Raw genomic sequence first — 223,791 nt, forward strand, 5'->3', positions numbered from 1 at the left:
CATGCCCCACCGCTGAGATCAGCGGGATGTCCGAGGCTGCAACGGCGCGCGCGACGTTTTCTTCGTTAAAGCCCCAGAGATCTTCGATCGAGCCACCGCCACGGGCCACGATGATCAGATCGGGGCGCGGCAATGCGCCGCCCGGTGTCAGCTGATTGAACCCTTCGATGGCACGGGTAACCTCGGGGGCGGAGTTGGCGCCTTGCACGGCAACCGGCCAGATCAGAACCTTGCGCGGAAACCTGTCACGCAGGCGGTGCAGAATATCGCGGATCACAGCCCCCGAAGGCGAGGTCACAACGCCGATGATCTGTGGCAGGTAAGGCAGCGGTTTTTTGCGTTCCGGCGCAAACAGACCCTCAGATTCGAGCTGTTTCTTGCGTTTCTCCAGCAAAGCCATCAGCGCGCCTTGCCCGGCAACCGCGACCTCATCGACATTCATGTTGTATTTGGATTGTGCGCCAAAAGCGGTCAGCCGGCCGGTGACGACGACCTCCAACCCTTCTTCTGGAACCACCGAGAGGCCTGCGATCTGACCCTTCCAGGTGGTGCAGGCCAGCACGTTCCGGTCATCTTTCACGTCATAATACAGATGCCCGGACCGGGCTTTGAACACACGGCCGACCTCTCCTCGGACGCGGATTCGGCCAAAGGAGCCTTCGAGCGTTTTCTTCACCTCGCCCGAAATCTCGGAAACCGTATATTCAGGGGTATTTTGACCCGGAAGCGGGTCATCAAGCAGGTCGGACATTTCAGCGCCTTGTGTCATATGCCCGCGCAGCTTAGAACGCCGCGCAGGCAAGGCCAAGCAGATCGGAGCGCACTCATGAACATCCTTATCCTCGGCAGCGGCGGACGCGAACACAGCCTGGCCTGGGCGGTGATGCAAAACCCCAAATGTGACCGGCTGATTGTGGCACCGGGCAATGCTGGGATTGCTCAGATCGCCGATTGCGCGGCGCTGGATATCGAAAACGGTGGCGCTGTGGTCAGCTTTGCCGAAGAAAACGCGATTGATTTTGTCATCGTCGGCCCCGAGGCCCCTTTGGCCGCAGGTGTGGCGGATCGCCTGCGCGAGGCAGGCGTGCTGGTCTTTGGCCCGTCCGCTGCGGCGGCGCGGCTGGAGGCGTCCAAGAGTTTCACCAAAGAGATCTGCGATGCCTCGGGCGCGCCCACGGCAGGCTATGCGCGATTTACCGAGGCAGAACCGGCCAAGTCTTACATTCGCGAACAGGGCGCACCGATTGTGGTCAAGGCCGATGGTTTGGCTGCAGGCAAGGGCGTGATAGTGGCGATGGACGAACAGACGGCGCTGGACGCCATCGACGACATGTTCGGCGGGGCCTTTGGCGGGGCCGGCGCCGAGGTTGTGATCGAGGAGTTCATGGAGGGCGAAGAAGCCTCGCTTTTCGTGTTGTGTGACGGCGAAGATATCCTCTCTATCGGCACGGCGCAGGACCACAAGCGGGTCGGCGAGGGCGATACCGGGCTTAATACCGGCGGCATGGGCGCATACTCGCCCGCACCGGTTCTGAGCGCCGAGATCGAGGCGAAAGCGATGGAGCAGATCGTGCGCCCCACCATCGCCGAGATGAAGCGGCGCGGGACGTCGTTTCAGGGCGTTCTGTATGCCGGGCTGATGATCAAGGACGGCCAACCCCGGTTGGTCGAATACAACGTGCGTTTTGGTGACCCTGAATGTCAGGTGTTGATGATGCGGCTGGGCGCGCAGGCAATGGACTTGATGCATGCAGCGGCTGAGGGACGTCTGCGTGAGACACGGGTGAACTGGGCCGACGATCATGCAATGACGGTGGTGATGGCCGCCAATGGGTATCCGGGGTCCTACGAAAAAGGCACGGTGATCCGGGGGCTTGATGCACTGCCCGAAGACAGCAGCAACATGGTGTTTCATGCCGGAACCAAAGCGGCAGACGGTCAGGTGCTGGCCTCTGGCGGGCGCGTGCTGAACGTGACTGCGCGGGGGGATACGCTGCAGGCGGCGCGGGATCGGGCTTATGCCATGGTCGATTGTGTCGATTGGCCAGACGGGTTTTTCCGCCGTGACATCGGATGGCGCGCGCTTTGATCTGAGCGTTGGCAAAGGACAGGGGGCTTTGCCCCTGCTGCCCGCCTATATCAGCTTCAGCACTTGAGTGCTGATGACAGCGCGTTGCGGTCGGTCAACGGGCCAAGGTCGCGGGTCTGCCAGTCCTGATCGTAAGACACGCTGATAATCCGGGACCAATCCGCACTGGCGAGGATCAACTCGGGACGGGACCCGCAGGTGCGCATGCCACCGCTGATAAAATCCTCTCCGATCTTGTGATTGGTCAGGTCGCGCAGGCTGGCGATTTCCGAGAGCTGCCCGTCTTTGAAACGCCAGATGCGCAGGGTTTTGGCCAGATGCGGGCGGTCGACATAAGCGATTTCGACATGACCGTCGCCATCCAGATCGGCAGCACCCGCAGGGGCAAGCCAGCGATTGCGCGTGCCAATATGCGGGGTGGCTGCGATCTTTTTGCCGCGGGCGTCGTAGATCGCAAGCTGGGCGCCTTCGGTCACGCTGGTTTCGACGACGATAACCTCGTTCGTGCCATCAAGGTCGACGTCAACAAGGCGGGGTTCGATGTCTTCGAAGACACGATCAGGCGTCAGGCGAACGATCTGTGTCGAAGAGGTTTCCCCAATCATCATCTCCAATCCACCGTATTCGATGTCATCACCCAGAACGGCATGTGCGTAGCGGTCGGTTGGATCGGTGTATCTGGCGGATGCGACTGTTTCCGCAGCGGCGGCAACGTTTGCCCCCGCCAACCAAGTCCACAACGCCAGAGACGCGCCGCGTGCGCAACATGGCCTGAGGCGGACGGGCAAGCGCGGCGCTTTGTGCAGCATCAGATCTGCTTTTCCGGCATCTGAACGATCAGGCCGTCCAACGCGTCGGTGACCTTGATCTGGCAGGTCAGGCGCGAGCGGGCCGGGTCGGGTTCAAAAGCAAAGTCCAGCATGTCCTCTTCCATGTCGTCTTTGCCGGGGATTTTCTCGACCCAGTCGGGATGAACATAAACATGGCAGGTCGAGCAGGCGCAGGCGCCGCCGCAATCGGCTTCGATGCCGGGAATATTGTTGTCACGGGCCCCTTCCATGACCGTCAGTCCGTTGGCGACCTCGACAGTGTGTTCGGTACCGCCGTGCTCGACATAGGTGATCTTTGCCATTACGTGCGTCTTCCTTCTGCGATTTTCGAATTCTTCCTTAGTCAACGGAGTTAGGTCTTTCCAGTGGCAATTGCGACTCAGAATGCCGCGACTGATCATTCGTCGCGTTTTTTATCTCATGGCTTGCGTTCGTGCTCGTCCTATTCGACCTGCTCACGATCCGGATCGATACGGTGCTGTCGTGGTCTAAGACTTTCTTGGTAAAACAGCACTTTCCTCTGTCGGTCTTTACGTGCCCGGCGTCTGGTGCATAGAAGGTCGTGCAGGAACCACCGCGAAACGTGGGTAGGTGAAAGGGATATTGCATGGGCGAAGGCAGCTTTGGATTACTATATGCGTTGATCATTTTTGCCCCCTACATCGTGTTGGGCGTGTTTTGCCTAATCGGGTTGGTTCTTTTGTTTCGGCCTGCACGCGGGGCGCGGATCGTCGGAGGCGGTATGCTTGTCATTGCTGCCCTGGGCGTCTTTGGAATTCCTGTGTTGAACAGCCTTCAGCAGGACAGGGCGACGAACAGATTCCTTGCGGATGCGATTCTGCCAGAGGTGATCAAGATGCAGAACGCGCGCGTTCTGTTAATCGGCTCGCAATCCCCGGACTGCGCGTTGCTATGTGCTGCGATGATTGAGGGTGGATATGCGTCTGAGATATTCGAAGGGTATGTCGGGCAGGGGCCTGCTGAGGAGATATACCGTCCGGGGCCGTTCGATCTGACCAGCCTGAATGGATATGTTCAGGATGCAAACGGCCGACCTTTGGTCTCTAGGCAGGTCGCAGATGACATTGAATTCATTTTGTTCAATGAAACGCACTGGCTGGCATATCACGATGAGCAATCTTTCCTACAGTTCCCTGAGCAAGCCTATAGCGGTGTTTTTCTGTTCCGTGTGACGGACGCGCGCGCCTTTGACATATCGCGGGCAGAACTTGTTCTGCGCATCTATCAGTCGGAGCAGATGCCGAACCGGTTCCTTTGGTTTTCTGAAACGAGCAATGATCGTTCCTTGCCGAGCAACGCAAAAATCGCAGAGGTATTTATCGAAGCCCTGTCCAAGGGGGCCGAGTTAGAGGCTGCCCGCCGGTGACGCCACAATCGCTTGGTTTCGGGCGAAAGACGCAAGCCAACGGGTCAATTACGTCTGAACAGAACATCCTGAGATCGCTTGTCCCGGTGGTCGCCGCGCAGGTCTGCGTGCAGCGCCCGTCCGGCCTGTACGCCGGGGCGGGCGCTGACGGTTTCCAGCCAACGGGTGAAGTGGGGCTTGTCTTCCAGAACCTGTTGTTGTCCTTCCCACAGGCTTGCCCAACCCCAGATCGACATATCGGCGATAGAGTAGAAATCTCCGGCGACATATTCATGTTCGGCTAGGCGTTTATCCAACACGCCATAGAGGCGCGCGACCTCGGCCCGATAGCGGTCTTTGGCGTAAGGCAGGTCTTGTGGCGGGTCCAATTGTGGGGCGTATTTCAGAAAGTGATGCGCCTGGCCGGCCATGGGGCCGACGCCGCCCATCTGCCACATCAACCATTCCTCGACCGAAATGCGATCCCGTTCGGTCCTACCGTAGAACCGTCCCGTCTTCCGGGCCAGATACATCAGGATCGCGCCGCTTTCGAACACCGAAATGGGTGTGCTATCCGGGCCATCGTGGTCGACGATGGCTGGCATCCGGTTGTTTGGAGCGATCTTCAGGAAGTCAGGGTTGAACTGATCGCCCTCGCCGATATTGATCAGATGGGTGGTGTAAGGCAGCCCCATCTCTTCCAGGGCGATGGAGGCCTTCCAACCGTTTGGCGTGGGCCAGAAATACAGATCGATCATGAACGCTCCTCAGGTTGAAGAGATCATGATGCTTTCTGAGTAAACGGCAAGAGTTGCCTTGACTGAGGTAATGCAAAAAGCCGTGACCAGCGACGTTGTGTCTGTCCGGGCAGCCCCCGGCGTAAACGATCGAGGTTCAGGCCATGAGGGTCACGCAACAGCGCGTTATAAACGCGCAGCGCGCCGGGGCGGATGTAGCTGGACCAGTGGCAGACCCGACGCTGCGGTGCGCCGATCGGAGAGATCAGCTCCGATAGATGGCCCAGCGTGGCGGCGCAGTCTATCTGCATGGTCACTGCATTCGGTGCCTCAAGGCCACAGCCAATGCTGCGGTCGCCTGGCTCTTGGGGTTGGATCAGTCTTTCGAACAGGAAATCATACAGATCGTTTTCCCGGCTGGTGACATTGATGAATTCGGCCTGACGGCCCGTCTGAGTGTTCAGGGCCGCAAGCGCACGTGTCCGATAGGTTGCACCGGTCATGGATATGATTCGATTCAACGCACCGGGTTGGACATTGTGCAGGGCTTCAAGCGCCAGCTCGATACCCATGGAATGTCCGATGAAATGGATCGGACGGTCACGGAACATGTGCCGTAGGTCCGAGATGATCTGCGCAAGAACTCGCCCGGCTGCAACTGCATTGCGGTGGGCCGTCCAGATCGGTCCGCGCGCGTCCCAGCCAAAGGCGATGGCCAGCCCTTCGTCTTCGAACCCCGCACCGAACCCAAGCTGTTGTGGCCAGCTGGGACTGTACCATTGCATCGTTCGAGGAGTGAGCGACAAAATATGTTGATGAGGGCAGGCGTTCAGGTCGTTGGGGCGATACTTGTAGCCATGCGTCATGATGATGATCGGCCCCTGTGTGCTGCGCACCTCGTCCAGCGCTGCGCTGACAGGACGGCAGCTGCCATGCAGCAATGCCTGATTGTCTATGGCGTTGATCCTGATTATTGGCATTGGCTCTGCCTCATACAAGATGTTGTGGCCTTGCTCTCCCATAACGCTATGACGCCAAGATGAATGGAAGATTACAGAACCGTGACTATGCATTAGCTCGGGGTTGACGCAGTGATAGCCGGGGCGTATTGGCAACGTCAGAAACACGTGGCGATTTGTTACCGGATTGCGGGCCACGCTAAACAACACCGCTAAAAGGTCAGGATGAAAGACCCCTTTCGCTTGGCCGCGTCTGGGGTTTTTTGTTTGCCTGCGCGAAGGGCAGAAAGGACAGTTATGAGCGAGAGCTGGAACAAACGCACGCAAGCCGTTCACGGTGGCATCCGCCGCAGCCAGTATAACGAAGTCAGCGAAGCGATTTTCCTGACGCAGGGCTTTGTTTACGACAATGCCGAACAGGCCGAGGCCCGGTTTATCGAGACCGGCCCGGATGAGTTCATCTATGCCCGTTATGGCAACCCGACTGTGTCCATGTTCGAACAGCGCATCGCCGCGCTGGAAGGGGCAGAGGACGCGTTTGCCACCGCGTCGGGCATGGCGGCGGTCAATGGGGCGCTAACCTCGATCCTGAAGGCCGGAGATCATGTTGTGTCGGCCAAGGCGCTGTTTGGCTCGTGCCTCTATATTCTGGAAAACATCCTGACCCGGTATGGCGTCGAAGTGACCTTTGTCGATGGGACCGATCTGGAGCAGTGGAAGGCCGCGCTGCGCCCAGATACCAAGGCGGTGTTTTTCGAATCTATGTCCAACCCGACACTGGAAGTGATTGATATCGAATCGGTTTCCAAACTTGCACATGCGGTTGGCGCGGTGGTTGTTGTCGACAATGTGTTTTCGACACCGGTCTTTTCGCGGGCTATTGAGCAGGGGGCGGATGTCGTTGTCTACTCGGCCACCAAACATATCGATGGGCAGGGCCGCGCGCTGGGCGGTGTGATCCTTGGCACCAAGGAATTTATTCGCGGAACGGTCGAACCGTATCTAAAACATACCGGCGGCGCACTGAGCCCGTTCAATGCTTGGATCATGCTCAAGGGGCTTGAGACCATGGCCCTGCGGGTGAACGCGCAGGCCGAAACTGCGCAGAAGATTGCAGAGGCGCTGGAAGGGCACTCTGCCCTGGAACGCACGCTGTATCCGGGCCTGAAAACCCACGCGCAGAATGCGCTGGTGCAGGATCAGCTGGGTGGCAAGGGCGGAACCGTTCTGTCACTGGACATCAAGGGCGGCAAGGCGGCGGCCTTTGCGTTCCTGAATGCGATGACCATCCCGGTGATCTCTAACAATCTGGGGGATGCCAAATCGATTGCCACGCATCCCGCCACAACGACTCACCAGCGTCTGAGTGATGAACAGAAGGATGAGCTGGGTATCACCCCCGGCCTGATCCGCCTGTCCATCGGTCTTGAGGATGCAGACGATCTGTTGGCCGACATCCGGCAGGCGCTGGCTGCATCGCAGAGCTGATCAAACGCACACCGTGGCCCATGGCTGCGGTGTGCTGCCGGACCCTGCCTGAGATTGGGCGGTTTTGCCGCCGCGTCGCATTCTGAGTGCCCTGGGGCGCATTCGGTTGGAAAGTCGCGGTTTTATACAACTATTATTCATCCAGCCTACTAATCCGTGCGTATCGGGCTAGACTGGAAAAAGAACAGCAGTCGTATATATTCCGGCGACCAATCGAGGAACCGCAGCTTATGAATATTCATCCGCGCGATATCGACGAGACACCTGATCACGATGAGGCAGCCGCAGCACTTAAGGTGCTGCGGAAATGGGCGCTAAGCGCCTCGACGGCTGAAATCAATCAGCTGGACCCTGCGGTATCTCGGCTGCTGCCAGAACCTGCGCTTGGGAATTATCCGTCCATGTCTCGGGAATATCCCGAGGATTTCAAAGTCTCCGAGGCCTATAAAGCCTCGCTGCCTGACCTGCAAAATGGCCCTTCCAGCCTGATCCGGGGGGCTAAGCAGCAGATCCAGCATGTTGGCATTTCGAACTTTCGCTTGCCCATTCGGTTCCACCGCAAGGATGGCGCGGACCTGACGCTGGAAACCTCGGTCACCGGGACGGTCAGCCTTGAGGCTGAGAAGAAGGGCATCAACATGTCCCGGATCATGCGCTCGTTCTACAAGCACGCTGAGCGCACCTTTAGCTTTGAGGTGATGGAAGCGGCGCTGAACGACTATATGGCTGATCTGGAGAGCTTTGATGCGCGCATCCAGATGCGGTTTTCTTTCCCGGATATGGTCAGCAGCCTGCGGTCCGGATTGCAGGGGTATCAGTATTACGACATCGCGCTGGAGCTGGTCGAACAGAATGGCGTGCGTCAAAAGATCATCCATCTGGACTATGTCTATTCGTCGACATGTCCCTGTTCGCTTGAGCTCAGCGAACACGCGCGGGCGACGCGCGGACAATTGGCGACACCACATTCGCAACGCTCGGTCGCGCGGATTTCGGTCGAGGTGGATTGCGATGCGGATTGCCTGTGGTTCGAAGACCTGATCGCGCTGTGCCGTCGTGCGGTTCCGACAGAAACGCAAGTCATGGTCAAGCGCGAGGACGAGCAGGCCTTTGCCGAACTGAACGCCGCCAATCCGATCTTTGTCGAAGATGCGGCGCGTTTGTTCTGCGCCGAGTTACTGGCCGATCATCATGTACGCGACTTTCGCGTGATCGCCAGCCATCAGGAGAGCCTGCACAGCCATGACGCGGTTTCGATCCTGACCGAAGGGCCGACATTTGAGGCGGCAAGCCTAGATACGCGCTTGTTTTCTACGCTTTTTCACGTCGGATGAGCTTTTGGGCTGAATAAAAGGTCAGAACCAGTGCCTTTTCGCCGCAGTGCAGCAATTGTTGCTGCACTTGCGTCTATTCTTGGTCTATGGTGTCTCGGAATGCAGCTCTGGCAGCGCATCTCGTCGTGCTTGCCACCCCGAAAGGACGCCGAGCCGTGCAACGCCTTGGACTGCAAGACCTGACCAGCCGCCCGAGCAATCGGAGCGGGCAGGGTCCCTCTCTCTCAAATCGCTGGCTGCATTGCATCTACAGGAGATCGACGTAATGACCCCTATTCCCAATCCGTTCGAGCTGCAGGCTGCCGCGTTTCGCGTTGCAGGCTATACGGTGGCCAATCAGCTGAAGATCATGCAGATCATGGCGCGCTCGGCGATGGAACTGCCGATGGTTCCGTTCAATACACTGCAAGGTGCCGCGCCTGTCGCCGCACCAGAGCCGAAACCCGCCGCGGCCAAACCTGCAGCCAAGAAGGCGGCATCGGCCCCAAAACGTGCCAAACCGGCAAGGACAGCGGCCAAGCCGGCGAAACCGGTCGCAGCGCCCAAGCCGCGCGCGCAGGTTAAACCGGCGACGGCTGCGCAGAAAGCGCCCGCCAAAGCGGCGCCTGTGGCAACGAAAGTCGCCGAAACGCCGCAAAAACCGGTTGCGGCCAAACCTGCTGCAACTACGGCGAAACAGGCGGCGCCCAAATCTGCCCCGAAGCCGAAGGCAGCTGCCAAACCCGCACCGGTTGCCAAGCCAAAACCAGCCGCGGCTGAGCCCAAGCCCGCAGCGGCCGCGAAGCCCAAGCCGACGCCGCGGACACGCAAAGCTACAACGCCCAAAACAACGCCGCCTGCCAAACCGGTCGCCGCAGCGGCACCTGCGCCCGAGTTCAAAACGGTTGCCCGTCGGACCCGCGCGCCGTCCGAGCCGCCGGTGATGCCTGCCTCGAATGCAAAAAGCGAAGAGTAATTGCGGATCATCGGCTTGACATGATTGGAATGGCGGGCCAACGCTGCCCGTCATGATGGATCTTCGCCCGGTCGGATATGTGATTGGCCTGCTGGTCGCCATTCTTGGGGCGACCATGTTGCTGCCTATGTTTGCAGACTGGCTGGAAGGCCGGGGTGAGTGGCATGTCTTTTTCGAAAGCGCAGTGATCACCCTGCTGACGGGCACCGTTCTGGCGATGAGCTGTGCCAACGGTGTGGGAGAGGGGCTGACGATCCGCCAGACCTTTCTGCTGACCTCGGGCGTCTGGGTGGCGCTGCCGATTTTCGGGGCCATCCCCTTTATCTTTGGCGAGACCGAGTTGCGGTTTGTCGATGCTTACTTCGAGGCGATGTCGGGCCTGACCACAACCGGCTCGACCGTGATTTCAGCGCTGGATGACCTGCCCCAGGGCCTGCTGTTGTGGCGCGGTATCCTGCAATGGCTGGGCGGAATCGGCATCATTGTGGTCGCCATGGTGTTCTTGCCTGAACTGCGCGTTGGCGGGATGCAGATTTTCCGCTCGGAAGGGTTTGAAACCATGGGCAAAATCCTGCCTCGCGCGCAAGAGATCGCAGGGCAGATTTCCATGATCTACGTGGTTCTGACCTTTGTCTGCGTGCTGGTCTATGCCGGTCTGGGTATGAGTTTTTTTGACGCGCTGGTGCATGCGTTCACCACAATTTCGACGGGCGGGTTCTCGAACTATGACGCGTCATTCGGCACGTTTTCCGGCCCGGCGGAATATGCTGCGTCGGTCTTCATGATCCTCGCGGCACTGCCTTTTGTGCGGTATGTGCAGTTTGCCAATGGCAACACCAGTTCCCTTTGGCAAGACAGCCAGATCCGCGCGTTTCTGGCGACTATTCTGGTTCTGGTGGTGATCATGTCGGTGTTTCTGACCTCGGTCTTTCCGCATCATCTGGAACAGGCATTTCGGGAATCGCTGTTCAACATCACCTCGATCATTTCGGGCACCGGATATGCCAGCGTTGATTATATGGGATGGGGCAGCTTTCCGATCATGATCTTCTTTTTGATCGGGCTGATTGGGGGCTGCGCGGGCTCGACCGCGTGTTCGATCAAGATCTTCCGCTATCAACTGCTGTTTGCCTCAATCAAAACCCAGATCAGTCGCATCCGTTCACCCCATGGGGTGTTCATGCCGCGATATGACGGCCGCGCGATTAGCAGCGATGTTCTGACCTCGGTCATGAGCTTTTTCATGTTTTTCGTACTGTCGATGGGGGTCTTGTCCTGGGCGCTGGCGCTAACCGGGCTGGACTTCATCACCTCGGTTTCGGGCGCCGCAACGGCGTTGGCGAATGTAGGGCCGGGGCTGGGGGACCAGATCGGGCCCGCAGGCAATTTTGCCGGGCTTAACGACACCGCCAAATGGCTGTTGACCATCGGAATGCTGGTCGGGCGGCTTGAGCTTCTGGCCGTCTATGCGATCTTCACCGTTCAATTCTGGAGAGGCTGATGAAAAGACCCCTCGGTGCGCAGATTTCACACATGCTGAAGGATCGCGGTGTAGATGTGATCTTTGGCATTCCTGGCGTGCATAATCAGGAAATGTATCGCGGTATCGAAGAAGCTGGGATCACCCATGTTCTGGCGCGGCACGAACAAGGGGCCGGGTTCATGGCCGACGGTTATGCGCGGGCCACCGGCAAGCCGGGCGTGGCATATGTGATTACCGGACCGGGGCTGTGCAACGTCATGACACCGATGGGGCAAGCCTATTCGGATTCGGTGCCGATGCTGGTTTTGTCCTCTTGTCTGGACGAGACGCAGGGGTATCGCGGGCAATTGCACCAGATGAAAGATCAGCGCGCTGCGGCTGAGACGGTGGCGGATTGGTCCTGTCAGGCGAATGACGCGCAGGCGGCCTATGGCCTGATCGAGCGCGCCTTTGAAGAGTTCGAACTGTCGCGCCCGCGCCCCAAGCACATTCAGGTGCCGATTGCACAACTTGAGGCGATGGCCGATCCGGCCCCTTTTCCGAACCAGCCCGCATTGCCCACAAAGGCTGCGCCGCCTGACATTGCTCCGGTGATGTCCCTGCTGAATATCGCGCGCAGGCCGCTTTTCATTCTGGGGGGCGGGTGCCGCTCGAACCTATGGCGGCAAATCCTGAACCAGCTGGGGGCGGCCTGTTTTACTACCTTTGCGGGCCGGGGTATGGCAGGCACGGGCTATGCGCTGGATTTTGGCGCGATGCTGTCGCGGCCCGGCAGCGCTGATGTGATCGCCTCGGCCGATCTGGTGGTGGCCGTTGGGGCCGAGCTGGGCGAAGTTGACCTATGGCGCCGCCATCTGGGTCACAGCGCCCATCTGGTGCGCGTCGATCGGGACCCCGAGGTGCTGTCAGACCACCACCGCTCGGCGGTCAAGTTGCAGATGGATGGTGAGAGCTTTGCCCATGCCCTGTGGGCTGCGACCGAAACGGCCAAACCCGCGACGGGCTGGACCGCCGAAGAGGTCGCCGGCGCCCGCGCCCGCTGGCGATCCGAGGTGGATGCGGTGCGCCCCGGCGTGCTGCCAGTGGTGGACGCGCTGAAACAGGCGATGCCCGCAGATACGATGATCTATTCTGATATGACCCAGTTCGCCTATGTGGCGAAAGAAGTTTGGGACATGGCCTTTCCCTATCACTGGCATCACCCGACCGGCTTTGGCACGCTGGGCTATGCGCTGCCTGCGGGCATCGGCGGGGCCATGGCACGCCGTGGCAAACCCACGGCGGTGATCGCCGGAGATTACGGGTTTCAGTACACCCTGCAGGAACTGGGTGCTGCGGTCGAGCTGGGCTTGCCACTGCCCATTATCCTTTGGGACAACGGCAAGCTGAAAGAGATTGAGGACAGTATGGTGCATAGCCAGATCGCGCCAAATGCGGTTGTGGCGCGCAATCCCGATTTCTGCCGCCTGGCCGACGCCTTTGGCGCGCGCGCATCCGATCCGAACAGTCTGGATGAGATGCAGGCCGCCGTGCGGAGCGCATTTGACGCGCCGGTGCCGACATTGATCCGGGTCACGCCCGACATCATCTGAACGCAAAGCGGCGCATGTCCCAGCGCTGCCGCTTGTTTTCAATCGGTTGTTTTTAATCCCAGCAATGGACCAGCACGGTCATCCCAAGGGCGCGGCGGTTCAGCTCATTAGGTGAGATTTGCGCCGTCACCTGTCCCGATTGGCCGGAAACGCCCGCTTTGGTCAGGATGTCGCTCAGACGCGCGACCCCGGCGGCCAGGCTGACCGAGTCGGGCAGGGTGCGCCCTTCGGATTTCGTCGGCAGCAGCATGCCAACGACATTGCCGCTGTTGTCAAAAACCGGACCACCGGCATCGCCGGGCTGCGCGTTCAGCGACAGGCGCTTCACGCCATCCTCGCCGTTCAACCCGCGCACATCGGCAACCTGACCGTAGGTCAGCGTTGGGGCGCCAAGCGCGCCTTCGTAGGAAAAGCCGGACACAGCGACCTCGGACTGAATGCGGGGGGTATCCGCGCTGAATTCAGCGACGCTCATCGGGGCCAGATCCTGATTGGGGCGCAGGACCGAGATACCCAGATCGGTATCGGTCCAGGCAACCTGCACCTCCTGATCGCCGTCCAGCGTGATGCGGGTGCAGCTGTCTGCGGCCTCTGAGACTGTAAGGACCGTGCCGCTTGCATCCGCAAAAAAGCCCGAGCGCGACAGGCGCGGTTTGCGGATTTGCAGGCCCGAGACCAGATCGATGCGCTGCTCGGCATCCGCCCCGGCGCCCGCATCCAGAACCGATCCGGTTGTCGAAAAGCTGGATTTGACGGCCGCCAGCACACGCGCGCGGCGAGCGTCGTCGCCTTCGGGCCAGACCAGAGTAAAGCCCTTGATCTGACCGTCTTTCAGCGCGGCCTCGGTATAAGACACGATGCCATTGCCGCGCCCTTCCAGCGTGAACCTGTCGCCTTTCAGGGAACGCGGGCCGTCGAGGGGCACGATCTCGAGCGATTGCATCACTTCATACAGCGCGCGCAGGGTGGCTTTGTCGCCTTCCTGACTGATCAGCAGGGCCTGTGCCTGCGGAACCTCTGTGCCCGTGAAATGGGCAAAAGGCGCCTCATAGCGATCAAAGGCGACGGCAGCCAGCGGCAGGTCCAGTTCGATCCCGGCCTGGGCGTCGGTGTAGCGTTCCATACCGGCGCTGATCAGCGGCGCGTTATAGTCATCCATCAACGCCCGGCGTTGCAGCGTGGTTAGAACGCCGGTGTCGTCGTATCCGTTGAACCGCTGCCATTCGCCCATCGACCGGCGGGTTCCCTGACCAAAGGCGCCGTCAATGGTCGAGTTATAGAACCCTGCCGCCTGCAATGCGGTCTGCAGGTCTTTGCGTTCCTGCGCGGTCAGCAGACGTTCACCTTGCAGAGCTTGCGCGCGAGTTTCGTCAGACGCTTGCGGTGTGGGCTCGGCGCGCGGTGCGTCGGGCTGGGCCTCGGGTTGCACCGGGGCTGTCACGGTTGCGCTATCCACACCGCTGACGCCAATGGGCCAGAACTGCTGTCGCAGAGAGTTCGAAAAGGCGATGAAGCTGTCACCGGGGATTTGCCCTTCGGCGCGGTAAACGCGTAAGACCTGTTCAGCATCCTCGCGCAGATAGGGGCCGATGACGATGGCGTACCAGCCGCTGCTCAGGCGGAAGCCGCTGACATCGGGCAGGGTGTTGGAATAGGCCTGCGCGCGCTCTTGTGCCTCGCGCAGCGAAGGCTGTGCCTCGACCTGAACCCAGACGCCCGCGTCCTGTTGCGCGAATACGGCACGCATGCCGAAGAAGAAAAGAAATAGAAATGCCGTAAATACGCGTGTCATTGTCTGCCCGTGTTTCGCAGTGTTTTTGCTGTGGCGCAGAGTACCCGAATTCGCCCGCTGAACACCATGGTCGGAATACGGGGAATTTCTGGTGTGGCCCTGCAGCGACAGCCGGGCAGCATTGGCCCGTTGACGGCCACTGGCCCCTTGCATAGGAAGGGCAAAACCGACCGGAACCGGGCGCAAGTGGCGTCCAGAGGGAATGTCATGACCGAACAGTCCAGCGCACCACGTTCATTTCAGGAAATTATCCTGCGGCTCCAGACCTATTGGGCCTCAAAAGGCTGCGCAATCCTGCAGCCTTATGACATGGAAGTGGGGGCTGGCACGTTCCACCCGGCCACAACCCTGCGCGCGCTTGGCTCGAACGCTTGGGCTGCGGCCTATGTGCAGCCGTCGCGCCGCCCCACCGATGGGCGCTATGGTGAGAATCCGAACCGGTTGCAGCACTATTATCAGTACCAGGTGCTGATCAAACCCAGCCCGCCCGATCTGCAGGAGCTGTATCTGGGCAGCCTTGAGGCCATCGGGATCGACATGGCGCTGCACGACATCCGCTTTGTCGAGGATGACTGGGAAAGCCCCACTCTGGGCGCCTGGGGTCTGGGCTGGGAGGTCTGGTGCGACGGGATGGAAGTCAGCCAGTTCACCTATTTCCAGCAGGTGGGCGGTCATGACTGTTCGCCGGTTTCAGGCGAGTTGACCTATGGTCTGGAGCGTCTGGCCATGTATGTGCTGGGCATCGACCATGTGATGGACATGCCGTTCAACGATCCGCAGTCGCCCAGCCCGCTGACCTATGGCGACATCTTTAAGCAGACCGAAGAAGAATATGCCCGCTGGAACTTTGACGTGGCCAATACCGAAGTGTTGTTGCGTCATTTCGAAGAGGCCGAGGCCGAATGCGCCGCCATTCTGGCGCAGGAACATGACGACCCAAAAACCGGTAAGCGCATTATCATGGCGCATCCGGCTTATGACCAGTGCATCAAGGCGTCGCATATCTTCAACCTGCTGGACGCGCGGGGCGTGATCTCGGTGACCGAACGTCAGGCCTATATCGGCCGTGTCCGGGCGCTGGCCAAGCAATGCGCGGATGCGTTTGTGCTGACCGAGGCCGCCGGGCACGCGGCCTGATGATCCCGTTAGGCCAGACCTGGCAGCAAAGCCTTCAGGCCGTCGGCGATCATGCTAATTGCGATGGCCGAAAGGATCATGCCCATGAAACGGCTCATGATCACGCGTGCATTGTCCGACAGTTTCTTGGCCAGCCAGGCGGCGTTCCAGAAGGTAATAAGCAAAAGAGCCACAACAGCCAAGAAGACACCTGCGTAAACAATGGCTTCGATTGGTTTTTTAATGTGATGGGCATAGAGGATGAGCGTCGTAATCGTGCCCGGACCCACCAAGATCGGGAAAGCCAGCGGATAAAAGGCCACCGTCTCGGGCGCGGGGTAAGATTGCTTTTCCCCGTCGGTTCCGTGATGCGAGCTGCTCTCATTCCCGTTCAGCATGTTGAGGCCGATCATCAGTACAACCAGCCCACCGGCCACGCGCAGGTGATCGACGCTAATGCCGAACAGCCCCAACGCCTGACTGCCGACCGAGGCAAAGGCGCCACCGAGGATCAGGCAATAGATCGCAGTTTTCACCGCCACTTTCCGCTGATCGGCGGGCGACAGGCTTTGCGTGACACTGAGAAACACGGGCAGGTTGGTGATCGGGTTCATGATCGCAAACAGCGCGCCGAAAAATCCGACGGCAAGGGTCGTTTCCATATCGGCCACCTCGTTTCTGCCTGTATCTGGCCCGAACCTGTCCTATTTTACAAGAACTTGAAAGAGGCGGCATGAGCAGGAGTTCTCAGTTATGACCGGAAAGCTGCTGGCAATCCTTCTTCTCGTCTGCGCTGCTGCTGCTGGCATCGGCATGTATTACCTGCAGGTTTATGGGTTCTACTATGATGTTGAACCTCAACCCGGTGAGGATGTCGCGTTAATGTCTGAAGGCGGGCAGGGTGTGACGCCGATTGCGTATCGCGAGTTTCGGGCGATTGACGCTGATAGTTCTCCGATCCGGTATCGTGCCTGTTTTGAGACGGACCTGACGCCTGATCAACTGGCGGCCTCTTTTGTGCCGGTCGATGACCCGGAACCGCTAACCGCGCCGCGATGGTTTGACTGTTATGACGCGGTGGCACTGGCCGATGATCTGAAATCGGGCCGGGCGCGTGCGTTTATGGGGACCAAGAACATCCATTACGGCGTTGATCGGATTGTTGCCGTCACCGAAGATGGCCGGGGATATGTCTGGCACGCGCTGAACAATTGCGGCGAAAAGGCCTATGACGGCACGGTTGTTGGCGAGGAATGTCCGCCCAGACCGCAGAACTGAGAGGATGAGATGGGATACACGCTTGAGATCCCAGACTTTCTGACCGCCACGCTGGGCTTTGCCGTCTATCTGTTGGGCGCGCGGATCAATGCCGGTGTTCCCATCCTGCGCAGCTTTAACATACCCGAGCCCGTGACCGGAGGCCTCCTGGCCTCGCTGGTTGTGCTATTGCTGTATCTGGCGCTCGACATAGAGTTGTCGTTCGAGCTGAATACCCGCGATTTTCTGTTGGTTCTGTTCTTTGCCGGGATTGGTCTGAACGCGCGGCTGTCCGATTTGATTGCGGGCGGTAAGCCACTGTTGATCCTTCTGATTCTGACGCTCGTTACGATTGTGTTCCAGAACGTCATCGGGGCCGCCGGGGCAGCGATCTTTGGCTATCCGGCACAATCCGGCGTTCTGTTCGGCTCTGCTGCACTGATCGGGGGGCATGGCACTGCTATTGCGTGGGCCCCGGATGTGGCCGAGGCCACCGGACTGGACGGCGCGACCGAGCTGGGCGTGGCTGTCGCGACGCTGGGCCTTGTTCTGGCGGCGCTGGTAGGGGGGCCGATTGGCCGTCTGCTGATCGAAGGGCGCAAGCTGTCCCCGGATCGACCCGAAGAGGAACATACCGTTGGCCTGCCGGATGACACGGATCAGCCCGATGATATCAGCCACCTGACCATCATGCGGGTGCTGCTGTATCTGAACCTTGCGATTATTACCGGATACGCCTTGGGCGAAGTCATCACCGCCGCCGGGTTAAAGCTGCCGCTGTTTGTGCCTTGTCTGATCATGGGGATCGTGATCGCGAATCTCAGGGCGGTTCTGCGCCCCTCGGCCCCGCCGGTGTCGCGTACGCCATCGCTGGCGCTGATCTCGGAATTTGCGCTGGGCGCGTTTCTGGCCATGTCGCTGATGAGCCTGCAGCTCTGGACTATTGCGCAGCTGGGCATGGCGATTGCGGTGATCATGGCGGCGCAGACGCTGTTTGCGGTGGCCTTTGTGATCTGGGTTCTGTTCCCGCTGATGGCGGGCAACTACCGCGCCGCCGTGCTGTCCGCCGGGTTTGGGGGCTTTGCTTTGGGCGCAACCCCCACCGCAATTGCGAATATGACGGCTGTGACCAAGAGATATGGCCCGTCGCCTATTGCCTTTATCGTGCTCCCCCTTGTATCCGCATTCTTTGTGGATATTGCCAATGCCATCGTCATTCAGACGATTGTAAATTTCTAAGGACTGAAAATGCCCGACCTGCTGATCGAACTGTTTTCCGAGGAAATCCCCGCGCGGATGCAAGCCCGTGCCGGTGAGGATCTGAAAAAGCGGATCACCGATGGTTTGGTCGAGGCGGGCCTGACCTATGCGGGTGCTGCGGCGCTGACGACGCCCCGCCGTCTGACGCTGGCGATTGAGGGGCTGCTGGCCGAAAGCCCGACCATCCGCGAAGAACGCAAAGGCCCCAAGGTCGGCGCGCCGGACAAAGCCATCGAAGGGTTCCTACGCGGTGCGGGCCTGACCCGCAATCAGTTAGAGGAACGTGAGACACCCAAGGGCGCGGTCTATTTCGCCACCATCGAGAAAGCCGGGCGCCCGGCGGCCGAGATTGTGGCCGAAGTGCTTGAGGCGACGATCCGTAACTTCCCCTGGCCGAAATCCATGCGCTGGGGCAGCGGGTCGATGCGCTGGGTTCGGCCACTGCACTCGATCCTGTGCATCCTGAGCGATGAAAGCGGCGTACAGGTTGTGCCGATGGAGATCGAAGGGATCAAGACCGATGACACAACCGAAGGTCATCGGTTCATGGCACCGGGTCGGTTCTCGGTCAGCTCATTCGAGGATTATGCCGCCAAGCTGAAACGCGCTTTTGTGGTGCTGTCGCCTGCAGAACGGGCCGAGCATATCTGGAACGACGCCCAGAACATGGCCTTTGCCGCTGGTCTCGAGGTGGTCGACGACAAGGGCCTGCTGGCCGAGGTTGCCGGGCTGGTGGAATGGCCGGTGGTCCTGATGGGCAAGATCGATGACGAATTCCTCGACCTGCCACCAGAGGTGCTGCAGACCTCGATGAAAGAGCATCAGAAGTTCTTTTCCGTGAAGAACCCCAAGACCGGTCGGATCGAGCGGTTTATCACCGTGGCCAACCGCGAAACCGCCGACAACGGCGCGACCATTCTGGCGGGGAACCAGAAGGTGCTGTCGGCGCGTCTGGCCGATGCGAAATTCTTCTGGGAGAACGATCTGCGCGTTGCCAAATCGGACATCGCCCAATGGACCCGCGCGCTGGAGAATGTGACCTTCCACAATAAGCTTGGCACACAGGCTGAACGGATCGACCGCATCGCGGCGCTGGCCCGCGAACTGGCCCCGGTTGTTGGAGCGGATGCGGAACAGGCCGAAAGAGCCGCGCGTCTGGCCAAGGCCGATTTGAGTTCTGAGATGGTCTATGAATTCCCGGAATTGCAGGGGCTTATGGGGCGGTATTACATCGAAGCGGCGGGCGAAGATGCCGCCGTGGCTGCTGTGGCGCAGAATCATTACTCGCCGTTGGGGCCGTCAGATGACGTGCCGACCGCGCCTTTGTCGGTGACCGTGGCACTGGCGGATAAGCTGGACACGCTGACTGGGTTCTGGGCGATTGATGAGAAGCCCACCGGATCGAAAGACCCGTTTGCTCTGCGCAGAGCGGCGTTGGGGGTTATCCGGTTGCTTTTGGAGAACGAACTGCAGATTTCGATACTTGATACGGCAACACTAGGAATTCTCAGCAACGACACTGGAGTATCGAAAGCCCGTGCGGACGAACTAAACAAATTAGCCGAAGAATACCGAGAAAAGTCCGGCGATGGGACATTCCAGACCTATCCTGCGACAATTACACTTGGTGTGATGGTCGCAGGAAGAGAGGTAGACTCACGCACGATTGATCTCCTCTCCTTCTTCCACGACCGCCTCAAAGTCTTCCTTCGCGATGAGGGCATCCGCCACGACGTGATCGACGCCTGTATCGCGATGGACGGCAATGACGACCTCAACCTGCTGGTCAAACGTGCTCGTGCGCTGAACGCGGTGATTGCGACCGAGGATGGAGAGAACCTCGTGCAGGGGTTCAAGCGCGCCAATAACATCCTGTCTCAGGCGGAAGAGAAAGATGGGGTGGAATACTCCTACGGTGCGGATGTGAAGTTTGCCGAGACGGACAGCGAAAAGGCTCTGTTTGCAGCCTTGGACGCGGCTGAGGCCCAGATTGATCCGGCGCTCAAGGCCGAGGATTTCCCGGCGGCGATGTCGGCCATGGCGGGCTTGCGCGGGCCGGTGGATGCGTTCTTTGAAGATGTGCAGGTCAATACTGACAATGATATCCTGCGCCGCAACCGTCTGAACCTGCTGAGCCAGATCCGTCAGGTCTGCTCTAGTGTCGCGGATTTGACGCTGATCGAAGGGTAAAGCCTTGGGCGCGCGTGTTAGCGCGCCCATAACGCCCTTGCGCGAAAGACAAACGCGCTTATGCTGCGGTGAAACCAAAAGGTGCTGCAGTGCAGAATAATCCACATACCACCCTGATTACCCCGGATGCGCCGGTGGCTGCGAACACGCATGGCGGGCGGGCGAAGTGCCTGCAGCGTCTGGTTCGGCTGGAATTGCCAGTGCCGCGGACCGTGGCGCTGTCCTTTGAGGCGGTGCTGCGGCTGGCTGAAGGGGATGTGCCGGATATCGGTGCGGTGCTGGAACAGTTCGATGCAACTGCGCTGCTCTGCGTCCGGCCCAGTTCGGAAGACCCGGATTGGGGCGGCCCCGGTGCGGTGCTGAACATCGGCATGAACGATGCGCGGTACGTGGACCTGTCAGACACAATGGGGGCCGAGGCGGCGGCGGCGCTGTATCTGCGCTTTGTCCAGAGCTATGCGATCCATGTCGCGCGGCTGGATGCAGATGTCTTTGATGACATCGACGCCGATGGTCGCGAGGGTTTGCGTCTGTCGCTGAAGGCGTATGAGGATGAAACCGACGAGGCCTTTCCGCAGGATCGCGGCGAGCAACTGATCGGTGTGTTGCGGTCGATGGCGCGGGCATGGGATGGCACGTCGGCCCGGTTGCTGCGCCAGGCCAAGGGCGCGCCTGCCGATGCGGGGCTGGGGTTGGTCATACAAGAGATGATTCCGGGTGTCGGGCAGGGCGAGTGCGGCTCGGGCGTTTTGCAACTGGTTGATCCGACCACCGGGATGCCGCAGATCACCGGTCGCTATCTGAGCCAGAGCCAGGGGCGGGATGCACTGGGCGAAGGGGTTGCCGCGCTCTATCTGGAAAAGGACCCGCGCGGACGCTCGCTGGAGGAGGTCGCGCCCGAAGCGTTTGCGGACCTCAAGCAGCATGCCGCTCTGATGCGGGTCAAGCTGCGCGAAGAGATGCAGGTCGAGTTTGTGATCGAGAACGGGCATGTCCACATTCTGGACGGCGTCCGGGTGCAGCGCAGTGCCCGTGCAGCCATGCGGATTGCCGTGCATCTGGCTGAGGACGGGATCATTCCGCCGCAAGAGGCGGTGATGCGTATCGATCCCCATTCGCTGAACGAACTGCTGCACCGGCAGGTGCATCCCGAGGCTCGGCGCGATGTGCTGACCACTGGGATCGCCGCTAGTCCCGGTGCCGCGACGGGCCGTATCGTCTTTACCTCAGCCGAGGCACAAGCCAGTGCCTCGCGCGGGGAGCCGTGTATTCTGGTGCGTCGTGAGACCTCGCCCGAAGATGTACGCGGGATGCATGCGGCAGTGGCGGTTCTGACCGAAAAGGGTGGCATGACCAGCCACGCGGCGGTGATCGGGCGCGGTTTGGGGCTGCCTTGCATCGTTGGTGCGTCGGACTTGCGGTTCCAGTCCAAGAAAAAGCTGCTGAGCACGCGGGACGGCCGGGTGTTCAAAACCGGCGACGTCCTGACAATCGACGGCAGTTCGGGGCAGGTTCTGGCGGGCGAGCCGGCCATGCTGGAAGCCGCCCTGGACGACTGTTTCCAGACCCTGATGAGCTGGGCGGATGCCGAGCGTGATATCGCCATTCGCGCCAACGCGGACACGCCCGCCGACGCGCAGACCGCCCGAAATTTTCAGGCTGAAGGCATCGGGTTGTGTCGGACCGAGCATATGTTCTTTGATCCGGGCCGCCTGATCGTGATGCGCGAGATGATTTTTGCACAAACCCCCTCTGGTCGTGCGGCGGTGCTGGAGCGATTGCTGCCCATGCAGCGCGAAGATTTTGTGCAGCTGTTCCGTATCATGGAGGGGCAGCCGGTCTGCATTCGTCTGTTCGACCCTCCGCTGCATGAGTTCCTGCCTACAACGCGCCTTGGACAACGCGAACTGGCCGAGGCGCTGGACCTGCCGGTTTCAGATGTTGAACGGCGGGTGGCCGCAATGACGGAATATAACCCGATGCTGGGTCTGCGGGGCGTCCGCCTTGGGGTGACCGTGCCCGAGATTTACGACATGCAAGCGCGCGCGATCTTTGAGGCGACGCTGGAGGCGCGGCAGAACGGCGCCCTCGTCGTACCCGAGGTGATGATTCCGCTGGTGTCTGCCAATCGCGAGGTCGAGCTGGTCAAATCGCGCATCGACTCTGTGGCTACTGCGGTTGCCGCAGAAAAAGGCCAGGAATTCGAATATCGTCTGGGGGTTATGGTCGAAACACCGCGCGCATGTCTGCGAGCCGAAGAGATTTCGCCGCATACCTCGTTCCTGAGTTTCGGGACCAACGACCTGACCCAGATGACCTATGGCTTGTCCCGCGACGATGCGGGTCGGTTCATGTCAGCCTATGTCCAGCAGGGCGTCTTTACCGAAGATCCATTCCATGTGCTTGACCCTGACGGTGTGGGCGAGTTGCTGAAGCTGGGGGCAGAGCGCGGCCGGGCCGCGCAGCCTGACGTGACCCTGTCGGTCTGCGGTGAACATGGCGGAAACCCCGAATCAATCGCGATTTGCCGCGATCTAGGGTTCGACTATGTGTCCTGCTCGCCCTTCCGGGTACCCGTCGCTCGGCTGGCTGCCGCTCAACTGGCAATTTCGTCCAAACTTGGGGGTTGACACGCACAATCCGCCCAAGGATTAGTGGGTTTGGGATGGACCTGTGGCCAAATTTAATTGGTCTCGCGGGCGGATTTCCTCTTGCTTTTTTTTGAGAACTGGACGTCTGCCCTGAACTGGGGTAGTAGCCTCGTCGCGCCCGCCGGGGGAGGGTATGGCGCATATTGTGCCTGTGCGAGGTTATCTGATGCTACGTTACATACTGGCTGTTGCCATGTCGGCAGCAGCTATGCTGCCGAGTGTTTCCTTCGCCGAGAGGGAAGCAACAAATACTGCTAAACGTGAACTGGTTGCTCGGGGTGAGCTGCCGGTCCAAAGCTTCCGCGACTATCTGAAGCTTTTCAAGCCGCGGAAGGTGCAGGAGCCTATTGAGGTTTCATATTCGAAGACGTGGCTGGATCAACAGCCAAAAGCGACCGGAGATGAGCATTGGCAATGTCTTGCCGAGGCGTTGTATTTCGAGGCGCGCGGTGAAAGTGTGCGTGGGCAGTTCGCCGTTGCCGAGGTGATCCTGAACCGTGTCAAAAGCGGTCGTTTTCCGGACTCGCTGTGTGGTGTGATCCGCCAGGGGACTGGTCGGAAATACCAGTGCCAGTTTACCTATACCTGCGACGGGCAGAAAGAGGTGATCCACGAGAAGAAGGCGTATGAGCGGGTTGCCAAGGTTGCGCGGGCTGCCATCGATGGCGTCAGCGTACCTTTGACCGAAGGCGCCACCCATTATCATACCAAAGCGGTTCGCCCTTCCTGGGCACGGGTCTACAAGGAAACCGCGCGGATTGGTGTGCATATCTTCTATCGGCACAACTATCAGACGGCGAGCAACTGATTGCCAGGCGGGGTCTCGCAATGCGAGACGCCGCATTCAACGGCTGGATTGGCGTTTGTTTGGATGCTATAGGCGCGCGGCACCGTATACTTTGGGCCAACTTGCCCACTGAGCCGAAAAGGCCCGTCCTATGAGTTCTGAAGTTCGCCTTGCCTTTGCGCATCCGTCTGAACGGTCCGAAGCCACTGCGCCGCGCGGCCCGCTGGATCGCATCTCGCTGCGCGACCATATTGTCGAGGTCGAGATCGGGGCCTTCCAGGCCGAGCGGGGCACGACTCAGCGCATCTGTTTCAACGTTGTCGTTGAGGTCCGTCCTCTGACTGACCCCATAGACGACGATGTGGATCGTATCCTGTCCTATGATCGTGTGACCGAGGCGATTGCCTTTGAACTGGCGGCTGAGCGTTTGAATCTGCTTGAGACGCTGGCGGATCGGATTGCTGAACGTATTCTGCTTGAGCCTCAGGCTGTAAGAGCTTTTGTTCGCATTGAAAAATTGGATCGCGGCCCCGGCGCACTAGGGGTTGAGATTGTACGCGGCAGGGATGGAGTGCATCACGAAGTGGTCGAGGAAGAGCGCCCGCATCCGCGTCTGGTGTTCCTGTCGAATGACGCGATTGCTTCGGATAATCTGACCGGCTGGATCGATCAGCTTGAGAATCGGCAGCGCCCGTTGATCCTGTGCGTTGGTGCCGCGGATCTGCAGGTCTCGCAGACGGGACATGCGATGACACAGCGTCGGATCGACCTGCTGGCGATTGAACAGAACGCATGGGTGCTGGCGGCACGCGATCATCGCTGCGTCGTTGTCTCGACGCGGACCGAGCTGGATTGGGCGATGAAGAACGGTCAGATCTGCGTCTGGGCTCCGTCCAAGATCGTGCTGGATGCGGTGGACGGACCCTCTGCTGCTCCGTCTGACGCAGTGGCGCTGGCGGCATGGTTTGCGGCCACATTTGAGGCTAGCGAAATGCTGGTGATCGGTGGCGACTTGCCCGAGGCTCCCAAAACCCCGCTGCGGGCGGTTTCGGTCGAGCAAAAGCAGCTGTGAGTGTCTATTTCCGCCCGTTGGTGCAGCATGGCCCGGCCCGGCCGCAAAACGCCGTCGCGCTTGCGGGGCAAGCGCTGTGGTTCACCCAAGCTGAAAAGCTGACCCGCTCGGGCGGGTCCGAGGTTGTCGAGCTGTCCGAGATTCCACCGCATATGTTGGATCGGCTCACTCGGGCGCGCGCACCGATTGTCGGGTTGGACATGGGGTGTCCACAGATCATGGGCATCCTCAACGCAACGCCTGACAGTTTCTCGGACGGTGGGTTGCACAATTCGGTGGCGACAGCGCGTGCGGCGGCGGCCGAGATGGTTGCGCATGGGGCCACTATCCTCGATATCGGCGGTGAATCGACGCGTCCCGGCGCGGCTTTTGTGCCCGTTGATGAGGAAATCGAACGGACCCGCCCGCTGATCGCGGCCATTCGTGAGGACACCGATGCGCTGATCTCGATCGATACGCGCAAGGCGGCCGTGGCCCGGGCCGCGTGGGAGGCGGGGGCTGGCCTGATCAATGATGTGTCAGGCTTTACCTTTGACGCCGATCTTGCCCCTTACTGTGCAGGGATCAAAGCGCCCGTCTGCGTGATGCATATGCAGGGCGATCCCGCCACCATGCAGGACGATCCGCAATATGAGAACGTGTTGCTGGATGTGTATGATTTTCTTGAGGCGCAGATCACGCATCTGGAACAGCTAGGCCTGAGCCGTGATCTGATCGTTATCGATCCGGGCATCGGGTTCGGCAAAACTGAGGCGCATAACCTGACGCTGCTGCGCAATCTCAGCCTGTTCCACGGGTTGGGCTGCCCGATCTTGCTGGGCGTGTCGCGCAAGGGCTTTATTGGCTCGATCGGCAGAGAGCCGCGCAAAGATGCGCGCGCGCCGGGATCAATTGCTGTTGCTTTGGCCGGATTGTCGCAAGGTGTGCAAATCATCCGGGTGCATGACGTGGCCGAGACGTCTCAGGCCTTGCGTCTGTGGGCTGTCGTCCGGTAATCCGGTCGCAGGTACCAAATTTTGTGGAGTAACGCGTATGCGCAAGCTGTTCGGAACCGACGGGGTGCGGGGGACCGCCAATACTTATCCGATGACGGCGGAAATGGCATTGCGCATCGGGGCGGCGGTTGGGCGGTATTTCCGTCGCGATGCAACGGGCGTCCACCGGGTGGTGATCGGCAAGGATACGCGCCTGTCAGGGTATATGCTGGAAAACGCGCTGACCGCGGGGCTGACATCCACGGGGATGAACGTGCTGTTGCTGGGGCCGGTGCCAACGCCTGCTGTTGGTCTGATGACACGCTCCATGCGCGCTGATCTGGGCGTCATGATCTCGGCCAGCCATAACCCTGCGGTGGACAACGGTATCAAATTTTTCGGGCCGGATGGCTTCAAGCTGTCCGATCAGGCCGAGCTTGAGATCGAAAAACTGATCGAGGAAGGGGTCAAGCCCGCGCAGGCGCAGAACATTGGCCGCGCGCGGCGGGTTGACGATGCCCGGTTCCGCTATGGCGAGCGAGTGAAGTCCTCTCTGCCGCGGGATTTGCGGCTGGATGGGCTGAAGGTGGTGATCGATTGCGCCAACGGTGCCGCGCACCGGACCGCGCCCGAGGTTTTGTGGGAGCTTGGTGCAGAGGTTATCCCGATCGGAACCGCGCCTAATGGTAAAAACATCAACCTTGGCTGCGGATCGACCCAGCCCCGGATCGCTGCGGAAACCGTTGTCACGCATGGCGCGCATGTGGGCATCTGTCTGGATGGCGATGCCGACCGCGTTGTGATTGTGGACGAGACCGGGCAGGTCGCCGACGGGGATCAGCTCATGGCGCTGCTGGCATCGGCCTGGGCAAACGAGGGAACCCTGAAGGGCGGTGCGCTGGTTGCCACGGTGATGTCAAACCTCGGGTTGGAGCGTCACCTTGGCGGTCTTGGGTTGCGTCTGGAGCGCACAGCCGTCGGCGATCGCTACGTGGTTGAACGAATGCGCGAAGGCGGGTTCAATCTGGGGGGCGAGCAATCCGGTCACATCGTGATGTCGGATTTTGCCACGACGGGTGACGGGCTGATGGCCGGCCTGCATTTCCTGGCCGAGATGGTGCATTCCGGGCGCAAAGCGTCCGAGCTGTCGCGCCAGTTCGAAACCGTACCGCAGTTGCTCAAGAACGTGCGCTATGGCGACGGTCAAACGCCGCTTGAGGTTGCTAGCGTCAAGGCCGCCATTGCAGATGCCGAGCAGCGGCTGAATGGACAGGGGCGATTGTTGATCCGGAAATCGGGAACCGAGCCACTGATCCGGGTCATGGCCGAGTGTGAGGATGATGCGTTGTTGACGCAGGTTGTCGACGGTATCGTGGCCGAGGTCGAGGCCGCCGCAGGCTAGCGGCTCGTCAGCATCTTTCGAAGGCTGAACCACTGACTGATGGCCAGGCCGGTGAGGATCAGCGCCAGGGCGATGTAGAACCGCAAGGGCAGCGCCTCGGATAGAATCCAGGCACCAAACACCATGGACCAGACCGGAACCTGATAGTTCACCAGTGTCAGAAAGACCGATCCCGCGCTGCGGATGATAGATATGCGCAGAAGCGTGGCAAAAGCTGTGGGGACCAGTCCCAGAATAACGATGGCGATTCCGGGACGGTTACCTTCCCATCCGGGGATACCATCAGTGATCAGCATGATCGGCAGCAAGATCACGGCGCCCACTATCAGCGTCAGCGCAGACAGAACAACCGGATCAATTGGCGGGCAGCGGCGGGTGAAAATCGAGGACACAGCATAGCACAAAGCAGCTCCGATACAGGCCAACTGTGCCAGTGGCACGGCACCATTCCCGATCTGCGCCAGCCCCGGACCGATCAACACCAACGCGCCCGAAAAGCCAAGGCATACGCCGAATACTCTGCGCGCGTTCATAGGCTCGTCCGAGAAGAAGTGAGCCAGCGGCAAAACCATCAGTGGCACCGCAGCCATGGACAGGCCCGCAAAGGCCGAGGGCACATATTGCTGTCCCCAGCTGAGCAGGACAAAGGGCAGGGCAGTCGACAGAATGCCGATGATGACAATCGCGCCCCACAGGCTTGGGCTAAAGTCGGGAAGCTTGCGGCGTGTCACCGCCATCAGCAACAGCAGGGTGACCGCGCCCAGCGTGGTACGCGCTGCCGCCACGGTGACCGGCCCATACCCTTCCAGCGCGATGGCAACCACCATGAATGTTGCGCCCCAGATGAGGCCAAGACCGGTAACGCCGCTCCAGTCACGGGAGTTGGGTTGCTGAACCATAGGGTCCTCTAAACTGCGGGTCTTCTATTGTCACGGGGTGATAAGGTAATGTCTGGTAAAGTCATTTGACTTCATATGATTGCCGCTCTTGATTCAAGTGACGTGCGGGTATGAAAAAGGGCGGCCACAAGGGCCGCCCGATCGCTGATTGCTCAGACTTAGTTCTTTTCCTGATCGACCAGCTTGCCAGCCGAAATCCAAGGCATCATGTCGCGCAGTTTCTTGCCGACAACTTCGATCTGGTGCTCGTCATTCAGGCGGCGTGTGCCTTTAAAGAAGGGCTGACCAACGGCGTTTTCCTGCATGAAGTCACGCACGAATTTACCGGTCTGGATGTCGCGCAGAACGCCTTTCATCGCAGCTTTGGTTTCGTCATACGGCAGAACGCGCGGGCCCGATACATACTCGCCATATTCGGCGGTGTTCGAGATCGAGTAGTTCATGTTGGCGATGCCGCCTTCATAGATCAGGTCTACGATCAGCTTGGTTTCGTGCAGGCACTCGAAATAGGCCATCTCGGGCGCGTAACCGGCTTCGACCAGCGTTTCAAAGCCCATACGGATCAGTTCAACGATACCGCCGCACAGAACGGCCTGTTCGCCGAACAGGTCGGTTTCGCATTCCTCGCGGAAGTTGGTCTCGATGATGCCCGAGCGGCCGCCACCGATGGCCGAGCAGTAGGACAGGCCGATTTCCAGCGCTTTGCCGGTGGCGTCGTTGTTGACGGCAACCAGGCAGGGCACGCCGCCGCCTTTGACATATTCGCCGCGTACGGTGTGGCCGGGGCCTTTGGGGGCCATCATAATGACGTCGACGCCTTCTTTGGGCTCGATCAGGCCAAAGTGAACGTTCAGGCCGTGGGCGAACGCAATCGCTGCGCCGGGCTTGATGTTGTCGTGGACGTATTTCTTGTAGGTCTCGGCCTGCAGTTCGTCGGGCATGGTGAACATGATGACGTCACACCAAGCTGCGGCTTCGGCGATGCCCATAACCTGCAGACCTTCAGCTTCGGCTTTCTTGGCCGAGGCCGAGCCTTCGCGCAGGGCGACAACGAGGTTCTTGGCACCCGAGTCGCGCAGGTTCAGTGCGTGCGCATGGCCTTGCGAACCATAGCCCAGAATGGCCACTTTTTTGTCTTTGATCAGGTTGATGTCGCAATCGCGATCGTAATAGACGCGCATGTCGCCGGTCCTTTCTGTTTCGATTGCGGAGGTTTTATCCGGCTCTTTGCGTATTGGCGAGTGCTGCGTTGTCGGGTATTGAGGTCTAGGACGAATTATAATTCGCGAAAATTGAGAAAGATGTAAAAATCATGCTCGATGATGTCGACAGACGTATTCTGCGCCATTTTCAGGCTGATCCCAGCCTGTCAGCGGCCGAACTGGCCGAGCGATGCCAGATCAGTGCGGGCATGTGCTGGCGCCGGATTGAAAAGATGCAGGCCGCCGGGATCATCGAGGGGCAGGAGGCCGTGATTGACTGGGCCGCGCTGGGCTATGCGGTTGAGGTCTCGCTGCGGGTGACGCTGGACAAGACCCAGCCGCGCGCGTTTGACGAGTTTACCGCTGCGGCCCGTGAGGTGGCCGAGGTGATCGAGATTCAGACCTTTCTGGGCCGCGTCGACGTGCGCCTTTCGGTTCTGGCGCGGGACATGCCGCACTATCAGCAGGTCTATCGGGATCGCATTCTGACCCTTCCGCATATCGCCGATATCGAGGCGCTGATGCATATCGCGCGGGTCAAACGGGATGAGGTGCTGCCGGTATGATTGAACTGGATGAGGTCGACCGCAAAATTCTGCGGGCGTTGGTGCAGGACGCGACGCAAAGTGCGGGCGCGCTGGGGCGCAAACTGGGCTTGTCACAACCCGCCACCTGGCGGCGCATGCGCCGTCTGCAGGACAGCGGTGCGATCAAAGGTCGCCGGTTGCGCCTGAATGCCGAAGCGCTGGGCTTCGGTGTCACGGTTTTTCTGGGGGTAAAGCTGGCCCGAAAAGGGCAGGTCAGCCTTGAGGATTTTGAACGCGTTGTCAGCGCCATTCCCGAAGTGCAGACGGTCGAGCACGTACTTGGCCTCTATGACTATCGCCTGCGCGTGGTTGCGCGTGATCTGTCCGATTTCGAGCGCGTGCTGCGCCGACGCATCATGACCCTGCCAGGGGCCGGCGATGTTGAGGCAAACGTGCTGCTCAGCGAAGAACGCCTGCCCGGACCGATTGGTTAGCGGGATCAGTATTTGGTGCGAACACAATACCCCGGATGATGCGTCAGGCGTGCAAAAGCCATCGGCTGACCGTTCTTCCATGTCGTCCGCTCAAGCTGAATCATCGCGGCACCGGCGGTGGTGCCCATGAATTCAGCCAGGCGTCCATCAGCCGAGACCGCGCTGAAGGCCAGCTCTGCATCGGTGAAGGGTTCGGTATTCAAAAGCCATTCATGCGGGCTGGTTTCGCTGAGATCGGCATGCTCGATCTCGGGAACCGCCTCGATATTGATCCAGCGCTCTTCAAGCTGAAAGGGGCGATTGTCTGCATAATGCATGCAGATCACATGCAGCACACGTGCCTGAGGTGAAACGCTGAGCTGCGAGCTGAGCCATCCGGGGCATTCGGACACGTTCCGTTCGACCAGCGCATAGCGATAGTCCGCATTCTGACTCTCGACGGCATGGCGGGCGAGCGATATTTCCAGTTTGGCGTGTTTGCTCGGGGATTTTCGGACGCGGGTTCCGCTTTTGCGTTTGCGCTCGACAAATCCTTGTTCGGCCAACTCCCGGAGCGCGCGATTAACGGTTGCACGGGCGCAATTGAATTCTTCGGCCAACTGCGTCTCGGTTGGCAGCAGCGACCCTTGCGGCCAAACCCGGGTCTCGATCCGTCGTGTCACTTCGTCACGAACAACCTGAAAACTGATCCGTTTTTGCGAAGTCACAAGCGCGCACGTCCTTTTCTTGTTCAAGATGTGCGTATCTGTTCAGAATCGCGTCATAGTGTAAAGGGACGGTGACACTAATTGGCGTCATTTCTTCTTTCTTGCGATTTGGATTGGTAGCAGGATCGTCAATCCTTGCACGGTTTCCGTCAAGTCAACCTTTCTGGACGCATTGATGCTTTACCTGCGCGATTTGAGTGGTCAGAAACTACCCAAACCATAGGAAAGGATGCAGCATGCCCGCACTTTTGAGTAACATCGACCCGAATGGTCTTGAGGAGTTTTCGGTCGTTTTTACTGATCGCTCGCTCAATCACATGTCGGCCTCGTTCCAACAGGTGATGCGCGATACTTCTTCGATGCTGCGCGAGGTTTACAACGCCGAAGGTGTTGCCGTGATTCCCGGCGGCGGTACATATGGCATGGAGGCCGTAGCCCGTCAGTTCGCACGCGGTGCAAATGTGTTGGTTGTTCGCAACGGTTGGTTCTCTTACCGCTGGAGCCAGATTTTCGAAGCCGGGTCGCTGGCCGCATCAACCACGGTTTTGACTGCGCGCGAAACCGGCAATGCCAGCCCTTCACCATTTGCTCCAGCCCCGATCGAAGAGGTTGTTGCGGCCATTCGCGAGCAGCGCCCTGACATCGTATTTGCACCGCATGTCGAAACGTCGGCCGGTGTGATCCTGCCGGATGATTATGTGACTGCAATGGCCGCCGCTGCTCATGAGGTTGGCGCGATGATGGTTCTGGACTGCATCGCGTCGGGCTGCGTTTGGGTCGACATGAAAGCGACCGGGGTCGACGTGCTGATCTCGGCTCCGCAAAAAGGCTGGAGCGCATCGCCCTGTGCCGGTTTGGTCATGTTATCCGAACGGGCCGAGGCGCGTCTGGCCGAGACGAACTCGGACAGTTTTGCCATCGACCTGAAAAAGTGGCGTCAGATCATGCAGGCCTATGAAAATGGCGGTCATGCCTATCACGCGACGATGCCGACCGATGCACTGCGGGCGTTCCGTGACACTATGGTCGAAACCCGCGAATACGGGTTCGAAAAACTGCGCGAGGCCCAGTGGGCGCTTGGTAATGGCGTACGCGCAATGCTCAAGGACAAAGGAATCGTGTCGGTCGCAGCCGAAGGCTTTGGCGCGCCGGGTGTCGTGGTCAGCTATACTGCGGACCCAGAGATTCAGAACGGTAAGAAATTTGCCGCGTTGGGTATGCAGATCGCCGCAGGGGTTCCGCTGCAATGTGACGAGCCCGCGGGGTTCAGCACCTTCCGTCTGGGGCTGTTCGGGCTCGATAAGCTTTATGACGTGGACGGCACAATTGCCCGGCTGAAGCGGGTGTTGGACCAGGTTCTGTAAGCTGACTTGGGCCTCAGCGGACGCCGAGGCCCATTTGCATCAGTGTCTTGCGTACCGGTGCCAGCGAATAGAGGGCGTTCAGCCCCATGGCGCGCGCGTCCCGCAAGACGCGCGTTTCCATCATCGAGGCACGGTTCAAAAGGTCGATACCCTTGACGCGCAGTTCAATCTCGGTGTGGCGCGCTTTGTGATAACTATCGAGCATTTGGGCATCCCCCAAAGCATCCGGGCGCGCCTGGGCCAGATCCAGCAGGCTACGTAAATCACCCAGCGACATGTTCAGACCCTGTGCCCCAATCGGCGGCACCACATGTGCCGCTTCGGCCATCAGCGCAATACGTTCGCCCGATAGCCGTTCGGCAGACTGGCTGATGATCGGCCAGATGGTGCGGCGCGAGGCCAGCTTGAGCGGCCCGAACAATCCGCAGGACCGTTCAGTCATCGCGGTCTCAAAAACGTCAGGGTCCAGGTTCAGCAATTCGACGGCGCGTGGGCCGCGCTCCATCCAGACGATGGCGGATGACGGCTGCCCGTTCCAGTCGGGCAGGGGCACCAGTGTGAAGGGACCGCCAGAGCGATGAACCTCGGTCGAGACATTCTCATGCGCGATGGGATGTGTCACCGCAAAGGCCAGCGCCTTTTGGCCATAGCGCGTAGTGTGAACGTGGATCCCGGCGGCCTCGCGCATGGGCGAGTTGCGCCCGTCGGCAGCGATGACCAGCTTGCACTGGATGCGGCTGCCGTCACTCAGGCCGACGCGGGTCTCGGCTGTGCGGGTGAACAGGCTGGTTGTACCCGTGCCCGGTCTGAAATCGACATTGGGCAGTTCGGCTAGCCGGGCCACCATCTCGCGCCGCAGCAGCCAGTTGGGCAGGTTCCAGCCAAAGGGCTGATCGGAAATGTCGGCGGCGTTGAAATCGCGCACCACGCGCGGCTCCGGTACGTCTCCGCCTGCATCAACGATGCGCATGATCTGCAAGGGCGCGGCATGGGCGGCCAGTCTGCCCCACAATCCGCATTGCTCCAGCAGCCCTTGTGCGGGCTGCAGAAAGGCCGTGGTGCGCAGATCCGAACCATCGACGTCGCGTTCGGTGACCGGAGGTGTTGGGTCGACGCAGATCACGTCAAAGCCGGCGGCACCAAATGCGGCAGCGGCGGTAAGCCCTGCGATTCCACCGCCTGAAATCAGGATGTCACAGCTGTCGGTCATGGCGTAAGTCTCCGTTCTACACAGACCTTAGTGCTGTTGCTGGGCAGAGGCCAAGTGACATCCTGTCTCGTGGTTCTTAGCCGCGCGTGATCAGCAAAAGGATCAGGAACATCACCGGCACCATGGCCACCGCTGGCAGGTAGAGCCCAGGCAGGCCGAACACCAGAGCCGAACAGCCCCACATGCTGACGAACGCGGCCAGTGTGTACCACAGGTCTTCAGGTTCGCCGTCCGCCACGTCTCGGGCCATCCAGCCAAAGACAGGGATCGCATAAAGAAAGCGCTGCCAAAGCGGCAGGCGTTGAGGCATCTCAAGCGCGCTCATTGGGAGTCTCCGTTCTGTTCGTCGCACTGGCGCATATAGGGCCCGTAACTGACCTGCGGAATGAGCAGATCGTCGCAGCCGGTCGGGTCAGACCAGACGCGCCAGGAACCGGGTCAGATCGTCGGTATGATGATGAATGTGATCGGCCTGATGCGGGTCCGGTGCGACGTGAACGGTGCGCATGCCCATGGCATGCGGAGCGGTCAGATTCCGGGGGTCATCTTCGAACATGGCCGCCTTGTCAGCCTGAATTCCGTCTTGCGCGAAAATCGCCTCGAACGCGGCGCGTTCGGGCTTGGGGCGATAGCCCGCATGCTCGACCCCGTAGATCGCGTCGAACAGCCCCGACAATCCGCGCGCGGCCAGCACACGTTCGGCATAGGGCGCGCTGCCGTTGGTATAGACGATGCGGCGACCGGGCAGGGCGCGAATATACGCGGCAAGGTCCGTATCCTGTGTCATATGGCTCATGTCGACCTGATGGACGGCATGCAGATAAGGATCGGGGTCGATGTCATGCTCGGCCATAAGGCCCGCCAGTGTTGTGCCGTATTGCTGCCAATACTGGGCGCGCAGGCGGTCGGCCTCGGGCCGGTCTACGCCGATGGCCTGGACGACATAATCGGTCATCAGCACTTCGATCTGATCGAACAGCTGCATCTGCGGCGGATACAGCGTGTTGTCCAGATCGAACACCCATTGGGTGACATGCGCAAAAGAAGGTTTAACCATGGCTGCGGTGTACGGGGTGAACGTGCGCAATTCAATGGCGCACTTGATTGCTGCCCCATCCGGCGGATAGACAGGTTCGAACGAGGAGAACCAGACCAGATGAACCAGCCGCGACAATCTCAGACCGATGCGTACAGCCTGATCCTTGAGGCCATTGATGTTGGCGTCTACAAACCGGGCGATCGTCTTGTGGAAAGCGAGTTGGCCGAACGGTTTGGTGTATCGCGCACGCCGATTCGCGAGGCTTTGCAACGACTTGAGACGCAATCGCTGCTGGAACGGGACGGTCGGTCGCTGATCGTGGCCTCTCTGGATCACAACCAGATGGCTGAGCTGTATGTTGTCCGGCGCGAGCTTGAGGGGCTGGCCGCGCGCCTTGCCGCCCGGCACGCAACGCCGGAAGAGATAAAGGTTCTGCAAGAGATGGTTGCGGCCGATGATGCGTTGGTGGATGACCCTGCGGCCTTGTCACGGGCTAATCGGCGGTTCCACGAGCAGATTCATCTTGCCTCGCACAACCGCTATCTCGTGCAGCAGCTCAACCTTGTGCATCGGACCATGGCGCTGATGGCGACCACATCGCTGGCGGTGCAGGGGCGCGGAGAGATTGCGCAAAGCGAGCACAAAGGCATCGTTGAGGCGATTGTCGCGCGGGACGAAGACGCGGCCGAACGGGCGCTGAAGGAACATATCTCGATCGCGTTCATGACGCGGCTGAAACAGGATGCCGTCCGGCGGGAAAAATAGCGCAGCTACGCCTCTTCGGCGGCTTGGCCGTGCTGTGTTTTGTCCCAGAAGAAGGGGTTCACAATCAGTTCCCAGAGAGCCTTGTAAGCCGCGACAACGCCCAGCGGATAATACAGGATCATGGCGGGCACCCAGGGTATCAGATAGCGCCTGCCGCCGGCGTTTGCCCCCAGCGCACCGACAATAAAGTTCGCGCTCTCGGCGGCCAGAAAGAGATACATGCAGAAAACCAGCGTCTCTTGTGAAACGACGCCGTGAAAGGGTTGCGGTAGCCCGAGGGATGTCAGCCAGAAGGCCCACAGTACCGGTGCAAGAAGGAATTGCCCGATCGTGCCAAGGAAAAAGGCCTGGACACTGAGAAACTTTATCATGCCCAGATCTGCGAGAAACCTCAGCGGTGCCCGCATGTGAACCAGATAGGTGACCATAAAGCCCTTCAGCCAGCGCGAACGCTGTTTGATCCATGGCCAGGCGCGGAAATTGGCCTCTTCATAGGTTGCTGTGCTGACGATCTCGGTCCGGTATCCGGCACGGCAGAGGCGGACACCCAGATCGGCGTCTTCGGTGACATTGTGAGCGTCCCAGCCGCCAAGCTCGACAAGCTTGTCGCGGCGGAAAAAGAATGTGGTTCCGCCCAGAGGCACGACCAGACCCAAGCGGGCAATGCCCGGCAGGATGACCCGGAACCAACCGCTGTATTCGATGGTAAAGCAACGGGACCGCCAATTTGTGCGGGGATTGTAGTAGTCCAGCGCGCCCTGCAGACAGACCACATCCTCGGCGGCCTGCTCAAAGTGGCGAACCACAGTTTCGATCTGATCAGGTTGCGGTGCGTCTTCGGCATCCCAGACGCCAATGATGCTGCCCCGGCAGAAATCCAGTGCATAATTCATCGCGCGGGGCTTTGTTGTCAGCTTGCCAAGCTCCGGCACCTCGATGACGCGGATCCAATCGGGCAGGTCGACATCTGTTAGCGCCTGGCGTGTGATGTCGTCGCGTTCCTCAAGCACCAGAATCACATCCAGAAGCGCCTTGGGGTAGGTCAGACGCTGAAGCCGTGCGATCAGCACATCGGCGATTTCCCGTTCTTTGTAGAGCGGGACCATGATCGACACATTGGGCAGCTTCGTGCGGGCTGCATCAGATGTCTGAGGCGGGGCCCTGCGCGGGGCCAGAAATGCGCCGAGACCGCATAACCTGAGCATCATGAACAGAGCCAGAGTGGATATCGCGGCCCAAAACAGGGCGCTCAGCCCAAGGGATGGCAGTGCCGCAAATATCACAAGCGTGATCAGCAACAGCGCTGCAGGTCCCATGCGTGCCCGGGCGGTCCAGTTCCGGCAGCTCTGCAGCGGATCCACCCGCGCCTCAGCGGTCTGCGCGAGGGAGGCCGAAAAGACATGCGCGATGGTGTCGTGAATCTGCTCGGCGGCGGCCAGCACCGGAACAACGGTATATCTGCGGTCCCGCAGGTGTTCGGCGATGCCGGCGAACCGATCCGGGCGCGCGGTCGCCACCAGCAGTATCGGCCCCATCTGCATCCACGGTATCATGTTATGCGCCAGCCAGAAATCGACTGGTTTGATCGCGCACAAGTCATGGGATGGAGGGCTGTTCTTAAGATCAGCGATTTGCAGACCGCTTTGATCGGCCAGTGCCTGCAAGAGAGCGGGCCGCCCGATCCAACCCTCACCCAGCAGAATTTCACCCAGCGGGGCATCCTGGGTCGCCTGCAGAGTAAGCGCCTGTTCAAGCTGTGCGTGCGTGATGACGCCGCGGCTGAGCAACCAATGCCCCAGCGGCCTGTGCGGCGGCGCATCAGGAACCGGCGTCAGAGGGGCTAGTCCTTGAAGATTCAGCTCAACCATTTACGCACCCTGCCGCCGGAAACGGAAACAGGGTTGCTGAAATACGGTTAATTTGAGGTTAATGCGCCTCTATGTGTGCGCACAGGCTGCGTTAAGCCTGTGCTTTCCGCTCAGCCATTGCTGTTGCGAAGCGTTCGAACAGATAGAAGCTGTCTTGCGGGCCGGGCGATGCCTCGGGGTGGTATTGCACCGAATAGACGGGCCGGTCCGACATGCGAATGCCGCAGTTCGAGCCGTCAAACAGCGACCGGTGGGTTTCCACGACACCTTCGGGCAGCGAGTCCGCGTCGACCGCAAAGCCATGGTTCATCGAGGTAATCTCGACTTTGCCGGTGTCCAGATCCTTGACGGGGTGGTTTGCGCCGTGGTGTCCGTGGTTCATCTTGACCGTTTGTCCGCCCAGTGCCAGCGCCAGCATCTGGTGACCCAGACAAATGCCGAAAACGGGCAGATCGGTTGTGTCCAGAATTTCACGGATCATCGGGACTGCATATTCGCCCGTTGCCGCCGGATCGCCGGGGCCGTTGGACAGAAACACGCCATCGGGTTCATGGGCCATGACCTCAGCCGCGGTTGCGGAGGCAGGCAGTACGGTGACGTCACATCCGCTCGAGGCCAGACAGCGCAGGATGTTGCGCTTGGCCCCGTAATCCAGCGCAACCACCTTGTGGGTAGGCGCCTCTTGCCGCGTATAGCCGTCCGGCCATGCCCAACGCATTTCGTCCCAGCGATAGCTCTGCGCGCAGGTCACATCCTTGGCGAGGTCCATGCCTTCGAGACCCGCAAAACCGCGGGCAGCAGCGACCAGAGCCTCGATGTCGAAATTCCCCTCGGGATCATGGGCAAGCGCCACGTGCGGCGCGCCCTGCTGGCGGATCGCGCGAGTCAGGCGGCGGGTATCGACGCCGCCGATCGCAATGCGACCGCGCCGCGCCAGCCAGCCTTTCAATTCCTCTGCCGACCTCCAGTTCGAGGGCTCAGTCGGGTCCCATTTGACCACCATCCCGGCTGCCACCGGATCCGCTGTTTCGTCGTCTTCCGGGTTCACTCCAACATTACCGATATGCGGAAAGGTGAAGGTCACGATCTGTCCGGCATATGAGGGATCTGTCATGATCTCCTGATAACCGGTCATGGCAGTGTTAAAGCATAGCTCGGCAACCGTTTGGCCAACAGCGCCGAAGCCGATGCCATAAAACAGGGTTCCGTCGGCCAGTGCCAGACATGCGGTGGGCTTGGACGTGGCGGTGTGGGCCATGGCGCGACTCTCCTGCTGGGTAAATCGGCGTATTCCTAAGGGGGATAGGTCACCGGGTCAAGTCTGATCAATTTTTGGGCTATTGTTGTTTTTCAATATGTTAGCTGTGTTCGCCTGCTGTTGTGTCGCGCTTTTTGTTTGGATATGGTCGGGGTTCCTTTGCCATGGGGATGGACAAACCATATGGATATGCGATCACGGGTAAACACTGCCCTGAAGCAAGCAATGAAAAACAAAGAGGCCGAGCGTCTATCGACCTTGCGGCTGATCAACGCCGCGATCAAAGACCGCGATATCGCGACTCGGGCGCCGGGAAACGAAGAGGCCAACGGCTGCGGAGACGCCGATGTCCTTGAGATTCTTGGAAAAATGACCAAACAGCGCAAGGAAAGCGCGCGCGCTTATGAAGAAGGTGGGCGTCTTGATTTGGCCGAGCGTGAACTGCGCGAGGTTGAGGTGATTGAGGAGTTTCTGCCCAAGCAGCTGGATGATGACGAGGTCACGCAGGCCATTCAGACGGCCATCACCTCGACCGGTGCCGGTTCGATCCGCGATATGGGCAAGGTCATGGGAGAGCTCAAGACCCGCTACACCGGTCGCATGGATTTCGGCAAGGTCGGGCCGATGGTCAAAGATCACCTCTGCGCGGCATCTAACGGGGGCTGATCATTCTGGCGCGCGCAGTTTGCGCGTCAGATCCTCAAACAGCGCGATGCGCTCCTCTTCGGATAAAAAAGCGCCAATCTCGACCTGACGGCCATCGCCGCTCAGGGTTATGTAGTTTGGGACAGGCCCGCCGCGCGCGTGCATTTCAGGGCGGGCCCAGTAGCGGTTGCAGTTCCACTCTTTTTGTCCTGTGCGCGGGCTATGATGCACCAGCCGCGCCTGCGTGCCGGTCAGCGTCAGAACCTCGGAGACGCGGCGCGCGCGGTAATTCATCTCAAACGCCAGCCAGAGCCCCAGAACGGTCAGCAGCAGGAACGGCAGCAACCCCCACAGCAGCGCTGATCCCAGAACCGCCATCAACGGAATAAGGCCAAACAGAAACACAGAGAGCACAACACCCATTGCGCCGCGCGGGGGCAATGAGTTGTGCGGCCAGAGGTGAAGCTCTTGCTCGGAATCGGAGGTGTTTTTCCACTGGTAAGGCATGGCTGAGAGATAACCTGATATATGGATATATGTCCAAGTCGATAGTCTAGACAACATGGCCGACGCGGGACCATGAAAACGCATCGTCCAGCCGGTCATCGCCCCAGAAAACTTCGCCGCGCACCACAAAGCTGGGAGCACCGAATACGCCCAGTTTCGCGGCCATTTCGGTTTCTGCCACCAGCGCGTTCTGTGTCTCGGGGCTGCTGGCCTGGGCCAGGACTGGGCGAGGGTCCTGCTGACATCGAAACAAAGCCTCGGACAGCGCATTGTCGCTGCCGGCCTCGACCCCTTCTTCGAACCAGATGCGATACACCGCCTGAGTGAAGTCCTTGCCCCAGCCTTCCTGCATGCCCAGCAGCGCGACTTGATTGGCTAGTTGCAGGTCAGAGATCGGGTAGGGCGCAGGCAGATTCGCGTGAATGTGATACTTGGCCGCCCGGCGTTCGATATCCCGCCACATATATGCGGATTTTGTTGGTTTCCCTGCAAAGGGCACATTCTGCTGATCCGCCATAATCGTCCGTACATTGAACGGTCGCCAGCGGACCGTTGCATCATGCTCGCGACACCAGTCATCCAGCCTCATAACGGTCAGAAAACTGTAGGTGCTGCCTATGGAATACCAAAAGTCTATCTCGGGCATCAGAACGCTCCGCTTTCGGGGGTCGTCACACAGGATACCTCAAAACGAAGATTTTTTCGATCCTTCCGTTGCTCTTATGGGCAGAGGCAAGTTGTGAGCGGGCGGTCAGAACAGCGCCTTGTCGATCGGCTGAGCGGGGCTTGGCGCTGTGCCGCAGGCAGTCATTTGACGCAGGTCGATCTCGATACTGCGGCAGATGGCCGAGATCGGAACGTCGGTCACATCGCCCTCGAACGGATCCTCCATCGAGGCGCTGACGCGTTCGGTGACAAAGAATATCCAGCAGACCAGAGCACCTACGGGCGCGAAGGTGAGCCAGTCATACAGGATCAGTTCCAGCAAGGGCGCGCCGGTTCCGGTCGTCACTGACCGCTCATCATTGAAGGCCAGCGGCAGCATGAAAATGAAGATCCAGCTGAAGATGCGGCCGACCTCGGCAACCTGTCTGGGGAAGGGTGTGTTCTTGAGGCGCTCGCTTTTGCCCTGTGCGTCAGTCAATCGGGACAGTCGCTGCATCAGGGCGACATGCCAATACGGGTCAATCTTGTGGGCCTGCGCCAATGCGGACAGTTTTTCGCCCTGCAGGAATATCAGATAGGCGGCTTTGTTGGCTTTGCCTTCCAGCAAGGGCAGGTCGCTGTCCAGCTGTGTGTCACGCCAGCATTCCGGTTTCTGGTGCAGCTCAACGCGGTCTGAGACGGGTTTGTGGCCAAACATCCAGGGCCTGCGGGTGCGGCTGGTCATCGCCGGTTGGCGCAACTGATAGGTCAGCATGTTGAGCCATGCGATGTGCCGCTCGATCAGTTCCTGTCGGGTGGCGCTGTCAATCGGGGTGCCATCGGTCTGCACGAGGTTGCAGACCACGTTTCCCCAATCACGACTGCTGTTGACGATATCGCCCCAGATGGCGCGGGCCTCGGACCAGCGCCCGAAGGCCGAGGTGTTCTTGAAGCCCAGAAAGAATGCGACAGCGAGGCCCAGCATCGTGACCGGTGGGCTGGGGTTCGAAATCAGCTCGATCGGCGTCAGTTCATCAGCCAGAACGACCAGAAATGTCCATGACAGAACGATGCAAATGAACCCAAAGGAGCCCTTGGCCATTTGCTGAATTTTGATGCCGTCATGAAGGATCATGGAGAGTTGTCTTTCTGCTCAAAATTGCCTGCGGCTGTAAAACTATCGGTCGACGAATTGATTGCGGATAATAAGAGGTCGAGGATTGAAATAAAGTCAGGATAGACTCCGAATACAAAAAAGCCCCGCATGATGCGGGGCTTTCCTGTTTGGGTTGATCTGGGTTTAGTGCGCGTGGCCCTTGTCCCAGTCTTCCTGCTTAGGCAGCTGCTCGAACGTGTGTTCAGGCGGCGGCGAGGGCAGGGTCCATTCCAGTGTATCGGCATATTCGTTCCAGTAGTTGTTCTGAGTGATACGCGCGCCACGCAGCAGGGCGTAGATCACGATGCCAAAGAACAGCAGGAACGAGGTGAAGCTGACGAATGCACCAATCGACGACACAAAGTTCCACTGAGCGAAAGCTTCAGGATAGTCGATATAGCGGCGTGGCATGCCCTGACGGCCCAGGAAGTGCTGCGGGAAGAAGGTCAGGTTAGCGCCGATGAAGAACAGCCAGAAGTGAACCTTGCCCCAGAACTCGGAGTACTGACGACCGGTCATTTTACCGAAGTAGAAATAGACACCGGCAAAGATCGCAAAGACGGCACCCAAGCTCATCACATAGTGGAAGTGTGCCACCACGTAGTAGGTATCATGATAGGCACGGTCCACGCCCGCCTGCGACAGAACCACACCGGTCACGCCACCAACGGTGAACAGGAACAGGAAGCCGAAGGCGAACAACATAGGGGTTTTGAACTCGATGGAGCCACCCCACATGGTCGCGATCCACGAGAAGACTTTAACGCCTGTTGGAACCGCAATGACCATCGTGGCTAGCATGAAGTAAGCCTGCTGACGCAGTGACATGCCAACGGTGTACATGTGGTGCGCCCAGACGACAAAGCCCAGAACGCCAATTGCGATGATCGCCCAGACCATCGGCAGGTAACCGAAGATCGGCTTGCGCGCGAAAGTGGCGATCACGTGGCTGATGATGCCAAAACCGGGCAGGATCACGATGTATACTTCCGGGTGGCCGAAGAACCACAGGATGTGCTGATACAGGATCGGGTCACCGCCACCAGCCGGGTCGAAGAAGGTGAAACCAAAGTTGCGGTCCATCAGCAGCATGGTGATCGCGCCGGCCAGAACTGGCAGGGACAACAGAATCAGCCACGAAGTGACGAAGATCGACCAGCTGAACAGCGGCACCTTGAACAGGGTCATGCCCGGGGCACGCATATTCAGGAAGGTGGTGATCATGTTGATCGCGCCGAGAATCGAGGAGGCGCCCGATACGTGTACGGCGAAGATCGCAAGGTCCATGGACATGCCGCCCTCGGTCGTCGACAGCGGCGGGTAGAGAACCCAGCCCACGCCCGAGCCGAGCTGGTCATTGCCACCCGGGCTCAGCAGCGAGGCCACACCCAGCGAGGTACCGGCGACATACAGCCAGAAGGACAGGTTGTTCATCCGCGGGAACGCCATATCCGGCGCGCCGATCTGCAACGGCATGAAATAGTTGCCAAATCCTCCGAACAGAGCCGGAATGACCACGAAGAACATCATCAGAACACCGTGATAGGTGATCATCACGTTCCACAGGTGCCCATTCGGGGTACACGGATCGGCCATGAAGCCTTCGAGGCACATATACTGAACACCGGGGTGCATCAGCTCGAGCCGCATGTAGACGGTCATCAACACCGAGATCAGACCGGCGAGTGCCGAGAAGATCAGGTACAGAATCCCGATATCCTTGTGGTTGGTCGACATGAACCAGCGGGTAAAGAACCCGCGCTGGTCTTCATGATCGTGACCATGAATGGCTGCGTCTGCCATTAGGTGCCTCCTGTTGCAATTCTACCGCGCAGTTGGACCTCTCCAACGCGCGGGATTCCTGCTGGTTTTAGAATGCGAGGGGGCGACCTTCAATGGTCGAGTTTGATCTGGATCAAGATAAATAGCCGCACCCTCTTGAACCGGGGTGTTCAAATCCGGTGCCCGCAACGCGTGTTGAAGGGGTGTCGAGGGTCGTTATCAGTTCGCCTTAGCATGGTCGTCCCGCTGCGCCCGCTTCACAGAATCCCGGCATTGGGGGCGGTTCCGAGCCGTGCACCAGACATTAGGGCTGGCCTGAAATCTGAATCCAGGAGGTAAATCAGTTGACCATGATTGCTTGACCTTCGCCCGTTGGGCCGCAAGAACATGTGCAGCGGCAGCACGGAGGGCGAGACATGAGTTACGATCCTGAAAACATCTTTGCAAAGATACTGCGGGGCGAAATCCCCTCGACACGGGTTTACGAGGATGATGAGACACTGGCCTTTATGGATATCATGCCGCGCTCAGATGGGCATCTGCTGGTCATCCCAAAAACGCCATGCCGAAATATGCTGGACGCTTCGCCCGAACAGCTTTCGGCCGTCATGAAGACGGTTCAGCTGCTGTCACGCGCGGTGGTGAAGGCGTTTGAGGCAGATGGCGTTACCGTTCAGCAATTCAACGAAGCCGCCGGAGGGCAGGAGGTCTTTCACCTGCATTTTCACATCCTGCCGCGCTACGAAGGAGTTTCGATGCGCCCGCCCGGAAACATGGGCGATTTTGATGTAATCGCTGGCCAGGCGGAAAAGATCAAAGCGGCTCTGACCTGACTTGTGGTCTGGATCGCGGTGATTGACGTGGTTGCCGATCTGATCACCATTGCTCCAGCTGATCCGCCAGAATGAAATTGCCGTCCCGATTTGAGGTCGGAACGGCAGAATTTCCACCAAACATTTTTATCGGATTTCGCAGGCTACGCCCGAGATCACCAATAGTAAGACACCACTCACTTTTGAACGGTCATCATATAATAGGCTGAAAGGCGCGCGCTGTGGTGATCGCATGCGATTTTGGCCGAATTAACCTTAAATCATGCAGAATCCCGGCGTTTTTGCGAAACAGAGCTGAGCTGGGCGCCGGATTGTCGTTGCCCTAGCGTCACCTACCCGAAACGCGTCTCAGGGGCGTGAGCGCGAGGCAGGTGCGGGTTAACAGGATGTCGGCCAAGCAAAACGCTGGGCTGAGCGCCTCCCTTTTCGCGCTCGTCAAAAAATGTCGACCGGTCGGTCTGATCGGATGAGCTGTGCGCTCGTTTAATGCACGCATCGCTGGACCAAGAGAACCTCGACAAGAAACACAACCGTCAATACTGGCGTCGAACCCTATAAGTATCTGTATTTTTTAACGGGACTTCACGTCAAAAAGTGAAATGGTGCGGTCGAGAAGACTCGAACTTCCACGGGTGTTACCCCACAGCGACCTCAACGCTGCGCGTCTACCAATTCCGCCACGACCGCACTGTCTGTGACTTGGTAGAGCGGCGTATAGACGGTGAAGCGTGGGATGTGAAGAGGCAAAAACACGCCCATTTGAATTCTCGGGCGCGCTGAATATCTGTAACGTCTACAGGCTGGCAGCCACACCCGCTTCAGGAGCTTCAGATGACATCCTCAGACTCACGCACCGTCGTGCAAATTGATATTGTTTCGGACATTGTGTGTCCGTGGTGCATAGTAGGATTTCGCCAGTTGGATCAGGCCCTTGATCAGCAGCATCTTCGGGCGCGCATTCGGTGGCATCCCTTCGAGCTGAACCCCGCAATGGGCGCCGAAGGTCAGAATCTGCGAGAGCATATTATGGCGAAATACGGCTCGACCGCCGAGCAAAGCCAACAGGTGCGCGATCGGTTGAGTGCGCTTGGGGCTGAGTTGGGATTTGTATTCAACTTCGATGAAGACAGCCGCATCGTAAATACGTTTTCAGCTCATCAGCTATTGGATTGGGCCGAGGGGCAGGGCGACCAGCACAAGTTGAAACTGGCGCTGTTTGAAGCTTATTTCACCGATCAGAGAGATATCTCGGACTCCGATGTCCTGCTTGATGTCGTCGGGGCGGTGGGGTTGGATGCACACGCCGCGCAGGTTGCGCTGTCGTCGGGGGCTCATGTGGGCCCTGTTCGGGAAAAACAGCGGTTCTGGACAAGCCGCGGGATATCGGGTGTTCCGTCGATGGTCTTTGGTGGCAAATACTTGCTAACAGGCGCGCAGGGTGCAGAAACCTATGCGCAAGTGCTGCAGCGTTGCGTAGCTGAGGCCGCGTGACCACTTTCACCAGCCCTGCAAGCGCAGTATGAGGCTTCCATGGAATGGAAAATCTCTGACGAATTGGTCGACTATGAAGCGGCCGTCGCCTTTATGGAGGAGCGCGCGCGCGCGATCTCGGCCGGAGAGGCGGATGAATGCATCTGGTTGCTGGAACATCCGCCGCTTTATACAGCGGGTACTTCGGCGCGATCCGAGGATCTGACCGATCCCGACCGTTTTCCGGTCTACAAAAGCAAACGGGGCGGTGAATATACCTATCATGGCCCAGGGCAGCGTGTGGTGTATGTCATGCTGGATGTTGGAAAGCGCGGCCAGGATATCAGACTGTTTGTTAAGCAGCTTGAGACCTGGGTGATCTCTGCCCTTGCGGAATTCAACGTGACCGGTGAGATTCGCGAGGGGCGCGTGGGCGTTTGGGTGCAGAGAAACGACAAACCGCCCACCATCACAGGACAACCGGCTGAGGATAAGATCGCGGCCATCGGCATCCGGCTGCGCAAGTGGGTCAGTTTTCACGGCATATCGATCAATGTGGAACCCGATCTTGAACATTTCTCAGGGATCGTGCCCTGCGGCATTCGCGAACACGGGGTCACGTCGCTGGTCGATCTGGGGCTGCCGGTGACGATGGCTGATCTGGATGTTGCGCTAAAAAAGACATTTGTGCAGGCGTTTGAGGCCGCAAGCGCTTAGGTTCCTGCCAGAGCGGCACCGCGCAGACGGTTGCCGCGTGTGCTAGCAGAGCGAATGACGCCGGACCAGCAGATTTCTGACACGGATCGAAGGGGCGAGGCTTTCTTTTGCGGAATGTCGTTTTGTGTTCCTGTCGCCATTGGTCTTCTGCGTCAATCGATTCCGGGCTGCGATCTGGCGGCGGAGGAGTTGGGGCGGGGCGGTTACGTCGCTCGGAGTGGCTATTGGTTGGCTCATTCCTATGCGCTCTCGATCATTGTAACCTGTTTAAGGCATTAGGTATTTCCTTGTTGGGAACGTGCCCTTTAACCGCTTTCGGCGCCCCGGTTTGCTCCAGCAGGGCGCGCATTGACGATCCCAGGCGTTCAAAGCCAACAGAGCGGCGACAAGCGGGTGAAGGGCCAGCGCTAGCGCGCCCATCTCAGGGTTTGCCGGACCGGGAGTTTTCCGGCCAAACACATGCGTTTTGGAAGCCTTCGATAAAATATCTTGCAACCGGTTGCAAAAAAGAACATGCTGCCATCCAATCGAGACGCGAGGACCTTCTATGCTCCAGATCGGATTGCTTGGCGCTGGCCGGATCGGCAAAGTTCATGCAAGCGCAATTTCAGCCCATCCCCAGACGCGGCTGAGTGCGGTGTCTGACGCGTTCGCCGACAGCGCGGAAGCCCTGGCAAGCCAGTATCAGGCTGACGCGCGGGGGTCGGAAGAGATTATCAACGACCCCTCAATCGATGCAGTTCTGATCGCAACGCCGACGGATACGCATTCTGACCTGATCGAGGCGGCGACCGCAGCCGGAAAGGCTGTGTTGTGCGAAAAGCCGGTCGATCTCGACCTCAAGCGCGCGATGGCCTGTCAGGAGGCTGCATCCCGCACAGGCATGCCGGTCATGGTTGGATTTAACCGCCGGTTTGACCCTAACTTTGCGGCGCTCAAAGCGGCGGCGGATGCGGGTGAGATCGGCGCGCGCGAAATGCTCTCGATCACCTCATTCGATCCTGCGCCGCCGCCAATCAGCTATGTAGAAGTTTCCGGCGGGCTGTTTCGGGACATGACCATTCACGATTTTGACATGGCCAATTTCGTCATGGGCACATTGCCGGAAACCATTGCTGCAGTCGGAACCTCGTTGGTCGATCCAGCCATCGCGGAGGCAGGGGACGTTGACACGGCCATTATCACAATGACTTACGCGGACGGGCAGCTGGCAGTGATCCGCAATTCGCGCCGCGCGGCCTATGGCTATGATCAGCGCATCGAGTTGCTGGGGTCCAAGGGGATGCTGCAGGCCGAAAATGTGCTTGAAAACACCGTCGTGAAATCGGCTTCGGACGGTGTCATCAGTGCCAAACCGACCTACTTCTTTCTGGAACGCTACATGGCGGCCTTCCGGGCAGAATGGGCGGCATTTGTTGATGTGTTGACCTCTCAGGCGGCATTGCCGGTGACCCTTTCAGACGGAGTAGCCGCGCTTGCAATGGCGGAGGCGGCAACACGTTCGGCACGTACAGGTGAAGCTGTCGCGCTCGCTGAAATTTTGAAACCGGTTGCAAAATGACGCGATATACGGAAACTGAGTTTGTCCCGACTTTGCGGGGCGGCAGATTCGGCAGAGCCGAAAGACGAGGGGTCCAACCCGCATCAGAAAGCGAACTGAACAACTGAACTAATGGGAGGAATGAAGATGAAAATGCTGATCAAAGGCGCTCTGATGGCCAGTGCGGTTGCTCTGGCCGGTGCCACGGGGGCCGCAGCGGAAGGTGAGAAATACATTCTTGTCAGCCACGCGCCCGACAGTGACAGTTGGTGGAACACGATCAAAAACGGTATCGCGCTTGCGGGCGATCAGATGGGCGTTGAGGTTGAATACCGCAATCCGCCGACCGGCGACATTGCTGATATGGCCCGGATCATCGATCAGGCGGCAGCATCCGGCCCCGACGGTATCATTACGACGCTGGCGGACTATGACGTGCTACAGGGCCCGATCTCAGCGGCGGTCGATTCCGGTATTGATGTCATCATCATGAACACCGGTACACCGGATCAGGCGCGCGAGATTGGTGCGCTGATGTATGTCGGTCAGCCGGAATACGATGCGGGCCTAGCGGCTGGTATCCGTGCCAAAGGCGACGGTGTTACCCAATTCCTGTGCGTGAATCACGCGATTCAGCAGCCCACCGTGGCCGAGCGCTGCCGTGGCTTTGCCGATGGTCTGGGCGTGGAACTGGGCGACGCGATGCTTGATAGCGGCACAGACCCGGCTGAAATCAAGAACAAGGTTCTGGCCTATCTGTCTGCCAACCCTGAAACCGATGGTATCCTGACATTGGGTCCGGTCTCGGCTGATCCGACCGTTGCCGCGCTGAAAGAAAACGGCATGGCCGGTGATATCTATTTCGGCACCTTCGATCTGGGTGAAGAAATCGTCAAAGGCATCAAGGATGGCACCATTCAGTGGGGCATCGACCAACAGCCCTTCCTGCAGGCCTATCTGCCGGTTGTGATCCTGACGAACTACCATCGCTATGGTGTGCTGCCGGGCAACAACATCAACTCGGGCCCCGGTTTCGTAACCGCAGACGCCCTTGAAAAAGTCGAGGAACACGCGGGCGAATTCCGCTGATCCATCTGGGATGGCGCGCGCCGCTGCGCGCCATCCTCTTTTCCCGCTGCACTATTCAGATCGTGGAGACACCTCATGTCCACCACCCAAGTTGCTGACGAACGCGTCAAGGAAATGTCGGCGCTGCGCCGCTGGCTGATCCGCCCTGAGCTGGGTGGGATCGTTGGCACCGTCGCCGTCTTTACCTTTTTCCTGCTGTTCGCTGCCGACTCTGGCATGTTTAATGCGCAGGGCGTTATGAACTGGGGAACGGTTTCGGCCCAGTTTGTGATTATCGCCGTTGGCGCCTGCCTGCTGATGATTGCGGGCGAGTTTGACCTGTCCGTTGGATCGATGATCGGTTTCGCCGGAATGATGATTGCCATCTTTCTGGTGATCCTGGGCTGGCCGGCCTGGGTCTCGATCATTGTGACCTTCATCCTGTGCATGCTGATCGGTGCCTTTAACGGCTGGATTGTGATCCGCACAGGGCTGCCCAGCTTTATCGTGACGCTTGCGGCACTGTTTGTGCTTCGGGGCTTTACCATCTATCTGCCGCAAACGTTTGAAAACAAAACGATCATTGGTGGCATTCGCGATGCCTCCGAAGGCGACTGGCTGGCCCCGATCTTTGGTGGCAAGATTCTGCAAGGGGTCTTTGTCTGGCTGGGGGATAACGGCATCATCGCGACGTTTGAACGTGGCACGCGCGAAGGGCAACCCGTCGTTGACGGCATTCCCATGCTGATCGTCTGGGCCATCGTACTTATTATTTTTGGTCATATTCTGCTGACCAAGACCAAGTTTGGAAACTGGATTTTTGCGGCGGGCGGCGATGCCGAAGCCGCGCGGAATTCGGGTGTGCCAGTGAACAAGGTCAAGGTTCTGATGTTCATGTTCACGGCCTTCTGCGCCACGGTCTTTGCCACCTGTCAGGTGATGGAGTTTGGATCGGCAGGCGCGGACCGTGGATTGCTGAAAGAGTTTGAGGCCATCATCGCGGTGGTCATCGGTGGCGCTTTGTTGACCGGTGGTTACGGCTCGGTTCTGGGTGCAGCACTTGGGGCGTTGATCTTTGGTGTGGTTCAGCAGGGGCTGTTCTTTGCCGGGGTCGAAAGCTCTCTGTTCCGGGTGTTTCTGGGTGTGATCCTGCTGGGTGCGGTGATCCTGAACACCTATATTCGTCGTATCATCACAGGAGAACGCTGAGATGACCGAAGATACCAAATTCCATCACGGCGACGCGCAGGAAAAAGAACCGACTATCCGGATGGTCGACATCCAGAAACACTTTGGTTCGGTGATCGCGCTGGCGGGGGTCAGCTTTGATCTCAAGCCCGGTGAATGCCACTGCCTGTTGGGGGACAACGGTGCGGGGAAATCGACCTTCATCAAAACGATGTCCGGGGTGCATAAACCCACAGCAGGTGAGATTTTCTTTGAAAACAAACCGATGCATTTCGAAGACCCACGCGATGCGATTGCCGCCGGGATCGCGACGGTTCACCAGCATCTGGCAATGATCCCGCTGATGAGCGTCAGCCGAAATTTCTTTATGGGCAACGAGCCGACACGCAAAGTGGCCGGGATCAACTTCTTCGACAAAAAGCTTGCTGATGAAGTGACCATGGAAGAGATGCGCAAGATGGGTATCAACCTGCGTGGCCCCGATCAGGCCGTGGGCACCTTGTCCGGGGGTGAGCGTCAGACGGTCGCCATCGCCCGCGCGGTGCATTTTGGGGCCAAGATACTGATCCTAGACGAGCCGACCTCGGCCCTTGGGGTGCGCCAGACGTCAAACGTGCTGGCCACGATTGACAAGGTGCGCAGTCAAGGTGTGGGTGTGGTTTTCATCAGCCACAATGTACGCCATGCGCTGGCGGTTGGAGATCGTTTCACGGTGTTGAACCGGGGCCAGACGCTGGGAACCGCAAAACGCGGAGAGATTACGCCAGAAGAGCTGCAAGACCTGATGGCCGGTGGTCAGGAACTGGCCGAGCTTGAAGGATCGCTGGGCGGTACCGTCTGAAGCGGGCCGCAGCGTTCAAATCGTTTGACTATGGCCCTGCGGGGCAACCTGAAATCTTCGGAAATGTGAAAACCAACGGATCGCCCGGACTGGCGTCCTGTTGAAAGGGATCATGATGAGCAAGACAATCCGACTGACAGCAGCGCAGGCTTTAGTGCGCTATCTTGGGGCGCAGATGAACGAGGGCGGAGAGCCGTTTGTCGCGGGCGTCTGGGCCATTTTCGGTCATGGCAACGTGGCCGGTATGGGCGAGGCGCTGCACGCCGTCAAAGACAGCCTGCCAACCTATCGCGGTCATAACGAGCAGACCATGGCGCATTCGGCTATTGCCTATGCCAAGCAGATGGGGCGCAGGCGCGCGATGGCCGTGACGTCTTCGATCGGGCCGGGGGCCACGAATATGGTCACGGCTGCGGCGCTGGCACATGTGAACCGGCTGCCGGTGCTGATCATTCCTGGCGATGTGTTTGCGACACGGGGGCCGGATCCGGTGTTGCAGCAGATTGAAAACTTTGGCGATGGCACCGTCAGCGCCAATGACTGCTTCCGCCCGGTGAGCCGGTATTATGACCGGATCAGCCGCCCCGAACATCTGCTGACCGCACTGCCGCGCGCATTCCGCATAATGACCGACCCGGCAGATTGTGGTCCGGTGACGCTGGCTTTTTGTCAGGATGTTCAGGCCGAAGCCTATGACTATCCTGAGAGTTTCTTTGAGCCCCGCGTCTGGTTCCAGCGCCGTATCCGCCCGGATGAGGGAGAGCTGGCGCGCGCTGCAGCTGCGCTGAAATCGGCGAAACGGCCCGTTATCATTGCAGGGGGCGGGGTGCATTACTCCGATGCCACCGCAACGCTACAAAGCTTTGCTGAGACGCACAACATCCCCCTCTGTGAGACACAGGCGGGCAAATCGGCGCTGGCCTGGGATCATCCGCTGAACCTCGGGCCCGTTGGCGTGACGGGGGGTGAGCCTGCAAATGCAACCTGCGGTGAGGCGGATGTGGTTCTGGCCGTTGGCACACGGCTGCAGGATTTCACAACGGGGTCGTGGGGGCTGTTCTCTAACCCGAACCGCGAGATCATTTGCCTGAACACTGCGGCCTATGATGCTGAAAAACATGGCGCAACACCGCTTCAGGCCGATGCCCGGGTCGGGCTGGATGAATTGGGCGCCGCACTGAGCGGATATCAGGCGGACCCTGTTTCGACGACGCTCAAATCCGAATGGTTCGACAAGGTGGATGCCCTGACCGATGCACCCAAGGACGGCAACGCTCTGCCGACCGATATGCAGGTGGTTGGGGCCGTGCAGCGCGCGGCCCATGACGATACCGTTGTGATGTGCGCAGCCGGAACCATGCCCGGGGAGTTGCACAAGCTGTGGAAGGCGCCGCGTCCCGGTGCCTATCACATGGAATATGGCTTTAGCTGCATGGGGTATGAGATCGCTGGTGCAATGGGCATCAAGATGGCGCAGCCCGAGCGTGACGTGATCTGCTTTACCGGCGACGGCACCTATATGATGGCGAACTCGGAAATGGCCTCGGCCGCCATGATGGGCATCACCTTCACGGTTGTGATCACCGATAATCGCGGCTTTGGCTGCATCAACCGGCTGCAAATGGGCACTGGCGGGGCCGAGTTTAACAACCTGCTGGATCATGCGGCACATGAAACGCCCTCGGCTATCGATTTCGCGGCACATGCAGCCTCGATGGGCGCGACCAGCGTCAAGGTCAGCTCAATTGCCGAGCTTGAAGAGGCGCTAGCGAAGCGCAGTGATATTAAAGGCCCCTATGTGGTGGTGATCGACACAGACCCATACCCTTCAACCGAATATGGCGGCACTTGGTGGGAGGTTGCAGTCCCCGAGGTCAGCATCCGCCCCGAAGTGAATAAAAAACGCGCGGCCTATGAAGTTGCCATCAAGGAAAGAAACACGAAATGAGCGTGAAAATCGGCATCTCTCCGATCGCATGGCAAAACGATGATCTGCCCGATCTGACGGCGGCCTACACGATGGAACAAGCGCTGCAAGAGGCGCGTGAGATCGGCTATACCGGCGTAGAGCGCGGCCAGCGTATGCCTAGCGATACCGAGGGACTGCGTGCTTATCTGGATGGGAACGACATTGCGCTGTGCGGCGGGTGGTGTTCGGGGGCATCGCTGCTGAACGACTTTGCGACCGAGCGTGAGGCCGTGCGCGAACAGGTCGAGCAGTTCGTGGCGCTGAACAGCCCCTGCATCGTTTATGCGGAATGCTCAAACACCATCCAGACGCAAGCGGGAACGCCGGTCAACAACCGCCCGAAACTGTCCAGGGACGAGGTGAGAAGTTACGCTGCCAAGATCACCGAACTGGCCAAATGGATGGCAGATCAGGGCATGCCAATGGCCTATCACCATCACATGGGTACGATCATCGAAAGCGAAGATGATGTGAACTGGCTGATGGAAGGTTCGGGCCCCGAGGTGAACCTGTGTTTTGATACCGGACACCTGCTGTTTGGCGGAGGCGATGTCTTGGCGACGCTGAACCGCTGGGGGGATCGCGTCCAGCATGTCCATTTCAAAGATATCCGCCCACATGTGGTTCAGCAGACCCGAGAGAAAGATGGCAGCTTTCTGGATGCGGTCATTGGTGGTGCCTTCACGGTGCCCAGCGACGGCTGCATCGATTTTCAGGCCGTCGCCAATGCGCTCAAGGCGATGGAGTACGACGGATGGATCGTGGTCGAGGCCGAGCAGGACCCGGCCAAGGCACCGCCCTTTGAGTATTCCAAGAAAGGCTATGACCACATTGTTGAGGTCTGCGCTGCAGCCGGGCTGGAGATCACGGCCTAGCAAACCGCTCAGCAGGAGGTGAAGGATGTCTGATCTGCTCAGGAAACCTGTTGGAACGCGGGGCAAGGTGCATGACATTTCGCCTGACGATGCCGGGTGGGGCTATGTCGGTTTTGGCCTCTACCACCTGCGTGCGGGCGAACGGGCTGCTGAGGCGACCGGTGACCGAGAGGTCATCCTGGTGATGGTCGAGGGCAAGGCCCAGATCACCGGGGCCGGGCAGGATTGGGGCATTCTGGGCGACCGCATGAACGTGTTTGAAAAGACCCCGCCGCATTGCCTCTATCTGCCGAACGGTACCGATTGGCAGGCCGTTGCCCAGACGGATTGCGTGCTGGCCGTCTGCTCGGCCCCCGGCAACGGGGGCCACGCGGCGCGGCGGATCGGGCCCGAGGGCATCACCCTGACCGAACGCGGCAAGGGTGCAAACACGCGCTATATCAACAACATAGCGATGGAAGCTGAGGACTACGCCGACAGCCTGCTGGTCACCGAGGTTTTCACCCCCGATGGTCATTGGTCCTCGTACCCCAGCCATCGTCATGACGAGGATGACTACCCCCGCATCACCTATCTGGAGGAAACCTACTACCACCGATTGAACCCGGCGAATGGATTTGGCATTCAGCGTGTCTATACGGATGATGGGCAGCTGGATGAGACGATGGCCATTGCAGATGGCGATGTTGTCCTTGTCCCGCGCGGTCATCATCCCTGCGGCGCGCCTTATGGGTTCGAGATGTATTACCTGAACGTCATGGCTGGACCACTGCGGAAATGGCGTTTCGTGGCGGCCCCAGAGGTCGAGTGGATTATGGAGCGGGATAAGTGAAGAGCTTTTTTGCAAACTACCCCAGCCTGAACGGCGCAACCGTTTTTGTCACAGGCGGCGCGGCTGGCATCGGCGCCGAGACCGTGCGGGCCTTTGTCCAGCAGGGGGCCAGAGTGGGCTTTGTGGATCTTAATCAGGACGCGGGTGAGGCTTTACTGCGGGAGCTTGGCGAAGGGCATGCGTTTGCTCATTGCGATCTGCGGGACATCGATGCGTTGCGCGCCGCCCTTAATCAACTGACCGGTGAGCTGGGAAATGCGCAGGTACTGGTCAATAATGCCGCTCATGATGACCGGCACGACTGGCGCGAGGTTACGCCGGAATATTGGGATGAAAGGATGGCGACCAATATCCGTCATATGTTTTTCGCCATCCAGTCGGTGGCGCCCGGTATGATCGAGAACCAAGGCGGCTCGATCATCAACATCGGCTCGAACTCCTGGTGGGAGGCGGGCGCAGGTTTTCCGGCCTATGCCACCGCAAAATCAGCGGTGCATGGGCTGACCCGAACCATGGCGCGTGAGCTGGGTGATCACCGCATCCGGGTCAACACTGTAGTACCGGGATGGATCATGACCGAACGCCAGAAAGAGCTGTGGGTCACGCCTGAGGCACTTGCCAAACAGGTCGACCGCCAATGCCTGCCGGATCCGGTCGAACCGGTCTATGTGGCCCGGATGGTGCTGTTTCTGGCCTCGGGCGATTCCGCCATGTGCAGTGCTGGGAATTTCATGGTCGAAGGTGGGTCAATCTAGGACTTCGCGGCGTTCATCGCTCTTGCGATGCGCCAACAGAGGTTTGAGTATTGGTCTCAGCAGCCAGAGAAGGGTTTGACCGATCAGAGTAAAAACAGGCCTCGACTTTCGGAGCATGGACCGAGCAAAAGGCGTCTGCTTCTTTTTCCTGTTCGGCCACTTGGCCACCTTCACTGTGTCCCAGAACGTGATGCCCAACCTCGTGATAGAAGGTGACTTCATCCTGAAGGGTTTCCCACCATCTGCGGATGCCCCTGACGTGTTCAGAGCGCTGGGTCAGTATGATGCCCGAGAAAAACAGATTATACTTGCCCAAGTAATGTAAATCGGAGCCGCGGACGATCACATCTATTCGGGTTACATTGTCCAGTGACAGCCCTTTGGTTCTACTCCATCGCTTCAGGTTCTGAACACTCCTGTCTGGGTCAGCAACTTCATCAGCAATAAAAACCGGGATGCCCTCGGCAATATAAGCCGCTGGCCTGTCCGCAAGACGTTTGGCTAACAGGTCGAGAGTTCTGCGGTGAACCGGATGCAGTTTTTCTTTTTTGAAGCCTGATGATCTCTTGTTGGAACGCTTCTTTGTTCAGTTCACTCAGCAGCGCAAGCAGGATGCCAAAATACTTGGGCAAAGGTCCGGGTGGATTGTCTTGCCATGCAGAGGAGGCGAGTTTCCCCTCAACGGCTGGAACAGAAGTTTCGCTGTTTTGTGAAAGCGCTCGCCATGCGTCTCGCACGGTCTCAACATGATTCGTCGAAATGCCGCGTAGCAAATGCTCCACATTCTGTTCGGCATTTTTATTCATAGTATTAGGGTAGCGCTGGAATGTGTAAAAAGTTTGGAGATACCTTTTTGTTTCAAAGGGCTAAGACAAGCTGTTTCAACCGATTTGCGGTGGCGCGCCAAAGGCTCGGATCACAGCGCGTGCTGCAGCCTCGACCGGGTCATGTGTCTCTTTTAGGATCGTCACGCGGTCGAACCGGTCTGGGTCGCTGTTCACGGCGGTGCGCAGCGCGTTACCGAATGACATGCGCAGCTCGGTTCCGATGTTGAACTTGCAGATTGAGGTCTCACGCGCCAAACGCGTGCGCTGTTCCACCGGCACGCCGGACCCGCCATGGATCACCAGCGGCACATCGGTCACCGCATCGATCTGCCGAATGCGATCTTCGTCCAGACCGCCTTCTTTCTTTTGTTGCAGATGGACGTTCCCGACCGAGACTGCCATCGCATCCACACCGCTTTCCCTTGCAAATTGCGCTGCCTCATCTGGGTCGGTGCCGCTCGAGCCTTCTCCGCCGGAATAGCCGACAAAGCCGATCTCACCCTCGCAGGAAATTCCCGCCGCACGGGCCATTTCGGCAATCGCGGCAGTTTCGTCGATATTCTGCTGCAAGGGTTTGCGCGATCCATCGAACATCAGCGATGTGAACCCGCTGTCGAGCGCGATTTTACACTCCTCAAACGTATAGCCATGATCCAGATGCGCCACGACGGGCACCGATGCGTTTTCGGCCAGATGCCGAAACATCATGCCCAGAACGGGCAGGGGCGTGTGTTCCCGGCAGCTTGGGCCCGCTTGCAGAATGACGGGTGCGTTTTCCGCCTCGGCTGCGGCCACATAAGCGCGCATGTCTTCCCAGCCCAATGTCACCAGACCAGCCACGGCATAGCCCTGCTGATAAGCGGGTCGCAAAACGTCGGAGAGTGTAGCTAGGGTCATTTGAACTTGGCGATCATGTCTTTGATGCCTGGAATAGTCTCGATCTGATAGGCATGGGTTGGCTGAAAATACTGCACCAGCGAACGCTGGCTCAGACCGCCCAGAATGGTGAAGTAGTACATCTCATACCCCGGCAGAACGCAGCACGGGTGATAGCCTTTGTCGATGCAGACGGTCGACCCATCGACGATATGATACGCGTCGCCCGGTTCGTTGTCCTCGCGCTGCAGCATCTGCAGACCGGAGCCCCAATTGGGTTTGAACCGGAAATTATAGGTCTCATCATGGCGCGATTCATCGGGCAGACGGTTGGTGTCGTGCTTATGGCTGGGGAAGCCGGACCAGCCGCCCTGACCAACGGTGAACAACTCACTCACCAGCAGCCTGCCGACTTTATCATGCTGCTTCTGGCCAAGGATGTGCTTGATTTTGCGATGGGTTTTGGTGTCGTCGCTGCCGTATTGAACCAGATCGTGTTCGCGCACATCAAACGGATCCAGCACCTTGTCATATTTCGCGCCTGCGATGAAAACCTCGGCGTCATCAGACACGCATACCATCTGCGCCTTGGCACCGACAGGAACATAGACCCCCTCGGGCTCGCCATCCCAGACGTCTTCGCCCCGACTGCCCAGTTTGGGAAACTGTACCCCCTCAACGTCAACGTCGACGCTGCCGGTCGCGGGCGCGATGCAGGTCTCGTAGCCCGGAACCTGATACTCGAATGCCTCGCCTTTTTTCAGTTTGACGATGTTGAAATAATTCAGCGGCACTGTCGGGTCGTCGCTATCAACGATGGGTTTGTTCTGATTGTCAAAAGGCGCGATATGCATGGTTTACTCCTGTGGGGCCGATGTCGGACCCGGATGGGATGCAAGAAAGGCATCCAGTTCTGATGTGATGGGCATGGCCGGCGCGCAACCGGGTTGTGATACAACGATCGAAGCACAGGCGGAGCCGCGCATAACCGCATCTTTAAGCGAATGCCCCGCAGCGATCGAGGCCAGAAGCCCCGCCATGAAACTGTCGCCCGCGCCATTGGGTTTGACGGCAGTGACCGGGTAGATGCCGGTTTTGATTTCCTGACCATCTGCCAGCGTGATAGCGCCCTTTTCGCCCTGCTTGTAGATGACGATCCGGCCCGGTTTCTCAGATAGCTCTTTGGCTTTGTCGAACCCTTTTTCGATGCCGCCAGCCATAAATCCGAACTCTTCATCATTTCCGACAATCAGATCGCTGGCCTCACCCGCGCGTGACAGAACATCCGCTGCGACCTCGGCCGAGGGCCAGCTGTAGGGGCGATAGTCGATGTCAAAAATGATCGGCAGGCCCGCCTGCCGCGCGTTTTCAAAGGCGCGGAACGTGGCGCTGCGCGAAGGTTCGGCGGCAAATACGGTGCCTGCTGAGATGACAGCCGAAAACCGGCTGTAATCGACGCGGTCCATATCCTCTTCGGTGACCTGAAAATCAGCGGCGCCGTTGCGATAAATCACGTTCTGGAAGTCATCCATCGTGCTTTCATAGACCGCCAGTGACATCCGGTATTCCCCGCCGATCACCTTGATGAATGAGGTGTCGACGCCATAGTGATGCAGCCGGTTCAGGCAAAAGCGGCCAACCGCGTCGTCCGAGACTGAGGTGATCAGCGATGCCTGACCACCCAGCTTGACCAGACCCGCGCAGATATTGGCCGACGATCCGCCAAGATCGGAACGGAAGCTTTCGGCGTGTTCGCATTTCACGCCAACGGGGTCGGCGAACATATCCATGCCCGCGCGTCCGAAAACGGCAAACCGATTTCCTTTGATACCGTCTATCAGCGCGCTCAACTCGGTTCCTCCGGTAAATTGAGGTCTGCAAAGTCGGTTGGACCTTGCGTTAAATCGATTCACACGATACTGATTTTGCAACCGGTTGCAAATAATATGTTCGGAGCCGTTGCAAATGTCTGAAATCGGAATTGGAATCGTCGGTGGCGGCTATATGGGCAAAGCTCATTCGGTCGCGATGTCCGCAGTGGGCGCTGTCTTTAACACGGCCCTCAGGCCCCGCCTTGAAATGATATGCGCGTCAAGCCCTGAAAGCGCCGAGCGGTATCGCGCGGCCTATGGTTTCAGACGCGCGACTGCGGATTGGCGAGAGTTGGTGAACGACCCGGCCATCGCAGCCATCGTCATTGCCTCACCGCAGGAAACCCACCGCCAGATCGCCGAGGCGGCCTTTGCGCTGGGCAAGCCCGTGTTCTGCGAAAAACCCTTAGGCGCATCGCTGGAGGATAGCCTCGCCATGGTTGCTGCTGCTGAGGCGGCGGGTGCGGTCAATATGGTTGGTTTCAACTATATCCGTACGCCAGCAAGCCAATATGCGCGCCAATTGATTGCCGGTGGTGAAATCGGCGATGTGACTTGGTTCCGCGGCGAGCATACTGAGGACTTTTATGCCGATCCTGACGCCCCGGCCACGTGGCGGACAAGCGGTATGGCGAATGGCACGATAGGCGATCTTGCTCCGCATATGGTCAACGGCGCAATGGCGTTGATCGGACCAATCGCGCGGGTCATGGCAGATGTCGAAACCGTGCATCGCACCCGGCCCGGCGGCGAGGTGACAAATGATGATCATGCGCAGATGATGTGCAGGTTTGAGAGCGGCGTGATGGGCAATCTCTATTTCAGCCGCGTCGCGACAGGGCGCAAAATGGGCTATGCCTATGAAATATCCGGCACCAAAGGGGCCATTCGGTTCGATCAGGAGGATCAGAATGCCCTCTGGCTCTACCGCCGCGAAGGGCCCGAAGCTGAACGCGGTTTTACCAAAATCCTGACCGGCCCGGCGCATCCTGACTACGAACCCTTCTGCCTGGGGCCGGGGCATGGCACGGGCTATCAGGATCAGATTATCATCGAAGCCAAGGATTTCCTGCAGGCGATCTATACGGGTGAAGCCATCTGGCCAACATTTCGCGATGGGCACGAGGTTAATCGCGTGTTGGCGGCGGCGCTTGCCTCGTCCGAGCAACAGCAATGGCAAGAGATCAGCGATTTCTGATCACAAAATCAAACGATTACTGAAGAAAGACAAGAACCATGGCAAAGCTGAAATGGGGCATGATTGGTGGCGGAGAGGGCAGTCAGATTGGCCCTGCACACCGGTTGGGGGCATTGGCCGACGGCATGTTCGAACTTGCTGCAGGTGCGCTGGATCATCGCCCGGAGGTTGGCAAGGAGTACGCTCAAAGACTGGGCGTAGCTGCGGATCGCGCCTATGGCGACTGGCAGGAGATGTTGGCCGGAGAACGCGACCGTGCGGATCGGGTTGATCTGGTCACGATTGCGACGCCGAATTCTACGCATTTCGAGATTGCCAAGGCGTTTCTTGAGGCCGGGTTCAACGTGCTGTGTGAAAAACCGATGACCATGAATGTCGAAGAGGGCGAAGAGATTGTGCGCGTCGCGAAGGCGTCGGGCAAGATCTGCGCGGTGAACTATTGCTATTCGGCCTATCCGATGGTGCGTCAGGCACGGGCCATGGTGCGCGCCGGGGAAATTGGCAAGGTGCGGCTGGTTGTGACCAATTTCAGCCATGGGCATCACGGTGATGCAACGGATGCTGACAACCCGCGGGTGCGCTGGCGCTATGACCCGGCGATGGCGGGGGTATCGGGGCAGTTCGCCGATTGCGGCATTCACGCCCTGCATATGGCCAGTTTTATCTGCGACGATGAGGTCGAGAAGCTGTCCGCCGATCTGGCCTCGACAATTGCCAGCCGCGAATTGGAAGATGACGCGATGGTCAATTTCCGGCTTGAGGGTGGTACCGTTGGGCGGCTCTGGACATCGTCGGTTGCGATCGGGCGGCAGCACGGGTTTGACATTCAGGTTTTCGGAGAGACCGGCGGCCTGCGCTGGGCGTCTGAACAGCCGAACCAATTGATCTACACCCCTGTTGGCGGGCGCACACAGATCATCGAAAAGGGTGAGGGCGGTCTGCACGAAGATGCACAACGGCTGTCACGTGTTGCCATTGCGCATCCCGAGGGGTTTCCCTTGGCGGTTGCCAACATCTATTGCGATCTGGCCGATGCGATCCGGGGCGAGACGCGCGATGGGTTGCCCAACGCATCGGATGGCGTACGCTCAATCGCGGCAGTTCATGCGGCTGTCGCGTCGGGGCGCGAAGACGGTGCGTGGAAAGACGCGCGGCCGCCGATGTTTCGCTGACTAAAGGCGGGGCCGCAGCGTGTCCCGCTCGATCACTCGGCATGGAAAAATGCGGGCCTCGGGATAGCGCTGAGGCTCTTTCAGCATTTCCTCGATCAGATCCACTGACGATGTGATGATCTGCTTGATCGGCTGGTGAATCGTCGTCAGTTGAACGCTCTCCCAGCGGGACATTTCCATGTCGTTCAGGCCTATGATCCCGATATCCCGACCGGGTTTCAGTCCGTGGTCCGCAAGCGCCGACAACGCCCCAACCGAGAGGATGTCATCACCGCAGAAATACGCCTCTTGCGGGGTGCCTTTCAGCAGCCGCAGCATTTCGGCACGACCCGCTTCGAATGAATAAGCGGCGGCAAAACTGTGGCTCACCTCGATATCAGGATGGTTCTTCAGCTCATCGCTGAACCCGCGATGCCGGTCTCGTGACGAAGTCGCGTCTTTTGGCCCCCCGAGATAACCGACGCGCGTATATCCCCGCGCCAGCAGTTCGCGTGCGGCCATGCGCCCGCATTCCGTGTTGTCGATCCCGACGACATGGACCTCGGGTGAGGTTGCCGACCTGCCGAACGTATGCACAACCGGGACACCCGCATCATGAAACGCCTTTGCAAAGCTGGGCGGCAGGGTGGATGAGGCAACAATGGCCGCGTCGACCGAGTATTGCCGCAGCATCCTGACCGAGTTTGCAGGTTCCGTTTCATCCGTCAGGTTGACGATAAGTGGGCGCAGGCCCCGCTCCTGCAAGGCGCGTGTGAACTGGTCAAACACCTCAAGGAAGATCGGGTTGTGAAAGTTGTTGGAAATCAACCCTATCAGCTTGGTCCGCCCGGTCGTAAGAGACGATGCCAGCGCATTGGGGCTATAACCCAGCTGTTTGGCGGCTTTTTCGACCTTGTTGCGTGTTTTGGCCGAAACCGACGCGCCTTCGGTAAAGGTTCTGGACACGGCCGAACGCGAGACGCCGGCGAGGGCCGCGACTTCTTTCAGGGTGACGCTCACGGCAGGGGACCTTTGACAGGGCGGGCGGGACTGTTTCTTGCGGTATTCATCATGCAACAACTTCGCATTTCGCGCAAAAAGTTGCAATCGGTTGCAAGTGTGGGTGCAATCGGGATCGCTCCGGGTTTTGCGCGGGGTCTGGTGCGCCCCGTCTACTAACCGGGTTGCAGGCGGCATATTGCAGGAAGTGGCCCCTTCTTTTTATCCGCAATCTGTGCCACACAGCCTGTTGTTCGACGCTCAAGGTATTGGCCCCGTAGCGTTGCTTCGGTTGCGATCACCGCCATAGGACAGGCCGGGATCTAGGAGGGCAAAGATAGGCAAAGTGAAGATGACGATCATCACGGAAAACGACATAAAATCAGCAGCATACGCGGCAGCCCGCCTTTCAGTTGCGCCGATGATGGACTGGACGGATCGCCATTGTCGTTATCTGCACCGGCTGCTCAGCGCGAAGGCGCTGCTGTATACGGAAATGGTGACCGCCCCCGCGCTGGTGCGCGGCGGGGCGATGCATTTACTAGACTACAGCCCCGAGGAACATCCCGTCGCGTTGCAGCTTGGCGGCTCTGATCCGCAGGAGCTGGCGCAGGCGGCGCGGCTGGGGGCGGATGCCGGATATAATGAGATCAACCTGAACTGTGGATGCCCGTCGGATCGGGTGCAATCGGGCACGTTTGGGGCGGTGCTGATGAAAGACCCGGTGCGGGTGGCCGAATGCGTGGATGCGATGCGCAGCGCCGTGGATGTTGAGGTGACCGTCAAATGCCGTATCGGTGTGGATGACCAGGATCCCGGGCAGGTTCTGCCCGCGTTTCTGGATCACATGCGCGCCGCTGGCTGCACGCGGATCACAATTCACGCACGCAAGGCATGGCTGCAGGGGCTAAGCCCAAAAGAGAACCGGGATATCCCACCGCTGGATTATGAGTTGGTGCATCGGATGAAGGCCGCGTTCCCTGACCTCCATCTGTCCATCAACGGCGGCATCAAATCGCTTGCACAAGCGGCAGAGCATCTGGATGCCGGGCTTGACGGTGTCATGATCGGACGCGCGGCCTATCATCAGCCTGCGGACGTTTTGGCAGGGGCCGATCCGCTGATCTTTCGAACCGGCCAGACCAGCGATCCGGTCGCGGTTGTGCGGCAGATGGTGCCCTATATCGACCGGCATCTTGTCAACGGCGGGCGTTTGCACCAGATCACGCGGCATATGTTGGGCATGTTTGCCGGGCGGCCCGGTGCGCGGGCCTGGCGCAGAATGCTGTCCGAGGGGGCTGTACGGGATCACGCTGGTCCCGAGCTGCTGTTGCAGGCACTGGACTGCGTCACCGCGCAGATGCAGGTGGAGCGCGCGGTTTGATAAGGCCCAAGGCCGGTTAAGGGGGGAGTATGACCGAGTTGATGTTGCTGGCCCAGATGTTAGGCCTTTTGCTTGCCATCGGGGCGCTGGCCGGGGTTCTGGCCGGGTTGCTGGGTGTCGGCGGCGGGATTGTATTGGTACCGGCCTTTTTCTATGCGTTTCAGACGCTGGGCTATGGCGGCCCGCAATTGATGCAGATGTGCATCGCGACGTCTCTGGCGACCATCATCGTGACATCGGTCAGGTCGGTTCTCAGCCACAACAAAAAAGGTGCGGTGGACTGGGATATTCTGCGCGGCTGGGGGCCAGGGATCATTGTCGGGGCCGTGCTTGGGGTCTTGGTCGCCTCTGCCCTGCAGACCGAGGTGTTGCAGGCCCTTTTTGGCATTCTGGGAATTGTGATCGGCGTATATATGGGCTTTGGCCGGGCCGAGTGGCGGTTGGGCGATGCGATGCCCAAGGGGCTGCGCCGGGCTGCTCTATCCCCTTCGGTTGGGTTTCTTTCCGTATTGATGGGCATTGGGGGCGGCAGTTTTGGCGTACCGTTGATGAGCCTTTACAACACGCCCATTCACCGTGCCGTGGCAACGGCCGCCGGGTTTGGCGTCATCATCGCGGTTCCGTCGGTGCTTGGGTTTCTGTTTCTCGACATTGCAGCGGATCATCGGCCTCCGTTTACCATCGGGGCCGTTAATATCATCGCCTTTGGTATTGTCATTGCGATGACGATGATCACTGCCCCGTGGGGCGTCAAACTGGCCCATGCGATGGACCCCAAGCCCCTCAAACGGGTCTTTGCGGTGTTCCTGACGCTTGTGGCGTTGAACATGCTCAGAAGGGCTTTGGGGTGGTGAAACAATTTTGGGACAAAGGCTGGATCAGGTTTCCCTTTGACCCGGTGTTGGAGGATTGGGTCGTGCATGCGCTGCCGGTTGCACAGGCGTCTGTGACAGACCCAGCCCATGCCGACTGGCATGATTGCGACGGCACCTGGTTCATCGGAGTAGACGCTCTGGACAACGATCCGCAGGGCAGGGTGGCCGGTTCAGAGGCTCTGGCAGGGCAGGCGATCGACTTTATCTCGGCACATCTTGGCCTGCATGCGTTGCACAAAGGGCAGGTTTCGGTGATCTATCCGGGCTATCCACAGCCAAGGCGTGGTGAGAGCGAGGCAGGCGCCCGCTATCGCGCCAAACGGGATGCCGCCCATGTGGACGGGCTGCGCCCAAGCGGGGTCGACCGGCGCCGGCATGTGGACGAGCCCCATGCCTGGATACTGGGCATTCCCCTGAATGATGCCAGCGCTGATGCCGCGCCCATGGTACTGTGGGAGGGGAGCCAGAAGATCATGCAGGCGGCGTTTCGGGCCGCATTTGCCGATGCGCCGGCGGACGCGCTTGGCCTGATTGATGTGACCGATATCTATCAGGCCGCGCGACGCGAGGTGTTTGAGACCTGCCCGCGCATCGAACTGCCCGCGGGTCCGGGGGAATCCTATCTGTTGCATCGTCATTGCCTGCACGGTGTTGCGCCGTGGGGCGAAAATGCGGTTGCGGGGTCTGACGGGCGGATGATCGTCTATTTCCGACCCGAATGTCCGGGCGGTGTAGCCGAATGGAGCGAATCCCCGTAACCTCCTGCCATTCTTAGGCTTTGGAGGTTTTATTAATGATTACCGTTCACACAAATTCCGACGGTGCGCTGATCGAAGTCGAACTGTCTGGCGAAGTGACCAGCGCCGATTACGCCGCCACTCTGGTCCCCGCGATCGAGGCCGCTTTGGCCGAACATGACACTGTGCGGTTGCTGGCGATCATGTCACCCGAATTCAAAGGCTATGATCTGGGCGCAGCCTGGTCAGATACCAAGCTGGGGCTCAGCCACTGGCGCGGCTTTGACCGGATCGGCGTCGTTGCTGATCAGGGTTGGGTGCAGACCAGCATTCGTCTGGCCGCGCCGATCCTGCCCTGTCCGGTTCAGGTGTTCGAGATGACCGAGCTGGAAACCGCGCGCCGGTGGATTCGTGAATCCCTGGGGGCCATTCATGTTGTCGATCTAGGTGGTCCCTGCATTCAGGTTGGCATGATGGGCAAAGTCGAGCCCGAGGCTTACAGCACGGCAGAGCTCGATCTGGATACGCTGCTGCGCGACCGCAAAGGGTTTCGTCTGTTGATTGATCTGCGCGAGTTCGATGGATGGCAAGGACTGACCGCAATGGCGGCCCATTTCCGTCTGGCGCGCGGGCATATCGGTCTGCTCGACCGGGCTGCGATCGTTGGCGACAAAACCTGGCAGCATATGGCGCAACGTGTTGCCAGCCATGTGTTGGGCACGCGAACGCAGTATTTTCCGTCAGATGAATTTGAGAACGCCAAAACTTGGCTGGCCGCTGGGTAAGCTCCTGATGCTCTGAGGTTGCAGAGCATCTTATCTGTTTGATGTTAGGTCAAAACACGCCAAGTCGGGGTTTGGTGTGCAGGGCAGTTTGGACTGATCTTTTCTTTTGCGGCTTGCAGGTTTGACAGTCGCGCGGAACAAACCTGTATTGTAGTTTTTACGCAATAGATGACGCAAGGATGCATGTTTTCCCCCTGAAACCATATTCTCTTATTTGTATCTGAGGTTTACGTAGGGGCAGCCTGTCGTGCTCGAGGGGGTTACCCTTCGGTCGTCAAGGTTCGGGCAGGGTCCGATACCTATGTAAGGTTGTCAGTTATAGGAAACTTCGGATGCGGTTTGTAACCTATTTTATACGGATGATCACATTCAGGCGTTCAGACGACGCTTCAACACCTGATCGCTTGAAGAAACCGCTGCGCGAGCAAGATAGAACCGTAACAAACCGGTCTGAGATTGCTACTATCCTACAGGCAGAGTTGAGCGCGCAGCGTAAGTCCGAAGAAGACAAATAAGCGCTTTGGACTATGGGGCACTGACCATGGTCGCGCAGACGATTATCAGATCAAGTTTGATTGAGCCGTGCCGCACGACCGCCGCGCCGTTTGGCCAGCTGTGGTTTGCGGTTGGGTAGGTCTTGCATGATTTCGGCGCGTTGGCTGCTGTCCATCTTCGACCATCGCGTGATCTCATCAATGGTGCGATAGCAGCCGGTACAGATGCGCTCGGTCGGATGCACGACGCAAATCTGGACGCACGGGCTTTCGACCTCGTTCCGTTTCCAAACCATGTTTGTCATCAGCACATTCCGATCCGTTATAGAAAGCGCAGCCGATCCAGCGCCCCTTGCAAGATATAACCAGCAGCGACGTGATCAATAACCTGTCCGCGACGTTTTCGTGTCGTATCCGCCTCAAGCAGTGCCTTTTCTGCCGCAACCGTGCTGAGTCGTTCGTCCCAGAACCCGATCGGCAGCTGCGTCAGGCGCGACAGGTTACGGGCAAAGGCGCGCGTTGATTGACAGCGGGGGCCTTCGGATCCGTCCATGTTCTTGGGCAGACCCAGCAATATGCCCCCGATTTCCCGGTCTGCGACAATCTCCAGAAGGCGGGCAGAGTCCAAGGTGAATTTCTTCCGTCTCACTGTCTCGAGCGGGCTCGCAACGCTGCGCATCCGGTCCGATACAGCAACGCCAATGGTTTTTTCGCCAAGGTCCAGCCCCATCAGGGCGGTGGTGGGGGACAGCTCTGCTGCAAAGTCTTCGAAGGCGTCATGGATCATTGCGACAGCCCGGCCTGCTGCGCGGCGGCAGCGATGATCTGCAGCGCATCCTCGTTGTCGGCAAATACGCCAACGGCTTCGTCCCGGATGCCTCTGGCGCGATCCGTTTCGCCCATCACGCCAAGTGCCGCGATCAGGCGCGCCCAATCCTCGACCGGGCCGCCTTCGGTCGACAGCCGATCCGACAGTTGGTTCACCATGCCGCGGATCATCTCCTGCCGTTCTTCCGGTGTCAGCTCTGCCGCGGCGTCCATATCTGCCTGACTGGGGCCAGCGAGTGCGCTGGCTGCAGGCGGGTTGAAGACACCGGCCCGAAAGGCCAAATCATCCAGCTGCGCCCGGATCGCTTCGGCCCAAGGGGCACCCGTCGGTGCTGCCTGCAGGGTTTCGACCCATATGCGATACGCAACATCCGGACGTCCGGTCTGGGCCAACATCTGCCCGTAATAATACCGCGCCGGTCCAAGGTCGGGATTGCGGTCCAGTGCCTGTTGCAGCGCGCCCTCCGCCTCGGGCGAGACATAGCCGCCGGTGGCAAGGATCATCATTTCCGCCAGACTGGAATAAGCCTCTGCAGGAGCGTCATTTCCCGACAACTCGATCACGCGTTTCTGTGCGCCATAACCCGCTTTGAAATTCCCGGCATTGGTTTCGTGCTGGGCCAGTAAGATATGCCCTTGCAGATCGTCTGGCCGTGCAGCGACCGTATCCCGCAGCTGTTGGAGCAGCGTGGCATAGTTTTCATCCAGCGCAGGGGGCTGGACAGGCTCGACCTGCTGCTCGGCCTCGGCCTGGCTCAGCCGGTTTTCGCGCAAGTCCTGCGCCATCTCAAATCGCGCCGACAGGGGCATATCTGGATAACCGGCCGCGCCGATGCGCTGATACAGATAGATCGTGCCACCAATCAGAACGGCGGCGACCGTCAGAATGGCCCCCACCGACAGGGCGCGGCTTGGTCCGCCATCTGCGTTTCGCTGCTGCATTTGGGCATCAGCGGCCAGAATGCGGCGCGAGATTTCGGTGCGAACGCGCTCGGCATCGGCTTTGGCAATAACACCGCGGGCCAGATCGCGGTCCACGCCCGCCAGCTGTTCGCGATAGACGCGCAGGTCGTAGGTGCCCGCCGGTTCGCCGTTTCGACGCCCCCGGAGCATCGTGTAACCCAGTAACGCTGCAATCAGCAACGCGGTCAGAATCGTCAGGACCGTAAATGGCATGGTGCCTCCGCAATCATTGGCTCTGACTTAGACCTGCGCGCGCGGCAAAAAAAGGGACAAATGGCCGCGAATGGTGTGCATGTCGCAATAGTGCGATATTGCGGCGTTGTATGGCAGCGCTATTGTATCGCTACACGGCATATCTGCGCCAACCACCGAAGACCGGACGGATTCGCATATGAGACATTATTCAGCCTTTGCTGTGGCCAGAGAGGCGCTGCGCTATCACATGGGGTGGGAGCGCGCGTGGCGGTCGCCTGAACCCAAGAAACGCTATGATGTCATCATCGTAGGCGCGGGCGGTCACGGTCTGGCCACGGCGTATTATCTGGGCAAGAACTATGGCATCCAGAATGTGGCGGTGATTGAAAAAGGCTGGCTGGGTGGTGGCAATACCGGTCGCAACACCACCATCATCCGTTCGAACTATCTGCAGGATGCGTCAGCGGCGATCTATGAGAAAGCGCGCAGCCTGTATGAGGATCTGAGCCAGGAGCTGAACTATAACATCATGTTCAGCCCGCGCGGCGTGATGATGCTTGCCCAGACCCAGCACGAGATTCGCGGATATCAGCGCACGGCCCATGCCAATGCACTGCAGGGGGTGCAGACCGAATGGATTAGCCCCGAACGCGTGAAAGAGCTGGTGCCGATTATCAATATCGACGGTCCCCGCTATCCGGTTCTGGGCGCCCTGTGGCAAGCCCGCGGCGGAACCGCCCGCCACGACGCCGTGGCCTGGGGCTATGCGCGGGCCTGTTCCAACATGGGCATGGACATTATCCAGCAATGTGAAGTGACCGGCGTCCGGCAGGACAACGGCCGCGTCGTCGGGATCGACACGACCAAAGGCCCAATCGACTGCGACAAGCTTGGGATCGTGGTGGCTGGTCACTCGGGGCAGTTGGCCGAGATGGCGGGCTTCCGTCTGCCGGTCGAGGCGCTGGCCCTGCAGGCGCTGGTGTCCGAGCCCATCAAACCTTGCATGGATGTGGTCGTGATGGCCAACACGGTGCATGGCTATATGTCTCAGTCCGACAAGGGTGAGATGGTGATTGGCGGTGGCACGGACGGATTTAACAACTTTACCCAACGCGGTTCATTCCATCATATCGAAGAAACGGTCCGCGCCCTGGTCGAGACCTTCCCGATGATCTCGCGCCTCAAGATGCTGCGTCAATGGGGTGGGATTGTTGACATGACCGGCGACCGCTCACCCATCCTGTCAAAAACACCGCTGGGCAATTGCTTTATCAATTGCGGTTGGGGAACCGGCGGTTTCAAGGCCATTCCGGGGTCTGGCTGGGGCATGGCGCAGCTGATGGCCACGGGGCATTCTCCGCTGACCGAAGCCTTCAACCTTGATCGTTTCAAAGAGGGCCGCTTTATTGATGAAAGCGTCGCCGCCGGGGTGGCACACTGATGTCAGTCCTCGAAACCCGCTTCGTGGGCGCTGCCCGAGCACTTGCTTGCGGTGGAGCCCGGCTTAATCGCCTTTTTCTCTTCGGATCGAAAGATGGAGAGGGCGATCAGCCCAAAGACGACAAGCGTACCCACAACAGTCAAAACAATGGTCAAAATATCCATGCGTACAATCTGGGCGTGTGGTCGAAAGATTTCAAGCGAGGAGTAGCCTCATGCTGATCCTGACATGCCCATATTGTGGCGTCGATGCCGAAGAAACCGAACTGGCCGCTGGCGGCGAGGCGCATCTGAAACGCTTTGGTCCGGGGTCATCGGATGAAGAATTCCACGACTATCTGTTTATGCGTGAAAACCCTAAAGGCGTTCATTTCGAACGCTGGCGTCATGCCAATGGCTGCGGCAAGTGGTTTCACGCTGCACGCTGCACGCAGACGCTCGAGGTGTTCGGAACATATGCGGCGCAGGTCACCGAGCCTCCGCAAGACATCAAGGGCGCAATCACCGCCAGGCGTCCCGGCTGGACCTGGAGAGAGTTTGAATGATCCGCGCCGCCATCTATAATTCCGATTGCAAAAGGTTCGCACGATGAGCACCCGTCTTGCAAAACAGGGCCGGCTGATTGACCGGTCGAAACAGGTCACCTTTACCTTCAATGGCACAGCGATGCAGGGCTATGATGGTGACACGCTCGCCTCGGCCCTGTTGGCCAATGACCAGATGATGGTGGGCCGGTCGTTCAAGTATCACCGCCCGCGCGGCGTCGTCGCCAGCGGCGCAGAAGAGCCGAACGCACTGGTTGGACTTGGGCAGGGCAGCCGGTTCGAACCGAACCAACGCGCGACCACCACCGAGCTGTTCAATGGCCTGACCGCTATGTCTCAGAACCACTGGCCAAGCCTCGAATACGATATCGGTGCCGTGAACACGGCGTTTGCGCGTTTTCTGCCAGCCGGGTTCTACTACAAGACCTTCATTCATCCGAAACCGTTCTGGAAACACGTCTACGAGCCGTTCATCCGCCAATCGGCCGGTCTGGGCAAAGCGCCGGACGCAGAGGCGCGCGATGCGGATACCTATGAACATTTCTATTTCTTTGTGGATGTTCTGGTGATCGGAGGCGGTGTTGCAGGTCTGCAGGCTGCCAAAGCTGCGGCGCAATCGGGCGCTAAGGTTATGCTCATGGAGCAGACCGCCCATTGGGGTGGGCGTGCTCCGGTAGACGGTGGTACAGTCAACGATGAGCCTGTGGATAAGTTCGTGGAACAATTGATTTCCGAGCTTGAAACAATGGACAACGTAACCCTGCGCACACGCTGCATGGGGGCGGGCGTCTATGACCACGGCTATGTGCTGGGCTACGAGCGTCTGACCGACCATAAGCCGGGCATTCAGGGACCGCGCCATCGCCTATGGCGTATCCGCGCCAAACAGGTCGTGACCGCCACGGGCGCGATCGAGCGTCCGCTGTCCTTTGCGGGCAATGATGTACCGGGTGTCATGCTGGCCTCGGCGATGCGCGACTATGTCGTGAACTGGGGCGTGACACCGGGCGAACGCGTGGTTATCGCGACCAACAACGACGACGCGTACCGCACCGCGATCCTTCTGAAACAGGCTGGTGTCGATGTGCAGCGCGTGGTCGATGCGCGCGCGGCCGCAGGGCCTCTGGCCGAAGAAGCGCGCCAGCTGGGCATCCGCGTTGATCTGGGCAAGGCTATTGCCAAGGTCAAGGGGGGCAAGCGGGTCAAAAAGATCGAGCTGTGCAATCAGGACGGCATCGGCGGTGCCCGCGACGAGATTGAGGCCGATGCCGTCGCCATGTCGGGCGGCTGGTCACCGGTTGTGCATTTGTGGTCGCATTGCGGAGGCAAACTGATCTGGGACGACGCGCATGCGCATTTCAGCCCCGACCCCAAGCGCCCGCCCCTGGGCGCGGATGGGGCGGGTTTTGTGCTGGCCGCCGGCGCTTCGAACGGACCGCTGGCGCTGGATGAGGTGCTGGTCGATGCGCATGCCGCTGGCAAGGCCGCAGCCAAAGCCTCGGGGTTCAAACCAAAGAACACCCGCGCGCCCAAGGGTGAGGTTTCCGAAGAAGTTCCGATGCAGGCTGTCTGGCTGATGCCCGCCAATGCCGATGTTGAGCTGCGCATGAAATCATGGCTGGATTTCCAGAACGACGTCAAAGTGTCAGATGTTCAGCTGGCCGCGCGTGAAGGTTATGAAAGCGTTGAGCATACCAAGCGTTACACCACGTTGGGCATGGCAACAGATCAGGGGAAATTAAGCAACATCAATGGATTGGCGATCCTTGCTGATGCTTTGGACTCCGAGATTCCGAAGGTTGGTACAACCACGTTCCGCCCACCTTATACTCCAATTTCCATGGGCGCGATCGGTGGCGAGGCGCGCGGTGAGGTGTTCCAGCCGATCCGCCAAACGCCGATGCATAACTGGCACGACAAAAACGGTGCCGATTGGGAGCCGGTCGGTCATTGGCGTCGAACCTACGCTTATGTGCGCCCCGGTGAATCCGTTCATGATGCGGTCAATCGTGAGGTAAAGAACACCCGCGAAAACCTTGGCCTTCTGGATGCTTCGACGCTGGGCAAACTGATCGTCAAGGGGCCTGATGCGGGCAAGTTTCTGGACATGATGTACACCAACATGATGTCCACGCTGAAGGTCGGCAAATGCCGTTATGGCCTGATGTGTTCGGAAAATGGGTTCCTGATCGACGACGGCGTCGTCGCCCGCATCGATGAGGATACATGGCTGTGCCACACAACCACCGGCGGAGCCGAGCGCATTCATGGCCACATGGAAGAATGGCTGCAGACCGAATGGTGGGACTGGAAGGTCTACGTCGCAAACGTGACCGAGCAATACGCTCAGGTTGCGGTGGTCGGCCCCAATGCCCGTAAGGTGCTGGAGAAGCTGGGCGGTATGGATGTCTCGAAAGAGGCACTGCCTTTCATGGAATGGCGGGACGGCAAGCTTGGCGCGTTCGACTGCCGTGCCTACCGCATCTCGTTCTCGGGGGAGCTGTCCTATGAGATCGCGGTCCCTGCATCGCAGGGGCAGGCGTTCTGGGATGCCCTGATGGCGGCGGGCAAAGATTTCGGCGTGATGCCATACGGCACCGAATGCCTGCACATTCTGCGGGCTGAGAAGGGCTTTATCATGATCGGGGATGAGACCGACGGAACGGTCATTCCGCAGGATCTGGGGCTGCACTGGGCCCTGTCGAAAAAGAAAGAGGACTATCTGGGAAAACGCGCTCATGAACGCAGCCATATGGCTGACCCCGAGCGCTGGAAACTGGTGGGTCTTGAGACTGTGGATGGTTCCGTCATCCCAGACGGTGCCTATGCTGTGGGTGAGGGCGTGAACGCCAACGGTCAGCGCAACGTCATCGGGCGCGTCACCTCGACCTATTACTCGGCCAATCTGGGCAAGGGCATCGCCATGGGGCTGATCAAGCATGGTCCCGACCGGATGGGCGAGATTGTCGAACTCCCGGGCACGGATGACAAAACCTATAAGGCCAAGATCGTGGACCCGGTCTTCTACGACAAAGACGGGGAGAAACAGAATGTCTGAGCCGATCAGCGCATTGAACCATATCAGCTACGACGGGATTGCCAGGGTCGAAGAATGCGGCCTGCAAGGCATGATCACCCTGCGCGGTGATCTGTCCGACAAGGTGCTGGCGAGGGCTGTCAAAGACGCAACCGGACAGAAAGTCCCCGGTCAGCGTCAGGCGCTGGTTAGCGGAGATACCGGCGTGTGCTGGATGTCGCCGGACGAGTTGCTGGTACTGGTGCCCTATGCCGAGGTCGAGGCTAAGTTGGCGGCCATGACCAACGCGCTGAGCGGAGTGCATGCGTTGGCGGTCAACGTATCAGATGCCCGGGCAGTGTTCCGCATTTCAGGCGCGATTGCGCGCGAGGTGTTGGGAAAGCTGGCGCCGGTCGATCTGTCGCCAGAGGTGTTCCAGCCCGCAGAAATCCGCCGCTCACGTCTGGCGCAGGTGGCTGGTGCGTTCTGGATGGATGACGCAGAAACCTTCCGGGTTGTCTGTTTCCGGTCGGCAGCGGACTATGTTTTCAAGCTGCTCAAAATGGCCGCACAGCCGGGGAGCCGAATAGGTATATACTAATTTCGATTCTCACTAACGAATTGAAATGTTGCAATTTTACATCTCCAAAGTTGCTATTTAGTCTTGATGCGGCACCTCATTGAGTGATACGCCCTGAGGTATAATTTGAGGCGGTCAGCTATCGCTAAAGGCATTGCTGTCCTAATGCCCGTGTGTATAGGGCCTAGTGCAGAAGGCTGACCAAATCGCCTGGAGCAACCAGTTTCCTATGGGCTGTTGACCAGCCCGGTTTATGACTTTTTGAGTGAGCGCGCAGCTGTCAAAAAAATATGAAGTATAGTATTCCAGTTTGGCTGATTGCCCTTTACCCGCTTAGTCTTCCGGTGATCGCTCAAACATACAGCGAGACGTTCGAATGCAGTTTCTCGGACGGCGTGACCAACCGTCCAACGCCAACTCGGATGCTTTTTTCCATCGATGAAAACGAGCAGTGGGCTCTATTGCACGACGTTGAAATCCCGGGCATCGAAACCACCAAACGAGCAGCGTCGATAACAAGAAATACGTTCCGCGTCCTGTCAATTTCGTGGCTTGGAGACGCCTATACTTTTCCAGAAACGGGTAGGAGCACGAGGCCAGGTGATACCCGCAAAAAGATTCTTGATCTACGGCGCCAAGAATTTTCTGTCTTTTTGGATCGCACAACCATGACAGCGGTCACGCGCACGAACTCAACCGGCCATGCTGCGCTGGATGGGAATGCGAAGGGGCGTTGTGCGCCTATAAGTCCGCCTCAAAAATAAAGGGTGCAAATATGAGAAAAAAGTGGGTTGCGTTGGTCTTGGGTCTTCTGCTTGCTCCGGTTGCAGCTGGCGCCGATACTTATTCTGAGAGCTTTGAATGCACGTTTGGAAAGGGTCTGGTGAACAAGCCTACTCCAAGCCGGATAGTGTTCTCAGTGGATCAATTTGGCCGATCAGTACGATTGCACGAAATAGAAATTCCGGAAATTGATACCAACAAAGGTACGGGGCGAGTCAAAAGCGACACTCCACGACGACTGTCGATCGCATGGGTCGGAAACAACTACGTTTTTTCCGAATCTGGTCGAAGCTATGCATCCAATGAATCGCGTATCGATGCGCTAGATCTGCATGACCAGGAGTTCTCCGTCTTTTTGGACAGAAAAACGATGAAGGCGATCGCGAGGTCCACCTCGCTCAGCGCCTATCTGCCTCGAGACGGGTTTGCCAAAGGGCGTTGCACGGAAATTGCGGCGCCGAAGAACTAAGTTCGGAGTAACTATCTATGAAAAAAACGGTCACAGCGCTGTTGATGATGTTCACTGGTACAGCCGCGCAGTCGGAAATCCTGACCTATGATTGCGACTTGCATAATCTCGAAGAGGGGTGGATTTCCGAAAAGGTGATCCTCAGCGTAGATGCAGAAAACAAACGTGCCAGGGCTTATGATTTCTATATTCATAACCTGGAAGAACGCCCCAAAGACGTGTCATTCAAAACAACACGTAAGGGCGAATACAGAATGACGTGGAAGATGAAAATTCCGATGAGTCAGGGCGGAACCGCCTATGTAAGCTACACGGCCACACTGAACCCTCAAACAAAGAAGCTGAATCTTTTGGCAAGATTTCCGCAGGTGAATGCGACCAACCGACCCAGAGGATCAGGGCCCTGCACTGTGTCGCGGGGGGACTCGTTGTTCGGATCGTGACGATGCGAATGCAAGAGGCTGAGAATTAAAGACAAATGAGATGCCCCGGCCTGGCCGGGGCATTCGTTTAAGAAGCGATCTGGCAGGTGCCGACACCATAGGGTTTGTTTAGAAAATTCCCTGTGAGGAACGCCATCCGAACCGTGACTGAACCATCGGACGCTTTCAGATTCGCCTGATAGCGCACGCGAACGTTGCCGCCCGCCGACATAGTTGCGTCAACGTTCCAGACCATTCGGTACCCCTTTGCGCCCCGGTTTTTAAACTTGGCTTGTTCCCAATCATGATGCGAGCTTGATGCCATTGCCGAGCCTTGGGTGTCATCAACCTGAAATACATATTCAGGTGCGATCCACCCATGCGCGTCCTGTTTGGTCATGTTGCAGACATATGTCACAGTGTCGGCGCTCGCGCTTTGGGCAAGAAATAAGGCTCCAAAGACAACTGCAAGATATTTCATTTGTTCAACTTTCCAATAATGAGACGGCCGAAATTCATCAACCAAACCGAGAAAATGCAAGAGGGAAAGCACGACCTGAGGGAATTTTCTTGCGATCAAAATCCGGGCAGCAACACTGTTTTGAACTGTGTCATGGCTTCGGTGTCGAGCAGCTGCTTTGGGTCCAGCGAACGCAGGTTCTCATCTGTGATTTTTGGATAAAAATCCAGCTGATCCAAGAGCTTTTTGGTGCGATCGAACCTTTCCTGATCGGAAAGAAGCGGTGCATGCAGCGACAGAAAAAGCGTCGGGCGCTGTTGTTTCAACCAGGGTAGCAGGGTTGGTAAAACTGAGTATTCGGCCCCCTCGATATCCATCTTGACGAGCGAAACCCGTGACAGGTCGTTTGCTGCCTCGAACTGGTCCCATTTGATTGTCAGCGCGTCGCTGCCATGTGTTCCGTCATGCAGCAGTGAGCTGGTCGAGTCCCCGCGCTCGCCGCGTACCGACGCCATGCGCGCGACGCCGAACTGATCAGACAGGGCCACGCCAAAGGCCGAGACGTTGCGGATGTCATTGAGATCTAGATTCCAGGCCAGATGGCGAAACGCGGTTGGGTCCGGCTCAAAACACCAAACATGGCGCGCGCGGCGGGCACCGTAAAGGACGGTCGGGCCGATCCATGCACCGACATCCAGATAGTCGCTGTCAGGCGATAGGTATTTGTCCAGAACCGAGAAAGTCTGGGGTTCCCATGCACCTGCTGAGGCTTTGCTCCAGAACTTGGAATGGTAGGGGTCCAGACGGAACGGTTCGCCATTCAGGTTCCCTGCAAAGTATCCGCGGGCGCGGTAGAACATCTTGCGCGCCTGCGTCAGCATCGCGGACCTCCGGGTTTTCTTGTCTCGGCTCTTGACCTGCGGCCCCGGTCAAAGCATTTAACCTTGGGAACCGCAACTTACATTTTTAACAGGGGGCCGACATGGCTTTTGAACTTCCTGATCTTCCTTACGCACATGACGCACTGGCAGCCAAGGGCATGTCTACGGAAACGTTGGAATATCACCACGATCTGCACCACAAAGCCTATGTCGATAACGGCAACAAGCTGATCGCAGGCACCGAGTGGGACGGCAAGTCGCTGGAAGAGATCATCGTCGGCACCTATGACGCTAATGCCGTGGCGCAAAACGGCATCTTCAACAACATCAGCCAGCTGTGGAACCACAACCAGTTCTGGGAAATGATGGGCCCCGGCGGCAACGCCATGCCCGGTGAGCTGGAAAAAGCTCTGACCGAAAGCTTTGGCTCGGTTGACGAGTTCAAGTCGCAGTTCAGCGCCGCTGGTGCCGGTCAGTTCGGTTCGGGCTGGGCATGGCTGGTCAAGAACGCGGACGGTTCGCTGGCCGTCACCAAGACCGAGAACGGCGTGAATCCGCTGTGCTTTGGTCAGACGGCTCTGCTGGGTTGTGACGTATGGGAGCACTCGTATTACATCGACTTCCGCAACAAGCGTCCGGCTTACCTGTCGAATTTTCTCGACAATCTGGTGAACTGGGAAAACGTCGCATCGCGGATGTGATTCATTGACCCGAAGAGGGTTCATAAAGGGCCTGCTAGCGATGATGCTGGCAGGCCTTTTTGCTGCCGCCTACGGGTTCTTTGTCGAGCCCGCGCTGCGCTTGCGCGTTCGCAAATGGCGACTGAGGCGAGCAGACTGGACCGCGCCGCCACTGCGTATCGCCGTATTATCTGATCTGCATGTGGGCGAGCCGCATGTTGGTCTGGATCGAATTGAGCAGATCGTAAGGCGTACCAATGCAGTTTCCCCTGATCTCGCGCTATTGCTGGGCGATTTTGCTGCGGGCCACAAAATGGTCTCGTCCCCTGTAAAAATCGCTGAGTTGGCACCGGTGCTGGCTGGCCTAGAGGCGCAGTATGGTGTGTTTTCAGTGCTCGGCAATCATGATTGGTGGGATGATCTGAGCGCGCAGAAACGCGGTTCCGGACCCAATCTGTATGCCGAAGAGCTGAAGCGTGTCGGGATATCTGTTTTATCGAATACCGCGATCAAGCTTGAGGTGCCCGGCATCTGGCTGGCTGGTCTCGAGGATCAGCTTGCGCTTGTGTTGGGGGGCGGGCGGTTTCAGGGGCTCGACGATTTGCCCGGCACTCTCGCGCAGATCACCGATGACGCACCGGTAATAATGATGGCGCATGAACCGGATATCTTCCCGAAGATTCCAGAACGGGTTGCTTTGACCCTTTCGGGGCATACGCATGGTGGCCAGGTCCGTTTGTTTGGCTGGTCACCGATTGTACCGTCCCGCTTTGGCAATCGCTATGCTTACGGCCATGTCCGCGAAAACGGGCGCGATCTGGTGGTTTCCGGTGGTATCGGGTGTTCTATCCTACCAGTGCGATTTGGCGTGGCGCCTGAAATCACGGTGATCGACATCTCGGCCTGACGTCATAAGCCGCAGGTGAAAATCTGCCTATGCAACGAGTTTTATATCACCGGCTATTGCACCGGGCGTCGCAGTGCATAGCTAGAGAATGCGGAGGGGAGAGCTCCGCCAATCAATTGGTATAATACGGGTCGCGCGCTGAATTTGCTTTGGCGTGATGCGCGAAAGCTATGCCCGGTGGTCGGGGGATAACCACAACAACCGCAACAGGAGATCGATATGGTCGCACTTGCACAGGGCACATGGGTTATCATTGCAGACGGAGAAAAAGCGCTGGTTATGGAGAACATAACTGATGCCGAAGACCCCAATCTGGTGGTCGTTTCTGTTGAAGAACATACGCAAGGGGCCGGGGTATCAAAACCCTCGGATCGGGCAGGGCGGCGCTTTGATGGCGGACCAAACCAAAAATCCGCCGTTGAAGAAGCTACATGGAAAACTCATGCAAAGACTCTGTTTGTGCAAGACGTTGCTAACTTGCTGAATCGCAAGGGTCTGAAAGGTGCTTACAAGCGTCTGGTTCTGGTTGCCAGTCCACAGGTTTTGGGATTGTTGCGCCGTCGCTTGCACGGCGACGTTCTATCCAAAGTTGTGGCCGAGGTGGATAAAACCTTGACCAATCATCCTTTGCATAAGGTAGAAAAACTGCTGACCAACCGCTTGCGGGCTGCTGTCTGACTGAGTTTCAAAAACAGCGGGCGGCAATTGCCGCCCCTTCGTCTGATTAAGTCAGTGATCCGCGCAATTCTGAGATGGCGGTTTCTGCGTCCTCAACCCACGTTACAAATTCCGCAAGTGATGCATCTGCAAAACCTTGCGAGATCACCTGATCCAACAGTGTGCGCAGGGCATCCCAATAGCCGTTTACGTTGACAATCAGGATGGGTTTGTCATGCAGACCCAACTGCCGCCATGTCAGGGCCTCGAACAGTTCGTCCAGCGATCCGGGCCCGCCGGGCAGCACAACCACGGCATCGGCGTTCATGATCATGACCTTTTTGCGCTCGTGCATTGTTTCGGTGATGACGAAATGGGTGAGATCAGTCTTGCCAACCTCGCGTCGCAGCAGATGCACCGGGATGACGCCGAAGGTATCTCCGCCAGCAACCTGGGCAGCACGGGCAACCTCGCCCATCAAGCCAACGTCACCTGCGCCATAGACCAACCGCCAGCCTTCCTGTGCCAGCAGCTGACCTAATTGCTGTGCGGCCTGTGAATAGGCGGGATTTTCGCCATTTCGTGACCCGCAATACACACAGACGGATTTCTGGGACATGAAAGTGGCTCTCCGGGCTTGTGTCGATGTTTTGACCCCTGATAGCGGGATTGCTAGATTGGCTCAACTGTCCGCCGGAATGCTTTTAACTCAAAGCACTTCTACCGCGGAGTGAAAGGAATAAAATGGACGCCAAGTCGGGAAACGGAAGATCGGGCACCTTCATCTGGGGGATGATCGCTGGCCTTATAGCGCTGTTTGGTGTGAGCGGGTTGTACTTGTCAGGAATGCTGGGGGGCAATCCCGAAACAGGTGAACCGGTTGCGAAAGAAACGGCCCCGGCACCTGAGGTCGAGGTGACGCAGGAGACATCGGATGTTACGCCAGATGTTGCCGAGCCAGAGGTCGCAGCGGTAGAGCCGATGGAAGAGGCAGAGCCAGATGCACCCGCCGAACAGGCTGACAACGATGGGGCACTCGAACCAACTGAGCAGGCCGCCGATGCACCGGTTGACGGGCAGACGGAAGAGCCCGAACCGGTTGAAGAGGCAACTGTAACGGCCCTGCCGCCGGTCCTTGATCAGATTTTTGTGGAAAAAGATGGCAACGCGCTTTTGTCAGGCAATGCCGAACCTGGCAGCCAGCTTGATGTCTTGCTGGATGGCGAGCGCGTTCATTCCTTTACGGTGGGCACTGATGGACAATTTGCGGAATTTGTGACCATCCCGTTCAGTGATCAGGCACGCGGCCTTGTACTTGCGGATGCAAATGGTGCGCAGTCTGCGCGCTCTGACGATTATCTGATTGCAGCCTTGCCGGAACCCGCGCCAGCCGAACCGGAAGAACAAGTTGCAAGCGCAGAGGGCGCAGGCGACACCGAAACCGCTGCCACCGATGGTCTCGGTACCGAGGCTGCGGAGGAAGGTACCCAGACTGTGGCCGCCGCGGATCAGGAAGTGCCTCCTGTTAGTGAGCCGGAAACCGAAGTAGACGCATCAGATGACCAGCAAGTTGCGGTTTTGCGTTCGGGTGAAGAGGGCGTGGAACTGGTTCAGCTTCCGTCTGCGCAACCCGACGAGCCGGAACAGATCGCGCTGGACACAATCGGGTATTCTGACACCGGGGACGTTCAACTGACAGGGCGCGTCAAAGACGGCGCTGCGGTGCGTCTGTATCTGAACAATCGCCTGGTTGCCGATTTTAAGCCTGATGACGACGGCACATGGCGTGGGGACATCGACGGGATCGAACCGGGAGTCTACACGCTGCGCGTCGATGAGGTGGATACCGACGGTACCGTACTAAGCCGTCTGGAGACGCCATTTAAACGTGAGCCTGTTGAGGTTCTGCAGATTGCAGAGGCCGAGCCCGCAAACGGCGAGAGCCCTCAGCCTACGCCGTCCATCCGGTCCGTGACCGTTCAGAAGGGAGATACTCTCTGGGCGATCTCGCGCGAACGTTTTGGCGACGGGGTTTTTTACGTAAAGCTGTTCGACGCGAACCGGAAGCTGATCCGGAACCCAGATCTGATCTATCCCGGTCAGGTGTTTACGATCCCTGAATAAGCTCTGGCTCTGGCCCTTTGCGGGGTCAGACGCTATCTCTGGTCACAGATCAGCCACGTGACGAGACGCCAATCTATGAATTCAAAGACCCCGCCGGAAATGGATGAGCGCCGTTCAGGCTGGCTGACCATTCGCAAAGTTGCCCCCTACCTCTGGCCAAAGGATGAGGCTTGGGTCAAGCGCCGCGTTGTCTTCGCGATGGCCATGCTGGTGCTGGCCAAGGTGATCGCGGTTTATACGCCGATCCTTTATAAAGGCGCGGTTGACGGGCTCGCGGGTGAGGGTGTGCCACCACTGGCGCTGGGCGCAGTTGGGTTGACCGTCGCCTATGGTGTGGCGCGTTTGATGACGGTCGGCTTTCAGCAGTTGCGCGACGCGCTATTTGCACCGGTCAGTCAGCGCGCGCTGCGGGCGCTGGCGCTTGAGACGTTTCGGCATATTCACCAGCTCTCGATGCGCTATCACATCACCCGCCGCACTGGTGGGCTGAGCCGGATTATCGAGCGCGGCGTCAAAGGTGTTGAATTCCTGCTGCGTTTCCTGCTGTTTTCAATCGGCCCTTTGATCCTTGAGCTTTTGCTGGTTGCGATCATCCTGATGTGGCTGTTCGACATCTGGTATCTTGTTGTCGTCGCTGCCACTATCGCGCTCTATATCTGGTTCACCTTTGCGGTGACGGAATGGCGCGTCAAGTTGCGGCGCGAGATGAATGATCAGGATACCGAGGCTAATCAGAGGGCCATCGACAGTCTACTGAACTTTGAAACCGTCAAATATTTCAATGCGGAAGACCGCGAAGCCGAACGGTATGACGTGTCAATGAAGGCCTATGCTCGGGCGGCTTTGAAGACAGCATATTCGCTTGCGTTCCTGAATTTTGGGCAATCGTTTCTGATCACCTGTGGCCTGATCGGGGTGATGGTTCTGGCAGCGATTGGCGTGCAAAACGGCACGCTGACGGTGGGGGATTTCGTGATGGTGAATGCCTATATGATCCAGATCACCGTACCGTTGAACTTTCTGGGAACCGTGTATCGCGAGATCCGCCAGTCGCTTGTCGATATGGGGCAGATGTTCCAATTGCTCGAACAGCCCGCTGAGGTCACCGACAAACCTGAGGCCGCTGATCTTGCAGTGAATGGCGGCGAGGTGACGCTTGAGGATGTTCATTTCGGATATGATGCAGACCGCGACATTCTGAAGGGAGTCTCTCTGACGGCCGGTGCGGGGCAGACTGTGGCTATTGTCGGAGCAACCGGGTCTGGAAAATCCACCATTGGGCGGTTGCTCTTCCGCTTTTATGACGTCACCGGAGGTGCGCTGAAAATTGACGGGCAGGATGTTCGTGACGTGACGCAAACCAGCCTGCATGCTGCGATTGGTGTCGTGCCGCAGGACACCGTTCTGTTCAACGATACGATCCGCTACAACATCGCTTATGGCCGGGCCAACGCCACGCAGGACGATGTCGAAGCCGCCGCAAAAGCAGCGCAGATCCATGACTTCATAACGGGCCTGCCGGATGGGTATGACACCACGGTCGGCGAACGCGGATTGAAGCTGTCGGGAGGAGAAAAGCAACGCGTGGGGATCGCGCGGACTTTGCTGAAGAACCCTCCGATCCTGTTGCTGGACGAGGCGACCTCGGCGTTGGACACCGATACCGAGCAGGACATCAAGGATGCGCTGGCCCATGCCGGGGAAGGCCGCACCGTGATCACGATTGCGCACCGGCTGAGTACGATCGCCGAAGCTGACCGCATTGTTGTTCTTGAAAGCGGCGAGATCATCGAGCAAGGAACCCATGACGAGTTGCTGGCGCGCGCCGGTCGCTATGCCCAGCTGTGGAATCGTCAGCAGTCGGATACTCAGGCAGCCTGACCTGAGCTATGGTAGCCTTAGCAATACCCAGGAGGACGCGGCAATGAAGACATACCTAGTGATGGCGTTATTGGCGGCAAGTGCGCCGGCAATGGCTCTGGCTGACCCGATCACGGGCCTCTGGAAGACCGAACCGGATCGCAAGAACCTGATCTCACATATCCAGATTTCATCCTGTGGTGCGAAATTCTGCGGCAGCGTGGCGTCCGTTTATGATGCGTCGGGCAAAGAGGTGCAGACGCCAAATGTCGGCAAGCAACTGTTCTGGGATGTTGCCAGCGAAGGCGGCGGCAAATACGGCGGCGGTGAGTTTTGGATTCCAATGATCAATGTCGATGTCGTGCCGCAGATGCAGTTGTCGGACAATTCGCTCAGCGTGCGTGGGTGCGAGCATGTGGTCTGCGGACATCAGACCTGGACCCGGCTGAACCCCTGAATGCGCGTTTCGGGGGCAGTGAGGTGTCTGTATATAAAAAGGGCGAACCTCGCGGTTCGCCCTTTTTGCTATTCTGCCGCCTTCATGGGCGTTGCTGGCGGATGCCCGGGGGGGTCTTCCTGATCAGTCGAGACATCACGTGGGGGTATCCCGTCTTCCCAAACGATCTCGGTCGACTGCATTTCCCGAGCAGACCGTCCAATCGCCATATCCCGAGCAATTGTGCTGGATCGTCCTGCGGTGACCCGCGCCAGCGCTCTGCCCAGCCAGACTGAGTAGGTCGTCACCCAGACCCGCAGCGCCAGGAACGAGGGGGTCACAATCAGCGTCAGAACAGTCGCAATACCCAGCCCAAAGACCACGGCTGTGGCCAGTTGTTTCCACCACAGGGCCGTTGGGCTGTCGATTGAATAGCCGCCATTGATGAAATCCAGAGACAACCCAAACATCATCGGCGTCAGGCCTGCCATCGTTGTCAGCGTGGTCAGCAGAACGGGCCGGATACGTGCCTCAGCCGTGCGGACAATCGCGTCGATCCTTGGCATGTAGCGGCTGTATTCCTGATAGGTGTCGATCAGAACAATGTTGTTGTTCACCACGATCCCCGCAAGTGCGACGATGCCCGTCCCGGTCATGATGATCGAGAACGGCTGTTGCATAACCAGCATCCCGATCAATACGCCCGTGGTGGACAGAACCACCGCAAGCAGAACCAGCATCGAGTTGTAGAACGAGTTGAACTGCGCCAGCAGGATCACGAACATCAGGCCCAGAGCGCCCATGAAAGCGTTCACAAGGAAGGCACCGGATTCTTCCTGATCTTCCTGATCACCGGTCCATTCCCAACTGATAGCATTGCCGAAAGGATCGGTTTCCAGCCATTCGGTCAGCACGGCAATCCGCTCATTCGGATTGATCAGCGTGATCCGTGCCTCACCCGAATCGATCTGCGCGCGCAAGGCGTTCATATCGGATGAGCCCGTCATCAAAGCCAGCTCATACTCTGCGCCGTTCGGGCCGGTGAGGGTGCTGCCTGTTGGGGTGGCACCTTCGGGAACAGCCCGCAGTACAGCCAGTCGCTGCTCGGTGCCGTCCGCGCCGTCCACCACAACCTTGCTCAGGCCGGGCTCTACATCTGCCTTGACGTCGTAATACCGCTGCTGGTCGATCCGGTTAATCTCGGCCAGCTTGGCAACGGGCTTGCGGGTGACAAAATTAGACAAAGGGACCAGCCCATCGGACGTACGCACCTTGAGCGTGTCGAGTGTGGACAGAACTCTGTCTTCATCAGGCAGACGAACGCGGATTTCGATCTCTTCATCGGTGCTGTCGGGACGCATTTCCCCAAGTAAGATCCCGCGCGTCACAAGCTGAACCATCGCGCCCACGGTTGCCACATCGGCACCAAAGCGACCCGCCTTGGCGACGTCCACGTCAATCTGCCAGTCGATACCGGGCAGGGGCAGCGTGTCCTCGATCTTGATGAGACCAGGGGTGGTCTCAAAAGCTTCACGCGCGGCGAGGGTCGATGCGGTCAGATCCTCCCAGCCATCGCCCTTGATCCGTAGATGTACGGGCTTGGCCGACGCTGGACCCTGCTCAAGCGCCTGCAACTCAACCACAAAGCCGGGAATCTTGGCCAGTTCGGCGCTCAGCTCTTCAAGGACGAAATTGCCATCATATTCCGGGGCAATAATCTGACGCTCGAAACGTCCACCTGCGACAGGTTCAGAGACTGTTGGACGATCTTCCCACGGAATGATCTCGAACTGAACCCGGCCAATCGTGTCGGCCGGGGCCTGTGCGCCACCATTGTTCTGGTTCAGGCCGCCTTCGCCCGCAAAGGAGAAAACGTTGATCACAGCCGGGTGCGCGCCGATAACCTGCTCTGCGGCGTAAACCATCCGATCCTTTTCGGCCAAAGACAGGTTGCCTCGGGCACGGACATAGGCGGTGGCCTGTTCCGGTTCGCTTTCGACAAAGAACTCAACACCGCGATTGTTGTTGCCATATACGGTCATCACCGTCATCACGGCAAAACCGACCGCAATGATCGAGACGACGGGCATGATCGGATTGCCGACGAGGAATTTGATAACATAACCGAAGGCCGTGTGTTCCTTGGCTGTGTGTACACGCTCTTCTCGTTGACGTTCGATTTTGGCAGCACTCAACGTGACCGATCCGGAAAATGCGCCCGCCATGAACACCAGCGCGCCAAAGACAACGCCTAGCCCACCGCCACCGGGCAGCAGATAGGTGGGGTTCAGCATCTGCATCGCTCCCAGGAACAGCATGTACAGCGAAGGCGGCACCAGAACCGCGCGCAGCCACCAGGGGGCAACGCGGCGCAGCCAGAGCGAGGTGTGATCAAAGAGGCGGCTCAGCCGCCCCGAAACACCACCCACAACCGGCAGATAGATGAGAGCGACGATAAGTGAGGACGACAGCACGAAGATCAGCGTGATCGGCAGCATCTTCATGAATTCGCCGGGTATCCCGGGCCAGAACAGCATCGGCAGGAACGCACACAAGGTGGTCGCGGTTGATGAGACGATGGGCCAGAACATCCGCTGGGCCGCCTCGACATAAGCGTGCATCGGGCCGATGCCCTCTTTGATGCGTTTGTCGGCGTATTCCACCACAACGATCGCACCATCGACCAGCATCCCGACGGCAAGGATCAACCCGAACATCACCATGTTCGAGATCGTGACGCCAATCATAGCCAGAAAGGCAAAGCACAGCAGGAACGAGGTTGGGATCGCAAAGCCCACCAACAGCGCCGCACGCGTCCCCAGCGAGGCCAGCACAACGATCATAACCAGCGCGATCGCCGTCAGCACTGAGCCCTCAAGCTGACGCACCATCGAGTCGACGATACGGCTTTGGTCGTTCGAGGTGCCCACATCAACAGCAGCCTGCAATTCGGCGGGCCATTTCGCCTGCGCCTGTGCGACGGTTGCCTTCACTTCGGCAACCGTATCGATCAGGTTGAAACCCTTGCGTTTGACCACTTGCAACGCCACGGTCGGCTCGCTGTCAAATCGGGCTGTGCCTTCACGGTCCTCAAAGGTATAGTTGATTTCGGCAAGCTCACCCAAGGTCACAACTCGGTCGCCATTGACCTTGATCGGCAGTCCATAAACGTCCTGCGCGGTTTTGAAAGACGAGGGGATTTTGACCGAGAATGTTCCCTGTTCAGTTTCGACCTCGCCCGCGGCGATCAACTGGTTGTTGTTCTGAACAACGCTGATCAGTTCCGCTGCGGTCACGTTATAGGCTTCAAGTCGCAGCGGATCGATCACCACCTCAAGCATCTCGTCTCGATTGCCGGCGATACCAGCCTCAAGCACTGAATCCAGAGCCTCAAGGTCGTCTTGCAAATCCTTGGCGACCCGCGCCATTGTGCGCTCGGGTACCGCACCGGTCAGGTTCACGATGACAATGGGGAATTCGGAAAAGTTGATCTCGAACAGTGAGTATTGTTCGGCCCCTTCTGGAAACTCCGCCTGAGCGCTGTTCATGGCGTCGCGCACATCTGCTGTGATGGCGGTCTTGTCCCACCCAAACTCGAACTCAAGCGCAATCCCGGCATAGTTTTCGGCGGCGGTGGCGGTCATTTCCTTGAGCCCGTCCAGATCCGCCAACTCGGTTTCCATTGGCTTGATCAGCAGGCTTTCACTGTCTTCTGCAGAAATGCCAGGGAATTGAACCGAAACGAACAGGGCCGGGATTTCGATATCCGGCTCACCTTCTTTCGGGAGGTTCACATAGGCAAAACCACCGATCACCAGCGAGATCGCGATGAAGGCCAGAACCATTCGGGCACGGCCAGCCGCCCAACTGACTATTCCAGTCATTGTTCAGGGTCCTGATAGGTTGGCGCAACGGTTACGCCGCGCGTCACAAACTCTTGTCCAACAACAATAACATCCGTGGTCTCGGTCAATCCATCGACCCAGACACCCTTGGAGGTGTCGCGCAGGATGCTGATCGGTCTGAAATCCACCACATTTTCGGCGCCAACGGTGCGCACGCCAAGCTGACCATCATTGTTGAGCGTCAACGCCGATTGAGGCAGCAGGTGCGCTTTTACCCCTTCGGCGGCGATGCGGATATTAGCGGTCTGACCGTCCCGGATCAGCAATTCCGGGTTGGGGACGGTGATTTCGACCTCGAACGTGCGCGTGGTTTCATCCGCCGAGCGGCTTAGGAAAGTTACGCGTCCCTCGACCTGCAGGCCCGTCACCAGTTGTGCAGTCGCCTGCGAACCCACGATAACGCGGTTGACTTCGGTCTCGGGGACAAAACCAACCAGTTTGATGGGGTTAAGCTGTATGACAGTCGCGCAGAGCGATCCGGGTTGCATCAGGCTGCCCAACTCGGCGGTGTCGCTTTCCAGCAGGCCACGAAACGGAGCCTCGATGGTCAGGCGTTCCAGTTCACGTTCGGCAGCCGCAACTTCGGCGCTGGCGGCCTCGATCCCGGCTTGGGTCGCTTCCAGTCCTGCCTCGGCGGATTTGATGCCTGCTTCGGCGGTGCTCATGGCCGCTTCGCTGGAAATCCGCCGTGTTTCCGATCCAAACCCGGTTTCCGAGAGCTTTCGGGCTGCCTTGAGATTGATCTCTGCCTCTGCAAGACGCGCGTGGGCTTCTTCAAGGCGGGCCTCGGCTTCGGGGACCCGGCTTTCGGCCTCCAGCTTGGCTGCTTTGGCTTCGGTCAGGCTGGCGTGCCGGGTGCCGGGGTCAAGTTCGCACAGCAGATCACCAGCTTCGACAAACGCACCCTTGCGTTTGGGTTCAGACAGAACGGTTGAGGTTGTTTCGGCCAGAACTTCGACCTGCCGGTTGGCTTTGGTCTGACCGCGCAGCAGCACGGCGCTGTCAATTTCCCGCGCTGTCGAGCGCAGGGCAACCACGCCGATGGCCTGCTGTGTGGCGTTGTCCGCGCCATCTGCGGCTGCTTCGGTTTGGGCTTCGGCATCGCCGCGGCCCGCAAATGCAAACAATGCATCACGTTCAAATACCAGAAAATACAACGCAACAATGACCAAAAGGGCGTTGATGAACGAAATCAACCGCATGCCATGCGTCTCCTCAAAATCGTCGTCTTACTTTAAAGGTGCACATGCCTTGAAATGGGGTGGGCACGCAGCTTGTCCATACTGAACTGAATAGTTTGGTTTGGTTTTTTTCGCAAGTCTCGGGTGGTCTGGTGCAAATGTTCAGATTCCGAGACTTGGCTTGCCCGTGGCACCGAGGTATGACATGGCGCACTAATGCCGGATACAAAGCCTGGGGGCAGGGATGAGCGACGTCGACAGTTTCATTGATGAGGTCACCGAAGAGGTGCGCCGCGACAAGCTGTATCTGCTTTTACGCCGCTGGGGCTGGGTTGGTGTCACAGCCGTCGTTCTGATCGTAGGGGGCGCGGCATTCAACGAATACCGCAAAGCCAAAGACGCGAGCGAGGCCGAGGCCCTTGGAGATGCGATTCTGTCGGCGCTGGCTGAGAACGGATCGTCCGAGCGTGCGACAAGCCTGCAGCAGATCGAAACGCAATCCGCAGGCGGTGACGCGGTTTTGAACATGCTGCTTGCCGCCGCACAGGTCGAAGCCGGTTCCGCGCAGGATGCGGTCTCCAGCCTGAACGCAATTGCGGTTCAGGGTGATCTGCCCGAGATCTATCGCCATATGGCGTCGTTCAAAGCTCTGCTGCTGCAAAGCGACAGTCTGCCCGCAGCAGATCGACGCCAGCAGTTCGAGGCGCTGGCCGCACCGGGTGCGCCGCTGCGCGTGCTTGCGCTCGAGCAATTGGCCCTAATCGATGTGGCCGAGGGCAATGCGCAAGCGGCGCTGGATCGTTTACAGGCTTTGCGGCAGGATGCGGATGCAAGTGTTGATATTCAGCAGCGCGCAGCGCAGCTTATCATTGCGCTGGGCGGACAGCCCGAACCCTTGGCCACCGAACAAGGCTAACCGGTATACAATACATAATAGTTATGACAGGCGAGTTCGAAATTTCATGGAAGTAAGACTTTTCTCACGCTTTGGTTTGTCAGCTGCAGCGGCTGCCGTGATGACGCTGAGCGCCTGTCAGGAACCCGAGGTTATTCTGCCTGGCGCGCGCGAAGATATCCGTCCGTCATCCGACACTGAGACGGTTGAAACCAGCGGCTCCCGCCCGATCAGCCTTCCGGCGCAGAGCAGTAATGCAAGTTGGGCGCAGAGCCCGGGTACCGCCGCCTTCCGGACCACGAACCCGGCGCTCAGCACCGCGCCCCGCAAGCTGTGGTCGACCTCGATCGGCAGTGGTGATTCTCGCAAACAACGTATTACTGCCGAACCGGTTGTTGCTGGTGGGCTAATCTATACGCTTGATTCCGGTGCGACTGTCTCGGCGGTGTCACCGCAGGGGCAGGTGGTGTGGAGCACCAATCTGATCCCGTCTTCGGATGGCGACTCGGACGCCACCGGCGGTGGGATGGCCCATGCGGACGGTGTTCTCTATGTCTCGTCAGGCTTTGGGCGGCTGACCGCGCTGGATGCGAAAACCGGTGGTACACGCTGGCAAAAACGCCTGAATGCGACGGGCAGCGGCGCACCTCTGGTCAGCGGTGGCCTGCTGTATCTGGTGGCAGGGGATGAAACCGGTTGGGCCGTGAACACCAAGGACGGCCGGATTGCCTGGCAGGTTCAGGGGACGCCCAATGTCGGGAACGTGCTGGGCGCGCCCGCACCGGTTCTTGCATCGGACCTTGCAGTCTTTGCCTATGGATCAGGCGATGTTACCGCAACGTTCCGGCGTGGCGGTATTCTGCGCTGGACCGCGTCGGTGGCAGGTGGCCGCCGGGGACGTGCCGCGGCGCAGATCGTCGACGTGACAGGTGGTCCAATGGTTGTCGGCGATACGATCTATATCGGAAACCACTCGGGCCGCACCGTTGCGTTCGAGGCAAATTCCGGCGCGCGGAAATGGACAGCTGATGAGGGGGCTGTTGATACGGTCTGGCCCGCCGGGAACAGCCTGTTTCTGATCAGCGATCGCAGCCAGCTTGTCCGCCTGGATGCCGCCGACGGGTCCGTTGTCTGGGCAAAGGACCTGCCTGGCTTCCTCAAGGATAAACCCGGCCGGCGTGGCGCGATCTATGCCCATTACGGGCCGATCCTTGCTGGTGGTCGCATTGTGATCGCGTCCAATGACGGCTATGTGCGCTTCTACAACCCGACGGACGGCACGTTGGTTCATCGCGTTGAGATACCGGGCGGGGCCACCACCGCGCCGGTTGTGGCGGGGCAGACGCTCTATATCATCTCCACCAAGGGTGAACTGTACGCTTTCCGTTGACCACAAGATGCGCTAAAGGGCGCGTCTGAGTCTTGAAAGTTGAGTATCATGTCGCTGACCCTCGCCATCGTGGGGCGCCCGAATGTGGGCAAATCCACTCTGTTCAATCGCCTTGTGGGCAAACGTCTGGCCTTGGTCGACGATCAGCCCGGCGTGACGCGCGATCTGCGCGAAGGCGAAGGACGTCTGGGCGATCTGCGTTTCACTGTGATTGATACGGCGGGTCTTGAAGACGCAACCGACGACAGTTTGCAAGGCCGCATGCGCCGCTTGACCGAACGCGCCGTGGACATGGCCGATGTGTGCCTGTTCATGATCGACGCGCGCACCGGTCTGACGCCGACAGATGAAATGTTTGCAGAGATCCTGCGCAAACGCTCGAAACACGTGATCCTCGCCGCCAACAAGGCCGAGGGCAACGCTGCTGACGCCGGTGTGCTTGAGGCTTACAATTTGGGTCTGGGCGAACCTGTTCGCCTGTCGGGTGAGCATGGCGAGGGTATGACGGACCTGTATGCGCAGCTCATGCCGCTGGCCGACGCCATGCAGGATCAGCAGTCGCAGCATGCGCCTGAAACGGATATCGATCTGGACGAAGACGGAGAGGGTGAGGCGCCGCTGATCAGCGATGCAAAGCCTTTGCAGGTGGCCGTTGTCGGGCGTCCGAATGCAGGTAAATCGACGCTGATCAACAAGATCATGGGTGAGGACCGCCTGTTGACTGGCCCCGAGGCAGGGATCACGCGCGACGCCATCAGCCTGCGCATCGACTGGGCCGACCCGGATGGCAACAGCACGCCGATGCGTATTTTTGATACCGCCGGTATGCGCAAAAAGGCCAAGGTGCAGGAAAAGCTTGAAAAGCTTTCAGTCTCTGACGGGCTGCGCGCGGTCAAGTTTGCCGAGGTTGTTGTGGTGCTGCTGGATGCAGCGATTCCCTTTGAACAACAGGATTTGCGCATTGCCGATCTGGCCGAGCGTGAGGGACGCGCCGTGGTGGTGGCGGTCAACAAATGGGATATCGAAGAGGACAAGCAGGAAAAGCTGCTCGATCTCAAAGAGTCGTTTGAGCGCCTGTTGCCGCAATTGCGGGGCGCACCATTGATTACTGTTTCGGCCAAAACCGGGCGCGGACTCGAACGTCTGCGTGCCGCGATCCTGCGGGCGCATGATGTCTGGAACCGCCGGGTGCCGACGGCTGCACTGAACCGCTGGCTGACGGCGATGCTGGAACAACACCCGCCGCCAGCCCCGCAAGGGCGTCGCATCAAACTGCGCTATATGACTCAGGCCAAGACACGCCCGCCGGGCTTTGTTGTCATGTGCTCGCATCCAGACAAAATGCCCGACAGCTATTCGCGGTATCTGGTTAACGGATTGCGCGAAGACTTTGACATGCCGGGCACGCCTATCCGCCTGACCCTGCGCGGTCAGGGGGACAAGAACCCCTATAAGGGACGGCGCAAGAAAAACGCGGGCGCACTGGCCAAACATCTCAAGGGTCGCGCGTAACTGCGCCAATTTTCAGCATTTTCAACCGAGGGGCGTGACACGCCTCCGGCATCACGCTAGCATTCAGTTGCGTGCATTTGTTGGCGCGCGCTGCCATGCGGGATTTCCGCCTTAGCTTACGCACAAGTTTCTGAACCGGGCCATGGTGGGAGCGGGCTTGATGGATTTGAGAGAATACACACGGCAATACGCAGTGCAGGACAACAGGTTGGCTGCGCTGAGCTATTTCGGAACTTTCGCCGTTTATTTTGCATCGCTGACATTGGCGATTGTCAATGCAGATCGCTGGTACATCATGATTCCGGCGGGGATAGTCTTTGCCTTTGCGGCGGTACGTCTCTATGTGCTGCAACACGATTGTGGCCACCATTCGCTGTTTGAAACGCGACAGCAGAACGAATGGGCAGGGCACGGCCTGTCGCCTTTCACCTTTGCCCCTTTTGAGGTGATGAAGCAGAATCACAACCTGCATCATTCGGGCATTGGCAATCTTGAACATCGCGAGACCGGTGAGATTCACACCATGACTGTGCGGGAATGGAGCGCCGCCAACTGGAAGACGCGGCTGTTCTACCGGCTCTATCGCAATCCGCTCATCCTGGTGCCGGTGGGGGCGCTATTTACCTATTTCATCCGCTATCGCTGGCCTAAAAATACTGTCCGGTTCGGCGTCAAAGGGGTGCTGCTGCACAACCTGTCGATTGTTGTGTTTCTGGGGCTACTGTATCTGATCGCTGGTGGGACCGGGATTGTGGTCTGGCTGGTCTTCTCTCTGCTGGGTGGGATGCTGGGTGTCTTTCTGGTCTATTTGCAGCACAATTTCGAGGACACCTATTGGGACCGCAGGCCTGATCTTGACCCCAAAGTGGCGGCGCTTCAGGGTTCGTCTGCGCTGGATTTCGGGTGGTGGTTTGATAACGCCGTTGCCTGTATCACCCTGCATGACATTCACCATTTCAATGCGCGTATTCCATCTTACCGTCTGCGTGCATGCCACTATAATCTGCCCCCCGAATTTACCCCGCGTCGGATCAAATTCCCCGAGGCCGTGGCCGCGCTGAACCTAAAACTCTGGGATGAGGAAGCAAAACGGCTGGTGCCATTTCCGCATAAAAGCAGATCAACCAGACTGGCCCATAGCAACTAGTGCCTGATAGGGTCGTCTGTTCGCCTAGGGTCCAGTAGAATTATGTGTTTCGCGTACATAAATATGTACGCATATAGAGAAAGGGACCCGGAATGACATCAGTTACCGACGTTAAGGGCATAGGAGATGCGCTTGGAAAGCTGTTGACCGCAAACGGCTTTAAAACAGCGAATGACCTTGCCAAGGCCTCGGTCGAGGATCTGGTCAAGCTGCCGCGGGTTGGTGCTGCCCGGGCTCAGAACCTGATTGCGGCGGCCAAGGCTGCTGTTGCCGCGAAACCTGCTGCTGCCAAGCCTGCAACCCGGCGCGCGCCGACCCGCAAGCCAGCCGCCCGAGCGGCAGCGTCCCGCAAACCCGCAACACGGCGCAGCAAGCCCAGTGCGGCCGCAGCCAAAAAGGCCGAAGCAGAGCGCAAAGCGGCCCAAAAACGTGCGGCCGAGGAAAAGGCCGCCCGCGACGCCGCCAAAGCAGAGAAAGAAGCCGCCGAAGCCAAGGCCAAGAAAAAGGCCAAGGCAAAAGCCAAAGCCGAAAAGGCCGCAAAGAAAAAGAAAGAAATGGAGGCCGCCATTTCGAAGGCCAAGGAAAAGATCAAGGCCAAGAAGGACAAAAAAGCCAAGAAGGACGGCAAGAAGAAAGAGAATAAAAAAGAGCTGAAGAAAAAGGACAGCAAGAAGAAAGACAAGAAAAAGGGGAAGAAGAAATAGAGTCTTCCCCCCCTTTGTTGATAACAGGCCGGCACCGATGGGGTGCCGGTTTTTTTATGACAGCGTGCCGTCCAGCTGCAGCGTCAGCTTGCCGCCCAGATAGGGACCAAGGACATCGGGCAGAGTGACCGTGCCGTCCTGGTTCTGACCATTCTCCAGAACGGCGATCAGGCAGCGCCCAACCGCCAGGCCCGAGCCATTCAACGTGTGGACATATTCCGGTTTGCCGCCGCCGTCCGGGCGGAATCGCGCATTCATCCGGCGTGCCTGAAAATCACCCGTGGTCGAGACCGAGCTGATTTCGCGATAAGTGTCCTGACCGGGCAGCCAAGCCTCGATATCAAAGGTGCGGCGGGCGCCAAAGCCCATATCGCCAGTACACAGAACCACGGTGCGGTAGGGGATGCCCAGCTGTTCCAGCAGATCCTCGGCGCAGCGCAGCATGCGTTTTTGTTCTTCATCAGATGTGTCGGGATGGGTCACCGAGACCATCTCGACCTTTTCAAACTGGTGCTGGCGCAGTATCCCGGCTGTGTCTTTACCGGCGCTGCCGGCCTCGGATCGGAAACAGACCGTGTGGGCGGTCATGCGGATGGGCAGGGCGGCTTCGTCCAGAATATCGCCCGAAACAGAATAGGTCAGCGTGACCTCAGAGGTCGGGATCAGCCACCAGCCATTGGTGGTTTGATAGCTGTCGTCGCCGAATTTCGGCAACTTATCGGTGCCGTACATCGCCTCGTCCCGAACCAGCACCGGGGTCTGCATCTCGGTCAGGCCGTTCTTGTCGATATGCGTGTCCAGCATGAACTGCGCCAGCGCGCGGTGAATGCGCGCGACGCCTTTTGACAGGTTCACGAACCGGCTGCCGCTGGTCTTGGCGGCGGTTTCAAAATCCATCGCCGCGGCAACCGCGGGGATGTCGTAGTGCTCTTTGGGCGCAAAATCGAAACTGCGCGGCGTGCCCCAGCGGCTGACCTCGACATTGTCATCTTCATCTGCGCCTTCGGGCACATCCTCGGCAGGCAGGTTCGCAATGCGCGCCAACTGATCCGTCAGCAAAGCGTCCAGATCCTTGGCTTCGGTCTGCATTCGGGCGATTTCGGCTTTTTTCTCGGCGACGAGCGCGCGCAGGCGCTGGAACTCGGCCTCATCGCCACGGCCTTTGGCCGCACCAACCTCTTTCGAGGCTTTGTTCTGTTCAGCCTGTGCTGTTTCTGCCGCCAGAATCTTGGCGCGGCGGCTCTCGTCCAGCCTCAGCAGGTCTGACGACACCGGCGCGTCCCCACGGCGCGCAAGAGCGGCGTCGAAAGCGGCGGGGTTTTCGCGAATGGCGCGGATGTCGTGCATTAGTCAGGTCCTTGATGCGTGAATCACTCAAGGCTGCTTATGCACCATCTGGCGGGCAGGGTGTAGCACCCGAAAGATGAAACGCCTTACTTCCCGGTCTCTTCGTCGCTTTCATGCGCCAGATGGCCATCCCAAGCCTCGGCCGGGATTTTTGGTTCAGGCGGATCGGCAATATAAGAGGGGGTCATGATCTGCACGTTGTTTTCGTTGAACACGGCCACGATGTTGCGGTGTAGATCCGAGCGGATTTTGGGAATGATGCTGCCACGGGTCGTATAGCCGTTGATCTGATAGTTGATCGCGTAGTCGGCCAGCGCCGTCCACAAAACAAACGGCTCGGGCTTGGCCTTGATGCCCTTGGTGCGATGGGCCGCTTCGATCAGCATCGCCTCAATCTTTTCCGGGGGTTCTTCGTATCCGATACCAACGGTAGTATGCAGCAACAGCCCGCTGCCATCGGTTTTCTTTGAGAAATTCACAACATCCGAATTCATCAGCTGTGAATTCGGGATCGAAATCAATTCGTTCTTGATTGATTTCAGATGCGTTTCCATCAGCTTGATTTGAACAACGTCGCCAATATGATCCCCGATCTGGATACGGTCACCGATCGAGGTCGAGCGCCGATAGATTACGAACAGCCCAGCCAGCATGTTGCTGACGACGGAATTGGCCCCCAGCGACAGCATCGCGCCGACCAGAATGGTAAGGCCCTGAAACGCGGCCGAATCCGACCCTGGAATATAGGGCACCGCAAAAACCATCGCGATTAGCACGACAACGACCCGGGCGATGTTGAAGGTCGGGTTTATCCAGTGCTTTTCGAAATCCCCCATTTCGAAACTGCCAGCCTCGACCGCATCAAAGAAGACGCGCATGCCTTTGATAACATAAAGTGTTACCCAGGTGATAAGCGCCAGCATGATCAGGTTCGGGATGTAGCTGATGATGCCGTTGAAAATCAGCAGAACCGGCTCGGTTAGATAGGTCAGCAGCAGCTGCGCGAAATACCGGGTCTCAGCAAAGGCCAGCAGAACAAATGACAGGTAATAGTAGAAACCAAGAAAGAAAATGATCAGCAGGATGAAGTTCAGGCCATAGCGGATCAGGGCCGCGATAGCCTCGGCCTGAACATGTTTTGCCGTCGCGGTTTCAACATCCTGCAAATAGCTTTGCACAATCATCAATGTGCGCCGTCTGATCCGGCGATGCAGCCAGAGGATGAACACAATGAACAGGATGAAACCAATCGTCCACGCTCCGGCCTCGATAGCGCCGGACACGCGGGCCTGCTCGGTCCGGTTGGCACGATAAGAGACGATGGCATCATGGATCGCATCACCGTGCAGCAGGGTGATGACGTTGAGTTCCATCTGATCCAGTTCAGCGTCGGCTTCGGTCACCACCGAGACCAGCACGCCTTCCGCGAATATCCGGGTGCCCAGATCGGTTTCCTCAAACGTGATCTCGACATCGGTGTTTTCCGAGGATTCTGCGACCTCGACAATCCGGTCTTGAACCCGTTCAACACGCTCGGTCGCGGGCAGGGCGCTGGAGCCGCGCAGATGGAACAGGACATCGCCATCTATGATCACCGGCGCCTTGAACTCTTCCGATTCTGCCGCCGTTGACTCTGACGAATCGGCAGGCGCCTCTTGCGCTGCGCTGGGGGTGGACAGCGTCAGAACGACCGCAATGGCGGCCAGCAAAAGCATCAATAATTGAAAGGGTTTGGATAGATATGCCATCACTGCTCCTGTAGCCCGACTATATCCAAGTTCAGGTCTGTTCCTAGGGCATATCTGCAACGGTCCGGATCATCTTCATTTATAATCACGACTTCCAGGTGGGTCATGAGGCCGCCATTGCTTGCAAACACTTAGTTCAAAGCATAGGTTCCCGCCAAATTTGCGGCACGGGTGCTGCGAAATCTGAACAAAGGAATATCCCATGGAAGGTGGCGCAATCGCCCAGTTTCTCCCGCTGATCCTGATTTTTGCGATCATGTATTTCTTGCTGATCCGTCCGCAGCAGAAAAAGATGAAAGAACATCAGGCGATGGTCGAGGCCGTGCGCCGCGGTGATCAGGTCGTCACACAAGGCGGTGTCATCGGCAAGGTATCCAAGGTGAAAGAAGGCGAGAACGAGATCGAAGTCGAGATCTCAGAAGGTGTGAAGGTTCGCGTGGTTAAGTCGACCATTGCCCAGGTGCTGAGTAAGACCGAACCTGCGAAGTAATTTCGCCTCATAATATCTTGAAAAGGCAGGGTAATGCTGCAAATTGACACCTGGAAGCGGGTTCTGATCTGGGCGGTCTGTGTGATCGGCCTGTTTCTGGCCCTGCCGAATGCGTTTTATACTCGCGTCGAGCAGTCAAATGACGCGAAAGCCGCGATTGAGCTTGGCGCGGACACGCCGGAAAATCAGGCCCTGGCCGGGCAATGGCCGACCTGGTTGCCGTCGTCATTGGTTAATCTGGGCCTCGATCTGCGCGGCGGCGCGCATCTCTTGGCGGAGGTCAAGGTCGAGGATGTCTATGAGGCCCGGATGGAAGCCATGTGGCCGGAAATTCGCGACGCTCTGCGGGATGAGCGCGCGACCGTTGGCACCATCCGCAAGCAGCCCTCAGCCCCCGATGAGATTCGTGTCCGCATCAGCCAGCCCGAGGGCATGTCGCGCGCGCTTGAGGTCGTGCGTGGACTGGCCCGTCAGGTTCAGACCCTCAGCGGCGTTGGCGCAACGGATATCGAAGCCCGCGCGCAGGGCGACACGATCATCGTGCAGCTGTCTGAGGCTGAGAAACTGGCCTCGGATGATCGCACCGTCCGTCAGGCGCTTGAAATCATCCGTCGCAGGATTGACGAGGTTGGCACCCGAGAGCCCACAATTCAGCGTCAGGGCGCAGATCGCATCCTGATCCAGGTGCCGGGTATCGGCAGCGCAGGCGAGTTGAAAGAGATCATCGGCACCACGGCGCAGCTGACTTTTAATCCGGTTTCAGGTCGCGTGACCGATCCGGATACCGTTCCGGGGATTGGTGAGAAAATCGTTCCGTCGCTCGACGAACAGGGCGTTTACTACATCATCGAATCTGCCCCCGTGGTGACCGGAGAGGAACTTGTCGACGCGCAGCCATCGTTTGATCAGAACGGTCGTCCGGCGGTCAGCTTCCGTTTTAACACTTCGGGCGCGCGTAAATTCGGTGACTACACGCTGGAAAACATCGGCGCGCCGTTTGCGATCGTTCTGGATGACGAAGTGATCTCGGCCCCTGTGATCCAAAGCCATATTCCGGGCGGGTCGGGCATCATCACAGGTAACTTCACCGTTGAAGAAAGTACCAATCTGGCCGTCTTGCTGCGCGCGGGTGCGCTGCCGGCGGGGCTGGAATTCCTGGAAGAACGCACAATTGGCCCGGAGCTGGGCCAAGACAGTATCGATGCCGGTAAGGTTGCCACCATTGTGGCCTTTGTCGCGGTGCTGAGTTTCATGGCGCTCAGCTATGGCTTGTTCGGGTTGTTTGCCAATGTCGCGCTGATCATCAATGTGGGGCTTTTGTTTGGTCTCTTGTCGCTGATCGGAGCCACGCTGACGCTGCCCGGTATCGCCGGTATCGTTCTGACCGTGGGCATGGCGGTGGACGCCAATGTGCTGATCTTTGAACGTATCCGCGAAGAGCTGAAATCGGCCAAAGGCCCGGCGCGTGCGATTGAGTTGGGATATGAAAAGGCGCTGTCGGCCATTCTGGACGCCAATGTTACCACATTCATCACCGCCGTGATCCTGTTTGCCATGGGCAGCGGACCGGTGCGCGGCTTCGCGATTACATTGGGGCTGGGCATTCTGACCTCGGTCTTCACCGCGATCTTCGTGACGCGCCTGATGGTCGTCATGTGGTTCGAACGCCGCCGTCCGAAAACGATCGAGGTTTGATCATGAGACTGAAACTTGTCCCCCAGAACACCTCGTTCGATTTCTTCAGCCGCTGGAAAGTCTGGCTGGGTATCTCAGCCCTGATGATGGTGGTCGCGTTTACGTCCTTCATGTTGCAGGGGCTGAACTTTGGTATCGACTTCCGGGGCGGGACCACGATCCGGACCCAGAGCGCGCAAGAGATTGATGTTGGTGCCTACCGCGATGCGATTACGCCGCTGGAGTTGGGCGATGTGACCATCACCGAGATTTTCGATCCGACCTTTGGTGAAGATCAGAACGTTGCCATGATCCGCATTCAGGCCCAGGCAGACGCAGAGGCCGTTTCGGCCGCGACGGTTACAGCTGTCGAAGAAGCGTTAAAGCTGGCTGCGCCGGATATCGAGTTTGTGTCGGTCGAATCTGTTGGCCCCAAAGTGTCAGGCGAACTGATCCAGACCGCCGTGATCGCGGTGGTGCTCGCCATCGGCGCGGTTCTTATCTACATCTGGTTACGTTTCGAATGGCAGTTTGCGTTGGGAGCGGTGGCCGCCTTGGTGCATGACGTGATCCTGACCATCGGCATCTTCTCGGAACTGCAAATCCGGTTCGATCTGGCCATCATTGCGGCTCTGTTGACCATCGTTGGGTACTCGCTGAACGACACCGTAGTTGTGTTCGACCGGGTGCGGGAAAACCTGCGCAAGTACAAAAAGAAAGAGCTGAAAGAGGTTCTGAACATCTCGATCAACGAAACGCTCAGCCGGACGGTGATGACCTCGGTCACCACGCTGCTGGCTTTGATCTCGCTTTATGTACTGGGTGGGGATGTGATCCGCGGCTTTGTCTTTGCGATGATCTGGGGCGTGATCGTGGGGACGTATTCCTCGGTCTTTGTTGCCTCGACCATTCTGCTGTGGCTGGGGGTCAAACGCGACTGGTCGAAACCGTCGAACACCGCCGGTAACCAGTTTGCCAATATCGACGCCTGAGTTTCTCGGCCAGTCCCCCACGGGGCTGGCCATCATCTTTTTCGCCGCGTTTCTGGGCGGCGTTGTGCGCGGCTTTTCCGGTTTTGGAACCGCGCTGATCTTTCTTCCGCTTTCAACACCATATCTTGGGCCGTTTGGAGCGCTGATCTGTCTGACAGTCATGGACATCTTCGGGCCGCTGCCCAACGTGCGTCCCGCCTGGCGTATCGTAGACCGGGGCGATCTGGCGCGTTTGGTGATTGGGTGTGCGCTGCTGCTGCCAGTTGGTCTATTGGTGCTCACACAAGTGGACCCTGAGGTGTTTCGCTATGCGGTCAGCCTGCTGGCGATCCTGATGCTGGCAATCCTGATCTTCGGGCTTCGGTATCACGGGCATGTTAGGCGCAAGATGGTGACCGGCATCGGGACGGCGGCCGGGTTTCTGGGGGGCGTCGCCGGGTTGCCCGGCCCGGTGGTGATCTTGTTCTATATGTCGCGCCCGCTGCCGGTTGAGGTGATCCGGGCGACGATCCTGCTGTTCCTTTTTGCCTTCGACTTTCTGCTGTTGGGCTATCTAACCGGTATGGGCCGCGTTACATGGCCTGCTGTGCTGCTGGGGCTGTTGATCGCGGTTCCCAGTCTGGCAGGCAACTGGCTGGGCGGCTGGATGTTTCGGCCTGATCGGGAAAAGCTTTATCGTGGCGCCGCGTATCTGGTGATTGCGCTTGCGGCCTTGTCGGGCCTGCCGCTTTGGGGCTAGAAACCCGTCATGCGCCTGAATGAGATTTCATACACCAATGCAACGCCGGTCGATGGCTATGGTCCCGGTTTCTTTCGGATTGGCGGGCAGGTCTATGACGGGGCCGTTCTGACCAGCCCCACGGGGACGGGGCCTTGGGACGGTTTTAATGATGCGACCCGGTTGCTGGCGCTGGCAGACGATATTGATGTGCTGTTTGTCGGGACCGGGGGGGATCTTGCGCATATCCCGCAAGATCTGCGCGCAGCTCTGGAAGAGGCTGGTATCGGGGTTGAGATTATGAACTCACCCTCGGCCTGCCGCACCTATAATGTTCTGCTGTCCGAAGGGCGCCGCATCGCGCTGGCGGCGCTGCCTGTCTGAGCGGGCATATACGCACCTGCGGCAAATCCCGCCTTTTGCCTCTGACGGCAATGGGATAAGCGAAGGCAATGACGCTGACTGTTTCTGATCTGTCGATTGCTCGCGGTGGCATTCCTGTGCTTGAGGGGCTGAACTTCCGGCTTGAGCCCGGCAAGGCCCTGATCCTGCGCGGACCTAACGGCATCGGCAAGACGACCCTGTTGCGCACGCTGGCCGGCTTGCAGCCGCCGTTGACGGGTCGTATCGAGGGGGCAGAGGATCAGATCGCCTATGCATCCCACTCTGACGGTCTGAAACCAACGCTGACCGTGCGCGAAAACCTGACCTTTTGGGCGTCGGTTTTTGGAACCCATGACATCCAGCCCGCATTGGATGCGTTCAGGCTTAATGAGCTGAGCGATCGCCACGCCGGAAACCTGTCGGCCGGACAAAAACGACGGTTGGGGCTGGCCAGAATGCTGGTGACTGGACGCCCGATCTGGATGCTGGATGAGCCAACCGTATCGCTGGATCAAGACGCGGTGGCTATGTTTGCCGATACCGTGCGCGCGCATCTGGGGCAGGGCGGGTCAGCGCTGATCGCCACACATATCGACTTGGGGCTAGAGGGCGAGGTTTTGAATGTCGGACCCAACAAAGCCAAGCCCAAACCCATCGACGACTTTGACGGAGGTTTCCTGTGATTGCCCTGTTGCTGCGGGATCTCAAGCTTGCCTTCCGCGCGGGGGGCGGGTTCGGGCTGGGGCTGGCGTTTTTCCTGATCGTCACCGTTCTGGTGCCATTTTCGGTGGGGCCACAGTCATCGCTGCTGTCGACCATCGCGCCCGGTGTGCTGTGGCTGGGCGCGCTTTTGGCTTGCCTGCTGTCGCTTGACCGCCTGCTGGCGCTGGATTGGGAGGACGGATCGCTGGACCTGCTGGCAACCGCGCCACTGCCGCTGGAATCGGTGGTTACGATCAAGGCACTGGCGCACTGGATGACCACAGGTCTGCCTTTGGTTCTGGCCGCGCCGGTTCTGGGCGTGCTGCTGAACCTGCCGGTTCCCGGTTTCTTCTGGCTTGTCGTATCGCTGTTGGTGGGCACGCCGGCGCTGAGCGTGATCGGGACATTTGGCGCAGCGCTGACCGTCGGGCTCAAGCGTGGCGGGCTGCTCTTGTCGCTTTTGGTGCTGCCGCTTTATGTACCAACCCTGATTTTCGGGGCCGAGGTCGCGCGGCGGGGCGCTACCGGGATGGAGACACAGACACCCCTGCTGATGCTGGCTGGGATCTCCGCTGCCACGGTGGCCTTGCTGCCCTTTGCCAGCGCCGCCGTTTTGCGTATCAACATTCGGTGACGGTTTTCGAACTTTGATGGATGTCAATTGAGAACCATGCCGACTCGGACTAGATAAGACCCATGTCAATCGCAGCCAAAGCCAACGCCCTCTGGGAATATGCCAACCCGCGTAAGTTCCTCGCGACCTCCGAGCGTGTCTTGCCGTTTTTCTGGATGACCTCTGGTGTCTGTCTGGTGGTCGGGCTGGTCTGGGGCTTTTTCTTTACGCCGGATGATTACAAGCAGGGCTCGACCGTCAAGATCATCTATCTGCATGTGCCAGCGGCCCTGATGGCCATCAACTGCTGGCTGATGATGCTGGCAACATCGCTGGTCTGGCTGGTCCGCCGTCACCACGTTAGTGCGCTGGCCGCCCGTGCGGCAGCGCCAATCGGGATCGTGATGACGCTGATTGCGCTGGCAACCGGGGCAATTTGGGGTCAGCCGATGTGGGGCACCTGGTGGGCGTGGGATCCGCGTCTGACCTCGTTCCTGATCCTGTTCCTGTTCTATCTCGGCTACGTCGCCCTGTGGGAAGCCATCGACGACCCCGATACCGCAGCGGATCTGACATCGGTGCTGTGTCTGGTGGGTTCGGTCTTTGCTGTCCTCAGCCGATATGCGGTGAATTTCTGGAATCAGGGCCTGCATCAGGGGGCCTCGGTCATGCGGGCTGGGGCGGTGACCGGAACCGATACGGAGGAAAAGGTCAGCAATATCTATTTCTATCCGCTGCTGCTTTGCATTGTTGGGTTTGTGCTGCTGTTCATCGCGCTGGTGCTGTATCGCACCGGGACCGAGATCAGAGCGCGTCGGATCAATGCGCTGCTGGCACGTGAAAGGGTAAACGGATGATCCCCGATCTGGGAAAATATGCAGATACCGTTCTGTCGGCCTATGCCGCGTCGATTCTGCTGTTGGTCGCGCTTGTCCTGTTCAGCATTCTGCGTGGGCGCAAGGTGCGGGCCGACATGGAGAAGATCGAGCAGAGGATGACGCGCAATGGCTAAGATTTCACCGCTCATGCTGGCGCCCCCTTTGATTTTCGGCGCGTTTGCACTTTTGGCTGGGGTCGGCATGTTTCGGGACGATCCCAACGCGCTGCCATCCGCGCGTGAGGGTCAGCCTGCCCCGCCTGTGGTTGTGACACAGTTCCCCGGAAAACAGGGCTTCGATGACGCCACCCTGCGTGACGGGCAGGTCAAGCTGGTCAACTATTGGGCGTCATGGTGCGCGCCGTGCCGGGCCGAGCATCCCAACCTTGAGGCGCTGGCCAAAGAGGGCATCCCCGTCTACGGCATCAACTACAAGGATCAACTGGACAACGCAGAGGCCTTTCTGGCCGAGCTGGGCGATCCCTATCGCGGCATTGGCCGGGATGAGAATGGGCGCATGGCATTGGATTGGGGCCTGTATGGCGTACCTGAAACCTATGTGGTCGACGGCGAAGGCACAATCATTCTGCGCTTTGCCGGACCCATCACCCAGCGGGTGATCGACAGTACCATCCGCCCGGCGCTGGATAAAGCCGCAGCGAACTGACGCTTCGGCAGACCCCTAAAGGCGATACCCGCCGGTCACGCCCAAAACCTCTCCGGTGATGAAACCCGCATCCTCGGACGCCAAAAAGCGAACGACCCGAGCGATATCTTCGGGCGTGCCGGGGCGACCCAGTGCCGTGTCTTTGACAAACAGCGCGGTCAGGTCCTCAGGTCGTGGTGCCTCGGGGATGTTGATCGCTCCGGGCGCGACCGCGTTGACGCGTATACCATCCGGGCCAAGCTCCTTGGCCATGGCGCGGGTCCAGAGGTTGAGAGCGGCTTTGCTGGCCCCATACGTGGCGGCATCGCGCGGGGGCAGTACCGCATTCATCGAAGAAATATTGATGATTGAGGCGCCAGAGGTCAGATGCGGCAGGGTGGCGGTCAGCAAAGCCATCGGCGCAAGCAGGTTCAGATCAAGAACTGCGCGGTGGTCATCCGCGTCAAAGCTGTCTTTGGGGGTCGATCTTACAAGTCCGGCATTGTTCACGATCACGTCCAGCCGCCCAAACCGCTGGATCACCCGGTCGACCACGTTGGCGGCCTGTCCGTCCTGTGTCAGGTCCGATTGCATCGCAAGCGTGTCGCCCTGCAACAAATCGTCCGAGGGCGAACTGCTGAGCCACGTGAATGCAACCCTGTGGTCTTTGCGAAGGTCCTCAACGATCGCGCGGCCAATGCCGCGCGCACCGCCGGTGACCAGAGCAACCTTGGTTTGATCCGCCATATCGTTGCTCCGATCAGTTTGTTAAAATCAGGCGTTGCCTGCGTTGACGCTGACCTCTCTTGCGATCAGTTCACGTCTTTTGCGGCTATCTTCTTCGATCATTCCGGGGATCAGGAAGATGTCGACGATCAGCCAGATACCAACCGCCAGCAGAAAGACCGCCCCAACGTAGATGATTATGGTGAGCCAACCCAGGATAAACAGCGCCAGAATGCCCAATGCGCTTTTTGTCTTGCCCAGATAGAAACGGTGTACCCCGAACCCTCCAAAGAAAAACCACAGAAGGTAGGCGACCAGCGCGCTTTTCTTTTCGTTGCTCAGGCGTTGCTCCACCAGCATTTGCTGCTCTGTCGAAAGTCCCACGTACAAAATTCTCCGTTCTTGTCATTATGCTTTTTGCCAAGTGAGCGAACTATCTCATTGAAACCGGGCAAAATAAAGAAGCCCCGCAAAATATTGCGAGGCTTCGTCAGACCGTGTTATTTGCAGCGATATTAGCCGGTTTTCGCCAGATTACGCAGCACGTAATGCAGCACACCGCCGTTTTCGATGTACTCGATTTCCGGCGCGGTATCGATACGGCATTTCAAGGTGATGGTCTTCTCGGTCCCGTCGCCGTAGACGATGGTGCAGGGCACCTCTTGCAACGGCTGGATTGTGTCCAGACCGTGGATCGAGACGATCTCATCCCCTTTCAGGCCCAGCGTCTTGCGGGTGTCACCGCCAGTGAATTCGAATGGGATAACACCCATACCTACAAGGTTCGAGCGATGGATGCGCTCAAAGCTTTCGGCGATCACGGCCTTGACGCCCAGCAATGCCGTACCTTTGGCCGCCCAGTCGCGCGACGACCCCGCGCCATACTGCTCACCACCAAAGACCACCAGCGGTGTGCCATTGGCCTGATGCGCCATCGAGGCCTCGTAGATCGAGGTTTGTTCACCGTCGGGGCCTTTGGTATAGCCGCCTTCGACGACCCCGTTCTCGGTGGCCAGCATCTCGTTCTTAATGCGGATATTGGCGAACGTGCCGCGCATCATCACCTCGTGGTTGCCCCGGCGCGAGCCGTACGAGTTGAACTCGCGCGGTTGCACCTGACGGTCCATCAGATACTTGCCCGCAGGCGTGGTGGTTGCAAAAGACCCGGCGGGTGAGATGTGGTCGGTGGTGACCATGTCGCCCAGAATCGCCAGAACCTTGGCGCCTTCGATGTTCGAAATCGTTCCCGGCTCGGGTCCCATGCCCTGGAAATAGGGCGGGTTTTGAATGTAGGTCGAGGTTGGCGGCCAGTCATAGGTTTCAGCGTCGGTGGTCTCAACCGCCTGCCATTTCTCGTCGCCCTTGAAGACGTCAGCATATTTCGACTGGAACGCCTCGCGGGTCACGGTCGCTTCGACCAGATCGGCGATTTCCTTTTGGGTCGGCCAGATGTCTTTCATGTAGACGTCATTGCCATCCTGATCTTTGCCAATCGGTTCGGACGTCAGGTCGATATCCATCGTGCCGGCCAGCGCATAGACAACAACCAGGGGCGGCGAGGCCAGATAGTTGGCGCGCACGTCCGGCGAGATGCGCCCTTCGAAATTCCGGTTGCCAGACAGCACCGAGGTGGCGACCAGATCGCCCTCGGCAATCGCGTCGGACAGTTCTTGCTGGATCGGGCCAGAGTTACCGATACAGGTGGTGCAGCCATAGCCGACAAGGTTAAAGCCGATCTTGTCCAGATCGTCCTGCAAACCCGCGGCCTCAAGATAGGCTGATACAACCTGCGAACCGGGTGCGAGCGAAGTCTTAACCCATGGCTTGCGATCCAGACCCAATGCGGCGGCTTTGCGCGCCACCAGACCTGCGCCGATCATCACGTACGGATTCGAGGTGTTGGTGCAGGACGTGATCGACGCGATCACAACCTTGCCGGAATCCAGCGTGTAATCTTCACCTTTAACAGCGACTTCTTTGTCCATCGGGCGTTTGAACGTCTCGGCCATTTCCCTGGTGAACGCGGCCTTGGCGTCGGTGAGTGCGACATAGTCCTGCGGACGTTTGGGGCCTGAGATTGCGGGAACGATGGTGCCCATGTCCAGCGACAGGGTGTCGGTGTAGATGGGCGCATAGTTTTCATCACGCCAGAAACCGTTTTCTTTGGCATAAGCTTCGACCAGCGCCAGACGATCCTCGTCGCGACCCGTGTTGCGCATGTAGCGGAGGGTTTCTCCGTCGATCGGGAAGAAGCCACAGGTCGCGCCGTATTCCGGCGCCATGTTGGCAATCGTAGCACGGTCGGCCAGCGGCAAACGGTCCAGACCTTCGCCATAGAATTCAACGAATTTACCAACCACACCTTTTTCGCGCAGCATTTCGACCACTTTCAGCACAAGGTCGGTGCCGGTGGTGCCTTCGACCATCGAACCGGTCAGCTCAAAACCCACAACCTCGGGGATCAGCATCGAGATCGGCTGGCCCAGCATTGCGGCCTCGGCCTCGATCCCGCCAACGCCCCAGCCCAGAACGGCCATTCCGTTAACCATCGTGGTGTGGCTGTCGGTGCCGACCAGCGTATCAGGATATGCAACCTCTTCCCCGTCCTGGTCAGTGTCTGTCCAAACGGTTTGGGCAAGATACTCCAGGTTCACCTGATGGCAGATGCCGGTGCCGGGGGGGACAACGCGGAAATTGTTAAACGCGCTCTGGCCCCATTTCAGGAACTGGTAACGCTCCATGTTACGTTCATATTCACGATCCACATTCATCTGAAAGGCGCGCGGGTTACCAAATTCGTCGATCATGACCGAGTGGTCGATGACCAGATCAACCGGGTTCAACGGGTTGATCTTCTGCGCGTCGCCACCCAGCCCCTTGATCCCGTCGCGCATCGCGGCCAGATCGACCACAGCCGGAACGCCGGTGAAATCCTGCATCAGAACGCGGGCAGGGCGGTACGCGATCTCGCGTGGGTTCTTACCCCCTTTGTCGCCCCATTCCGCAAAGGCCCTGATATCGTCGACCGAGACGGAAAAGCCATCATCTTCGAACCGCAGCATATTCTCCAGCACCACTTTTAGCGCAGCGGGCAGTTTGGAGAAATCACCCAGACCGGCGTCTTGCGCTGCGGGGATCGAGTAATAAGAAATGGACTTGCCGTTTACGCTCAGGCTGCGGCGTGTTCCGGCTGTGTCCTGTCCGACTTTGATGGGCATCAGTGGCCTCCCTCTCAAATGGCTTAAATTCTGGGATTCGCTGAGGGCTATCTGTATCACGTTTGCCCTTGTTTCAAGGCCTTGAACTTTCAATAGGTAATTTTTGTATGCAATTGCATACAATTTTCCTGATATGCTGATCAAAGACGTTTCAAGAAACCTTGATTGGCTGTTGAAGTGTTAAGGGTTTAAATCGGTTGGGACGCCTTACCAAGCGAGACAAAACATGTTCAGATCGTTGGCACTGACCGCTCTAGTATCTTTTACCCTTTCGGCCCCGGTGGTGGCCGAAAGCAATCCCGTGGTGGTCGAATTGTTCACCTCACAAGGATGTTCGTCTTGCCCGCCAGCAGACCGGCTAATGCATGATCTGGTCAAGCGAGATGACATTATCGGGTTGGCGCTGCATGTGGACTATTGGGACTATATCGGCTGGAAAGACGAATATGCCGATCCGGCGCACGCCGCCCGGCAGCGCGCCTATGCGCGCGAGGGCGGGCGTTCGATGATCTACACGCCGCAGATGGTGATCAACGGCCAGCAAGATGTTGTTGGAACCAAAGTGCGTGAATTGTCGGATATTGTCGAAGCCCATCTAACGGCTGCACCGGTTGCCTCGGTCGATGCATCGCGCGCCGGAGATGGCGTGACGGTGGATGTGACACCGGTCGATTTGCCAGCCGGCTACAGCTATGACGTGCATGTCGTGCAATATTCGCCGCTGCGTCACGCCTCGATCCGCAGAGGAGAGCTGGCGGGCCACGATCTGGACTATGCGAATGTGGTTGAGACATGGCAGGTCGCAGGGCACTGGGATGGAGCCTCTGCACAGCAGTTCTCGGCGACACTGACCGAGGATCTGCCAGCCGTCGTCCTGATCCAGCGCTCAGGTCACGGGCCGATCATTGCGGCCACAAACGTGAAGTAGTCAGGGCATATCTTCGGGCTGCACGCCCATTCCGTTCCAGGCTTTCCAGCGACGGTGGATCCAGAACCACTGGCCCATATGCTGACGGACCATCGCCTCCAGATCGTCATTGGTGAACTGCGTCATGGTCTTGGGATCGGTATGCGGTACCGGATCATGCAGGACGATCTCAAAGTCGATGCCGTTGGGCTGCCGTACGGCGTAGCACGGGATCAGGACCGCCTTGTACTTCATCGCCAGTTCCGCGTTCAGCAACGAGGTTACCGCGGGCTTGCCAAAAAACGTCAGTTCTTCGCCGCCATGCGCATGCAGGTCCGAGACGATGGCGATGATCCCGCCACTTTTCAGCGCGCGCACCATTTCAACCATGCCGCGGCGGCCCTGTTCGAACATCGGTTTGCCGGTCTGATGGAACGCATCGACATACATCTCGTTGAAATAGGGGTTCGCCATGCGGCGGTAGAGGCACCCGATCGGCTTGCCGCTATGGGTTTGCAGGGCAACGCGGGCGGCTAGGTAGTGCCCGAAATGGGCCGTGATCATCATGACAGGCCGACCTTCTGCCACCGCTTGGTCAAAGGCCGCAAGCCCAGGGCCCGAGATTTTGGCACCGCTTTGACGGTCGGTGAAACCCTCGGGCGAGAAATGCTCCATGATCGCGCGGCCCGCGTTGTCGGGGACGGCGTTGCAGATGCGATTGACCTCGGCCTCTGGTAAGTCCGGGCAGGTCAGTTTCAGGTTCCGGCGAACGCGTTTGCGAAAGCCGACCACGGGCGCAAGACCGCGCACGATCGCACCCATCGTCGCGATTCGTGTCTCATAGGGCAGGAGCCGCATGCCCCCGATGACCCCCCTCAGGAAAAGGTTGGCCACATAGTATTTTCCAAGCTCAAAGCGGCTTAGTTCAGACTTTTCGACGGGCATCCAGAGGACTCGCAGGGTTTTCCTAGTTCGCGCCAGACATACAGGCCGACTGCCTTTACCACAAGCGGTCTGCCCGAGCCGGCCGGGGTCAGACAGAGCGCTGCGTTCAGGTGTCCTCGTCGTCGGCTTCGATCAGGGTGATTGTTCCTGCATCAACAAGGCCCCGAACGACACCGACGATGTTGGTCATTGCATCTTCGGCATCGGCCTGTTTGACCGTTCCACGCTCAGAAATCCCTTCGCGCAGATTGTCGGCCATACGCGTCGACATATTGGACAGCAAGAACTCAACCGTTGCTGCGTCCTGATCACCAGAGGCTCCGGCAAGGGCAGTCACCAGAACCGCCGGATCAACGTCGCGGATCAGGGCCGGGACATCGCGGGGGGATATGCGCGCCGGAATATGGGCGAAGGTAAAGATCGCCTGCCGAACCATGTTTGCAAAGTCCACATCCTCTTCATCCAGCGCCGTGAGCAGCCCGTCGCGGGTCGAAGCGGTGGACTGGTTGAGGATCGCGCCGACCCGCGCGCCAGGGCCGTCCTGAAACGCAGGGGTGGGGCGTCGATCCAGTTGCGCGGCCAAGGACCAACCGATCCGTTCCACCGCCTCCGGCGTGACATTCGCGGTTTTGGAAACCGCATAGGTGATGCGGCGCGCCACGGGTCCCGGCAGGTGACCCAGCAATTGTGCGGACTTGGCCGTGTCGAGTTTCGACAGCATGACAGCTGCGACCTCGATACTTTCGGCCTGTGCCATCACGGCCAGATCTTCGGGCGGAACCTCGCGGAGACGTTGCCACGGATCCCCGATCTGCCTGACACCGGCGACCTTGCGCAGGCGTGCGGCGGTTGCGGGGGCGATCTTGCCATTGACCGCATCCAGCGCCCCGGCAAGCCCATGGGGGAATGCCAGACCAATGCTGTCCAGCGCATCCGCGAACTCTCCGGCGACCGAGGCGAGCGTGACGCGGTCGATCAGCCCCATTCTGCCCAGCTGCTGCGTCAGTTTTTCCTGCAGGTCGTCGGGCAGCTCTTCCAGTGCGATGTCGGCCCCTTCGTTCAGCAAGAGGCGCACGACAACGGCGGCTTTTTCCAGATTGCTGAGCGAACGCGGCACCAGCCGCTCATTATCCTCGGGGCCGACGACGGCCTGAGGGGCGGCACCGGGTGCCATTTCGATTAATGCGTTGTTGTCCTGCATCTGCCTGTGGTGCCAACTGTTTGTCCCACAGGCAGAGTACCGGTTCTTGGGTAAAGAAAGCCTAAAGCTCAGTAGCTGTAGGTCAGGCCGGTTTGAATGGCCTCGCGCAGCGAGGCTTCGGCCCAGGTGCCTTCTCCGCCGCGTTCTTTGATCTCACGCCATTGCGCGATTGCGAGATCTGTTTTGCCTTCGGAAACAAAGCCTTGTCCCATATAGCTTCGGGCCAGGATGTTGTCGGGGTTGGCGCTGATCGCATTCTGGTAGAAGGTGTTTGCCAGCTCCAGCTCGCCCATTTTGCGATAGGTGAAGCCCCAGTAGGTCTGCACACGATCATCGTTCTGATCCATGACCCTCAGAATACTCTGCGCGTGTTCATACTGACCGTCATAGGCCAGCTCGCGTACCGCATCATACAGCTGATCGTCGGTGAAATTGCTTTTGTTCGGCTTGACGCAACGCCCAGCGGCCTCGTCATAAACGCGCCCAAATAGGCATTTTTTTGTTGTGTTGGTGGGTTTGGGCGGGTTGCTGTCACCACCTGCAGCGTGAACCGCTGGGGCAAAGGCAAAAGCCTGAAAAGCAATTGCTGAGGCTAATACAAGGCGCATATTCCTACTCCGTTCTAAAGACTGCTCTCATCAAGCATAGCGTGATCTATAAAAAAGCTAACAAGTGATGCGTCGCTTTTATTCACAAGTAGGAAAGATTTTTTCAGCTGCCGACCAGTTTTGCGCAGCTTTGGCTTGCGCTGTCCCAGTAAGTCCCCGGGGCGCAAGTTTGCGTCTGCTTGGAATGCCCGCTGCAGGCGAGGGCTGCCGAAGACGTGCAGACAAGGGCCAATGAACATAAAATTGCACGGATCATCGCGGTTCTCCCGATCTCGAAACTGCGGGGTCAGAATAGCCGATTTTGCGCGCGCTTGCAAAAAAGAAGGCCCGAGCCGCGCAAGACGGTCCGGGCCTTTTCGTGTCATTGCGGCAGGTGATTATTCACCAAAGACGCGCGAGAAGATCGTGTCGACATGTTTGGTGTGATAGCCAAGGTCGAATTTCTCTTCGATTTCTTCGACGCTCAGCGCCGCGGTGACGTCGGCGTCGGCCAGAAGTTCCTCTTTGAAATCCGTGCGGTGTTCCCAGACCTTCAGCGCGTTGCGCTGCACCATAGCATAGGCATCTTCGCGGCTGACCCCGGCCTGGGTCAGCGCCAGAAGAACCCGCTGGCTCATCACCAAACCGGGGAACTTGTTCATGTTCTCCAGCATGTTCTCGGGGAAGATCAGCATCTTGTCGACAACGCCCGTCAGGCGGGCCAGCGCGAAATCCAGCGTGATTGTTGCATCCGGCCCGATCATCCGTTCGACCGAGGAATGCGAGATGTCACGCTCGTGCCACAACGCCACGTTCTCCATCGCAGGGATCACGGCTGCGCGCACCATACGGGCCAGCCCCGTCAGGTTCTCGGTCAGCACCGGGTTCTTCTTATGTGGCATAGCGGACGAGCCTTTTTGGCCCATCGAAAAGAACTCGGCCCCCTCCAGCACCTCGGTCCGCTGCATATGGCGGATTTCGACGGCGATGTTTTCGATGCTGCTGGCGACGACGCCCAGCGTGGCAAAGAAGGCCGCGTGACGGTCACGGGGGATGACTTGGGTGCTGATTGGTTCGGGGACCAGCCCCAGTTTGTCACAAACATGCTCTTCGACCTGCGGGTCGACATTGGCAAAGGTGCCAACCGCGCCGCTGATGGCGCCGGTGGCGATTTCGGCTCGGGCGTCGCGCATCCGCGACAGGTTGCGGTCCATCTCAGCATAGAAACGCGCAAAGGTCAGGCCCATGGTGGTGGGTTCGGCGTGGATGCCGTGGCTGCGGCCGATGCGAACGGTATCTTTATGTTCGATGGCCCGGCGTTTCAGCGCGGCCAGCAGCCCCTCGAGATCAGCAATCAGGATGTCAGCGGCGCGGGTCAGTTGCACGTTGAAGCAGGTGTCCAGCACGTCCGAGCTGGTCATGCCCTGATGCACAAAACGCGCCTCTTCGCTGCCGACATGTTCGGCCAGATGGGTCAGAAAGGCGATGACGTCATGTTTGGTGACGGCCTCGATCTCATCAATCCGGGCCACATCGAATTCCACGTCCTTGGCTTTCCATACCGCCTCGGCGTTCTCGCGCGGGATCACGCCCAGATCGGCCATCGCGTCACAGGCATGGGCCTCGATCTCGTACCAGATGCGGAACTTGCTCTCGGGCGACCAGATGGCAACCATATCGGGGCGGGAATAACGTGGAATCATGGGCAACAGCACCTTATTGTGATTTGGCAAGAGGCGTTGCGGCGGGGTTTAAACCCCGCCGCCCAGAGGAACAAGGCACGAGTGTAGGTATGAGACGGTTTGCCCTGATTTTAGCAATCTGGCCCGGTTTTCTGGCCGCAGAAGAGTTTCGCGCGCTGTCGGGCGCAGAGATCCTGTCCGCTTTGACTGGGCAAAAGCTCAATTACGAGGGCGGCGCCTGGCAGAGCTTTGAGGCCTCGATGCAGACGCAGTATTTCTCCGGTCGCCCGTCAACGGGGCGCTGGGCGGTGCGCGGGGATCAGTATTGCTCGGTCTGGCCGCCTTCGGATCTCTGGGCGTGTTATACGGTCGAACAGAGCGGCGACACGATCCGGTTTATAGGTGCGGGCGACGACGTGACCGACGGAACATACGCGCAGTGAATGTGCCAGCAGTCTTTGAAGCCACCTGATATTGGCAACCGCGCCACATGATACGCGCATGGTACGCAAGGCTTTTATTGTTCGATCAACGTTCTGCTGGACAAACGCGACAGCAACGGTCCAGGCTGAGATCAAAGGACTAATCAGGTTATTGCGATATGATTATTTCATTCAGGTCGATGCTGGCCGTCTGTGGTGTCACCGTGCTGGGACTTGGTGCACCTGCTGCGGCTGACACTCCGATCACCTATACAGAGGGCGACACAGCGCTGTTCCGGTTCGAGATGCCAGATTTCTGGATTCTTCGTGCAGGCGGGCCGCGCGATATCGAAGACAGTCAGGTCGGCGACACGCGCGGTGTTGCCCGTGTGATGGGTCTGCGTCCGATCAATGACGATTCCGTCTGGATGGGGTTTGTCTCGCCGCAGGGTGTGGCGACGATATCTGATGGGATTCAGTATCTGCGGGACATCGATAAGTTTCTGGTCAAGGACCCGCAGGTAACCGCAAACACACGGTCAACCATCGGCGGCCGTCCGGCCCAGATCATTCGGGGCACCGGCGTCCGAGATGGCCGCGGCATAAGCTTTACCGCGACGGTTGTTGATTTGCCGAGGAGCCGCGTTGCTGTGGCGGTCGCCATCCTGCGGGATGGCGCTGACCCGGCTTATGTCGAGGACCTGAATGCCGTTTTCGCGTCATTCCGTCCGGCGCAGTGAGGGGGCATGTGATGCATAGACTTCTGAAACGCGCGGCGATGGTGTTGGGCCTGGGGGCAGCGGGCTTTACGGTTGCCGGCTGCCAAGGCGTCTCGGTCGGTGTTGGCTATGGGTATGACCCGTTTTATGACTCGATGCTCTGGAACGATTATTATCATCGCGATGTTGACGTCGATGTGGATATTAATCGACCGGATCGCCCGCCACCGCCTGCAGGCAAACCGCCCGCGCGTCCCAAGCCGCCGATTGCAAAACCCCCGGCACGGCCAAGGCCACCTGTTGCGCGCCCGCCAGCAGCGCGGCCACCGATCCATCGGCCGGTACCGCGTCGCCGCTGATATCGGCTGGTTCTACGGAGGCGATCAGTTAGACGGAAGAAGTTCGGTCGTGATATGCGCCGTCGCCTCCAGTGTCCGGTGAACGGGGCACCTGTCGGCAATCTCCAGCAGTCTTGCGCGCTGGTCGGCGTCCAGAGGGCCAAGCAGCCGAATTTTACGCCGGAACTGGTCGACCTTGCCTTCGCTGACCAGACCGGCATCCTGTGCGTGTACCTTGTTGTGGCAAACATCAACGCTGATCCCGGTCAGAGGCCAGCGTTTGCGCCGGGCGTACATGCGAATGGTCATGGATGTGCACGCGCCCAGACCTGATGAGACAAAGCCATAAGGCGACATGCCGCGATCCGTTCCGCCATATGAAATCGGTTCGTCCGCCACTGCGTGGTGACGGGGACCGGACTGGATATCCTGCAAAAAGCCAGCGGGATCAGCCTCGGTGACGCGCACAACCCCTTCGGGCGCACCGGGCGGCGGCGCGGGCGGCTTGAGGCTGACATAGCGCGAGACCCAGGCTGCGATCACATCTGCTGCGTACTCGGCGTCCTCCGCGCGCGTGATCAGATGGTCGGCGTCGTCCAGCGTGACAAAGCTTTTCGGGTGTTTAGCGGCCAGAAAGATCGTGTTTGCGTTGTTGATGCTGACGGTTTCGTCGCGCGGGGCATGCAGGATCAATAGTGCTGCCTTGAGATCGGCAATCGCCGGGGTCAGCGCGGTTTCCGAGATATCGTCGACAAACGCCTTCCCAATACGGAACGGGCGGCCGCCCAACGTGACCTCGGCGCTGCCGGTCTGTTCGATCTCGGGCAGGGCGGCCTCAAAATGATGCGAAACATGGCCGGGGTCTGCTGGTGCGCCCAAGGTGACCACGGCCTTGACCGATGGGATACCAGCCCGCGCGCGCAGCACCGCCGCGCCGCCAAGGGAATGGCCGATCAACAAGGCAGGGGCCATGTTGCGCCCGGCCAGATAATGCGCTGCAGCGATCAGATCCTCGACATTCGATGTAAAGGTTGTGTTGGCAAACTCGCCCCCGGAATGTCCCAGCCCGGTGAAATCGAACCGCAAGACCGCAATCCCCATAGCTGCCAGCCGGGCCGAGATGCGCCGGGCAGCTGGGATATCCTTTGAGCAGGTAAAACAATGCGCAAACAACGCTGTCGCCAGAACGGGACCATCCGGCAGATCAAGGCGCGCGGCCAGTTGGCTGCCGTCATGTCCGGCGAATGTGATGCGTTCCGTTGGCATGGGGGCTCCTTGGCTAGGGGACAGGCTCAATACTGTGGTCATCGACCTGAGGTCTCAACCCTTATGTCAGAACCGTCACGCGAAGGTGAGGTTATTCTAAGGCGCAGCCCCTGTGCTGAGATAAACGGGGCGGTAAGAACGGTTAAAGAAAATTCATCAACATATGTGATGATATATCGGTCAAACATTCGTTTTCATTAATTCTTCCCGTATCCCACATTGCCATTGTTCAATCCGCCTCGAAGGAGATTCAGATGGCACATATAACACCTGCACTTCGCGCGGCTGGGTTTCAGCCGGGACTTCTGATTGCTCTGCTGCTGACCGGTGTGATCGGTTTTGCGCTTGGCCAGAACTGGCCCGTCACCAGCATCGCGCTCGATGCCACCGCGCCAGCGCCACTGGAGGACTGGCATGGAAATGTGATGCGCTCCAGGTGGCCGAACTGAACGCAGCGTTCACCCGCACCCCATCAGGGCTGCATCGAAAGGATAAGTGGTCAGGTTCTCATACCCCTCGTCGGTGATGAGGACCTGATCCTCCAGCTTGATTGAGAAATCGCCGCCCACTGCTCCGACGCAGGCCTCGACACACAATACCATGCCTGGCTCGAGCGGGTAATCATATGCACCGTCCACCGCCTTGTCGGGATAAGCCACCAGAGGCCATTCGTCACACAGGCCAACTCCATGCATCAGGCAGCCGTATTTCTGCGCCTGAAACTTGTCATCCAGCTTATGGGCCTTGGCCGTCAATTCGGGGATCATGACACCCGGCTTCAGCATCTCCATATTGGTCATGATATGCTCATGAGCATGCTGCATGGCATAGATCATTTCCGGGCGGGGCTGTTGATCGCCGATCCACCAGGTCCGAGAGATGTCGATGCAGATGCCGTACGCACCGATCAGATCGGTGTCAAAGGCGATGATCTCATTCCTTTGGGTGATCCGGGGGCCGCATTCCTGAAACCAGGGGTTCGTGCGCTGACCCGAAGCCAGCAGCCGCGTTTCGATCCATTCCCCGCCGCGCCGAATGTTCTCGGCGTGCAGAACAGCCCAGATATCGTCTTCGGTGGTGGTTCCGTCCCCGACATTTGCGCGGGCAAAGTCTTCCATCCCGGCAACGGCGGTTTCGCAAGCATGATGGGCACAGCGCATGGCAAGGATTTCATCCGGCCCTTTCACGGCGCGGGTTTTCTCGGTCAGTTCTTCGCCTTCCATGATGGCAAAGCCCTGTGCTTCTAATGCGCGTAACCCGTGCAGCATGATCTTATCGACGGCAAGTCTTTGGTTGCCGCCGCCATGCTCTGCAATCAGCTGGCGTACTTCGTTTGAGAACACGTCAGCGGCCACATCCACCTTGTCGCCGCGATCGAAATAGAACAGATCAGCCCCGGATCGTTGCTCGCAAACCAAAGGATTAAACTTCGAGAGAAACGGTGAATTCTTATAGTCCCAGATCACCATATAGCCGTCCGCGCATATTAGGACCGCGCGAAACGGGTTGTGTGTGTTCCACAGCTGCATATTGGTGCTGTCGGTCGCATAACGAATGTTCAGCGGGTCAAACAGCAACAGCCCGCCATAGCCACGCTGTACGATGGCCTGTGTCAGGCGCGCCCAGCGGTGCTGCCGCATCTTCTCAAGATTTGGCAGGTCCAACCCTGCTGCTTCCCATTCGTGAAAGGCAAGCTGGGTCGGTCCGATCTCGATCCGATTGTTGTCATTGGGTGATCCATCGCCCAACACAGCGCCGCGGTTCGGGTCGATCTTGCGGCTGTCCCGATAATGGTTGTTCATGGGCCGCCCCCTTTTACATCTGAGCCCAGCTTGGAGTTGGCGAATTCGCGCGTCTGAGTGATTTGCGACCGTTTTCTGGTCGCTTTTCACCCGACATCTTCAGGCCTGAGTGTTAGTGCAGGGGCATGACTGTCATTCTGCAAACTCAGATTCCTTACGACCCGCTCAATCAGCCCCCGCTGCCAGGAATTCAGCCTGCCAGTATGGACAGCTGGCTGCATCAGGACGACGCATTTGCCGCCCAGATGCAACGGCGCGAGACGCTGTTGCACCAGGATCGGCCTGACGTTCTGGCGCTGGACCCACAGGCTATGGACGCGGCACAGGAACTGCTGCAGTTGGTTCTGGACACAGTGTATCCGGGGGCAGGGGACGAAGCGATCCGTCCTGACGGTGTTCGCGTTCCCATCGACCCTACACGGCCGCTCGACACGTTGTGTCAGCTGGTGCAGGAGGATTTCTGCATTTTGCAAAAAAATGGCGGCGAGCATGTTCTGACCGGCGCAATTCTTTGCTTTCCGGCAAGCTGGCGCTTGTCCGAGAAATTCATGCGCCCGCTGACGGATATTCACGTACCGGTCGCCAGCTACGATCAAAACATCGCCCGCCGCGTGCAGCGCCTGTTTGATGGGATTCAGGTCGGTCGACCGCTCTGGCGGTTCAATGCGCTTTGGTATGAGGAGGCCGAGCTCCATCAACCCCGCAGCGCCAAGGACCCTCGCGACGTACAGGACAAGGGTACTGCGCAGTTTCTGCGCAGCGAGCGGCAAACCCTGCTGCGCCTGGCGCAGACGCGTGCTGTTGTGTTCTCGATCCACACCTACGTATTGCCGGAATACCTTGTGTCAGAAATGGAAAACCCCGCCTGATGGCGGGGCCTCCAAGGAGGGTCGTTGATAATTTGATTACATGCCCAGCACGGTCGCGACGTCGGCAAAGGCATTGCTGGCGTTCAGCGCGACAATCGCCACCGTAAAGACCAGAACCTGTGTGTTCAGGCGGAAATCTTCGCCCCGGATCAGATTGACCGCTGCCATCGACAACGCAACCGGTGCGGAAAAGCTGGCCACGCAGCCGGTCATGCCCCAACTGGTGAGCCGCATAATATCGCTGGGACGCTCATCCTCGTCATCCTCGTCTGTCGGGGCCTCCACATCCGGTGCCTGCTGCGCGTCCGTTCGGAACGCAATGCTCAGCAACTGATCGTCAGAAAGCTGTATCGGACGACCAGAAGATGTTGGGGTAGGTGTCGGGTCGTTTTCTTCTATTTCATCAGAGGCATTTAATCCGGCAAAAGGTCCGCTAACCGACGCGAAAATCTGTTTGCGTTCGCGCGGCTTGCGGGGTGTGAAGGTATCGAAGGTGCTGAGAAACTGCTCGATAGTCAGCACTGTATTGGGTGACAACCACTCGACCCGCTGAGTCGAGCAGATATCCACCAAGCGGTACAACATCACCACCAGAATAAGTTCCGAAATCTCGGCGTCGTCCAATAGGTCGGACACCGGAGAGATGGTAATTGTCAGCCGATGTTTGGGCAGAGAGATTGAACGGCGGGTCATTGTTTTCAAACCCGCAGCCTTGTCCAGCCTGCCATGGCGGTCATCGGCTTCGTTGTCAGATGTATCCAAGCAGATCCGAACCATATAGTGGCTCGACACAATGCTGGCCTCAACATCGCTCAGGATCGTTTTGCGTTCGACAAGGTGGCCATAGTCTTCCAGCGTCGCAGAAACAATACGACAGCAACGGTCAAGCGCGCCCGCCGCATTGCCGTTGAACTGAAGTCCACCGTGATATTTGTGCCTTGAAGTCACAGCACATTCCTCTGCCGTTCTAGCTCTGGACACCCACTCTAGCGGCGGATCTAGTGGAAAATTTGACGAAAATGCAAAAAAGTTAAAATTTTGCGGGATTGATTACGCTTTGGAAACCAAGCTTATTCGCGGCAAAATCCAGCATCTGTGGCAACAATGTGGCCGAATTGGGTTTCGGATGGGGATTGACCACAATCCGTCATCCGTCGATTCGGGCAGCCATGATCGCGATGGATTTTTGATAGACGGTTGCCGCGTTCCATTGCTGTATGACGACGAAATTCGGCTCGCCCGGCTGATAGCCGCGTCCGGGCTTCCATCCTTTCTTACGCAAGAAATTCGCGGTGGACGCCAGAGAATCCGTCATGTTGTAGAAATCGACCCTGCCGTCGCCGGTGGCATCCACACCATAGGTTATCGCATTGCCCGGCAGGAACTGCGTATGACCCAATTCGCCATGTTTTGCCCCTTTTGTCGCCATGGTGATGCTGCCCTGATCCACCAGTTTCAGTGCCCCAATTGCATGCGGAATGAAGAAATCCGAGCGGCGACAATCATAGGCCAGTGTTGTGATTGCGGAAACAACCTGACTGTCACCCATAAAGCCGCCAAAGCCGGTTTCCATGCCGTGAATAGCAATCAGAACACCTGCGGGGACCCCGTATTGCTGTTCCAGCGCCGCATAGAATTGCGGGTTGGCGGCTTTGCGCTTGCGCCCCTGTGCAACGATAGTGTTTGCCCCGCGCACCTGCATGAACTTGTCCAGCGAATACTTAAAGCTCTTCTGATTGCGGTCAGCTGCGATGGTGCGGTTGGCGTATTGCGTCTGTGCCAGCGCCTGCAGCCCCTTTTTCTTGACACCCGCGCGCTTGGCCTGTTTCGCAAAATCCGCCTTCCAGGCCTCGAACCCCGCGCTGGTATTGCCGCAAGGGGCGGCCACGGCGGGCGTGGATAGGGCGGCACCAACAAAAAGCACGGAAAGAAAACGACGCATCTGTGAAATCCTGACTCTGAATATCTTGTCCTTAGGCTACGCCGACTGCGGCCCTTGGCAAAGGGGTTAATAGAGATCCAGCTCGTCGGTGTGCTTCAGGCTTTCGAACCATTCCTCGGGCGTCTTGTTGATCTTGGCGTGTTTCACCATCATCGCGTTCATATTCGCAAGATGAGAGGCGTCCGGCCAGTTTTCGGGCTGCCACAGATGTGATCGGACAACGCATTTCGGGCAATGGGCGAACACGGTTTCGACATGGACCAGAACAGCAAGTTTCGGGGATTTGCGCTGCACCGCCATCCGGTTCAGCAGTTTCGGATCGGCGCATAGTCGCGCGGTGCCGCGCAGGCGCAGCGTCTCCATCTTGCCGGGCACCATGAAGATGATGCTGACGCGCGGATCTTGCAGGATGTTGTGAAACGTATCCACCCGTTTGTTTCCGGGGCGGTCAGGAATGGCGATCAGCGTGTCCGACAAGACATCGACAAACCCGGCAGGATCGCCGCGGGGAGAGATATCCAGATACCCCGCCGGGTTGGCCGAAGCGATCAGGCAAAAGGGCGACGCAGCGATGAAATCGCGGCACATCTGGTCCAGCGCCGTCAGCTCTTTGGCGATGATCTGGGGCAGGGGGGCGCCGGTGATGGCCTCAAGTTCGGCAACCGAGGTCACCAGGTTCGAAAACTGGGCAAAAGGGGCGTCGGATGGCATGCGATCTCTCCTGTCCGGGGATATCGCAAGTGTGGAAGATCATCCCAAACGAAACAAGGGCGCCCGGATGGACGCCCTTGCAGATGTAACCCAAACCGGATCAGCAGCTATAGTACATGCCGTACTCAACCGGGTGCGGGGTGTGCTCGTAGGTTTCGACCTCTTCCATCTTCAGGGCGATGTAGCCGTCGATCTGGTCTTTGGTGAACACGTCGCCTTGCAGCAGGAAGTCGTGGTCAGATGCCAGCGCTTCCAGAGCTTCACGCAGACTGCCGCAGACGGTCGGGATATCGGCCAGTTCTTCGGCAGGCAGATCGTACAGGTTCTTGTCCATGGCTTCGCCCGGATCAATCTTGTTCTTGATGCCGTCCAGACCAGCCATCAGCAGCGCAGCAAACGCCAGATAGGGGTTTGCAGCCGGATCGGGGAAGCGGGCCTCGACGCGCTTGGCTTTCGGGCTTTCGGTCCACGGAATACGGACACAACCCGAACGGTTACGGGCCGAGTAGGCGCGTAGAACAGGCGCTTCGAAACCCGGGATCAGACGCTTGTAGCTGTTGGTCGACGGGTTGGTGAAGGCGTTCAGGGTCTTCGCGTGCTTCAGAACACCGCCGATGAACCACAGAGCTTCGTCCGACAGATCAGCGTATTTGTCGCCAGCGAACAGCGGTTTGCCGTCTTTCCAGATCGACATGTTCACGTGCATACCGGTGCCGTTGTCACCTGCAATCGGCTTGGGCATGAAGGTCGCCGACTTGCCGTAGGCGTGCGCGACGTTGTGGATGACGTACTTGTATTTCTGCAGCTCGTCGGCCTGCTTGGTCAGGCTGTCGAAGATCAGACCCAGCTCGTGCTGACAAGACGCAACCTCGTGGTGGTGCTTGTCCACTTTCATGCCCAGACGCTTCATGGTCGACAGCATTTCCGAACGCAGGTCCTGCGCTTCATCAACGGGGTTTACGGGGAAGTAACCACCTTTGACGCCCGGACGATGGCCCATGTTGCCCATCTCGTATTCGGTGTCGGTGTTCCACGATGCATCAGTCGCATCAACTTCGTAGGATACCTTGTTGATACTGTTCGAGAAACGAACGTCATCAAAGAGGAAAAATTCGGCCTCAGGACCCATATAGGCCACATCACCAATACCGGAAGCCTTCAGGTACGCTTCGGCTTTCTGAGCAGTGCCTCGCGGGTCACGCTCATAGGCTTCACCAGTGTCAGGCTCAACAACCGAGCAGTGCAGGCAGATGGTTTTTTCCGCATAGAACGGATCGACATAGGCGCTGTCAGTGTCGGGCATCAGTTTCATGTCGGATGCTTCGATTGATTTCCAGCCCGCGATGGACGAACCGTCGAACATAAAGCCCTCTTCCAGAAAGTCTTCGTCGACCTGATCGGACATGATGGTGACGTGCTGAAGCTTGCCGCGCGGGTCGGTAAAGCGGATGTCGACGTATTCGGCGTCTTCATCACGGATCAGCTGAAGAACTGCGTCCTTGCTCATACTATTTGTTCCTCTGATTTGAAGATTGCTGTGTTACAGGGCGTCCGAGCCGGTTTCGCCGGTGCGGATACGAATGGCTTGCTCAACGGGCGAGACAAAAATCTTGCCGTCGCCGATCTTGTCGGTTTTTGCGGCGCCAACGATGGCTTCGATGGCAGAGTCGACCTGATCATCATCCAAGACGACCTCGACCTTTACCTTGGGCAGAAAGTCGACGACATATTCCGCCCCGCGATAGAGCTCGGTGTGACCTTTCTGTCGGCCAAAGCCCTTGACCTCGACCACGCTGAGGCCCTGGACGCCTACGTCCTGCAGCGCCTCTTTCACTTCGTCCAGTTTGAACGGTTTGATGATCGCTTCGATCTTCTTCATCCCGGGCTCCCTTTAACTCTTGTCAGGATGGCACTGACCACGTCTAAGATCGGGCGGCAATCCGATAGCGAAATCGGCAGCGACGGAGTGCAGAGAAAATAGGCGACAGGTTAAATTTTGACCTGATTGCACAAAAAGTAATCGAAATTGAATCGCCGAAGGATTTGAGATGACGGAGTTGCTGACAGCAGCACAGATGAGGGCCATCGAACAGGCGGCCATCGACTCTGGTCAGGTAACCGGTTTGGAACTTATGGAGCGCGCCGGTCGCGGTGTTGTCGAGGCGATCTTTAAAGAGTGGCCGGAATTGGCAGAGACCTCAGGACGCGCTGTTGTTCTGTGCGGGCCGGGGAACAACGGAGGAGACGGTTTTGTCATCGCACGGTTGCTCAAAGAGCGCGGCTGGGGGATTGAAGTTTTTTTGTATGGCGATACCGAGAAACTGCCCCCGGATGCGCGTGTGAACTATGACCGTTGGGGCGCGCTGGGACAGATCAAGGAACTGACCATTGAGGCGGTGGCGCACGGCGACCGGCCGGATATCTTGATAGATGCGTTGTTCGGCACAGGTCTCAGCCGGGCGATCCCGTCGGCTTTGGCAGAGGCGTATCATTCAGTTGAAAAGCGAAGCGTTGGGGATGTGCATCCATGGCTTGTTCCTTTCCGCCGGATCGCTGTTGATTGCCCATCTGGGTTCGATGCCGACAGCGGCAAATTCCTTTTGCCTTTGATGCCGAAGGAAACAGGGGATGATGAGAGAGACCTTGAATCCCATTGGAACTGGTGGACGCAGGACGCTTCAACGAGGCTCATCGGAACTGATTTGACAGTCACCTTTCACAGAAAGAAGATTGGCCACGTTCTCTCGGCTACCTGTCATAAGGTTCGTGTGGTGGACATTGGGCTTGGGGCTGAGGACCGGCATCCGGCGCATCTCAACTCTCCCAGATCTAAAGGTCGGGTCATTTGTTTGGATTTTGAGTCACCGAAAGGTCGGTCCGGACTGACGTGGCCCTGGCATGATCTCGATAAGAAAGCGGTATCGGGCGACCATAAATATGGCTACGGCCATGCGCTGATCCTCTCGGGTGGCCCCGGTAAAACGGGTGCCGCCCGTATGGCGGCACGCGGGGCCCTGCGGATTGGGGCGGGGCTGGTGACATTGGGCGTGCCCCCGGCAGCGCAGATGGAGGTCGCGGCGCAGGTTGCCGCTATCATGCTTCAGCGCATTGACGGCGGCGATGCATTCACCGAAGCCCTGCAGGATGAGCGGCTGAACGCGTTGTGCCTTGGGCCTGGATTAGGGCTGGACCGTGCGCGGGAGCTGGTTCCGGCTGCTCTGCGGGTCGGGAGGACCACCGTATTGGATGCAGATGCTCTGACCGCGTTTGCGGACAATCCCGTGTCCTTGTTTGATATGCTTCACAAGGATTGTGTGCTGACCCCGCACGGGGGCGAGTTCGTACGCCTGTTTCCGGACATTGCGAAAAAACTCGATGAGAGCCCGGTCAAAGGCCCAGCCTTCTCCAAGGTCGATGCGACCCGAGAGGCTGCAAAACGGGCAGGGTGCGTGGTTCTGTTCAAGGGCCCGGACACGGTGATCGCCGCGCCGGACGGTCAATGCTCGGTTAACTCTGCGTATTACGAACGTGCGGCGCCCTGGCTGGCAACCGCAGGGTCTGGCGATGTCCTTGCGGGTTTTATCACCGGATTGTTGGCACGGGGATTCAATGCCATGCTCGCCGCCGAAACCGCAGCATGGCTGCATGTGGAATGCGCGCGGCGGTTTGGGCCGGGTTTGATAGCTGAAGATCTGCCGGAACAACTGCCTGAAGTGTTCAGAGAGATGAATATGTGAACTTGTTGCGCGTGTTGTGGCCTATGGTGGGGTGGATCGGCGAAATCCTGCCACTTATCTTTGCATAGATGCATACCAGATGTTTGCCAAACGCACGACAGATACGCAGAATTTACTTGCGCGTGTTTTGCATGTGTTTGGGGCTTTCAGTGCAATGTTCTGAAAAATAATGAGAATGTCGGTTTCTTGTCCGTCGGCGCTGTGGCGTATTTGCAATGCACACACATGACAGGGCGGGCGCCTCTGGAAAGCTCACGATCAGTAAACATTTGAGCAGTACCGAAACCATAAACTCTCATGGTGAGTGCAATGACCCTTAACCTTAAAGTGACCTCCGCCGTTGCCGCGCTGGCTGCAACCACGGCGCTCCCCGCCGCGGCAGAGCTGAAATATGAAAACAACAGCGGCGGATATGTTCTGCTGTATGGGCAGTTTAACCCGGCGCTGATTTCAGTTGATGATGGGCAAGATACCGAAACCCGCGTGCTGGATAACGACTTGTCAAACAGCCGCGTTGGCCTGCGTCTGATGCAACCTTTTGGCAAGAATGAGTTCACCTTCCGCCTGGAAACAGCGCTTGGTCTGCCCAATTCGTCCGAATGGAACCAGCTTGGGACCGACTTCAGCGGTTGGACCCGCGAAGATATCCGTCACGTCGACTTTGCGCTGAAAGGTGATTGGGGGCGCTTCTCTGCCGGTCAGGGCAGCATGGTTTCGGACGGGGCGGCAGAAGTTGATCTGTCCTATGTTGGCACCGCGCTTTACTCCTTTACGAACGATGAAAACTCGGGGTTCTTCTATCGGGGAACCGATGGCCTGCTGAGCGATATCACCATCGGCGATTCCAGCAGCAACTTTGACGGCGCGCGCCGGGGCCGCGTTCGCTACGATACGCCCAGCTACAACGGCTTCTCGGCCGGGTTTGCGTATGGTCAGAACATCCTCTCAAGCAGTGATGATGACGAGTACTATGATGTCGGCGTGTTCTATGAGAATACGCTTAGCGGTGGTATCGAGTTCTCGGCTGCTTTGGCCTATGCCGTGCGTTCAGCAGATGATAACTCGGGTGACCGCAAGGATACCATCGGTTCTGCATCGGTTTTGTTGCCCAGCGGCCTGAGCTTTACCGTTGCTGGTGGTACACGCGACAACGATGCCGCGGGCGCATCCGATCCGAACTATTGGTATGGCAAGGTTGCCTACGAAGGTGAGTGGATCTCGCTTGGCAAGACCGGTGTTGGTATCGACTATTATGACGGTGCGGACTTCGAAAATGATGGGTCCAGCACGTCGGCTTGGGGCATCGCGGTTGTACAACGGCTCGACAGCATCAACACCGATGCCTACCTGAAGTACCGCAATCACGACTTCGAAGACAGCGCGTCGTTTCAGAACAACGAAGCTTGGGTTCTTGGGGCCCGCTGGCGGTTCTAATCGCGCCTCTGTCTGAGGTTAAAACGCCCCGGCCTGCTCCGGGGCGTTTTTTTGCACGTATTGGGGTGCAAAACATGGTTGATCGGGGCATTGCCCCTTGCGCGCGAGCGGCAGGGCAAATAGAAGGCGTCAAATTTGCCCGGCGCGCCCGTTTTGCGCGCCCCGAATCCTATGGGGACTACCATAATGCAGGTTACCGAGACGCTGAACGAAGGTCTGAAACGCGGCTATAACATCACCGTCACCGCGGCCGAGCTGGACGAAAAGGTCAACGAAAAACTGACCGAGGCGCAGCCCGAAGTCGAGATGAAGGGTTTCCGCAAAGGCAAGGTGCCGATGGCGCTGCTGAAAAAGCAGTTTGGCCAGCGTCTGCTGGGCGAAGCGATGCAGGAAACCATCGACGGTGCCATGAACAAGCACTTTGAAGACAGCGGTGAACGCCCTGCGTTGCAACCCGAGGTCAAGATGACCAACGAAGACTGGAAAGAAGGCGACGACGTCGAAGTTGCCATGTCTTACGAAGCGCTGCCTGAGATTCCCGAGGTTGACCTGAAATCGGTCGAACTGGAAAAGCTGGTTGTCAAAGCTGACGACGCGGCCGTCGAAGAAGCGCTGAACAACTTGGCTGAAACCGCTCAGGATTTCAAAGCGCGCCGCAAGGGCTCGAAAGCGAAAGATGGCGACCAGATCGTGTTCGATTTCGTCGGTAAAGTCGACGGCGAAGAATTCGAAGGCGGTTCGGCAGAGGACTACCCGCTGGTTCTGGGCTCGAACAGCTTTATCCCCGGCTTTGAAGAGCAGCTGGTTGGTGTGAAGGCTGAAGAAGAAAAAGACGTCAACGTCACCTTCCCCGAAGAGTACGGTGCAGAGCATCTGGCGGGCAAAGATGCCGTCTTTACCTGCACAGTCAAAGAGGTGAAGGAACCAGTCGCAGCCGAGGTTAATGACGAACTGGCTAAGAAGTTCGGTGCAGACGATCTGGAAGCATTGAAAGGTCAGATTTCAGAGCGCCTGGAAGCCGAGTACGCAGGTGCATCGCGCGCCGTCATGAAGCGTGGCCTGCTGGACGCGCTGGACGAGAAAGTGTCGTTCGACCTGCCGCCGTCGCTGGTTGAAGCTGAGGCAAAACAGATCGCCCATCAGCTGTTCCACGAGGAAAACCCCGACGTCGAAGGCCACGATCATGGCGAAGTAGAGCCCACAGACGAACACAACAAGCTGGCCGAACGCCGCGTACGTCTGGGCCTACTGCTGGCCGAGCTGGGTCAGAAAGCAGAGGTTGAAGTGACCGACGCAGAGATGACCCAAGCGATCATGAACCAGGCGCGCCAGTATCCAGGCCAAGAGCGTCAGTTCTTCGAGTTCGTTCAGCAGAATGCCCAGATGCAGCAGCAGCTGCGCGCGCCGATCTTTGAAGACAAGGTTGTCGACTATGTTTTCGAACTGGCCCAGGTCGCTGACAAAGAGGTCAACAAAGACGACCTGCAGAAAGCTGTTGAGGCACTGGAAGAGGAATAAATCCTCTCCTAGCAAAACTTAGCGGAGCCGCCTGAAATAAGACGGCTCCGCATGGGTGGCTTTTTACTTATGAGGTGAGGGGGTCAGGCCTCATGAGCAAAAGCGCGGGGGGTCCTTAGCAGAGCAAGTTTCTGCTCTGGGGTGAATGTGTTCGACAGGGTCTCGATAAGTCTTAGGACGTCCTGCCTTTCGTCTTCAGTGGTGGCGGCACTCATCTGCTCGACGAAATACCTTTCAAGCTCCGTCAGAGGTTTGTGGTCACGATTGGCCGGGTTTGGCTTGGAAACGCGTTTCGAGTTGAACAAGGCCAACGCTTCCTCTTCTTCCAAAAATACATCCTCATGGATACCGGCGAAGTCCCGGACGCCCTGAATGCGCTCGTCCGTGCAATCCAACAGGGCCGCCAGTGCGGGAACCTTGCCCATCGGAACCGTCTTGCCGACATAGTCATACGGGGCACAGTTCGAGCGTTTCAAAACCCGATCCATCACAGGATCGATAACGGTGATGATGTCTTCGATGCCCGCGTTTTTGGCGTATTCCAGCGAACCAATCATCAGCTCACAAGTTGCGTAAGAGACTGAGTTGCGGTCTTTGCCGCGGGTGAGGCGTTGGGTATCGACACAGAAACGCGTCGATTCCCACATCCTTGCGCTGCGTAGTGGTGCTTCGCCGTCAAGGATTGCCGAAAATACGTCAGATAGCATATGCGGACCAGTGGTCTGGAGCGCACGCACGGCAGCGACGACATTCCCCCCGTCGTCGAGGCCGATTACATATGCCGGATCCAGATGATCGAACTGATCAATCTCTTTGCCATCCTCAATGTTTACATCCCAACCCAGGCGTCCTCCGAATACCCGAGCCCGCAGCTCGAACATTTCGTCAAGAACGTCGCCGAACTCATGCCTGTTGAGGCCATCTACTACGATGATCATGTCTTCCCCCTTCGAGTGGTCTGTTTGGTAGACCCATCGTTGCCCAGTTATGGGCAATTGACTATTGGGGAATTCCCGTAATTTTGAGGATAGTCGCCTTTATCCGGGGTTTATCAGCCCGATACCGATTGCGCGACCAACGGCTTGCGGCGTGGTCAGCGCATTCAGCTTTTCGCGACTGGACCTCAGATGTACCTCGACCGTGCGGTGCGAAATGGACAGGATATCGCCGATATCCTGCTGAGATTTACCTGCCGCGACCCACTGCAAAATCTCTGCTTCGCGGGTCGACAGGGTCGGGTGATAAAGCGGATTGTTCGCAACATCCGAAGAAATCACCGTGTCGTGGATATGCACGGCCATGGACTGCAGATCGCCGATCACATGGGAAACGAGCTTCTTCCATTCTTCACGGCTGCAGTTACGGGTGGCGCTCAGCAGGCCGATGTCACCATACGGGCCACGCACCGGGACAGTAATGCCCTGACTTGGCAGGCCAAAATCATGTGCATCCTTGAAGACCCGCTTGAAATCGTCGCCGCGTTCAAGGCGGCTCCAGTCCACGGGGGCGATGCTGCGTTTGCTCATATGCAAGGTCGGATCGATCATGACCAGACCTTGCTTCTGATAATGCTCTTTCCAATCATCATTGTATGTGACGTGCCCGGCAATGGTCCCCGCCAACGGGTTCATACCCGCATAAGCGGCATGATCCATTTCGTGCTTCTCACAGACCTGTTTCAGAAAATCGGTATACCGAGTTTCCGAGTCCGGGAGAGTGCTGAGATCAACAATGTCCATTTGCTGCCTACCAGCTACACCCATCAATCGGCACGACCACTCACTCAGGCATGTCTCTTGGTGCCCGCGCGCCTGCCGTGCTTACCTCACGGCAAGAACAACATCACAATTTTGAAATCATGACAAGATAACCTGGCAATTGTCTGTGCATTTGTGGGGGCAGGCGTAAAATATACTGCATAATTGCCACTGTTGTGCGCGGATATTGTGAGGTGTTCTGCCTCAATTCACGCCGTGCCCGCTTTTTATGGTGCCGGCCTCAGGCCCGTTTCAACCAGCATTCCGCGTGCTTTGGCCTCTGGATAAAATCCTTTTGCGTACAAAAAGATGGCTCTCTGCTGATCGCCATCCGACAGCAGCCAAGCGCCGCGCAGGTACTTGCCCGCAAACTCCAGATTGGTGTCCGCATCCAGCAATCCCTGGGCATTTCCTTTGTATCCCATGGACCTCGCCGTGGCCGGCAGGATTTGCAGCAGCCCATAATATGGCCGGTTCACAGCCCAGGGCCGGTGGGTACTTTCGCGGATGGCCAGTTTGTGAACCAGCTCGCGAGGCAGTTCATAGTGATCGGCCCATTTGTTGATCGACGCGCGCAGTTCGGGCGTCTCGTTCGGGTAAAGAGGCGGGTCAAACTGATCCCCGGCTGCTCGGGTGGTGCGGTCAGAGCCGCCGCAGGCGGCAAGAGGGGCTGCCAGCAGAAAGGCCAGTATGCTGCGGCGAAGGATATTTGGCATGTAGTGTCTCCGGAAGGCGTTGTCGGATGATATGAATGACGCGAATAACTGCAAGCATAGGTCGGAATTCTGGCTGAATTTTGCTCGTGCTCGCCCTGCACAAAGAAAAGGCCGCGCAGGATTTGCGCGGCCTTTCAATTTCAAAACGCCTTTTGAAATCAGGCTTTTGCTTCGTCTTCTTCAGCCGGAGCTTCGTCGGCGGCAACCAGCTCTTCGTCGTCAGACGCGGCCGAGCCGATATCGTCGAACAGTTCGGCGATCTCGAATTCAGCAGCCGCTTCTTCTTCAGCAGCCAGTTCCTGAATCGATTTGCCCGAAGCCTGCAATTCAGCTTCTTCTTCCGAACGGGCAACGTTCATCTTGATTTCAACTTCGACCTCGGGGTGCAGGCGAACTGCAACCGCGTGCAAGCCCAGTTCCTTGATCGGTGCGACCAGAACGACCTGTTTCTTATCGACGGTGAAACCAGCCTCGGTTGCGGCGTCTGCGGCGTCACGCGGGGTGACCGAGCCGTACAGAGCACCGGCATCCGATGCCGAGCGAATCACGATGAACTGCTGACCGTCCAGCTTTTCAGCCAGGGCTTCAGCTTCTGTTTTGGTTTCCAGGTTGCGTGCTTCAAGCTGCGCTTTCTGGGCTTCGAACAACGCGATGTTCGCATCAGACGCGCTCAGCGCTTTGCCCTGAGGCAGCAGGAAGTTGCGGGCATAGCCGGGCTTGACGTCAACGACGTCGCCCATCTGACCCAGTTTCGCAACGCGTTCCAGAAGGATAACTTGCATGTCAGTCTCTCCTTACTTCACAGCGTAGGGCAGCAGGGCGAGGAAGCGAGCGCGCTTGATAGCGCGAGCCAGTTCACGCTGCTTTTTCGCCGAAACGGCGGTGATGCGCGAAGGTACAATCTTGCCACGCTCAGAGATGTAGCGCTGTAGCAGACGGGTGTCTTTATAGTCGATCTTCGGCGCATTCTCACCCGAGAACGGGCAGACCTTGCGGCGGCGGAAAAATGGTTTTGCGGCCATGGTTTATGTCCTTTCGTCAGGCGTTGATCAGCGGCGCTCGCGGCGGCCTTCGCGCTCATCGCGCTTCTGCATCTGGACCGAAGGGCCCTCGTTGTGCTCGTCGACCTTGATGGTCAGAACGCGCATAACATCGTCATGCAGGCGCATCAGGCGCTCCATTTCCTGAACGGCGCCAGCGGGGGCGTCGGTCTTCAGGAAGGAATAGTGACCCTTGCGGTTCTTGTTGATCTTGTAGGCCATTGTCTTGACGCCCCAGTACTCGCTTTCGACGACGTTGCCGCCGTTGTCAGCCAGAACGGTGCCGAAATGTTCGACAAGGCTTTCTGCCTGCGCGTTGGACAGATCCTGACGCGCGATCATTACATGCTCATACAGTGGCATGTGCACTCCTGTTTATATCAAGGCGCATTTCAAAGGCGGGGCCATTTAGTCCTTCGCGACCCTGCCACGAGAGGCTGCGCGATTCATGTGAATACGAAGGATGGCTCCGTATACACGTTTGAGCGGGCGGAGCAATAGCCGCCTTACCTGCCTTGGTGAAGTCGCCCAATTTCCTTTGAGGTGCCCAATTCCTGACTCTTTTCAAAACGAAGCTGACAACAAGCCGGGCACTTCCCGGGGGCTAAGAAACACAGACAGGGCAAATCTGATGGCCGTGATGAACACAAACACTTTTCAACAAGCATCGTCGGATACGACATATGACCAAGCCGTACCCGTTCTGATCACTTTCGCTCCGAACTGGAAGGCACGTTTGATCCTGTTTCGGGTGCTGGGCGCATTCCTGATTGTTTCGGCCTTTTCGATGTGGCTGATGCCTGGGTCCGTGATTGGCGCCGATGTCTGGCCGATCAAGCTGGCGGCGTCGATGATGTTCCTGCTGGGGGGGGTCAGCCTGCTGACGATTGAGGTCATGGATGCGCGTCCCGACGCCTATTTCGATCCGATCCGCCGCGAGGTGCGCGTTTTGCAAAAGAACGAAAATGGTCGCCCGCAGACGGTGTTGCGTCGGGGCTACGATACGCTGGGCGGCGCGCGTTTTGCTGATGATCAGGTCGAACTGTTCGATGTCGACGGCAGCGTGCTGATGAAACTGCCCCTGGAATCGGCGGATGTCAGCCGAGCGCTGAAGGGGCAACTCAGCGGAAGCGTAACAATTTTCGCCTGAATTTTATTCTGTTCATTTAAGAACAGAATTTGTGAAAGATTAAAGCTTGTGTGCCGCCCTTGGGCGGCACATCCTGTTTGAGGAGCAACCAAACCGGTTTGCAAACACATATTGCGGAGATTGACATGAAATCCTTACTGCTTGCTTCTGCACTGGCGGCATCAGCAACCACAGCTCTGGCCAGCGCTGATAAATATGTTCTGGACCCCAGCCACAGCCAGGTCATTTTTAACTATAATCACCTCGGCTTTTCGACGACTTATGGCATGTTCGCTGGCTTTGAAGGTGAGATTCTGTTCGATCAGGAAAATCCTTCTGCATCCAGTGTGTCGGTTTCGATGCCGGTTGTTGAAATGTTCACCGGCTGGGAAGCACGGGAAGAACACTTCATGTCAGCCGACTTCTTTGCACTCACTGATGGTGACGTGGTGACCTTCAATTCGACCGCGATTGAGGTGACGGGAGAGGACACTGCCAAGATCACCGGCGATCTGACCATGAACGGCGTGACCAAGCCTGTTGTTCTGGACGCGAAACTGAACCAGGTGGGCGAGCACCCGATGGCGGGCAAGCCCTGGGCGGGCTTTGACGCCACGACGACCTTGCTGCGCAGCGACTTTAACCTGGGCAAATTCGCGCCTTTCGTCAGCGACGAAGTTGAAATCGCGATTTCGGTCGAGGCGCAAAAGGCCGAGTAAGCCTTGCGAAATTCTGAGCCGCCAGAGTTTTCTCTGGCGGCTTTTTTGTGCCTGGTTTCTGCTGCTAGGGGCTATTCTGGGCGTTCAGCCTTCAGTTCGATGTCAACCAGGACCGCAAAGGCCAGCGAATCTTCCTGAGGCATGGACTGGCCGATACCAAAATCCAGCCGGTTCAATTCAAGCTGCGCAGACATCGCGGCCGTGTTCCCTTTAAGATCAAGCGTAAAGGGCAAGACGATATCTATCGTTTTATCCCGGATCGTCAGCGGACCGCGCGCCTCATAGCTGCTGTCGGTGCGAAACAGATCAGCCGTGAACCGGGCTGTCGGGAATTGCGCATTGGCAAAGAAATCTGCTCCCATCGCCTGATCCGTGACCGTGCCTAGGCTGAGAGAGGCGATCGCAATCGTCACCTCGACCGTGCCTGCGGGGCCAGGTTCCGCGGGTGCGTCAAAGGAAATCGCCGCGGTCCAATCGGCGAAATCACCTGTGACCGGGCTGCCCAATTGCGTGATCGTGATCGACAAATTGCCGTCGGTAACCTGCCAGTCCGACTGCACCTCGGCCAGTTCTACCGCGCCGGTTTCTCCTTGGGCGTGATCGTCAAACGAGCCAAAAACCCAGCCTCCGGTCAGCACCCCGGCCCAGACAACAATCGCGGCCAATACAGGTGTTGCCGAGTGATGCTGCTCGGGCGGTTCCGGGGCGTCCGCGCGTCCGGGCAGCATACGACGCAATGTGCTGTCCCTGTCGATGACGTGATGTTTCAAGGCGCCCGCGATATGCAGGCCAAGCGCAGCGGCCAGCACCAGAATGAACAGCCAGTGCAGATTTGCGGTCAATTCGGCCAGATATGCGGATTTGGGCACAAAGGGGAGGTTCTGTCCAAAGGGCCACAGGATGGGCGCGAACCCCTCGGCGGCTGCGTGGTGCAACCAGCCGGTGAATGGCACCAACAGCAGAGACCCGTACAAAAGCCAATGCACCGTCTCGGCGGCAAAGGCCTCGGGTTTATTGTCTGCATTCAGAAGGCCGGGCTTGGTCTGGGTCATCGCCCAGATTATTCGGGCCAGAGCCACAAAGAAAATCGCAATGCCCAGCGTCTTATGAATTGAAAACAAACGCGCAACCCGGGCGATGTCCTCTTCTGATGAGGCGATTGCCGGGTCGAAGATGGCGTGGGCCATATTTTCAGCAACCCAGCCCAACGGCAGAACCGTAAGTATCATCAGCGCCGTAAGCCAGTGAAATGCTTTAGTGACGCCGCCATAGCTGGATCTGGTATTCGTCAGAGACATCGGTTGAAAGCTCCGCTTGGTTGACAAGGCTACCCTAAATGGATGGGGAAGGGACGCAATAGCGCGCAACGCACAGTATAAGTGTCACAATGCAGAGCTTGTGTGAGAGCGTTTCACGGTTTACACCCCGCCGCATCTTAACGTCATCCAAGAGGTCTCAATGACAATCGCGTTCGTTTTCCCCGGGCAGGGGGCCCAGACAATCGGAATGGGCAAAGCGCTGGCCGATGCGTACCCCGCGGCTCAGGCTGTCTTTGATGAGGTGGACGACGCTTTGGGTGAAAAGTTGAGCGATCTGATCTGGGACGGTGAGATTGAGGCTCTGACCCTGACGCAAAATGCCCAGCCTGCGCTGATGGCGACCTCGATTGCCGCCATGCGCGCGCTTGAGGCCGAGGGGGTGTCGATCTCCAAGGCATCTTTTGTTGCGGGGCATTCGCTGGGCGAGTACTCGGCGTTGGCCGCTGCTGGTGCGTTGTCGGTTGCTGACACGGCGCGGTTGTTGCGCACCCGTGGTCAGGCCATGCAAAGCGCCGTGCCCGTGGGTGAAGGCGCGATGGCCGCCATACTGGGGCTGGATCTGGACGCTGTCCGCACGGTCGCCCAAGAGGCCGCACAGGGCGAGGTCTGTCAGGCTGCAAATGACAACGACCCGACCCAGGTGGTGGTTTCGGGCGCAAAGGCGGCGGTTGAACGCGCTGCCGAGATTGCCAAGGAAAAGGGGGCCAAACGCGCCATCATGCTGCCGGTCAGCGCCCCGTTCCATTGTGCGCTGATGCAGCCTGCCGCCAACGTCATGGCCGAGGCGTTGGCTGCGGTTGAAATCAAGGCACCTGCGGTTCCGCTGGTGGCCAATGTGCGCGCCGAGGCTGTGACCGATCCGGACCTGATCCGGCAGCTGCTGGTTGAACAGGTTACTGGCTCGGTCCGGTGGCGTGAAAGCGTGCAATATATGGTGGCTCAGGGTGTAACCGCTGCTTGGGAGATCGGAGCGGGCAAGGCTCTGTCAGGCATGATCCGCAAGATCGAGCGGTCCGTCGCCTGTCAGGCGGTCGGAACCCCAGATGATGTTGCAAAAGCCCTTCAGGCAGTGGCCTGATCAGTATTTTCGTTGAGGACAACGAACCAAGAAGGAATCCGAATGTTTGATTTGACTGGTAAGAACGCTCTGATCACCGGAGCTTCGGGCGGAATCGGCGGCGATATCGCGCGTGCGCTGCATGGGGCGGGCGCGGCTGTTGCGCTCTCTGGTACGCGGGTCGAGCCGCTGCAGGCGCTGGCTGATGATCTGGGTGAGCGCGCGCATGTCGTGCCCTGTAACCTCAGCGATCTTGAGGCTGTTGCCGCGCTGCCCAAACAGGCGTCGGACGCCATGGGGTCGGTTGATATTCTGGTCAACAATGCGGGGATCACGCGCGACAACCTGTTCATGCGGATGTCGGAAGAGGAATGGCAAACTGTGATCAACGTTAACCTCAATGCCACCGCAATGCTGTGCAAAGGCGTTCTGCGGGGCATGATGAAGGCACGTTGGGGCCGGATCGTGAACATCTCGTCGGTTGTCGGTGCGATCGGGAACCCCGGTCAGGCAAACTATGCCGCCTCCAAGGCGGGTATGGTCGGTCTCTCCAAAGCCATCGCGCATGAGGTTGCAACACGCGGGATCACCGTGAACGCGGTTGCGCCCGGTTTCATCACCACCGCGATGACCGAAAAACTGACTGATGAGCAAAAGGCCGGCCTTCTGCAGCAGGTTCCCGCCGGTCGCATGGGTGAACCCGAAGAGATCGCCGCTGCTGTACTGTATCTTGCAAGCCCCGAAGCGGGTTATGTTACCGGAAGCACCTTGCATGTGAACGGCGGTATGGCCATGTTGTAGGCGCAGTTCAGGGCAAGCGCGAAAGCGTTTGCCTTGTGCGTTGTCTGTGCTATAGGGCGGCGCATATGCTTAAGGGCCGGTCGAATTGGCCGGTTTGCTGATTTCCCGGGTATCCGGGACCCAAACCGCCCGGAACGGGCAAAACAAAGCCACCCCGAGCGGGCAAGGGCAGAACCGGGCAAAGCGCCCTGAAATGGAATGAGGAATAGACATGAGCGACGTCGCAGATCGCGTTAAAAAGATCGTTGTTGAGCACCTGGGTGTTGAAGAGGACAAGGTTGCCGAAAACGCTTCGTTCATCGACGACCTGGGCGCAGACAGCCTGGACACCGTTGAGCTGGTTATGGCTTTCGAAGAAGAGTTCGGCATCGAAATCCCGGATGACGCAGCCGAAACCATCCAGACCTTTGGCGACGCCGTCAAATTTATCAGCGAAGCTTCCTAAGAGTTTCGAACTGATCAAAAGCGGCGCTTCCGTGCAACGGGGGCGCCGTTTTTCTTTGCGTATATCAATTCGCTCTTGCGCCACCGAAATCGTGTTTGCACTCTGACCCACGAGGCAGAAAAACCAAGCGGGCAAGGGCATGATAAGATCCACCCCGATGATAAACACAGCGCGACTGACGCTGTGCGCAATGCGCCCAGAGGACTTTAACCGGTTCGCTGAGATTTGGTGCAATCCTGATGTTGTGCGCTACATCAGTGGTAAGCCACTCACACGCGGTGAAGCGTGGGATTCGTTTTTGCGCAATGCAGGTCACTGGCATATGGCCGGGTTCGGGCAGTGGGGCGTTGTGATGCAGTCGAATCGCACGTTGATCGGGCAGGCGGGCTTTTTCTATGCGAACCGGTGCCTGGGTGCGGATTTTGATACCTTTCCCGAAGCTGGCTGGGTTCTGGCACCGGAAGTGCAGGGGCAGGGGCTCGGGTATGAGGCGGCGCAGGCCGCACATGATTGGTTCGACAGGGTTATACCTGGGCCGCTGGTTGCGATGGTGGATGCCGACAACGAAACCTCGCAGAAACTGGCAGGCAAGCTTGGTTACAAAGAGATGCGGGCTACCGAGTATAAAGACACCGATGTAAAGCTGTTTCGGCGAGACGGGCCACCGGCACGCCACTGATATCCTGCGGACCCGGGCCGTGACGCAAACAGACCGCCTTGTGCCGATACTGTAAAACGCAGGTCATTTTGCCGCTTGTATGCTATTCTGGATTACCAGAGCGTAGGAGTGGGCTCATGATGATTTACCCTACAATGGAACTGCAGAACGGCCGATGCGTGACGCTGGACAAGGGCCGTCTGAATGAGGCGATGATCTGGCATGTCGATCCGGTCGAAACTGCGCGCAGCTGGTCTGTCGCAGGGGCTGAATGGATGCACCTGACCGACTTCGATGCGATTGAGGGGCGCGATACCAATGCCGCGCTGGTCGAAGAGATCATTCGCGGTGCGGAAATGCCGGTGCAACTGGCGGGTGGCATGCGCACGCGCGAACAGATCGAACACTGGATCGACAAGGGGGCCGGACGCATCGTCGTCGGAACGCTGGCGGCGCGCGATCCTCATCTGGTGCAGGAACTGGCCCGGCTTTATCCCGATCAGATCGTATTGGCCGTTGATGTCTGGCAGGGCTTTGTCATGACCGAAGGCTGGCGAAGTCAGAGTGCATTCACCCCCGAGGCCTTCATAGATGCATTTGCGCAGACACCCTTTGCGGCCATTCTGGTCACAGATATCAACAGCGATATGGAAGATGTCGAGGCTCAGCTGGGTCTGATTTCTGGGCTGGCTGCGCATTCGCGCACACCGGTGATTGCCAGCGGCGTGGTGCGCACGGCGGATGACATCTCGCGGCTGGCCTATATCCACAACATTGCGGGTGCGCTGGTTGGGCGGGCGCTGTTCCGCAAGACGCTGGCGTTGTCGGATGCGCTGGAGGTTGCCAAGACAGCGCATGAACCGGTCGCACAGTTCCAGTGACCTTTGGGCGATTTGCCCCGTGATTGTGACTTTCGAGGGAAGGCGGATTCTCGCCTTCCTGTCGGGGTGATCGTGAAACAGCGGCGCATCGAACGGCTTTGACGGCACGAAGCGGGTGCAGCAGTGTGCTGTTGCTCTTGCCCCCGCACCCCGGGCCGGGGTATGAGCGGTTCTCATAAGAGGAAGCAGGCAAGAGGCACTTCATGCGCAGAGTTGTTGTTACCGGTCTGGGATTGGTCACTCCTTTGGCCAGCGGGGTCGAGGAAACATGGTCGCGGCTGCTGGCCGGGGAATCCGGCGCAGGTCCGATCACGCAGTTTGATGCTGAGGCAAGTGGGGTCACCACGACTTATGCTTGCGAAGTGCCACGTGGGGACGGCACCAACGGGACGTTCAATCCTGATGACTGGATGCCCCCGAAAGAGCAGCGCAAGATTGAGGATTTCATCCTCTATTCCATCGCTGCGGCCGAGATGGCCTGCAAAGACGCAAACTGGCTGCCCGAGGATGAAGAGGCGCGTTTGCGCACCGGTGTTCTGATCGGCTCGGGCATTGGTGGTCTCGGTTCGATCGCCAATACCGCCAACCTGATCCGCGACAAGGGCCCGCGTCGGGTGTCGCCCTTCTTTATCCCGGGCGCGCTGATCAACCTCGCCTCGGGGCAGGTGTCGATCCGTCATGGGTTCAAGGGGCCGAACCATTCGGTGGTTACGGCCTGTTCGACGGGGGCGCACGCCATTGGCGATGCGAGCCGCATCATTCGCGCAGGCGATGCGGATGTGATGATCGCCGGAGGTGGCGAAGGCTGCATCTGTGAGATCGGGATTGCGGGTTTTAACGCCTGTAAGGCCCTTTCCACCAAATATGCAGACGATCCGAAGAAGGCAAGCCGCCCCTACGACGTTGACCGTGACGGATTCGTAATGGGCGAGGGCGCGGGTATCGTGGTTCTGGAAGACTACGAACATGCCAAGGCGCGTGGCGCAAAGATTTACGCTGAGGTTCTGGGATACGGCATGTCGGGGGATGCGTATCACATCACCGCACCGTCCGAGGATGGAGACGGCGCCGAGCGTTCGATGCAGGCCGCCCTGCGCAGTGCTGGTCTGGCACCAGAGAATCTGGACTATATCAACGCCCACGGCACATCAACCATGGCAGACACCATCGAGTTGGGCGCGGTTGAGCGGCTGCTGGGGGATCATGCCGGCAAGGCGACTATGTCGTCGACAAAATCGGCCACCGGTCACTTGCTCGGGGCCGCCGGTGCCATCGAGGCGATCTTTTCGATCCTGGCGATCCGGGATCAAGTTGCGCCGCCGACGATCAATCTGGACAACCCGGCGGTGGAAACACCGATTGACCTCGCTCCCAATGCCAAGCGCGCGAGAGAGATCAATATCGCCCTGTCGAACTCGTTTGGGTTTGGCGGTACCAATGCAAGTGTGATCTTCGGAAAGGTCGACTAAATGTGGCGGGCTCTGGCGTCGAATATGCTGACTATTCTGGTGGTTGGCCTGTTTCTGATGGGCGGTCTGATCCTTTGGGGGCAGTCGCAGTACACCTCTGAGGGCCCGCTTGAAACCGCTATGTGCCTGCAAGTTAAGCCAGGTTCAAATATGACGAAAGTCAGCCGCCAGCTTGAAGATCAGGGCGCGATCAGCAGCGCTACGATTTTTCGGATGGCGGCGGACTATGCAGACAAGTCTCAGCAGTTGAAAGCTGGTAGTTTTCTGGTGCGCGAGGGTGCATCGATGCAAGAGATTGTCGATGACATTACGCGCAGCGGTGCCAGCACTTGCGGGACAGAGATTGAATATCGTATCGGCGTAACGCGGACTCAAGCCCGTGTGCGCGAGCTGGACCCGGCGACGCTGGACTTTGTCGAGATCGCTTCGTTTGATCTGAGTGACGATGAAACCCCTGAAATATATGCCGAAAAGAGAGATGAATCTGATACGCGGTATCGCATTTCTCTGGCCGAGGGTGTGACCAGCTGGCAAATTGTGGAAGCTTTGAAATCGATGGACGTTCTTGCGGGTGAGGTCTCGGATATTCCGGCTGAAGGGATGCTGGCACCTGACAGCTATGAGGTGTCGCAAGGTCAGGATCGCGGCGCGCTTCTTGAGGAAATGAAGGAAAAACAGCAGTTTAGGGTTAATTCCGTGTGGGAGTCGCGGCAAGCGGACTTGCCGCTGGACAGCCCCGAAGAGATGCTGATCCTAGCCTCAATCATCGAAAAGGAAACCGGTCTGGCCGAAGAGCGCCGACAGGTTGCCAGCGTTTTTGTGAACCGGTTGAACCAGGGTATGAAGCTGCAGACGGACCCGACCGTGATTTATGGCGTCACAAAGGGTCAAGGCACGCTAGGCCGTGGGCTGCGGCGCAGTGAGCTTCGGCGCTCAACGCCTTGGAATACCTACCTGATCGACGGTTTGCCGCCGACCCCGATTGCGAACCCGGGGCTGGCGAGCCTTGAGGCTGCCGTGGCACCGGATGACACGAACTATATCTTCTTCGTGGCCGACGGAACGGGTGGTCACGCCTTTGCGGAGACCTTGCAAGAGCATAATCGGAACGTCGCGAAATGGCGTGAGATTGAGGCAGAGCGTCAGAACTCGAACAACTGATCGCACCAACGGTTCTGTTTGATTTGTACGTTGATCGAGGCGTGCATTGTACGATTTGTACAAAACTCAAACCGTGAAAATTGGATCAGGCAAGCGGTTTTTCTGCGCTGCCAGAGTCACGGTGTGTGAAGCGTTGCGCTTGGAGGGCTTTCGGAACGTTATAAACCGCACGCCCGACAGGCGAACACCTTTCCGGGCGTGCGGGGTAACGTCGATTCAAGCGGCAGGACGACGACGCGGACGGCGGCGTTTGTTGCCGGGTTTGGGTGCGTCGGCTTTGGCCTGGGGTCTTGGTCCGCGGCGGCGGTTATTCTGGCGTCGTGCGGGTTTCTTCGGGGCGATGGCCTCGGGCATTTCGCCGCTGGCAACCGGGATTTCGATCTTCATCAGTTTCTGAATCTGGCGCAGCAGGTCGACCTCTTCCGCTGAGCAGAAGGCGATGGCCTCACCCTCGCGCCCCGCACGAGCGGTGCGGCCGATGCGGTGGACATAGTTGTCGGGCACTTCGGGCAGGTCATAGTTGATCACATAGGCCACGCCCGGAATGTCGATGCCGCGCGCGGCGACGTCGGTGGCAACGAGGACGTTGATCTCACCGGCACGGAAGGCCTTGATCGCGCGGTCGCGCTGGCCCTGGCTTTTGTTGCCGTGGATCGAGGCGGCGTTGAACCCATCCGCGACCAGCCCTTTCATCAGCTTTTCGGCCCCGTGTTTGGTGCGGGAAAAGACCAGCGTGAGGGCGTCTGTATCCGCCGAGAGAATCTCGCGCAGCTTAGTGGGCTTTGCAGGTTTTTCAACGAAGTGGATCGACTGGGTGATCTTGTCCGCCGCTTTGCCCGGAGGCGAAACCTGAACCCGTTGAGGGTTGGTCAGGTAGGCACGGCTGAGTTCCTCCATCTGTTTCGGCATGGTGGCCGAGAACAGCATGGTCTGGCGCGGCGTGCCCAGTTCAGGCGCAATGCGGCGCAGGGCATGGATGAAACCCATATCGAGCATCTGGTCGGCCTCGTCCAGCACCAGATGACGGACCGAGCTGAGATCGACCGCGCCACGCTCCATCAGGTCGATCAGGCGACCGGGGGTGGCAACCAGAATGTCGGTGCCGCGCGACAGGAACATGACCTGCTTGTTGATCGATTGCCCGCCGACCACGGTGGCGACGCGCAGTTTGGTTTTCTTGGTCAGGTTGCGCAGGCTGTCGGCGATCTGGTTCACCAGTTCGCGCGTGGGCGCAAGGATCAGCGCCTTGGCGGTTTTGGGCGCGGGTTTGCCGGGCTGGGCCAGCAGGTGGTCGATCAGCGGCAGGCCAAAGGCCAGCGTTTTGCCGGTGCCGGTCTGTGCAAGGCCAAGAATGTCGTGCCCGTTCAGCGCCAGCGGGATCGCCTGGTTCTGGATCGGGGTGGGTTGGGTGAAATTGGCGCGTTTCAGCGCATCGTTCAGAGCGGGCGCAAGGCCCAGCATGTCGAAGTCGAACAAATAACTATCCTTTTCAGCCCGGAGCATTGGCCCACGGGCAGGTCATGGCTGGCCGCATCCGCGACCGGCAGGGGTTGTGCGAGACCTCTGGACACGCAGTGGCATCCGGTCGTCGCGTCAAGAACCCTGCGTGAAGGGGAACTATTGGGTGAATCGGGCGCTGTGGAGCGGGGATGGCCCGCAGATGCTCACGCGTCAGCGCTGTGTTTGAGGGGCAGATGCAGGCTGGGCGGCGAAATGTCAAGCTTGGTCCTGCATATTCCCCACCGATTGTGGTTGGAAGGCGGCCATTGTTACATCAAGCCAACAGCGCGGTTGACCGCAAATCCGGTGCTGACCGCCTGATATGTCGGGAAAGGCAACCGTGCGGTGGTTTCGATGTCGCGCTGAATCCAGTTTCGCGTTTCCAGCTGCTGCAACGACGAAGACAACGCCCTGTCGGTGATCGGCGCAAGCTGCGATCTGAGCGCGGAAAAGCGATGAGGCGTTCCCGTGAGCGCGAGAATGGGCACCGTCCAGCTCTTTCGCAGAGCCCTGAATTCCGTTTCGTCCGGCACGGCGTTGACGATGGCGCTGGCCATTTGCGCGGCTCTGGTTCCGGGCGGGGTCAGCCGGAACTCGGGGCGCAGGGGGTGGCCGTGTCCCGGGTTCCTCTCAAGCAGTCCGAGTGTGATGAGGTGGTCAAGGCTGGCCGCAAAGGCCGTTCGACCGGCGCAGGTGGCCGAGAGCAGGGGTGCTTGCCGTCCAGGGACGCCATCATGCAGCAGGGCCAGAATGTTAAGCGACCAGGCTCGAGAAGTAATCTTGACAAGCAAGTTAATGTCCATAAAGTATAGTTACTTTATTTTAATGCAAAAGGAAAGCTCTATGCCGCTCGTTACATTGAAAAATACGATCACGTTTGCGATCTCGGTTCGGGATCGTCATGCCAGCGCGGATTGGTACAGCGACAAGCTGGGGTTCGAGCTGAGCCATCACATTGATGAGGCGGGCTGGAGCGAAATGAGCACCAATGTGGAGGGTGTGACCCTAGGATTGGGTGAGCAGGCAGAGCCGGTGCCGGGAAACTGCGTGCCGGTCTATGAGGTTGCCGACATTGCCGAGGCACGGGGTGCGCTGGAGGCCGCCGGGGTAAAGTTTGATGGTGCGACCGAGACTGTCGAGGGGATGGTCAGCACGGCCACATTCTATGATCCCGATCAGAACGCGATGATGCTGGCGCAGGATTTATCGGGCGGTTGATCCTAACACAGCGTACGGTGCCTGTTGCGTGGGTGTTGCGTAACGCATTGACTTTGCGCACTTAATCGCGTATCACTTGTGTCATGCTAGAAGAAGTGGGCAGCGGCCCCGGGGCGACCCGGCGGCCGTTTTTCGTTTCTCTCGTGCGGAAAAACTCACGCATGAGGTCACAAGCAAACATGACTTTGATTACCCCGGAAGAGCGGATTTCCCAGACGGCTGATTTACTGCAGTCGCTTGAGCGATCCATTCGCGATCTGCGCCAGGCAGCGGAAGAACTGCGAAAACAGATCGGTGCCGGGGAGGATGCAGACCTTGCCGGAACAGGCAAGCAACTGGGTCAGCTAGAGGGGCTGATCCGAAGTTGCCAGAAAGTGGAGACAAGCTTTGTCGAACAACATCACAGACAAGCCGGAATTGCCCAAGGGGGCTATGCGCTCGACCTTGGTCGGGCACGATCTGAGATCGGGTGCAGGCTGGCTCGCCTCCGCGCCTGCTGCGGTGCAGGACAGATTTCTGAGTGAGATCGGGGAGGGAGGGCTGTGTGCCCTCCCTTTCTTGTTCGAGTTCTGGGCGCTGCCGCACCAATTGCCGCCCGAGGGCGATTGGCGGTCATGGGTAATCATGGGCGGGCGCGGCGCGGGGAAGACGCGGGCCGGGGCCGAGTGGGTTCGGTCGATGGTCGAAGGGTCAAAGCCGCTGGACAAGGGCGAGGCAAGCCGTGTCGCGCTGATTGGTGAGGCCTTTGATCAGGTGCGCGATGTGATGATTTTTGGCGATAGCGGGATATTGCACTGCTCGCCCCCAGACCGGCGGCCCACATGGAAGGCATCCGAACGGAAACTGGTCTGGCCGAACGGGGCCGAGGCACAGGCGTTTTCAGCGCATGATCCCGAGGGGTTGCGTGGTCCGCAATTCGATGCCGCCTGGGTGGATGAACTGGCCAAGTGGAAAAAGGCGGGAGAGGCCTGGGATATGCTGCAGTTTGCGTTGCGGCTGGGGGAGCGGCCTCGGGTCTGTGCGACGACTACGCCGCGCAATGTGAAGGTTCTCAAGGATTTGCTGGCGTCTCCGTCCACGGTGCAGACCCATGCGCCGACCGAAGCGAACCGGGCCAATCTGGCGGCCTCGTTTCTGGACGAGGTACGCGCGCGGTATGCGGGTACGCGGCTGGGGCGGCAGGAATTGGACGGGGTGCTGCTGTCGGATGCCGAAGGGGCGCTGTGGACCGGGTCGATGCTGGAGGCGGCACGGGTGAGCCGAGTGCCCGAGCTGGACCGGATCGTGGTGGCGCTGGACCCGGCGGTGACTTCCGGTTCAGATGCGGATGCATGCGGGATTGTGGTGGTTGGCGCGCAGCTGCAGAGGTCACCTGAGGAATGGCGGGCTTATGTGCTAGCTGATCGAACGGTGCAGGGCGTTGGCCCGGCCGGTTGGGCGAAGGCGGCGATAGACGCGATGGACGAGTTCGGGGCCGAACGGCTGGTGGCCGAGGTCAATCAGGGCGGGCAACTGGTGGAAGAGGTGGTGCGGCAGGTGGACCCTCTGGTGCCGTTTAAGGCAGTGCGGGCCTCACGCGGCAAGGTGGCGCGGGCCGAGCCTGTGGCGGCGTTGTATGAGCAGGGCCGGGTGAGCCATGCGGCGGGGCTGGACGCGCTGGAGGAACAGATGTGCCAGATGACCGCGCGGGGGTTTGAGGGGCAGGGTTCACCCGACCGGGTCGACGCGCTGGTCTGGGCACTGCATGAGTTGGTTGTGGGGCCTGCGGGGGCGTATCGGCGGCCTAGGGTGCGGGTGGTGTAACGCCAACCACCCCAAGGCGTCTGACGGTCGCGCGAGATCGCAGCGCTCAGTCGTCAAGCTGAAACAGGTCTTCCACCCGGACTTTGAGTTCTTGCGCAAGTCTCAAAGCCAAGACCGTTGAGGGGGCGAAGACCCCGTTTTCAATGGTGTTTATGGTCTTCCGGCTGACCTCGATACGCCGGGCGAGCTCAGCCTGGGTTAACCCCGCTTTCAGGCGGTATTCTTTCAGGCTGGATTTGAGCTGGTTCATCCCGCCCGGCCCGTCAAAGCCGCAATGAGCATCCAGGCAGACGGGGCGCAAATCAGTACGACGCCGAGCCATAAGAAACTGCCGGATGCGCCGGTTGCGAAGAACACCCAGAAACATATCACGGCGGCCCAGTAGCCGAATTGATAAGAGCCACGGTGCGAGGCAACGGTTTGCTCGTCCCAGGCGGGTCGGATTGTGTTGGGCTTAGCGACTGACACGAGAAACTGTACACCCCCAGAAATGAGCGCCAGAGCGGCAATCATCAGCAGGTGATACGGCTGCAGAGACTGACCTATCAACGACAGGACAAAAAGCGCACCGGCTGCGATCACCAGTGATATGTTGCTGATAAGGCGTGCCAGTGTGAGCAGGTTCATTATCGTCTCCATTTGTAACCTCTGGGTTACATGGTGGTTCGAAAGTGTAACGTCAAGGTTACATTCCGGGACACCCGCCCAAGGAGTGCGCCGTGCGATTCACGGGCGCATGGACGCGGATCGACTACGCGGGGCAGCTTGGCTGCTCGGTCCGTCAGGCTGGGCTGACCGCGTGCAATCGCCATGTGTCGGGAACGCCTTTGAGCCTGTGCTGACCACAGTCCTCAAATCGGAACGGGGCGCCCAGCATGAGCTGGCGGGTGAGGTCCGAGGCGAGGACCTGACCACCTTCGGCCAGCGCCATGACGCGGGCTGCGACGACCACGCCAAGGCCGCTGATATCCTCGCCGCGGATTTCGATCTCACCGGTATGGGTGCCAAAACGGGTATCAAGGTCGATTGCCGAAAGGGCGGCGCGCAGGGCCTCGGCACAGGCCAGGGCGCTGGTCGGCGAGGCGAAGGTGGCCAGAACCCCGTCGCCGGTGAATTTGACCAGATGGCCACCGTGGCGGGCGATCTGGGCGGTGCAAATGCTGTCGTGCCGGTTCATCAGGTCACGCCAGCGGTCATCGCCGATCCGGGCCTGTTGTGCCGTAGATTCGACCAGATCCGAGAACAGCACGGTGGCGAGCGTCCGGGTGGGCTGTAGCGTGGTCGGGGCCGCGCCGGTGATGAATTCGGTAATGGCGGCGACATAGCTTTCGACGTCCCCCTCCCACGGCACATGCTCGTGGCCGGGCACGGGGTTATACTCTGTCACCGGCATCAGGCGCAGAAAGTCCTGCGCGCTGGTTTTGCCGTTGGGTTCCTCGGCCTCGCGATGAGTGATCAGGGCGCGGTGCGGGATCGAAGGCAGCAACGCGCGGATATCGATATAGGCGGCAAGCTCATAGAGGTTGGCCACGGTGATCGGAGTGGCGCTCATCCGCTGGAAATGGGCCCAGGCCTCCTGACCTTCGATGGTGTGCTGATCGGGTCCGAAATCCGAAAACGGGTGGGGCTGGTTGGGCTTGCCCCGGTTCTCGCGCAGCTGGGTCAGGTCATGTTGCAGGCTCTCGGCGCCCAGAAGGCCCCGGGCCAGACGACCCTGAGCATAACCACCGCAGAGCACCAGACGCTCAAACCGCTCCGGGCGCAATGCCGCATAGACACAGGACAGCGAGGCGCCCTCGGAAAACCCGATAAGCGTGGCAGAGGCCATTTCGGCAGCGTCCATCACCGCTTCGATATCGCCCATGCGTTCTTCCATCGTCGGGGCGCCCTGAATGCGGTCGGACATGCCATTGCCGCGCTTGTCGAAAGTTGCAAGCCGACCGATCGCGCTGAGGCCGGTCATCCAGTGCAGATAGCCGGGGTCTTCCAGCGGTGCTTCGAGATGCGAGATCATGCCAGGGACGAGCACCAGATTACGCGGTCCGTCACCCCAGACCTGATAGGCGATCGAGAGGCCGTCGGCTTCGGTAAAAAGGGTCTCGACACTGGCGGTCATGCTATCCCCGTGTGTCAGATTGGGTTTGTCGTATAAGCACTCATCATGAGGTTATGAGGGTGTTTTGGTCAACAATGGGGATGTTAAGTGGCTTGATGAGACCTTGCTGGCGGCGTCGATGGGTTACTAATGTCAGATGGCTGCAGCTAGTTTTGGTGAAACCGCTAGAAGTCAAAGAGCGGTCATGCGCCTAACGATTGGCCAGCCATAGTTCGAAGTTTAACAGCACATCGTCACCAGATTTCTCGTATTTGGATTTTGCGTCAAACCCTCGTAACCCCTGAAATGCATCGCCTGGGACTTCGCTCACGGCGGATTAAGACGCAGGCTCAAACCGATCATATGGCCGGCAACCTTCTTGTTCCATATTCGATTGGCAAGCTTCAATCGCCGAAATATACTGAAGCAAATAGTCTGGCGCATCATTTGATTTGGCAGCCTCAGCTAACAGTTCCTCAGCCTCATCGTGTCGACCTGCTACAGAAAGTGTATATGCGACAATCGCTTGCAAAAACGGTTTGTCTTCAACTGCGGCACGCTGAAACTCCGCGTTAGCTTCTTCAACAAAGGAACTAGTAAGCTCTTCATTGGCAAGAAAGTTCTCGTTATCGAACCACAAAGAACTTAGTAGAAGGCCAAATGATGTCTCTGTTCCTGCTTCACCAAGGTGCAGCGCAACGCCATAAGCTCTTTGCCAAGGTGGCAATTGCTTCAGCGCCTCAAACTCTTCGGATTGCAAAAATACCTCCAGTTCGGACAGTTGCTCGTCGGAAAACTCTTGGTACATGGGCAACCCATTTTCAGGGCACACAGGAAGTCTGGTCACAAAATCACACGACGTAACAGGGGCGAAAGACATAGTTCGCCCCATCGTGGTGCAAGACGCTGTTCCAGTTACGGTGAACTCTTCACCGCCAACCGGGCAGGTTACCGATTCATCTATTGGCGAACCAGAAAAGGATACACTCGGAAACAAAAGCGTCGAGAAAACAAGTGTTAATAATGATCGGGTCATTCAATCGCTCCAAGAATTACCGCCGCAAACGTGCCCTTTTCGTAGGGCTAAATCAACACATGGTTGATCACAGGAGGCACATGTCTGTGCCTTCTGTTGCCCAACCCCCGTACGCATCATTCCCGGGGCTTAAACTTCTTTCCCTCATAACTCCTTTCAACAAGCCGGGCAGAGCGGCGGCAGAAAGGAGCACAGATGGTATTCGATTTCTTGCGTCGTGGATCGGTTGGCGAGGCGCCCGAGGCGAAGGCGAGCGCGGCGGGGCCTGTGGTGGCGTGGCAGACGGGCGGGCGCGTGGCGTGGAGCCCTCGGGATGCGGTGTCGCTGACGCGGACAGGGTTTTCGGGGAACCCGGTGGGGTTCCGCTCGGTCAAGTTGATTGCCGAGGCGGCGGCGGCTCTGCCCTTGGTTCTGCAGGATCAGGCGCAGCGGTTTGATACTCATCCGATCCTGTCGCTGATGCGTCGTCCGAACGCGGCGCAGGGGCGGGCAGAGTTGATGGAGGCCTTGTTCGGGCAGTTGCTGCTGTCGGGCAATGCATATGTTGAGGCGGTGCAGGCTGACGAGGGCCTGCCGGTTGAGCTGCATGTGCTGCGCTCGGACCGGATGAGCGTGGTGCCGGGGGCGGATGGGTGGCCCAAGGCGTATGACTATGCGGTGGGTGGCAAGAAGCACCGGTTTGCGGCGGAAAACATCTGTCACATCAAATCGTTTCACCCCCAGGATGATCACTACGGGTTCTCGCCGATGCAGGCCGCGGCGATGGCGATTGATGTGCATAACAGCGCGTCTCGCTGGTCGAAATCGCTGCTAGACAATGCAGCGCGGCCTTCGGGGGCGCTGGTGTGGAAAGGCGATGGCCATGGGGTGATGGCAGAGGATCAGTTCCGGCGTCTGTCGGATGAGATCGAGCAGAACTATCGCGGGGCACGCAATGCCGGTCGGCCGATGGTTCTGGAAGGGGGGCTGGATTGGAAGCCGATGGGCTTTTCCCCCTCGGACATGGAGTTTCAGAAGACCAAGGAAGCCGCCGCCCGCGAGATCGCGCTGGCCTTTGGTGTCCCGCCGATGCTGCTGGGGATCCAAGGTGACGCGACCTATTCGAACTATCAGGAGGCCAACCGGGCGTTTTATCGCCTGACTGTTCTGCCCCTGGTGACGCGGGTGGCGGCGGCGGTGTCCGAGTGGTTAGCGGGCTTCTCGGGTGAGGAGCTGATGCTGAAACCCGATCTGGATCAGGTTCCCGCGCTGTCGGCGGAACGTGATGCGCAATGGGCGCGGGTCAGCGGGGCCGAATTCCTGACCGATGCCGAGAAACGCGCGCTGCTGGGGCTGCCGGAGCGTGGCGATGGGTGACGGGTATCCTCCGTTCGACTGCGCGCCCGGCCTGCGTCTGGCCGCGCATGAGCGGGTGGCCGAGATCCAGCACGCTCACTTATGTCGGCGGCTGGATCAGATCGAAGAGATGATGGAGCGGCTGGAGAAACGGCTGTGGCTGACGGTCTATGGCGTGGCGGCGGTCATTCTGGCGCAGGCATTTCAGTCATTCCTTTCGGTATCGCCTTAGTTTCAGTTGGTTACGTGGAGAAGTTCATGGATTTGGAACATAAATTCGCACGGTTCGGAGACGGGCTACAAGTCTCAGACGACGCGGTGATCGAAGGCTATGCCAGCCTGTTCGGTCAGGTTGATCAGGGCAGCGATGTGGTGCAACGCGGGGCGTATCACGGCTCGCTCGAAGGGCTCAGGGCCTCAGGGCAGCGTGTCAAGATGCTGTGGCAGCACGATCCGGCGCAGCCTATTGGTGTCTGGGACGAGGTGCGCGAGGACGACACCGGCCTGTGGGTCAAGGGGCGTCTGCTGGAAAGCACGCAAAAGGGCCGTGAGGCGGCCGAGTTGATCCGGGCGGGCGCGATGGATGGCCTGTCCATTGGCTATCGCACCAAACGGGCTGTGAAGAATGACAAGGGCCAGCGGGTCCTGACTGAACTGGAGCTGTGGGAGGTGTCTTTAGTGACCTTCCCGATGCTGCCCAGTGCGCGGGTGGCGGCAAAAGGGAGCGACCCTGAGGCCGAGAACACCCTGCGCAGTATTGCCGAGGTGTTCATCGACGCCCGGCAGGAGCTGGCGCGGACCTAGCGCGCCTCAAACCCACCCAAAAACAGGACATGCTGATGAGCAAGACCGAGAGCCCGGCCTTGACCGGAGAGGGTGCGCCCCTGGTTCAGGAGGTGAAGCAGGCGATGGCTGGCTTCGTGAATGAATTCAAGGGCCTGAAGGCTGAAGTTAAAACCAAACTGCAACAGACAGAAGAGCGACTGACCATGCTGGATCGTAAATCAACCATCGCGGCGCGCCCGCATCTTGCGGCAGCCATCGAAGATGGAGCCCCGCACCAGAAGGCGTTCGACGCCTATGTGCGGTCCGGCGAGGATGACGGGCTGCGCGGGCTTGAGATGGAGTCGAAATCTCTGTCCTCAGCCGTGAACAGCGATGGCGGGTATCTGGTTGATCCGCAGACGGCGGAAATCATCAAATCGGTGCTGAAATCCACCGCTTCGATCCGCTCGATCGCGTCTGTTGTGAATGTCGAGGCGAACTCGTTCGACGTGCTGATCGACCACACCGATGTGGGCGCGGGCTGGGCCGACGAAAACGCCGCCGCAACCGAGACGGCGACCCCGTCGATTGACCGTATCTCGATCGCTCTGCACGAGCTGAGCGCACTGCCGAAGGCCTCGCAGCGTTTGCTGGACGACAGCGCGTTTGACGTCGAAGGCTGGCTGGCCGGTCGTATCGCCGACAAGTTTGCGCGCGCCGAGGCAGCGGCGTTCATCTCGGGCGACGGTGCGGACAAGCCCAATGGCATCCTGAACCACACCAAGGTCGACAATGATGTCTGGGCCTGGGGCAATATCGGCTATGTGCCCACTGGCATTGATGGTGGTGTCGATGCGGACGCGATTGTCGATGTTGTCTATGCGCTGGGCGCGCAGTACCGCGTCAACGGCACCTTCGTGATGAACTCGAAGACCGCCGGTGTGATCCGCAAGCTGAAGGACAGCGATGGCCGCTTCCTGTGGTCGGATGGTCTGGCAGCGGGTGAGCCTGCGCGTCTGATGGGATATCCGGTGCTGATCGCCGAAGATATGCCGGATGCGGGCACCGACAGCTTCTCGATTGCCTTTGGTGATTTCCAGGCCGGTTACACCATTGCCGAGCGTCCCGATCTGCGCGTGCTGCGCGATCCGTTCAGCGCCAAGCCGCATGTCCTGTTCTACGCGACCAAGCGCGTGGGCGGTGATGTCAGCGATTTTGCTGCGATCAAGCTGGTGAAATTCGGCACCGCCTAAGCGGTGACGGATCCGGGGGGCTGCAAGGCCCCTCGGGCGGCGGGTACGGGCCGGGGTGAGATCCCCCGCGTTGTCTAGCTGCTCCCCTCCGTCCGAGCAACGTGGGGCGGCGCGTGCCCGTCATTTTCATGAGAGAGGCCCCGGAGGGGTCCGAGATTGCGGAGTGAATGGATGATGTTGATCGAAGAAACCGCCATCGCGGATGCGGTGCTGCCGGTGGATCAGTTCAAGGCGCATCTGAGGCTGGGCACGGGCTTTGCCGAAGACAATGTGCAGGACGAGGTGCTGAACGGTTTTCTGCGCGCCGCGATTGCCGCGATTGAGGCGCGCACCGGTAAGGTGCTGATTGCACGCACGTTTTCGTGGAGCCTGAACGGCTGGCGTGACACAGCCGGTGAGGTTCTGCCAGTGGCCCCGGTGACGGCCATCGATGCGGTGACAACAAGCGATGCGGCAGGGTCCGAGACGGTTGTTGCGCCCGGCTCTTACCGGCTGGAGAGAGACAGCCAGCGGCCCCGGCTGCGTCCCATAGGATCGGCCCTGCCGACCGTTGCAACGGGCGGAGCGGTCCGGATTGCCTTTACTGCGGGTATGGCTGCGGATTGGGGCGGGCTGCCGGCCGATCTGGGTCAGGCGGTGCTGCTGTTGGCGGCGCATTACTATGAGTACCGGGATGAAACGGCGTTGGGCGACGGGTGCATGCCCTTTGGCGTGACCAGCCTGATTCAGCGCTATCGCATGGTGCGCTTTGGTGCCGGGGTGGCGCAATGAACGCGCCCCGCCTGAACCGCAAACTGGTGCTCGAGGCCCCGGTGCGGGTCGCCGACGGGTCCGGCGGTTATGCCGAGACCTGGGTAGCGCAGGGCACCCATTGGGCCGAAGTGACCGCCCGCAGCGGGTCCGAGCGCGCAATTGCCGGGGTGCCGGTTTCGCGCGTCAGCTATCGCATCGTGGTGCGCGGCGCGCCCGAAGGATCAAGCATGCGCCCTGCGCCCGATCAGCGGTTTCGCGAAGGGGCACGCCGGTTTGTGATCCGCGCGGTGGCCGAACGCGATGCGCGTGGCCAGTACCTGACCTGTTTTGCAGATGAGGAGGTGGCGGCATGAGCTATGGCGTTTCAGCCGCTTTGCAGGCGGCGGTGTTTCAGCAGCTGTCGGGCGACGCGCAGGTCAGCGCTCAGTCCGGGGGCGCGATCTATGACGCAGTGCCGTCGGGGACGGTGCCGCAGACCTATGTGACGCTGGGCCCGGAAGAGGTGCGCGATGCCTCGGACCGGTCGGGCGCGGGGGCTGTGCATCGGTTCACGGTTTCGGTGGTGTCCGAGGCGGCGGGGTTTGGGGCGGCCAAGACACTGGCGGGCGCAGTCTGTGACGCGCTGGAGGATGCCGCGCTGGTTTTGAACCGGGGCCGCCTTGTGGGGCTGTGGTTCGAACGCGCCTCAGCCCGGCGCACGGGAACCGGCGGTGCAATCCGCCAGATCGATCTGAGATTCCGCGCCCGCGTGGAAGACGACTAAGCAATCAACGGAGAGAGCATATGGCTGCCCAGAACGGTAAGGACCTGCTGGTCAAAGTGGATATGGATGGCACCGGCCTGTTTGAGACAATCGTAGGGCTGCGCGCCACGCGGATCAGTTTCAACGCCGAAAGTGTCGATGTGACAACCCTGGAGAGCCAGGGCGGATGGCGCGAGCTGTTGTCGGGGGCGGGGGTGAAATCCGCCGCGATCTCGGGCTCGGGCGTGTTCAAGGATGCCGGCACGGATGAGCGCGCGCGGCAGTTGTTTTTCGACGGCGAGACGCCGGGTTTTCAGGTGGTGATCCCCGGTTTCGGCATCGTCGAGGGCGCGTTTCAGGTGACCGGCATTGAATATGCGGGCTCGCATAATGGCGAGGCGACCTATGAGATGAGCATGGCCAGCGCCGGGGCGCTGAGCTTTACGGCGCTGTAAACCGATGGCCAATCCGTGGACGGGCGAGGTGGCTTTGACCATCGAAGGAGAGCAGCGGGTGCTCAAGCTGACGCTGGGCGCTTTGGCGGAATTGGAACAGGAGCTGGGCGCGGGGTCGCTGGTCGAACTGGTGCAGCGCTTTGAAGGCGGGGCCTATTCCAGCGGCGATGTGCTGGCGCTGCTTGTGGCGGGGCTGCGGGGCGGCGGCGCGGATGTCAGCCGCGCCGATCTGCTGCATGCCGAGATCGCGGGCGGGCCGATGGCAGGGGCGCGCGCGGCGGCCGAGCTGTTGGCACGGGCCTTCATGGTGCCTGAGACGTGAGCGGGTTTGACTGGCCCGCACTGATGCGCGCCGGGCTGCTGGGGTTGCGTCTGACGCCCGAGCAGTTCTGGCGTCTGACCCCGGCTGAGCTGCGGCTGATGCTGGGGCAGGGCGCCAGCGGGCCGGCGATGAACCGGGCCGGGCTGGACGCGCTGCTGGCGGCCTATCCGGACAAGACAGAAGGAGAGCGTGATGAAGACGGATCGTGACGGGATCGAAGACCTGCAGACGCGGGGCGAGGCGCTGGGAGACGCGCTGGGCGATGCGGCCAGCATGGCAGCGGCCTTTGACGGACAGATGAAACGGATCAGCGCCGCCTTTGAAGAGACCGGTAAGGATGTGGCCACGCTTGAGCGCGGCATGTCCGGCGGTCTGCGCAAGGCGTTTGACGGCGTGGTGCTGGACGGGATGAACCTGTCGGACGCGTTGGATGTGCTCAAAAACTCGATGATCCGCACGGCCTATTCGGCTGCGATCAAACCAGTGACGGATCACTTTGGCGGCATGTTGGCCAACGGGATCGGCGGCTTGGTGCAGGGCATTCTGCCCTTTGCCGATGGTGGCAGTTTCAGCCAGGGCCGGGTCATGCCCTTTGCAAATGGCGGCGTGATCAGCGGGCCGACCACCTTTCCGATGCGGGGGGGCACCGGGTTGATGGGCGAAGCCGGCCCCGAGGCGATCATGCCGCTGGCGCGGGGGGCGGATGGCAAGCTGGGTGTGCGCACGCAGGGCGGCGGCGGTGCAGTGAATGTGGTGATGAATATCACCACCCCCGATGTGCAGGGGTTCCGCCGGTCTCAGGGCCAGATCGCCGCGCAGATGAGCCGCGCCCTGGGTCGCGGCAATCGCAACAGATAACGGGAGCAGGTCATGAATTTCCACGAGGTGAGATTTCCCGCCAGCCTGAGTTTCGGGTCGGTCGGAGGGCCCGAACGGCGCACGGATATTGTGACGCTGGCCAACGGGTTCGAAGAACGCAACACACCCTGGGCGCATTCGCGGCGGCGCTATGATGCAGGGCTGGGGATGCGGTCGCTGGATGATATCGAGACTATGATCTCGTTCTTCGAGGCGCGGCAGGGGCAGATGTTCGGGTTCCGTTGGAAGGACTGGTCGGATTTCAAATCGGGAGCGTCCTCGGCGGATGTGGACAAAGAGGATCAGGTCATTGCCCGTGGCGATGGCGTGACGACCGAGTTCCAGCTGGTGAAGACCTACAGCTCGGGCGGGTTCAGCTATGTCCGGCCAATTGTGAAGCCGGTTCTGGGCACTGTGCGGTTGGGCCTTGAGCAGGACGCGCTGCGCGAAGGGGTGGATTTCGAGGTTGATCTGACCACGGGCCGGGTCAGTTTCGCCGATCCGCCGGTTGAGAATATGGAGATCACCGCCGGGTTCGAATTCGATGTGCCGGTGCGCTTTGACACCGACAAGATACAGACCAGCGTTGCAAGCTTTCAGGCAGGCGATGTGCCGAACGTGCCGGTGGTCGAGGTGCGCGTCTGATGAGCGGGAACAAAGAGGCGCTGCAGGCCCATCTGCAGAGCGGGCTGACCACCACCTGTCGGTGCTGGGCGATCACGCGCACCGATGGTCAGACATTCGGGTTCACCGATCACGACATGCCGCTGACTTTCGAGGGGATCACCTTCAAGGCCAGTACCGGGCTGACGGCTGCGGCGATCGAGCAGGCCACCGGTCTGTCGATCGACAATTCCGAGGCGATGGGTGCTCTGTCCGACGCCGCTGTGCGCGAAGAGGATATCGAGGCCGGTCGTTTCGACGGGGCCGAGGTGCGCGCGTGGCTGGTCAACTGGACTGCGCCCGAGCAGCGGGTGCTGCAGTTTCGCGGCTCGATTGGTGAGTTGCGGCGCGGCGGCGGTGCGTTTCACGCAGAGCTGCGCGGCCTGACCGATCTGCTGAACCGGCCCATGGGGCGCAGCTATCAGAAACCCTGTTCGGCCGTTCTGGGTGATGGGTCTTGTCGGTTTGATGTGAGCGCCCCCGGTTTTTCCGCTGAAATGGAGGTCGCCGAAGCGCAGGATGGCGTCCGCCTGTTGTTGCGCGGCGAGGGCGCGGCTGAGGGCGGCTGGTTTGCGCGCGGGCGACTGGATGTGCTGTCCGGGCAGGCCGAAGGGCTGTGGGCCTCGATCAAAGAGGACCGGCCGCTTGATGGCGGGCGCGACGTCACGTTGTGGACGGGTATCCGCGCCGCACTGTCCGCAGGGGATCGGGTGCGGTTGACCGCTGGCTGTGACAAGGCGATGGGGACTTGCCAGCTGAAGTTCAATAACATGCTGAATTTTCAGGGTTTCCCTGACTTGCCCGGAGAGGATTGGGTGATGGCCGTGCCGAAATCCAGCAAGCCGAATAACGGGGGCAGCAGACGATGATGCAGCAGAAAATCGTGGATGAAGCGCGGCTCTGGCTGGGCACGCCTTATGTGCATCAGGCCTCGCTCCGTGGGGCGGGGGCGGATTGCCTGGGTCTGCTGCGTGGTGTCTGGCGGGCGGCGATTGGCGCCGAGCCCGAGGCGGTGCCGGTCTACAGCATGGACTGGTCCGAACCGCAGGGTGAGGAACGCATGTGGGCCGCTGCGCGCCGTCATCTGACCGAAAAGCCCCCCGAGGCGATGGCCGCCGGAGATGTGGTGCTGTTTCGGATGCGCGCGGCCAGTGTGGCCAAACATGTGGGTATCGTCAGCGCAATGGAACCGGTGCCGCGTTTTATTCACGCCTATTCGGGCCATGGCGTTGTTGAAAACACGCTGAGCGATCCCTGGCGCCGCCGGGTGGTCGCCTGTTTTGCATTTCCGTCGGAGGGTTTCTAATGGCAACGATCGTTTTATCGGCCGCCGGGGCCGCAATAGGCGGTTCGATCGGCGGCACAATTGCGGGGCTGTCGACGGCAGTGATCGGGCGCGCGCTGGGCGCGACGCTGGGCCGGGTCATCGACCAGCGCCTGATGAGCCAGTCCGTCATGGGCGGCGGCAGCGAGGTGGTCGAGACGGGGCGTCTGGACCGGTTTCGCATATCGGAAACCGGCGAGGGCGCGCCAGTGGCGACCATATACGGGCGTATGCGTGTGGGTGGTCAGGTGATCTGGGCCTCGGATTTTCTTGAGACCAAGAGCACGTCGACCGAAACCCTGACGGCGGGTGGCGGTGGCAAGGGCTCACCCAGTCAGCCTGAGGTAACGACAACCACGGTGACGCATAGCTACAGCTACTCCATCTCGCTGGCGATTGCGCTGGGCGCCGGTGAGATCGCCGATGTGCCCCGTGTCTGGGCTGATGGCGAAGAGGTCGAGCTGAGTTCGCTGAACATGCGGATCTACAAGGGGGATGACGCACAGCTGCCCGATCCGTTGATCGAAACCATCGAGGACGCAGGGCAGGTGCCCGCCTATCGCGGTACCGCTTATGTGGTGATCGAGGATTTGCAGCTGGGCAACTATGGCAACCGCGTGCCGCAGTTTTCGTTTGAAGTCGTGCGCCCCGAGCAAAAGATGCTGCCTGATCATGACAGCGCTTTGTCGCAGGTCATCAAAGGCGTGGCGCTGATGCCGGGGACTGGAGAATACGCGCTGGCCAGCCGTCAAGTGAACTATACCAAGGGGCAGGGGCGCAGCTGGGCGGCCAATGTCAATTCGAGGTCCGGGAAGCCGGATCTGGTGACCTCAGTCCGGGCTTTGCAGCACGAGCTGCCGGGATGCGAGGCGGCCTCGCTGATCGTGTCGTGGTTCGGGGATGACCTGCGCTGTGGCACGTGTCAGATCCGGCCCAAGGTGGTGCGCAGCGATGTGGATGGTGAGAATATGCCCTGGCGGGTGGCCGGTCTGACGCGGACATCTGCACAGGTGGTCGAGCATGAGGATGAGCGCCCCGTATACGGGGGCACGCCCGCTGACGATGCGGTCGTCGAGGCGATCCGTCACCTGACGGCGTCAAACAAGCGGGTGATGTTCTACCCCTTCATTTTGATGGATCAGCTGAGGGGAAACGGTTTGCCCAATCCCTGGTCTGAGAGTGGCGAGCAGCCTCATCTGCCGTGGCGGGGTCGGATCACGCTGGACATCGCGTCGGGGCGGGCAGGGTCTGTCGATCAGACTGCTCACGCAACCGCGCAGGTGGCGGCATTCTTTGGCACGGCACAGGCCAGTGACTTCACCGTTGCAAATGGTCAGGTGACTTATACCGGTCCGCAGGAGTGGGGTTTGCGCCGGTTCATCCTGCACAATGCGGCCCTGTGCAAGGCGGCGGGGGGCGTGGCCTCCTTCTGCATCGGCTCGGAAATGCGCGGCCTGACACAGATCAGGGATGCGGATGGCTTCCCGGCGGTGGCGCGGTTGCGCAGTTTGGCCGCCGAGGTGCGTCAAATACTGGGGGCGGGCACCCAGATTGGCTATGCCGCCGACTGGACTGAGTATTTCGGCTATCAGCCCGCCGATGGCAGTGGGGACCGCTATTTTCATCTCGACCCGTTGTGGGCAGATGACAACATCGATTTCATCGGCATTGACAACTACATGCCGCTGTCTGACTGGCGGGACGGAGAGGATCACGTGGATGCGCAGGCGGGGGCCAGTTCGATCTACGATCTGGACTATCTGCGCGGCAATGTCCAAGGCGGCGAAGGGTATGACTGGTACTATGCCTCACCCGAAGAGGCAGAGGCCCAGATCAGAACGCCGATCGAAGATGGCGCACATGATGAGCCTTGGGTCTGGCGCTATAAGGACCTGCGCAACTGGTGGTCGAACCGGCATCATGAACGGATTGGAGGTGTTCAGCAGGCCACACCCACAGCATGGCTGCCCGGATCAAAACCGATCTGGTTTACCGAGCTGGGATGTGCTGCCATCGACAAGGGCACCAACCAGCCCAACAAGTTTCTGGACCCGAAATCGTCGGAATCGAGTCTGCCCGCCTATTCCAACGGCATGCGCGATGATTTCATGCAGGTTCAGTACCTTAAGGCCGTTCTGGGCTATTGGGACGATCCGCAGACCAACCCGGTGTCGCATGTCTATGGCGCGCCGATGGTGGATTTGGCCAACGCCTATGTCTGGGCGTGGGATGCGCGGCCGTATCCGACCTTTCCCAACCTGCGCTCGCACTGGAGCGACGGAGCCAACTATCCTCGCGGCCACTGGCTGAATGGCCGGTCTGGCGCGCGCACGCTGGCTTCGGTGGTGACTGAGATTTGCCATGGGGCGGGGGTCACCGCTATCGATGTGTCAGACCTGCACGGAGTTGTGCGCGGTTATGCTGTCGAAGACGTGATGAATGCACGCTCGGCTTTGCAGCCGCTGATGCTGCGCTACGGGTTCGATGCGATTGAACGTGATGGTGTGTTGATATTCCGAACCCGCGGCGGGCGCGGCCCGCAGGCGATCGACCCGGATCAGATCGCAGTCAGTTCCGAGATCGAAGGGCGCGTGGAATATCGTCGTGAGGCTGAGGCCGAGATGACCGGGCGCGTCCGCCTGCGGTTTGTGCAGTCGGATGCCGATCACGATGTGGTCGCGGAAGAGGCGATTTTGCCCGACGACGAAACTCACGCGGTTGCCGTGAACGAGATGCCCCTGTCGATGACGCGGGCTGAGGGGCGGCAGACGGCGGAGCGCTGGCTGAGCGAGGCGCGCACCTCGCGTGAAACCGCGCGGTTCGCCCTGCCGCCGTCAAAGATGCAGATCGGCGCAGGGGATGTGGTTCGACTGCTCAATGCGGGCGGGTCGGGTGATGCGCTGTATCGAATTGACCGTGTGGAACAGGCCGAGATGCAAATGGCGGATGCCGTCCGCATTGAGCCCGGTGTCTATGCGGCGTCAGACTTGCCGGATGACAGTGTAACGGCCAAGCCCTTCAACGCGCCGGTGCCCGTGCTGCCGGTCTTCATGGACCTCCCGCTGATCACCGGGGCCGAAGTGCCCCATGCGCCCTATCTGGCAGTGTCCGCCGATCCCTGGCCGGGCAATGTGGCCGTCTATGGGGCCGATGAGGATGAAGGTTACGCCCTGCGCGAGATCATATCGGGGCAGGCGGTGATCGGCTTTACCGAAACGCCGCTGTTTCGGGCCGGGGCAGGCCTGTGGGACGAGGGCAGCCCGTTGCGCGTGAACCTGTTGGATGGGGTTCTGGAATCGCGGACTCGATTTGCCTTGCTGAATGGCGCCAACCTTGCGGCGATTGGGGATGGCACAACCGGCAACTGGGAATTGTTCCAGTTTGCAACGGCTGACCTTGAGGCCCCCGGTGTCTATGCCCTGTCAGGGCGACTCCGCGGTCAGCTGGGCACGGATGCGCTGATGCCGGATGTCTGGCCCGAGGGGTCGATGTTCGTGCTGATGGACCAACGGGTCTATCAGACCGGTCTGTTACCGACCGAGCGGCGCGTTGCGCGGCACTATCGGATCGGTCCGGCGGTGCGCGGCTATGATGACCCGTTTTATGTGCATCTGGTCGAGAGTTTTCAGGGCAACGGTTTGCGCCCCTATGCGCCCGCGCATCTAAAGGCCAGTGCCTCAGCCGGTGATGATGTCATAAGCTGGGTGCGCCGCACGCGTATCGATGGCGATGACTGGAGCGGGCTGGATGTGCCGCTGGGCGAAGAAAGCGAGACCTATCTGGTCCGGGTGCATGACAATGGCACGCTGGTGCGTGAGGCGATGACCAGCGCCCCCAATTGGCAGTACCCGGCGGCGATGAAGGCACAGGACGGAGTCGCCGGCGCGTATGAGATCAGCGTGGCGCAGGTCTCGGGCAGCTATGGCGCCGGGGCTGCTGCCCGGTTGGTGGTCGGGTAGGGCTGGCGGTGCGCCCCGTTCTGCACGGAGATATCAGCGCTGCGGCACGGGTTCTGTTGGCCCTGCCACAGCAGGATCGCAACCGGCTCTGCGCACGCATGATTGCCGAGGCCGAGCTTGCCGATCATCATGTGCTGCGCACCGGGCGGTTGCATCCCGTCTATGGCAACGGGTCGCTGATGGCGGCGGCCCGCAGCCGCCCGCTGGAGGATGAGCCGGCCTTTGACGACACCGATTATTGTTCCTGTTTCGAGACTGTTTTACGACACCTGATCCGGTTTCAGCTTAGCCAGAGGCGCAGCTGACGCATTTGCTGGCCGCCAGATCAAGCAGCAGCCGTCCATGCGGGATATCCGCGCCGCAATCCTCGCAATACCCATACTCACCCTCTTGAATGCGGGTGAGGGCGGCCTGCAGGCGCTGGGTCTCCAGATCGCGGCGGGCTTGCTGTGCTTTGGCCATCGCCTGATTCTGCAATGCGTCCATACGGCTGAGGCGCCCCACCGCCTGCTGGTCCAACTCCACCACCGATTGTGCCTGCTGACCGGCCGCGGAATTCTGTTCCAGCTCAGCCAGTTGGGCACAGATAAGCGTTTCGAATTTCTGCAGATCGGTGGCGTTCATTTTTTGTTGTGTTGCTCATCAGGGGTTTGCGTTTGGCCTTTTAGCCCCTAGATGGCTATTCTAGGCGCAGCAAAGGATCAAAGCCATGTTTGAAACGCGCACGCAAGTGACCCCGGTGGACCCGGTTTGGGACCGCATCACATCCGAAGCCTTGGCGGCGGTTGAGAAAGAGCCGCTGATGGGCGGGCTGGTACATGCCTGTATCCTGCACCACCGCAGCCTGGAACGTGCTTTGTCCTATAGGGTTGCGGCGAAGCTGTGTTCAAATGAAATGTCGATGATGGTCCTGCGTGAAATCGTGGACGAGGCCTATACCGATGACAAAAGCCTGCTGGAAGCCGCACGTGCCGATCTGATGGCTGTGTATGAACGCGATCCGGCATGCCACCGGTTGCTGCAGCCGATTCTCTATTTCAAGGGCTATCAGGCGATGCAGGCCTATCGCGTGGCACATTGGCTGTGGCGCAAGGGACGGTATGATCTTGCCTATTTCTTCCAGATGCGGTCTTCCGAAATTTTCGGGATCGATATCCACCCGGCGGCGAAGATCGGCAAAGGCATTATGATCGACCACGCGCATTCCATTGTGATCGGTGAAACTGCAGTGGTAGGCGATAACGTTTCGATGTTGCATTCGGTCACGCTGGGCGGAACCGGTAAAGAAGAAGAGCAGCGTCACCCCACCATCGGAAACGGTGTTCTGATCGGCGCGGGCGCCAAGGTTCTGGGCAATATCGAGGTCGGCCACTGCAGTCGTATCGCGGCGGGGTCTGTTGTTCTGCAAGAGGTGCCGGCCTGCAAGACCGTAGCAGGTATCCCGGCTAAGATCGTCGGTGAAGCCGGATGCGATCAGCCGTCGATTTCGATGGATCATATGCTGGGCAAAGACCAGTAGCCTCTTACAGTACTTCTCGGATCGAACGCTCACCTGCCAAAAGCGCGGCGCTGTCGCGGTAAAGGTCAGCGATGCGTTCGATCACCCTGCGTAAGGCTGGGCGATGGCGATCATCGTCATGCATGACGAGGTACACGGTTTCCGTAAGCTCGTCTATGGCGGGCCCGGCGCGGGACAAGCTGCTGTCGCAGTCGCCGACGAAACAGGGCATGACGCCTTTTCCGGCACCAGATCTAATCAACTGATGAACGGTTGAGACCGAGCTCGCCATCACCCGGATCGCATTGCCCTGCGACAGGACCCAATGCGCCGAGGGATGTTTGGCAGATGCCTGATCCAGACCCACCCATTCCAGCGCCTCGGGTCGGGCGATGCTGCGGCTGCAATAGGGGGCGAAGCAGATGGTTCCCAGCTTGCGCGATGCAAGAATGCCTCCGTCGGCGGGCCTGTTGCGAATGCCCAGATCGGTTTCACGATGGGCGATATCCAGCACGGATTCGGTGGTAACAAAGTTCAGTCGAAAGGTATCGCCGGGTTTGCTGAGGCGGGCGTAGTTGTCGGCCAGAAAACCTGCGGTTCCGGTGCCGCTCGACAGGCGTATCACGGCGGTTTCGGTCCGGTCCGATAGTATCTCCTGTACCGGATAGGCCGCCGCTTGCATCGCGCGGACACGGGCCAACAGTTCGGAGCCGGTCCGGGTCAACGCGTACCCGGTCTGCGAGCGGTGAAACAAAACATGCCCGGTCTGATGTTCCAATGACAGAATGCGCCGCCCCAGTGTTGGTGCGCTGACCCCGGTGCGCCGCGCGGCTGCGCTGAGGCCGCCCGTCTCGGCAACATGTAAGAATAGGTGTAGATCGTCCCAGCTAATGTTTTTCAAAAGTGAAATGCCCGTTGCAGTTAATGGCGCAGATATCACCATTTAGGCGCGATACCTTGTCAGAGTCAAAAAAGAGGAGGCTTTCTAATGTCCCCAATTTTAGCTCTGCCGCCGAAAAAGCCATTATCAGAAGAAGAGTATTATGATCTTGGAGAAGGCTACGCGGTTTTGTGTTTGGTCTCGCGCTTGCTCGCGCAGATCAGGTCGATGTTGCGCGTTAAGAGGTCTGATCGCGCGTTTGCGGGTGAGTAGGCGTATCGACACTGTAATTTAGGTCGTTTGAGCCATAATGAAAAAGCCCCGAACGCGCGGGCGTCGGGGCTTTTGTAAGTAATGGCGGGTCGCGCTGTGATCAGGCCAGCATGACCATCGGGTTTTCCAGATTGTCCACGATGGCTTGCAGCAATTGTGCGCCCAGAGCACCGTCGATCACGCGATGGTCGACCGACATGGTCACAGACATCACGGTGGCGACAGTCAGCTCTCCGTCTTCGCCGACAACTGGTTTTTTCTGGCCGGTTCCAACGGCAAGGATACCCGCATGAGGTGGGTTCACGATGGCGTCGAAATTGTCGATGCCGAACATGCCGAGGTTCGAGATTGCAAAGGTGCCGCCCTGATATTCATGCGGGGCCAGCTTGCGGTCGCGGGCGCGGGCGGCGAGGTCTTTCATCTCGGTCGACAGTGCGGACAGTGATTTGGTGTCGGCGTCCTGCAGGACCGGCGTGAACAGCCCGCCTTCGATGGCGACGGCCACGGCCACGTCCGAGGGGTTCAGTTGCAACACCCGATCGCCTGCCCAGACGGCGTTGCATTCGGGCACTTGTTGCAGCGCATTGGCGACGGCCTTGATGATGAAGTCGTTGACGCTGAGTTTGACACCGCGGGCGTCGAGTTGCTTGTTCAACTGGCTGCGGAACTTGAGCAGCGCGTCGAGCTTAATATCGCGGCGCAGGTAGAAATGCGGGATGGTCTGTTTCGCCTCTGCAAGGCGCGCCGCAATCGTTTTGCGCATACCGTCGAGTTGGATTTCCTCGTAGTCGCGACCTTCATACATCCGCGCAACCATATCTGCCGATGGGCCTGTCAGTGCGGCAGCTGCTGGTGCTGCGGTGGGTGCAGATGCGGCGGCTGGTGTGGGTGCGGTGGCGGTTGCCCCTTCGACATCGGCTTTGACGATGCGGCCATGGGGGCCCGAGCCTGCAATCTGCGCCAGATCGAGACCTTTTTGCGCGGCAATGCGGCGGGCCAGTGGAGAGGCGAATATACGACCGCCATCGGCCTTGGCAGGTGCCGCCGGGCCAGGGGCGGGCGCCTCGGATGCCGCTGGCGCGGCGACCTCGTTGCCCGCGGCGGCTGGTGCTGCCTCAGGCGCCTTGGCAGGTGTGGCCGCGATATCATCGGCGCTTTCGCCATCTTCCAGCAGAACCGCGATGGCGGTGTTCACCTTCACGCCTTCGGTGCCCTCGGCAATCAGAATCTTGCCAACGGTGCCCTCGTCAACGGCCTCGAATTCCATCGTGGCCTTGTCGGTCTCGATCTCGGCCAGAAGGTCGCCGGAGGAGACGGCGTCGCCCTCTTTCACAAGCCATTTTGCAAGCGTGCCTTCCTCCATCGTGGGGGACAGGGCGGGCATCAGGATTTCGGTGGGCATCTCAGCGCTCCTCAATCAGAGTAATTTGGTCAAAGGGCGCCCTTGGGCGCCCGGTGCCACGCGCGAGGGTCGCAATCGCGGCTTCGATTTTATCTGTGTTCTCGGCCATCCAGACATAGGCGGTCTGGTGGGAGGGGCGCGCGCCGATCAGCCGCATGTCTGCGGCCAGCCGTTCGGGCACAAGCGCGGCGACCGTGCGGTTGTCGAGCAAAATCTCGACACGGTAGCATTCGGTTGCTGGATCGCGGCCCCTGATCTCCATTACCGGTAGGTCACCTGTTTGACGGCTGCGATCACTTCGTCGGTGGTCACAAGTGCCAGCTTTTCCAGGTTCGCGGCGTAGGGCATTGGCACGTCCTTACCCGTCAGATTGATGACAGGCGCATCGAGATAGTCGAACGCTTCCTGCATCACGACCGAGCTGATGTAGCTGCCGACTGAGCCCTGCGGCCAGCCCTCTTCTACGGTGACCAGACGGTTGGTTTTCATCACCGAGTTGATGATTGCACCCGTGTCCATCGGGCGGATGGTGCGCAGGTCGATGACCTCGGCGCTAATGCCCTCTTCGGCCAGTTTGTCGGCGGCTTCCAGCGCGAACTGCATGCCGATGCCGAAGCTGACGATAGTCACATCCGAGCCTTCGCGCCAGATGCGGGCCTTGCCCAGTGGCACGGTCAGATCGTCGACCTGTGGTACGTCAAAGCTGCGACCGTAGAGGATTTCGTTCTCAAGGAACACAACCGGGTTCGGGTCGCGAATGGCCGATTTCAGCAGGCCTTTGGCATCGGCTGCGGAATAGGGCATGACCACTTTGAGGCCGGGCACCTGCATATACCAGGCGGCATAGTCTTGGCTGTGCTGCGCCCCTACACGCGCCGCCGCACCGTTGGGGCCGCGGAACACTATGGGACAACCCATCTGACCGCCCGACATATACAACGTCTTAGCAGCGGAGTTGATGATCTGGTCGATCGCCTGCATCGCGAAGTTGAAAGTCATGAATTCGACAATCGGTTTCAGACCGCCAAAGGCCGAGCCGACGGCGATGCCAGCAAAGCCATGTTCGGTGATCGGGGTATCGATCACGCGCTTGGACCCAAACTCATCCAGCAGACCCTGCGAGATTTTGTAAGCGCCCTGATACTCGGCGACTTCTTCGCCCATCAGAAAGACGTCTTCGCTGCTGCGCATCTCTTCAGCCATCGCGTCACGGAGCGCTTCGCGGACGGTTTCGGATTTCATTTCCGCATCTGCGGGCCAGTCTGGTGACAAGTCGACCACAGGAGCTGCAGGCGCGCTTGCGGCAGGAGCGGGAGCCTCAACCGCCGCTGGGGCGGCCTCGGCTACCGCTGCGGCTGCGGGGGCAGCCGCGGGCAAGGCGGTGGCATCTTCGCCTTCTTCAACGAGGATCGCGATGGGGGTGTTTACTTTGACGCCCTCTGTTCCTTCCGCGATCAGAATCTTGCCAACGATGCCTTCATCGACCGCTTCGAACTCCATTGTCGCTTTGTCGGTTTCGATCTCGGCCATGATATCGCCCGAGGATACGGTGTCGCCTTCCTTGACCAGCCATTTGGCCAATGTGCCCTCTTCCATCGTGGGCGACAGTGCGGGCATGAGAATTTCGGTTGCCATGTCTAATCGTCCTCTCAGGCGTAAATGTCGGTCCAGAGCTCGTCCAGCGACGGCTCGGGGCTTTCTTTCGAGAATTCGGCGGCCTGATTGACGATCTCTTTGATCTCTTTGTCGATCGCTTTCAGGTCATCCTCGGTCGCATGTTTGCCGCCCAGAAGCAGCTCGCGCACATGTTCGATCGGGTCGCTTTGTTCGCGAACCTTCTGTACCTCTTCGCGGGTGCGATATTTGGCCGGGTCCGACATCGAGTGGCCGCGATAGCGGTAGGTTTTGATTTCCAGTATATACGGCCCCTTGCCCGCGCGGCAGTGGGCAACGGCTTTTTCTCCGGCCTCTTTGACGGCCAGAACGTCCATGCCGTTGACCATTTCGCCGGGGATCCCAAACGCCTGGCCGCGGTGATAAATGTCAGGGGAAGATGTCGAGCGCGCCTGCGCCGTGCCCATAGCGTACTGGTTGTTCTCGATCACGAAAACCACGGGGAGGTCCCACAGGGCGGCCATGTTGAAGGTCTCATAGACCTGCCCTTGGTTGGCGGCGCCGTCCCCGAAATAGGTAAAGGTGACACGACCGTTTTCCTTGTATTTGTCCGCAAAGGCCAGACCCGCACCCAGCGGCACCTGCGCACCGACGATGCCGTGGCCACCGTAGAAGTTCTTTTCCTTCGAGAACATGTGCATCGAGCCGCCTTTGCCCTTGGACAACCCGCCCTCGCGCCCCGTCAGTTCGGCCATCACGCCGCCGGGATCCATGCCACAAGCCAGCATATGCCCGTGATCGCGATACGAGGTGATGCGCTTGTCGCCATCTTCGGCAGCTGCTTCGAGACCGACAACAACCGCCTCTTGGCCGATATAGAGATGGCAGAAACCTCCGATCAGACCCATGCCATAGAGTTGACCGGCCTTTTCCTCGAATCGACGGATCAGCAACATCTCGCGGTAATAGAGTTTCAGCTCATCCGCCGAAACATTTGGTTTCTTTGTGCTTTTTCGCGCGGCCATCGTGGCGATCTCCCCTTCTCGGCAAGATAGTTTAGCATTAAACTATCTTGTAAAGCATTTGGGGCAATCTGGCGAGTGCTAATGTGACGCAAGGACCGAACCGTCATATGCCGGCGTGGTGACAAAGGTTTTTCAAACGATGTCCTAAAGGGGCAGGTGTCGCGATCTTGGGAGTTAGCGGATGACGATTTCATCCGCGCGGATCATCCCAAGCACCGAACGGGCCTGTTGATCCAGCAGATCGAGGTCAAGATAGGTGTCGGAGAGGCGGCGGGTCAGATTTTCCATCTTGGCGATTTCAGAGTTCAGCCCGGCCAGATCGCGGGTCAGGGCATCCCGTTCCGCTGCAATCTCGACCCGGCGAAAAAGGCCATAGTCGCCCTGAACGGCTGCAAAGGTGAAATAGACACCCAGCATGAAGGATACTGTAAAGAAAACAACTGCGCCCAAACCGGGCCGATTGGAACGGGACACTCTGTTTACCGCCGTATGAACTCTGCCTCAAAACGTGCCCTTTTCGGGCATCTGAAAACACTATGTCACAGGTGATTCGGGATGTGAATCCCTGAAATTGCAAAAAGTTAGTGTGTGAGTCGAAAATAAGAAGCGCCCCGCCGAGGGGGGCGCTGTGATCCGGCGTTAATCTGCCAGCGCTGCAACGCCGGGCAGGGTTTTGCCTTCCATCCACTCAAGGAACGCGCCGCCAGCGGTCGAGATGTAAGAGAAATCCGCAGCCGCGCCCGAGGCGTTAAGCGCTGCGACCGTATCACCGCCACCGGCGACCGAGATCAGTTGATCATCACGGGTCAGCTGCGCTGCTTTCAGGGCAGCTGCGTTGGTGGCGGCATCAAACGGATTCAGTTCGAACGCACCCAGCGGGCCGTTCCAGATAAGGGTCTGGCTCTGCTCGAAAACTTCGGTAATTGCGGCCACACTGTCGGGGCCCGCGTCAAGGATCATGCCGTCATCGGGGCAGTGATCGACGGGCAGGACCTGATGCGGGGCGTCGGCCTTGAACTCTTTGGCCACCACGATGTCACGGGGCAGGATGATTTTGCAGCCCGCGCCATCTGCTTTGGCCAAAATCTCGGATGCGGTGTCGGTCATGGCGTGTTCGGCCAGTGAGCTGCCGACAGTCTTACCTTGTGCCAGCAGGAAAGTATTGGCCATGCCGCCACCGATCACCAGATAGTCGACCTTCTCGATCAGGTTGCCCAGTAGGTCCAGCTTGGTCGAGACCTTGGCCCCCCCCACAACAGCCGTCACCGGACGCTTGGGTGAGCCCAGGGCGTTTTCCAGCGCGCTCAACTCGGTCTGCATCAGGCGACCGGCGCAGGCGGGCAGAAGATGCGCCAAAGCCTCGGTTGAGCTGTGGGCTCGGTGGGCTGCCGAGAACGCGTCGTTGCAGTAGACATCGCCCAGCTTGGCCATGCCTTTGGCAAGATCAACGCTGTTCTTGGTCTCTTCGGCGTGGAAGCGGGTGTTTTCCAGCAGCAGCACTTCGCCATCTGCCAATGCTGCGGCGGCGGTTTCGGCCGCATATCCTACGCAGTCGTCTGCAAAGCGGACCGCGGTGCCAAACGCCGCCTCCAGCGCCGGGATCAGCTGCTTTAGCGACAGGTTCGGGCGCGGCTCGCCACCGGGGCGACCGAAATGGGCCAAAAGGATCGGCCGCCCCCCCGCGGCGAGGATGTCGCGCACGGTTGGAACGATCCGCTGAATGCGCGTGTCATCGGTGACTTTGCCATCAGCGACCGGCACATTAATGTCCACACGCACCAAGACGCGTTTGCCGTTCAGCTCCATGTCATCCAGTGATTTCCAGCCCATCGCGCAGCCCTCGTGATTTTGAACAGGTTTAGGCGGTTCTTTTCCTGCATTTTGCCCTCAGGTCAATGCGTCACTTGGCATTCGTGCGCATGGCGAATAGGTATTTGCCCAAGACTAAACGACAGGAGGGCCAGATGGCCGAGATCAAAGATCCCGAAAACACAATCATCATCGAGCTGAAGGATGGCAATGTCACCATCGAGCTGCTGCCAGACGTGGCGCCTCAGCACTCGGCCCGGATGAAGGAACTGGCCCGCGGCGGTGAATATGACAACGTGGCTTTTCACCGGGTGATCGACGGTTTCATGGCGCAGACCGGCGACGTGCAGCATGGCGACATGGAAGACGGGTTCAACCCGCGCATGGCGGGCACCGGCGGGTCGTCGCTGCCGAATGTCCCGGCTGAGTTTTCGAAACTGCCGCATGACCGGGGCACGCTGGGTGCGGCGCGGTCGCAGAACCCGGACTCGGCCAACTCGCAGTTCTTCATCAACTTCAAGGACAACCATTTCCTGAACGGTCAGTACACCGTTTATGGCCGCGTCATCGACGGGATGGAGCATGTGGATGCAATTGTACGTGGCGAGCCGCCTGCGAGCCCCGACCGCATGATCAGCGTCAAGGTGGCCGCCGATGTATAAGCTGGCAGCCGCATTTGCCCTGATGGCCAGCCCTGCGCTGGCCACCGGCCTGCAGATCGAGGTCGAAGGAGAGGGCGCCAACGGGACGATCACCATCGACCTGCTGGACGACGTCGCACCCAAACATGTCGAACAGATTTCAACTCTGGCGGCTGAGGGCAAATATGATGGCGTGGTATTCCACCGCGTGATCGAAGGGTTCATGGCCCAGACCGGTGACGTGGAACATGGTCGCCTGGGCGGGGATATGCGTCGCGCCGGGACCGGTGGTTCTGATCGTCCTGACCTGCCGGCCGAGTTCTCGGACATCACCTTTGATCGTGGTGTCGTTGGCATGGCGCGGGCGCAGGACCCCAACAGTGCCAACTCGCAATTCTTTATCATGTTTGAGCCCGGTCCGTTTCTGGACGGTCAGTACACAGTTGTCGGCAAGGTGACCGAAGGCATGGACGTGGTTGACGCCATCAAGCGTGGCGCGGGTCAGAATGGCTCAGTTGTGGGTCAGCCCGACGTTATGAAAACGGTCACCGTTGTAGAGTGACCGATCAGACCAGCGCCCTGGCGGCGCTGGTCTTTCCCCTTCCGAAAATGCTGGTTCAGCTGGTCTGTTTGGGCGCGTGTCGCCTGTGTGGAGACAGCGCGCGCCTGATCCGTGCCAGCAGGCCCTGTTCGTTGATATGCCGCTTATACGCGCGATAGGATGGGGCCTTGGACAGGCAGCGCTCTTCGTGCCAGGCCCGGAAAGTGTAGATGGCGTTGACGCCAAGCAGGGCGATGCAATTTGCGATGCCGGTCCAGAAATCAACCGCGATGAACGGGATTGAGATCAACCACCAGGTGATGTTCTTGCTGATGTAGGACGGGTGCTTGCTGATGTTGTATGGAAAGTCGCAGGCCAGACCGCGATAGGTCAGGTTTGAAAACCGGATGCCCATCCGCGCGGCGGTTAGGCAGTAGATCGCCAGGAAAAACAGGATCGTGCTGCCCCACATGACGTAGAGCACCGGATAGTCCCACAGCCAGTTGCCCCAGGCAAAGCCATCTTCGGCATAGTTGAAATAGTTCCGCGACAAGAGCTGCCAGAACGGTGCGTAGCAGATGATGCAGACCAGCCACCCGCTGACGGTGGCTTCGGTCCACCGGATTTGCGAGGTCAGCAGTCGGGTCGCCGTTGCGTATCCGATCACAACGATTGTCAGGTCGAAAAAGAACGCAAAGCGGTACAGGTACTCGTAGGTCTGCGCAAAGCTCTCAGCGCTCCACAGTGACCGCGACTGCAGGAATGACCAGTCATAGACCAGATAGCAGAACATCAGCGGCAGGAAATATCCTTTGATGCCAAGGCCAAGCAAATGGACCTTGAGCGCATGGGCATTGGTGGATTGGCGGCCAAGGCTCAGCACAACCTGTCCCAGGTGCCACATGCCATCGCGCGGGTGGCGCATCGAGAAATGCACGGCGGTTACGGTCAGCAGCACGATAGGCAGGATCAGCCACCAATAGTCGGCCAGAAGCGAGAAAAACGGTTGATACCAGTCACCTCGATACAGGTCGACTGAGAAATAGAACAGCGCCAACAAGGCAAAACTGGCGGCCAGACCGACAAGTTTGATCTGGAAATCCAGAATGTATCTGGGGTCAGCGAAGTTCCGGGGCCTGTAGACCAGCCCGCTGCCGGGGCGCTGATGGGTCCGGGCGACGAAAATCTCGGACAAGGCCAGCAGCGCAAAGATGCACAAGGCAAAGAGGACGGTCTGATCGCGATCCGAAACCTCCGGCATGGCGGGCCAGAGATAATGAATGGTCGGCACCGCAGCCACGGCGATGAGGCCGGTTGTGGCTGGGATCGCGGAGGCGGGGCGTCTGAAACGGGGGCGGGAACTCATGAACTTACTCTCTTGCTCACGCGACGGGATTGTCATGGCTTGGTTCGCAATATCAACCTGTCCGCGCTTGAATGTGTCTTTTTTATCTTTGCTGTGTATTGTTGCGTTCAGCCTAGCCGAAATGCTGACCTGTCGGCAAAACGTGTTTTCCAGACAAGAACGCCGCCCGATGGGCGGCGTCTGTTGGCAAGTGGGGCCGCGATCAGTCGTCGGGTGACATAACCTTCCAGATCAGCGCGCCAATGGCACCGCCGATCAGCGGCGCAACCCAGAACAGCCAGAGCTGTGCCAGCGCAGGGCCATCCGCAAATAGCGCCACTCCGGTCGAGCGGGCCGGGTTCACCGACGTATTTGTCACCGGGATCGAGATCAGGTGGATCAATGTCAGCCCCAACCCGATGGCAATCGGTGCAAGCCGGACGGGGGCTTGTTCAGATGTGGCGCCCAATATGATCACAAGGAAGAACGCGGTCATGACGATCTCGATCACCAAGGCCGACATCATTGAATAGCCTTGAGGTGAGGCATCGCCATAGCCGTTTGACGCAAAGCTGCCCACGCCGGTGAAATCGGGTGCGCCGCTGACGATCAGATACAGGACCGCGGCGGCGGCAATGGCTCCGATCACCTGCGCGATCCAATAGGGCAGCAACTGGCTGGCGGGAAACCGCCCGCCGATCATCAGGCCCAGACTGACCGCAGGGTTGAAATGACCGCCCGAGATATGGCCGACCGCAAATGCCATGGTCAGAACTGTCAGGCCAAACGCCAACGACACGCCCAGCCACCCAATGCCGACATCCGCGACGCCAGCAGCCAGAACAGCGCTGCCACAGCCCCCGAGAACCAGCCAGAAAGTGCCAAAGAATTCGGCCAAAAGCTTTGATGACATGAATAACCCTCCGAAAAACAATGGAGTTCAGTTTAGTCAAAAAAGATATTTTGTGAAACTGACCCGTCCGGGCCGACGATCTGGCGGCGAAAGCTGAAATTAAAAACGCCGCAGGCGGGGACCTGCGGCGCTTTGCCTTGAGAAGATCGGCTGTGGCTTACTGGCTGACTTCTGCCGCCGGGTTCGCACCCGATTTGCCACTGCGCCCGGGGTTTAGAGGGTCGTCCTGACGCTGGACCGAACCCTCGAAATGCGCACCGCTTTCGATCGCGATGGTCTTGTGAATGATGTCGCCTTCGACGCGCGCCGTTGAGGTCAGACGGACCTTGAGACCACGCACGCGGCCCACGATACGACCATTTACCACAACGTCATCGGCAGTCACTTCGCCCTTGATCGTGGCGGTTTCGCCGATGGTCAACAGGTGCGCACGGATGTCGCCTTCGACCGTGCCTTCAACCTGAATGTCACCAGTGGTCTTGATGTTGCCGGTGATGTGCAGGTCTGATGACAGGACTGATGCCGGTGGCTTTGGCTTCGGCGCGGTGCTGGCCTTGGTCTCGGTAGGTGCAGGGGCCGCCGGAGTCGCCGGAGCAGCAGGTTTCGCTGCCTCAGTATCCTTGGATGCGGGCTCGTTGATTTTGCTCTTAGAAAACATTTCTCGCAGCCTTGATGTAAGTCATTGGGTTCACCGGCTTTCCGTTCACGCGCACCTCATAGTGCAAATGCGTGCCGGTCGACCGTCCGGTGCTACCCATATCAGCAATATGATCGCCACGCGAGACCCTTTGACCGACCTTTACAAGGATCTTGGTGTTATGAGCGTAAAGTGTCTCAATTCCGAAGGCGTGTTTGATTTTTACAAGCCGGCCAAAGCCGGATTGCCAGCCCGCATGGGAGACGACTCCATCGGCGGTTGCAAAGATATCCGTCCCGGTCGGCCCGGCAAAATCAGCGCCATTGTGCATGCGGCGCCCGCCGGTTTTAGGGTCGCGACGGGTGCCGAAACCGCTGGTATAGCGCACAGCGGCGCGTACGGGGCTGGCAAAGGGCGCCTTTTCGGCGGCAATGCGATAGAGGTTCAGCTGGTCCATCTGCTGCAGCAGTATATTGGCACGCGCTTCGTCGGCAGAGATATCTGCCTCTTCACCGCGCGTGCTGAACGATAAAGGGGTCAGCGGACCGCCCATACCGCTATATCCGCGACGGACTTCGTCAATAATGCGATCTGTCGGCATGCCCGCCTGACGGAACATTTTGTCTAGCGGCTCGACCGAGATCACCATGGCTTCTTCGAGCTGTCGGAAAATCTCATCATTGCGTTCCTGCATCAGCCGGATCTCAAGCTCTAGCTCGTCCCGCTGGTTGAGGGCGTCCTCTGCGTTAGTCGCGATCTCGTCGCGTTCCAGCGCAGTGCGGGCCAATGCATCAGTCATAAAGGCCAATTGCGCGGGATTTGCCGAGGCCATCATGTATGTCTGGTCACCGTCTGTTTGTTGTTGCAGCTCGGCGAGCTTATGACGGGCCTCTTCGCGCTGTTTCATAGTGGCGCGTAGGGTCGTTTGGATCACTTCGATCCCAGTTTCCAACTCGCGGCGGCGATTTTCAGATTTCAGCAATTCGGATTGCATCGCCGAAATCTGATCCAATGCTGCGTTGAAACGATCATGAGCGGCCAGCGCCTCTTCGGCGCGAGCATCGCGTTCGGCGGACAGGATGTTCAGACGTTCCTGATAGGTGGCCTGATCCCGTTTTGCCTGATCGCGGAAATTACCTGATCCGATGCTGTCCATCAGCAGGATCGCGGTGGCGACCGCTGTCCAGCCCACCATGACAGCGACACCGGCAACGGCCACGATCTGAGTTTCAGAACTCAGCCGGATGAATTTAGTGTCAGTGTCAGACTTCAGAAAAACCCGGCGTTCCGGAAAGTGCCGCTCGAGCAGTGAGTGCAGTTTAATTGCGAGACGTGTTCTCACGCGTCTTACCTCTCATCCCCTGATCGGGACCGGTCGTGAGTGGTGCCTCGCCGTCCCTTGGGCCGTTTGAATAAAGGCCGTGTTGCTTTTGAGCAAGTTTGTTAACGAAACAAGCGGCAGAGAACGGGAATAACCGCACGACATCGGCGAGAATTTGCCGATAAGGCAGTGTGTCATCCGTCTTTCACAACCCCGGGTGGTGGCAGGTCTTCTGTCAGTGGCCAATAGAAATCGGGCGGCAAACCTGCCTCAGCCCGTTTTTCTTCGTTGAAGGGCGGTTTCAGGACGCCGTGGAAATAGCGGCGCACAAGCTGGTGGAACACATCCTTTGGGTCCGCGTTCTCGCGCCCGCACAGAAAGTGGAACCATTTTGAGCCATAGGCGACATGGCCGACCTCTTCGGCATAGATGACCTCAAGCGCGGCGACGGCGTCGTCTGCCTTGGCCTTGCGGAAAATGTCGATCATGCCGGGCGTCACGTCCAGGCCGCGCGCCTCAAGCACCATGGGCACCACGGCCAGACGGCCCATCAGGTCTGTGGCGGTGTCCTCGGCTGCGCGCCACATGCCGGCATGGGCGGGCAGGGCGCCATAGTGGCTGCCCATCTGTTCAAGGCAGGCGCAGACCATTTCGAAATGGCGCGATTCCTCTTCGGCGCATTTAACCCAGTCGTCATAGAAGCCGATTGGCATGGGCACATGGCCGAACCGGGCGATTATGTCCCAATGCAGGTCAACCGCGTTCAGCTCGATATGTGCCACGGCATGCAACAGGGCGATGCGCCCGGCTTCGGACCCTGGGCGTCGTCGCGGTACATCGCGTGGTGACAGCAACTCAGGGCGATCGGGGCGCGCCGGGTTCAACGGCGGCGTTGCGGTGCCCACCTCGATCGGCGCCGCTTCACCTTTGCGCGCTGCGAACCACGCCGCGGCGTATTGCTGAGACAGGGCAGTCTTGGCTTTGCCATCTGCCGTGGTCAGAACCTCGGTCGCCATCTGGGTCAGGGTTTGGGGCACGTGGATACTCCGCGTTTCTGGATTGCGCGGGTGATAGACCGGATGGCGCGCAGGGTCGAGGGGGACTACATTCCGCGGACGGTTTCGAGCACCTCGTCGACATGGCCAGGGACTTTGACCTTGCGCCAGAGGTGGGCAATCTTGCCTTCTGCATCGATGACAAAGGTCGATCGCTCGATTCCCATCGATTTGCGGCCATACATGTTCTTTTCGACCCAGACGCCGTAATCCTCGCACACGGTTGAGCCTTCGTCAGACAGCAAGGGCGTGGTCAGCCCGTGTTTGGCGATAAACTTGTCGTGTTTGGCAACGCTGTCGCGCGAGATACCAAAGACCTGTGCGCCGGCATCGGCAAAGGATTGTAGTTGCTCCGAGAAACCAATGGATTCCTTGGTGCAGCCCGGCGTATCATCGCGGGGGTAGAAAAACAAGACGACGATCCCCCCGCGCAGAGATGACAGGGTGACTTCATCACCACCATCTCGGGGCAGGGTGAAATCGGGGGCGATGTCTGAAACATTGGGCATTGGAAACTCCGGCAAAGGTTCTTAACTGATGCCCGGCATAATAGTGCGGTGTAGGCAGTTTGAAAGGCGTGGATAGCAAATTGATCCAGCAAGATCAGGAGGGTGACGCCGAGGCAGAGCAGCAGCCGCGCCGTCGGTCCCGCCGCCGCAGGCTTGGCCTGTGGACCTTGCGCGGAGTCTTTGTACTGGTCTTTCTGGCGCTGTTCACGGGGTTCATGGTTGTCGGGCAACGCCTGCATGCGCCGGTTTGGGTGAGAGATCGCATCGAAGCGCGCCTTGAGAATGCGTTGGGTGGGTTGCAGATTAAGTTCGGTGACGTCAGCTTTATCATTCACGAGGGGTGGCGACCGCGGTTGCGGCTGACGGATGTAGCGATCAGTGATGCGGCGGGTCAGCAGATCGCGCAGGTCTCGGATATGCGCGCAAGCCTTGCGATGCGACCCTTGCTGCGCGGACAGGTCAGACCCAAACGGATCATTTTGGATGGTGCCCAGATTGCACTCACACGGGGGCCGGACGGCGCGCTTTCGCTGGTTGTCGGCTCAGGTAGCACACCCCTGCAACAGGCCCCGAATCTGGCCGAACTGATCGAGGGGTCAGATCAAGTATTTCAGTCGCCGGCGCTGTCAGCGCTGACCTCGGTCGAACTGGACGCTATTACGCTGGACTATCGTGATCAGCGTCAGGAGCGGTCGTGGATTTTGGACGGTGGCCACATACAGGCGACGCGCAACGACAACGAAGTGCGGCTGGCCACTGGGTTCTCGGTGCTGGCTGGCCGTGATTATGTCAGCACGATTGAGGCCAACTATACCAGCGTGCTAGGAACCCCGGCGGCCAGCTTTGGTATCTCTATCTCGGATCTGCCGGCAGAGGATATTGCGGGTCAGAGCCCGGCACTGGCCTGGTTACAAGTGCTGAGAACACCTATTTCCGGTGCGCTGCGGGGTAGTATCGATGATAAGGGCGCGCTGGGGTCGGTTTTTGCCACGCTGAACCTTGGGGCAGGCGCGGTGCAACCAAACCCTGATATTCGACCGGTTCCGTTTGAATCTGCGCGCACCTATTTCACATATGATCCCAAACTGCAGGTTTTGGATTTTAATGAGGTCTCTGTCAGTTCGGCCTGGGGATCGGTGCAGGCCGATGGAAAGGCCTTTTTGCAAGGGGTCGAAAACGGCACGCTGGACAGTATGGCCGCGCAGTTCCGCATGACCGGCATAAAGGTGAACCCAGCCGATCTGTTTACCGAAACGCTGGAACTGAAACAGGCCGATCTGGACTTCCAGATGAAGCTGGCCCCGTTTCGCCTGCAATTGGGTGAGGTCACGATTGAGGATGGGGAAAACCGGCTGCGCGCCTCGGGGCAGTTGGTCGGTTTGGCAGAAGGATGGAGCGTCGATCTGAACGCGCACATCGATCAGATGGCGTCGGACGAGGTGCTGGCCTACTGGCCGCCCCGCCTTGCGCCCAAACCGCGCCTTTGGGTGACCGAGAACCTCTATCAGGGGGATATGTCCGATCTGGATTTTGCCCTGCGGCTGCGGCCCGGGTCCAAGCCGGATATCTATATGGATTTCGACTTTGAAAACGCCCGCGCCCGGTTTGCCAAAACACTGCCGCCGGTTCAGGGGGCCCAGGGGCAGGCGAGTCTGATTGACCGCCGTTTCACTGTGACCGCTCAGAAAGGCATCGTTGTCGCAGATGAGGGGGGTGCAGTCGATGCGGCGGGCACCTCGTTCATCATCCCCGACACCAGCATCAAGAAAACGACGCCCGGCATCGTGCGGATCCTTGCAAAAGGCAGCGTGACCGCGGCCCTGTCGCTGCTGGATCGTGATCCGCTGAAACTGATGACCAAGGCCGGGTTGCCTGTTGATGTGGCCGACGGTGAGGTTTCGTTGAACGGGACACTGTCGCTGCCGCTGAAGAAAAAGCTAAAGTTCGATGAAGCTCAGTTTCATTTTACTGGGGTACTCGGTGATCTGCAAAGCAGCCGACTGGTGCCGGGCTTTGATATCAGCGCCGAACGGCTGAACCTGACAGGTGACCAGACCGGGGTTTCAATTCAGGGCGACGGATTGTTTGGGGCGGTGCCGATCACGGCGCGTTGGCAGCAGCCTATCGGTGGCGACGAAGCGCAGCGCAGCACACTTACCGGGCAGATAGAGCTGTCGCCACGTCTGATGGATCAGCTGAACGCGGGACTGCCGCGCGGCTTCTTAAAGGGCGAGGGGACGGCCCAGATCACGCTTGGCATCGGGGCGGACTCACCGCCAAAGCTGTCGGCTCAATCAGATTTGCAAGGTGTTGCGCTGGCCATTCCGGAATTGGGCTGGCGAAAAGGCGCGGGCAGCACAGGCGATCTGACGGTTGAAGCCACGCTAGGGGATCAGCTGCGCGTGGATGCGCTAAAGCTCAGTGCCGCAGGGCTGAGAACCGCGGCTTCGATTTCCTTCCGCGAAGGTGGCGGATTGGATCGGGTTCAGTTCAGCTCGTTCGAGCTGGGCGATTGGCTTGCTGTTCCGGCCGAACTGATCGGTCGGGGGGCGGCTTTGCCGGATATTCGCGTCTTGGGCGGCGTGATGAATCTGGGCCGGGCGACCTTTGGAAGCGGTGGCAGTGGTGGCAGCGGCGCGGGACCGGGGCCAAAGCTTGATGTTCAATTGGACCGGCTACAGGTCACAGAAACCGTGGCGCTGACCGGAATGCGGGGAACATTTCAGACAACAGGCGGGCTGCAGGGTGGTTTTGGCGCACAGATCAACGGCGGGGCTGGGATCAACGGCCAGGTCGCGCCCAGCGGTTCACGTGCGGCTGTGACGCTGACATCGCAGGATGCCGGGGCGGTGTTGCGTTCTGCCGGGTTGCTGACGCAGGCCCGCGGCGGGGAGCTGCGGGTGCAGCTGGACCCGGTGGCCGAACCTGGCAACTATGATGTGAATGTCAAAATCAATAACACCCGGATTCAGGATGCGCCGGCCATGGCCGCCTTGCTGAACGCCATCAGCCTTGTTGGCCTGCTGGATGAGATGGCCGGGCAGGGGATTTATTTTGCTTCGATCGACAGTCAGATGCGGATAACCCCGACCGAGGTCAAAGTGCTGAGCGGCAGCGCGGTGGGCCCTTCGATGGGTCTGTCCTTTGACGGAACGATTGACACGGTTGCAAAGCGGCTGAACCTCAGAGGCGCGATTTCGCCGATCTATCTGGTCAACGCGATTGGCAGCGTGCTGACGCGCAAGGGCGAGGGGATATTCGCCTTCAACTACACGCTCAAGGGCCCGGTGGCGTCGCCACAAGTATCGGTCAATCCGCTGTCCGGGCTTGCGCCTTTGTTCCTGCGCGACCTGATGCGCGCGCCGCGCCCCACCGTCAGCAATGGCCCAAATGCGCGGACGCCCGCGCCCGATACGCCGCCGCCTGCTCAGGTTAGGCGTGGCGAAGATCGTTGAAATCGGGCGGTGGCCGAATCTGTCCGGGCGATGTAAGGCGCGGCCATGAGACTCAGCGATTTTGATTTTGACCTTCCCGACGACCTGATCGCCACGCGGCCCGCCAGCCCGCGCTCGTCCGCGCGCCTGCTGGTGGCGCAGGGGGATGTGATCAGCGACGACCGGGTCAGTGACTTACAGGGCTGGCTGCGCCCGGGGGATCGTCTGGTTCTTAACGACACACAGGTGATCCCGGCGCGGCTAAGTGGCCGCCGCTACCGCGACAGCGCCCAGGGCCGGGTGTCTGCGGCGATTGAGGCAACGCTGCTCGACCCGCAACCCGACGGGACTTGGGTGGCACTGATCAAACCGCTCAAAAAAGTCAAACCCGGGGAAGAGATCGTCTTTTCAGACCAGCTGAGCGCAACACTGGCTGGGGTCGAGGACGGGCAGGCGCGTCTGCGGTTCAATCTGAGTGGCGAGGATTTCGACGCGGCGCTTGAGCAGGCAGGCGCGATGCCCCTGCCACCTTATATCGCGGCGAAACGACCGGCGGATGAGCAGGACAAAATCGACTATCAAACGGTCTGGGCCCGTAACGCAGGGGCCGTTGCTGCACCTACCGCGTCGTTGCATTTCGACGAGGCGTTGTTGCAGGCGCTGACACGGCGCGGTGTCACGTTTACGCATGTCACATTGCATGTCGGGGCCGGGACATTTCTGCCGGTCAAGGTCGAGGACGTGACCACCCACAAAATGCATGCCGAATGGGGGTGCGTCAGCGCGCAGGCGGCGGATGAAATCCGCGCGACCAAAGCGCAGGGCGGCCGGGTCATTCCAGTCGGTACCACTGCGCTGCGCCTGATCGAGAGTGCCGCGCGCGGCGGCAGCATCGCGCCGTGGGAGGGTGAGACCGACATCTTCATCTATCCGGGGTTCAGGTTTCAGGTCACTGACGCGCTGATGACCAATTTCCACCTGCCGAAATCCACTCTGTTGATGCTGGTTTCGGCGCTGATGGGGCAGGACCGGGTGAAGGCGATCTATGCCCATGCGGTTGCACAGAAATACCGGTTCTTTTCCTATGGCGATGCGTCGCTTTTGATCCCGTAAGGGCCGTGTTTTCCGGATCGCGTCATGACAATGTCGTAGACAAGCGCGACCAGAGCGTCTTTTGATCGAAATACGGGACTCAGGTCAGCAATTCCGGGTGGCAAAAAATGCTTCAGGTTCTCTCCAGCGCGTGGGCGCTTCTTCTTGGTATGGGGTTGCTGATGGTTGGCAACGGCCTGCAGGGCACTTTGCTGGGCGTCCGAGGTGAGATCGAGGGATTTTCGACCCTCCAGATGTCCTTTGTGATGTCCGCCTATTTCGTCGGATTTCTGGGTGGGTCGCGTCTCGCGCCCGAGATGATCCGACGCGTGGGCCATGTCCGGGTGTTTGCGGCGCTCGCATCTTTTATCTCGGCCGTCATGATCATGTATCCGATGCTGACCGACCCGATCGCTTGGTCATTGGGGCGCGTCGTGATCGGGTTCTGCTTTTCCGGCGTGTATGTCACGGCGGAAAGCTGGCTGAACAATGCCGCCAGCAATGAAAACCGCGGGCAGGCGCTGTCTCTTTATATGATCGTTCAGATGACCGGCATCGTCAGCGCGCAGGCGCTGATGCTGATCGGCGACCCGGCGGGGTATGAAACCTTTGTGATAGCCTCGATCCTGGTATCCGTCTCTTTCGCGCCGATCCTGCTGTCGATCTCACCCACGCCGGCCTTTGACACGACAAAACCCATGACCCTGCGCAAGCTGATGGAGACTTCTCCGCTGGGCTGTGTCGGCATGTTCCTACTGGGCGGCATCTTTTCAGCCCAGTTCGGGATGAGCGCCGTCTACGGTGCGCAGGCCGGTTTGACGCTGGTCGAAATCTCGACCTTTGTTGCGGCGTTTTATGTTGGTGCGGTACTGCTGCAGTACCCGATCGGTTGGGTTTCGGACCGTATGGACCGACGCATTCTGATCCTGCTGGTGGCTGTGGTCGGCGGGTGCGGGGCCCTGATCGGTATGTTCTTTGGCGGAAACTTCCCAGTCCTGCTGATCGGTGCATTTGTAATCGGTGGTATGACGAGCCCGCTCTATTCCCTGCTTATCGCCTATACCAATGACCGTCTGGAGTATGACGACATGTCCGCTGCCTCTGGGGGATTGGTGTTCATCAACGGGCTGGGGGCAATTGCCGGGCCCTTGATAACCGGCTGGCTGATGGGAACCGATGTTGTTGGCCCTGCGGGCTTTTTCATCTTCATCGTGACCCTGATGTTCGCGATGGCTGGTTACGCTCTGTACCGGATGACACAGCGCGCCTATGTTCCTGTCGACGAAACCGGGGCAATTGCACCAATCTCGCCAACATCGTCACCCATTGCCCTTGAGGTTGCGCAAGAGGTCGTCATCGAAGCCGCGCAAGACGATCAGGATGCGCAAGAACCTGCCTGATCGCCTCTTTTTGTGTCGCAAATGTTGCAATATGTTACTGTAACAATTCTGTAAAACGGACTTAAATGATCTTACGTCCTGGGGAGGGCATTTTACGGAGTTAAGGGCATGGTTGGTCCTGAAAAAGTATTGAGTTTTTGGTTAGACGAGATTGGTCCCGAGGGGTGGTACACACAGGACGATGCGCTGGATGCGCAAATCCGTGATCAGTTCCTCGAAACATGGCAAGGCGCGTGCGACGGCAGGTTCTCGCTCTGGCTGACCTATCCCAGTGGTTCATTGGCCTATATCATCCTGATGGATCAGTTCCCACGGAATATGTTCCGGGGCAGCGGCAAGGCGTTCTCGTCGGACCGCGCTGCCCTGTCAGCTGCAAAATGCGCGGTGGACAAAGGGTGGGATTTGAAAATCGACGAACCCGCGCGGCAGTTCTTTTACCTGCCCATGATGCATTCAGAAAACCTGTGCGATCAGGAACGCTGTGTCCGGTTGATGTGTGAGCGCATGCCCGAAAGCGGGGCAGGCAACCTGCTGCACGCGCGGGCGCATCGCGAGGTAATCCGCAAGTTCGGCCGGTTCCCCTATCGCAACGAAGCGCTGGAACGGTCTACAACGGAACACGAAGCCGCCTATGTTAGTAATGGCGGCTACGGTTCAACTGTACGCGAATTGCAGGAGCCTGCACACTAAGTTGCAGGCTCACATCCGCGAAGAGTCGATGCGCGATCCGCCAGAGCATCGGCCGAAGTGGTGATAGCATAGTCGATTAACTCATCAGGTTTATCGGCCAAGCCTGCCAGGCGCGCCTGTGTCTGCTCCAGTTTCAGCTCAATCTCGTTCAGGCGCTGCAAGGTTGCTGTCAGCTGTTGCGCGGCTGCGGAATCAAAGGCTCCATCCTGCTCCCGAAGAGAGACAAGATCGCTGCGTATCGCAGTCAGATCGCCACGAATCCCCTGTGCCTGATCGCGTAGGGGGGCCACCTCTTGTAGAGTCTCTTTCAACCCGTCGCGGATACCTTCAAGCGACTGAGCTAACTTTAGCCCCAGAAACAAGCACAGCGCCACCAGGATCAGAGTTGCGTTTAAAAGTGCAAACAGTAGATCTTTGAGAGTCTTGGCCATTGGGTGCCTTCCTTAAATCTGATGGATAAAATTTGTGGTTTTGAGCTTCCGTTCTAGCCAGTGCTCCACGCCGGGTATAGGATGAATCCAATACCATTCAGAGCTTCTGATCCTGCGTCATATATGTCGCGGGAACGGGCGTTGATGTGCTAAAAAAAATAGTTTAATGGTAAACTAGTTTTCAATCGACCCGCGCCGAGAGGTAAACATGGCTGCTAAATCCTTTGATCTGATTGTAATCGGGGCTGGTCCCGGTGGCTATGTCGCTGCCATTCGCGCAGCGCAGCTGGGGCTGAAGGCTGCCGTGGTCGAGCGTGAGCATCTGGGCGGTATTTGCCTGAACTGGGGTTGTATCCCGACCAAGGCGATGTTGCGGTCCGCCGAAGTCTTTCACCTGATGGAACGCGCCAAGGATTTTGGCCTGAGCGCGGATAAGATCGGTTATGACCTTGATGCTGTTGTCAAACGCTCGCGCGGTGTTGCTGGCCAGCTTTCGGGCGGCGTGGGGCATTTGCTTAAGAAAAACAAGGTTACGGTTTTCATGGGCGAGGCGACAATCCCGGCCAAGGGCAAGGTCAGTGTTAAAACTGACAAAGGTACTGAGGAACTCAGTGCCAGCAACATCGTGTTGGCGACGGGCGCGCGTGCGCGTGAATTGCCCGGGCTCGAAGCGGATGGTGATCTGGTTTGGACATATAAGCACGCGCTGCAGCCCGCCCGGATGCCGAAAAAGCTGCTGGTTATCGGGTCCGGCGCGATTGGGATTGAATTTGCCAGCTTCTACCACACGCTTGGGGCTGAGACGACGGTCGTCGAGGTGATGGACCGCATCTTGCCGGTCGAAGATGCCGAGATCAGCGCCTTCGCGAAAAAGGCGTTCATCAAGCAGGGAATGACCATCAAGGAAAAGGCGATGGTCAAACAGCTGGATCGTGGCAAAGGCAAAGTGACCGCGCATATTGAGATTGGCGGTAAGGTCGAAAAGCACGATTTCGACACAGTAATCTCAGCGGTTGGAATTGTCGGAAATGTCGAGGGTCTTGGCCTTGAGGCGCTGGGGGTCAAAATTGACCGCACCCACGTGGTCACCGATGAGTTCTGCCGGACGGGTGTCGATGGCCTTTACGCCATCGGTGATATTGCCGGCGCGCCCTGGCTGGCGCACAAGGCCAGCCACGAAGGTGTGATGGTTGCCGAACTTATTGCGGGCAAGCACGCCCATCCCGTCAAACCCGAAAGCATCGCGGGATGCACCTATTGTCAGCCACAGGTTGCTTCGGTCGGATACACAGAAGGCAAGGCTAAAGAGCTGGGCTATGATATCAAAGTGGGCCGCTTTCCCTTTATCGGCAATGGTAAGGCCATCGCATTGGGGGAACCTGAGGGTCTGGTCAAAACGATCTTTGATGCCAAAACCGGTGAGCTGCTGGGCGCCCACATGGTCGGTGCCGAGGTGACGGAATTGATCCAGGGTTACGTGGTCGGGCGACAGCTTGAGACAACCGAGGAAGATCTGATGAATACCGTCTTCCCGCATCCGACCCTGTCCGAGATGATGCATGAAAGCGTGTTGGACGCCTACGGGCGCGCAATTCACTTCTGAGTGGCGCGGGGGCTTGGCTCCCCCCCGCAACCTGCGCTGTGCGTCTGCCAGTGCGTTTATCGCCAGATGAAGCGGATCTTTTGCTTCATCTGGCTGAAAACGTGCCCGAGCGCGGCGCAGCCTCGCTGAGTTTTATCTGCTCAGAGCATCAAGGATACGCGCCCAAGACCGGATGCCTTTGTGAAAGCTATTCACGTCATACTTCTCGTTTGGTGAGTGTATGGCATCGTCATCATTGGCATAGCCGACCAGCATCGAATCCAACCCGAGGATGGTGTTGAAGTAGCCAACAACCGGGATCGACCCGCCCATACCGGTAAAGACGGCCTCACGATCCCATTCATCCGACAAAGCGCCGCGGGCGGCCTCGAATTCCGGGCGGTCAAGGTTCATGACCGACGCGGGCGAGCCTTCAAGATCATTATCCCAGACAACCTTTGCATCCGGAGATAGCCGATCCGCGACATGTTTGCGGATTTTATCACGCAGGCTGTCCGGGTTCATGTCTCCGACCAGACGGCAGGTGATTTTGCAATGCGCCTCAGACGGGATCACAGTTTTTGAGCCCGCGCCATTGTAGCCGCCCCACAATCCATTCACCTCAAGCGTGGGGCGGGCCCATTGCTGTTCAAGCGTGGAATAGGACTTTTCCCCATGCGGCTGGCTATAGCCGACTGAGTTCAGATACTCGGCTTCGTCAAAGCCGCAGTTCTGCCACTGGCGCAGCTGGTCGGCTGGAACTTCGTGTACACCTTCATAGAACCCGTCCACCGCGACACGACCGGTTTCTTCATCATAGAAAGAGGCCACGATTTTTGACAGTTCACGCAGAGGGTTCAGGCCCGGGCCGCCATAGTGACCCGAATGGAGGTCGATGCGCGGGCCGATGATGGTGAACTCGTCTTTCAGCATCCCACGCAGCTGCGATGCGATCGAGGGCACGCCGCGTGACACCATGGATGTGTCGCAGACCAATGCCAGATCTGCAGTAAGCTCTTCTTTGTTCGCCTCAAGGAAGGGGACCAGCGAAGGAGAGCCTGATTCTTCCTCGCCCTCGAAGAAGAATGTGATGCGACAGGGCAGGGTGCCGTGCACCGCCTTCCACGCGCGGCAGGCTTCGACGAAGGTCATCAACTGGCCCTTGTCATCCGACGATCCGCGGCCCCGAATGACCTGACCGTTTTCGGTGTCCTCCAGCTTGGGATCGAACGGATCGCTTTTCCACAGTTCCAGCGGATCGACCGGTTGCACGTCATAATGGCCGTAAAACAGGATATGTAGTCCATCGCTGTCTTCGCCAATATGCCCCACGACCATGGGATGCCCCGGTGTTTCGCGCTTTTCCGCTGCGATGCCAATGCTTTGCAGATCAGATACCAGCCAGTCAGCGGCCTGATCGACCTGCTCTTTAAAGGCCGGGTCGGTTGAGATGGAAGGGATACGCAGAAACGCCATCAGCCGGTCGATAGACGGGGTCAGGTCGGTATCAATTTTGCTGAGAACAGCGTCGAGCGACATAGGTTTCTCCTGAATGGTTCTAATTTGGCGCGGAGCCTAGCAGCGTTGGCGGTGCCGTCTAGTGCGTATCCTGAGAATTCAGCTATGCTGTCCAAAGCGGCGGCGTGTTGCCAGATTGCCTGCGTCGTTTCCCCGCGCCAGGTAGCCACAAGTATACTTGTCCGATGATCTGTTACGGGCTAATTGATGCAAATCAATGTGGCGCTTACCAGATCAGCGGTAGGCAGGCGATCAGACGGAACGCAAAGCGATTTTGGCAGGTTACGCTGTCAGGCGCTAAGAACAGAAAAGGTCCGGGCATTCTATGCAGGTCCGGGCATCGAAGGAGGGTCCTTTGGACTACACTGCTCAGCTCGATACAGCGATTGCCAGGCTGCATGAAGAGGGACGTTACCGGACCTTCATAGATATCGAACGGCGCAACGGGCATTTCCCGCATGCGGTCCGCACCCGTCCGGACGGTTCTCAGCAGAACGTGACTGTCTGGTGTGGCAACGATTACCTGGGCATGGGGCAGAATCCAGTTGTTTTGAAAGCAATGCATGACGCGGTGGATGCCGCAGGTGCGGGATCTGGCGGAACGCGTAATATCTCGGGCACGACCGTATATCACAAGCAACTCGAGGCTGAGCTGGCGGATTTGCATGGCAAAGAATCCGCGCTGCTGTTCACCAGTGCCTATATCGCCAACGATGCGACGCTGAGCACACTACCCAAACTGTTTCCGGGTTTGATCATCTATTCTGATGCGCTGAACCACGCGTCGATGATCGAAGGTGTCCGCCGGAATGGCGGGGCCAAGCGTATCTTCCGCCACAACGATGTCGCCCATCTGCGCGAACTTCTTGAGGCAGATGATCCTGCGGCGCCCAAGCTGATCGCGTTTGAATCGATCTATTCCATGGATGGCGATTTCGGTCCCATCGAAGAGATCTGTGATCTGGCCGACGAGTTCGGTGCCCTGACCTATATTGATGAGGTACATGCGGTCGGCATGTACGGACCCCGTGGGGCTGGCGTGGCAGAGCGGGATCGCTTAGCGCACAGGATCGATATTATCAACGGAACGCTGGCCAAGGCCTTTGGTGTGATGGGCGGCTATATCGCTGCAAGCGATAAAATGTGTGACGCCATCCGCTCCTATGCGCCGGGCTTTATCTTTACCACATCGCTGCCGCCTTCCGTGGCTGCAGGTGCGGCTGCGTCAGTTGCGTATCTCAAACAGGCGCCGGAGCTGCGCGAACAGCATCAGACACAGGCAAAAATCCTAAAACTGCGCCTTAAGGGGATGGGCTTGCCGTTGATCGACCACGGCAGCCATATTGTGCCCGTGATTGTCGGCAACCCTGTCCACACGAAAAAGTTGAGCGACATGCTGCTGGAAGATTACGGCATCTATGTGCAGCCGATCAATTTCCCGACCGTTCCGCGCGGAACCGAGCGTCTTCGCTTTACGCCATCTCCGGTGCATGGACCTCGAGAAATGGACCTTTTGGTGCAAGCCATGGACGAACTTTGGTCACATTGTGCGCTAAATCGCGCCGAACTTGCCGGATAACCTCAAGCCAAAGTGTGCAACACGTTTGCCGCGTGTTAGTCTTACGCTAACAAAAGCGACATCGAATCGTTGGGGCGATTCGGAGTGAGCGCGAAGCGCGCGGCAGGCAAAATGGGGCAGCAGGGATGATTGGGCGCAGAACACAGCGCGAATCCGGCGAAGACGTAGACATCAGACCGAAAGGTTTTGATGATTTCGAAGTGCGTCTTGGTGATTTGATGCGTGGCGAACGCGCGACCATGGGGAAATCTCTTCTGGACGTTCAGCGCGAACTGCGGATCAAGGCGAACTATATCGCCGCGATCGAAAATTCCGATCCCGATGCCTTTGACACACCCGGCTTTATCGCCGGGTATGTTCGTTCTTACGCCCGATATCTGGGGATGGACCCGGATGAAACCTTTGCCACCTTCTGCAGCGAAAGTGGTTTTGAAGTTGCACATGGGATGTCGGCCGAAGCGTCGGTCGTGAAGAAGGCATCCGGCGACTTGCCATCGCGCGGCCCGATGGGGCGCGATCCCTTCACCTCTCCGAACACGCCATTTGTCCCGGGTAGCGACTCGGTTCTCAGCCATTTTGAGCCCCGCGCGATTGGGTCTTCGTTGGTCTTATTGGCGCTGATTGGCGGCATCGGCTATGGCGGCTGGTCCGTGCTGAACAAGATCCAGCAGGTTCAGGTCACGCCGGTCGAACAAGCGCCGATTGTTCTGTCTGACCTGGATCCGCTGCAAGAAGCGCGCAGCCGAACCGAGCAGCAAGAGATTGCCGGGCTGGATACCCCAAGCGCCGAAGCGCTGGACAGGCTGTATCGGCCGCAGGCGCTAGATGTGCCGGTTCTGGTCGCGCGTGATGCGCCGATCTCTACACTTGATCCCAGAACTGTCGGAACCTTCCAGCCCCCTGAACTGCCCGAAGTTCAGTTGGCCGAGGTGCATACGGTCGAGCGCCCGGCATTGCCGCAGGTGGTCGAAAGGCTGGATACGACTCTTCGCATCGTTGCAGTTGACCCAGCGTGGATGCGTGTGCGGGCCGCAGATGGCAGCGTCATTTTCGAGGGAACTCTAGGGACCGTTGAAAATGGAAGCACGTTCGAGGTCCCACTGACTGAAGAGCCGCCGCAACTGCGCGCCGGCGCTGCAGGGTCGGTTTATTTCCAGGTCAATGGCAAGCATTACGGGCCTGTCGGCGCACCCGGTACCATTGCCAAAGGTGTAGTTCTGTCCAAGGACGTCGTTGCCCAGGAATTTACGCTGGCTGATCTCGAGGCGGAACAGAACAGTGCCCTGAAACAGCTGGTCGCCGAGTTGCAGACACAGGAGGCAGAAGAGCCCACCGAGTGATCTAGCCATTGCGATACCGGGGCCACCGGACTATCTAAAGGCCAACACAGGCAGTCGCGGACCGGTCCTTATGTCCCTCAATCACGTACGTCCATGGCGCGATATCTATCGCCGCAAATCCCGTCAGATCATGGTTGGTAATGTACCTGTTGGCGGGGATGCCCCCATCGCGGTGCAGACCATGACCAATACGCTGACGACCGATATTGCCGGTACGGTCGCGCAGGTTCAGGCCGCGGCTGAGGCGGGGGCCGATATCGTGCGCGTGTCAGTCCCGGACGAGGCATCGTCGAAAGCACTGAAAGAGATTGTGCGCGAAAGCCCGGTGCCTATCGTGGCCGACATCCACTTTCACTATCGCCGCGGGATCGAAGCAGCCGAAGCCGGGGCTGCCTGCCTGCGGATCAACCCCGGAAACATCGGTGACGAAAGCCGGGTGAAAGAGGTCATCCAGGCCGCGCAGGACCACAACTGCTCGATCCGTATTGGGGTGAATGCGGGCAGTCTGGAAAGGCACCTGCTTGAGAAATACGGAGAACCATGTCCCGAGGCGATGGTAGAAAGCGGGCTGGAACATATCCGCATCCTGCAGGACAACGACTTCCACGAATTCAAGATCAGCGTGAAGGCCAGCGATGTCTTCCTGTCGGCCGCCGCGTATCAAGGCATTGCCGAGGCGACGGACGCGCCAATCCATCTGGGCATCACCGAAGCGGGTGGTCTTGTTTCCGGCACTATCAAATCGGCCATTGGCCTTGGCAACCTTCTGTGGATGGGGATCGGCGACACGATCCGCGTCAGCCTGTCGGCTGATCCTGTGGAAGAGGTCAAGGTCGGGTTCGAAATCCTCAAATCCCTGGGCCTGCGCCATCGCGGCGTGAACATAATCTCGTGCCCCTCCTGCGCGCGGCAGGGGTTTGACGTGATCAAAACCGTCGAGGCGCTGGAACATCGTCTGGAACACATCAAAACCCCGATGAGCCTGTCGATCATCGGCTGTGTCGTAAACGGGCCGGGCGAGGCGCTGATGACCGACGTGGGCTTTACCGGCGGCGGTGCAGGCGCGGGCATGGTCTATCTGGCGGGCAAGGCCAGCCACAAGATGTCCAACGATCAGATGATCGATCATATCGTCGAACAGGTCGAGAAAAAGGCCTCCGAACTGGATGCCGCCGCCGAGGCGGCAGAGTAGGAGTTTCTGCCTGTTCGTCCCTATGGTAGCTTCGAGAGGTCGATCAAAACGAACTGACCGTCTTCTGAGAACTGAGGGCGCTGCGCTGCCAGGCTTTGGTCAGTAGGGCCTTTCTGAGGGCGTCCCCACATGTCAAAATGGATGCCTATGCACGGATCAAAGAACCCGCCGTAGTCTCCGCTCTTTGTATGAACGATGCATCCCCACTTGCGCGGGGTAACGGGGCTGATGATTAGCCACTCCAGTCTGGCGAAGGCGTCTGGGCCAAGCTCGCGTGCAAGGGAGCCGTCGTTAAGGACCTCCGCCCAGTCCTCGTAAGACAGAGATGTATCGACCTGGGCCATCGCTGTCGCAATCTCATCAAGGTTTCGCCGCCATACAACAACAGGCTTCTCGCGAATGCGCAGCGTTTTGACCTCGCCAGGTTTCCAGTTCTCTATCGGGACTGCGTGTATTCTGGCGTGGGCTCTTGCTTTGACATCAGCCGTCGGCGCCATTCCGCCCAACAGAAAGTACAGCCCAAGGCCGACCGTTAACAATGCCCAGCCGGCGGTGAGGGGGTAAATAAGAGTGTTCTTTTTCTTCATTGGAACTGCTTTGAAAGGGAATAGGCGACAACCCTCGATGGCATACTTATGAAAGTCGACTTCCACAAGAAAGTGCCCCGCGTATTGTCCAACTGTCAAAGAGCGTGTGAATCCAGAGGTTCGAGTTTTGAAGGTGCGGTGAGTGCCAATACGTCCAAACTGACTACCTCTCAGCCTGCGGGAGCTGCGTAGAATCATAAGCCGTCCGTTGGCGTCATTATGCGTTCAAACTGGCGTTCTCAAGAAGGGCTGAGTAGGTTCGACTTATGGAACTTTCTGATGCAAAACTTGAGCCAAATATTATTGTCGCATGGGATTTTGACGGCGTCATAAATCGTAACATCGAGAATGGGCGATTTATTTGGTCTGATACATTCGAAGCCGACATTGGCCACTCGCTGGACGAATTCACAGCAAAGATTTTTCACAACGGTTTCGACGACGTTATCACTGGCAAGGTGGATTTACGCGACCATCTCGAAGGATGGGCGCGCTCGGCTGGTTACTCCAAAGGTGTCGATGCGCTGATCTCATATTGGTTCAAAAATGATGCCTTGCCTGATGCCGAGGTGACAGCGGTAATGGATATGTTGCGGCAAAAGGGGATCCGCCAAGTTATCGTAACTAATAACGAAGTGCGTCGCGCAGCCTTTATAGAACGAGAAATGGGGTTCGCAGATCGCGTTGAGCACCTGTTCTCATCTGGTCGAATGGGGGTGCGTAAACCAAATCCGGCGTTCTTCGAACAAGTGACGAGTACGCTTGGGGCAGACCCGGAGCAGATGCTTTTGATTGATGATTGCCCAAAGAACGTTCCTGCTGCGGTTCGTTGCGGGTGGCGGGCCTTCCATTTCACAGATTCCACGCGAAACAGGTTGCGTGAAGTACTAGGTCTTAGGGTCAGGACCCATTGATTTTGGGGTAGCGGCGTGATTCACGGTTCGAAAAGCGAGCGGTGAACATGTCTGATCTTTTTTGGTTAAGTGATGCGCAGATGGCGCGTCTTGAGCCCTTCTTTCCCAAGTCCCATGGCCAACCACGCGTTGATGATAGGCGTGTGTTGAGTGGGATTATCTTCATCAACCGCAATGGTTTACGGTGGCGGGATGCGCCCAAGGAGTACGGGCCGCACAAGACCCTGTACGACCGCTGGAAGCGTTGGAGTGACAAAGGCTTTGCCCAGATGATGGTCGGCCTGGCCGTTGAGCATGGCGAAGAGAAGAAGGTCATGATCGACGCCACCTATCTGAAAGCCCACCGCACAGCGTCCAGTTTGGCCGTAAAAAAGGGGGACGCGGTCGAGAACCAAAGGCGGCATGAATACCAAGCTGCACGCCATCTGTGACAGCAAAGGGCGACCTTTGAACCTCTTTGTTACCGCCGGGCAGGTGAGTGATTACATCGGGGCAAAGGCACTTTTGAGCAGCCTGCCCAATGTCGACCGGCTGCTCGGAGATCGAGGTTACGACGCCGATTGGTTCAGAGAAGCCCTGAAAGACAAAGGGATACAGGCATGTATCCCAGGTCGGAAGCATCGCAAGGCCACCGTCAAATATGACAAACGCCGCTACAAACGGCGCAATCGGATCGAAATTATGTTCGGCAGGCTCAGGGATTGGCGGCGTGTGGCAACCCGCTATGACAGGTGTCCAAAGGTATTCCTCTCCGCCATCGCTCTCGCCGCCACTGCCATATTCTGGCTATGAAACACCAACGAGTCCTGACTCTAGGCGTGAAACCTAATCAGGCCGAACCTTAAGGCTTTTCAAAAGCCTTTTCGCTGCACGAGATAATGAGCCCAAAAAGATACTTTCGGCAATTGGATACTTTGCGAAGCTTAGGCTGCCGTTAACGCCGACGATTGGTGGGGCGGTTTGTATTTGCGCCGCCCCGACGTGGATCACCCCTGTTCGGCGCGGATGCCATCGGCGATCTGCTGCATTTGATCGGCGGGCAGGAAGCCGCGCAGCATTTCGGTGCCCAACACAAAGGACGGTGTGCCTGAAATCTGCATACGTTGTGCCAGCGCGCGGGTCTGGGCGATTTCGTCCGAGACCTGATCGCTGTCCATCGCGGCAACAATCGCATCGCTGTCCAGACCCAACCCGTCCGAGATGCGGCGCAGGGTAAGTTCCGAGATGTCGCCGCTGAATTCCAGCAGCGCGTCATGCACCTGCTTATAGGCGTCGTCGCCGGCCACATGTTTGGTCGCGACAGCAAAACGTGAAGACATGACTGACGCATCGCCGAGGATCGGGAACTCTTTGATCACCAGGCGGATGTTGCCATCCTCGGACAGAAGGTTTGCGACTTCGGGCACCGCGCGACGGCAATAGCCGCAGCGATAGTCCATGAACTCGACCAGTGTGATGTCACCGTCGGGGTTGCCGCCAACCCAGCTGTAGCCGTCATTGAACAGCTCATCGGTATTGGCCGCGACAAGCTCTTTGTCGGCCAGTGCTTCGGCGTTTGCCTGTTGTTGCTCAAGAATGGTGATCGCTTCGATGATCACGCTGGGGTTTTCCAGCAGATACTCGCGCACCTGTTCGCCAAATGCGGCCCTTTCGGCATCGCTCAGGGCATTCAGGTCCAGCGCCTGTACGGGACCAGAGATCAGAGAAAGCCCCAGAAGGGCCGGTGCAGCATGTCTGAGGATCATTTTCGTTTCCTTTTTTGTGCTCGTTCTGACGCAATCAGCACATCCTGCGCCCTTTGCCAACCAGGGGATCCTTCGGGTAGCTGCCGGACGGCGCGTCGTGCATGAATCCCCGCGTCGATTAACTCACCTTGTAGCGCATATCTTTCCGCTGTCACGGCTGACGCCATTCCATTGTTTCCAACCTGAGAATATGCCGCACCCAGATCGCGCATCAACCGGGCATTGCGATAATCTCGGGCGCGGGCCTTTTCAAGCACCTGCAGGGCTTTCTCAGTTTGACCGTCAGCCAGCAAGGCCCTGCCGTATCCCGCTAGAATCAGCGGGTCGTTTGGTGCCATCTCAGCCGCGTCGCGATAAGCATCGATTGCCTCTCTTACCCGGCGGCTTTCCAACAGGATCTGACCTTTGAGTTCATAGTAGAACGGATCGTCAGGCCGGACTTCCAAGGCCCCATCAATGGCGGCACGGGCACGTGCAAGGTCCCGGTTCTGATGATGTGCAGAGGCTTCGCGCATCAGGCGAATATCCTGTGCGGTCTCTTCCTTGGCGCGGCGCATCGTCCAGCCGGGCGCGCGTAGAAAGGCCGAAAGCTTTCCTTTGACCCGTGCAAACCAGTAATCGGCGGTGTGGTTCGGGTTTGTCTTGTCGCCAAATTGATCCAGAAAGCTCTCGGCGACGCGCAGACGCTCGCGGCTGGTCGGGTGCGAGCGCATGTAGGGGTCTTGGTTCACTTCGCTCAGCAATTCCTGCCCGGCAAATTTTCGATGCAGCGCAACCATGCCGCGGGGCGAAATGCCCGCCCACCTGAGATAGCTGGCCGCGCTGCGATCTGCCGAGGCTTCTTCGGCACGCGTATGTCCCAGAAAGCTGCGCAGGGCTGCCGATTGTGTGCCTGCTGCAATGCCGGCGGCAGCCTCGCCACCGCCTGCGGCGGCTGCAATCAGCGCCAGCGCTGTGCCCAGACCTGCGGTGCGTTGCGCAGCCCGCAGGTTCTCGATCCGGCGCGACAGATGCCCGTTGGCGATATGGGCGGCCTCATGCGCGATCACCGCCTGCAGCATTTCCGGGGTGTCGACATTCAGGATCAGCCCGTAATTCAGGTAGATCGTGTTGTAGTCGATGACGAAGGCATTGAAGGTCTGGTCATTCACAACAAGGATGCGCACGCGGTTGGTGTTCAGCCCGGCAGCGCGCAGGATCGGAAAAGCGAGTTCACGCAAGCCATGTTCGATATCGGGATCGCGGATCAGGCTTTGGGCCATGCTTTGGACGGCTGTGGCCATCCACAGACCAACAACCAGCGCAAGGGTCGGGATTGACGCCAGCCGGGATACGCGTTCAAAAGCCATGGCTGCAACATGGGAGATGGGCATGCGAAACTCAACCCGGTCCGGGGTCGATCCCTTCATTGTGATGGATGTGATGGAGGCCGCACGCCGCGCCGAAGAGGCCGGGCGCTCCATCATCCATATGGAGGTCGGTCAGCCCGGCACCGGGGCGCCCAAAGGGGCGGTTCAGGCGCTGGCCAAGGCCATGGAGCAAGGCCCGCTGGGCTATACCGTCGCTCTGGGTTTGCCCGCGCTGCGGCAACGCATCGCGCAGATGTACGGCGACTGGTACGATGTCGATCTGAACCCGGAAAGGGTGGTGGTCACGCCCGGTTCTTCCGGCGGTTTCCTGCTGGCCTTTACCGCGCTCTTTGACAGCGGAGACCGTGTGGGCATCGGCGCGCCGGGCTATCCGTCGTATCGCCAGATTCTCAGGGCACTGGGGTTGGTGCCAGTTGATCTGCCGACCGCGCCGGAAAATCGGTTGCAGCCCGTACCGGGTGATTTCGCCGGGCTGGACCTTAAGGGTCTGATGGTTGCCTCACCCGCCAACCCGACGGGCACCATGCTGGATCATGCGGCGATGCAGGCGCTGATCGACGCTGCTCACGGGCAGGGCGCCGCGTTCATCAGTGATGAGATTTACCACGGGCTGGAATATGAGGCCAAAGCGGTCACGGCGCTGGAACTGACCGATGAATGTTATGTGATCAACTCGTTTTCGAAATACTTTTCGATGACCGGCTGGCGTGTGGGCTGGATGGTCGTGCCCGAGAATCAGGTGCGCGTAATCGAGCGTATCGCCCAGAATATGTTCATCTGCGCACCGCATGCCAGTCAGGTCGCGGCGTTGGCGGCCATGGAGTGCGAGGATGAGTTGCAGGGCAATCTGGATGTCTATCGTCAAAACCGGCAGTTGATGCTGGAAGGGTTGCCGCAGGCAGGTTTCACCAATATCGCACCACCTGACGGCGCGTTTTATGTTTATGCGGACGTCTCCGACCTGACCGATGATAGCCGCGCCTTTGCTGCCGAGATTCTTGATAAGGCGGGCGTGGCCGTAACACCGGGCTTGGATTTCGACCCTTTGCGCGGGCATCACACGCTAAGGTTTTCCTATGCGCGATCCACCGCGGATATTCGGGAAGGCCTTGATCGTTTGCGTAACTTCATGACCGAGCGCGGCGCGCTGTAAAGCGTTCACAAAACCGCTCCGATGCTGTAGGCTCGGCAACAAACGATCTCGGGAAAACTTGAGGCCATGAGCAGGATTTTCTTTGTTTTTGCGCTTGTATGGGCGCTGACTGCCCCTGCGGTGGCGCAGGATTTCAGCGCGCTTGCGCGCGTCCTACCGGATCAAAGCCGCATCTCAGACAGCGGCGCGTCGGGCGTTCGCCTGCGGATCGGTATGACGCAGGGTGTTCCCTATCGGGTATTCACCCTGCGCGATCCTTACCGCATGGTTCTGGACTTTCAGGAGGTCGATTGGACCGGCCTGAACCGCGATGCGTTCTTGCAAAGCGAGCGGATTACAGGGGTACAGTTCGGCGCATATGTTCCGGGCTGGTCGCGTCTGGTGCTGGAGCTTGGGGCACCGCTGGCCGTCGAAACTGCGGATATGCGGGTGGACACGAATTCGGGCGCGGCGCTGCTGACCCTGAACCTGATCGGTACGGATTTCGACAGCTTTACCGCCGGGGCAGGTGCCCCGCGCAATCCCGGTTGGGATTTGCCTGAACCTGCCCTGACCATCGCCAAAGATCCCCGTACCGGAGAGCGCCCTGTGCGCGTGATGCTGGACCCTGGCCATGGTGGGATTGATCCGGGCGCCGAAGTGCCGGGCACAAACGAAAAGACGCTGATGCTGACTTTCGCGCGCGAATTGCGCGAGTTGCTGCTGCGTTCCGGCGGGTATGAGGTGGTCATGACCCGCGTTGACGATCAGTTTGTCTCGCTCGAACGTCGCATCGCGCTTGCGCACCGGTCGGGCGCACATGTGTTCATTTCCCTGCATGCGGACGCGTTGTCCGAAGGTCAAGCGCATGGTGCCACGGTTTACACCCTGTCCGAGGATGCGTCAGACGTGGCGAGCCAGAAACTGGCCGAACGTCACGATCGCAGCGATCTGATCGCGGGTATAGATCTGAGCGGCTCTGACGATCAGGTGGCAGACGTGCTGTTGGATTTGGCGCGGCAAGAGACCAAGCCGCGTACCGATGCTCTTGCGCGCGAAATTGCGAACGGTATGGCGCAACAGGGTGGGCCGATGAACCGCAGACCGCTGCGTCAGGCATCTTTCTCGGTTTTGAAAGCTGCCGACATCCCGTCAATTCTGGTCGAAATTGGATTTCTGTCCAGCCCCAGAGACCTGAAAAACATCAAAAATCCGGAATGGCGGGCTGACATGGCGCTGGGTATCTACAAAGGTCTGGAGCAGTGGAAACAGCAAGACGTGATCAAACGGTCGCTGATTGGCCAGTGACCTGAGGGCTGAAAACGGCTAGAATGCGCTTGGTGTTTTGACCCTTGGGCACAGCGTCCCTATATAGGCGGCACGGCGAACAAAAGGCAGTAACGTGATCCGGTTTATTCTTTCGATTTTCGGGGCAGTTTTCAGCCTCGTGACTTTGGGTATATTTATGGCCGCGCTGGTTGTCGGCGCGGTGTTCTGGATGTACGGGCGCGATCTACCTAGTCATGAATCGCTGGCGCAATACAAACCGCCGACCATCAGCCGGATTTATTCGGGCGAGGGCCAGCTGATCGACGAATTCGCGCAGGAACGCCGCCTGTTTACGCCGTCCGAAGAAATCCCTGATCTAGTGAAACAGGCATTTATCTCGGCTGAAGATAAGAACTTCTACACCCATCAGGGCTACGACCCGCGCGGGATCGTGGCTGCTGGCGTCGAGGCGATCAAGTCCAAGGGCGAAAACGTACGGGGTGCCTCGACCATCACCCAGCAGGTGATGAAGAACTTCCTTTTGTCCGGCGACCGTCGGGCCGAGCGTAAGATCAAAGAGATCATCCTCGCCACGCGGCTTGAGGATACGCTGGACAAGGAACAGATCCTCGAGCTTTATATGAACGAGATCTTTCTGGGCCAGAATTCGTATGGCGTGACCGCCGCGGCGCAGACCTATTTCAACAAAACCCTGCAAGAGCTTGCCCCGCATGAGGCCGCGACATTGGCCGCGATGCCCAAGGCACCATCGGATTATCATCCTGTTCGGCAAAAAGAACGCCTGCTGGCGCGGCGCAACTATGTGCTGCGCGAGATGCAGCAGAATGGGTATATCGATCAGGCGACGTATGAGACCGAAGTGGACGCCCCGCTGCGCTCGGTCCAGAACGGCGATTTCGAAAGCTTCCGCACCGCGCTGCCGCCGCGGGACTATTTCACCGACGAAATCCGCCGCCAGCTGAGCGAAGATTTCGGTGAGGGTGAGTTCTTTACCGGCGGTTTCACCGTCCGCGCCTCGGTGGATGAGGAAATGCAGGTCGAAGCCGCGCGGGCGCTGCGCGAAGCGCTGCAGAAATACGATCTGTCCCGCGGCAAGTGGCGCGGCACGGGTGAGGTCATCGCAGAAGAAACTCTGGCCGATGAAGCACAATGGCGCGCGGCTTTGTCGCTTTTGGAAATCCCCCGCGATGTGGTTCTGCCAACGCAATGGTACCCGGCCGTCGTTCTGGATGTTGCCGATCAGCAATTAACCGTTGGCATCGAAGATGGACCCGCGGACGGGGTCATCCCACGCGCCGACATCAAGTGGATGCAGGGCAATTTTCAGGACAATTTCAAACGCGGCGACGTGATCCTGGTGATGGAAGGCGAAGAGGGGCAATGGTCGGCCCGTCAGGTGCCCGAAGTGCAGGGTGCCTTTGTTGCGATGGATGTAAACTCGGGCCGAGTTTTGGCGATGCAAGGCGGGTTTTCCTATCAGGATACCGTCTTTAACCGAGCCACGCAGGCGCAGCGCCAACCTGGGTCCAGCTTTAAGCCCTTTGTCTATGCAGCCGCATTGGACAGTGGCTACAGCCCTGCCACGATCGTTGTGGATGCGCCGATCGAGGTGAACACACCCCAAGGTCTGTGGCGCCCCAAGAACTCGACCAATAAGTTCTATGGCCCGACGCCGTTGCGTACCGGGATTGAGCAATCTCGGAACCTGATGACCATTCGTCTGGCGCAAGAGGTCACGATGCCGGTGGTTGCCGGATATGCCGAACGGTTTGGTGTCTATGATCGGATGGGCGCGTTTCTTGCAAACTCGCTGGGGGCCGAAGAAACGACGCTTTATAAAATGGTAGCGGCCTATGCGATGTTTGCAAATGGCGGTGAGCGGGTTGAGCCTACGCTGGTTGACCGTATTCAGGATCGGTTTGGCAAGACAATCTATCGTCATGACGACCGGAGCTGTCTCGATTGTAGCTCAAGCTGGCTGGAACCTGATGAGTCGCCGACCATCGAAACCAACCGCAGCCAGGTTATGGACGCGGTCACCGCCTATCAGCTTACCTCGATGATGAAGGGCGTGGTGGATCGTGGCACTGCGTCTCGCCACGTCAACCTACCGGTGCCAACCGCTGGTAAGACCGGTACCACCAACGACTCAAAAGACGCATGGTTCATCGGCTTCACCTCGAACATCGTGGCAGGCTGTTACATCGGCTATGATCGCCCGCGTCCGATGGGAAGAGGGGCCTATGGTGGTACTCTGTGCGGCCCGGTCTTTCAGAGCTTTATGGAAAAAGCTGTCGAGAAATATGGCGGTGGCCCGTTTGATGTTCCTCCCGGTGGACATTTCATCAAGATCGACCGATTCAGCGGCGCGCGTCTGCCCGCTGATGCTTCGGGTGCATATGTCGTGGCCGAGTATTTCCGCGATGGCGTCGATGGGTTCATCGACCGCATCTATGACGGCGGGTTTGCCATCGGATCGGACCTGCCGTTGTTTGAAGAGGCGCAGCGCGCCGGTGTGCAGGTGCAGACATCGACTGGAGAAACCGTCATCGTCGGTCCAAAAGCCACTCAGGGTGACGTGACCACAGGTGGGTTGTACTAGCCTGCAAGTGTCAGGAATTGGGCAAGCAGGTCGGCCTCGGTATCTTTGGCGACGTGCCCGTTGGCGCGCCAATAGATCGACATCGCGCATTTTGCGGCCGCCCAAGAACCTAGACGATGCTGGGTGACACCCATTGCATCGGCATAAAGCGTCAGGCACTGCGCGATCTGCTTCGGCTCCCGGACGAGTTCCGGCATTCCCTTGGGATGGCGCAGGGCATTTGCCAGTTCAAAGGCGGGATCGCCGCAATATCCTTTGGCATCTATGACCCGTGGGCCGGTTGCTGTCAGGATCACGTTATCCGGATGCAAATCCCCGTGCAGCGGCACCAGTTGCGGCTGTGTGTCCAAAAGCGTCTGTGCCAACCGGGCCGCGCGCTGCATGTTGCGCGCCAAACCGGGATCGCAGCTGGGTGCATATGTGCAGTCAAACAGGGGTGCAAAGACGTCGTGCAGTGGCTTCAGGCCGTCCACCTTTACCTGTGGCGCTTGGTGCAGGGTGCGGGAGGTTTCGGCCAGCAGGGCCACCGCTTTGGTCGGGGCGCCGTCGCGGGCGATATCCCCCAATGACGGCCCCGAGAGCCATTCCATCAAAACCGCATTATCTGTCTCGGCGATGACACGAACCGCGCCGCGATCCTGCCACGCGGATAATACACGCGGCCCCGGTGCCTCATTCCCGCGATCCGCGCGGCGATAGAGCTTGAGTGCGGCGAAATCTCCACCCGATCTCACCTTCCAGACCTGCGCCTGACCGGTATCTGCGACCGGTGTTGGGGCGCTTAGGTTCCAGCGCTTCAGAATCTCATCCGGTACATCGCGCATTCGCGCCTCACTTGTCTTGTGGTGCCTCGCCCCTCTTGCTATCACGCAAGCCTGATTGAGCAAGTTGGGACCAGACCATGCGCGCCGAAACCCAGAACATCGTGGCGGAAATTCAAAAATCGCTTGAGCTGCTGGCGCAGCGTATGGACTATGAAACAGCCCCCCACCGGCTGGAGGAATTCAACGCGCGCGTTGAGGATCCGAACCTGTGGGACAGTCCTGAAAACGCACAGAAGCTGATGCGCGAGCGGCAGATGCTGGTCGACGCAATCGAGACCTATGAAACCATCAAGACCGATCTGAACGACAATATCGAGTTGATCGAACTGGGTGAGATGGAAGAAGATGAAGAGGTCGTGCAGGACGCCGAAGAGGCGATCAAGGCCCTGAAGACCCGCGCCGCCAAGAAAGAACTTGAGGCTCTGTTGAATGGTGAGGCGGATGGGAACGATACCTTCCTTGAAATCAACTCGGGTGCAGGCGGGACCGAGAGCTGTGACTGGGCCTCGATGCTGGCGCGTATGTATGTGCGGTGGGCCGAGAAAAAGGGATACACGGTCGAGCTGCAGTCAGAGACCGCAGGCGAAGAGGCCGGAATCAAATCGGCGGCGTATAAGATTTCCGGCCACAATGCCTATGGCTGGCTGAAATCCGAAAGTGGTGTGCATCGTCTTGTGCGTATCTCACCCTTCGACTCGGCGGCTAAGCGGCACACGTCTTTTAGCTCGGTCTGGGTCTATCCGGTCGTCGACGACAATATCGAGATCGAGGTGAACCCGGCTGATATACGGATTGACACCTACCGGTCGTCTGGCGCGGGCGGTCAGCACGTCAACACCACTGACTCGGCAGTGCGTATCACTCATATTCCGACCGGGATTGTTGTCACCAGCTCGGAGAAGTCGCAGCACCAAAACCGCGATATCGCGATGAAAGCCTTGAAATCGCGTCTCTATCAGCAAGAGCTTGATCGCCGGAATGCCGAGATCAACGCCGCGCACGAGGCCAAGGGCGATGCGGGCTGGGGCAACCAGATCCGGTCTTACGTGTTGCAGCCCTATCAGATGGTCAAAGACCTGCGGACCAATTTTGAAACCTCGGATACCAAGGGTGTTCTGGACGGCGACCTCGACGGGTTCATGGCCGCCACGCTGGCCCTGAACGTCGCAGGCAAAAGCCGTTCCGAAGCGATGGGCGAGGATTGAGGCCTGCGCGCCGGATCGTGATGCTGCTGAAAGGTCATTGGCAGCTGATTCTGGCCACGGCGCTGGTGTTTTTGTTCTGGAACACCGCTGTTCTGCTGCCGCTGAAAATCCTGATCATCTTTCTGCACGAACTGTCCCATGGTCTGGCCGCTGTCCTGACCGGAGGGTCGATCGAACAGATCTCGCTATCGATCCATCAGGGCGGGTACGCGATCACGCGGGGCGGCAATGTGTTCTTGATACTGACCGCCGGGTATCTGGGGTCGCTACTGCTGGGGATGGGACTGTTCATCGCGGCGCTGCGTACTGATGCGGATCGGCTTATCTTGGGCGCGTTTGGATGCATCATGTTGCTGGTGGTGGCGCTGTATATCCGTGACCCGTTTCCCATGGCGTTCTGCGCCGGGGTAGGGCTGGCGATGTTGGGGATGGCCGGATTTCTTGAACGGAACCCTTGCGACATGCTGCTGCGGATCATCGGCCTGACCAGCATGATCTATGTTCCTTACGACATCTTTGACGATACGATACGTCGGTCCGGGCTGCGGTCTGATGCCTATATGCTGGCCGAAGAATTTGGCGGCACCACCATCATGTGGGGTGGATTGTGGCTGGTGATCAGCTTCGCGGCGATCCTGTTCTGTCTGACCAGAATGTTGGGCCAAAGCAGTAATCTGAAATTCAGGCTCAAGATCTCCTGATCGCTGCTGGGCGCCACCACAGGCCACGGCGCGAAAACATACATCAAAACAGCGGGTTTAAATGCACCAGCAGCGTGGCTAGGCTGATGTGGACCAAGCCATGGGATGCCAATTGATGGACCTGATCAGAGGATCTGCCACCGCGCTGTTAGAGAACTTGTCAAACAGGCGTTTATCTGCGTCGACGCTGATGCGCAGCACGTTGGACCGGATCGCGGAGGTGAACGGTCAGGTCAACGCGATTGTCGCGTTACGTGACCCGGATACTTTGCTGGCCGAGGCTGCGGCCATGGATGGCGGGCCTGTTCGGGGGCTGTTGCACGGGCTGCCGATGGCCATCAAGGATCTGACCAATGTTGCGGGCATCCCCTCGACCCAAGGATCGGTGTTGTTCAGGGATCATGTCCCGCGATCCGATGATCTTATGGCGGCCCGCCTGCGCGCTGCGGGCGCGATTTTGATCGGTAAGACCAACACGCCCGAGTTCGGTCTGGGCTCGCATACGTTCAACCCGGTCTATGGCGCGACCCGCAACCCTTACGATCCGTCCCGATCCTGTGGCGGGTCTTCGGGCGGAGCAGCAGTTGCGTTGGCCACCGGAATGCTCGCCCTCGCGGATGGGTCGGACATGATGGGCAGCCTGCGCAATCCGGCGGCCTGGAACAACGTTTATGGCTTTCGCCCGAGTTTGGGCCGCGTTCCGTCCGAACCGGCCGGAGACAGCTTTCTGCATCAGATCTCGACCCTGGGCCCGATGGCGCGCAGCCCCGAAGATATCGGCGTTCTGTTGGACGTGATGTCCGGCCCCGATCCGCGCGATCCTCTTGTGATACAGACGCAGGCAGTCTCACCGGTTCCGGTGGCTGACGTTACAGGTTTGCGGATCGGTTGGCTGGGAGAGTGGGGTGGCGCCTTTCCGATGGAAGACGGGATACTCGACCTTTGTCAGGCGGCAATGGGCTCATTCACCGGTCTGGACGCGCAGGTTGATCTGATTGCTGCGCCCTTCGACGCGGCCCAGATCTGGCATAGCTGGACGGTGCTGCGTTCCTGGAGCATTGCCGCCAGTCTGGAATCGATCAACCGGGACGCGCTGAAGGACAGCGCCCGGTGGGAAATTGAACGCGGCCTGTCGCTCAGCGCGATGGATGTACATCGCGCAAGCGTCATACGCTCGGATTGGTTCCGTTGCGCTGCCGGACTGTTTCAGGACTATGACCTGTTGGCCTTGCCCGCCGCGCAGGTGTGGCCCTTTGCGGTTGAGAAATCGTATCCGACCGAAATATCAGGGCATCAGATGGAGACCTATCACCGCTGGATGCAGGTCATGACGCCGGTCAGTCTGATTGGCTTGCCCTGTTTGTCGATACCCGCCGGGTTTGGTCGGACGGGACTGCCCATGGGGGTTCAGCTGTTTGCCGCGCGCGGGGCCGATGCGCGCGTCCTGTCCGCGGGCGCGGCGTATCACAAGGCCACGGGATGGCCGCAAAGGCAACCGGCGATGCAGACCGGACCAAACGCGAGGAGAGACCGATGATGGACAGACCTTTTGGTGTCCCCACATTGCAACCGGTGACGCAGGCAATGCTGCGCGAGGCACTGCGCCGCGCCTGGCTGGATTTCCGACGCGCGCCTTTGTTTGGCCTGCTCTTTGCCGGTTTCTACGTCGTCGCCGGATGGCTTATGGCATGGGTTACGGTCCAGACCGGAACATCCTATTGGCTGGTTCTGGCTGCCATCGGCTTCCCGTTGATCGGCCCGTTCGCCGCCGTCGGCCTTTACGAAGTGTCGCATCGGCTGGAACAGGGTGAGCCGCTGAGCTTTGGCGCAATCTTCGGGGTCGTGATCCAGCAGAGCCGCCGCCAGCTGCCGTCGATCTGCGCGATTATCATCGTCATGTTCCTGTTCTGGTTTTTTCTGGGTCATATGATCTTTGCCCTGTTCATGGGACTGACGACAATGACCAATATTTCGTCGTCCCTCGAAGTGTTTATGACGCCCAATGGCGTTACAATGCTCGCGGTCGGCACCGTGGTTGGGGCGGTGTTTGCCATCCTGCTCTATATGATCACCGTTCTGTCGATCCCGATGCTGCTGGATCGCGAACTAGACTTCGTGACCGCGATGATCGCCAGCTATGCCTATGTCAGCACCAACAAACGGATTATGCTGGGCTGGGGGATATTCATTGCGGTGTTGACCTTTGTGGCCATGGTCCCGTGGTTTCTGGGATTGCTGGTTGTGTTGCCCCTGCTGGGACACGCCAGCTGGCATCTGTACCGCCAGATTACGAACGACACTGACAAGACACCGGGCCCAGACCTCGCGCAAACCGAGACGACATAGCGCCCCCGCGCCGCGCGGGCTCTGCCCGTGCGGCGACCGGCCCAACCAGAGGCGGCGCACCGAAGGTGCGCCAATGATGGGCGGGAGCCCCGGTTTCAAATATTGGGCACCTCGCGCCCCATCGCAACAAGCCGCTGGCGCAACCTGTGGGCGCTTGGCAATCCGGCCTCAAGCGCATGCACATAGGCGTGGGTCAGGAAAAATGCTGTGGCAATCTCGTCCTGCGCCATCGCGGCCGCTTTTTCATAAAGGGCTGAAATCTCTCGCGCATCACCCGCAGCATGTGCCTGCAACAGCTGCACGTTCAGGTCGCTCATTCAGCGGCCAATGCAGTTCGATGGGCTTCAAGCTTTCCCGCGACCCAAGCGTGAAACAGATGCGTCGGCCCATCCATTGCCGGAGAGAAGTGGCCACCATCAAAACCCGGAGCAGCTCGGCCGCGTTGCATGCCCTCGACGACAAAAACATCTTCCTCGAACACCAGCCGCCATTGCCGGGTGTTGCGGTCACGCAGTTCGGCGTTTGTGTCCGACGTCGCATAGAAAATGTGGATATGTTCCGAGGTTTTGTCCTGCGCTTCGGGCCGCAGAATGATGGCATAGGCGTGATCCCGGTGAACGCCCAGTAATACGTTCGGGAACAATGCGATGTATTCGGCGGCGGTGTCCCATTTGGGGCTCAGCCCGTCGAAATCGGCAAAGACCTCACCATTGTCGCCCTTCAGCTGACGATAGACCTCGGTGCCCTGACCGGAAAACAGGCCCGGCTCTTCGATGTTATAGTGATCTTCCAGCCGCGAGTAACTGTTGAGGCCCGGATGCACCCAGGGCAGGTGGTAGCTCTCGCAATAGTTCTCGACAGCCAGTTTCCAATTGCAGTTTACATCCAGACGAAACGTGCTGTCGGCGCCACCGTGATGCCAGGGCTTTTCGAACTCGGCCCAACGTTTGATCAGCGCTGCATTGGCCTCTTCAAACGCAGGCGCCGTGCCCGAGACGTTGATCCACACCACCTCGTGCCAGATATGGCTGCGCACCTCGATCAGCCCCAGCTCGGACCGTTTCACATCCGCATGGGCATTTTGACCGGGACCACCGACATGAGGTGTGGCGACCAGCTTACCTTCGGTCGAATAACACCAGCTGTGATAGGGGCAGCGGATCGCACCTTCGATCTTGCGGGGTTCTTCGACAAGGATCATGCCACGGTGACGGCAGATGTTCTGGAACACACGCACAACGCCCGAGCGGTCGCGTAGCAAAAGTAGGGGTATGCCCATGAACTCGAGCGGTACGGCATCGCCCGGTTCCGGGACATCAGCGGTTGCAGCCAGGCCCGACCAGCTCTCAAACAGCAGCGCCTGACTTTCTTCGGCATGCAGGGCGGGATCGGTGTAATGGGCGTTGGGCAGGCCGAGGGCCTGTTCGATAGGCTTGCGGATCGCCGATAAATCAGTGGGTGTGCTGGCCATTTGCTTCTCCTCGCTGTCCCTTCAGCCTAGGCACGGGCAACGGGGTGGCGCTTATATTTCTGCGACCCAGGTTTTTCTCACAACGACATGTTTGGGGTATTTCTGTGCAGGTCACCTCCGGCTGAGACGTCATATGCCCTGTGGCACTCGGGTCATGTCGCGCGGCGGGCAACCCTTAATGCGGCGGCGATGTCATGCCCCAAATGCCTGAGGTCCAGCGCCCGGCCCGCCGTTTGAGCGGCGGTCACTCCGGACAGGGGAAGGGTGACACCCGACCAGCGATGCGGCTTGTTTTGGGACAGCGAGGTCAGGGCCAGGATTCGGTAATCGGCTGCACCACGGCTTGCCACCAGGACGTATAGTGCTCCGTCTGCGCACGCCGCAAAACCCCGGGCTTCGCGCTCTGACGGAGTGTCGACTGCATTTCGAGGCGCATATGCCCGCAATTGCGTATAACTCTGTGTCCGGCTGACATGATACAAGCGATGTGATCGTTCTGAGGTATCCGCTGGGTCTGTTTCGATCGCGTGATAAAATCCATCTGGAAGCTGATCCGTGCTCGGCCAATTGGGACCGGAGCCCAAAAACTGCGTCATCAGCTCATCTGTGCCACGTGCAGTTGGGGACGGGATCTGATCCAATGGGGCCAGGAGAATACGAGCATCGACGTCAAAGAACTTGCAGATCTTGTCCAGCACATCTGGTCGAGGAAAGCTCTCTCCTGACAGATAGCGATTGAATTGCGTCCGGTTGATCCCCAATTGCCGACACAGATCTGAGACTGACGCGTATCTGCGCGCAAGGCGCTTGAGATTTGCGCCAAATATTTCGCGCAACTCCATTGGGGTGCGAAGATCGTCGGTCATGTTCGTTCCAAGTTTCAGCGCCCGTACGAAAATACGACTACACCGGCCACAAGGTGCGATATCAGTCGACAATAATCGTAAAGGTCACCGCCGCGCGCGCCTGCGGCGCCACGTTGCTCGGCGAAAAGCTAACGTCCTGCAAGATAAAAGCAATAGGCTTAATGGCTTTTTTGCATGATCTTTTGTGGCGAAGGCAAATCCGGCACTATGGAACCAATATGCCGGTGGCCGGACACGCCTTTTGTCGTGTCATTCCGGCCCACCGATATCATACGCCGGGCCAGATAGATGGATATATCAGTCGCCGCGCAGCAGGGCCGCGACGCCGGTGCGGGCAATTTCGATCAGGCCCAAAGGGCGCATCAGATCGGCAAAGGCGTCGATTTTATCAGGCGCGCCGGTGATCTCGAAAATGAAGGAATTCAGCGTACTGTCGACCACATTGGCGCGGAAGATATCGGCAAGCCGCAGCGCTTCGACCCGCTTGTCGCCTTCGCCAACAACTTTGATAATCGCTAGTTCCCGTTCGACTGACGGCCCCTCGACGGTAAGGTCGTGAACATCATGAACCGGAACAATCCGACCCAACTGGGCTTTGATCTGTTCGATCACCTGCGGGGTGCCGGTGGTCACGATAGTGATGCGGCTGAGATGGCCAGTATGATCAACCTCAGCCACTGTCAGGCTTTCGATGTTATAACCGCGGCCCGAAAAAAGACCTATTACGCGGGCCAATACGCCGGGCTCGTTTTCAACCAGCACGGCAATCGTGTGCCGTTCTTGCACATCCGAGAATGTGGGGCGTAGATTATAGGCCGAATGGCGGCTGGAGCCTTTTTTGATATGTAGGGCAGACATGCCAGATTAATCCTCTTCGTATTGAAGGTCCGAAATACCTTCTGCGTTCTCAAGTATCGTCCAGATCGCCGCTCGCAGGGCCTCAACCTTGGGGGTGGCGTGGTACTTTTTGAACATTTTTCTCACATATTCAGTCTTAGGAGCGAACTGCACCATGTGACCGTCGCCGTAGTTCGAACACCCAAAGACCAAAGCGAAGGGCTCATCATGCTTTACTTCGTGGTACCAGCCCCAATCCTCAGCGCATGAAAAGGTAACTTCGTGCCCTCTTTCTGCAAGCTCTTGGCAAAGGAACTCGCTGAGTTCTTTGCCAAATAGACCGGGGTTGATAAAGTCTGCTGCCTGTTCATCCAACTCGCCCGGTGTTGGGCGAAAGCTGTTGGAGTTAAAGCAGATGAGCTTTTCCATTAGACCAACACCGAGCCTTTGCTGTCGATCACGCCCTGTGTTTCAGCCTCGCCCAGCAACATCTCGTTATGCGCCTTGCCTGACGGGATCATGGGGAAGCAGTTCTCGTGCTTTTCCACCAGACAGTCAAAGATCACCGGGCCGTCATAGTTGATCATTTCCATGATCGCGTCATCCAGATCGGCGGGATCGGAACACAGGATACCTTTGGCACCAAACGCCTCGGCAAGCTTGACGAAATCGGGCAGGGCTTCGGACCACGAGTGTGAATACCGCTCGCCATGCAGCAGTTCCTGCCATTGGCGGACCATGCCGAGGCGTTCGTTGTTCAGGATGAACTGTTTAACCGGCAGGCGGTACTGGGCGGCTGTGCCCATCTCCTGCATGTTCATAAGCCAGGATGCCTCGCCCGCGACGTTGATCACCAGGGCGTCCGGATGCGCCATCTGCACGCCGATAGATGCAGGGAAGCCATAGCCCATCGTACCCAGACCACCCGATGTCATCCAGCGGTTGGGGTCTTCGAAGCCCAGATATTGAGCTGCCCACATCTGGTGCTGCCCAACCTCGGTCGTGATATAACGATCATGGTCCTTTGTCAGCTCTTCAAGTCGCTGCAGCGCATGCTGCGGCTTGATGGTCTTTTCGCTGCTGGTGTAGGCGAGGCAGTTGATCTTGCGCCATTCTGCAATCTGACCCTGCCACTGCTTGACATTGGCTGCATCGGTCTTGCGACCGCGCGCTTTCCAGACCTTCAGGATGTCTTCCAGAACATGGGCGATATCGCCGACAATCGGGATATCCACCCGGATCACCTTGTTGATCGATGACGGGTCGATATCGATATGCGCTTTTTTCGAGTTGGGCGAGAACGCATCGATACGGCCGGTGATCCGGTCGTCAAACCGGGCGCCGACATTGATCATCAGGTCACAGTCATGCATCGCCATGTTGGCCTCATAAAGACCATGCATGCCCAGCATTCCCAGCCAGTTTTCACCCGAAGCCGGATAGGCCCCCAGACCCATCAGGGTCGAGGTGATCGGAAAGCCGGTGGCGTCCACCAGCTCGCGCAGCAGCTGGCTGGCCGCGGGGCCAGAGTTGATGACGCCGCCGCCGGTGTAAAACACGGGCTTCTTGGCGGTTTCCATCGCGGCCACCAGTTCGGTGATCTCTTCCAGATCACCTTTCAGCACCGGCTGATAATGAGAAGTTGAGGGTTTGGGCCCCGAATATTCGCCGCTGGCAAACTGAACATCCTTCGGGATGTCGATCAGAACCGGACCCGGGCGACCCGATGTGGCGACATGGAAGGCCTCATGCAGGGTGCCGGACAGCGAGTCCGTGTCTTTCACCAGCCAGTTATGCTTGGTGCAGGGGCGGGTGATACCAACGGTGTCCGCCTCTTGAAAGGCGTCCGAACCGATCATGAAGGTAGGAACCTGACCGGTTAGAACAACGATCGGGATCGAATCCATCAGCGCATCGGTCAGCCCAGTCACTGCGTTGGTGGCTCCGGGGCCCGAGGTCACAAGGGCGACACCGGGTTTGCCGGTCGCGCGAGCGTAGCCTTCGGCAGCGTGCACCGCACCCTGTTCGTGACGCACCAGAATGTGGCGAATGTCGTTTTGCAGAAAAATCTCATCATAGATCGGTAGGACGGCGCCGCCGGGGTATCCGAATACCGTGTCCACGCCCTGATCCTTGAGGGCCTGAACCACCATCTTTGCGCCGGTCATCTCACGTGTCATCTGCTTTGCTCCGTTCGCGACATGTGTCTTGCGTTTAGCATAAAAAAAGCCCCCGAGAGTTTTCGGAGGCGCATGGGTTCGATTATGGTTTACCGTTACCGGCCCATGCGCTTGGTTCCCACGATTACGACTAGCGTTCTCATTGCCAGAGGCTCCTTTTAGCTTGAAGGCGACATTATGAGTCGTCGGCAGGGGCGTCAACAGGCAATTGCACCAATTTTCTAACTCAGGGTTTGGTTTTTTTGACATTTTATTGCGCAGATCGCCGCATGCCCGGAATTTCCGCCAATTTAAGCGTCTGGTTGGGCTGCTTAAGGTCTGAATGCGTCGGGGAATGTCCCAAACGGGCATGATTGCGGCCTTTGACCGCGTCACGCTGCGCGCAGGGGCATGCATGAGGGGAGGCGCGGTATGCTGCAGGACCTGATAAACCTAGGGCGATATCCGATAGATTGCCCGGATTCGTCAGCCTATGCACGGATGATCGAAGATGTGCGGCGAGAATTGGAGCAGGATGGATGTGCCGTCCTGCCCGGTTTCGCCCACGATCAGGGCGTTGAACAACTTGCGCGCGAGGCAGAATGTGTCGCGGCCCACGCCCACCGGTCTTTTGGCCGGACTAACCCGTATTTCACCCGAGATGACCCAAGTTTAGGCTATGGTCACCCTGTTCGGCGGTTCTATGAACGGTCCAATGCCTTTGTGCCAGCCGACAACTTTTCGCCCTCGGGTCCGTTAAGGCGGATCTATGAATTCTCGGGATTTCTACCGTTCGTGCGAGCGGCATTGGGCGAGCCCGAGGATAAGTTCTCTTACTATGACGATCCGCTGGCCGATGTGATTGTCAATGTGGTTGAACGGGGGCAGGGCTTTCCCTGGCATTTCGATACCAACACCTACACGGTCACTCTGGCAATCCAAAACGCAGATGAGGGCGGTGAGTTCGAATATGTTGCCAATCTGCGCAGTGCCGAAGATGAAAACTTTGCCGCGGTTGCAGCGGTGTTGGATGGCAATCTGGCGCGGGTCAGGCGTCTGGTGTTGCAACCGGGGGATTTGCAGATCTTTCGGGGACGATATTCCTTGCACCGGGTTACACCGGTCCAGGGGGATCGCAGCCGATATGTTGGGATATTCTCGTTTGTCGAGACCAAGGGCATGTGTGGCAGTGTCGAGCGAACCCAGCAGCTGTACGGCCGTGTGCTGCCGCACCACCGCGCCCGTGCGGGGCGGCGTCAGGACAAGCTGTTGGATTGATCGGGTGCGTTCTGTACCATGCTCTTGTAATCCGTTGGAGTTTCAGGATGTCCCAGATCGTACAGCTTACGCCCTTTGTCTTATGTTCATCTCTGCAGAAACAGATTGATTTCTATTGCGCCCGCCTAAGATTTACCTGCACGTTCCAGCAGGACAACTATGCGTTTCTCAGGCTGGGGCCGGTTGCGATCCGGCTTCTGGAATGCCCGCCGCGCCCGGATGGGCGGCCTTTAGGGGAAGAGCAGTCCTACTACATCGACGTCGAAGATATTGATGACCTGTATGAGAACCTGCGTCCGGGCTTGTCTGATTTGCCCGAAGGGCGGGTGCGCGCTCCGTTTGATCAGCCATATCGGCAGCGCGAATTCCACGTTAAAGACGAAGACGGAACGCTGATCTTCTTTGGTGAGGGTATCTAAGCGCGATAGCGGTCAGAGGCTGACGCCGGTGCCCTGCAACACCCCGTGTTCCATTGCATAACGGGTCAGGCCCGCTGTTGAGGATATGCCAAGCTTGCGCTTGATATTCTTACGATGGGTTTCGACCGTCCGCACGGAAATATCCAATGTCAGGGCAACCTCTTTGTTGGATTTGCCCTGCGCCAGCTCCAACAGGATGGTCTGTTCTCGCTCGGTCAGCGCTTCACGTGCGCTGTCTCCTTTGGGCTCCAGTGACCCGCTGGCACCGGTACAGAGATAACGCTCGTCCTTCATGACCGCGTCGATGGCCTGTTTGATCTCTTCGGTGGGCACATCCTTGAGGATATAGCCCTTTGCCCCGTGGCTGAGCGCGGTCGAGATATATTCGGGGCTGTCATGCATGGTCAGGATCAGAATGCGGGTGTCCGGCACGCGTTCCAGGATGATCTCAGTCGCGCTGAGGCCGCTGAGGCCCGGCATGTTCAGGTCCATCAGCACCACGTCCGGTTTCAGCTCGACCACCTGTTCAACCGCGTCCTTGCCGTTGCTGACGGTGCCCACCACGGCAATGTCGTCATAGCTTTCAAGGATGGACTGTATACCTTCGGCAACCATCGGGTGGTCATCGACAATCAGAACTCGGACCGTTTCGGGTGTCATGAATGGGCCTTCCGTTGGTCTGATGTGCCCTTTTGTGGCGACAGCAGATGGCTGAGCGGCAGGCTTACCTCGATGATCGTGCCGCTGCGTGCGCCGCTTGATGACAGAATGCGCAGCGATCCGTCAAGTTGTTCGATGCGTTCCTGCATATTGCGCAACCCGATCCCGGCATTGGTTCGGCCCGGTTCCGTGCGCAATCCCTTGCCGTTGTCGGTAATCCGCATGGTTGCGCCTTTCTTATGCCCGCGCAGGTCGATTGTAACATGGCTGGCGCCCGAATGGCGTTCGATATTCGTCAACGCCTCTTGCGCGATCCTGTAAAGGGCAATCTTGCTGTCCTGATCCAGACGATTGCGGAACACCACCGTGGTGAATTCGGTTTCAACCCCGGTGCGTTCGCGAAAATCATCGGTCAGCGCCTTAAGCGCAGGGCCAAGGCCCAGATCGTCCAGCACGCCGGGGCGCAGGTCGCGGCTGATCCGGCGCACCTCGGTGATGGCGGTGCCCAGATGCTCGATCCCTTTGTCCAGCGGGTCGCGGGCGCCGTCGTCATCGCCTCGGGACAGGCGGCGGCGGGTGTTGTCCAGCGCGTATCTGACGCCGACAAGGATCTGGCTGATCCCGTCATGCAACTCGCGGGCAACGCGGCCGCGTTCTTCTTCCTGTGCGTCAAACACGCGCTGCGTCAGTTCCTTGAGCTTGGCATCGGCTAAACGCCGCTCGCGGATATTCAGCAGCATGCCCGAGGCGAAGACGATCAAAACGCCAGCCAGCACGATGCCACCGATATACAGAAACGTGCGCTGCACGCGGGCTTCGACCTCGGCGCGGGCGTTTGCGACCGTGGCAACGATATCGTCAATGAAAACCCCGGTTCCCACCACCCATTGCCAATCCTGCAACCCCACCACATAGGCAATCATCTGTGCCTCTTCCCCGGTCGAGGGCTTCTGCCACATGAAACTGTGCCAACCGGCCCCCCGGCGGGCGAGGTTGATGAATTCGTCGACAATCGGGGTGCCGTCGCTGTCGGTTAGACCCTCCCAGTTGCGGTTGATAAACTCGGTTTGGCGGGGGCTGACGAGATTATTGCCGTCATAGTCGTAGACAAAGAAGAACCCATCCTTGCCATATATCATCGCCGACAGAATCTGGGTCACAAGCTCTTGCGAGGCTTCGTCATCGGGCGACGCGCGCCCGTAGATATAGGCAAACCCGTTTCGGGCCTGGGTGACATAGTTGCGAAGCTCGTCTTTCTTGGCCTCGATCAGGCGTCGTTCCAGCGCCTGAATCTCACGCTCGGCGGTCGCGCGCGCCTCATGTGCCACCAAAAAAGCAATCGCGGCGACGGCCACAACAAGGGGAACCGCTGCGACCAGCGCCAGCTTTTGTGCATAAGTCAGCGAGATCAGATGTCTGAGTCTGCTCATGGTCGAATCGATACGCAAGCTGGCGCGCAAATGCAAAAAGAATGGGCGAATGGAGGGTTTGCTGCTCGAAAAACATGGACGTGGGCTTCTGAACCAGCCCAAATTTTCACTCAAACGCCCAAAAAAGCCCGACCTCTACGCAGTAGTAGGTATTCACATTCTTAACGCTGACTTTAGGCTGCCCCCACCGAAAACGACTAAGCCCGGATTCGACCGGGTTCTAAATATGTAGGGGAGGATCACGCATATGGATCGTCGTAAGTTTCTGAAAACTTCTGCACTGGGCGGCTCGGCTGCAGCCGCAGCCACGCTGGCGGCACCGGCTTATGCGCAGGGCAACCGCACGCTGACCATGGTTACCTCATGGGGCCGCGGTCTTGCAGGGGTTTTCGATAGCGCGCAGCGTTGCGCCGACAGCATCAATGCTATGTCGGACGGCAGCCTGAACGTTGAGATCAAAGCCGCCGGTGAGCTGGTGGGTGCGTTCGAAGTATTTGACGCTGTGTCGTCCGGTCAGGCCGATATGTATCACGCGGCGGACTACTACTTTGTGGGTCAGCACCCGGGCTATGCGTTCTTCACCGCTGTTCCGTTCGGCATGACCGCGCAGGAACTGGTGAACTGGTACTACCACGATGGCGGTATGCAGCTGCATGACGAGCTGGGCGAAATCTTTGGCCTGAAATCGTTCCTGGCTGGGAACACCGGCGCACAAGCGGGTGGCTGGTTCTCGAAAGAGATCAATGGCCCCGAAGACTTCCAGGGTCTGAAATTCCGTATGCCGGGTCTGGGTGGCCAGGCGCTGGGCAAACTGGGCGCATCGGTTCAGAACATTCCGGGCTCTGAAGTGTATCAGGCGCTGTCTTCCGGCGCTATTGACGGAACCGAGTGGATCGGTCCGTGGGCCGACGAAAAGGCTGGTTTCCAGGAAATCACCAAGACCTACTACACTGCGGGCTTCCACGAGCCGGGTGCGGGTCTGTCGTTGGCGACCAATCGTGACGTGTTCGACGAACTGACACCGGCGCAGCAGAAGATCATCGAGATCGCAGCAGCCGAAGCACACCAGTGGAACCTGGCGCAATTCCTGGCCAATAACGGTGCAGCACTGCAGCGTCTGCAGTCGGGCGGTGTGAAAGTTCTGGAATTCCCTGACAGCGTCTGGGACGCGTTCGGTCAGGCCAGCCAAGACGTTCTGAACGAAAACATGGGCGACGAGCTGTTCAAGAAAATCCACGACAGCGCAATGTCGTCGATGGCGGCCTCGTCGGCGTGGAACAACCTGTCGTCGGGTGCTTACACCACGCAACGCGACCGCGTTCGCGGCTAACACTCTGAAATGAAATGATTTGGTTTCCCCGCTTTGGCGGGGAGGCCACTATTGTTGTATATGTGCGCAGCGAACAAAAAAATAGCGCACGGTGCAACTGACGCGACCTGGGGACAATATGCAGGACGATAACGGTATCTCCTTCTTCGGCGCCCTGTGGAACGGGCTGGTCTGGTTCGTTCAGAACATCGCCGAAGCTTTCTATAATTTCGGATATGCGATCACGCATCCGCAGCTCTGGCTCGACTGGTCGGACAAAGAAGCCATCATGCGCTTTGTCTACTACGGTGGATCGACCGAGTTCTTCTTTGTGGTGTTCACGCTGTTCCTGATCCTGACGGCCGTTGGCCTTTATTATCGGAACGTCATGTGGGGCATGGTGCGGGGGCTCGAGGCCTTTGCCAACACAACCGGGCGTTTCTTTGCCTGGGCGGGGCTGCTGATGGTGATACAGCAGATCATCATTGTCTTCATGCAGCGGGTTTTTACGCGGGCTGATATGGCCTTTGGTTTTGGTATTCCGCTGACAAAAGACATCAGCTGGTACGCCGAAGAGCTGAAGTTGTATAACGCCATGGTGGTCTGCCTGTGCTGCACCTACACCTTTGTGCAGGGCGGTCACGTGCGTGTGGACCTGATCTATGCCGGGATCAGTCACCGGGCCAAACGTGTGGTCGATATGTGCGGCGCGATGCTGTTCATGATGCCGATGGCGGTGCTGACATGGATGTATGGCTGGTACTTTATGTGGAGGCATCTGATCGTGCCAAAACCCTCGGCCAGTGATGCGCTGGACCGCTTGGTCGCGAAATCTCGCGCGCTGCGCTGGAATGTCGAAACCATCGGGTTCAGCCCCAACGGGTTCAATGGCTATTTCCTGTTCAAGATTCTTCTGGTGGCCTTTGCGGCCATGGTGTTCCTGCACGCGATTGCGTTCCTGTGGCGCTCGTATCTGGAATATGTGGAAGGGCCTGAAAGCACTGGAAAATACCTCGACAAGGACAGCCTTGGCGAGGGCGAAGAAGCCTATGAAGGCGCGCATTAGGGACGGAGACCCAGACTATGCTATTCGGACTTGATGGCGTCGAGATAGGCCTCATTATCGTATTCTTTTGCCTTTTCGGAGGCATTCTGTCCGGGTTCCCGGTGGCCTTTGCCATCGGTGGGGCCGGGATCATCTCATTCGGAATTATCGCCGCGCTAGACAGCGCAGGATTGCTGATACATCAGGCGATTGACACCGGGTCACAGGCCTACAGGGATCTTGTGAATTCGGGGGTCAAACCCGACAGCGTGTCGGTCTTCCGATACCCGGATTTACCCAGGATTGCAGAACCGGTCTTTGTACAGGGCTGGGAAACCGCGTTGGACCGCAATGTATCCTTTATCGTCAACCGTATGAACGAACGGGTTCTGGCTGGTCAGTCCATTGAAACCCTGCTGGCGGTTTTGATGTTTGTCCTGATGGGCATCACATTGGAGCGTTCGAAAATCGCCAACGACCTGCTGACCACAATGGCTCGGGTGTTTGGCCCGCTGCCGGGCGGTCTGGCTGTATCGATTGTGGTTGTGGGCGCGTTCCTTGCCGCCTCGACCGGGATTGTCGGTGCAACGGTTGTCACCATGGGTCTGTTGGCCTTGCCGACGATGCTGCGCAACAATTATTCGCCGGAACTGGCCACAGGTGTCATCGCGGCGTCGGGGACGTTGGGCCAGATCATTCCGCCGTCTATCGTGATCGTTCTGTTGGGCACTTTGGCGGGGGATCTGTATTCGACCGCACAGGAAACCCGCGCGGTCGAAGCCGGTTGCACCGATGCGCTGACATATCTGGGTGAACCCGCAGTGGTCTCGGTCGGCACCTTGTTCCAAGCCGCCCTGCTGCCGGGTATTCTGCTGGCTCTGCTTTATGCTCTCTATGCGTTTGGCTATGCGTTGATGAACCCGCATAAGGCACCTGCCGTGGCACTGTCAGGCGGGAGTGGTGAGCCGATCACCCGCTCTGAAGGTCTGACATGGTTGTTGGGCGCACCGGTTGTTCTGATCGTGGGCACTGTGCTGCTGGGCAATCTGGGCGTGATCGGCAGCCAGAACATCTCGGTCTCGGCCTTCTCGGAAATCGGGCAGGGCGCGTCGCTGCGCACCAATGTGTCAGAGGAATGCAAGGTCTCGATGATCGAGCTGCATGGCCAATCCGCCTGGGATCAGGCGGTGACCGAGCAGGAGGCTATTGATGCCGCCGGAGGTGCCGCCGAGGCGCAACGGTTGAGCCCAGAGGAACTGGTCGCCGCAAAGGAAGCCAAGATCGCAGCTGCCGCGCCAATTGGCACCGGCATTGCGGTGATGGTTGTTCTGCTGGGACTGACACTGGTGATGGGACGCGGAATTGCTCCGTCGAGATCGACACAGCCGCTGATCGTGGGGGCAATCGGTCTGCTGCTGATGCTGCTGGTCGATATTTTGTTCATCGCCCCGACGACCTCATCTGGGTTGACCTTTGTCCTTATGGCCGCGCCGTTTGCGTTGGCGATCTATGGGTGCAGGCACGCGGCGGCGCGATGTGCGACTAATGATCTGATCCGGGTCGTGTTCCCGCCGCTGGTTCTGATCATTGCAGTGCTTGGTTCGATCCTGGGTGGTGTGACCAACCCGACGCCCGCAGCGGCGCTGGGTGCGGGCGGCGCGATCATGCTGGCGGCCTATCGCAAGCTTCAGGATCAGGGCCGCTCGGGCAAGGTGATCATCTGGGCAACTTTTGCGGTGATCATCGCGCTGCTGATGGGCGTGAACTTTGATCTGCGCATCAATCAGGGCTCGGTTCCTTTCGAAACTTGGGTTGCGTTCTTTGTCGCGTATGGAGCGTATCTGTTTGCGCTGTTCGGGCTGCTCTATGGCTGCTGGGTTCTGTTCTCAAGCGGTGTTCTGACGCCCGTAGTGCGCGAGACGGCCAAAGTGACCTCGATGGTGTTCACGATCCTGATCGGGTCGCAGCTGTTGAACCTTGTGGTGATCTCCTTCGGGGGCGAGCACTATATCCAGCAGTTCCTGCGCAGTTTCGACAACGAGTTCACGGTCTTCCTGATTGTGATGCTGGTGCTGTTCATACTGGGCTTTGTGTTGGACTTCCTTGAGATCATCTACATCGTGATCCCAATCGTGGGGCCGGTGATCTATGGCGGGTCGTTTGATCCGAAATGGGTGACGATCATGGTGGCGGTGAACCTGCAGACCTCTTTCCTGACGCCGCCCTTCGGGTTTGCGTTGTTCTATTTGCGCGGGGTTGCGCCCAAAGAGGTGACCACCGGTCATATCTATCGCGGGATTGTGCCCTTCGTGCTGATCCAGGTGGTCGGGATTGCGATCTTGTGGTTCTTCCCGGCGATCGTGACGATTGTTCCGGATCTGATCCCGAACTGATCTGACGCGTGTTGTTATGCGGAAAAGGAGGCCTTAGGGCCCCCTTTGCTTTGGTCTGGTTGGGGAAGGGGCCAGCTCCTTCTCGGCCGATCAGGTGAACTGGATCAGGTCCCAGCGGTTGCCAAAAGGATCCTGCCAGACCGCGACGATGCCATAGGGTTCATGGCGCGGGGCTTCTTCGAAATGCACGCCTTTGCTATGCATGGCCTTGTAATCGCGTTGAAAATCATCTGTTTGAAGGAAGAAACCAACCCGTCCCCCGGTCTGGATGCCGATGGCGCCCTCTTGCGATGCACCAACTGCTTTGGCCAGCACCAGTGAGGCTCCGGCGGAGTTTGGAGGGCAGACGCGTACCCAGCGTTTACCATCGCCGAGATCGATATTCTGCAGCAGTTCAAACGACAGTGTTTCGGTGAAAAACGCGATGGCGCTGTCGTAATCCGGCACAACCAACGTGACCGCGTGAAGAGTTTGTGCAATTGTTTTCAGCCCTTCGTGGGGTGGCGGTCAGGCAGCTGGATATTGGCGACCTGTTCGGCAATCGGCGCCGAAGACAGTGGGTGATGCGCCGTTCCGGCGAATTTGTCGGGGTCGGGCACGCTCTGCCATGCGCCGTTCACATAGGCTTCGAGCCCGGAGAACTTGGCCTTATACCCCATTTTGGGGCTGCCAGGCACCCAATAGCCAAGGTAGATATAGGGCAGACCCGCCTCGCGCGCGATGTCGATATGATCCAAAATCATGTAGGTGCCCAGCGAGTTCTGCGGTTGCTGGGGATCATAGAAGGAATACACCATGCTGAGCCCGTCATCGAGAACGTCGGTCAGGCTGACGGCAATCAGGTCGCCGGTTTCAGGGGCGACATATTCCACCACACGACTGCGGATTGGCGTTTCTTCGATCATCGCCGCGAATTCGAACACGTCCATATCGGCCATGCCGCCATCGGCGTGCCGGGCGTCGAGGTAGTGGCGAAACAGCTCGTACTGATCATCGGTGGCCCAGGGCGATGTCGCGCGCCGTTCGAGATGTGCGTTGCGCCGGGCCGCGCGTTTCTGGCTTTTAGTCGGGCGAAACTCGGCCACATTGATCCGGGCCGATAGGCAGGCCGAACAATCCGAACAGGACGGGCGATAAAGGACGTTCTGCGAACGGCGAAACCCTTGCTGGGACAGAGAATTGTTCAACTGATCGGCCCCGTCGCCCTGCAGGGCTGTAAACAGCTTCCGCTCGAGCCTGCCCTCAAGATAAGGGCAGGGCTGTGGGGCGGTCACATAAAACTGTGGCGCGATGGGCAGCGTGTGTCGCATGGAGGTCCTGTGTTGTCTTGGACCGGATGATAGCAACCGTTCTCGGACCCGCCAAGTGTTTCAATATGTATGCAGAAAGCTATTTATCAGGCACGCTGGTTGATCATCACCGTGCCCAACAACGCATCCGTCAGACCCTGGCAGCGGGCGCTGGTCATCATCATGATGACCGAGATGATCTGCAGGACTGGAAACGCCATGCTGACAAAGTATCCCGCCGTATGAGCCACCGCTTTGCCAGTGTCCATCCGCGCGCCAAAGGCGTCGCGCAGTTCGATCCCCATAAAGCGCATGCCCAGTGTGGCCGAGCCGTTTGCGATCGTGACAACGCGGTAGATAAAGCTGAGCACCATGTAGATCAGGGCGATGATAAAGAAGCCGAAACCCAGGGTCAGAACGATCGCAACGGTACACAGAAGCGATATAAAGGCCACGTCGAACAGCCAGGCAAAAAACCGTTTGATCGCCACGGATCGATAGAACTCGGGTTGGCGGTCAGGGTCAGGCAAATGGGTCATTTGAAAATCCGATGATGATAGCAAAAGCCCCGACCCGTCAGCACGGAGCAGGGCAGTCCGACGTCAGGCAGGTTTGCCCGATTCGTCCTCATTGTGATTGTCACGGGCGCGTTCGTCCATGAACTGATCGAATTCGGCCTTGTCTTTGGCTTCGCGCAGGCGATGCAGGAAGGATTCGAACTCTTTCTGTTCGCGCTCAAGCCGCGCCAGCGTGTCAGACTTATAGGCGTCAAATGCGCTGTTGCCCGACGGCTTCATGGCGCTCATGTGGTTCTGCCACGAGCTGCGGCGGCTGCAGGATTTGCTGAACATGCGTTTGCTCCAGATCATATAGGCGAGAAAGGCCAGACCGATGGGCCAGAAAAAGATGAAACCCAGAACCATAGCGGCGATCCAGGCACCTTTGCCCTTGCTGTCAAGCCAGGCCTCGGCGCGGTAGAGCCATCCGGGGTTCTCGGGGACGGCGGGGTCAGACAATGCTGTCATTGGGGTCTCCAGGTTGATGTAAATTCCTTTCACATTGTCTAGATGGGGAGCTTTTGGGCGGTTGCAAGAGGTCAATGTGAAAAAGATTTACATATTGGGGTCCGTGTCTTTGCCGCTGGTTGACGCCAGAGGCTGTTCGGCGCATTTTCGCGATATGGAAACCGAAGAAAACACCGCCGCCCCAACGCTTGAACATATCCTGACGCTTGAGAAAAGGGTCTGGTCGGCTCTGGTCGGCGGTGATGCTGATGCGGATCGCGCCTTGCTCAGCTCCGATTTTCTGGGCGTGTACCCAACGGGCTTTGCCAATCGCGATGACCATGTGGGTCAGTTCGCCGATTTCCCAACCATGGCCCGGTTCGAGCTGAGCGAAGTGACATTGCGCGTGCTGACACCCGACATTGCGTTGTTGTGTTATCGCGCGGATTATCAGCGGCCGGGCATGGACACGTGGGAGGCGATGCTGATCTCATCCCTATGGGAACGTCGCCTTGGCGCGTGGATCAACAGTTTCAGTCAGGACACGCCGCTGGACGTTAAGTGACGGGTTTGTCTCATTGACGCCACCAGACAGCGATGCGCAACCTGCCCATATGAAAGACGTTCTTGCCATTGCCCGCGTTCCGCGCGCATTCGATGTCGCGTTGGGTGAAGATACCCGCGCGCTGGTTGCCGACCTGACTGCCCAACAGGCCGAGCTGATCACGGGTGCGGCAGGCTCCAGCCCATATCTGAAAGGGCTGATCGAGCAGGAGCGGGACTGGCTGCCGCAAGCGCTCTATCACCCCGATGAAGCGTTGACGCAGGTTATATCGGAGGTGCGCACCCTTGCGCCGGATCAACTCAAGCCGGGGTTGCGGCAGGCAAAGCGACGTGTTGCCTTGCTGACAGCACTTGCGGATCTGGCTGGAGCATGGCCGCTAGAGAAGGTGACCGCAGCGTTAACCGATTTTGGCGCGCTGGCGGCGGATGTCGCGGCCAAGGCTGAGATCGCCAATCTTATACGGCGCCGGAAACTGCCGGGGATGACCCAGGACGATGTGGGCACGGCCGCCGGT

225 protein-coding genes, 1 tRNA gene and 1 riboswitch (2 of these 227 running past the window's edge) are annotated in these 223,791 nt (G+C 58.8%); of the genes, 131 read left to right on the forward strand and 95 right to left on the reverse strand.

Annotated elements, in window-relative coordinates; genetic code table 11:
- Window positions 1-751: the 5' portion of an exodeoxyribonuclease VII large subunit gene (gene xseA, locus ACR0I7_RS01930; protein WP_480507878.1), read on the reverse strand. Its footprint begins 734 nt before the window's first position; the window shows 751 of its 1,485 coding nt (coding positions 1-751); it begins with the start codon at window positions 749-751; its stop codon lies beyond the left edge, outside the window.
- A 75-nt stretch (window positions 752-826) separates the two neighbouring features.
- Here xseA and purD point away from each other — a divergent pair, with 75 nt between their 5' ends.
- Window positions 827-2,089, forward strand: coding sequence for a phosphoribosylamine--glycine ligase (purD, locus tag ACR0I7_RS01935; RefSeq protein ID WP_480507880.1), 1,263 nt, complete (start codon window positions 827-829; stop codon window positions 2,087-2,089).
- A 56-nt stretch (window positions 2,090-2,145) separates the two neighbouring features.
- On the opposite strand, the gene ACR0I7_RS01940 is transcribed toward purD, so the two are convergent.
- Both ACR0I7_RS01940 and ACR0I7_RS01945 read right to left on the reverse strand, forming a co-directional pair.
- Window positions 2,146-2,898 carry an FG-GAP repeat domain-containing protein gene (locus ACR0I7_RS01940; RefSeq protein WP_480507882.1) on the reverse strand — a complete coding sequence of 251 codons (753 nt, stop codon included), beginning with the start codon at window positions 2,896-2,898 and terminating at the stop codon, window positions 2,146-2,148.
- Entirely contained in the window at window positions 2,898-3,221 is a 324-nt protein-coding gene (locus ACR0I7_RS01945) for a 2Fe-2S iron-sulfur cluster-binding protein (RefSeq protein WP_480507884.1), read from the reverse strand. Before ACR0I7_RS01945 ends, ACR0I7_RS01940 begins: the two co-directional genes overlap by 1 nt.
- A 305-nt stretch (window positions 3,222-3,526) precedes the next feature.
- Between ACR0I7_RS01945 and ACR0I7_RS01950 the strand changes: the two genes are divergently transcribed.
- On the forward strand, window positions 3,527-4,306 hold the full coding sequence (locus ACR0I7_RS01950; protein WP_480507886.1) for a hypothetical protein: 780 nt from the start codon (window positions 3,527-3,529) through the stop codon (window positions 4,304-4,306).
- A 44-nt stretch (window positions 4,307-4,350) separates the two neighbouring features.
- On the opposite strand, the gene ACR0I7_RS01955 is transcribed toward ACR0I7_RS01950, so the two are convergent.
- Window positions 4,351-5,043 carry a glutathione S-transferase N-terminal domain-containing protein gene (locus tag ACR0I7_RS01955; RefSeq protein ID WP_480507888.1) on the reverse strand — a complete coding sequence of 231 codons (693 nt, stop codon included), beginning with the start codon at window positions 5,041-5,043 and terminating at the stop codon, window positions 4,351-4,353.
- Window positions 5,044-5,066: 23 nt separating this feature from the next.
- Window positions 5,067-6,002 (reverse strand): alpha/beta hydrolase, encoded by a 936-nt coding sequence (locus tag ACR0I7_RS01960; protein WP_480507890.1) that lies wholly within the window; start codon window positions 6,000-6,002, stop codon window positions 5,067-5,069.
- A 137-nt stretch (window positions 6,003-6,139) separates the two neighbouring features.
- Window positions 6,140-6,217, forward strand: a riboswitch (SAM riboswitch).
- A 61-nt stretch (window positions 6,218-6,278) separates the two neighbouring features.
- Here ACR0I7_RS01960 and metZ point away from each other — a divergent pair.
- The 5 genes from metZ (at window position 6,279) to ACR0I7_RS01985 (ending at window position 12,833) form a co-directional block, all read left to right on the forward strand.
- Entirely contained in the window at window positions 6,279-7,469 is a 1,191-nt protein-coding gene (metZ, locus tag ACR0I7_RS01965; RefSeq protein WP_480507892.1) for an O-succinylhomoserine sulfhydrylase, read from the forward strand.
- Between the two features lie 230 nt (window positions 7,470-7,699).
- Entirely contained in the window at window positions 7,700-8,803 is a 1,104-nt protein-coding gene (gene folE2, locus ACR0I7_RS01970) for a GTP cyclohydrolase FolE2 (protein WP_480507894.1), read from the forward strand.
- A gap of 265 nt (window positions 8,804-9,068) precedes the next feature.
- Complete coding sequence (locus ACR0I7_RS01975; protein ID WP_480507896.1) at window positions 9,069-9,758, forward strand: hypothetical protein; 690 nt, start codon at window positions 9,069-9,071, stop codon at window positions 9,756-9,758.
- A gap of 52 nt (window positions 9,759-9,810) precedes the next feature.
- The gene (locus ACR0I7_RS01980) at window positions 9,811-11,259 is read left to right on the forward strand and encodes a TrkH family potassium uptake protein (protein WP_480507898.1); all 1,449 of its coding nucleotides are present in this window, start codon (window positions 9,811-9,813) and stop codon (window positions 11,257-11,259) included.
- On the forward strand, window positions 11,259-12,833 hold the full coding sequence (locus ACR0I7_RS01985; protein ID WP_480507900.1) for a thiamine pyrophosphate-binding protein: 1,575 nt from the start codon (window positions 11,259-11,261) through the stop codon (window positions 12,831-12,833). Before ACR0I7_RS01980 ends, ACR0I7_RS01985 begins: the two co-directional genes overlap by 1 nt.
- A 52-nt stretch (window positions 12,834-12,885) precedes the next feature.
- Here ACR0I7_RS01985 and ACR0I7_RS01990 read toward each other — a convergent pair whose 3' ends face one another.
- A complete protein-coding gene (locus tag ACR0I7_RS01990) occupies window positions 12,886-14,625 on the reverse strand; it encodes a serine protease (RefSeq protein ID WP_480507902.1) in 1,740 nt (579 codons plus the stop codon).
- A 207-nt stretch (window positions 14,626-14,832) separates the two neighbouring features.
- Between ACR0I7_RS01990 and ACR0I7_RS01995 the strand changes: the two genes are divergently transcribed.
- Window positions 14,833-15,762: a glycine--tRNA ligase subunit alpha gene (locus tag ACR0I7_RS01995; RefSeq protein ID WP_480507904.1), complete on the forward strand. Its 930-nt coding sequence runs from the start codon at window positions 14,833-14,835 to the stop codon at window positions 15,760-15,762.
- An 8-nt stretch (window positions 15,763-15,770) separates the two neighbouring features.
- Here the strand turns inward: ACR0I7_RS01995 and ACR0I7_RS02000 are convergent, their stop codons facing one another.
- The gene (locus ACR0I7_RS02000) at window positions 15,771-16,403 is read right to left on the reverse strand and encodes a MarC family protein (protein ID WP_480507906.1); all 633 of its coding nucleotides are present in this window, start codon (window positions 16,401-16,403) and stop codon (window positions 15,771-15,773) included.
- Window positions 16,404-16,494: 91 nt separating this feature from the next.
- Between ACR0I7_RS02000 and ACR0I7_RS02005 the strand changes: the two genes are divergently transcribed.
- From ACR0I7_RS02005 to glmM, 8 genes are all read left to right on the forward strand, one after another.
- Window positions 16,495-17,019, forward strand: a complete 525-nt coding sequence (locus ACR0I7_RS02005; RefSeq protein ID WP_480507908.1) for a DUF6446 family protein — start codon at window positions 16,495-16,497, stop codon at window positions 17,017-17,019.
- A 9-nt stretch (window positions 17,020-17,028) separates the two neighbouring features.
- Window positions 17,029-18,237 carry a sodium/glutamate symporter gene (gene gltS / locus ACR0I7_RS02010; protein ID WP_480507910.1) on the forward strand — a complete coding sequence of 403 codons (1,209 nt, stop codon included), beginning with the start codon at window positions 17,029-17,031 and terminating at the stop codon, window positions 18,235-18,237.
- A gap of 9 nt (window positions 18,238-18,246) precedes the next feature.
- The gene (gene glyS, locus ACR0I7_RS02015) at window positions 18,247-20,448 is read left to right on the forward strand and encodes a glycine--tRNA ligase subunit beta (RefSeq protein WP_480507912.1); all 2,202 of its coding nucleotides are present in this window, start codon (window positions 18,247-18,249) and stop codon (window positions 20,446-20,448) included.
- A gap of 68 nt (window positions 20,449-20,516) precedes the next feature.
- Window positions 20,517-23,078, forward strand: a complete 2,562-nt coding sequence (locus tag ACR0I7_RS02020; RefSeq protein WP_480507914.1) for a putative PEP-binding protein — start codon at window positions 20,517-20,519, stop codon at window positions 23,076-23,078.
- A gap of 187 nt (window positions 23,079-23,265) precedes the next feature.
- Entirely contained in the window at window positions 23,266-23,907 is a 642-nt protein-coding gene (locus ACR0I7_RS02025) for a cell wall hydrolase (RefSeq protein WP_480507916.1), read from the forward strand.
- 130 nt (window positions 23,908-24,037) lie between these two features.
- Window positions 24,038-24,958, forward strand: coding sequence for a dihydroneopterin aldolase (locus ACR0I7_RS02030; RefSeq protein WP_480507918.1), 921 nt, complete (start codon window positions 24,038-24,040; stop codon window positions 24,956-24,958).
- Complete coding sequence (gene folP, locus ACR0I7_RS02035) at window positions 24,955-25,953, forward strand: dihydropteroate synthase (RefSeq protein ID WP_480507920.1); 999 nt, start codon at window positions 24,955-24,957, stop codon at window positions 25,951-25,953. Before ACR0I7_RS02030 ends, folP begins: the two co-directional genes overlap by 4 nt.
- A 37-nt stretch (window positions 25,954-25,990) precedes the next feature.
- Entirely contained in the window at window positions 25,991-27,334 is a 1,344-nt protein-coding gene (glmM, locus tag ACR0I7_RS02040; RefSeq protein WP_480507922.1) for a phosphoglucosamine mutase, read from the forward strand.
- On the opposite strand, the gene ACR0I7_RS02045 is transcribed toward glmM, so the two are convergent.
- Together ACR0I7_RS02045 and ilvC are read right to left on the reverse strand one after the other, a co-directional pair.
- A complete protein-coding gene (locus tag ACR0I7_RS02045) occupies window positions 27,331-28,233 on the reverse strand; it encodes a DMT family transporter (protein WP_480507924.1) in 903 nt (300 codons plus the stop codon). The two genes, glmM and ACR0I7_RS02045, sit on opposite strands and share 4 nt — an antisense overlap.
- 158 nt (window positions 28,234-28,391) lie before the next feature.
- A complete protein-coding gene (gene ilvC / locus ACR0I7_RS02050) occupies window positions 28,392-29,414 on the reverse strand; it encodes a ketol-acid reductoisomerase (RefSeq protein WP_480507926.1) in 1,023 nt (340 codons plus the stop codon).
- 131 nt (window positions 29,415-29,545) lie between these two features.
- Here ilvC and ACR0I7_RS02055 point away from each other — a divergent pair, with 131 nt between their 5' ends.
- Together ACR0I7_RS02055 and ACR0I7_RS02060 are read left to right on the forward strand one after the other, a co-directional pair.
- On the forward strand, window positions 29,546-30,001 hold the full coding sequence (locus ACR0I7_RS02055) for an Lrp/AsnC family transcriptional regulator (RefSeq protein WP_480507928.1): 456 nt from the start codon (window positions 29,546-29,548) through the stop codon (window positions 29,999-30,001).
- A complete protein-coding gene (locus ACR0I7_RS02060) occupies window positions 29,998-30,456 on the forward strand; it encodes an Lrp/AsnC family transcriptional regulator (RefSeq protein WP_480507930.1) in 459 nt (152 codons plus the stop codon). The genes ACR0I7_RS02055 and ACR0I7_RS02060 overlap by 4 nt, the downstream gene beginning before the upstream one ends.
- 5 nt (window positions 30,457-30,461) lie before the next feature.
- Here ACR0I7_RS02060 and ACR0I7_RS02065 read toward each other — a convergent pair whose 3' ends face one another.
- On the reverse strand, window positions 30,462-31,163 hold the full coding sequence (locus tag ACR0I7_RS02065) for a GntR family transcriptional regulator (protein WP_480507932.1): 702 nt from the start codon (window positions 31,161-31,163) through the stop codon (window positions 30,462-30,464).
- 236 nt (window positions 31,164-31,399) lie between these two features.
- On the opposite strand from ACR0I7_RS02065, the gene ACR0I7_RS02070 reads away from it, so the two are divergent.
- Window positions 31,400-32,527, forward strand: a complete 1,128-nt coding sequence (locus ACR0I7_RS02070) for an aminotransferase class V-fold PLP-dependent enzyme (protein WP_480507934.1) — start codon at window positions 31,400-31,402, stop codon at window positions 32,525-32,527.
- Between the two features lie 13 nt (window positions 32,528-32,540).
- On the opposite strand, the gene ACR0I7_RS02075 is transcribed toward ACR0I7_RS02070, so the two are convergent.
- The 3 genes from ACR0I7_RS02075 to ACR0I7_RS02085 form a co-directional block, all read right to left on the reverse strand.
- On the reverse strand, window positions 32,541-33,737 hold the full coding sequence (locus ACR0I7_RS02075; RefSeq protein WP_480507936.1) for a UbiH/UbiF family hydroxylase: 1,197 nt from the start codon (window positions 33,735-33,737) through the stop codon (window positions 32,541-32,543).
- A gap of 76 nt (window positions 33,738-33,813) precedes the next feature.
- On the reverse strand, window positions 33,814-34,062 hold the full coding sequence (locus tag ACR0I7_RS02080) for a hypothetical protein (RefSeq protein WP_480507938.1): 249 nt from the start codon (window positions 34,060-34,062) through the stop codon (window positions 33,814-33,816).
- A gap of 87 nt (window positions 34,063-34,149) precedes the next feature.
- Window positions 34,150-34,794: a pyrimidine 5'-nucleotidase gene (locus ACR0I7_RS02085; protein WP_480507940.1), complete on the reverse strand. Its 645-nt coding sequence runs from the start codon at window positions 34,792-34,794 to the stop codon at window positions 34,150-34,152.
- 99 nt (window positions 34,795-34,893) lie between these two features.
- Here ACR0I7_RS02085 and ACR0I7_RS02090 point away from each other — a divergent pair, with 99 nt between their 5' ends.
- Entirely contained in the window at window positions 34,894-35,541 is a 648-nt protein-coding gene (locus tag ACR0I7_RS02090) for a GntR family transcriptional regulator (protein ID WP_480507942.1), read from the forward strand.
- A gap of 5 nt (window positions 35,542-35,546) precedes the next feature.
- Here ACR0I7_RS02090 and ACR0I7_RS02095 read toward each other — a convergent pair whose 3' ends face one another.
- The gene (locus tag ACR0I7_RS02095; RefSeq protein WP_480507944.1) at window positions 35,547-37,409 is read right to left on the reverse strand and encodes a glycosyltransferase; all 1,863 of its coding nucleotides are present in this window, start codon (window positions 37,407-37,409) and stop codon (window positions 35,547-35,549) included.
- Between the two features lie 91 nt (window positions 37,410-37,500).
- Window positions 37,501-38,667, reverse strand: coding sequence for a glutamine-hydrolyzing carbamoyl-phosphate synthase small subunit (gene carA, locus ACR0I7_RS02100; RefSeq protein WP_480507946.1), 1,167 nt, complete (start codon window positions 38,665-38,667; stop codon window positions 37,501-37,503).
- Window positions 38,668-38,850: 183 nt separating this feature from the next.
- Between carA and ACR0I7_RS02105 the strand changes: the two genes are divergently transcribed.
- Window positions 38,851-39,333 carry a GatB/YqeY domain-containing protein gene (locus tag ACR0I7_RS02105; RefSeq protein WP_480507947.1) on the forward strand — a complete coding sequence of 161 codons (483 nt, stop codon included), beginning with the start codon at window positions 38,851-38,853 and terminating at the stop codon, window positions 39,331-39,333.
- Here the strand turns inward: ACR0I7_RS02105 and ACR0I7_RS02110 are convergent, their stop codons facing one another.
- From ACR0I7_RS02110 to ctaD, 4 genes are all read right to left on the reverse strand, one after another.
- Window positions 39,334-39,819 (reverse strand): DUF2244 domain-containing protein, encoded by a 486-nt coding sequence (locus ACR0I7_RS02110; protein WP_480507949.1) that lies wholly within the window; start codon window positions 39,817-39,819, stop codon window positions 39,334-39,336.
- 46 nt (window positions 39,820-39,865) lie between these two features.
- Window positions 39,866-40,465, reverse strand: a complete 600-nt coding sequence (locus ACR0I7_RS02115) for a DsbA family protein (protein WP_480507951.1) — start codon at window positions 40,463-40,465, stop codon at window positions 39,866-39,868.
- 105 nt (window positions 40,466-40,570) lie between these two features.
- Window positions 40,571-41,599 carry a bestrophin family protein gene (locus tag ACR0I7_RS02120; RefSeq protein ID WP_480507953.1) on the reverse strand — a complete coding sequence of 343 codons (1,029 nt, stop codon included), beginning with the start codon at window positions 41,597-41,599 and terminating at the stop codon, window positions 40,571-40,573.
- A gap of 165 nt (window positions 41,600-41,764) precedes the next feature.
- Window positions 41,765-43,423, reverse strand: a complete 1,659-nt coding sequence (ctaD, locus tag ACR0I7_RS02125; protein WP_480507955.1) for a cytochrome c oxidase subunit I — start codon at window positions 43,421-43,423, stop codon at window positions 41,765-41,767.
- 395 nt (window positions 43,424-43,818) lie between these two features.
- On the opposite strand from ctaD, the gene ACR0I7_RS02130 reads away from it, so the two are divergent.
- Window positions 43,819-44,235, forward strand: a complete 417-nt coding sequence (locus ACR0I7_RS02130) for an HIT family protein (RefSeq protein ID WP_480507957.1) — start codon at window positions 43,819-43,821, stop codon at window positions 44,233-44,235.
- 600 nt (window positions 44,236-44,835) lie between these two features.
- On the opposite strand, the gene ACR0I7_RS02135 is transcribed toward ACR0I7_RS02130, so the two are convergent.
- Window positions 44,836-44,922: transfer RNA gene (locus tag ACR0I7_RS02135), tRNA-Leu, on the reverse strand.
- 144 nt (window positions 44,923-45,066) lie between these two features.
- Here ACR0I7_RS02135 and ACR0I7_RS02140 point away from each other — a divergent pair.
- The 11 genes from ACR0I7_RS02140 to ACR0I7_RS02190 all read left to right on the forward strand — a co-directional run bounded on the left by ACR0I7_RS02140 (window position 45,067) and on the right by ACR0I7_RS02190 (window position 55,815).
- Window positions 45,067-45,726 carry a DsbA family oxidoreductase gene (locus ACR0I7_RS02140; RefSeq protein ID WP_480507959.1) on the forward strand — a complete coding sequence of 220 codons (660 nt, stop codon included), beginning with the start codon at window positions 45,067-45,069 and terminating at the stop codon, window positions 45,724-45,726.
- Window positions 45,727-45,741: 15 nt separating this feature from the next.
- Window positions 45,742-46,422, forward strand: a complete 681-nt coding sequence (lipB, locus tag ACR0I7_RS02145) for a lipoyl(octanoyl) transferase LipB (protein ID WP_480509687.1) — start codon at window positions 45,742-45,744, stop codon at window positions 46,420-46,422.
- A gap of 547 nt (window positions 46,423-46,969) precedes the next feature.
- Window positions 46,970-47,983 (forward strand): inositol 2-dehydrogenase, encoded by a 1,014-nt coding sequence (gene iolG, locus ACR0I7_RS02150; RefSeq protein ID WP_480507961.1) that lies wholly within the window; start codon window positions 46,970-46,972, stop codon window positions 47,981-47,983.
- A gap of 126 nt (window positions 47,984-48,109) precedes the next feature.
- Complete coding sequence (locus tag ACR0I7_RS02155; RefSeq protein ID WP_480507963.1) at window positions 48,110-49,051, forward strand: sugar ABC transporter substrate-binding protein; 942 nt, start codon at window positions 48,110-48,112, stop codon at window positions 49,049-49,051.
- A gap of 75 nt (window positions 49,052-49,126) precedes the next feature.
- Window positions 49,127-50,239 carry an ABC transporter permease gene (locus ACR0I7_RS02160; RefSeq protein ID WP_480507965.1) on the forward strand — a complete coding sequence of 371 codons (1,113 nt, stop codon included), beginning with the start codon at window positions 49,127-49,129 and terminating at the stop codon, window positions 50,237-50,239.
- Between the two features lies 1 nt (window position 50,240).
- Window positions 50,241-51,059 (forward strand): ATP-binding cassette domain-containing protein, encoded by an 819-nt coding sequence (locus ACR0I7_RS02165; protein ID WP_480507967.1) that lies wholly within the window; start codon window positions 50,241-50,243, stop codon window positions 51,057-51,059.
- Window positions 51,060-51,174: 115 nt separating this feature from the next.
- Window positions 51,175-53,007, forward strand: coding sequence for a 3D-(3,5/4)-trihydroxycyclohexane-1,2-dione acylhydrolase (decyclizing) (gene iolD / locus ACR0I7_RS02170; protein WP_480507969.1), 1,833 nt, complete (start codon window positions 51,175-51,177; stop codon window positions 53,005-53,007).
- Window positions 53,004-53,903: a myo-inosose-2 dehydratase gene (gene iolE, locus ACR0I7_RS02175; RefSeq protein ID WP_480507971.1), complete on the forward strand. Its 900-nt coding sequence runs from the start codon at window positions 53,004-53,006 to the stop codon at window positions 53,901-53,903. Before iolD ends, iolE begins: the two co-directional genes overlap by 4 nt.
- A 25-nt stretch (window positions 53,904-53,928) precedes the next feature.
- Window positions 53,929-54,735 carry a 5-deoxy-glucuronate isomerase gene (gene iolB / locus ACR0I7_RS02180; RefSeq protein WP_480507973.1) on the forward strand — a complete coding sequence of 269 codons (807 nt, stop codon included), beginning with the start codon at window positions 53,929-53,931 and terminating at the stop codon, window positions 54,733-54,735.
- Complete coding sequence (locus ACR0I7_RS02185) at window positions 54,732-55,490, forward strand: SDR family NAD(P)-dependent oxidoreductase (protein WP_480507974.1); 759 nt, start codon at window positions 54,732-54,734, stop codon at window positions 55,488-55,490. The genes iolB and ACR0I7_RS02185 overlap by 4 nt, the downstream gene beginning before the upstream one ends.
- A gap of 115 nt (window positions 55,491-55,605) precedes the next feature.
- Window positions 55,606-55,815, forward strand: coding sequence for a hypothetical protein (locus ACR0I7_RS02190; protein ID WP_480507976.1), 210 nt, complete (start codon window positions 55,606-55,608; stop codon window positions 55,813-55,815).
- A gap of 112 nt (window positions 55,816-55,927) precedes the next feature.
- On the opposite strand, the gene ACR0I7_RS02195 is transcribed toward ACR0I7_RS02190, so the two are convergent.
- The 4 genes from ACR0I7_RS02195 to iolC form a co-directional block, all read right to left on the reverse strand.
- Complete coding sequence (locus tag ACR0I7_RS02195; protein ID WP_480507978.1) at window positions 55,928-56,296, reverse strand: hypothetical protein; 369 nt, start codon at window positions 56,294-56,296, stop codon at window positions 55,928-55,930.
- A 75-nt stretch (window positions 56,297-56,371) separates the two neighbouring features.
- The gene (locus ACR0I7_RS02200; RefSeq protein ID WP_480507980.1) at window positions 56,372-57,214 is read right to left on the reverse strand and encodes a class II fructose-bisphosphate aldolase; all 843 of its coding nucleotides are present in this window, start codon (window positions 57,212-57,214) and stop codon (window positions 56,372-56,374) included.
- Window positions 57,211-58,047 (reverse strand): 5-deoxy-glucuronate isomerase, encoded by an 837-nt coding sequence (locus ACR0I7_RS02205; RefSeq protein ID WP_480507982.1) that lies wholly within the window; start codon window positions 58,045-58,047, stop codon window positions 57,211-57,213. Before ACR0I7_RS02205 ends, ACR0I7_RS02200 begins: the two co-directional genes overlap by 4 nt.
- Window positions 58,048-58,050: 3 nt before the next feature.
- Window positions 58,051-59,043 carry a 5-dehydro-2-deoxygluconokinase gene (gene iolC / locus ACR0I7_RS02210; RefSeq protein WP_480507985.1) on the reverse strand — a complete coding sequence of 331 codons (993 nt, stop codon included), beginning with the start codon at window positions 59,041-59,043 and terminating at the stop codon, window positions 58,051-58,053.
- A gap of 115 nt (window positions 59,044-59,158) precedes the next feature.
- On the opposite strand from iolC, the gene ACR0I7_RS02215 reads away from it, so the two are divergent.
- Both ACR0I7_RS02215 and ACR0I7_RS02220 read left to right on the forward strand, forming a co-directional pair.
- The gene (locus ACR0I7_RS02215; protein ID WP_480507987.1) at window positions 59,159-60,262 is read left to right on the forward strand and encodes a Gfo/Idh/MocA family protein; all 1,104 of its coding nucleotides are present in this window, start codon (window positions 59,159-59,161) and stop codon (window positions 60,260-60,262) included.
- Window positions 60,263-60,300: 38 nt separating this feature from the next.
- A complete protein-coding gene (locus ACR0I7_RS02220) occupies window positions 60,301-61,434 on the forward strand; it encodes a Gfo/Idh/MocA family protein (protein WP_480507989.1) in 1,134 nt (377 codons plus the stop codon).
- Here the strand turns inward: ACR0I7_RS02220 and ACR0I7_RS02225 are convergent, their stop codons facing one another.
- Window positions 61,435-62,433 carry a LacI family DNA-binding transcriptional regulator gene (locus ACR0I7_RS02225; protein WP_480507991.1) on the reverse strand — a complete coding sequence of 333 codons (999 nt, stop codon included), beginning with the start codon at window positions 62,431-62,433 and terminating at the stop codon, window positions 61,435-61,437.
- A 331-nt stretch (window positions 62,434-62,764) separates the two neighbouring features.
- Here ACR0I7_RS02225 and dusA point away from each other — a divergent pair, with 331 nt between their 5' ends.
- Genes dusA through ACR0I7_RS02245 form a run of 4 tightly spaced genes read left to right on the forward strand, consistent with a single transcriptional unit; the run spans window position 62,765 to window position 66,193 of the window.
- Window positions 62,765-63,796: a tRNA dihydrouridine(20/20a) synthase DusA gene (gene dusA, locus ACR0I7_RS02230; RefSeq protein WP_480507993.1), complete on the forward strand. Its 1,032-nt coding sequence runs from the start codon at window positions 62,765-62,767 to the stop codon at window positions 63,794-63,796.
- A gap of 29 nt (window positions 63,797-63,825) precedes the next feature.
- Entirely contained in the window at window positions 63,826-64,650 is an 825-nt protein-coding gene (locus ACR0I7_RS02235; protein ID WP_480507995.1) for a sulfite exporter TauE/SafE family protein, read from the forward strand.
- A complete protein-coding gene (locus ACR0I7_RS02240; RefSeq protein ID WP_480507997.1) occupies window positions 64,644-65,429 on the forward strand; it encodes a hypothetical protein in 786 nt (261 codons plus the stop codon). Before ACR0I7_RS02235 ends, ACR0I7_RS02240 begins: the two co-directional genes overlap by 7 nt.
- Window positions 65,430-65,464: 35 nt before the next feature.
- Entirely contained in the window at window positions 65,465-66,193 is a 729-nt protein-coding gene (locus ACR0I7_RS02245) for a SpoIIAA family protein (RefSeq protein WP_480507999.1), read from the forward strand.
- A 565-nt stretch (window positions 66,194-66,758) separates the two neighbouring features.
- Here the strand turns inward: ACR0I7_RS02245 and ACR0I7_RS02250 are convergent.
- From ACR0I7_RS02250 to ccmI, 3 genes are read right to left on the reverse strand one after another with little or no spacing between them, the layout of a single operon-like run.
- Window positions 66,759-66,992, reverse strand: a complete 234-nt coding sequence (locus ACR0I7_RS02250) for a DUF1289 domain-containing protein (protein ID WP_480508001.1) — start codon at window positions 66,990-66,992, stop codon at window positions 66,759-66,761.
- Between the two features lie 17 nt (window positions 66,993-67,009).
- Window positions 67,010-67,474 carry a Holliday junction resolvase RuvX gene (gene ruvX / locus ACR0I7_RS02255; protein WP_480508003.1) on the reverse strand — a complete coding sequence of 155 codons (465 nt, stop codon included), beginning with the start codon at window positions 67,472-67,474 and terminating at the stop codon, window positions 67,010-67,012.
- Window positions 67,471-68,691, reverse strand: a complete 1,221-nt coding sequence (ccmI, locus tag ACR0I7_RS02260) for a c-type cytochrome biogenesis protein CcmI (protein ID WP_480508005.1) — start codon at window positions 68,689-68,691, stop codon at window positions 67,471-67,473. Before ccmI ends, ruvX begins: the two co-directional genes overlap by 4 nt.
- Window positions 68,692-68,869: 178 nt before the next feature.
- Here ccmI and ACR0I7_RS02265 point away from each other — a divergent pair, with 178 nt between their 5' ends.
- Window positions 68,870-70,114: a sarcosine oxidase subunit beta family protein gene (locus ACR0I7_RS02265; RefSeq protein ID WP_480508007.1), complete on the forward strand. Its 1,245-nt coding sequence runs from the start codon at window positions 68,870-68,872 to the stop codon at window positions 70,112-70,114.
- Window positions 70,115-70,116: 2 nt separating this feature from the next.
- Here the strand turns inward: ACR0I7_RS02265 and ACR0I7_RS02270 are convergent, their stop codons facing one another.
- Entirely contained in the window at window positions 70,117-70,278 is a 162-nt protein-coding gene (locus ACR0I7_RS02270; protein WP_480508009.1) for a hypothetical protein, read from the reverse strand.
- A gap of 50 nt (window positions 70,279-70,328) precedes the next feature.
- On the opposite strand from ACR0I7_RS02270, the gene ACR0I7_RS02275 reads away from it, so the two are divergent.
- The 6 genes from ACR0I7_RS02275 (at window position 70,329) to ACR0I7_RS02300 (ending at window position 75,949) form a co-directional block, all read left to right on the forward strand.
- A complete protein-coding gene (locus ACR0I7_RS02275; RefSeq protein ID WP_480508011.1) occupies window positions 70,329-70,658 on the forward strand; it encodes a sarcosine oxidase subunit delta in 330 nt (109 codons plus the stop codon).
- 43 nt (window positions 70,659-70,701) lie between these two features.
- Window positions 70,702-73,716 (forward strand): sarcosine oxidase subunit alpha family protein, encoded by a 3,015-nt coding sequence (locus ACR0I7_RS02280; RefSeq protein ID WP_480508013.1) that lies wholly within the window; start codon window positions 70,702-70,704, stop codon window positions 73,714-73,716.
- Window positions 73,709-74,275: a sarcosine oxidase subunit gamma gene (locus tag ACR0I7_RS02285; RefSeq protein ID WP_480508015.1), complete on the forward strand. Its 567-nt coding sequence runs from the start codon at window positions 73,709-73,711 to the stop codon at window positions 74,273-74,275. Before ACR0I7_RS02280 ends, ACR0I7_RS02285 begins: the two co-directional genes overlap by 8 nt.
- A 269-nt stretch (window positions 74,276-74,544) precedes the next feature.
- Window positions 74,545-75,018 (forward strand): hypothetical protein, encoded by a 474-nt coding sequence (locus tag ACR0I7_RS02290; protein ID WP_480508017.1) that lies wholly within the window; start codon window positions 74,545-74,547, stop codon window positions 75,016-75,018.
- Between the two features lie 11 nt (window positions 75,019-75,029).
- Window positions 75,030-75,506 (forward strand): hypothetical protein, encoded by a 477-nt coding sequence (locus ACR0I7_RS02295; protein ID WP_480508019.1) that lies wholly within the window; start codon window positions 75,030-75,032, stop codon window positions 75,504-75,506.
- Window positions 75,507-75,523: 17 nt separating this feature from the next.
- Window positions 75,524-75,949 (forward strand): hypothetical protein, encoded by a 426-nt coding sequence (locus tag ACR0I7_RS02300; RefSeq protein ID WP_480508021.1) that lies wholly within the window; start codon window positions 75,524-75,526, stop codon window positions 75,947-75,949.
- A gap of 67 nt (window positions 75,950-76,016) precedes the next feature.
- Here ACR0I7_RS02300 and ACR0I7_RS02305 read toward each other — a convergent pair whose 3' ends face one another.
- Together ACR0I7_RS02305 and ACR0I7_RS02310 are read right to left on the reverse strand one after the other, a co-directional pair.
- The gene (locus ACR0I7_RS02305) at window positions 76,017-76,508 is read right to left on the reverse strand and encodes a hypothetical protein (protein WP_480508023.1); all 492 of its coding nucleotides are present in this window, start codon (window positions 76,506-76,508) and stop codon (window positions 76,017-76,019) included.
- On the reverse strand, window positions 76,505-77,269 hold the full coding sequence (locus tag ACR0I7_RS02310) for an FkbM family methyltransferase (RefSeq protein WP_480508025.1): 765 nt from the start codon (window positions 77,267-77,269) through the stop codon (window positions 76,505-76,507). The genes ACR0I7_RS02305 and ACR0I7_RS02310 overlap by 4 nt, the downstream gene beginning before the upstream one ends.
- Window positions 77,270-77,370: 101 nt before the next feature.
- Here ACR0I7_RS02310 and ACR0I7_RS02315 point away from each other — a divergent pair, with 101 nt between their 5' ends.
- The 3 genes from ACR0I7_RS02315 (at window position 77,371) to ACR0I7_RS02325 (ending at window position 79,534) form a co-directional block, all read left to right on the forward strand.
- Window positions 77,371-77,970 carry a superoxide dismutase gene (locus tag ACR0I7_RS02315; RefSeq protein ID WP_480508027.1) on the forward strand — a complete coding sequence of 200 codons (600 nt, stop codon included), beginning with the start codon at window positions 77,371-77,373 and terminating at the stop codon, window positions 77,968-77,970.
- Between the two features lie 40 nt (window positions 77,971-78,010).
- Window positions 78,011-78,856, forward strand: coding sequence for a metallophosphoesterase (locus ACR0I7_RS02320; RefSeq protein WP_480508029.1), 846 nt, complete (start codon window positions 78,011-78,013; stop codon window positions 78,854-78,856).
- Window positions 78,857-79,075: 219 nt separating this feature from the next.
- Window positions 79,076-79,534 (forward strand): host attachment family protein, encoded by a 459-nt coding sequence (locus ACR0I7_RS02325; protein WP_480508031.1) that lies wholly within the window; start codon window positions 79,076-79,078, stop codon window positions 79,532-79,534.
- A gap of 46 nt (window positions 79,535-79,580) precedes the next feature.
- On the opposite strand, the gene ACR0I7_RS02330 is transcribed toward ACR0I7_RS02325, so the two are convergent.
- The gene (locus ACR0I7_RS02330) at window positions 79,581-80,132 is read right to left on the reverse strand and encodes an LOG family protein (RefSeq protein WP_480508033.1); all 552 of its coding nucleotides are present in this window, start codon (window positions 80,130-80,132) and stop codon (window positions 79,581-79,583) included.
- 125 nt (window positions 80,133-80,257) lie between these two features.
- Here ACR0I7_RS02330 and ACR0I7_RS02335 point away from each other — a divergent pair, with 125 nt between their 5' ends.
- From ACR0I7_RS02335 to ACR0I7_RS02345, 3 genes are all read left to right on the forward strand, one after another.
- Window positions 80,258-81,637 (forward strand): LysM peptidoglycan-binding domain-containing protein, encoded by a 1,380-nt coding sequence (locus ACR0I7_RS02335; RefSeq protein ID WP_480508035.1) that lies wholly within the window; start codon window positions 80,258-80,260, stop codon window positions 81,635-81,637.
- 75 nt (window positions 81,638-81,712) lie between these two features.
- Window positions 81,713-83,518 carry an ABCB family ABC transporter ATP-binding protein/permease gene (locus ACR0I7_RS02340; RefSeq protein ID WP_480508037.1) on the forward strand — a complete coding sequence of 602 codons (1,806 nt, stop codon included), beginning with the start codon at window positions 81,713-81,715 and terminating at the stop codon, window positions 83,516-83,518.
- Between the two features lie 43 nt (window positions 83,519-83,561).
- The gene (locus ACR0I7_RS02345) at window positions 83,562-83,954 is read left to right on the forward strand and encodes a DUF2147 domain-containing protein (protein ID WP_480508039.1); all 393 of its coding nucleotides are present in this window, start codon (window positions 83,562-83,564) and stop codon (window positions 83,952-83,954) included.
- 68 nt (window positions 83,955-84,022) lie between these two features.
- Here ACR0I7_RS02345 and ACR0I7_RS02350 read toward each other — a convergent pair whose 3' ends face one another.
- A complete protein-coding gene (locus ACR0I7_RS02350) occupies window positions 84,023-87,817 on the reverse strand; it encodes an efflux RND transporter permease subunit (RefSeq protein WP_480508041.1) in 3,795 nt (1,264 codons plus the stop codon).
- The gene (locus ACR0I7_RS02355; RefSeq protein WP_480508043.1) at window positions 87,814-89,040 is read right to left on the reverse strand and encodes an efflux RND transporter periplasmic adaptor subunit; all 1,227 of its coding nucleotides are present in this window, start codon (window positions 89,038-89,040) and stop codon (window positions 87,814-87,816) included. Before ACR0I7_RS02355 ends, ACR0I7_RS02350 begins: the two co-directional genes overlap by 4 nt.
- A gap of 223 nt (window positions 89,041-89,263) precedes the next feature.
- Here ACR0I7_RS02355 and ACR0I7_RS02360 point away from each other — a divergent pair, with 223 nt between their 5' ends.
- The 5 genes from ACR0I7_RS02360 (at window position 89,264) to ACR0I7_RS02380 (ending at window position 94,667) form a co-directional block, all read left to right on the forward strand.
- Window positions 89,264-89,935 (forward strand): hypothetical protein, encoded by a 672-nt coding sequence (locus tag ACR0I7_RS02360; RefSeq protein ID WP_480508045.1) that lies wholly within the window; start codon window positions 89,264-89,266, stop codon window positions 89,933-89,935.
- Window positions 89,936-89,981: 46 nt separating this feature from the next.
- A complete protein-coding gene (locus ACR0I7_RS02365) occupies window positions 89,982-91,304 on the forward strand; it encodes a PQQ-like beta-propeller repeat protein (RefSeq protein ID WP_480508047.1) in 1,323 nt (440 codons plus the stop codon).
- A gap of 48 nt (window positions 91,305-91,352) precedes the next feature.
- Window positions 91,353-92,816 carry a ribosome biogenesis GTPase Der gene (der, locus tag ACR0I7_RS02370; protein ID WP_480508049.1) on the forward strand — a complete coding sequence of 488 codons (1,464 nt, stop codon included), beginning with the start codon at window positions 91,353-91,355 and terminating at the stop codon, window positions 92,814-92,816.
- A gap of 160 nt (window positions 92,817-92,976) precedes the next feature.
- Window positions 92,977-93,963: a fatty acid desaturase gene (locus tag ACR0I7_RS02375; protein ID WP_480508051.1), complete on the forward strand. Its 987-nt coding sequence runs from the start codon at window positions 92,977-92,979 to the stop codon at window positions 93,961-93,963.
- A 92-nt stretch (window positions 93,964-94,055) separates the two neighbouring features.
- On the forward strand, window positions 94,056-94,667 hold the full coding sequence (locus ACR0I7_RS02380) for a helix-hairpin-helix domain-containing protein (RefSeq protein WP_480508053.1): 612 nt from the start codon (window positions 94,056-94,058) through the stop codon (window positions 94,665-94,667).
- Window positions 94,668-94,721: 54 nt separating this feature from the next.
- On the opposite strand, the gene serS is transcribed toward ACR0I7_RS02380, so the two are convergent.
- Window positions 94,722-96,014 (reverse strand): serine--tRNA ligase, encoded by a 1,293-nt coding sequence (gene serS, locus ACR0I7_RS02385; RefSeq protein WP_480508055.1) that lies wholly within the window; start codon window positions 96,012-96,014, stop codon window positions 94,722-94,724.
- 86 nt (window positions 96,015-96,100) lie between these two features.
- The gene (locus tag ACR0I7_RS02390) at window positions 96,101-97,762 is read right to left on the reverse strand and encodes a mechanosensitive ion channel family protein (protein WP_480508057.1); all 1,662 of its coding nucleotides are present in this window, start codon (window positions 97,760-97,762) and stop codon (window positions 96,101-96,103) included.
- A gap of 202 nt (window positions 97,763-97,964) precedes the next feature.
- On the opposite strand from ACR0I7_RS02390, the gene yajC reads away from it, so the two are divergent.
- The 10 genes from yajC (at window position 97,965) to ACR0I7_RS02440 (ending at window position 104,879) form a co-directional block, all read left to right on the forward strand.
- A complete protein-coding gene (yajC, locus tag ACR0I7_RS02395; RefSeq protein ID WP_480508059.1) occupies window positions 97,965-98,252 on the forward strand; it encodes a preprotein translocase subunit YajC in 288 nt (95 codons plus the stop codon).
- A 33-nt stretch (window positions 98,253-98,285) separates the two neighbouring features.
- Complete coding sequence (gene secD / locus ACR0I7_RS02400) at window positions 98,286-99,947, forward strand: protein translocase subunit SecD (RefSeq protein WP_480508061.1); 1,662 nt, start codon at window positions 98,286-98,288, stop codon at window positions 99,945-99,947.
- 2 nt (window positions 99,948-99,949) lie between these two features.
- A complete protein-coding gene (gene secF / locus ACR0I7_RS02405) occupies window positions 99,950-100,918 on the forward strand; it encodes a protein translocase subunit SecF (protein ID WP_480508063.1) in 969 nt (322 codons plus the stop codon).
- Entirely contained in the window at window positions 100,899-101,657 is a 759-nt protein-coding gene (locus ACR0I7_RS02410; protein ID WP_480508065.1) for a sulfite exporter TauE/SafE family protein, read from the forward strand. The genes secF and ACR0I7_RS02410 overlap by 20 nt, the downstream gene beginning before the upstream one ends.
- Window positions 101,658-101,666: 9 nt before the next feature.
- Window positions 101,667-102,020 (forward strand): Mth938-like domain-containing protein, encoded by a 354-nt coding sequence (locus ACR0I7_RS02415; protein ID WP_480508067.1) that lies wholly within the window; start codon window positions 101,667-101,669, stop codon window positions 102,018-102,020.
- A gap of 68 nt (window positions 102,021-102,088) precedes the next feature.
- Window positions 102,089-102,703 (forward strand): heme ABC exporter ATP-binding protein CcmA, encoded by a 615-nt coding sequence (gene ccmA / locus ACR0I7_RS02420; protein ID WP_480508069.1) that lies wholly within the window; start codon window positions 102,089-102,091, stop codon window positions 102,701-102,703.
- Window positions 102,700-103,356: a heme exporter protein CcmB gene (gene ccmB / locus ACR0I7_RS02425; RefSeq protein ID WP_480508071.1), complete on the forward strand. Its 657-nt coding sequence runs from the start codon at window positions 102,700-102,702 to the stop codon at window positions 103,354-103,356. The genes ccmA and ccmB overlap by 4 nt, the downstream gene beginning before the upstream one ends.
- 62 nt (window positions 103,357-103,418) lie before the next feature.
- Complete coding sequence (locus ACR0I7_RS02430) at window positions 103,419-104,192, forward strand: heme ABC transporter permease (protein WP_480508073.1); 774 nt, start codon at window positions 103,419-103,421, stop codon at window positions 104,190-104,192.
- The gene (ccmD, locus tag ACR0I7_RS02435) at window positions 104,189-104,347 is read left to right on the forward strand and encodes a heme exporter protein CcmD (RefSeq protein ID WP_480508075.1); all 159 of its coding nucleotides are present in this window, start codon (window positions 104,189-104,191) and stop codon (window positions 104,345-104,347) included. Before ACR0I7_RS02430 ends, ccmD begins: the two co-directional genes overlap by 4 nt.
- Window positions 104,340-104,879 (forward strand): DsbE family thiol:disulfide interchange protein, encoded by a 540-nt coding sequence (locus tag ACR0I7_RS02440; protein WP_480508077.1) that lies wholly within the window; start codon window positions 104,340-104,342, stop codon window positions 104,877-104,879. Before ccmD ends, ACR0I7_RS02440 begins: the two co-directional genes overlap by 8 nt.
- A gap of 15 nt (window positions 104,880-104,894) precedes the next feature.
- Here ACR0I7_RS02440 and ACR0I7_RS02445 read toward each other — a convergent pair whose 3' ends face one another.
- From ACR0I7_RS02445 to acnA, 3 genes are all read right to left on the reverse strand, one after another.
- Entirely contained in the window at window positions 104,895-105,605 is a 711-nt protein-coding gene (locus tag ACR0I7_RS02445; protein ID WP_480508079.1) for an SDR family NAD(P)-dependent oxidoreductase, read from the reverse strand.
- Between the two features lie 27 nt (window positions 105,606-105,632).
- Window positions 105,633-105,968, reverse strand: a complete 336-nt coding sequence (locus ACR0I7_RS02450) for a TM2 domain-containing protein (protein WP_480508081.1) — start codon at window positions 105,966-105,968, stop codon at window positions 105,633-105,635.
- A gap of 131 nt (window positions 105,969-106,099) precedes the next feature.
- Entirely contained in the window at window positions 106,100-108,802 is a 2,703-nt protein-coding gene (gene acnA, locus ACR0I7_RS02455; RefSeq protein WP_480508083.1) for an aconitate hydratase AcnA, read from the reverse strand.
- Window positions 108,803-109,028: 226 nt separating this feature from the next.
- Here acnA and ACR0I7_RS02460 point away from each other — a divergent pair, with 226 nt between their 5' ends.
- Complete coding sequence (locus tag ACR0I7_RS02460) at window positions 109,029-109,730, forward strand: DUF1223 domain-containing protein (protein ID WP_480508085.1); 702 nt, start codon at window positions 109,029-109,031, stop codon at window positions 109,728-109,730.
- On the opposite strand, the gene ACR0I7_RS02465 is transcribed toward ACR0I7_RS02460, so the two are convergent.
- The 4 genes from ACR0I7_RS02465 to purB all read right to left on the reverse strand — a co-directional run bounded on the left by ACR0I7_RS02465 (window position 109,731) and on the right by purB (window position 114,145).
- The gene (locus tag ACR0I7_RS02465) at window positions 109,731-110,654 is read right to left on the reverse strand and encodes a lysophospholipid acyltransferase family protein (RefSeq protein ID WP_480508087.1); all 924 of its coding nucleotides are present in this window, start codon (window positions 110,652-110,654) and stop codon (window positions 109,731-109,733) included. It lies immediately after the preceding gene.
- 106 nt (window positions 110,655-110,760) lie between these two features.
- The gene (locus ACR0I7_RS02470) at window positions 110,761-111,855 is read right to left on the reverse strand and encodes a flagellar motor switch protein FliG (protein ID WP_480508089.1); all 1,095 of its coding nucleotides are present in this window, start codon (window positions 111,853-111,855) and stop codon (window positions 110,761-110,763) included.
- 68 nt (window positions 111,856-111,923) lie between these two features.
- A complete protein-coding gene (locus tag ACR0I7_RS02475) occupies window positions 111,924-112,463 on the reverse strand; it encodes a tetratricopeptide repeat protein (RefSeq protein ID WP_480508091.1) in 540 nt (179 codons plus the stop codon).
- 377 nt (window positions 112,464-112,840) lie between these two features.
- Entirely contained in the window at window positions 112,841-114,145 is a 1,305-nt protein-coding gene (gene purB / locus ACR0I7_RS02480; protein ID WP_480508093.1) for an adenylosuccinate lyase, read from the reverse strand.
- A gap of 89 nt (window positions 114,146-114,234) precedes the next feature.
- On the opposite strand from purB, the gene ACR0I7_RS02485 reads away from it, so the two are divergent.
- From ACR0I7_RS02485 to ACR0I7_RS02495, 3 genes are all read left to right on the forward strand, one after another.
- A complete protein-coding gene (locus ACR0I7_RS02485; RefSeq protein WP_480508095.1) occupies window positions 114,235-114,567 on the forward strand; it encodes a hypothetical protein in 333 nt (110 codons plus the stop codon).
- Window positions 114,568-114,725: 158 nt separating this feature from the next.
- Window positions 114,726-115,286, forward strand: coding sequence for a hypothetical protein (locus ACR0I7_RS02490; protein WP_480508097.1), 561 nt, complete (start codon window positions 114,726-114,728; stop codon window positions 115,284-115,286).
- A gap of 11 nt (window positions 115,287-115,297) precedes the next feature.
- Window positions 115,298-115,624, forward strand: coding sequence for a hypothetical protein (locus tag ACR0I7_RS02495; protein ID WP_480508099.1), 327 nt, complete (start codon window positions 115,298-115,300; stop codon window positions 115,622-115,624).
- Between the two features lie 24 nt (window positions 115,625-115,648).
- Here the strand turns inward: ACR0I7_RS02495 and ACR0I7_RS02500 are convergent, their stop codons facing one another.
- On the reverse strand, window positions 115,649-116,869 hold the full coding sequence (locus tag ACR0I7_RS02500) for a bifunctional alpha/beta hydrolase/OsmC family protein (RefSeq protein ID WP_480508101.1): 1,221 nt from the start codon (window positions 116,867-116,869) through the stop codon (window positions 115,649-115,651).
- Window positions 116,870-117,123: 254 nt separating this feature from the next.
- On the opposite strand from ACR0I7_RS02500, the gene ACR0I7_RS02505 reads away from it, so the two are divergent.
- Complete coding sequence (locus ACR0I7_RS02505; RefSeq protein WP_480508103.1) at window positions 117,124-117,318, forward strand: hypothetical protein; 195 nt, start codon at window positions 117,124-117,126, stop codon at window positions 117,316-117,318.
- 9 nt (window positions 117,319-117,327) lie between these two features.
- Here the strand turns inward: ACR0I7_RS02505 and dddP are convergent, their stop codons facing one another.
- Window positions 117,328-118,671, reverse strand: a complete 1,344-nt coding sequence (gene dddP / locus ACR0I7_RS02510; protein WP_480508104.1) for a dimethylsulfonioproprionate lyase DddP — start codon at window positions 118,669-118,671, stop codon at window positions 117,328-117,330.
- Between the two features lie 125 nt (window positions 118,672-118,796).
- Between dddP and ACR0I7_RS02515 the strand changes: the two genes are divergently transcribed.
- The gene (locus tag ACR0I7_RS02515) at window positions 118,797-119,540 is read left to right on the forward strand and encodes a heme-dependent oxidative N-demethylase family protein (RefSeq protein ID WP_480508106.1); all 744 of its coding nucleotides are present in this window, start codon (window positions 118,797-118,799) and stop codon (window positions 119,538-119,540) included.
- 36 nt (window positions 119,541-119,576) lie between these two features.
- Here ACR0I7_RS02515 and ACR0I7_RS02520 read toward each other — a convergent pair whose 3' ends face one another.
- From ACR0I7_RS02520 to ACR0I7_RS02540, 5 genes are all read right to left on the reverse strand, one after another.
- Window positions 119,577-120,488 (reverse strand): hypothetical protein, encoded by a 912-nt coding sequence (locus tag ACR0I7_RS02520; RefSeq protein ID WP_480508108.1) that lies wholly within the window; start codon window positions 120,486-120,488, stop codon window positions 119,577-119,579.
- 199 nt (window positions 120,489-120,687) lie between these two features.
- Window positions 120,688-121,482: a lytic murein transglycosylase gene (locus tag ACR0I7_RS02525; RefSeq protein WP_480508110.1), complete on the reverse strand. Its 795-nt coding sequence runs from the start codon at window positions 121,480-121,482 to the stop codon at window positions 120,688-120,690.
- Window positions 121,483-121,548: 66 nt separating this feature from the next.
- Window positions 121,549-122,193 carry an MSMEG_1061 family FMN-dependent PPOX-type flavoprotein gene (locus tag ACR0I7_RS02530; protein ID WP_480508112.1) on the reverse strand — a complete coding sequence of 215 codons (645 nt, stop codon included), beginning with the start codon at window positions 122,191-122,193 and terminating at the stop codon, window positions 121,549-121,551.
- A gap of 100 nt (window positions 122,194-122,293) precedes the next feature.
- Window positions 122,294-123,700, reverse strand: a complete 1,407-nt coding sequence (gene glnA / locus ACR0I7_RS02535; RefSeq protein WP_480508114.1) for a type I glutamate--ammonia ligase — start codon at window positions 123,698-123,700, stop codon at window positions 122,294-122,296.
- Window positions 123,701-123,733: 33 nt separating this feature from the next.
- Window positions 123,734-124,072 (reverse strand): P-II family nitrogen regulator, encoded by a 339-nt coding sequence (locus ACR0I7_RS02540; RefSeq protein ID WP_480508116.1) that lies wholly within the window; start codon window positions 124,070-124,072, stop codon window positions 123,734-123,736.
- Between the two features lie 169 nt (window positions 124,073-124,241).
- On the opposite strand from ACR0I7_RS02540, the gene ACR0I7_RS02545 reads away from it, so the two are divergent.
- The 3 genes from ACR0I7_RS02545 to tig all read left to right on the forward strand — a co-directional run bounded on the left by ACR0I7_RS02545 (window position 124,242) and on the right by tig (window position 128,882).
- On the forward strand, window positions 124,242-125,930 hold the full coding sequence (locus ACR0I7_RS02545; RefSeq protein WP_480508118.1) for an NAD(P)H-hydrate dehydratase: 1,689 nt from the start codon (window positions 124,242-124,244) through the stop codon (window positions 125,928-125,930).
- Between the two features lie 309 nt (window positions 125,931-126,239).
- Window positions 126,240-127,364 (forward strand): porin, encoded by a 1,125-nt coding sequence (locus tag ACR0I7_RS02550; RefSeq protein ID WP_480508120.1) that lies wholly within the window; start codon window positions 126,240-126,242, stop codon window positions 127,362-127,364.
- A gap of 186 nt (window positions 127,365-127,550) precedes the next feature.
- Window positions 127,551-128,882, forward strand: coding sequence for a trigger factor (gene tig, locus ACR0I7_RS02555; RefSeq protein WP_480509689.1), 1,332 nt, complete (start codon window positions 127,551-127,553; stop codon window positions 128,880-128,882).
- Between the two features lie 83 nt (window positions 128,883-128,965).
- Here the strand turns inward: tig and ACR0I7_RS02560 are convergent, their stop codons facing one another.
- The 6 genes from ACR0I7_RS02560 to rpsF form a co-directional block, all read right to left on the reverse strand.
- Window positions 128,966-129,820, reverse strand: a complete 855-nt coding sequence (locus tag ACR0I7_RS02560; protein WP_480508122.1) for an acyl-homoserine-lactone synthase — start codon at window positions 129,818-129,820, stop codon at window positions 128,966-128,968.
- A gap of 99 nt (window positions 129,821-129,919) precedes the next feature.
- Window positions 129,920-130,621 (reverse strand): autoinducer binding domain-containing protein, encoded by a 702-nt coding sequence (locus tag ACR0I7_RS02565; protein WP_480508124.1) that lies wholly within the window; start codon window positions 130,619-130,621, stop codon window positions 129,920-129,922.
- A gap of 245 nt (window positions 130,622-130,866) precedes the next feature.
- Window positions 130,867-131,355 carry a transglycosylase SLT domain-containing protein gene (locus ACR0I7_RS02570; protein ID WP_480508125.1) on the reverse strand — a complete coding sequence of 163 codons (489 nt, stop codon included), beginning with the start codon at window positions 131,353-131,355 and terminating at the stop codon, window positions 130,867-130,869.
- A gap of 158 nt (window positions 131,356-131,513) precedes the next feature.
- Window positions 131,514-132,137 (reverse strand): 50S ribosomal protein L9, encoded by a 624-nt coding sequence (rplI, locus tag ACR0I7_RS02575; RefSeq protein WP_480508127.1) that lies wholly within the window; start codon window positions 132,135-132,137, stop codon window positions 131,514-131,516.
- A gap of 12 nt (window positions 132,138-132,149) precedes the next feature.
- Window positions 132,150-132,377 carry a 30S ribosomal protein S18 gene (gene rpsR, locus ACR0I7_RS02580; RefSeq protein WP_005608650.1) on the reverse strand — a complete coding sequence of 76 codons (228 nt, stop codon included), beginning with the start codon at window positions 132,375-132,377 and terminating at the stop codon, window positions 132,150-132,152.
- Window positions 132,378-132,404: 27 nt separating this feature from the next.
- Complete coding sequence (rpsF, locus tag ACR0I7_RS02585; protein ID WP_082637099.1) at window positions 132,405-132,758, reverse strand: 30S ribosomal protein S6; 354 nt, start codon at window positions 132,756-132,758, stop codon at window positions 132,405-132,407.
- Window positions 132,759-133,035: 277 nt separating this feature from the next.
- Between rpsF and ACR0I7_RS02590 the strand changes: the two genes are divergently transcribed.
- Together ACR0I7_RS02590 and ACR0I7_RS02595 are read left to right on the forward strand one after the other, a co-directional pair.
- Window positions 133,036-133,545: a hypothetical protein gene (locus tag ACR0I7_RS02590; RefSeq protein ID WP_480508129.1), complete on the forward strand. Its 510-nt coding sequence runs from the start codon at window positions 133,036-133,038 to the stop codon at window positions 133,543-133,545.
- A gap of 125 nt (window positions 133,546-133,670) precedes the next feature.
- Window positions 133,671-134,243, forward strand: coding sequence for a YceI family protein (locus ACR0I7_RS02595; protein ID WP_480508131.1), 573 nt, complete (start codon window positions 133,671-133,673; stop codon window positions 134,241-134,243).
- A gap of 71 nt (window positions 134,244-134,314) precedes the next feature.
- Here the strand turns inward: ACR0I7_RS02595 and ACR0I7_RS02600 are convergent, their stop codons facing one another.
- On the reverse strand, window positions 134,315-135,541 hold the full coding sequence (locus ACR0I7_RS02600) for a cytochrome b/b6 domain-containing protein (protein WP_480508133.1): 1,227 nt from the start codon (window positions 135,539-135,541) through the stop codon (window positions 134,315-134,317).
- 160 nt (window positions 135,542-135,701) lie between these two features.
- On the opposite strand from ACR0I7_RS02600, the gene fabD reads away from it, so the two are divergent.
- The 7 genes from fabD to mltG all read left to right on the forward strand — a co-directional run bounded on the left by fabD (window position 135,702) and on the right by mltG (window position 142,034).
- Window positions 135,702-136,640 (forward strand): ACP S-malonyltransferase, encoded by a 939-nt coding sequence (gene fabD / locus ACR0I7_RS02605; RefSeq protein WP_480508135.1) that lies wholly within the window; start codon window positions 135,702-135,704, stop codon window positions 136,638-136,640.
- A 42-nt stretch (window positions 136,641-136,682) separates the two neighbouring features.
- A complete protein-coding gene (gene fabG / locus ACR0I7_RS02610) occupies window positions 136,683-137,420 on the forward strand; it encodes a 3-oxoacyl-[acyl-carrier-protein] reductase (RefSeq protein WP_480508137.1) in 738 nt (245 codons plus the stop codon).
- Window positions 137,421-137,631: 211 nt separating this feature from the next.
- Window positions 137,632-137,865 carry an acyl carrier protein gene (locus ACR0I7_RS02615; protein WP_008756330.1) on the forward strand — a complete coding sequence of 78 codons (234 nt, stop codon included), beginning with the start codon at window positions 137,632-137,634 and terminating at the stop codon, window positions 137,863-137,865.
- Between the two features lie 139 nt (window positions 137,866-138,004).
- A complete protein-coding gene (locus ACR0I7_RS02620; protein ID WP_480508139.1) occupies window positions 138,005-138,544 on the forward strand; it encodes a GNAT family N-acetyltransferase in 540 nt (179 codons plus the stop codon).
- Between the two features lie 116 nt (window positions 138,545-138,660).
- Window positions 138,661-139,404 carry a 1-(5-phosphoribosyl)-5-[(5-phosphoribosylamino)methylideneamino]imidazole-4-carboxamide isomerase gene (locus tag ACR0I7_RS02625; protein ID WP_480508141.1) on the forward strand — a complete coding sequence of 248 codons (744 nt, stop codon included), beginning with the start codon at window positions 138,661-138,663 and terminating at the stop codon, window positions 139,402-139,404.
- A 203-nt stretch (window positions 139,405-139,607) separates the two neighbouring features.
- Entirely contained in the window at window positions 139,608-140,873 is a 1,266-nt protein-coding gene (gene fabF, locus ACR0I7_RS02630; protein WP_480508143.1) for a beta-ketoacyl-ACP synthase II, read from the forward strand.
- The gene (mltG, locus tag ACR0I7_RS02635; protein WP_480508145.1) at window positions 140,874-142,034 is read left to right on the forward strand and encodes an endolytic transglycosylase MltG; all 1,161 of its coding nucleotides are present in this window, start codon (window positions 140,874-140,876) and stop codon (window positions 142,032-142,034) included.
- Window positions 142,035-142,250: 216 nt separating this feature from the next.
- Here mltG and ACR0I7_RS02640 read toward each other — a convergent pair whose 3' ends face one another.
- Together ACR0I7_RS02640 and ACR0I7_RS02645 are read right to left on the reverse strand one after the other, a co-directional pair.
- On the reverse strand, window positions 142,251-143,510 hold the full coding sequence (locus tag ACR0I7_RS02640) for a DEAD/DEAH box helicase (protein ID WP_480508147.1): 1,260 nt from the start codon (window positions 143,508-143,510) through the stop codon (window positions 142,251-142,253).
- A gap of 293 nt (window positions 143,511-143,803) precedes the next feature.
- Entirely contained in the window at window positions 143,804-144,337 is a 534-nt protein-coding gene (locus ACR0I7_RS02645; RefSeq protein WP_480508149.1) for a winged helix-turn-helix transcriptional regulator, read from the reverse strand.
- 40 nt (window positions 144,338-144,377) lie between these two features.
- On the opposite strand from ACR0I7_RS02645, the gene ACR0I7_RS02650 reads away from it, so the two are divergent.
- The 3 genes from ACR0I7_RS02650 to ACR0I7_RS02660 all read left to right on the forward strand — a co-directional run bounded on the left by ACR0I7_RS02650 (window position 144,378) and on the right by ACR0I7_RS02660 (window position 146,555).
- Complete coding sequence (locus tag ACR0I7_RS02650; protein WP_480508151.1) at window positions 144,378-144,752, forward strand: VOC family protein; 375 nt, start codon at window positions 144,378-144,380, stop codon at window positions 144,750-144,752.
- A 179-nt stretch (window positions 144,753-144,931) separates the two neighbouring features.
- Window positions 144,932-145,276: a hypothetical protein gene (locus ACR0I7_RS02655; RefSeq protein ID WP_480508153.1), complete on the forward strand. Its 345-nt coding sequence runs from the start codon at window positions 144,932-144,934 to the stop codon at window positions 145,274-145,276.
- Window positions 145,185-146,555, forward strand: a complete 1,371-nt coding sequence (locus tag ACR0I7_RS02660) for a DNA-packaging protein (protein WP_480508155.1) — start codon at window positions 145,185-145,187, stop codon at window positions 146,553-146,555. Before ACR0I7_RS02655 ends, ACR0I7_RS02660 begins: the two co-directional genes overlap by 92 nt.
- A 46-nt stretch (window positions 146,556-146,601) precedes the next feature.
- Here ACR0I7_RS02660 and ACR0I7_RS02665 read toward each other — a convergent pair whose 3' ends face one another.
- From ACR0I7_RS02665 to ACR0I7_RS02680, 4 genes are all read right to left on the reverse strand, one after another.
- A complete protein-coding gene (locus tag ACR0I7_RS02665) occupies window positions 146,602-146,805 on the reverse strand; it encodes a helix-turn-helix transcriptional regulator (RefSeq protein WP_480508157.1) in 204 nt (67 codons plus the stop codon).
- On the reverse strand, window positions 146,802-147,182 hold the full coding sequence (locus ACR0I7_RS02670; RefSeq protein ID WP_480508159.1) for a hypothetical protein: 381 nt from the start codon (window positions 147,180-147,182) through the stop codon (window positions 146,802-146,804). The genes ACR0I7_RS02665 and ACR0I7_RS02670 overlap by 4 nt, the downstream gene beginning before the upstream one ends.
- Before the next feature lie 154 nt (window positions 147,183-147,336).
- A complete protein-coding gene (locus ACR0I7_RS02675) occupies window positions 147,337-148,671 on the reverse strand; it encodes an adenylate/guanylate cyclase domain-containing protein (protein ID WP_480508161.1) in 1,335 nt (444 codons plus the stop codon).
- A 316-nt stretch (window positions 148,672-148,987) separates the two neighbouring features.
- Window positions 148,988-149,686: a hypothetical protein gene (locus ACR0I7_RS02680; RefSeq protein ID WP_480508163.1), complete on the reverse strand. Its 699-nt coding sequence runs from the start codon at window positions 149,684-149,686 to the stop codon at window positions 148,988-148,990.
- A gap of 195 nt (window positions 149,687-149,881) precedes the next feature.
- Here ACR0I7_RS02680 and ACR0I7_RS02685 point away from each other — a divergent pair, with 195 nt between their 5' ends.
- The 16 genes from ACR0I7_RS02685 (at window position 149,882) to ACR0I7_RS02760 (ending at window position 162,420) form a co-directional block, all read left to right on the forward strand.
- Window positions 149,882-151,042, forward strand: coding sequence for a phage portal protein (locus tag ACR0I7_RS02685; RefSeq protein WP_480508165.1), 1,161 nt, complete (start codon window positions 149,882-149,884; stop codon window positions 151,040-151,042).
- Window positions 151,035-151,253 carry a GTA head formation protein, RCAP_rcc01685 family gene (locus ACR0I7_RS02690; protein ID WP_480508167.1) on the forward strand — a complete coding sequence of 73 codons (219 nt, stop codon included), beginning with the start codon at window positions 151,035-151,037 and terminating at the stop codon, window positions 151,251-151,253. The genes ACR0I7_RS02685 and ACR0I7_RS02690 overlap by 8 nt, the downstream gene beginning before the upstream one ends.
- Window positions 151,254-151,279: 26 nt before the next feature.
- A complete protein-coding gene (locus tag ACR0I7_RS02695; RefSeq protein WP_480508169.1) occupies window positions 151,280-151,825 on the forward strand; it encodes an HK97 family phage prohead protease in 546 nt (181 codons plus the stop codon).
- Window positions 151,826-151,860: 35 nt separating this feature from the next.
- The gene (locus ACR0I7_RS02700) at window positions 151,861-153,039 is read left to right on the forward strand and encodes a phage major capsid protein (protein ID WP_480508171.1); all 1,179 of its coding nucleotides are present in this window, start codon (window positions 151,861-151,863) and stop codon (window positions 153,037-153,039) included.
- A gap of 171 nt (window positions 153,040-153,210) precedes the next feature.
- Entirely contained in the window at window positions 153,211-153,810 is a 600-nt protein-coding gene (locus ACR0I7_RS02705; protein ID WP_480508172.1) for a head-tail connector protein, read from the forward strand.
- Window positions 153,807-154,145, forward strand: coding sequence for a phage head closure protein (locus ACR0I7_RS02710; RefSeq protein WP_480508174.1), 339 nt, complete (start codon window positions 153,807-153,809; stop codon window positions 154,143-154,145). The genes ACR0I7_RS02705 and ACR0I7_RS02710 overlap by 4 nt, the downstream gene beginning before the upstream one ends.
- Window positions 154,142-154,555, forward strand: coding sequence for a DUF3168 domain-containing protein (locus tag ACR0I7_RS02715; protein ID WP_480508176.1), 414 nt, complete (start codon window positions 154,142-154,144; stop codon window positions 154,553-154,555). Before ACR0I7_RS02710 ends, ACR0I7_RS02715 begins: the two co-directional genes overlap by 4 nt.
- A gap of 20 nt (window positions 154,556-154,575) precedes the next feature.
- On the forward strand, window positions 154,576-154,989 hold the full coding sequence (locus tag ACR0I7_RS02720) for a phage major tail protein, TP901-1 family (protein ID WP_480508178.1): 414 nt from the start codon (window positions 154,576-154,578) through the stop codon (window positions 154,987-154,989).
- 4 nt (window positions 154,990-154,993) lie between these two features.
- A complete protein-coding gene (locus tag ACR0I7_RS02725; protein ID WP_480508180.1) occupies window positions 154,994-155,311 on the forward strand; it encodes a gene transfer agent family protein in 318 nt (105 codons plus the stop codon).
- Window positions 155,308-155,520 (forward strand): rcc01693 family protein, encoded by a 213-nt coding sequence (locus ACR0I7_RS02730; RefSeq protein WP_480508182.1) that lies wholly within the window; start codon window positions 155,308-155,310, stop codon window positions 155,518-155,520. The genes ACR0I7_RS02725 and ACR0I7_RS02730 overlap by 4 nt, the downstream gene beginning before the upstream one ends.
- Window positions 155,504-156,169, forward strand: coding sequence for a phage tail tape measure protein (locus ACR0I7_RS02735; protein WP_480508184.1), 666 nt, complete (start codon window positions 155,504-155,506; stop codon window positions 156,167-156,169). The genes ACR0I7_RS02730 and ACR0I7_RS02735 overlap by 17 nt, the downstream gene beginning before the upstream one ends.
- A 12-nt stretch (window positions 156,170-156,181) precedes the next feature.
- Window positions 156,182-156,814 carry a phage distal tail protein, Rcc01695 family gene (locus ACR0I7_RS02740; protein ID WP_480508186.1) on the forward strand — a complete coding sequence of 211 codons (633 nt, stop codon included), beginning with the start codon at window positions 156,182-156,184 and terminating at the stop codon, window positions 156,812-156,814.
- Window positions 156,814-157,701, forward strand: coding sequence for a DUF2163 domain-containing protein (locus ACR0I7_RS02745; protein WP_480508188.1), 888 nt, complete (start codon window positions 156,814-156,816; stop codon window positions 157,699-157,701). The genes ACR0I7_RS02740 and ACR0I7_RS02745 overlap by 1 nt, the downstream gene beginning before the upstream one ends.
- On the forward strand, window positions 157,701-158,138 hold the full coding sequence (locus ACR0I7_RS02750; RefSeq protein ID WP_480508190.1) for an NlpC/P60 family protein: 438 nt from the start codon (window positions 157,701-157,703) through the stop codon (window positions 158,136-158,138). Before ACR0I7_RS02745 ends, ACR0I7_RS02750 begins: the two co-directional genes overlap by 1 nt.
- Window positions 158,138-162,115 (forward strand): baseplate multidomain protein megatron, encoded by a 3,978-nt coding sequence (locus ACR0I7_RS02755; protein WP_480508192.1) that lies wholly within the window; start codon window positions 158,138-158,140, stop codon window positions 162,113-162,115. Before ACR0I7_RS02750 ends, ACR0I7_RS02755 begins: the two co-directional genes overlap by 1 nt.
- 8 nt (window positions 162,116-162,123) lie before the next feature.
- Window positions 162,124-162,420, forward strand: a complete 297-nt coding sequence (locus ACR0I7_RS02760) for a DUF7742 family protein (RefSeq protein ID WP_480508194.1) — start codon at window positions 162,124-162,126, stop codon at window positions 162,418-162,420.
- On the opposite strand, the gene ACR0I7_RS02765 is transcribed toward ACR0I7_RS02760, so the two are convergent.
- Complete coding sequence (locus tag ACR0I7_RS02765) at window positions 162,401-162,739, reverse strand: TraR/DksA family transcriptional regulator (RefSeq protein WP_480508196.1); 339 nt, start codon at window positions 162,737-162,739, stop codon at window positions 162,401-162,403. The genes ACR0I7_RS02760 and ACR0I7_RS02765 overlap by 20 nt on opposite strands.
- An 85-nt stretch (window positions 162,740-162,824) precedes the next feature.
- Here ACR0I7_RS02765 and cysE point away from each other — a divergent pair, with 85 nt between their 5' ends.
- Window positions 162,825-163,634, forward strand: coding sequence for a serine O-acetyltransferase (gene cysE / locus ACR0I7_RS02770; RefSeq protein WP_480508198.1), 810 nt, complete (start codon window positions 162,825-162,827; stop codon window positions 163,632-163,634).
- 4 nt (window positions 163,635-163,638) lie between these two features.
- On the opposite strand, the gene ACR0I7_RS02775 is transcribed toward cysE, so the two are convergent.
- The 7 genes from ACR0I7_RS02775 to ACR0I7_RS02805 form a co-directional block, all read right to left on the reverse strand.
- Complete coding sequence (locus ACR0I7_RS02775) at window positions 163,639-164,514, reverse strand: LysR family transcriptional regulator (protein WP_480508200.1); 876 nt, start codon at window positions 164,512-164,514, stop codon at window positions 163,639-163,641.
- A 352-nt stretch (window positions 164,515-164,866) separates the two neighbouring features.
- Window positions 164,867-166,168, reverse strand: a complete 1,302-nt coding sequence (locus tag ACR0I7_RS02780) for a pyruvate dehydrogenase complex dihydrolipoamide acetyltransferase (protein ID WP_480508202.1) — start codon at window positions 166,166-166,168, stop codon at window positions 164,867-164,869.
- Window position 166,169: 1 nt separating this feature from the next.
- On the reverse strand, window positions 166,170-166,430 hold the full coding sequence (locus ACR0I7_RS02785; protein WP_480508204.1) for a hypothetical protein: 261 nt from the start codon (window positions 166,428-166,430) through the stop codon (window positions 166,170-166,172).
- Window positions 166,430-167,803 carry a pyruvate dehydrogenase complex E1 component subunit beta gene (locus tag ACR0I7_RS02790; protein WP_480508206.1) on the reverse strand — a complete coding sequence of 458 codons (1,374 nt, stop codon included), beginning with the start codon at window positions 167,801-167,803 and terminating at the stop codon, window positions 166,430-166,432. The genes ACR0I7_RS02785 and ACR0I7_RS02790 overlap by 1 nt, the downstream gene beginning before the upstream one ends.
- 14 nt (window positions 167,804-167,817) lie before the next feature.
- Window positions 167,818-168,807 carry a pyruvate dehydrogenase (acetyl-transferring) E1 component subunit alpha gene (pdhA, locus tag ACR0I7_RS02795; RefSeq protein WP_480508208.1) on the reverse strand — a complete coding sequence of 330 codons (990 nt, stop codon included), beginning with the start codon at window positions 168,805-168,807 and terminating at the stop codon, window positions 167,818-167,820.
- A 174-nt stretch (window positions 168,808-168,981) separates the two neighbouring features.
- Window positions 168,982-169,281 carry an FtsB family cell division protein gene (locus ACR0I7_RS02800; protein ID WP_480508210.1) on the reverse strand — a complete coding sequence of 100 codons (300 nt, stop codon included), beginning with the start codon at window positions 169,279-169,281 and terminating at the stop codon, window positions 168,982-168,984.
- 165 nt (window positions 169,282-169,446) lie between these two features.
- Complete coding sequence (locus tag ACR0I7_RS02805; protein WP_480508211.1) at window positions 169,447-170,637, reverse strand: phosphoglycerate kinase; 1,191 nt, start codon at window positions 170,635-170,637, stop codon at window positions 169,447-169,449.
- A gap of 134 nt (window positions 170,638-170,771) precedes the next feature.
- Here ACR0I7_RS02805 and ACR0I7_RS02810 point away from each other — a divergent pair, with 134 nt between their 5' ends.
- Both ACR0I7_RS02810 and ACR0I7_RS02815 read left to right on the forward strand, forming a co-directional pair.
- On the forward strand, window positions 170,772-171,278 hold the full coding sequence (locus ACR0I7_RS02810; RefSeq protein WP_480508213.1) for a peptidylprolyl isomerase: 507 nt from the start codon (window positions 170,772-170,774) through the stop codon (window positions 171,276-171,278).
- Window positions 171,271-171,819 carry a peptidylprolyl isomerase gene (locus ACR0I7_RS02815; protein WP_480508215.1) on the forward strand — a complete coding sequence of 183 codons (549 nt, stop codon included), beginning with the start codon at window positions 171,271-171,273 and terminating at the stop codon, window positions 171,817-171,819. The genes ACR0I7_RS02810 and ACR0I7_RS02815 overlap by 8 nt, the downstream gene beginning before the upstream one ends.
- Before the next feature lie 55 nt (window positions 171,820-171,874).
- Here the strand turns inward: ACR0I7_RS02815 and ACR0I7_RS02820 are convergent, their stop codons facing one another.
- The 6 genes from ACR0I7_RS02820 to ACR0I7_RS02845 all read right to left on the reverse strand — a co-directional run bounded on the left by ACR0I7_RS02820 (window position 171,875) and on the right by ACR0I7_RS02845 (window position 177,578).
- Window positions 171,875-173,164, reverse strand: a complete 1,290-nt coding sequence (locus tag ACR0I7_RS02820; protein ID WP_480508217.1) for a hypothetical protein — start codon at window positions 173,162-173,164, stop codon at window positions 171,875-171,877.
- A gap of 202 nt (window positions 173,165-173,366) precedes the next feature.
- A complete protein-coding gene (gene aqpZ, locus ACR0I7_RS02825; RefSeq protein ID WP_480508219.1) occupies window positions 173,367-174,056 on the reverse strand; it encodes an aquaporin Z in 690 nt (229 codons plus the stop codon).
- A gap of 157 nt (window positions 174,057-174,213) precedes the next feature.
- Entirely contained in the window at window positions 174,214-174,714 is a 501-nt protein-coding gene (locus tag ACR0I7_RS02830; RefSeq protein ID WP_480508221.1) for a bactofilin family protein, read from the reverse strand.
- Window positions 174,704-176,035 (reverse strand): DUF5930 domain-containing protein, encoded by a 1,332-nt coding sequence (locus ACR0I7_RS02835; protein WP_480508223.1) that lies wholly within the window; start codon window positions 176,033-176,035, stop codon window positions 174,704-174,706. Before ACR0I7_RS02835 ends, ACR0I7_RS02830 begins: the two co-directional genes overlap by 11 nt.
- A 173-nt stretch (window positions 176,036-176,208) precedes the next feature.
- Window positions 176,209-177,030 carry a ferritin-like domain-containing protein gene (locus tag ACR0I7_RS02840; protein WP_480509691.1) on the reverse strand — a complete coding sequence of 274 codons (822 nt, stop codon included), beginning with the start codon at window positions 177,028-177,030 and terminating at the stop codon, window positions 176,209-176,211.
- An 86-nt stretch (window positions 177,031-177,116) separates the two neighbouring features.
- Window positions 177,117-177,578, reverse strand: coding sequence for a peroxiredoxin (locus ACR0I7_RS02845; RefSeq protein ID WP_480508225.1), 462 nt, complete (start codon window positions 177,576-177,578; stop codon window positions 177,117-177,119).
- Between the two features lie 68 nt (window positions 177,579-177,646).
- Here ACR0I7_RS02845 and ACR0I7_RS02850 point away from each other — a divergent pair, with 68 nt between their 5' ends.
- The 4 genes from ACR0I7_RS02850 (at window position 177,647) to ACR0I7_RS02865 (ending at window position 184,194) form a co-directional block, all read left to right on the forward strand.
- On the forward strand, window positions 177,647-181,033 hold the full coding sequence (locus ACR0I7_RS02850) for a YhdP family protein (RefSeq protein WP_480508227.1): 3,387 nt from the start codon (window positions 177,647-177,649) through the stop codon (window positions 181,031-181,033).
- 45 nt (window positions 181,034-181,078) lie between these two features.
- Window positions 181,079-182,125, forward strand: coding sequence for a tRNA preQ1(34) S-adenosylmethionine ribosyltransferase-isomerase QueA (gene queA, locus ACR0I7_RS02855; RefSeq protein ID WP_480508229.1), 1,047 nt, complete (start codon window positions 181,079-181,081; stop codon window positions 182,123-182,125).
- 107 nt (window positions 182,126-182,232) lie between these two features.
- Entirely contained in the window at window positions 182,233-183,504 is a 1,272-nt protein-coding gene (locus tag ACR0I7_RS02860) for an MFS transporter (RefSeq protein WP_480508231.1), read from the forward strand.
- A 108-nt stretch (window positions 183,505-183,612) separates the two neighbouring features.
- On the forward strand, window positions 183,613-184,194 hold the full coding sequence (locus ACR0I7_RS02865; protein WP_480508233.1) for a DUF924 family protein: 582 nt from the start codon (window positions 183,613-183,615) through the stop codon (window positions 184,192-184,194).
- Here ACR0I7_RS02865 and ACR0I7_RS02870 read toward each other — a convergent pair.
- Complete coding sequence (locus tag ACR0I7_RS02870) at window positions 184,191-184,625, reverse strand: hypothetical protein (protein ID WP_480508235.1); 435 nt, start codon at window positions 184,623-184,625, stop codon at window positions 184,191-184,193. The two genes, ACR0I7_RS02865 and ACR0I7_RS02870, sit on opposite strands and share 4 nt — an antisense overlap.
- A gap of 208 nt (window positions 184,626-184,833) precedes the next feature.
- On the opposite strand from ACR0I7_RS02870, the gene lpdA reads away from it, so the two are divergent.
- Window positions 184,834-186,228 (forward strand): dihydrolipoyl dehydrogenase, encoded by a 1,395-nt coding sequence (lpdA, locus tag ACR0I7_RS02875; RefSeq protein WP_480508237.1) that lies wholly within the window; start codon window positions 184,834-184,836, stop codon window positions 186,226-186,228.
- 132 nt (window positions 186,229-186,360) lie between these two features.
- Here the strand turns inward: lpdA and ACR0I7_RS02880 are convergent, their stop codons facing one another.
- On the reverse strand, window positions 186,361-187,746 hold the full coding sequence (locus ACR0I7_RS02880) for a M20/M25/M40 family metallo-hydrolase (RefSeq protein ID WP_480508239.1): 1,386 nt from the start codon (window positions 187,744-187,746) through the stop codon (window positions 186,361-186,363).
- Between the two features lie 334 nt (window positions 187,747-188,080).
- Here ACR0I7_RS02880 and hemA point away from each other — a divergent pair, with 334 nt between their 5' ends.
- From hemA to ispG, 3 genes are all read left to right on the forward strand, one after another.
- On the forward strand, window positions 188,081-189,304 hold the full coding sequence (gene hemA, locus ACR0I7_RS02885; RefSeq protein WP_480508241.1) for a 5-aminolevulinate synthase: 1,224 nt from the start codon (window positions 188,081-188,083) through the stop codon (window positions 189,302-189,304).
- Window positions 189,305-189,429: 125 nt separating this feature from the next.
- Window positions 189,430-190,644, forward strand: a complete 1,215-nt coding sequence (locus ACR0I7_RS02890; RefSeq protein WP_480508243.1) for a helix-turn-helix domain-containing protein — start codon at window positions 189,430-189,432, stop codon at window positions 190,642-190,644.
- Window positions 190,645-190,714: 70 nt separating this feature from the next.
- Complete coding sequence (gene ispG, locus ACR0I7_RS02895; protein WP_480508245.1) at window positions 190,715-191,836, forward strand: flavodoxin-dependent (E)-4-hydroxy-3-methylbut-2-enyl-diphosphate synthase; 1,122 nt, start codon at window positions 190,715-190,717, stop codon at window positions 191,834-191,836.
- A 20-nt stretch (window positions 191,837-191,856) separates the two neighbouring features.
- Here ispG and ACR0I7_RS02900 read toward each other — a convergent pair whose 3' ends face one another.
- Window positions 191,857-192,423: a Rieske (2Fe-2S) protein gene (locus ACR0I7_RS02900; RefSeq protein ID WP_480508247.1), complete on the reverse strand. Its 567-nt coding sequence runs from the start codon at window positions 192,421-192,423 to the stop codon at window positions 191,857-191,859.
- 266 nt (window positions 192,424-192,689) lie between these two features.
- Here ACR0I7_RS02900 and ACR0I7_RS02905 point away from each other — a divergent pair, with 266 nt between their 5' ends.
- Window positions 192,690-193,337, forward strand: a complete 648-nt coding sequence (locus ACR0I7_RS02905) for an HAD-IA family hydrolase (RefSeq protein WP_480508249.1) — start codon at window positions 192,690-192,692, stop codon at window positions 193,335-193,337.
- Window positions 193,338-193,384: 47 nt separating this feature from the next.
- A protein-coding gene (locus ACR0I7_RS02910; RefSeq protein ID WP_480509693.1) for an IS5 family transposase occupies window positions 193,385-194,129 on the forward strand; the annotation gives its coding sequence in 2 pieces (ribosomal slippage) (window positions 193,385-193,725 and window positions 193,724-194,129; 747 coding nt in all).
- Between the two features lie 194 nt (window positions 194,130-194,323).
- On the opposite strand, the gene ACR0I7_RS02915 is transcribed toward ACR0I7_RS02910, so the two are convergent.
- Both ACR0I7_RS02915 and ACR0I7_RS02920 read right to left on the reverse strand, forming a co-directional pair.
- Window positions 194,324-195,082: a DsbA family protein gene (locus ACR0I7_RS02915; protein WP_480508251.1), complete on the reverse strand. Its 759-nt coding sequence runs from the start codon at window positions 195,080-195,082 to the stop codon at window positions 194,324-194,326.
- Complete coding sequence (locus ACR0I7_RS02920) at window positions 195,079-196,455, reverse strand: M48 family metalloprotease (RefSeq protein WP_480508253.1); 1,377 nt, start codon at window positions 196,453-196,455, stop codon at window positions 195,079-195,081. The genes ACR0I7_RS02915 and ACR0I7_RS02920 overlap by 4 nt, the downstream gene beginning before the upstream one ends.
- Here ACR0I7_RS02920 and ACR0I7_RS02925 point away from each other — a divergent pair.
- From ACR0I7_RS02925 to ACR0I7_RS02935, 3 genes are all read left to right on the forward strand, one after another.
- Window positions 196,454-197,605 carry a pyridoxal phosphate-dependent aminotransferase gene (locus tag ACR0I7_RS02925; protein ID WP_480508255.1) on the forward strand — a complete coding sequence of 384 codons (1,152 nt, stop codon included), beginning with the start codon at window positions 196,454-196,456 and terminating at the stop codon, window positions 197,603-197,605. The genes ACR0I7_RS02920 and ACR0I7_RS02925 overlap by 2 nt on opposite strands.
- Before the next feature lie 66 nt (window positions 197,606-197,671).
- Window positions 197,672-198,892 carry an N-acetylmuramoyl-L-alanine amidase gene (locus ACR0I7_RS02930; protein WP_480508257.1) on the forward strand — a complete coding sequence of 407 codons (1,221 nt, stop codon included), beginning with the start codon at window positions 197,672-197,674 and terminating at the stop codon, window positions 198,890-198,892.
- Between the two features lie 94 nt (window positions 198,893-198,986).
- Window positions 198,987-201,476: a penicillin-binding protein 1A gene (locus tag ACR0I7_RS02935; RefSeq protein ID WP_480508259.1), complete on the forward strand. Its 2,490-nt coding sequence runs from the start codon at window positions 198,987-198,989 to the stop codon at window positions 201,474-201,476.
- Here ACR0I7_RS02935 and ACR0I7_RS02940 read toward each other — a convergent pair.
- Window positions 201,473-202,300, reverse strand: coding sequence for an aminoglycoside phosphotransferase family protein (locus ACR0I7_RS02940; protein WP_480508261.1), 828 nt, complete (start codon window positions 202,298-202,300; stop codon window positions 201,473-201,475). The genes ACR0I7_RS02935 and ACR0I7_RS02940 overlap by 4 nt on opposite strands.
- Before the next feature lie 77 nt (window positions 202,301-202,377).
- Here ACR0I7_RS02940 and prfB point away from each other — a divergent pair, with 77 nt between their 5' ends.
- The 4 genes from prfB to ACR0I7_RS02960 all read left to right on the forward strand — a co-directional run bounded on the left by prfB (window position 202,378) and on the right by ACR0I7_RS02960 (window position 206,552).
- Entirely contained in the window at window positions 202,378-203,505 is a 1,128-nt protein-coding gene (prfB, locus tag ACR0I7_RS02945) for a peptide chain release factor 2 (RefSeq protein WP_480508263.1), read from the forward strand.
- Between the two features lie 20 nt (window positions 203,506-203,525).
- Window positions 203,526-204,206, forward strand: coding sequence for a M50 family metallopeptidase (locus ACR0I7_RS02950; protein ID WP_480508265.1), 681 nt, complete (start codon window positions 203,526-203,528; stop codon window positions 204,204-204,206).
- A 115-nt stretch (window positions 204,207-204,321) separates the two neighbouring features.
- Window positions 204,322-205,743, forward strand: a complete 1,422-nt coding sequence (locus ACR0I7_RS02955) for an amidase (RefSeq protein ID WP_480508267.1) — start codon at window positions 204,322-204,324, stop codon at window positions 205,741-205,743.
- Complete coding sequence (locus ACR0I7_RS02960; RefSeq protein ID WP_480508269.1) at window positions 205,740-206,552, forward strand: DUF2189 domain-containing protein; 813 nt, start codon at window positions 205,740-205,742, stop codon at window positions 206,550-206,552. Before ACR0I7_RS02955 ends, ACR0I7_RS02960 begins: the two co-directional genes overlap by 4 nt.
- Window positions 206,553-206,647: 95 nt before the next feature.
- Here ACR0I7_RS02960 and ACR0I7_RS02965 read toward each other — a convergent pair whose 3' ends face one another.
- The 6 genes from ACR0I7_RS02965 to ACR0I7_RS02990 form a co-directional block, all read right to left on the reverse strand.
- On the reverse strand, window positions 206,648-206,869 hold the full coding sequence (locus ACR0I7_RS02965; RefSeq protein ID WP_480508271.1) for a hypothetical protein: 222 nt from the start codon (window positions 206,867-206,869) through the stop codon (window positions 206,648-206,650).
- Window positions 206,866-208,023 carry an aromatic ring-hydroxylating oxygenase subunit alpha gene (locus ACR0I7_RS02970; RefSeq protein ID WP_480508273.1) on the reverse strand — a complete coding sequence of 386 codons (1,158 nt, stop codon included), beginning with the start codon at window positions 208,021-208,023 and terminating at the stop codon, window positions 206,866-206,868. The genes ACR0I7_RS02965 and ACR0I7_RS02970 overlap by 4 nt, the downstream gene beginning before the upstream one ends.
- Before the next feature lie 152 nt (window positions 208,024-208,175).
- Entirely contained in the window at window positions 208,176-208,889 is a 714-nt protein-coding gene (locus ACR0I7_RS02975; RefSeq protein ID WP_480508275.1) for a helix-turn-helix domain-containing protein, read from the reverse strand.
- Between the two features lie 297 nt (window positions 208,890-209,186).
- Window positions 209,187-209,747, reverse strand: a complete 561-nt coding sequence (gene ilvN, locus ACR0I7_RS02980; RefSeq protein WP_480508277.1) for an acetolactate synthase small subunit — start codon at window positions 209,745-209,747, stop codon at window positions 209,187-209,189.
- A 6-nt stretch (window positions 209,748-209,753) separates the two neighbouring features.
- On the reverse strand, window positions 209,754-210,155 hold the full coding sequence (locus ACR0I7_RS02985; protein WP_480508279.1) for a hypothetical protein: 402 nt from the start codon (window positions 210,153-210,155) through the stop codon (window positions 209,754-209,756).
- Complete coding sequence (locus ACR0I7_RS02990; RefSeq protein WP_480508281.1) at window positions 210,155-211,906, reverse strand: acetolactate synthase 3 large subunit; 1,752 nt, start codon at window positions 211,904-211,906, stop codon at window positions 210,155-210,157. The genes ACR0I7_RS02985 and ACR0I7_RS02990 overlap by 1 nt, the downstream gene beginning before the upstream one ends.
- Window positions 211,907-212,317: 411 nt before the next feature.
- Between ACR0I7_RS02990 and ACR0I7_RS02995 the strand changes: the two genes are divergently transcribed.
- Both ACR0I7_RS02995 and ACR0I7_RS03000 read left to right on the forward strand, forming a co-directional pair.
- Complete coding sequence (locus ACR0I7_RS02995) at window positions 212,318-213,163, forward strand: HalD/BesD family halogenase (protein ID WP_480508283.1); 846 nt, start codon at window positions 212,318-212,320, stop codon at window positions 213,161-213,163.
- A 47-nt stretch (window positions 213,164-213,210) separates the two neighbouring features.
- The gene (locus ACR0I7_RS03000; protein WP_480508285.1) at window positions 213,211-213,582 is read left to right on the forward strand and encodes a bleomycin resistance protein; all 372 of its coding nucleotides are present in this window, start codon (window positions 213,211-213,213) and stop codon (window positions 213,580-213,582) included.
- A 12-nt stretch (window positions 213,583-213,594) separates the two neighbouring features.
- Here the strand turns inward: ACR0I7_RS03000 and ACR0I7_RS03005 are convergent, their stop codons facing one another.
- Both ACR0I7_RS03005 and ACR0I7_RS03010 read right to left on the reverse strand, forming a co-directional pair.
- Window positions 213,595-214,242 (reverse strand): response regulator transcription factor, encoded by a 648-nt coding sequence (locus ACR0I7_RS03005; protein WP_480508287.1) that lies wholly within the window; start codon window positions 214,240-214,242, stop codon window positions 213,595-213,597.
- Window positions 214,239-215,672: a cache domain-containing protein gene (locus ACR0I7_RS03010; RefSeq protein ID WP_480508289.1), complete on the reverse strand. Its 1,434-nt coding sequence runs from the start codon at window positions 215,670-215,672 to the stop codon at window positions 214,239-214,241. The genes ACR0I7_RS03005 and ACR0I7_RS03010 overlap by 4 nt, the downstream gene beginning before the upstream one ends.
- Before the next feature lie 247 nt (window positions 215,673-215,919).
- Between ACR0I7_RS03010 and ACR0I7_RS03015 the strand changes: the two genes are divergently transcribed.
- The 3 genes from ACR0I7_RS03015 (at window position 215,920) to ACR0I7_RS03025 (ending at window position 220,419) form a co-directional block, all read left to right on the forward strand.
- Window positions 215,920-217,002, forward strand: coding sequence for a TRAP transporter substrate-binding protein (locus ACR0I7_RS03015; RefSeq protein ID WP_480508291.1), 1,083 nt, complete (start codon window positions 215,920-215,922; stop codon window positions 217,000-217,002).
- Window positions 217,003-217,120: 118 nt separating this feature from the next.
- A complete protein-coding gene (locus tag ACR0I7_RS03020) occupies window positions 217,121-218,047 on the forward strand; it encodes a TRAP transporter small permease subunit (RefSeq protein ID WP_480508293.1) in 927 nt (308 codons plus the stop codon).
- A gap of 17 nt (window positions 218,048-218,064) precedes the next feature.
- Window positions 218,065-220,419: a TRAP transporter large permease subunit gene (locus ACR0I7_RS03025; protein ID WP_480508295.1), complete on the forward strand. Its 2,355-nt coding sequence runs from the start codon at window positions 218,065-218,067 to the stop codon at window positions 220,417-220,419.
- Between the two features lie 90 nt (window positions 220,420-220,509).
- Here the strand turns inward: ACR0I7_RS03025 and ACR0I7_RS03030 are convergent, their stop codons facing one another.
- From ACR0I7_RS03030 to ACR0I7_RS03045, 4 genes are all read right to left on the reverse strand, one after another.
- On the reverse strand, window positions 220,510-220,899 hold the full coding sequence (locus ACR0I7_RS03030) for a VOC family protein (RefSeq protein WP_480509695.1): 390 nt from the start codon (window positions 220,897-220,899) through the stop codon (window positions 220,510-220,512).
- Window positions 220,900-220,904: 5 nt separating this feature from the next.
- Window positions 220,905-221,729: an arginyltransferase gene (locus ACR0I7_RS03035; RefSeq protein ID WP_480508297.1), complete on the reverse strand. Its 825-nt coding sequence runs from the start codon at window positions 221,727-221,729 to the stop codon at window positions 220,905-220,907.
- An 86-nt stretch (window positions 221,730-221,815) separates the two neighbouring features.
- Window positions 221,816-222,247, reverse strand: coding sequence for an RDD family protein (locus ACR0I7_RS03040; RefSeq protein ID WP_480508299.1), 432 nt, complete (start codon window positions 222,245-222,247; stop codon window positions 221,816-221,818).
- 63 nt (window positions 222,248-222,310) lie between these two features.
- Window positions 222,311-222,733 (reverse strand): DUF2852 domain-containing protein, encoded by a 423-nt coding sequence (locus ACR0I7_RS03045; protein WP_480508301.1) that lies wholly within the window; start codon window positions 222,731-222,733, stop codon window positions 222,311-222,313.
- A 76-nt stretch (window positions 222,734-222,809) separates the two neighbouring features.
- On the opposite strand from ACR0I7_RS03045, the gene ACR0I7_RS03050 reads away from it, so the two are divergent.
- Window positions 222,810-223,277 carry a DUF4440 domain-containing protein gene (locus ACR0I7_RS03050; protein ID WP_480508303.1) on the forward strand — a complete coding sequence of 156 codons (468 nt, stop codon included), beginning with the start codon at window positions 222,810-222,812 and terminating at the stop codon, window positions 223,275-223,277.
- Between the two features lie 49 nt (window positions 223,278-223,326).
- Window positions 223,327-223,791: the beginning of a [protein-PII] uridylyltransferase family protein gene (locus ACR0I7_RS03055; protein ID WP_480508305.1), read on the forward strand. It continues 2,328 nt past the right edge of the window; 465 of the gene's 2,793 nt are visible here — the first part of the coding sequence; it begins with the start codon at window positions 223,327-223,329; the stop codon falls past the right edge of the window.

The sequence above is a fragment of the Ruegeria sp. AM1 genome (genome assembly GCF_056540745.1).

Bases quoted from the DNA above. Each gene is read 5' to 3' on its own strand.
- purD (WP_480507880.1), top strand. From the start codon at position 827: ATGAACATCCTTATCCTCGGCAGCGGCGGACGCGAACACAGCCTGGCC.
- ACR0I7_RS01940 (WP_480507882.1), bottom strand. From the start codon at position 2,898: ATGCTGCACAAAGCGCCGCGCTTGCCCGTCCGCCTCAGGCCATGTTGC.
- ACR0I7_RS01945 (WP_480507884.1), bottom strand. From the start codon at position 3,221: ATGGCAAAGATCACCTATGTCGAGCACGGCGGTACCGAACACACTGTC.
- ACR0I7_RS01950 (WP_480507886.1), top strand. From the start codon at position 3,527: ATGGGCGAAGGCAGCTTTGGATTACTATATGCGTTGATCATTTTTGCC.
- ACR0I7_RS01955 (WP_480507888.1), bottom strand. From the start codon at position 5,043: ATGATCGATCTGTATTTCTGGCCCACGCCAAACGGTTGGAAGGCCTCC.
- ACR0I7_RS01960 (WP_480507890.1), bottom strand. From the start codon at position 6,002: ATGCCAATAATCAGGATCAACGCCATAGACAATCAGGCATTGCTGCAT.
- metZ (WP_480507892.1), top strand. From the start codon at position 6,279: ATGAGCGAGAGCTGGAACAAACGCACGCAAGCCGTTCACGGTGGCATC.
- folE2 (WP_480507894.1), top strand. From the start codon at position 7,700: ATGAATATTCATCCGCGCGATATCGACGAGACACCTGATCACGATGAG.
- ACR0I7_RS01975 (WP_480507896.1), top strand. From the start codon at position 9,069: ATGACCCCTATTCCCAATCCGTTCGAGCTGCAGGCTGCCGCGTTTCGC.
- ACR0I7_RS01980 (WP_480507898.1), top strand. From the start codon at position 9,811: ATGATGGATCTTCGCCCGGTCGGATATGTGATTGGCCTGCTGGTCGCC.
- ACR0I7_RS01985 (WP_480507900.1), top strand. From the start codon at position 11,259: ATGAAAAGACCCCTCGGTGCGCAGATTTCACACATGCTGAAGGATCGC.
- ACR0I7_RS01990 (WP_480507902.1), bottom strand. From the start codon at position 14,625: ATGACACGCGTATTTACGGCATTTCTATTTCTTTTCTTCTTCGGCATG.
- ACR0I7_RS01995 (WP_480507904.1), top strand. From the start codon at position 14,833: ATGACCGAACAGTCCAGCGCACCACGTTCATTTCAGGAAATTATCCTG.
- ACR0I7_RS02000 (WP_480507906.1), bottom strand. From the start codon at position 16,403: ATGGAAACGACCCTTGCCGTCGGATTTTTCGGCGCGCTGTTTGCGATC.
- ACR0I7_RS02005 (WP_480507908.1), top strand. From the start codon at position 16,495: ATGACCGGAAAGCTGCTGGCAATCCTTCTTCTCGTCTGCGCTGCTGCT.
- gltS (WP_480507910.1), top strand. From the start codon at position 17,029: ATGGGATACACGCTTGAGATCCCAGACTTTCTGACCGCCACGCTGGGC.
- glyS (WP_480507912.1), top strand. From the start codon at position 18,247: ATGCCCGACCTGCTGATCGAACTGTTTTCCGAGGAAATCCCCGCGCGG.
- ACR0I7_RS02025 (WP_480507916.1), top strand. From the start codon at position 23,266: ATGCTACGTTACATACTGGCTGTTGCCATGTCGGCAGCAGCTATGCTG.
- ACR0I7_RS02030 (WP_480507918.1), top strand. From the start codon at position 24,038: ATGAGTTCTGAAGTTCGCCTTGCCTTTGCGCATCCGTCTGAACGGTCC.
- glmM (WP_480507922.1), top strand. From the start codon at position 25,991: ATGCGCAAGCTGTTCGGAACCGACGGGGTGCGGGGGACCGCCAATACT.
- ACR0I7_RS02045 (WP_480507924.1), bottom strand. From the start codon at position 28,233: ATGGTTCAGCAACCCAACTCCCGTGACTGGAGCGGCGTTACCGGTCTT.
- ilvC (WP_480507926.1), bottom strand. From the start codon at position 29,414: ATGCGCGTCTATTACGATCGCGATTGCGACATCAACCTGATCAAAGAC.
- ACR0I7_RS02055 (WP_480507928.1), top strand. From the start codon at position 29,546: ATGCTCGATGATGTCGACAGACGTATTCTGCGCCATTTTCAGGCTGAT.
- ACR0I7_RS02060 (WP_480507930.1), top strand. From the start codon at position 29,998: ATGATTGAACTGGATGAGGTCGACCGCAAAATTCTGCGGGCGTTGGTG.
- ACR0I7_RS02070 (WP_480507934.1), top strand. From the start codon at position 31,400: ATGCCCGCACTTTTGAGTAACATCGACCCGAATGGTCTTGAGGAGTTT.
- ACR0I7_RS02075 (WP_480507936.1), bottom strand. From the start codon at position 33,737: ATGACCGACAGCTGTGACATCCTGATTTCAGGCGGTGGAATCGCAGGG.
- ACR0I7_RS02080 (WP_480507938.1), bottom strand. From the start codon at position 34,062: ATGAGCGCGCTTGAGATGCCTCAACGCCTGCCGCTTTGGCAGCGCTTT.
- ACR0I7_RS02085 (WP_480507940.1), bottom strand. From the start codon at position 34,794: ATGGTTAAACCTTCTTTTGCGCATGTCACCCAATGGGTGTTCGATCTG.
- ACR0I7_RS02090 (WP_480507942.1), top strand. From the start codon at position 34,894: ATGAACCAGCCGCGACAATCTCAGACCGATGCGTACAGCCTGATCCTT.
- ACR0I7_RS02095 (WP_480507944.1), bottom strand. From the start codon at position 37,409: ATGGTTGAGCTGAATCTTCAAGGACTAGCCCCTCTGACGCCGGTTCCT.
- carA (WP_480507946.1), bottom strand. From the start codon at position 38,667: ATGGCCCACACCGCCACGTCCAAGCCCACCGCATGTCTGGCACTGGCC.
- ACR0I7_RS02105 (WP_480507947.1), top strand. From the start codon at position 38,851: ATGGATATGCGATCACGGGTAAACACTGCCCTGAAGCAAGCAATGAAA.
- ACR0I7_RS02110 (WP_480507949.1), bottom strand. From the start codon at position 39,819: ATGCCTTACCAGTGGAAAAACACCTCCGATTCCGAGCAAGAGCTTCAC.
- ACR0I7_RS02115 (WP_480507951.1), bottom strand. From the start codon at position 40,465: ATGCCCGAGATAGACTTTTGGTATTCCATAGGCAGCACCTACAGTTTT.
- ACR0I7_RS02120 (WP_480507953.1), bottom strand. From the start codon at position 41,599: ATGATCCTTCATGACGGCATCAAAATTCAGCAAATGGCCAAGGGCTCC.
- ctaD (WP_480507955.1), bottom strand. From the start codon at position 43,423: ATGGCAGACGCAGCCATTCATGGTCACGATCATGAAGACCAGCGCGGG.
- ACR0I7_RS02130 (WP_480507957.1), top strand. From the start codon at position 43,819: ATGAGTTACGATCCTGAAAACATCTTTGCAAAGATACTGCGGGGCGAA.
- ACR0I7_RS02140 (WP_480507959.1), top strand. From the start codon at position 45,067: ATGACATCCTCAGACTCACGCACCGTCGTGCAAATTGATATTGTTTCG.
- iolG (WP_480507961.1), top strand. From the start codon at position 46,970: ATGCTCCAGATCGGATTGCTTGGCGCTGGCCGGATCGGCAAAGTTCAT.
- ACR0I7_RS02155 (WP_480507963.1), top strand. From the start codon at position 48,110: ATGAAAATGCTGATCAAAGGCGCTCTGATGGCCAGTGCGGTTGCTCTG.
- ACR0I7_RS02160 (WP_480507965.1), top strand. From the start codon at position 49,127: ATGTCCACCACCCAAGTTGCTGACGAACGCGTCAAGGAAATGTCGGCG.
- ACR0I7_RS02165 (WP_480507967.1), top strand. From the start codon at position 50,241: ATGACCGAAGATACCAAATTCCATCACGGCGACGCGCAGGAAAAAGAA.
- iolD (WP_480507969.1), top strand. From the start codon at position 51,175: ATGAGCAAGACAATCCGACTGACAGCAGCGCAGGCTTTAGTGCGCTAT.
- iolE (WP_480507971.1), top strand. From the start codon at position 53,004: ATGAGCGTGAAAATCGGCATCTCTCCGATCGCATGGCAAAACGATGAT.
- iolB (WP_480507973.1), top strand. From the start codon at position 53,929: ATGTCTGATCTGCTCAGGAAACCTGTTGGAACGCGGGGCAAGGTGCAT.
- ACR0I7_RS02190 (WP_480507976.1), top strand. From the start codon at position 55,606: ATGGACCGAGCAAAAGGCGTCTGCTTCTTTTTCCTGTTCGGCCACTTG.
- ACR0I7_RS02195 (WP_480507978.1), bottom strand. From the start codon at position 56,296: ATGAATAAAAATGCCGAACAGAATGTGGAGCATTTGCTACGCGGCATT.
- ACR0I7_RS02200 (WP_480507980.1), bottom strand. From the start codon at position 57,214: ATGACCCTAGCTACACTCTCCGACGTTTTGCGACCCGCTTATCAGCAG.
- ACR0I7_RS02205 (WP_480507982.1), bottom strand. From the start codon at position 58,047: ATGCATATCGCGCCTTTTGACAATCAGAACAAACCCATCGTTGATAGC.
- ACR0I7_RS02215 (WP_480507987.1), top strand. From the start codon at position 59,159: ATGTCTGAAATCGGAATTGGAATCGTCGGTGGCGGCTATATGGGCAAA.
- ACR0I7_RS02220 (WP_480507989.1), top strand. From the start codon at position 60,301: ATGGCAAAGCTGAAATGGGGCATGATTGGTGGCGGAGAGGGCAGTCAG.
- dusA (WP_480507993.1), top strand. From the start codon at position 62,765: ATGACGATCATCACGGAAAACGACATAAAATCAGCAGCATACGCGGCA.
- ACR0I7_RS02235 (WP_480507995.1), top strand. From the start codon at position 63,826: ATGACCGAGTTGATGTTGCTGGCCCAGATGTTAGGCCTTTTGCTTGCC.
- ACR0I7_RS02245 (WP_480507999.1), top strand. From the start codon at position 65,465: ATGATTACCGTTCACACAAATTCCGACGGTGCGCTGATCGAAGTCGAA.
- ACR0I7_RS02250 (WP_480508001.1), bottom strand. From the start codon at position 66,992: ATGACAAACATGGTTTGGAAACGGAACGAGGTCGAAAGCCCGTGCGTC.
- ruvX (WP_480508003.1), bottom strand. From the start codon at position 67,474: ATGATCCATGACGCCTTCGAAGACTTTGCAGCAGAGCTGTCCCCCACC.
- ccmI (WP_480508005.1), bottom strand. From the start codon at position 68,691: ATGCCATTTACGGTCCTGACGATTCTGACCGCGTTGCTGATTGCAGCG.
- ACR0I7_RS02265 (WP_480508007.1), top strand. From the start codon at position 68,870: ATGAGACATTATTCAGCCTTTGCTGTGGCCAGAGAGGCGCTGCGCTAT.
- ACR0I7_RS02270 (WP_480508009.1), bottom strand. From the start codon at position 70,278: ATGGATATTTTGACCATTGTTTTGACTGTTGTGGGTACGCTTGTCGTC.
- ACR0I7_RS02275 (WP_480508011.1), top strand. From the start codon at position 70,329: ATGCTGATCCTGACATGCCCATATTGTGGCGTCGATGCCGAAGAAACC.
- ACR0I7_RS02280 (WP_480508013.1), top strand. From the start codon at position 70,702: ATGAGCACCCGTCTTGCAAAACAGGGCCGGCTGATTGACCGGTCGAAA.
- ACR0I7_RS02285 (WP_480508015.1), top strand. From the start codon at position 73,709: ATGTCTGAGCCGATCAGCGCATTGAACCATATCAGCTACGACGGGATT.
- ACR0I7_RS02290 (WP_480508017.1), top strand. From the start codon at position 74,545: ATGAAGTATAGTATTCCAGTTTGGCTGATTGCCCTTTACCCGCTTAGT.
- ACR0I7_RS02295 (WP_480508019.1), top strand. From the start codon at position 75,030: ATGAGAAAAAAGTGGGTTGCGTTGGTCTTGGGTCTTCTGCTTGCTCCG.
- ACR0I7_RS02300 (WP_480508021.1), top strand. From the start codon at position 75,524: ATGAAAAAAACGGTCACAGCGCTGTTGATGATGTTCACTGGTACAGCC.
- ACR0I7_RS02310 (WP_480508025.1), bottom strand. From the start codon at position 77,269: ATGCTGACGCAGGCGCGCAAGATGTTCTACCGCGCCCGCGGATACTTT.
- ACR0I7_RS02315 (WP_480508027.1), top strand. From the start codon at position 77,371: ATGGCTTTTGAACTTCCTGATCTTCCTTACGCACATGACGCACTGGCA.
- ACR0I7_RS02320 (WP_480508029.1), top strand. From the start codon at position 78,011: ATGATGCTGGCAGGCCTTTTTGCTGCCGCCTACGGGTTCTTTGTCGAG.
- ACR0I7_RS02325 (WP_480508031.1), top strand. From the start codon at position 79,076: ATGGTCGCACTTGCACAGGGCACATGGGTTATCATTGCAGACGGAGAA.
- ACR0I7_RS02330 (WP_480508033.1), bottom strand. From the start codon at position 80,132: ATGTCCCAGAAATCCGTCTGTGTGTATTGCGGGTCACGAAATGGCGAA.
- ACR0I7_RS02335 (WP_480508035.1), top strand. From the start codon at position 80,258: ATGGACGCCAAGTCGGGAAACGGAAGATCGGGCACCTTCATCTGGGGG.
- ACR0I7_RS02340 (WP_480508037.1), top strand. From the start codon at position 81,713: ATGAATTCAAAGACCCCGCCGGAAATGGATGAGCGCCGTTCAGGCTGG.
- ACR0I7_RS02345 (WP_480508039.1), top strand. From the start codon at position 83,562: ATGAAGACATACCTAGTGATGGCGTTATTGGCGGCAAGTGCGCCGGCA.
- ACR0I7_RS02350 (WP_480508041.1), bottom strand. From the start codon at position 87,817: ATGACTGGAATAGTCAGTTGGGCGGCTGGCCGTGCCCGAATGGTTCTG.
- ACR0I7_RS02355 (WP_480508043.1), bottom strand. From the start codon at position 89,040: ATGCGGTTGATTTCGTTCATCAACGCCCTTTTGGTCATTGTTGCGTTG.
- ACR0I7_RS02360 (WP_480508045.1), top strand. From the start codon at position 89,264: ATGAGCGACGTCGACAGTTTCATTGATGAGGTCACCGAAGAGGTGCGC.
- ACR0I7_RS02365 (WP_480508047.1), top strand. From the start codon at position 89,982: ATGGAAGTAAGACTTTTCTCACGCTTTGGTTTGTCAGCTGCAGCGGCT.
- der (WP_480508049.1), top strand. From the start codon at position 91,353: ATGTCGCTGACCCTCGCCATCGTGGGGCGCCCGAATGTGGGCAAATCC.
- ACR0I7_RS02375 (WP_480508051.1), top strand. From the start codon at position 92,977: ATGGATTTGAGAGAATACACACGGCAATACGCAGTGCAGGACAACAGG.
- ACR0I7_RS02380 (WP_480508053.1), top strand. From the start codon at position 94,056: ATGACATCAGTTACCGACGTTAAGGGCATAGGAGATGCGCTTGGAAAG.
- serS (WP_480508055.1), bottom strand. From the start codon at position 96,014: ATGCACGACATCCGCGCCATTCGCGAAAACCCCGCCGCTTTCGACGCC.
- ACR0I7_RS02390 (WP_480508057.1), bottom strand. From the start codon at position 97,762: ATGGCATATCTATCCAAACCCTTTCAATTATTGATGCTTTTGCTGGCC.
- yajC (WP_480508059.1), top strand. From the start codon at position 97,965: ATGGAAGGTGGCGCAATCGCCCAGTTTCTCCCGCTGATCCTGATTTTT.
- secD (WP_480508061.1), top strand. From the start codon at position 98,286: ATGCTGCAAATTGACACCTGGAAGCGGGTTCTGATCTGGGCGGTCTGT.
- secF (WP_480508063.1), top strand. From the start codon at position 99,950: ATGAGACTGAAACTTGTCCCCCAGAACACCTCGTTCGATTTCTTCAGC.
- ACR0I7_RS02415 (WP_480508067.1), top strand. From the start codon at position 101,667: ATGCGCCTGAATGAGATTTCATACACCAATGCAACGCCGGTCGATGGC.
- ccmA (WP_480508069.1), top strand. From the start codon at position 102,089: ATGACGCTGACTGTTTCTGATCTGTCGATTGCTCGCGGTGGCATTCCT.
- ACR0I7_RS02430 (WP_480508073.1), top strand. From the start codon at position 103,419: ATGTCAATCGCAGCCAAAGCCAACGCCCTCTGGGAATATGCCAACCCG.
- ccmD (WP_480508075.1), top strand. From the start codon at position 104,189: ATGATCCCCGATCTGGGAAAATATGCAGATACCGTTCTGTCGGCCTAT.
- ACR0I7_RS02440 (WP_480508077.1), top strand. From the start codon at position 104,340: ATGGCTAAGATTTCACCGCTCATGCTGGCGCCCCCTTTGATTTTCGGC.
- ACR0I7_RS02445 (WP_480508079.1), bottom strand. From the start codon at position 105,605: ATGGCGGATCAAACCAAGGTTGCTCTGGTCACCGGCGGTGCGCGCGGC.
- acnA (WP_480508083.1), bottom strand. From the start codon at position 108,802: ATGCCCATCAAAGTCGGACAGGACACAGCCGGAACACGCCGCAGCCTG.
- ACR0I7_RS02460 (WP_480508085.1), top strand. From the start codon at position 109,029: ATGTTCAGATCGTTGGCACTGACCGCTCTAGTATCTTTTACCCTTTCG.
- ACR0I7_RS02465 (WP_480508087.1), bottom strand. From the start codon at position 110,654: ATGCCCGTCGAAAAGTCTGAACTAAGCCGCTTTGAGCTTGGAAAATAC.
- ACR0I7_RS02470 (WP_480508089.1), bottom strand. From the start codon at position 111,855: ATGCAGGACAACAACGCATTAATCGAAATGGCACCCGGTGCCGCCCCT.
- ACR0I7_RS02475 (WP_480508091.1), bottom strand. From the start codon at position 112,463: ATGCGCCTTGTATTAGCCTCAGCAATTGCTTTTCAGGCTTTTGCCTTT.
- purB (WP_480508093.1), bottom strand. From the start codon at position 114,145: ATGATTCCACGTTATTCCCGCCCCGATATGGTTGCCATCTGGTCGCCC.
- ACR0I7_RS02485 (WP_480508095.1), top strand. From the start codon at position 114,235: ATGAGACGGTTTGCCCTGATTTTAGCAATCTGGCCCGGTTTTCTGGCC.
- ACR0I7_RS02490 (WP_480508097.1), top strand. From the start codon at position 114,726: ATGATTATTTCATTCAGGTCGATGCTGGCCGTCTGTGGTGTCACCGTG.
- ACR0I7_RS02495 (WP_480508099.1), top strand. From the start codon at position 115,298: ATGCATAGACTTCTGAAACGCGCGGCGATGGTGTTGGGCCTGGGGGCA.
- ACR0I7_RS02500 (WP_480508101.1), bottom strand. From the start codon at position 116,869: ATGCCAACGGAACGCATCACATTCGCCGGACATGACGGCAGCCAACTG.
- ACR0I7_RS02505 (WP_480508103.1), top strand. From the start codon at position 117,124: ATGGCACATATAACACCTGCACTTCGCGCGGCTGGGTTTCAGCCGGGA.
- dddP (WP_480508104.1), bottom strand. From the start codon at position 118,671: ATGAACAACCATTATCGGGACAGCCGCAAGATCGACCCGAACCGCGGC.
- ACR0I7_RS02515 (WP_480508106.1), top strand. From the start codon at position 118,797: ATGACTGTCATTCTGCAAACTCAGATTCCTTACGACCCGCTCAATCAG.
- ACR0I7_RS02525 (WP_480508110.1), bottom strand. From the start codon at position 121,482: ATGCGTCGTTTTCTTTCCGTGCTTTTTGTTGGTGCCGCCCTATCCACG.
- ACR0I7_RS02530 (WP_480508112.1), bottom strand. From the start codon at position 122,193: ATGCCATCCGACGCCCCTTTTGCCCAGTTTTCGAACCTGGTGACCTCG.
- glnA (WP_480508114.1), bottom strand. From the start codon at position 123,700: ATGAGCAAGGACGCAGTTCTTCAGCTGATCCGTGATGAAGACGCCGAA.
- ACR0I7_RS02540 (WP_480508116.1), bottom strand. From the start codon at position 124,072: ATGAAGAAGATCGAAGCGATCATCAAACCGTTCAAACTGGACGAAGTG.
- ACR0I7_RS02545 (WP_480508118.1), top strand. From the start codon at position 124,242: ATGACGGAGTTGCTGACAGCAGCACAGATGAGGGCCATCGAACAGGCG.
- ACR0I7_RS02550 (WP_480508120.1), top strand. From the start codon at position 126,240: ATGACCCTTAACCTTAAAGTGACCTCCGCCGTTGCCGCGCTGGCTGCA.
- tig (WP_480509689.1), top strand. From the start codon at position 127,551: ATGCAGGTTACCGAGACGCTGAACGAAGGTCTGAAACGCGGCTATAAC.
- ACR0I7_RS02560 (WP_480508122.1), bottom strand. From the start codon at position 129,820: ATGATCATCGTAGTAGATGGCCTCAACAGGCATGAGTTCGGCGACGTT.
- ACR0I7_RS02565 (WP_480508124.1), bottom strand. From the start codon at position 130,621: ATGGACATTGTTGATCTCAGCACTCTCCCGGACTCGGAAACTCGGTAT.
- ACR0I7_RS02570 (WP_480508125.1), bottom strand. From the start codon at position 131,355: ATGCCAAATATCCTTCGCCGCAGCATACTGGCCTTTCTGCTGGCAGCC.
- rplI (WP_480508127.1), bottom strand. From the start codon at position 132,137: ATGCAAGTTATCCTTCTGGAACGCGTTGCGAAACTGGGTCAGATGGGC.
- rpsR (WP_005608650.1), bottom strand. From the start codon at position 132,377: ATGGCCGCAAAACCATTTTTCCGCCGCCGCAAGGTCTGCCCGTTCTCG.
- rpsF (WP_082637099.1), bottom strand. From the start codon at position 132,758: ATGCCACTGTATGAGCATGTAATGATCGCGCGTCAGGATCTGTCCAAC.
- ACR0I7_RS02590 (WP_480508129.1), top strand. From the start codon at position 133,036: ATGAACACAAACACTTTTCAACAAGCATCGTCGGATACGACATATGAC.
- ACR0I7_RS02595 (WP_480508131.1), top strand. From the start codon at position 133,671: ATGAAATCCTTACTGCTTGCTTCTGCACTGGCGGCATCAGCAACCACA.
- ACR0I7_RS02600 (WP_480508133.1), bottom strand. From the start codon at position 135,541: ATGTCTCTGACGAATACCAGATCCAGCTATGGCGGCGTCACTAAAGCA.
- fabD (WP_480508135.1), top strand. From the start codon at position 135,702: ATGACAATCGCGTTCGTTTTCCCCGGGCAGGGGGCCCAGACAATCGGA.
- fabG (WP_480508137.1), top strand. From the start codon at position 136,683: ATGTTTGATTTGACTGGTAAGAACGCTCTGATCACCGGAGCTTCGGGC.
- ACR0I7_RS02615 (WP_008756330.1), top strand. From the start codon at position 137,632: ATGAGCGACGTCGCAGATCGCGTTAAAAAGATCGTTGTTGAGCACCTG.
- ACR0I7_RS02620 (WP_480508139.1), top strand. From the start codon at position 138,005: ATGATAAGATCCACCCCGATGATAAACACAGCGCGACTGACGCTGTGC.
- ACR0I7_RS02625 (WP_480508141.1), top strand. From the start codon at position 138,661: ATGATGATTTACCCTACAATGGAACTGCAGAACGGCCGATGCGTGACG.
- fabF (WP_480508143.1), top strand. From the start codon at position 139,608: ATGCGCAGAGTTGTTGTTACCGGTCTGGGATTGGTCACTCCTTTGGCC.
- mltG (WP_480508145.1), top strand. From the start codon at position 140,874: ATGTGGCGGGCTCTGGCGTCGAATATGCTGACTATTCTGGTGGTTGGC.
- ACR0I7_RS02645 (WP_480508149.1), bottom strand. From the start codon at position 144,337: ATGGACATTAACTTGCTTGTCAAGATTACTTCTCGAGCCTGGTCGCTT.
- ACR0I7_RS02650 (WP_480508151.1), top strand. From the start codon at position 144,378: ATGCCGCTCGTTACATTGAAAAATACGATCACGTTTGCGATCTCGGTT.
- ACR0I7_RS02655 (WP_480508153.1), top strand. From the start codon at position 144,932: ATGACTTTGATTACCCCGGAAGAGCGGATTTCCCAGACGGCTGATTTA.
- ACR0I7_RS02660 (WP_480508155.1), top strand. From the start codon at position 145,185: ATGCGCTCGACCTTGGTCGGGCACGATCTGAGATCGGGTGCAGGCTGG.
- ACR0I7_RS02665 (WP_480508157.1), bottom strand. From the start codon at position 146,805: ATGAACCAGCTCAAATCCAGCCTGAAAGAATACCGCCTGAAAGCGGGG.
- ACR0I7_RS02670 (WP_480508159.1), bottom strand. From the start codon at position 147,182: ATGAACCTGCTCACACTGGCACGCCTTATCAGCAACATATCACTGGTG.
- ACR0I7_RS02675 (WP_480508161.1), bottom strand. From the start codon at position 148,671: ATGACCGCCAGTGTCGAGACCCTTTTTACCGAAGCCGACGGCCTCTCG.
- ACR0I7_RS02680 (WP_480508163.1), bottom strand. From the start codon at position 149,686: ATGACCCGATCATTATTAACACTTGTTTTCTCGACGCTTTTGTTTCCG.
- ACR0I7_RS02685 (WP_480508165.1), top strand. From the start codon at position 149,882: ATGGTATTCGATTTCTTGCGTCGTGGATCGGTTGGCGAGGCGCCCGAG.
- ACR0I7_RS02690 (WP_480508167.1), top strand. From the start codon at position 151,035: ATGGGTGACGGGTATCCTCCGTTCGACTGCGCGCCCGGCCTGCGTCTG.
- ACR0I7_RS02695 (WP_480508169.1), top strand. From the start codon at position 151,280: ATGGATTTGGAACATAAATTCGCACGGTTCGGAGACGGGCTACAAGTC.
- ACR0I7_RS02700 (WP_480508171.1), top strand. From the start codon at position 151,861: ATGAGCAAGACCGAGAGCCCGGCCTTGACCGGAGAGGGTGCGCCCCTG.
- ACR0I7_RS02705 (WP_480508172.1), top strand. From the start codon at position 153,211: ATGATGTTGATCGAAGAAACCGCCATCGCGGATGCGGTGCTGCCGGTG.
- ACR0I7_RS02710 (WP_480508174.1), top strand. From the start codon at position 153,807: ATGAACGCGCCCCGCCTGAACCGCAAACTGGTGCTCGAGGCCCCGGTG.
- ACR0I7_RS02715 (WP_480508176.1), top strand. From the start codon at position 154,142: ATGAGCTATGGCGTTTCAGCCGCTTTGCAGGCGGCGGTGTTTCAGCAG.
- ACR0I7_RS02720 (WP_480508178.1), top strand. From the start codon at position 154,576: ATGGCTGCCCAGAACGGTAAGGACCTGCTGGTCAAAGTGGATATGGAT.
- ACR0I7_RS02725 (WP_480508180.1), top strand. From the start codon at position 154,994: ATGGCCAATCCGTGGACGGGCGAGGTGGCTTTGACCATCGAAGGAGAG.
- ACR0I7_RS02735 (WP_480508184.1), top strand. From the start codon at position 155,504: ATGAAGACGGATCGTGACGGGATCGAAGACCTGCAGACGCGGGGCGAG.
- ACR0I7_RS02740 (WP_480508186.1), top strand. From the start codon at position 156,182: ATGAATTTCCACGAGGTGAGATTTCCCGCCAGCCTGAGTTTCGGGTCG.
- ACR0I7_RS02745 (WP_480508188.1), top strand. From the start codon at position 156,814: ATGAGCGGGAACAAAGAGGCGCTGCAGGCCCATCTGCAGAGCGGGCTG.
- ACR0I7_RS02750 (WP_480508190.1), top strand. From the start codon at position 157,701: ATGCAGCAGAAAATCGTGGATGAAGCGCGGCTCTGGCTGGGCACGCCT.
- ACR0I7_RS02755 (WP_480508192.1), top strand. From the start codon at position 158,138: ATGGCAACGATCGTTTTATCGGCCGCCGGGGCCGCAATAGGCGGTTCG.
- ACR0I7_RS02765 (WP_480508196.1), bottom strand. From the start codon at position 162,739: ATGAACGCCACCGATCTGCAGAAATTCGAAACGCTTATCTGTGCCCAA.
- cysE (WP_480508198.1), top strand. From the start codon at position 162,825: ATGTTTGAAACGCGCACGCAAGTGACCCCGGTGGACCCGGTTTGGGAC.
- ACR0I7_RS02780 (WP_480508202.1), bottom strand. From the start codon at position 166,168: ATGCCCACCGAAATCCTGATGCCCGCCCTGTCCCCCACGATGGAGGAA.
- ACR0I7_RS02785 (WP_480508204.1), bottom strand. From the start codon at position 166,430: ATGGAGATCAGGGGCCGCGATCCAGCAACCGAATGCTACCGTGTCGAG.
- ACR0I7_RS02790 (WP_480508206.1), bottom strand. From the start codon at position 167,803: ATGGCAACCGAAATTCTCATGCCCGCACTGTCGCCCACGATGGAAGAG.
- pdhA (WP_480508208.1), bottom strand. From the start codon at position 168,807: ATGGCCGCGCGAAAAAGCACAAAGAAACCAAATGTTTCGGCGGATGAG.
- ACR0I7_RS02805 (WP_480508211.1), bottom strand. From the start codon at position 170,637: ATGGGCTGGAAATCACTGGATGACATGGAGCTGAACGGCAAACGCGTC.
- ACR0I7_RS02810 (WP_480508213.1), top strand. From the start codon at position 170,772: ATGGCCGAGATCAAAGATCCCGAAAACACAATCATCATCGAGCTGAAG.
- ACR0I7_RS02815 (WP_480508215.1), top strand. From the start codon at position 171,271: ATGTATAAGCTGGCAGCCGCATTTGCCCTGATGGCCAGCCCTGCGCTG.
- ACR0I7_RS02820 (WP_480508217.1), bottom strand. From the start codon at position 173,164: ATGAGTTCCCGCCCCCGTTTCAGACGCCCCGCCTCCGCGATCCCAGCC.
- aqpZ (WP_480508219.1), bottom strand. From the start codon at position 174,056: ATGTCATCAAAGCTTTTGGCCGAATTCTTTGGCACTTTCTGGCTGGTT.
- ACR0I7_RS02830 (WP_480508221.1), bottom strand. From the start codon at position 174,714: ATGTTTTCTAAGAGCAAAATCAACGAGCCCGCATCCAAGGATACTGAG.
- ACR0I7_RS02840 (WP_480509691.1), bottom strand. From the start codon at position 177,030: ATGGCGACCGAGGTTCTGACCACGGCAGATGGCAAAGCCAAGACTGCC.
- ACR0I7_RS02845 (WP_480508225.1), bottom strand. From the start codon at position 177,578: ATGCCCAATGTTTCAGACATCGCCCCCGATTTCACCCTGCCCCGAGAT.
- queA (WP_480508229.1), top strand. From the start codon at position 181,079: ATGAGACTCAGCGATTTTGATTTTGACCTTCCCGACGACCTGATCGCC.
- ACR0I7_RS02860 (WP_480508231.1), top strand. From the start codon at position 182,233: ATGCTTCAGGTTCTCTCCAGCGCGTGGGCGCTTCTTCTTGGTATGGGG.
- ACR0I7_RS02865 (WP_480508233.1), top strand. From the start codon at position 183,613: ATGGTTGGTCCTGAAAAAGTATTGAGTTTTTGGTTAGACGAGATTGGT.
- ACR0I7_RS02870 (WP_480508235.1), bottom strand. From the start codon at position 184,625: ATGGCCAAGACTCTCAAAGATCTACTGTTTGCACTTTTAAACGCAACT.
- lpdA (WP_480508237.1), top strand. From the start codon at position 184,834: ATGGCTGCTAAATCCTTTGATCTGATTGTAATCGGGGCTGGTCCCGGT.
- ACR0I7_RS02880 (WP_480508239.1), bottom strand. From the start codon at position 187,746: ATGTCGCTCGACGCTGTTCTCAGCAAAATTGATACCGACCTGACCCCG.
- ACR0I7_RS02890 (WP_480508243.1), top strand. From the start codon at position 189,430: ATGATTGGGCGCAGAACACAGCGCGAATCCGGCGAAGACGTAGACATC.
- ispG (WP_480508245.1), top strand. From the start codon at position 190,715: ATGTCCCTCAATCACGTACGTCCATGGCGCGATATCTATCGCCGCAAA.
- ACR0I7_RS02900 (WP_480508247.1), bottom strand. From the start codon at position 192,423: ATGAAGAAAAAGAACACTCTTATTTACCCCCTCACCGCCGGCTGGGCA.
- ACR0I7_RS02905 (WP_480508249.1), top strand. From the start codon at position 192,690: ATGGAACTTTCTGATGCAAAACTTGAGCCAAATATTATTGTCGCATGG.
- ACR0I7_RS02915 (WP_480508251.1), bottom strand. From the start codon at position 195,082: ATGATCCTCAGACATGCTGCACCGGCCCTTCTGGGGCTTTCTCTGATC.
- ACR0I7_RS02925 (WP_480508255.1), top strand. From the start codon at position 196,454: ATGCGAAACTCAACCCGGTCCGGGGTCGATCCCTTCATTGTGATGGAT.
- ACR0I7_RS02920 (WP_480508253.1), bottom strand. From the start codon at position 196,455: ATGCCCATCTCCCATGTTGCAGCCATGGCTTTTGAACGCGTATCCCGG.
- ACR0I7_RS02930 (WP_480508257.1), top strand. From the start codon at position 197,672: ATGAGCAGGATTTTCTTTGTTTTTGCGCTTGTATGGGCGCTGACTGCC.
- ACR0I7_RS02940 (WP_480508261.1), bottom strand. From the start codon at position 202,300: ATGCGCGATGTACCGGATGAGATTCTGAAGCGCTGGAACCTAAGCGCC.
- prfB (WP_480508263.1), top strand. From the start codon at position 202,378: ATGCGCGCCGAAACCCAGAACATCGTGGCGGAAATTCAAAAATCGCTT.
- ACR0I7_RS02950 (WP_480508265.1), top strand. From the start codon at position 203,526: ATGCTGCTGAAAGGTCATTGGCAGCTGATTCTGGCCACGGCGCTGGTG.
- ACR0I7_RS02955 (WP_480508267.1), top strand. From the start codon at position 204,322: ATGGACCTGATCAGAGGATCTGCCACCGCGCTGTTAGAGAACTTGTCA.
- ACR0I7_RS02960 (WP_480508269.1), top strand. From the start codon at position 205,740: ATGATGGACAGACCTTTTGGTGTCCCCACATTGCAACCGGTGACGCAG.
- ACR0I7_RS02965 (WP_480508271.1), bottom strand. From the start codon at position 206,869: ATGAGCGACCTGAACGTGCAGCTGTTGCAGGCACATGCTGCGGGTGAT.
- ACR0I7_RS02970 (WP_480508273.1), bottom strand. From the start codon at position 208,023: ATGGCCAGCACACCCACTGATTTATCGGCGATCCGCAAGCCTATCGAA.
- ACR0I7_RS02975 (WP_480508275.1), bottom strand. From the start codon at position 208,889: ATGACCGACGATCTTCGCACCCCAATGGAGTTGCGCGAAATATTTGGC.
- ilvN (WP_480508277.1), bottom strand. From the start codon at position 209,747: ATGTCTGCCCTACATATCAAAAAAGGCTCCAGCCGCCATTCGGCCTAT.
- ACR0I7_RS02985 (WP_480508279.1), bottom strand. From the start codon at position 210,155: ATGGAAAAGCTCATCTGCTTTAACTCCAACAGCTTTCGCCCAACACCG.
- ACR0I7_RS02990 (WP_480508281.1), bottom strand. From the start codon at position 211,906: ATGACACGTGAGATGACCGGCGCAAAGATGGTGGTTCAGGCCCTCAAG.
- ACR0I7_RS02995 (WP_480508283.1), top strand. From the start codon at position 212,318: ATGCTGCAGGACCTGATAAACCTAGGGCGATATCCGATAGATTGCCCG.
- ACR0I7_RS03000 (WP_480508285.1), top strand. From the start codon at position 213,211: ATGTCCCAGATCGTACAGCTTACGCCCTTTGTCTTATGTTCATCTCTG.
- ACR0I7_RS03005 (WP_480508287.1), bottom strand. From the start codon at position 214,242: ATGACACCCGAAACGGTCCGAGTTCTGATTGTCGATGACCACCCGATG.
- ACR0I7_RS03010 (WP_480508289.1), bottom strand. From the start codon at position 215,672: ATGAGCAGACTCAGACATCTGATCTCGCTGACTTATGCACAAAAGCTG.
- ACR0I7_RS03015 (WP_480508291.1), top strand. From the start codon at position 215,920: ATGGATCGTCGTAAGTTTCTGAAAACTTCTGCACTGGGCGGCTCGGCT.
- ACR0I7_RS03020 (WP_480508293.1), top strand. From the start codon at position 217,121: ATGCAGGACGATAACGGTATCTCCTTCTTCGGCGCCCTGTGGAACGGG.
- ACR0I7_RS03025 (WP_480508295.1), top strand. From the start codon at position 218,065: ATGCTATTCGGACTTGATGGCGTCGAGATAGGCCTCATTATCGTATTC.
- ACR0I7_RS03035 (WP_480508297.1), bottom strand. From the start codon at position 221,729: ATGCGACACACGCTGCCCATCGCGCCACAGTTTTATGTGACCGCCCCA.
- ACR0I7_RS03040 (WP_480508299.1), bottom strand. From the start codon at position 222,247: ATGACCCATTTGCCTGACCCTGACCGCCAACCCGAGTTCTATCGATCC.
- ACR0I7_RS03045 (WP_480508301.1), bottom strand. From the start codon at position 222,733: ATGACAGCATTGTCTGACCCCGCCGTCCCCGAGAACCCCGGATGGCTC.